General features: G+C 41.0%; 180 protein-coding genes and 7 tRNA genes (2 of these 187 running past the window's edge). 88 read left to right on the top strand and 99 right to left on the bottom strand.

The window, feature by feature from the left end; genetic code table 11:
- Positions 1–212, bottom strand: the 5' portion of a protein-coding gene (locus tag KEM09_RS01685) for a hypothetical protein (RefSeq protein WP_212224444.1). 769 nt of this gene lie to the left of the window's left edge; 212 of the gene's 981 nt are visible here — the first part of the coding sequence; the start codon lies at positions 210–212; its stop codon lies beyond the left edge, outside the window.
- Positions 213–403: 191 nt separating this feature from the next.
- Here KEM09_RS01685 and KEM09_RS01680 point away from each other — a divergent pair, with 191 nt between their 5' ends.
- The 6 genes from KEM09_RS01680 (at position 404) to larB (ending at position 8,758) form a co-directional block, all read left to right on the top strand.
- Positions 404–1,033, top strand: coding sequence for a TetR/AcrR family transcriptional regulator (locus KEM09_RS01680; RefSeq protein WP_212224442.1), 630 nt, complete (start codon positions 404–406; stop codon positions 1,031–1,033).
- Positions 1,034–1,043: 10 nt separating this feature from the next.
- A complete protein-coding gene (locus KEM09_RS01675; RefSeq protein ID WP_212224439.1) occupies positions 1,044–2,381 on the top strand; it encodes a TolC family protein in 1,338 nt (445 codons plus the stop codon).
- Between the two features lie 41 nt (positions 2,382–2,422).
- Positions 2,423–3,541: an efflux RND transporter periplasmic adaptor subunit gene (locus tag KEM09_RS01670; RefSeq protein WP_244824753.1), complete on the top strand. Its 1,119-nt coding sequence runs from the start codon at positions 2,423–2,425 to the stop codon at positions 3,539–3,541.
- A 22-nt stretch (positions 3,542–3,563) separates the two neighbouring features.
- Complete coding sequence (locus KEM09_RS01665; protein ID WP_212224429.1) at positions 3,564–7,004, top strand: efflux RND transporter permease subunit; 3,441 nt, start codon at positions 3,564–3,566, stop codon at positions 7,002–7,004.
- A gap of 133 nt (positions 7,005–7,137) precedes the next feature.
- On the top strand, positions 7,138–7,935 hold the full coding sequence (locus tag KEM09_RS01660) for an adenine nucleotide alpha-hydrolase family protein (protein WP_212224427.1): 798 nt from the start codon (positions 7,138–7,140) through the stop codon (positions 7,933–7,935).
- Between the two features lie 85 nt (positions 7,936–8,020).
- Positions 8,021–8,758 carry a nickel pincer cofactor biosynthesis protein LarB gene (larB, locus tag KEM09_RS01655; RefSeq protein WP_212224419.1) on the top strand — a complete coding sequence of 246 codons (738 nt, stop codon included), beginning with the start codon at positions 8,021–8,023 and terminating at the stop codon, positions 8,756–8,758.
- A gap of 56 nt (positions 8,759–8,814) precedes the next feature.
- On the opposite strand, the gene KEM09_RS01650 is transcribed toward larB, so the two are convergent.
- Entirely contained in the window at positions 8,815–9,966 is a 1,152-nt protein-coding gene (locus KEM09_RS01650) for a hypothetical protein (protein ID WP_212224411.1), read from the bottom strand.
- Between the two features lie 285 nt (positions 9,967–10,251).
- Between KEM09_RS01650 and KEM09_RS01645 the strand changes: the two genes are divergently transcribed.
- The gene (locus KEM09_RS01645) at positions 10,252–12,501 is read left to right on the top strand and encodes a GH92 family glycosyl hydrolase (RefSeq protein ID WP_244824751.1); all 2,250 of its coding nucleotides are present in this window, start codon (positions 10,252–10,254) and stop codon (positions 12,499–12,501) included.
- Positions 12,502–12,509: 8 nt separating this feature from the next.
- Positions 12,510–14,138, top strand: coding sequence for an endonuclease/exonuclease/phosphatase family protein (locus tag KEM09_RS01640; protein WP_212224400.1), 1,629 nt, complete (start codon positions 12,510–12,512; stop codon positions 14,136–14,138).
- A 3-nt stretch (positions 14,139–14,141) separates the two neighbouring features.
- Here the strand turns inward: KEM09_RS01640 and KEM09_RS01635 are convergent, their stop codons facing one another.
- The 4 genes from KEM09_RS01635 to KEM09_RS01620 form a co-directional block, all read right to left on the bottom strand.
- Positions 14,142–14,918 carry a DUF2797 domain-containing protein gene (locus tag KEM09_RS01635; RefSeq protein WP_244824748.1) on the bottom strand — a complete coding sequence of 259 codons (777 nt, stop codon included), beginning with the start codon at positions 14,916–14,918 and terminating at the stop codon, positions 14,142–14,144.
- A gap of 52 nt (positions 14,919–14,970) precedes the next feature.
- Entirely contained in the window at positions 14,971–16,266 is a 1,296-nt protein-coding gene (locus KEM09_RS01630) for a peptidase U32 family protein (protein WP_244824746.1), read from the bottom strand.
- Complete coding sequence (locus KEM09_RS01625) at positions 16,247–18,088, bottom strand: LTA synthase family protein (protein WP_244824744.1); 1,842 nt, start codon at positions 18,086–18,088, stop codon at positions 16,247–16,249. Before KEM09_RS01625 ends, KEM09_RS01630 begins: the two co-directional genes overlap by 20 nt.
- Positions 18,089–18,178: 90 nt before the next feature.
- A complete protein-coding gene (locus tag KEM09_RS01620) occupies positions 18,179–19,279 on the bottom strand; it encodes a glycosyltransferase family 4 protein (RefSeq protein WP_212224391.1) in 1,101 nt (366 codons plus the stop codon).
- Positions 19,280–19,512: 233 nt separating this feature from the next.
- On the opposite strand from KEM09_RS01620, the gene KEM09_RS22060 reads away from it, so the two are divergent.
- From KEM09_RS22060 to KEM09_RS01590, 6 genes are all read left to right on the top strand, one after another.
- A complete protein-coding gene (locus tag KEM09_RS22060; protein ID WP_212224376.1) occupies positions 19,513–20,670 on the top strand; it encodes an acylneuraminate cytidylyltransferase in 1,158 nt (385 codons plus the stop codon).
- Between the two features lie 11 nt (positions 20,671–20,681).
- The gene (locus tag KEM09_RS01610; RefSeq protein WP_212224374.1) at positions 20,682–21,545 is read left to right on the top strand and encodes an N-acetylneuraminate synthase family protein; all 864 of its coding nucleotides are present in this window, start codon (positions 20,682–20,684) and stop codon (positions 21,543–21,545) included.
- Positions 21,546–21,557: 12 nt separating this feature from the next.
- Positions 21,558–22,742, top strand: coding sequence for a hypothetical protein (locus tag KEM09_RS01605; RefSeq protein WP_212224372.1), 1,185 nt, complete (start codon positions 21,558–21,560; stop codon positions 22,740–22,742).
- A gap of 29 nt (positions 22,743–22,771) precedes the next feature.
- Positions 22,772–23,959, top strand: coding sequence for a hypothetical protein (locus tag KEM09_RS01600; protein ID WP_212224370.1), 1,188 nt, complete (start codon positions 22,772–22,774; stop codon positions 23,957–23,959).
- Positions 23,960–24,176: 217 nt separating this feature from the next.
- Positions 24,177–24,869: a phosphocholine cytidylyltransferase family protein gene (locus tag KEM09_RS01595; protein WP_212224368.1), complete on the top strand. Its 693-nt coding sequence runs from the start codon at positions 24,177–24,179 to the stop codon at positions 24,867–24,869.
- Between the two features lie 10 nt (positions 24,870–24,879).
- Positions 24,880–25,908, top strand: coding sequence for a CDP-glycerol glycerophosphotransferase family protein (locus tag KEM09_RS01590; RefSeq protein ID WP_212224366.1), 1,029 nt, complete (start codon positions 24,880–24,882; stop codon positions 25,906–25,908).
- Here the strand turns inward: KEM09_RS01590 and KEM09_RS01585 are convergent.
- The 6 genes from KEM09_RS01585 to KEM09_RS01560 all read right to left on the bottom strand — a co-directional run bounded on the left by KEM09_RS01585 (position 25,903) and on the right by KEM09_RS01560 (position 30,639).
- Positions 25,903–26,613, bottom strand: a complete 711-nt coding sequence (locus KEM09_RS01585) for a lycopene cyclase domain-containing protein (RefSeq protein WP_212224364.1) — start codon at positions 26,611–26,613, stop codon at positions 25,903–25,905. The two genes, KEM09_RS01590 and KEM09_RS01585, sit on opposite strands and share 6 nt — an antisense overlap.
- A gap of 376 nt (positions 26,614–26,989) precedes the next feature.
- Positions 26,990–27,448 carry a sterol desaturase family protein gene (locus KEM09_RS01580; RefSeq protein WP_212224362.1) on the bottom strand — a complete coding sequence of 153 codons (459 nt, stop codon included), beginning with the start codon at positions 27,446–27,448 and terminating at the stop codon, positions 26,990–26,992.
- Positions 27,445–27,912, bottom strand: coding sequence for a hypothetical protein (locus KEM09_RS01575; protein ID WP_212224354.1), 468 nt, complete (start codon positions 27,910–27,912; stop codon positions 27,445–27,447). The genes KEM09_RS01580 and KEM09_RS01575 overlap by 4 nt, the downstream gene beginning before the upstream one ends.
- Complete coding sequence (locus tag KEM09_RS01570) at positions 27,912–28,748, bottom strand: phytoene/squalene synthase family protein (protein WP_212224353.1); 837 nt, start codon at positions 28,746–28,748, stop codon at positions 27,912–27,914. The genes KEM09_RS01575 and KEM09_RS01570 overlap by 1 nt, the downstream gene beginning before the upstream one ends.
- Entirely contained in the window at positions 28,745–30,217 is a 1,473-nt protein-coding gene (locus KEM09_RS01565; RefSeq protein WP_212224345.1) for a phytoene desaturase family protein, read from the bottom strand. Before KEM09_RS01565 ends, KEM09_RS01570 begins: the two co-directional genes overlap by 4 nt.
- A gap of 194 nt (positions 30,218–30,411) precedes the next feature.
- Positions 30,412–30,639 carry a hypothetical protein gene (locus KEM09_RS01560; RefSeq protein ID WP_212224343.1) on the bottom strand — a complete coding sequence of 76 codons (228 nt, stop codon included), beginning with the start codon at positions 30,637–30,639 and terminating at the stop codon, positions 30,412–30,414.
- 175 nt (positions 30,640–30,814) lie between these two features.
- On the opposite strand from KEM09_RS01560, the gene KEM09_RS01555 reads away from it, so the two are divergent.
- Genes KEM09_RS01555 through KEM09_RS01545 form a run of 3 tightly spaced genes read left to right on the top strand, consistent with a single transcriptional unit; the run spans position 30,815 to position 33,640 of the window.
- Positions 30,815–32,035 (top strand): sensor histidine kinase, encoded by a 1,221-nt coding sequence (locus KEM09_RS01555; RefSeq protein WP_212224341.1) that lies wholly within the window; start codon positions 30,815–30,817, stop codon positions 32,033–32,035.
- Entirely contained in the window at positions 32,035–32,721 is a 687-nt protein-coding gene (locus tag KEM09_RS01550; RefSeq protein ID WP_212224339.1) for a response regulator transcription factor, read from the top strand. The genes KEM09_RS01555 and KEM09_RS01550 overlap by 1 nt, the downstream gene beginning before the upstream one ends.
- A 31-nt stretch (positions 32,722–32,752) precedes the next feature.
- On the top strand, positions 32,753–33,640 hold the full coding sequence (locus KEM09_RS01545) for a helix-turn-helix domain-containing protein (RefSeq protein WP_212224337.1): 888 nt from the start codon (positions 32,753–32,755) through the stop codon (positions 33,638–33,640).
- Positions 33,641–33,702: 62 nt separating this feature from the next.
- Here the strand turns inward: KEM09_RS01545 and KEM09_RS01540 are convergent, their stop codons facing one another.
- Entirely contained in the window at positions 33,703–33,987 is a 285-nt protein-coding gene (locus KEM09_RS01540) for a GNAT family N-acetyltransferase (RefSeq protein WP_212224331.1), read from the bottom strand.
- A 178-nt stretch (positions 33,988–34,165) separates the two neighbouring features.
- Here KEM09_RS01540 and KEM09_RS01535 point away from each other — a divergent pair, with 178 nt between their 5' ends.
- Positions 34,166–34,879, top strand: coding sequence for a pirin family protein (locus tag KEM09_RS01535; RefSeq protein WP_212224329.1), 714 nt, complete (start codon positions 34,166–34,168; stop codon positions 34,877–34,879).
- A 23-nt stretch (positions 34,880–34,902) separates the two neighbouring features.
- Positions 34,903–35,475, top strand: a complete 573-nt coding sequence (locus tag KEM09_RS01530) for a YceI family protein (protein WP_212224327.1) — start codon at positions 34,903–34,905, stop codon at positions 35,473–35,475.
- A 77-nt stretch (positions 35,476–35,552) separates the two neighbouring features.
- Here the strand turns inward: KEM09_RS01530 and KEM09_RS01525 are convergent, their stop codons facing one another.
- The 3 genes from KEM09_RS01525 to KEM09_RS01515 all read right to left on the bottom strand — a co-directional run bounded on the left by KEM09_RS01525 (position 35,553) and on the right by KEM09_RS01515 (position 38,430).
- Entirely contained in the window at positions 35,553–36,347 is a 795-nt protein-coding gene (locus tag KEM09_RS01525) for a hypothetical protein (RefSeq protein ID WP_212224325.1), read from the bottom strand.
- A gap of 102 nt (positions 36,348–36,449) precedes the next feature.
- Positions 36,450–37,742, bottom strand: coding sequence for an MFS transporter (locus tag KEM09_RS01520; protein WP_212224323.1), 1,293 nt, complete (start codon positions 37,740–37,742; stop codon positions 36,450–36,452).
- Positions 37,743–37,950: 208 nt separating this feature from the next.
- Positions 37,951–38,430 (bottom strand): aminoacyl-tRNA deacylase, encoded by a 480-nt coding sequence (locus KEM09_RS01515; protein WP_212224321.1) that lies wholly within the window; start codon positions 38,428–38,430, stop codon positions 37,951–37,953.
- A gap of 191 nt (positions 38,431–38,621) precedes the next feature.
- Between KEM09_RS01515 and KEM09_RS01510 the strand changes: the two genes are divergently transcribed.
- The 4 genes from KEM09_RS01510 to pyrH all read left to right on the top strand — a co-directional run bounded on the left by KEM09_RS01510 (position 38,622) and on the right by pyrH (position 41,365).
- Complete coding sequence (locus KEM09_RS01510; RefSeq protein WP_212188884.1) at positions 38,622–39,005, top strand: hypothetical protein; 384 nt, start codon at positions 38,622–38,624, stop codon at positions 39,003–39,005.
- A gap of 11 nt (positions 39,006–39,016) precedes the next feature.
- Positions 39,017–39,676 carry a hypothetical protein gene (locus KEM09_RS01505; protein WP_212224319.1) on the top strand — a complete coding sequence of 220 codons (660 nt, stop codon included), beginning with the start codon at positions 39,017–39,019 and terminating at the stop codon, positions 39,674–39,676.
- Between the two features lie 44 nt (positions 39,677–39,720).
- Positions 39,721–40,323: a TlpA family protein disulfide reductase gene (locus KEM09_RS01500; protein WP_212224317.1), complete on the top strand. Its 603-nt coding sequence runs from the start codon at positions 39,721–39,723 to the stop codon at positions 40,321–40,323.
- A gap of 334 nt (positions 40,324–40,657) precedes the next feature.
- Positions 40,658–41,365, top strand: coding sequence for a UMP kinase (pyrH, locus tag KEM09_RS01495; RefSeq protein ID WP_212188887.1), 708 nt, complete (start codon positions 40,658–40,660; stop codon positions 41,363–41,365).
- A gap of 79 nt (positions 41,366–41,444) precedes the next feature.
- On the opposite strand, the gene porN is transcribed toward pyrH, so the two are convergent.
- The 7 genes from porN to topA form a co-directional block, all read right to left on the bottom strand.
- Entirely contained in the window at positions 41,445–42,293 is an 849-nt protein-coding gene (gene porN, locus KEM09_RS01490; protein ID WP_212224315.1) for a type IX secretion system ring subunit PorN/GldN, read from the bottom strand.
- Between the two features lie 18 nt (positions 42,294–42,311).
- A complete protein-coding gene (gene porM, locus KEM09_RS01485; RefSeq protein ID WP_212224313.1) occupies positions 42,312–43,874 on the bottom strand; it encodes a type IX secretion system motor protein PorM/GldM in 1,563 nt (520 codons plus the stop codon).
- A 37-nt stretch (positions 43,875–43,911) separates the two neighbouring features.
- A complete protein-coding gene (gene porL / locus KEM09_RS01480) occupies positions 43,912–44,745 on the bottom strand; it encodes a type IX secretion system motor protein PorL/GldL (protein ID WP_212224311.1) in 834 nt (277 codons plus the stop codon).
- Positions 44,746–44,790: 45 nt separating this feature from the next.
- Positions 44,791–46,119, bottom strand: a complete 1,329-nt coding sequence (gene porK / locus KEM09_RS01475) for a T9SS ring complex lipoprotein PorK/GldK (protein ID WP_212224304.1) — start codon at positions 46,117–46,119, stop codon at positions 44,791–44,793.
- Between the two features lie 48 nt (positions 46,120–46,167).
- On the bottom strand, positions 46,168–47,151 hold the full coding sequence (locus KEM09_RS01470) for a PorP/SprF family type IX secretion system membrane protein (protein ID WP_212224296.1): 984 nt from the start codon (positions 47,149–47,151) through the stop codon (positions 46,168–46,170).
- Between the two features lie 182 nt (positions 47,152–47,333).
- Positions 47,334–48,494 (bottom strand): arginase family protein, encoded by a 1,161-nt coding sequence (locus tag KEM09_RS01465; protein ID WP_212224294.1) that lies wholly within the window; start codon positions 48,492–48,494, stop codon positions 47,334–47,336.
- 8 nt (positions 48,495–48,502) lie between these two features.
- Positions 48,503–50,950, bottom strand: coding sequence for a type I DNA topoisomerase (gene topA / locus KEM09_RS01460; protein ID WP_212224292.1), 2,448 nt, complete (start codon positions 50,948–50,950; stop codon positions 48,503–48,505).
- A 283-nt stretch (positions 50,951–51,233) separates the two neighbouring features.
- On the opposite strand from topA, the gene KEM09_RS01455 reads away from it, so the two are divergent.
- Complete coding sequence (locus KEM09_RS01455) at positions 51,234–53,588, top strand: transglycosylase domain-containing protein (RefSeq protein ID WP_212224290.1); 2,355 nt, start codon at positions 51,234–51,236, stop codon at positions 53,586–53,588.
- Between the two features lie 80 nt (positions 53,589–53,668).
- On the opposite strand, the gene KEM09_RS01450 is transcribed toward KEM09_RS01455, so the two are convergent.
- The 4 genes from KEM09_RS01450 to KEM09_RS01435 form a co-directional block, all read right to left on the bottom strand.
- Positions 53,669–54,757 (bottom strand): 3-oxoacyl-ACP synthase III family protein, encoded by a 1,089-nt coding sequence (locus KEM09_RS01450; protein WP_212224283.1) that lies wholly within the window; start codon positions 54,755–54,757, stop codon positions 53,669–53,671.
- A gap of 23 nt (positions 54,758–54,780) precedes the next feature.
- Complete coding sequence (locus KEM09_RS01445) at positions 54,781–55,542, bottom strand: UDP-2,3-diacylglucosamine diphosphatase (protein ID WP_212224281.1); 762 nt, start codon at positions 55,540–55,542, stop codon at positions 54,781–54,783.
- 209 nt (positions 55,543–55,751) lie between these two features.
- Positions 55,752–56,915, bottom strand: a complete 1,164-nt coding sequence (locus tag KEM09_RS01440) for a TlpA disulfide reductase family protein (protein ID WP_212224279.1) — start codon at positions 56,913–56,915, stop codon at positions 55,752–55,754.
- A gap of 163 nt (positions 56,916–57,078) precedes the next feature.
- Complete coding sequence (locus KEM09_RS01435; protein ID WP_212224277.1) at positions 57,079–58,221, bottom strand: peroxiredoxin family protein; 1,143 nt, start codon at positions 58,219–58,221, stop codon at positions 57,079–57,081.
- Positions 58,222–58,457: 236 nt separating this feature from the next.
- Here KEM09_RS01435 and KEM09_RS01430 point away from each other — a divergent pair, with 236 nt between their 5' ends.
- The 6 genes from KEM09_RS01430 to KEM09_RS01405 all read left to right on the top strand — a co-directional run bounded on the left by KEM09_RS01430 (position 58,458) and on the right by KEM09_RS01405 (position 65,415).
- Positions 58,458–60,110 (top strand): AMP-binding protein, encoded by a 1,653-nt coding sequence (locus KEM09_RS01430; RefSeq protein WP_212224275.1) that lies wholly within the window; start codon positions 58,458–58,460, stop codon positions 60,108–60,110.
- A gap of 220 nt (positions 60,111–60,330) precedes the next feature.
- Positions 60,331–61,455 (top strand): methyl-accepting chemotaxis protein, encoded by a 1,125-nt coding sequence (locus KEM09_RS01425; RefSeq protein ID WP_212224273.1) that lies wholly within the window; start codon positions 60,331–60,333, stop codon positions 61,453–61,455.
- Positions 61,456–61,512: 57 nt separating this feature from the next.
- Positions 61,513–62,238 (top strand): M48 family metallopeptidase, encoded by a 726-nt coding sequence (locus tag KEM09_RS01420; protein WP_212224271.1) that lies wholly within the window; start codon positions 61,513–61,515, stop codon positions 62,236–62,238.
- 1 nt (position 62,239) lies between these two features.
- Complete coding sequence (locus KEM09_RS01415; RefSeq protein WP_212224269.1) at positions 62,240–63,562, top strand: deoxyguanosinetriphosphate triphosphohydrolase; 1,323 nt, start codon at positions 62,240–62,242, stop codon at positions 63,560–63,562.
- A 153-nt stretch (positions 63,563–63,715) separates the two neighbouring features.
- Positions 63,716–63,895 carry a hypothetical protein gene (locus KEM09_RS01410; protein WP_212224267.1) on the top strand — a complete coding sequence of 60 codons (180 nt, stop codon included), beginning with the start codon at positions 63,716–63,718 and terminating at the stop codon, positions 63,893–63,895.
- Positions 63,896–64,122: 227 nt separating this feature from the next.
- Positions 64,123–65,415, top strand: a complete 1,293-nt coding sequence (locus KEM09_RS01405; protein ID WP_212224265.1) for a tetratricopeptide repeat protein — start codon at positions 64,123–64,125, stop codon at positions 65,413–65,415.
- Positions 65,416–65,472: 57 nt separating this feature from the next.
- Here KEM09_RS01405 and tpx read toward each other — a convergent pair whose 3' ends face one another.
- Together tpx and KEM09_RS01395 are read right to left on the bottom strand one after the other, a co-directional pair.
- Complete coding sequence (tpx, locus tag KEM09_RS01400; protein WP_212224263.1) at positions 65,473–65,970, bottom strand: thiol peroxidase; 498 nt, start codon at positions 65,968–65,970, stop codon at positions 65,473–65,475.
- 134 nt (positions 65,971–66,104) lie between these two features.
- The gene (locus tag KEM09_RS01395; protein ID WP_212224261.1) at positions 66,105–69,200 is read right to left on the bottom strand and encodes a cytochrome c biogenesis protein CcsA; all 3,096 of its coding nucleotides are present in this window, start codon (positions 69,198–69,200) and stop codon (positions 66,105–66,107) included.
- A gap of 228 nt (positions 69,201–69,428) precedes the next feature.
- Here KEM09_RS01395 and KEM09_RS01390 point away from each other — a divergent pair, with 228 nt between their 5' ends.
- From KEM09_RS01390 to KEM09_RS01375, 4 genes are all read left to right on the top strand, one after another.
- Entirely contained in the window at positions 69,429–70,982 is a 1,554-nt protein-coding gene (locus KEM09_RS01390) for a methyl-accepting chemotaxis protein (protein ID WP_212224251.1), read from the top strand.
- 104 nt (positions 70,983–71,086) lie between these two features.
- Positions 71,087–72,307, top strand: a complete 1,221-nt coding sequence (locus KEM09_RS01385) for a hypothetical protein (RefSeq protein WP_212224245.1) — start codon at positions 71,087–71,089, stop codon at positions 72,305–72,307.
- Between the two features lie 9 nt (positions 72,308–72,316).
- Positions 72,317–72,496, top strand: a complete 180-nt coding sequence (locus tag KEM09_RS01380; RefSeq protein ID WP_212224243.1) for a hypothetical protein — start codon at positions 72,317–72,319, stop codon at positions 72,494–72,496.
- A gap of 12 nt (positions 72,497–72,508) precedes the next feature.
- Entirely contained in the window at positions 72,509–72,979 is a 471-nt protein-coding gene (locus KEM09_RS01375) for a DUF4268 domain-containing protein (RefSeq protein ID WP_212224241.1), read from the top strand.
- A 19-nt stretch (positions 72,980–72,998) separates the two neighbouring features.
- Here the strand turns inward: KEM09_RS01375 and KEM09_RS01370 are convergent, their stop codons facing one another.
- The 6 genes from KEM09_RS01370 to KEM09_RS01345 form a co-directional block, all read right to left on the bottom strand.
- Complete coding sequence (locus KEM09_RS01370) at positions 72,999–73,868, bottom strand: hypothetical protein (RefSeq protein WP_212224239.1); 870 nt, start codon at positions 73,866–73,868, stop codon at positions 72,999–73,001.
- 8 nt (positions 73,869–73,876) lie between these two features.
- The gene (gene radC / locus KEM09_RS01365) at positions 73,877–74,575 is read right to left on the bottom strand and encodes a RadC family protein (protein WP_212224231.1); all 699 of its coding nucleotides are present in this window, start codon (positions 74,573–74,575) and stop codon (positions 73,877–73,879) included.
- A gap of 93 nt (positions 74,576–74,668) precedes the next feature.
- Positions 74,669–74,740, bottom strand: a tRNA-Glu gene (locus KEM09_RS01360).
- A 32-nt stretch (positions 74,741–74,772) separates the two neighbouring features.
- Positions 74,773–74,844: transfer RNA gene (locus tag KEM09_RS01355), tRNA-Glu, on the bottom strand.
- An 11-nt stretch (positions 74,845–74,855) separates the two neighbouring features.
- Positions 74,856–75,107, bottom strand: coding sequence for a 30S ribosomal protein S20 (rpsT, locus tag KEM09_RS01350; protein ID WP_212224229.1), 252 nt, complete (start codon positions 75,105–75,107; stop codon positions 74,856–74,858).
- 37 nt (positions 75,108–75,144) lie between these two features.
- A tRNA-Glu gene (locus tag KEM09_RS01345) sits at positions 75,145–75,216 on the bottom strand.
- A gap of 373 nt (positions 75,217–75,589) precedes the next feature.
- Here KEM09_RS01345 and metK point away from each other — a divergent pair.
- Positions 75,590–76,843: a methionine adenosyltransferase gene (gene metK, locus KEM09_RS01340; protein ID WP_212224221.1), complete on the top strand. Its 1,254-nt coding sequence runs from the start codon at positions 75,590–75,592 to the stop codon at positions 76,841–76,843.
- A gap of 139 nt (positions 76,844–76,982) precedes the next feature.
- Here metK and KEM09_RS01335 read toward each other — a convergent pair whose 3' ends face one another.
- The 10 genes from KEM09_RS01335 to KEM09_RS01290 all read right to left on the bottom strand — a co-directional run bounded on the left by KEM09_RS01335 (position 76,983) and on the right by KEM09_RS01290 (position 92,316).
- Complete coding sequence (locus KEM09_RS01335; RefSeq protein WP_212224211.1) at positions 76,983–77,930, bottom strand: endonuclease/exonuclease/phosphatase family protein; 948 nt, start codon at positions 77,928–77,930, stop codon at positions 76,983–76,985.
- A gap of 336 nt (positions 77,931–78,266) precedes the next feature.
- Complete coding sequence (locus tag KEM09_RS01330) at positions 78,267–79,094, bottom strand: hypothetical protein (protein WP_212224203.1); 828 nt, start codon at positions 79,092–79,094, stop codon at positions 78,267–78,269.
- A 12-nt stretch (positions 79,095–79,106) separates the two neighbouring features.
- A complete protein-coding gene (locus KEM09_RS01325; RefSeq protein WP_212224201.1) occupies positions 79,107–80,618 on the bottom strand; it encodes a SusD/RagB family nutrient-binding outer membrane lipoprotein in 1,512 nt (503 codons plus the stop codon).
- Positions 80,619–80,628: 10 nt separating this feature from the next.
- On the bottom strand, positions 80,629–83,991 hold the full coding sequence (locus tag KEM09_RS01320; protein ID WP_212224199.1) for a SusC/RagA family TonB-linked outer membrane protein: 3,363 nt from the start codon (positions 83,989–83,991) through the stop codon (positions 80,629–80,631).
- A gap of 147 nt (positions 83,992–84,138) precedes the next feature.
- Positions 84,139–85,134 (bottom strand): FecR family protein, encoded by a 996-nt coding sequence (locus KEM09_RS01315; RefSeq protein ID WP_212224192.1) that lies wholly within the window; start codon positions 85,132–85,134, stop codon positions 84,139–84,141.
- Between the two features lie 205 nt (positions 85,135–85,339).
- The gene (locus tag KEM09_RS01310; protein ID WP_212224184.1) at positions 85,340–85,945 is read right to left on the bottom strand and encodes an RNA polymerase sigma-70 factor; all 606 of its coding nucleotides are present in this window, start codon (positions 85,943–85,945) and stop codon (positions 85,340–85,342) included.
- 110 nt (positions 85,946–86,055) lie between these two features.
- Complete coding sequence (locus KEM09_RS01305) at positions 86,056–88,452, bottom strand: outer membrane protein assembly factor BamB family protein (protein ID WP_212224182.1); 2,397 nt, start codon at positions 88,450–88,452, stop codon at positions 86,056–86,058.
- Positions 88,453–88,513: 61 nt separating this feature from the next.
- A complete protein-coding gene (locus tag KEM09_RS01300; RefSeq protein ID WP_212224180.1) occupies positions 88,514–89,470 on the bottom strand; it encodes an endonuclease/exonuclease/phosphatase family protein in 957 nt (318 codons plus the stop codon).
- Between the two features lie 211 nt (positions 89,471–89,681).
- Complete coding sequence (locus KEM09_RS01295) at positions 89,682–91,586, bottom strand: methyl-accepting chemotaxis protein (protein WP_212224178.1); 1,905 nt, start codon at positions 91,584–91,586, stop codon at positions 89,682–89,684.
- A 163-nt stretch (positions 91,587–91,749) separates the two neighbouring features.
- Entirely contained in the window at positions 91,750–92,316 is a 567-nt protein-coding gene (locus KEM09_RS01290; RefSeq protein WP_212224176.1) for a YceI family protein, read from the bottom strand.
- A 297-nt stretch (positions 92,317–92,613) separates the two neighbouring features.
- Between KEM09_RS01290 and KEM09_RS01285 the strand changes: the two genes are divergently transcribed.
- The 4 genes from KEM09_RS01285 to KEM09_RS01270 all read left to right on the top strand — a co-directional run bounded on the left by KEM09_RS01285 (position 92,614) and on the right by KEM09_RS01270 (position 101,232).
- The gene (locus tag KEM09_RS01285) at positions 92,614–94,998 is read left to right on the top strand and encodes a glycoside hydrolase family 3 N-terminal domain-containing protein (RefSeq protein WP_212224174.1); all 2,385 of its coding nucleotides are present in this window, start codon (positions 92,614–92,616) and stop codon (positions 94,996–94,998) included.
- Positions 94,999–95,007: 9 nt separating this feature from the next.
- The gene (locus tag KEM09_RS01280) at positions 95,008–97,248 is read left to right on the top strand and encodes a GH92 family glycosyl hydrolase (protein WP_212224172.1); all 2,241 of its coding nucleotides are present in this window, start codon (positions 95,008–95,010) and stop codon (positions 97,246–97,248) included.
- 47 nt (positions 97,249–97,295) lie between these two features.
- Complete coding sequence (locus KEM09_RS01275) at positions 97,296–98,732, top strand: glycoside hydrolase family 125 protein (protein ID WP_212224170.1); 1,437 nt, start codon at positions 97,296–97,298, stop codon at positions 98,730–98,732.
- Positions 98,733–99,015: 283 nt separating this feature from the next.
- Positions 99,016–101,232, top strand: coding sequence for a DUF748 domain-containing protein (locus tag KEM09_RS01270; protein WP_212224168.1), 2,217 nt, complete (start codon positions 99,016–99,018; stop codon positions 101,230–101,232).
- Between the two features lie 159 nt (positions 101,233–101,391).
- Here KEM09_RS01270 and KEM09_RS01265 read toward each other — a convergent pair whose 3' ends face one another.
- The gene (locus tag KEM09_RS01265; RefSeq protein WP_212224161.1) at positions 101,392–101,733 is read right to left on the bottom strand and encodes a single-stranded DNA-binding protein; all 342 of its coding nucleotides are present in this window, start codon (positions 101,731–101,733) and stop codon (positions 101,392–101,394) included.
- A 170-nt stretch (positions 101,734–101,903) separates the two neighbouring features.
- Between KEM09_RS01265 and KEM09_RS01260 the strand changes: the two genes are divergently transcribed.
- The gene (locus tag KEM09_RS01260; protein ID WP_212224159.1) at positions 101,904–102,260 is read left to right on the top strand and encodes a DUF2116 family Zn-ribbon domain-containing protein; all 357 of its coding nucleotides are present in this window, start codon (positions 101,904–101,906) and stop codon (positions 102,258–102,260) included.
- Between the two features lie 132 nt (positions 102,261–102,392).
- Here the strand turns inward: KEM09_RS01260 and KEM09_RS01255 are convergent, their stop codons facing one another.
- The 7 genes from KEM09_RS01255 to KEM09_RS01225 form a co-directional block, all read right to left on the bottom strand.
- Positions 102,393–102,848, bottom strand: a complete 456-nt coding sequence (locus tag KEM09_RS01255) for a hypothetical protein (RefSeq protein WP_212224157.1) — start codon at positions 102,846–102,848, stop codon at positions 102,393–102,395.
- A 229-nt stretch (positions 102,849–103,077) separates the two neighbouring features.
- Positions 103,078–105,483: an ABC transporter permease gene (locus KEM09_RS01250; protein ID WP_212224155.1), complete on the bottom strand. Its 2,406-nt coding sequence runs from the start codon at positions 105,481–105,483 to the stop codon at positions 103,078–103,080.
- 30 nt (positions 105,484–105,513) lie between these two features.
- A complete protein-coding gene (locus KEM09_RS01245; protein WP_212224153.1) occupies positions 105,514–107,853 on the bottom strand; it encodes an ABC transporter permease in 2,340 nt (779 codons plus the stop codon).
- A gap of 27 nt (positions 107,854–107,880) precedes the next feature.
- The gene (locus KEM09_RS01240; RefSeq protein ID WP_212224143.1) at positions 107,881–110,199 is read right to left on the bottom strand and encodes an ABC transporter permease; all 2,319 of its coding nucleotides are present in this window, start codon (positions 110,197–110,199) and stop codon (positions 107,881–107,883) included.
- A 109-nt stretch (positions 110,200–110,308) separates the two neighbouring features.
- Positions 110,309–111,013 carry an ABC transporter ATP-binding protein gene (locus KEM09_RS01235; RefSeq protein ID WP_212224133.1) on the bottom strand — a complete coding sequence of 235 codons (705 nt, stop codon included), beginning with the start codon at positions 111,011–111,013 and terminating at the stop codon, positions 110,309–110,311.
- Between the two features lie 96 nt (positions 111,014–111,109).
- Positions 111,110–113,404, bottom strand: a complete 2,295-nt coding sequence (locus tag KEM09_RS01230; RefSeq protein WP_212224131.1) for an ABC transporter permease — start codon at positions 113,402–113,404, stop codon at positions 111,110–111,112.
- 6 nt (positions 113,405–113,410) lie between these two features.
- Entirely contained in the window at positions 113,411–114,661 is a 1,251-nt protein-coding gene (locus KEM09_RS01225) for an efflux RND transporter periplasmic adaptor subunit (protein WP_212224129.1), read from the bottom strand.
- 318 nt (positions 114,662–114,979) lie between these two features.
- On the opposite strand from KEM09_RS01225, the gene KEM09_RS01220 reads away from it, so the two are divergent.
- The 10 genes from KEM09_RS01220 to KEM09_RS01175 all read left to right on the top strand — a co-directional run bounded on the left by KEM09_RS01220 (position 114,980) and on the right by KEM09_RS01175 (position 127,338).
- Complete coding sequence (locus KEM09_RS01220; protein WP_212224121.1) at positions 114,980–116,347, top strand: sigma-54-dependent transcriptional regulator; 1,368 nt, start codon at positions 114,980–114,982, stop codon at positions 116,345–116,347.
- Positions 116,337–117,677 (top strand): sensor histidine kinase, encoded by a 1,341-nt coding sequence (locus KEM09_RS01215; RefSeq protein ID WP_212224119.1) that lies wholly within the window; start codon positions 116,337–116,339, stop codon positions 117,675–117,677. The genes KEM09_RS01220 and KEM09_RS01215 overlap by 11 nt, the downstream gene beginning before the upstream one ends.
- Positions 117,678–118,157: 480 nt before the next feature.
- A tRNA-Trp gene (locus tag KEM09_RS01210) sits at positions 118,158–118,230 on the top strand.
- An 88-nt stretch (positions 118,231–118,318) separates the two neighbouring features.
- Positions 118,319–118,405, top strand: a tRNA-Ser gene (locus KEM09_RS01205).
- A gap of 511 nt (positions 118,406–118,916) precedes the next feature.
- Positions 118,917–119,906: a GntR family transcriptional regulator gene (locus tag KEM09_RS01200; RefSeq protein WP_212224117.1), complete on the top strand. Its 990-nt coding sequence runs from the start codon at positions 118,917–118,919 to the stop codon at positions 119,904–119,906.
- Between the two features lie 65 nt (positions 119,907–119,971).
- Positions 119,972–121,450 (top strand): xylulokinase, encoded by a 1,479-nt coding sequence (locus KEM09_RS01195; protein WP_244824742.1) that lies wholly within the window; start codon positions 119,972–119,974, stop codon positions 121,448–121,450.
- 72 nt (positions 121,451–121,522) lie between these two features.
- Positions 121,523–123,751, top strand: a complete 2,229-nt coding sequence (locus KEM09_RS01190) for a glycoside hydrolase family 3 C-terminal domain-containing protein (protein ID WP_212224109.1) — start codon at positions 121,523–121,525, stop codon at positions 123,749–123,751.
- A 125-nt stretch (positions 123,752–123,876) separates the two neighbouring features.
- Complete coding sequence (gene xylA, locus KEM09_RS01185; protein ID WP_212224107.1) at positions 123,877–125,193, top strand: xylose isomerase; 1,317 nt, start codon at positions 123,877–123,879, stop codon at positions 125,191–125,193.
- 180 nt (positions 125,194–125,373) lie between these two features.
- Positions 125,374–126,765: a D-xylose transporter XylE gene (xylE, locus tag KEM09_RS01180; protein ID WP_212224105.1), complete on the top strand. Its 1,392-nt coding sequence runs from the start codon at positions 125,374–125,376 to the stop codon at positions 126,763–126,765.
- A gap of 189 nt (positions 126,766–126,954) precedes the next feature.
- Entirely contained in the window at positions 126,955–127,338 is a 384-nt protein-coding gene (locus tag KEM09_RS01175; protein WP_212224103.1) for a TFIIB-type zinc ribbon-containing protein, read from the top strand.
- Positions 127,339–127,636: 298 nt separating this feature from the next.
- On the opposite strand, the gene KEM09_RS01170 is transcribed toward KEM09_RS01175, so the two are convergent.
- The 6 genes from KEM09_RS01170 to KEM09_RS01145 form a co-directional block, all read right to left on the bottom strand.
- Complete coding sequence (locus tag KEM09_RS01170; protein WP_212224101.1) at positions 127,637–131,659, bottom strand: SUMF1/EgtB/PvdO family nonheme iron enzyme; 4,023 nt, start codon at positions 131,657–131,659, stop codon at positions 127,637–127,639.
- Between the two features lie 57 nt (positions 131,660–131,716).
- Positions 131,717–132,619, bottom strand: a complete 903-nt coding sequence (locus tag KEM09_RS01165) for a beta-propeller domain-containing protein (RefSeq protein ID WP_212224093.1) — start codon at positions 132,617–132,619, stop codon at positions 131,717–131,719.
- Between the two features lie 128 nt (positions 132,620–132,747).
- Positions 132,748–133,458 (bottom strand): cupin domain-containing protein, encoded by a 711-nt coding sequence (locus KEM09_RS01160; protein WP_212224091.1) that lies wholly within the window; start codon positions 133,456–133,458, stop codon positions 132,748–132,750.
- A gap of 43 nt (positions 133,459–133,501) precedes the next feature.
- Positions 133,502–134,629: a chorismate transformation FkbO/Hyg5 family protein gene (locus KEM09_RS01155; protein WP_212224089.1), complete on the bottom strand. Its 1,128-nt coding sequence runs from the start codon at positions 134,627–134,629 to the stop codon at positions 133,502–133,504.
- Positions 134,630–134,648: 19 nt separating this feature from the next.
- Positions 134,649–136,433, bottom strand: coding sequence for a YncE family protein (locus tag KEM09_RS01150; protein WP_212224080.1), 1,785 nt, complete (start codon positions 136,431–136,433; stop codon positions 134,649–134,651).
- A 21-nt stretch (positions 136,434–136,454) separates the two neighbouring features.
- Complete coding sequence (locus KEM09_RS01145; RefSeq protein ID WP_212224078.1) at positions 136,455–137,246, bottom strand: IclR family transcriptional regulator; 792 nt, start codon at positions 137,244–137,246, stop codon at positions 136,455–136,457.
- Between the two features lie 277 nt (positions 137,247–137,523).
- On the opposite strand from KEM09_RS01145, the gene KEM09_RS01140 reads away from it, so the two are divergent.
- From KEM09_RS01140 to KEM09_RS01130, 3 genes are all read left to right on the top strand, one after another.
- Complete coding sequence (locus KEM09_RS01140; protein WP_212224076.1) at positions 137,524–138,009, top strand: CoA-binding protein; 486 nt, start codon at positions 137,524–137,526, stop codon at positions 138,007–138,009.
- A 154-nt stretch (positions 138,010–138,163) separates the two neighbouring features.
- Positions 138,164–139,810, top strand: coding sequence for a hypothetical protein (locus KEM09_RS01135; RefSeq protein ID WP_212224074.1), 1,647 nt, complete (start codon positions 138,164–138,166; stop codon positions 139,808–139,810).
- Between the two features lie 111 nt (positions 139,811–139,921).
- The gene (locus KEM09_RS01130; RefSeq protein ID WP_212224072.1) at positions 139,922–141,211 is read left to right on the top strand and encodes a nucleotide sugar dehydrogenase; all 1,290 of its coding nucleotides are present in this window, start codon (positions 139,922–139,924) and stop codon (positions 141,209–141,211) included.
- A 105-nt stretch (positions 141,212–141,316) separates the two neighbouring features.
- Here KEM09_RS01130 and KEM09_RS01125 read toward each other — a convergent pair whose 3' ends face one another.
- Complete coding sequence (locus KEM09_RS01125; protein WP_212224063.1) at positions 141,317–141,925, bottom strand: T9SS type A sorting domain-containing protein; 609 nt, start codon at positions 141,923–141,925, stop codon at positions 141,317–141,319.
- 602 nt (positions 141,926–142,527) lie between these two features.
- Between KEM09_RS01125 and KEM09_RS01120 the strand changes: the two genes are divergently transcribed.
- Positions 142,528–142,959 carry a hypothetical protein gene (locus KEM09_RS01120; RefSeq protein ID WP_212224055.1) on the top strand — a complete coding sequence of 144 codons (432 nt, stop codon included), beginning with the start codon at positions 142,528–142,530 and terminating at the stop codon, positions 142,957–142,959.
- Between the two features lie 40 nt (positions 142,960–142,999).
- On the opposite strand, the gene KEM09_RS01115 is transcribed toward KEM09_RS01120, so the two are convergent.
- Positions 143,000–144,337: an OmpP1/FadL family transporter gene (locus KEM09_RS01115; protein WP_212224047.1), complete on the bottom strand. Its 1,338-nt coding sequence runs from the start codon at positions 144,335–144,337 to the stop codon at positions 143,000–143,002.
- 320 nt (positions 144,338–144,657) lie between these two features.
- Here KEM09_RS01115 and KEM09_RS01110 point away from each other — a divergent pair, with 320 nt between their 5' ends.
- Together KEM09_RS01110 and KEM09_RS01105 are read left to right on the top strand one after the other, a co-directional pair.
- A complete protein-coding gene (locus KEM09_RS01110) occupies positions 144,658–145,305 on the top strand; it encodes an HD domain-containing protein (RefSeq protein ID WP_212224038.1) in 648 nt (215 codons plus the stop codon).
- A gap of 80 nt (positions 145,306–145,385) precedes the next feature.
- Positions 145,386–147,788: a penicillin-binding protein 1A gene (locus KEM09_RS01105; RefSeq protein WP_212224030.1), complete on the top strand. Its 2,403-nt coding sequence runs from the start codon at positions 145,386–145,388 to the stop codon at positions 147,786–147,788.
- A gap of 115 nt (positions 147,789–147,903) precedes the next feature.
- Here KEM09_RS01105 and KEM09_RS01100 read toward each other — a convergent pair whose 3' ends face one another.
- Positions 147,904–148,986 (bottom strand): mannose-1-phosphate guanylyltransferase, encoded by a 1,083-nt coding sequence (locus KEM09_RS01100; protein WP_212224016.1) that lies wholly within the window; start codon positions 148,984–148,986, stop codon positions 147,904–147,906.
- A 101-nt stretch (positions 148,987–149,087) separates the two neighbouring features.
- Here KEM09_RS01100 and KEM09_RS01095 point away from each other — a divergent pair, with 101 nt between their 5' ends.
- Both KEM09_RS01095 and KEM09_RS01090 read left to right on the top strand, forming a co-directional pair.
- Positions 149,088–149,828 carry an MlaE family ABC transporter permease gene (locus tag KEM09_RS01095; protein ID WP_212224014.1) on the top strand — a complete coding sequence of 247 codons (741 nt, stop codon included), beginning with the start codon at positions 149,088–149,090 and terminating at the stop codon, positions 149,826–149,828.
- Positions 149,825–150,580, top strand: coding sequence for an ABC transporter ATP-binding protein (locus KEM09_RS01090; RefSeq protein WP_212224010.1), 756 nt, complete (start codon positions 149,825–149,827; stop codon positions 150,578–150,580). Before KEM09_RS01095 ends, KEM09_RS01090 begins: the two co-directional genes overlap by 4 nt.
- Positions 150,581–150,614: 34 nt before the next feature.
- Here the strand turns inward: KEM09_RS01090 and KEM09_RS01085 are convergent, their stop codons facing one another.
- Entirely contained in the window at positions 150,615–152,018 is a 1,404-nt protein-coding gene (locus tag KEM09_RS01085; protein ID WP_212224003.1) for a S41 family peptidase, read from the bottom strand.
- A 162-nt stretch (positions 152,019–152,180) separates the two neighbouring features.
- Here KEM09_RS01085 and KEM09_RS01080 point away from each other — a divergent pair, with 162 nt between their 5' ends.
- Both KEM09_RS01080 and KEM09_RS01075 read left to right on the top strand, forming a co-directional pair.
- A complete protein-coding gene (locus KEM09_RS01080) occupies positions 152,181–152,864 on the top strand; it encodes a hypothetical protein (protein WP_212224001.1) in 684 nt (227 codons plus the stop codon).
- 68 nt (positions 152,865–152,932) lie between these two features.
- Positions 152,933–153,754: a purine-nucleoside phosphorylase gene (locus KEM09_RS01075; protein WP_212223999.1), complete on the top strand. Its 822-nt coding sequence runs from the start codon at positions 152,933–152,935 to the stop codon at positions 153,752–153,754.
- Positions 153,755–153,829: 75 nt separating this feature from the next.
- On the opposite strand, the gene KEM09_RS01070 is transcribed toward KEM09_RS01075, so the two are convergent.
- Positions 153,830–154,438, bottom strand: a complete 609-nt coding sequence (locus tag KEM09_RS01070; RefSeq protein WP_212223997.1) for a riboflavin synthase — start codon at positions 154,436–154,438, stop codon at positions 153,830–153,832.
- 129 nt (positions 154,439–154,567) lie between these two features.
- On the opposite strand from KEM09_RS01070, the gene KEM09_RS01065 reads away from it, so the two are divergent.
- The 3 genes from KEM09_RS01065 to KEM09_RS01055 are packed head-to-tail and all read left to right on the top strand — an operon-like array spanning position 154,568 to position 156,996.
- The gene (locus tag KEM09_RS01065) at positions 154,568–154,972 is read left to right on the top strand and encodes an OsmC family protein (RefSeq protein WP_244824740.1); all 405 of its coding nucleotides are present in this window, start codon (positions 154,568–154,570) and stop codon (positions 154,970–154,972) included.
- A 9-nt stretch (positions 154,973–154,981) separates the two neighbouring features.
- On the top strand, positions 154,982–155,971 hold the full coding sequence (locus KEM09_RS01060; RefSeq protein WP_212223995.1) for an NAD-dependent epimerase/dehydratase family protein: 990 nt from the start codon (positions 154,982–154,984) through the stop codon (positions 155,969–155,971).
- A gap of 50 nt (positions 155,972–156,021) precedes the next feature.
- Positions 156,022–156,996 (top strand): class I SAM-dependent methyltransferase, encoded by a 975-nt coding sequence (locus tag KEM09_RS01055; RefSeq protein WP_212223993.1) that lies wholly within the window; start codon positions 156,022–156,024, stop codon positions 156,994–156,996.
- A gap of 52 nt (positions 156,997–157,048) precedes the next feature.
- On the opposite strand, the gene KEM09_RS01050 is transcribed toward KEM09_RS01055, so the two are convergent.
- The 3 genes from KEM09_RS01050 to sppA form a co-directional block, all read right to left on the bottom strand.
- Entirely contained in the window at positions 157,049–157,861 is an 813-nt protein-coding gene (locus KEM09_RS01050; RefSeq protein ID WP_212223991.1) for a purine-nucleoside phosphorylase, read from the bottom strand.
- Entirely contained in the window at positions 157,833–158,870 is a 1,038-nt protein-coding gene (gene lpxK / locus KEM09_RS01045; RefSeq protein ID WP_244824738.1) for a tetraacyldisaccharide 4'-kinase, read from the bottom strand. Before lpxK ends, KEM09_RS01050 begins: the two co-directional genes overlap by 29 nt.
- Positions 158,871–158,946: 76 nt before the next feature.
- Positions 158,947–160,707, bottom strand: coding sequence for a signal peptide peptidase SppA (gene sppA, locus KEM09_RS01040; RefSeq protein WP_212223987.1), 1,761 nt, complete (start codon positions 160,705–160,707; stop codon positions 158,947–158,949).
- Between the two features lie 151 nt (positions 160,708–160,858).
- Here sppA and folK point away from each other — a divergent pair, with 151 nt between their 5' ends.
- A complete protein-coding gene (gene folK, locus KEM09_RS01035) occupies positions 160,859–161,344 on the top strand; it encodes a 2-amino-4-hydroxy-6-hydroxymethyldihydropteridine diphosphokinase (RefSeq protein ID WP_212223985.1) in 486 nt (161 codons plus the stop codon).
- Here folK and upp read toward each other — a convergent pair whose 3' ends face one another.
- A complete protein-coding gene (gene upp / locus KEM09_RS01030; RefSeq protein WP_212223983.1) occupies positions 161,345–161,998 on the bottom strand; it encodes a uracil phosphoribosyltransferase in 654 nt (217 codons plus the stop codon). It lies immediately after the preceding gene.
- 48 nt (positions 161,999–162,046) lie between these two features.
- On the bottom strand, positions 162,047–163,165 hold the full coding sequence (locus KEM09_RS01025) for a DegT/DnrJ/EryC1/StrS family aminotransferase (protein WP_212223981.1): 1,119 nt from the start codon (positions 163,163–163,165) through the stop codon (positions 162,047–162,049).
- Between the two features lie 54 nt (positions 163,166–163,219).
- On the opposite strand from KEM09_RS01025, the gene KEM09_RS01020 reads away from it, so the two are divergent.
- The 4 genes from KEM09_RS01020 (at position 163,220) to KEM09_RS01005 (ending at position 166,726) form a co-directional block, all read left to right on the top strand.
- Positions 163,220–163,636: a sugar 3,4-ketoisomerase gene (locus tag KEM09_RS01020; protein ID WP_212223973.1), complete on the top strand. Its 417-nt coding sequence runs from the start codon at positions 163,220–163,222 to the stop codon at positions 163,634–163,636.
- Complete coding sequence (locus KEM09_RS01015) at positions 163,633–164,037, top strand: sugar 3,4-ketoisomerase (RefSeq protein WP_212223971.1); 405 nt, start codon at positions 163,633–163,635, stop codon at positions 164,035–164,037. The genes KEM09_RS01020 and KEM09_RS01015 overlap by 4 nt, the downstream gene beginning before the upstream one ends.
- Positions 164,034–164,972: a hypothetical protein gene (locus KEM09_RS01010; protein ID WP_212223969.1), complete on the top strand. Its 939-nt coding sequence runs from the start codon at positions 164,034–164,036 to the stop codon at positions 164,970–164,972. Before KEM09_RS01015 ends, KEM09_RS01010 begins: the two co-directional genes overlap by 4 nt.
- A 356-nt stretch (positions 164,973–165,328) precedes the next feature.
- Positions 165,329–166,726, top strand: a complete 1,398-nt coding sequence (locus KEM09_RS01005) for a hypothetical protein (protein ID WP_212223967.1) — start codon at positions 165,329–165,331, stop codon at positions 166,724–166,726.
- Between the two features lie 4 nt (positions 166,727–166,730).
- Here KEM09_RS01005 and KEM09_RS01000 read toward each other — a convergent pair whose 3' ends face one another.
- Positions 166,731–167,930: an ATP-grasp domain-containing protein gene (locus KEM09_RS01000; protein ID WP_212223965.1), complete on the bottom strand. Its 1,200-nt coding sequence runs from the start codon at positions 167,928–167,930 to the stop codon at positions 166,731–166,733.
- 101 nt (positions 167,931–168,031) lie between these two features.
- Here KEM09_RS01000 and KEM09_RS00995 point away from each other — a divergent pair, with 101 nt between their 5' ends.
- The 4 genes from KEM09_RS00995 to KEM09_RS00980 are packed head-to-tail and all read left to right on the top strand — an operon-like array spanning position 168,032 to position 172,302.
- Positions 168,032–169,120: a glycosyltransferase family protein gene (locus tag KEM09_RS00995; RefSeq protein WP_212223963.1), complete on the top strand. Its 1,089-nt coding sequence runs from the start codon at positions 168,032–168,034 to the stop codon at positions 169,118–169,120.
- A complete protein-coding gene (locus KEM09_RS00990) occupies positions 169,104–170,408 on the top strand; it encodes an MATE family efflux transporter (protein WP_212223961.1) in 1,305 nt (434 codons plus the stop codon). The genes KEM09_RS00995 and KEM09_RS00990 overlap by 17 nt, the downstream gene beginning before the upstream one ends.
- A gap of 10 nt (positions 170,409–170,418) precedes the next feature.
- Positions 170,419–171,375 (top strand): glycosyltransferase family 8 protein, encoded by a 957-nt coding sequence (locus KEM09_RS00985; protein ID WP_212223954.1) that lies wholly within the window; start codon positions 170,419–170,421, stop codon positions 171,373–171,375.
- A 27-nt stretch (positions 171,376–171,402) separates the two neighbouring features.
- A complete protein-coding gene (locus KEM09_RS00980; protein ID WP_212223952.1) occupies positions 171,403–172,302 on the top strand; it encodes a CPBP family intramembrane glutamic endopeptidase in 900 nt (299 codons plus the stop codon).
- Positions 172,303–172,305: 3 nt separating this feature from the next.
- On the opposite strand, the gene KEM09_RS00975 is transcribed toward KEM09_RS00980, so the two are convergent.
- The 4 genes from KEM09_RS00975 to KEM09_RS00960 form a co-directional block, all read right to left on the bottom strand.
- Positions 172,306–173,007 carry a hypothetical protein gene (locus tag KEM09_RS00975; protein WP_212223950.1) on the bottom strand — a complete coding sequence of 234 codons (702 nt, stop codon included), beginning with the start codon at positions 173,005–173,007 and terminating at the stop codon, positions 172,306–172,308.
- A 271-nt stretch (positions 173,008–173,278) separates the two neighbouring features.
- Entirely contained in the window at positions 173,279–174,034 is a 756-nt protein-coding gene (locus tag KEM09_RS00970; RefSeq protein WP_212188972.1) for a succinate dehydrogenase/fumarate reductase iron-sulfur subunit, read from the bottom strand.
- A gap of 39 nt (positions 174,035–174,073) precedes the next feature.
- The gene (locus KEM09_RS00965; protein WP_212223948.1) at positions 174,074–176,011 is read right to left on the bottom strand and encodes a fumarate reductase/succinate dehydrogenase flavoprotein subunit; all 1,938 of its coding nucleotides are present in this window, start codon (positions 176,009–176,011) and stop codon (positions 174,074–174,076) included.
- Between the two features lie 22 nt (positions 176,012–176,033).
- A complete protein-coding gene (locus tag KEM09_RS00960; protein WP_212223946.1) occupies positions 176,034–176,714 on the bottom strand; it encodes a succinate dehydrogenase cytochrome b subunit in 681 nt (226 codons plus the stop codon).
- A 428-nt stretch (positions 176,715–177,142) separates the two neighbouring features.
- On the opposite strand from KEM09_RS00960, the gene frr reads away from it, so the two are divergent.
- Positions 177,143–177,706 (top strand): ribosome recycling factor, encoded by a 564-nt coding sequence (gene frr, locus KEM09_RS00955; RefSeq protein ID WP_212188975.1) that lies wholly within the window; start codon positions 177,143–177,145, stop codon positions 177,704–177,706.
- A gap of 212 nt (positions 177,707–177,918) precedes the next feature.
- On the opposite strand, the gene KEM09_RS00950 is transcribed toward frr, so the two are convergent.
- From KEM09_RS00950 to KEM09_RS00905, 10 genes are all read right to left on the bottom strand, one after another.
- The gene (locus KEM09_RS00950; protein WP_212223944.1) at positions 177,919–181,944 is read right to left on the bottom strand and encodes a glycoside hydrolase family 2 TIM barrel-domain containing protein; all 4,026 of its coding nucleotides are present in this window, start codon (positions 181,942–181,944) and stop codon (positions 177,919–177,921) included.
- Positions 181,945–182,057: 113 nt separating this feature from the next.
- Positions 182,058–184,364, bottom strand: coding sequence for a beta-galactosidase (locus tag KEM09_RS00945; RefSeq protein ID WP_212223937.1), 2,307 nt, complete (start codon positions 184,362–184,364; stop codon positions 182,058–182,060).
- 631 nt (positions 184,365–184,995) lie between these two features.
- Positions 184,996–185,757: a TlpA family protein disulfide reductase gene (locus tag KEM09_RS00940; RefSeq protein ID WP_212223935.1), complete on the bottom strand. Its 762-nt coding sequence runs from the start codon at positions 185,755–185,757 to the stop codon at positions 184,996–184,998.
- Positions 185,758–185,988: 231 nt separating this feature from the next.
- Positions 185,989–188,883: a M60 family metallopeptidase gene (locus KEM09_RS00935; RefSeq protein ID WP_212223927.1), complete on the bottom strand. Its 2,895-nt coding sequence runs from the start codon at positions 188,881–188,883 to the stop codon at positions 185,989–185,991.
- A gap of 217 nt (positions 188,884–189,100) precedes the next feature.
- A complete protein-coding gene (locus tag KEM09_RS00930; RefSeq protein ID WP_212223919.1) occupies positions 189,101–190,033 on the bottom strand; it encodes a LamG-like jellyroll fold domain-containing protein in 933 nt (310 codons plus the stop codon).
- 342 nt (positions 190,034–190,375) lie between these two features.
- Positions 190,376–191,455: a DUF5126 domain-containing protein gene (locus KEM09_RS00925; protein ID WP_212223917.1), complete on the bottom strand. Its 1,080-nt coding sequence runs from the start codon at positions 191,453–191,455 to the stop codon at positions 190,376–190,378.
- Positions 191,456–191,477: 22 nt separating this feature from the next.
- Entirely contained in the window at positions 191,478–193,286 is a 1,809-nt protein-coding gene (locus tag KEM09_RS00920; RefSeq protein WP_212223915.1) for a RagB/SusD family nutrient uptake outer membrane protein, read from the bottom strand.
- A gap of 20 nt (positions 193,287–193,306) precedes the next feature.
- Complete coding sequence (locus KEM09_RS00915; protein ID WP_212223913.1) at positions 193,307–196,687, bottom strand: TonB-dependent receptor; 3,381 nt, start codon at positions 196,685–196,687, stop codon at positions 193,307–193,309.
- A gap of 176 nt (positions 196,688–196,863) precedes the next feature.
- Complete coding sequence (locus KEM09_RS00910) at positions 196,864–197,835, bottom strand: FecR family protein (protein WP_212223911.1); 972 nt, start codon at positions 197,833–197,835, stop codon at positions 196,864–196,866.
- Between the two features lie 77 nt (positions 197,836–197,912).
- Positions 197,913–198,488, bottom strand: coding sequence for an RNA polymerase sigma-70 factor (locus KEM09_RS00905; protein WP_212223909.1), 576 nt, complete (start codon positions 198,486–198,488; stop codon positions 197,913–197,915).
- Between the two features lie 1,028 nt (positions 198,489–199,516).
- Between KEM09_RS00905 and KEM09_RS00900 the strand changes: the two genes are divergently transcribed.
- Positions 199,517–202,486, top strand: coding sequence for a DEAD/DEAH box helicase (locus KEM09_RS00900; RefSeq protein ID WP_212223907.1), 2,970 nt, complete (start codon positions 199,517–199,519; stop codon positions 202,484–202,486).
- 220 nt (positions 202,487–202,706) lie between these two features.
- Here the strand turns inward: KEM09_RS00900 and KEM09_RS00895 are convergent, their stop codons facing one another.
- From KEM09_RS00895 to KEM09_RS00855, 9 genes are all read right to left on the bottom strand, one after another.
- A complete protein-coding gene (locus KEM09_RS00895) occupies positions 202,707–203,582 on the bottom strand; it encodes a hypothetical protein (RefSeq protein WP_212223905.1) in 876 nt (291 codons plus the stop codon).
- A gap of 519 nt (positions 203,583–204,101) precedes the next feature.
- Positions 204,102–205,040, bottom strand: a complete 939-nt coding sequence (locus tag KEM09_RS00890; RefSeq protein ID WP_212223903.1) for a HipA domain-containing protein — start codon at positions 205,038–205,040, stop codon at positions 204,102–204,104.
- Positions 205,033–205,365 (bottom strand): HipA N-terminal domain-containing protein, encoded by a 333-nt coding sequence (locus tag KEM09_RS00885; RefSeq protein WP_244824736.1) that lies wholly within the window; start codon positions 205,363–205,365, stop codon positions 205,033–205,035. The genes KEM09_RS00890 and KEM09_RS00885 overlap by 8 nt, the downstream gene beginning before the upstream one ends.
- Positions 205,365–205,580 (bottom strand): type II toxin-antitoxin system Y4mF family antitoxin, encoded by a 216-nt coding sequence (locus tag KEM09_RS00880; protein ID WP_212223898.1) that lies wholly within the window; start codon positions 205,578–205,580, stop codon positions 205,365–205,367. The genes KEM09_RS00885 and KEM09_RS00880 overlap by 1 nt, the downstream gene beginning before the upstream one ends.
- Positions 205,581–205,711: 131 nt before the next feature.
- The gene (locus KEM09_RS00875) at positions 205,712–206,089 is read right to left on the bottom strand and encodes a plasmid mobilization protein (protein ID WP_212223896.1); all 378 of its coding nucleotides are present in this window, start codon (positions 206,087–206,089) and stop codon (positions 205,712–205,714) included.
- A 233-nt stretch (positions 206,090–206,322) separates the two neighbouring features.
- The gene (locus KEM09_RS00870) at positions 206,323–206,547 is read right to left on the bottom strand and encodes a hypothetical protein (protein WP_212223888.1); all 225 of its coding nucleotides are present in this window, start codon (positions 206,545–206,547) and stop codon (positions 206,323–206,325) included.
- 439 nt (positions 206,548–206,986) lie between these two features.
- Positions 206,987–208,189: a site-specific integrase gene (locus KEM09_RS00865; RefSeq protein ID WP_212223886.1), complete on the bottom strand. Its 1,203-nt coding sequence runs from the start codon at positions 208,187–208,189 to the stop codon at positions 206,987–206,989.
- Between the two features lie 312 nt (positions 208,190–208,501).
- Positions 208,502–208,585: transfer RNA gene (locus tag KEM09_RS00860), tRNA-Leu, on the bottom strand.
- Positions 208,586–208,672: 87 nt separating this feature from the next.
- Positions 208,673–210,076 (bottom strand): MFS transporter, encoded by a 1,404-nt coding sequence (locus tag KEM09_RS00855; protein WP_212223884.1) that lies wholly within the window; start codon positions 210,074–210,076, stop codon positions 208,673–208,675.
- A gap of 263 nt (positions 210,077–210,339) precedes the next feature.
- Here KEM09_RS00855 and recO point away from each other — a divergent pair, with 263 nt between their 5' ends.
- From recO to KEM09_RS00835, 4 genes are all read left to right on the top strand, one after another.
- Positions 210,340–211,068, top strand: coding sequence for a DNA repair protein RecO (recO, locus tag KEM09_RS00850; protein WP_212223876.1), 729 nt, complete (start codon positions 210,340–210,342; stop codon positions 211,066–211,068).
- 168 nt (positions 211,069–211,236) lie between these two features.
- Complete coding sequence (locus KEM09_RS00845; protein WP_212223874.1) at positions 211,237–212,379, top strand: methionine aminotransferase; 1,143 nt, start codon at positions 211,237–211,239, stop codon at positions 212,377–212,379.
- A 43-nt stretch (positions 212,380–212,422) separates the two neighbouring features.
- A tRNA-Arg gene (locus KEM09_RS00840) sits at positions 212,423–212,494 on the top strand.
- A 516-nt stretch (positions 212,495–213,010) separates the two neighbouring features.
- The gene (locus KEM09_RS00835) at positions 213,011–213,532 is read left to right on the top strand and encodes a CvpA family protein (protein ID WP_212188987.1); all 522 of its coding nucleotides are present in this window, start codon (positions 213,011–213,013) and stop codon (positions 213,530–213,532) included.
- Position 213,533: 1 nt separating this feature from the next.
- On the opposite strand, the gene KEM09_RS00830 is transcribed toward KEM09_RS00835, so the two are convergent.
- Positions 213,534–216,515 carry a PAS domain S-box protein gene (locus KEM09_RS00830; RefSeq protein ID WP_212223867.1) on the bottom strand — a complete coding sequence of 994 codons (2,982 nt, stop codon included), beginning with the start codon at positions 216,513–216,515 and terminating at the stop codon, positions 213,534–213,536.
- Positions 216,516–216,778: 263 nt separating this feature from the next.
- Here KEM09_RS00830 and rsgA point away from each other — a divergent pair, with 263 nt between their 5' ends.
- The 6 genes from rsgA (at position 216,779) to KEM09_RS00800 (ending at position 223,940) form a co-directional block, all read left to right on the top strand.
- Entirely contained in the window at positions 216,779–217,708 is a 930-nt protein-coding gene (gene rsgA, locus KEM09_RS00825) for a ribosome small subunit-dependent GTPase A (protein ID WP_212223865.1), read from the top strand.
- A gap of 23 nt (positions 217,709–217,731) precedes the next feature.
- Positions 217,732–220,536 (top strand): response regulator, encoded by a 2,805-nt coding sequence (locus KEM09_RS00820; RefSeq protein WP_212223854.1) that lies wholly within the window; start codon positions 217,732–217,734, stop codon positions 220,534–220,536.
- A gap of 63 nt (positions 220,537–220,599) precedes the next feature.
- Positions 220,600–221,754 (top strand): sensor histidine kinase, encoded by a 1,155-nt coding sequence (locus KEM09_RS00815; protein WP_212223852.1) that lies wholly within the window; start codon positions 220,600–220,602, stop codon positions 221,752–221,754.
- Between the two features lie 98 nt (positions 221,755–221,852).
- Positions 221,853–222,404, top strand: coding sequence for a YceD family protein (locus KEM09_RS00810; RefSeq protein WP_212223850.1), 552 nt, complete (start codon positions 221,853–221,855; stop codon positions 222,402–222,404).
- Positions 222,405–222,412: 8 nt separating this feature from the next.
- Positions 222,413–222,598 carry a 50S ribosomal protein L32 gene (gene rpmF, locus KEM09_RS00805; RefSeq protein WP_212188993.1) on the top strand — a complete coding sequence of 62 codons (186 nt, stop codon included), beginning with the start codon at positions 222,413–222,415 and terminating at the stop codon, positions 222,596–222,598.
- A gap of 328 nt (positions 222,599–222,926) precedes the next feature.
- The gene (locus tag KEM09_RS00800; protein ID WP_212223848.1) at positions 222,927–223,940 is read left to right on the top strand and encodes a beta-ketoacyl-ACP synthase III; all 1,014 of its coding nucleotides are present in this window, start codon (positions 222,927–222,929) and stop codon (positions 223,938–223,940) included.
- A gap of 209 nt (positions 223,941–224,149) precedes the next feature.
- On the opposite strand, the gene KEM09_RS00795 is transcribed toward KEM09_RS00800, so the two are convergent.
- From KEM09_RS00795 to KEM09_RS00775, 5 genes are all read right to left on the bottom strand, one after another.
- Complete coding sequence (locus KEM09_RS00795) at positions 224,150–224,638, bottom strand: DUF4252 domain-containing protein (RefSeq protein WP_212223846.1); 489 nt, start codon at positions 224,636–224,638, stop codon at positions 224,150–224,152.
- A 156-nt stretch (positions 224,639–224,794) separates the two neighbouring features.
- Positions 224,795–226,288, bottom strand: a complete 1,494-nt coding sequence (locus KEM09_RS00790) for a PspC domain-containing protein (protein WP_212223844.1) — start codon at positions 226,286–226,288, stop codon at positions 224,795–224,797.
- A 41-nt stretch (positions 226,289–226,329) separates the two neighbouring features.
- Positions 226,330–227,307 (bottom strand): PspC domain-containing protein, encoded by a 978-nt coding sequence (locus tag KEM09_RS00785; RefSeq protein WP_212223842.1) that lies wholly within the window; start codon positions 227,305–227,307, stop codon positions 226,330–226,332.
- On the bottom strand, positions 227,304–227,648 hold the full coding sequence (locus KEM09_RS00780) for a PadR family transcriptional regulator (protein ID WP_212188998.1): 345 nt from the start codon (positions 227,646–227,648) through the stop codon (positions 227,304–227,306). The genes KEM09_RS00785 and KEM09_RS00780 overlap by 4 nt, the downstream gene beginning before the upstream one ends.
- A 25-nt stretch (positions 227,649–227,673) precedes the next feature.
- Entirely contained in the window at positions 227,674–227,949 is a 276-nt protein-coding gene (locus KEM09_RS00775) for a hypothetical protein (RefSeq protein WP_212223840.1), read from the bottom strand.
- Between the two features lie 203 nt (positions 227,950–228,152).
- Between KEM09_RS00775 and KEM09_RS00770 the strand changes: the two genes are divergently transcribed.
- The 4 genes from KEM09_RS00770 to KEM09_RS00755 form a co-directional block, all read left to right on the top strand.
- On the top strand, positions 228,153–228,599 hold the full coding sequence (locus KEM09_RS00770; protein WP_212223838.1) for a YqaA family protein: 447 nt from the start codon (positions 228,153–228,155) through the stop codon (positions 228,597–228,599).
- A 221-nt stretch (positions 228,600–228,820) separates the two neighbouring features.
- Positions 228,821–229,906 carry a tryptophan--tRNA ligase gene (gene trpS / locus KEM09_RS00765; RefSeq protein WP_212223836.1) on the top strand — a complete coding sequence of 362 codons (1,086 nt, stop codon included), beginning with the start codon at positions 228,821–228,823 and terminating at the stop codon, positions 229,904–229,906.
- A gap of 143 nt (positions 229,907–230,049) precedes the next feature.
- Complete coding sequence (locus KEM09_RS00760; protein ID WP_212223834.1) at positions 230,050–230,388, top strand: ArsR/SmtB family transcription factor; 339 nt, start codon at positions 230,050–230,052, stop codon at positions 230,386–230,388.
- Positions 230,389–230,410: 22 nt separating this feature from the next.
- Positions 230,411–230,686, top strand: the 5' portion of a protein-coding gene (locus tag KEM09_RS00755) for an arsenate reductase ArsC (RefSeq protein ID WP_212223832.1). The gene runs 147 nt beyond the window's last position; the window shows 276 of its 423 coding nt (coding positions 1–276); its start codon is at positions 230,411–230,413; its stop codon lies off the right edge, out of view.

The raw sequence follows: 230,686 nt of genomic DNA, 5'->3' as shown, positions 1-230,686 counted from the left end.
TCATCACGACTGTCATTTTGCCTGGCTCCCATCGGTTGCTTCGGATTAAAAGCATTTGTATCATCCTTGTCATAGGCTTCCTGTTGCCGCTTTTTAATTTCTCGTTTGGATGTTCCTTTCTTACCCTTAAAACGCTTGTTGCTTTGCGACCAGGCATTGGTAACCGTCAAACACAAGAGGATGATCGATACTATTTGTAATGACTTCAACATTGAACAGTTAAGTTTTTCCTATCGCTAAGAAAACCGTTTTTGACAAATTAACACACATAAATAGATGACGGGCAATATATTATTGACGAACAGCTCTTCTTGAAGGAGTATTCTGTTTAAAAATCGGAAACTTAAGAAACTTTTAACACTACTTAAGTTTCCTAAGAGTAAAAAGTTTATACTTTTGCATCATGGAAGAAAAACGCCTGGAAATAATTGAAAGTTCATTAAAGCTTTTTTGCCAGTACGGCATCAAGAGCATTAGCATGGATGACATTGCCCGGGAACTGGGCATGTCGAAGAAAACCCTGTATCAACATATCGACGATAAAAACAAGCTGGTGGAAGAAGCCTTGCAACTGGCCAATATGAAAGACATTGAGGTAATGGCTGTTTTTAAGCGTCCAGATTTAAATGCCATCGAGCAATTCTTTGAATTTAAGAAGTTAATGGAACCACACATTGGACAGTATCAGCCTACCATATTGTTTGACTTAAAAAAATATTACCCTGCACTCTTATACGATTTTAAAGAGAAACAGAAAGAATTTATAATGGAGGCTTACATCGCCAATATTAAAAAAGGCAAACAGGAAGGGCTGTATCACGAAGATATAATTGACTCCATCATTGCCCGCCTGCTATTGGCTCATCACCTATTTACATTTGATGACACCAATGGACTGTTCACGGTTAATGAACTGCGCGAAATGGAACTATTTAGCGAAGTATTTAAATACCACTTCAGAGGTGTTTGTACCGAAAAGGGCATGCAGGAAGTCGACAAGCTATTTTGTGAAAAAAACTACGAAAACAAATAAACACACAACTATGAGTAAAAACTTAATCACAGCACTGCTTCTATTCATTTTTGGATTAGCACCGCTGGCCGCTCAGTCATCTGGCGATTCGCTGACATTTTCGCTGCAGCAGGCAATGGACTATGCCTCCGAAAATGCTTTTCAGAGCAAAAGTGCCACGTATGATATAGAAGCTGCCGAAAAAAGAGTATGGGAGTATATAGCCATCGGTCTCCCGCAGGTAAATGCCGAAGGACAGGTGACGAATAATTTATCCATACAGGAGAATGTTATTACCATGACGCCTGATGATGGTTCGGAGCCTATACGCCTTAAAACTCAGTTTGGCCAGCAATATAACTGGAATGCAACAGGTAATGTAAGTCAGCTAATATTTGATGGTTCATACCTTCTGGGCATTAAAGCCAGTAGAATTTATGTGGACATTAGTGAGAAGAACAAAACCAAAACACAGATTGATGTGCGCCAATCGGTGGCCGAAGCTTATTATGTTGCCTTAGTGGCGCGCAAAAATCTAGAAACCTTTAAAAAGAACCTCGAAGTTAACCAGCAAACACTGAAAGAGACAGAGGCCTATTTTAACAACGGTTTCCGCGAGATGACCGATGTAGACCAGTTAAAGCTGATGGTAAACAACTCGCGCAATCTTGTACTTGATGCTGAGCGACAGCTGACTATTGCAGAGGCAGTACTTAAGTATTCCATGGGTTTAAGCATTGAGCAACCGATAAAGTTATCAGATGATATTGATTTCTTGCTAACGCCTGTGGAGGCATACTCTCCTCAATCCAATGGTTTTGATGTTAAAACACATATCGACTATTCAATTTTGGAAACACAGGAAGATGCACAAAAAACCATTATTAAAAATGAGCAAGTGCAGTATCTGCCGAAGATAAATGCGTTTTATAACATCAGTTATATTGAATTTGGTGATGAATTCAGTAACATGGAGAACACCAACTCACAAATGCTTGGCTTATCACTTAGCATGCCTATTTTCACATCAGGTATGCGCCATGCTAAAGTGAAGCAGGAGAAAATAAACTACCTGAAGTTGCAAAACGACATGCGCCAGATGGAAGAAGGACTTAAGCAGCAACTGATGGTGGCCGAGTCGAATTTTAAAAATGCAAAAGCGACTTATCTTAACGATAAAGAAGGAGAAGCCATAGCCTTTAGAATTTATGACCGCACGCGCATAAAATTCACCAAAGGATTGGCTTCCAGCACAGAATTATCGCAGAACGAAGGTCAATTTATTCAATCGCAAATAAACTATATTCAATCAACGCTCAACCTACTGGATACACACATTAAATACCAAAAAGCCATTAACCAACTATAGCCATGGTAACTAACATTAACACCCAACTAAACACGAACATCATGAAAAAGTTATTAATACTACCACTTATCGCTCTTATGGTAGCTTGCTCGGCCAAACAAGGCGATGATGACAGACAAGTTAAAGAAGAGCAACTTAACCAATATAAAAAGGAGCTTAGCGAACTTAAGAAGAACATTGCCAAGCTGGAGAAAGAATTAGCGGCTGATAAAAAAGAAGGAGCAGTTAATGTAGTGGCCACGCCAGTTAAACCACGATTATACGAACATTTTGTAGATGTAACCGGTAAGGTTGAAGCTGATAAGAACATTATTGTTAGTCCCGAAGCTGCCGGTAAAATTGTTTCTATTGAGGTGAAAGAAGGCGACCGGGTGAAGAAAGGTACCGTATTGGCACGACTAAATACAGAGATGACCCAACGCTCACTGGCACAAATCGATATTAACCTGAAGCTCGCTACCACCACCTTTGAACGACAAGCCGACTTATGGCAGCAAAACATTGGCTCGGAAATGGAATATCTTCAGGCAAAATCAAACAAAGAAGCCCTGGAACAGCAGAAAGAGGCGCTGGAAGCACAATTGGACCTGGCCATTGTAAGAGCGCCTATCAATGGTGTGGTTGACGAGGTCATTCAAAAAGAAGGTGAAATGGCTGGCCCGCAACTACCTTTTGCACGACTGGTAAACATCGAGCAGATATACATTACTGCTGATGTATCGGAGATATACCTGCAACAAGTGCATGCAGGCGATAAAGTTAATCTGGAGTTTCCGGTCATCAACAAAACGACTGAAGCTAAAATTTTCCGCTCATCATCAGTTATTGACCCGGGTAGTCGTACGTTTCGCGTGCGTATCAACATGAATAATCAGTCCAATGACATTAAGCCAAATATGCTGGCGGTGTTAAAGCTCAGAACCTTTGCTGCAGAAGATGCCATTATCGTACCATCGATTTTGGTAAAGAAAGACTTTAGCGGTGAATTTGTTTTTGTTGCTGAAGAAGTAGACGGACAGATGCGTGCTAAAAAACGCTACATCGAAACCGGCATTAAAGACAATAACAACACATTAGTTGTAAAAGGCATTGAGCCCGGCGATAAAATCATCACAAAAGGCTATGCCCAGGTGGTTGACGGCTCTGCAATCTCAATTTAACCTGGCCTAAATCTGATGACAAATGCAAACAGAAAATACGAAGTATAAAGAAAAAGTGTCGACTCGAAAGTTTAAACCAACTTTCATGGCACTTGACAATAAAAATACCATCTACATCCTCACCCTGTTTTTGATTGTGGCCGGATGGATGGGTTACCAATCGATGCAAAGGGAGCAATTCCCCGAGATTGTGATTCCTTACATCTCGGTGAGCACGCCCCACCCGGGCAACAGCCCCTTGGACATCGAAAACCTGATTACCCGCCCTTTGGAAAAAGAACTGAAGGACCTGAATGGTGTTAAGAAGATGTCATCCAACTCATTTCAGGACATGAGCCTGATCATTGTGGAGTTTGAAGCAGATGTATCGGTTGAACAGGCTAAACTGGATGTAAAAGATAAGGTGGATAAGGCTTTAAGCGAACTGCCCGATGATTTGATGGACGACCCGATTGTGGACGACATCGATTTCTCAGAATTTCCAGTGCTTAACATCAACCTGTCGGGCGACTACAGTATCTACGAGCTAAAGAAGTTTGCCGAAGGTCTGCAGGACGAATTTGAAACACTGCGCGAAGTGAGGGAAGCTGATATCCGTGGAGTTGATGAGCGTGAAATTAAAATTCATGCCGATCCTCATCGCATGGCGGCCTACGATCTGACATTTGACGACATTGAATTTGCCATCATCACCGAGAACTTCACTGTAGGTGCCGGAGAGGTGAAAGTAGATGGTACACGCCGTTCAATACGTGTGCAGGCCGACTACAAAAACATGGATGAGATTCGCAACACCATTGTAAAGGAAATTGATGGGCGTGCTGTTTACATTAAAGATGTGGCAGAGGTGATTGATGGTTTTGAAGAACAGAGCACCATCTCACGCCTGGATCATAAATCGGTAGTTACGCTCTCCATCGTTAAAAAGAGTGGCCAGAACCTGCTCGACGCAACCGATAAAATTCTGGGCATCATCAAGCAAAAGCAGGAAAGTGAGACCTTACCAGTTGATTTGACTGTTACCGTTACCGATGACCAGTCGGTATTTGTGCGCGACCAAATCACCAACCTGGAGAACAGTATTTTACTGGGAATGATCTTCGTGATGATTGTACTGTATATGTTCCTGGGGTTACGCAACGCCATCTTCTCAGGGCTGGCCATTCCTATGTCCATGATTATTTCCATGATGGTGCTGAAGCAAATAGGCTATACAATTAACACCATGGTTCTGTTTAGCTTGGTGCTGGCACTGGGTATGCTGGTTGATAATGCCATTGTAGTCATTGAAAATGTCTACCGGATGATGGAGCACGGCGTGAAACCAGAAAAAGCTGTTAAGAATGGTACCAGTGAAATTGCCATTCCAATTATCTCATCAACAGCCACCACCCTTGCTGCCTTTTTCCCCTTGGTATTTTGGCCTGGCATAGTGGGTAAATTCATGAGTTACCTGCCCATCACATTAATTATAGTATTGGCATCATCATTATTCGTAGCCTTGGTAATTAACCCGGTATTTGCCTCGCAGTTTATGAAACTGGAGGATATCAGGGAGCAAAAGAGCTTTAAGAAGTACTTCATTGTAACAGGTGGCTTGGCTGCTTTGGGCGTTATCTTTTACTTGGCTGGCAGCATCCTGTGGGGTAATATATTTATTCTGCCATTGCTAATTACGACACTCAATAAATATGTACTTAAACCTTCTGCCATCTGGTTTCAGTACACCTTTCTGCCCATGCTGGAGAATATGTACGAAGGCACCTTGCGTAAAGCGCTCGGCCGCAGCACCAGCAAATGGCTATTAGCCGGCTCATTAGGGCTCTTTCTGTTCTCTTTATTCTTTTTCGGCATGATGCAACCCAACGTTTATTTCTTCCCCGAAAATGAACCAAGGACTATTTATGTCACCATGGAACTGCCGCTGGGTACAGATATTGAAGTAACAGATGTAGTAACGAAGAATGCCGAAGATATTTTGTACAGCACACTGGAACCCTACATGGACATTGTCAAGTCAGTGGGCGTAAGTGTTGGAACAGGTAAAGGTGGCTTATTCGAGTCGGGTCGTTCGCCCAACAAGTCATTAACAACCATCACTTTTCTTGATTACCAATATCGCCAGGGACACAGCACACGCGACATCATGTCGAAGCTGTCGAATGCCTTTGATGGCTTTGTGGGTGCCAAAATATTCATCGAGAAAGAGGAAAACGGACCGCCTGTTGGTAAGCCTATCAACATTGAGGTGGCAGGTGATGATTACGATAAGCTGATTGCTGTGACAGAGGATATCAAACGTGTTATTAAGGAAGATCATATCTCGGGTATCGAAAATCTGGAAATGGACCTTAACACCAATAAACCTGAGATGCAGCTTTTTATCGACAGAGATAAAGTACGCCGCATGGGACTATCAACTCAGGCCGTGGCCATGGCTCTCCGCACCTCATTATATGGTAAAGAAATCAGCAAGTACAAAGATGGTGAGGATGAATACGACATCATGTTGCGCCTGCAGGATAAGTACCGCTATGATGTTTCTACCTTAATGAACCAAAAGATGAAGGTAGACAAAAATGGCGTTATCAGTCTGATCCCAATCTCTGCGGTAGCCAGCTATGAATACGCATCAACCTACGAGAAGATTATCCGCATAGACAACACACGTGTTATCACACTGAGTTCAAACGTAGTGGAAGGCTATAATGCCAATACAATCAATGCACGTATCAAGCAGGTTCTGTCGGACTACCAGATGCCGCCCAACTACACCTGGAAAATGACGGGAGAACAGGAAAGCCAGCAAGAAACTTCTGACTTCCTGGTGGGTGCACTACTATTTGCGCTCGCACTAATTGCAATGATATTGATAACGCAGTTTAACTCGGGTGCAAAACCGCTGATCATTATCGGAACCGTTGGACTTAGTACCATTGGTGTGTTTATGGGATTAGGCACTTTCCAAATGGACTTCATCATCCTGATGACTGGTGTTGGTATTGTGTCGCTGGCGGGTATTGTGGTGAATAATGGCATCGTATTAATCGACTATATTGACCTGGTGCGTGGCCAAATGAAAGATCAGAAAGGATTAGGTGAGCATGGGCGACTATCTCGTCAGGATGAGATTGACAGCATTGTGCGTGCCGGTAAAACCCGTCTTCGTCCGGTGTTATTAACGGCCATTACAACGATTCTTGGTCTGATACCAATGGCTGTTGGCCTAAACTTTGACTTCTTCAGCTTATTCGCCGAGTTAGACCCAAAAATATACTTTGGAGGTGACAATGCCGACTTCTGGGCGCCAATGGCCTGGACGGTTATCTTTGGGCTAAGTACCTCAACAGTTTTAACACTCATTATGGCACCTGTTATGTATAACCTGGCTGTCAGAATCCGCAATCGCTTCTCGCGCAAGGGCGAAGGAGAGCTCTATGAGAAAATTGATGCGATAAAATAAAAATACAATCATTCTTTTAATAAACGGCCCTTTCACAAGGGCCGTTTTCGTTATGCTTCATCAACGCTAATTGAGTCATCACCTACACGACACCCAAAAGTATTTTTCCTATCTTAAAGCAAATTTTGAATCGATGGAAAAACAAGAGGCATTAATTAATTGGTTTAAGGAGAATACCGAAGGTTACCTGCTTTTTTCTGGCGGATTTGACAGCAGTGCAGTGTTGGGGGCCGCCATGAAAGCCAATACAAACATACAACCCATATGGGTTAACAATGGCTTTAACCGGGCCCAAGCCGATGACATGATCATACAGGCACGTAACCTGGGAGCTGAAGATCTGAAGATTATTGAAGTAACACCGGGTGAAACGGTTGTTGCCAACCCTGAGCGTCGTTGTTATCATTGCAAGAGTCATATTCTATCTTTGGTGCCAAAAGATGGACGCCCCATTTTTGATGGAACAACAGCGAGTGACCTGGGAAACTACCGCCCTGGCAAAAAAGCTTTGGACGAATACCATGTCAAGTCGCCACTTGCCGAACTCGGCATCAGCTCCTGGGAAACCAAAGAAATAGCTCTGGCCTTGGGTGCCGATCCATTATTTGCTGAACATGAAAGCTGCCTGGCCACACGCATCAATTATAATGAACTTTTAACAAGTGAACGCATCAAGGCTATTTATGAAGTAGAAAATTATATCATTGATAAAACGGGTGATTTCCATGTGCGCTGCCGAATAGACGATAGCGACCATATGCGCATAGAGCTGACAAAGCCTGAAAGTTATGCATTAATCACAGATGAGAAAGTGCGTGAAGAACTATTTGAAATTGGTGGCAAAGTATGCCTGTTTGTAACTATTGATGTTAAACGCTCCCGCCCCAATGAATACGATAAACGGATAAAAAAATGCGATACCGAAGACTGAGTATGGTCTAAGGCAGACAGAACGAGTGAGCACTTACGCAACACAGTGAATCAATTCAACAAATATTGCAAATCAACAACAGCCAATGACTTTCGACGAACTCTTTGATCAAATACAGCAAGGCAAGATAAGTAAAGAAGAAGCCCAACGCCATTTTTCGCTTGACTGGATGGAAACAGCCAGCCGTTACATTCTGGATGTTAACCGGGGCATGCGCACCAACATACCCGAAATTATTTATGGCGAGTATAAGACACTTGAACAAACTATTGAACTGGCTACTAAGCTACTTGAAGAGCATCCGCGAGTAGTAGTTTCGCGCAGTCCGTTTTACAAAGAGTTGAATGAGCATTTTAAAAACGACTTTCCTGTGCTATGGTCGGTTAATGCAACAGTAATTGGTGAAATGCCTGCCACCAAAGGAAAGGTTCTGGTTATCAGTGCCGGTTCGGCCGATCACCCGGTCACCTATGAGTGTGAAGTAATACTCAAAGCCGTTGGCGTAGAACCCCTGGTGTTTGAAGACCGTGGTATTGCGCACCCAACACGCGTGTTAGAAGCCATCAAGCAGGGCATAGAACAGGATGTGGCAGCTGTAATTGTGGTGGCCGGCATGGAAGGTGCACTGGCACCCTTCGTATCCTCACTGGTGCCATTGCCTGTAATAGGTGTTCCAACTTCGGTAGGCTACGGTTTCAGGGCCAAAGAGGCAGCTTTGACCAGCATGCTGGCCAGTTGTGCTCCTAATCTTACGGTAGTGAACATTGATGGTGGCCTTCGAGCAGCTGTGGTGGCTGCATTAATTGCGAAGAACAGGCAATAACAAGCCATGAATGGTTAAAACAGCAATATTACTGATTAATAAAAGGTCACTACTTGCTATCGTGACCTTGCTACCATACTTTTCAAAAGTGCTAACTGGCTCTCCAGCTGCCCTTTCAACTTCATATCTTTTTCGGTGAGTACCGCTACCGCTAAATCTTCGATAGCATCGGTACGCTCCAGTTCAACAATGGCTATAGCTGCAGTCAATCGTACCTCTGGTGACTCATCACGCAACAAACCAATTACCTTTTTCTTAGCCGACCAGGATGACAACAATACCAACTGATTTATTGCCTCGATCTTCTGCTCTGGCGTGCCCCACAACATTTCAAAATACCGTGCCTGCTGTTGCAATCGCTCTTTTGTATATAGAATCTCCTGCTCATATATATCCGGACGAACCACTTGTTTGTTATACGATATAAACGGCTGCCTAAGCGCCCATCGAACCATACGTGGGATCATCCAGCGCATGCCAGGGGTATTTTCCGGATGGCCTACAAAGGTAACAACACGTCCTTCCCCTGCTTCGGTAGCGGTAATAAAAGGACGATTATTCGTCATATTTGCAGGAGTGCCTTCAACAGTATGCACATTACTCAGCATGGTTGATAAAGATTGAGCTTTAAACAACGGTTCTTCAGGCAGAGTGAGTACCGGACCTTCATAATATTGCGAATACCACACATCCCTCCCACCTAGTTCAGGAAATATCTTTTTACCTTCTTCAGTAAGTGAAAACTTTACCAGTCCATGTCCCCGGTGATCATGTTCAATATCGATAGCCTGCATGCCACTTAAATCAAGAGAGGGATAACCATCGGTTTGTGACAGCACATAGGAACCCGCACAAATGCCCAACACGCCCATGCCCTGTTCTGTTACCAGTTCTTTAACACGCTGCATTCCTAACTGACCAAGTTTTATTGTTTGAGCTTTGCCTGAGCCGCCGGGAAACAGAATCAAATCAAAATTCAATATCTCATCACTCATAATGGTGGCTGCCCCTATTATCTCCGGCTGTATCAGTGAATCTATCCGCAGTGCTTCGTAAGCATCTGTAATACAACCGGGACTATCACCATTGGTGTCGAATATACCAACACGGATCTTATTCTGGTGCGGTATTGTATCTGTATCCCTCGTCTGGGTGCAGGCTCCCAAACCTAATAAAACGATTAGAAAGCAGTAGTAGAGATCTCTCATAGGAAGGTACTTTAAATTATCATGATTTAAAGTACGACGTTTATCAATTGTAAAACAATGAGATTTATTAGCATGGCTCTGCTTATCCTTTAAGCCTAGTCAACTGTTGGTATAACATAAATTTTAGGCGTACAAATGTACAATAAGAGGGTAAACACATTCTCTTGTTAAGCTGCTAATCCCCAATATAAGGCTAGTAATCAAAGCTTTGTTACCATCCATCTAAAAACAGGTGCGTTTGAGCAAATTAGATAATACCTTTATTTTGCATCCAAAGCTATGATTATGAAGAATTTTGCACTCCTTTCACTTTTTGTGTTGTGCGCTCTATGGGCGGATGCACAAGAACCGGCCAGCTATGTTAATCCATTTATCGGTACCACAAATTATGGCGCCACATACCCTGGTGCGGTAATGCCACATGGCATGGTTTCGGTGGTTCCCTTTAATGTGACACCGCATAAAGGCAATGAATATTCCAATACCGACAGCTGGTGCAGTAATCCATATGTATACAACAATGAATGGATGACCGGCTTTACACACGTCAATTTAAGTGGTGTTGGCTGCCCCGATCTGGGAAGTATTATAGTGATGCCCACCACTGGCGAACTAAATGTAGATGTCAACGAATATGGCACTACTATATCGAACGAAAAAGCCAGACCTGGCTATTACTCTACAAAGCTTAATCGCTATAATATTTTAGCTGAAGTAACAGCCACGATGCGTTCCGGGATCAGCCGATTCACATTCCCTGAAGGCAAAGCAAATATTCTGATTGATTTAGGACACGGCCTCACAAATGAATCAGGGGCACATATTAAACGTGTTTCGGATAATGAAATTGAGGGCTACAAGCTGATGGGTACTTTCTGCTACAGCCCCCAATCAGTAATGCCTGTATACTTTGTTGTACGCATTAAACGTGACAACATGCAAAGTGGCTATTGGAAATTTCAGGACAAATTACCTGGTGCCCGACATAACTGGAGTTCCACCAGCAATACCTACAAGTTATATAAGCGATACAATAAAGAATTATCTGGTGAGAAGATAGGCACTTACTTTTCGTTTGATGCTACAGAGGGCGAACAGGTTGAAGTACAGGTTGGCGTTAGTTATGTAAGTATTGAAAACGCACGAGAAAATCTGGATGCCGAACAAACCAACCTTTCCTTTGAACAAATTAAAAAGCAAGCCTACGTCACCTGGAACGATGAGCTAAAAGTTATTGAAGTTGAAGGAGGTACTTACGATGATAAAGTCAAATTCTACTCAGCTCTCTATCATTTGCTATTACACCCTAATATTCTGCAGGATGTTAACGGGCAATATCCGGCCATGGAGTCAGATGCCATTTTAAGTCTTGATAACCAGGATAGATATACTGTCTTTTCGTTGTGGGATACCTACCGGACCGTACACCCGCTGATATCACTGCTATACCCGGAGAAGCAACTGGATATGGTGCGCACCATGGTTGATATGTACAAAGAAAGTGGCTGGCTTCCCAAATGGGAAATTTATGGCAGAGAAGCTCATGTGATGGAAGGTGATCCTGCATTAATCGTTATTGCAGATACCTATCGCCGTGGCCTTACCGACTTTGATGTTGAAACCGCCTATGAAGCAATGCTCAAGCATGCCAATACGGTTGATGACCACTTCCTGCGTCATGATAATGATTTTTACCTGGAACATCATTACATACCATTTCTGAAAGACTATGATAATTCGGTTTCGCAGGCCCTTGAATTATATGTGGCCGACTATAACCTGGCTATGATGGCCAACGAAATGGGTGATAAAGCCACCTATAAAAAAGCCATGCAACGCTCATTGGGCTACCGTAATTATTTCGACAAAGAGTTTAAGCTGTTGCGCCCGGTAACAGAAGAAGGCAAATTCATGGAAGGCTTTGATCCTGTTCAGGGCGAGAATTTTGAACCGGTCCATGGTTTCCATGAAGGTACATCGTGGCAGTATTCCTTTGCTGTACCTCATGATGTAAAAGGATTAATGCGCTTAATGGGTGGAAAAAATAAATTTGTTCAACAGCTAAACAAATGCTTTAAGGACAGCCTGTTTGACATGAGCAACGAGCCAGATATGGGCTACCCATACCTGTTCAACTATGCGAGTGGTGATGAATGGCGAACCCAGAAACAAGTGCACGATTGCATCAATCGCTACTATAAGAATTCGCCGGATGGATTACCTGGCAACGACGACACGGGCACACTTTCAGCCTGGTTAATTTATAGTATGATGGGTATATATCCGGTTTGTCCGGGCGATATGAACTACACTCTATCAAGTCCGGTATTTGATAAAGTAACCATCCATTTGAATAAGGAGATTTACCAAAAAGAGAAGATTATTATTGAAGCTGATCGCAAATCAGTCAATGATATCTATATAAAAGGTATTGAAATAAATGGTAGTCCTTATAACCGCTATTTCATAAGTCATAAAGACCTAATAGAACTGGGACATATAAAGTATAAACTTGGTGCTGCACCAAAACAATAACATTAACGATGAACCTACGAATCCTGATAATACTGTGTATCATTACTGTTGGAGGATTCCTGTATTTTTGTTCAGAAGAAGACAGGGAACTGCAAGTGATGAGCTTTAACGTACGCTATGACAATCCTGCCGATGGCATCAATGCGTGGTCTAACCGCAAGGATATGGTCTATCGTTTCATCAATGAGCAACAACCTGACATTATCGGATTCCAGGAAGCACTTAAAAACCAAATGGATGATCTTCAGGGCAACCTGGAGAGCTACAGCCATGTTGGTGTGGGACGTAACGATGGCAAGGAAAGTGGTGAGTTTGTGCCTGTATTTTACCTTAAGGATAAATATGAGCTACTGGCTTCATCACACTTCTGGCTGTCAGAGACACCCGAAATACCAGGCAGCCGTAGCTGGGGTGCTGCGTTGCCCCGCATTGTAACCTGGGTGCAGCTTAAAGAGCGACAAAATGGCTACATTTTTTATGTATTTAATACACATTTCAGTCATGTGAGTGCTTATGCCCGTAACGAAAGTGCCATATTACTGGTGAATAAGATCAAAACCATAGCTGGAGAAGCACCCGTGGTATTAACAGGTGATTTTAATGCGCAACCCGATGAGCGCATGTACAATACCCTTACTGAAAACTGGGCGGGTTACCACCAGTTATGGGACAGCCGAACGCTCCCAATTAAAGAAACAGTCGAAAGCCAGCAAACCTTTAATGGTTTTAATCCTGAAACCCCGGAGATAGTAATTGACCACATTTTCATTAATGGTTTTTTTAATGTACAGACATTTAACACCCATCAGGTAACTGACAACAAAGTGTTTATATCCGATCATTATCCTATTACAGCCAGACTCTCTTTCAGAATGAATAAAAGAGAAGTGCAGAGTGAAGGAAAAAAGTTGATGCAAAATGCACAAATGCCCATTATTGAATATGAGCAGCTTTGTTTTTTTGATTCAACCATCATCAATATTAAACCTCAAGGTCAGAATGCAACCATCTTTTACACCCTTGAAGATGAACAACCGGACAGTTCCTGTACCCAATACCAGAAACCCATAACCCTTAAAAGCAGCGGAACAATCAAAGCACGTGCGTTTGCAAAAGATATGTATCCATCGCATGTTGCCACGCAAACACTCATTAAGCGCAAGCCTAATGATGCACGGCTGATTGAGGTGATACCAGAAGCCGATGAGAAATACTACTCACCTAACTACCAGTCATTATTTGACAATAAACAAGGCAATCCTATTAAGCTGGATGATGGTTCGTGGTGCGGATTCAATGGCACCGATACTGATTTCTTATACGACTTTAAAAAGAAAGTCCATCTGGAGGAAGTATATGTTTCTTGCCTTTCACAGCCATCACAGTGGATTGTCAACCCTTCAAAGATTGAAATCAGAACATCAAATGATGGCATTAATTACCAGGTAGTAGCCAGCAAAGTACTTCCAACATCTTTCAATGAGTCGGAAACCGAGCATATGGTGGTTCACTTGCCTTTTACTGCCAAGGCTAGTTATGTAAAAGTATCAGTGTATAATGGAGGCATACTCCCTGACACACATAGTGGCAGAGGCAATCCTTCCTGGACCTTTATTGATGAACTGGTGGTTCAGTAATGATTATTCAGCAGTTAGCTTTACCATGTAACCATTGTGCTTGCGAATGTTTAAAACACGGTCCTGATCCAACAGCAGGTACTGCCCTTTTATACCTTTAAGAATGCCACTGATTGAATCTTCTTTATCAATTGAAAGTGATTGCGGCTTGAGCGGAAATGCCTGGACCGGATAACTGAGTTCCCACACAGGCTCTTCGCTTACCACATATTGCTTTAATTCAGCTGGCAGAAGTCCGATGGCTTTCTCTTTCTCTGCAAGAATATCAATAGCATGAGCCTGCTCATTTTTCAACATGCTTCGCCAGTTGGTTTTATCAGCAAAGTAATCCTTTAAGAAAACCTCCATTACACCTGCAATATGCCGATTGGGTACTTTGGCAACAATAACAGCTTTCCACGCTCCCTGATCAATCCAGCGAGTAGGTATCTGGGTTTCTCGCGTAATACCAACTTTAATACCCGAAGCAACCGCCAGGTACACATAGTGCGGAATTAAACAATGCGATTGGGCAAATGCCATATCGCGTGCTTCCCCCAGGTGAGCGCGGCACGTTTCCGGCTTGAGTACACACTCTTCTGTTTCCGGCGCGGTCTGGAAGCAATTATAACAGAATCCCTGTGAGAACGACTTTGAGGTTTTTTTACCACAGGCTATACAGTTAATCTGGTGCTGATAATCCAGGGTAATTGATTTGCCAATTAACTGGTTCATGCTTATTAACTCATCATTAAGTTTTAATTGGTAGGCTACCTCCCCATTAACCAAACTGGTTTTCATCTTTAATAAATTACCCTGTGCTTCCATTCCTATCGTTTCTTCCTGTTAATCGTTATTTCTGTAAATCTTCGCTTTTTGCATTAACTATTTTATAAAGCTTGTCGGAACGTCTTACTTTTTGCTCAACAACCATACTAAAACGCTCGCCCTTGACTGTTTCATCTACCTCTTTCAGGTCCACCCTCAATTCGGGCACAGTCATCTGAATCACGCCCGTTGTTGGACCAGTAATCAGTATCTCATCCCCCACTTTGAGCGATTGTGTTTCCATCAGAAATTCGGCCACCTTTAGTTTTGGGAAGTAGTTCATGCCCTTACCAATGTATATCTTCTTTTTGGTTGCTCTGGAACCGTAATTATGGCTCCATTCGCCCAGTTTCTGCCCGAGGTAATAACCATCCCAGAAACCTCGGTTAAACACCTCAGAAAGGCGCTCATCCCAATCCTTGATCCTAGTGTCATCAAAAGAGCCGTCTAATACAGCTTCTATGGCCTCATTATAACATTCACAAACGGTTTTTACATATTCAGCTGAACGAGCTCTTCCTTCAATTTTGAAAACGCGCACACCTGCATCCATCATCTTGTTCAGAAAGTGAATCGTCTTCAAATCCTTTGGCGACATGATGTAGTCGTTTTCCAACTCCATCTGCTTACCCGATTCCTTCTCTGTCACTGTGTAACCCCGGCGACATGGTTGCAAGCAACCACCGCGATTAGCCGAAGCATTTAACTGGTGGAGACTAATGTAACATTTACCTGATGTAGCCATACACAAAGCACCATGTGCAAACATCTCAATCTGAATCAATTCGCCTTTAGGGCCTCTTATATCTTCAGCAATAATGGCCTCGTGAATGGCTTTAACCTGATTCATATTAAGTTCGCGTGCCAACACCACCACATCGGCAAAATTGCTGTAGAACTTAAGCGTTTCAACGTTGGAAATATTAACCTGAGTTGAAATATGCACCTCAACACCTTTGTTATGCGCATAATTAATAGCTGCCTGATCGGATGCAATCACAGCTGTTACCCCTACCTCTTTTGCCACATCAATAATCTCACGCATGGTATCCAGCTCTTCATTAAAGATAACCACATTAACCGTCAGGTAGGTTCGTATGCCGTTCTCTTTGGCAATCTTCACAATCTCACGCAAATCGTCATTCGAAAAATTATTGGATGAACGTGAACGCATATTCAACTGCTCAATACCAAAATACACCGAATCGGCACCTCCCTGTATAGCAGCTCTCAATGACTCATAAGAGCCAACGGGCGCCATAATCTCAAAATTTTCTCTCGTCAATTGCTGTCCACTCATCTTATCTGTTTTTCGAATCATTATATAATACTTGCAGGTAAGCCTTAGCCTTCAAACTATCCAGTGCAGTTTGCTTGCCTTCCATTACAATAAATTTCTTCAGGTTATTGCTAAAGGCCTGGTACTTTCCTTCTTCAACCAATCCCATGCCATTGGATGGCATCACAAAAAAAGCAAAGGACTGGCTGGTTTCATCCAATATGTTTTTACTAAATCTCATATCATCAGCCTGAATATTCAACTGGCTTAATAGTGTTTTGGCCATGTCAGTTTGCGATCCTATTTTATTAACCGTTGTATCACTAACCGCCAAAGCACCCCCAGTCCAAAGCATAGGTATGTGAAAAAAATCTTGCTGCTCCATGCTTAGTTTTTCCGGACCGGGCACCCCATGATCAGCGATAAGAACAAATAAAGTGTTATCCCAAAGGCCCCTCTGCTTCACTTCATTCATAAATTCACCCAGGCACTGATCAGTATAGGCAATTGAGTTATGATAGTCGTTTTTATACTTTCGCTCCATAGGAACAATAAATGGCTCGTGACTGCTCAAGGTAAAAAAGAATTTAAAATAAGGTTCTTGTGAAGATAACATTTCGTCTAATAAACGGTCGAAAACATACTCATCATGCACACCCCATTTCTTCCCCTGAAACTCATCGGGAAACTCATCGATAGAAATAACTTCTTCGAAACCGGCCTGCTTCACAAACGAATTCATGTTTTTAAACTTAATATCACCTCCGTACAGGTAAGATAATTCCTGATAGCCGGCCTGCTTTAATTTATCGGGTAAATAGGGCAGTGAATTTGTTTTTTCGGGGAAGCGAATGATTGAGTAAGAAGGCAGTACCTGATAACCCGCCATGGCAGCCACCAAGCCTTTATCGGAGCGGTTAGCTGCTGCATAAATATCGGTAAATAACACCCCTTGCGATACCAGCTCGTTAAAATGCGGTGCAACTGGCTGTCCATCTAAAGCCTCAATCACATGTGCCGCAAAACTTTCGAGCAAAATCACAACCACATTAGGCCTGTCACTTTTCAATAATCGGGGGAATTGGCCTGACTCCTCCATCATTTGCTTGAAAATAGCATCAGCCTCCTCATCGGGCATATAATGATAAGTAATCTTGGTTGCATCCATACGCTTCATTGAGTAAGCCAGGTTCCAGAGTGGATTAATAGCTGTTTGGTTGGCAAAACGATGTGACGAAAAGTAGGCAACACCTGTATTAATTGGTGCAACCCCCAAACTGCCTCTAATGGGCAGAATAAGTAAAGCTCCTGTAAACAATACTATCAGCAGGCTTACCGCAAAATATTTAATTTGAAAAGGCCTATTGTTTTTTTGCTTATTGTCGCCCTTCACCAGGCGCTGGTAGACAACTATAAAACCGGCAATAACAATTATACACACTAACAGAAACAGCACTGTTTCGTACCATTTGAGTGAAGCCATCACAATATCTGGTGTCTTCAAAAAACCAATGGCCTCCAAATCAATATGTCGACCCCAATAGGAAAACAGATTAATATCGGATAGCAGGAAAATAGAAACAACAGCTATTAAAAGGTAGGAAATATAGTCAATCACTCGCAGCCAGAACCTACCTGTAAAGAGTAAAGCCAGGATCTGCGACACAACAGCCAATCCTACCAGATAGCCGGTAAAAGAGCTATCAAGCCTTAGCCCAACCACAAAAGCCTGCAGAATACTGCCAATTGTGGCTTCGTGCGCATAGCTTAAATTAAATAAGACAAATAAAGATCGCAGAACTGTAAAAAGCACCATCCAGAATGCAAACAGTCGTAGTACTTTATAAATATATTGCTTAATCATCTTCGCTCTTTCTTTTTTATGAAAGTGCAAAAATAAGCAGTTGTTCGTAATTGTGAGAAAAAAACAGGTAATCAGGTATAAAAAATCCTTTTATCGCACTTTGTTGGCAATTAATCCCTGAAGGTGCAATTCCAGGTTATGAACCATCTTATCAACAGAAAATTGATTAGTGACATGCTCCCGGGCTTTGCGGCCTTTATCTCCAAGGTTCTTATCCGCCAACAGCTTACAAATAGCCTCGCTGAGCTCACTGACATTGCCCGAAGACACGATATAGCCATGCTCTTCATCCTTCATCAGTTCTGAAACACCATTTACATCGGTACTGACAGACGGTACGCCATTAGCCAACGCTTCCATCAGTGCATTGGGCATCCCTTCGTATAATGATGGTAGCACAAAGATATCAGCCACCTTAAGTAAGGCATGCACGTTGGCCTGGAATCCTATCAGATGTACATTCTGTTCAAGACCAGCCTGCACAATCTGCTTTTTTAAACTGGCCTCTAACTTGCCTTTACCGGCAATGATAAAATGAACGTTATTATCCTGTTTGACAATCGGCTGAGCTGCCTCAATTAAAAACTGAAATCCTTTTTGTTGTGCCAGCCTGCCAGTTGATACAACAATGCGGGTCTGCCCATTTATAACAGGCAGAATAGAACTCAAGTCAAATGCATCATTCTTCTCTTCCAGACATGGAATACCATTATGAATTACTTTCACATAGTCTTCACCCCACCATCCATAACTATCATACTCCTTTTTAATTGAGTAGGTATTAGTTATAATACCATCGCACAGCGGCAGGAAACTCCATTTATACTTATTGGATTTATGAAGCAACTGAACACCTTGCCGGCTTATAACCAAAGGACCACCGGTTAGTTTTGCCATGAGGCCTGCCACACGCACATCTTTGTTCTGGCAACCGATAATCAAATCGATTTCTTCTTTATCAGCCACATTACGTAACTGTATACCACCCCTTAAGCTGATATCGGAATAGATATCAATATTAACAACTGGTAGTCCGGCCGATTTTGACCGATATTCAAGAATAGAATGCTTGCGACAGCCAACAATTACATGGTGCCCTTTCTTCATTAATTCCTTGGCAGCAAGAACCATCCATTTCTCACCACCACCCCACTTTTTCTTCCCTATCGAATTAATAAATAAAAGCCGCATCAATAATTTAAAGGTTAAAGGTAAATTGCGGGCCAAAGCCCGATAAGTTTACATAATTCGTCCCGAAGATAGTCTTTTAATTGTAAAAGGTAAATTTAAGACAACTTATTTATTTGTTATCTTTGCTACTCAATAAGCGTTTAAGTATTTCGGGTTCATCAATTACCTTGCCATAAAAAACAAGAAAACAATACGGTAAGGTCTGAACCATTAAAAACAAATTCGAATCGACCGTGAGAAAAGTAGCCATTATACCATTACGCTCAGGATCAAAGGGAATCAAAAACAAGAATAGAAAAAAAATCCTTGGGAGACCACTTTTTACCTGGACATTAGCAGCAGCAATAGAAAGTAAGCTTGATCATGTTTATGTATTCACAGATGACCAGAAGGTTATTGATTTTATCAATAAGGATTATGGCTGGACCGAGAAGGTATCTGTTGTTGAAAGAAGCACAGAAAGTGCATCTGATACTGCCTCAACCGAGATGGCAATGCTGGAATTGGCAGAGAAAATCAACTATGATTTTACGCACTACTTTTTACTACAGGCTACCTCACCACTTACTACCGCTGCTGATATAGACAAAGCAATTGAGGTGTTAGAGCAAGGGGCTGATTCAGTTATTTCGGTTGTGAAAACACACCGCTTTATATGGAAAAGTAACGGTGAGAGTATTAATTACGATTATTTGAACCGCCCACGCCGTCAGGATTTCGATGGACTACTTATTGAAAATGGTTCAATATACGGATGCTCTAAGGCAGTCTTCACCAAAACGAAGAATCGATTAGGTGGCAAAATACAAGTAATGGAAATGCCAGAAGATACCCTGACAGAGATTGATGAGCCAACAGATCTTATATTAATTGAACAATTACTACGCAAAAGGCTGTTAACTTATAAGAAACCCGTAAAAGCGATCAAATACCTTGTTTTAGATGTTGATGGTGTTTTTACTGATGCCACCGCCGCTTATGATAAAAATGGAGAGCTCTCAAAACAGTTTAGCCTGTTTGATGGGATGGGACTCGAAATATTGAGAGAGCATCATGTGGAACCAATTATTATGACCTCTGAAAACAGCGAATTGGTAAAACGTCGAATGGAGAAACTGCAAATCAACAAGTGCTTTTTAGGAGTAAAAGATAAATTTGCATTCCTCAACAACCTGATAAAGGAATTAAACGTTAATAGAAACGAACTGGCATACCTGGGTGATGATATTAATGATCTGGCCAATATATTATCTGTTGGATGGGGTGCTTGCCCATTAAATGCAGCTTCTCCTGTGAGAAATGCTGCCGACATCAAACTGACAACCTATGGCGGGAAAGGTGCCATTAGAGAATTTGTAGAATTTATTATAGGCTTTAATAGCAGAATATAACATTAAACACTATGAAAGAAGCAAGAGTTATTGCAGAGATAGGCTGCAATCATAAGGGAGATATGGAAATTGCCAAAGAGTTAATCCAAATGGCAAAGGTTTTCTGCAAGGCCGATATTGTGAAGTTTCAAAAACGTAGCAATAAAGAACTTCTAACGCAAGAGCAGTATGATGCTCCGCACCCTAATCCAATGCATTCGTATGGTGAAACATATGGCGAGCATCGCGAGTTTCTGGAATTCTCAGTTGAACAGCACAAAGAACTTCAGGACTATTGCAATGAAATAGGGATAGAGTATTCCACCTCAGTTTGGGACCTTACCTCTGCCAAAGAGGTTGCCTCTTTAAAACCACAGCTGATTAAAATACCATCGGCCTGTAACAATAATTTTGAGATGCTGGAATGGTTGGCGAAAAACTACCAGGGAGAAATTCATGTTTCGACAGGCATGACAACCAAAGATGAAATTGAGGATTTAATTCAGTTCTTCATTAAACACGATAGAAACAAGGATTTGGTGGTGTATAACTGTACCTCTGGCTATCCGGTGCCTTTTGAGGATATATGCTTATTAGAAATTCGCACTTTAATTGATAAGTATGCTAACAAAGTAAAAGAAATTGGCTTCTCTGGCCACCACTTAGGTATTGCTGTTGACATCGCTGCCTACACTCTTGGTGCCACTTATATTGAACGTCATTATACTCTCGACAGAACCTGGAAAGGAACGGATCACTCCGCCTCGCTTGAGCCAGATGGCCTAAGACGTTTATGTCGCGACTTAAAAGCAGTAAACAAAGCTCTTACTTACAAAAACAAGGATATTCTAGATATTGAACAGGTTCAGCGTGACAAACTGAAATACCGGAAATAAGCCAGGTATAACATGGTAAACATCTTCTTCATTCACCGCTTCCCTTTTACAAAAGATGCTTTTATTAGGGATGAGTTTGAGTATTTTACATCAAAAGGATATAATGTTCGCTACCTGGACGTATCACATCTGCTAAAAAAGAAAAAACTGGAGGCTAATACTCCTGATTATATTCAGGAGTATGTTATTCATTTTGATACAAAGAAAGCTTTCGCCAATTTTCTGATAGCTAATGCTGCTAATTCATTAATTGTTTCTGATGTGGGCCTATTGCTCAATAGTGCCTGGATGTATCTGGCTGTTTTTAAGGCAGGTGTTCCACATGTTGCTTTTGAAAATTCAGTAATGCCCAAGGTCAGAACTAAAACAACGGTTAAAGAAGGTAAGCTGAAAGTAATCAAACATCTAAAAAGATTTAATTATACAAAGATTTATAATAAACCAATCGAACTGGTAGATTACCTTAGGGCTAAAAAGCATTTGCAACCGGCTATTATGGCAATAACTTCGCGTAAAAAACTGAATGCTGAAAAGAAGGTATTATGCAGCAAAGAAACCAATATCCGTTATTCAATGTCACTTGACTACAAAATAGCCAGACAGGTTAACGAAAGCCGAATAATTGAAGAGGACTACGCTGTTTTTGTTGATCAGTATTTTAATCACCATCCTGATTTTAAAACCAACCACATCGTTCATTATTTTACGGCCGAACAGTATTATCCAGAGTTAAATAAATTTTTACATGCATTTTCCAGAGCTACAGGACTGAAGGTAGTTATCGCATCACACCCCAGGCGTAATAGTGAGCAGGAAAAGGATTTCGACAGCGATTTCGAGTTGTTTTATAATCAGACAGCCCCGCTAATCAAGGATGCAAAAGTATCGTTAATACATTTTTCCACAGCCATCAATTTTGCAGTACTGTTTAATAAGCCTTTTATCTTGCTAACTTCCGATTTATTTAAACGAAGTAGTATCGAAAGTAATATTGAGATGTTTGCCAGTTATTTTGAAAAAAAACCTTTAAATCTGTCAAACTATAATCAGGAACTAATTGTTACGGATATAGACGCCTCAATAAATAAAGTTAAATACGAAGAGTTTATACGCGATTACATAAAGCACCCGAAAGCAAAGGATGAAACATTTCGCCAACAAATAGAATGCGCTTTGCAATTGGCTGGCTTCACATGATGAAAAATATTGAGGAATAGATGAGTGGGATGGGAAATATATACTTTATAGACCGATTTCCTTTCAATAGGGAATTTTACAACCGAAACGAATTCAAGAGGCTAAAAACCCTTGGCTATAACGTCAAATTTCTTGAATTATCACGCTTTCTCAAACGAAAAATATTACCAAATGATATCGCTGAAGATATACGCGATTATGCCATAAGGTTTAAAAGTAGAAAAGAACTTGATTATTTTTTCAAAGAACGGAAAGCTAATACACTGATTGTTACAACGGTGCCTTTTGTGAGCAGCAGTGCCTGGATGTACTATTATATTTTTAAGAACAACATCCCTTATGTCCTTGAAGAGCACGCTTCCATTCCTTCGTTTCATAATGAAACAAGCCTGAGTAAGAAGAAAAAGAATTTACTACATCAATTTAAAACCATCAATCGTAAGAAGATTAGCAGTAAACCGTTTGAGACTTTTTACTTTTTAAAAGCTATGGTTCTTCTGAAACCAGCCCATTGTCATATTTCATCTAAAGTTAATACAAAAACCATTTTCAAACGACTGAGTAAAGAGAATACAAAGAGATATTATGCAGCATCACCTGATTATAAGGTAGCAAAAAATCTAAAGGCCGTTGAAGATATTAACAGTAATTATGCAGTTTTTATAGACCAATATTTCTATCATCACCCTGATTTTAAAACCAAACGCATAATACACTCTTTCACTGCAGATGAATATTATAATGAGATAAACCAATTCTTAAAGCAATTTGAAGAAGCAACAGGGCTTAATGTAATTATTGCAGCTCATCCGCGAAGGCAATTTGAACACGCAGAAGATTTTAATTTGGATTTTAACGTCTATTATAATAAAACAGCCTCACTTATTAAAAATGCAAAAATTGTACTTCTTCATTTCTCAACGGCAATAAGCTATGCAGCAATATTCAACAAACCTGTTCTACTAATTGACTCTGATCTTTTTGAAAATAGTAATATCAGAAAATACATTGATAACTTCAAAGTGCTGTTTGGTTCAAACATTTTGAATATTAGCCATCTAAATAATACAACCTGGATGAATGACGAACTATTTCAAATTAATCTCATAAAGTATAAAGAGTTTATTAAGAACTATTTGAAACATCCCAAATCCAGCAATCTCTCTTCAAGCGATATTATCTTGAAACACTTTAAGGAAATAATAGATCACAAATAACAACAGTTAATGTGCTATGATGGAAATGACTAGGTATTCATTAATTGTTTCTTATTTTTGTGTTACTTTTTGTGCATAATCGAAGTAACTTAAACACTTCGAAAACAACTTGTAACTCAAATGAAGTATTGAAATCAGCCATGAGTAATAATTCTCGCTAAGAGAAATAATTCAAATGGCAGACTTCATATGGTAATTGAAAAAAAATTAGAAACACATGAAAATTGTCATATTGGCAGCCGGCATTGGCTCACGTTTAGGTAATCCGTTTCCAAAACCTCTGACACCTCTTAATAGTGGTAAAACCATTATGCAAAATCAGGTGGATAACCTTTCAGAGTGGTTTAATTCAGAAGATATCAATCTGATTGTTGGGTTTAAAAAGGAATTGATTATGGAAGAATTCCCTAATCTAACATTCATTTACAATCCGGTATTTGATCAAACCAACACTTCGAAGAGCCTGTTAAGAGGATTAAAAAAATGCCGGGGCAATGGCGTATTATGGCTCAATGGTGATATTGTTTTTGAAAGCAATGTACTTGCAAAACTGAAACCATTTATTGACAAGGACCAATCCTTTGTGGCTGTTAATAACAGTGCCGTTGCCGAAGAAGAGGTAAAATACACGGTCAACGAGAAAGGTTTCATCAATGAGATTTCTAAAACCGTTAAAAATGCTCTGGGCGAAGCCGTTGGCATTAATTATATTTCCTCAAAAGATCTGGATACATTAACAAACTACCTTGAAGCTTGCACCGACAATGATTACTTTGAACGCGGCATTGAGATGGCTATCGAAGACAATCTGTTAGATATTCTCCCGGTAAATATCTCTGAATATATGTGTATGGAGGTTGACTTTGAAGAAGACCTGAATGCTGTCAATAAGTTAATTGACAAGCAATAAATACATCCATATGAGAGCTGTTCTTTTTTGCATTAATCCATATGCTTTTGGCATTCTGTTACCCCTGTACGAGGAACTTAAAAAGCAAAATCATGATGTTATCTGGTATATACCTGATAATTTAAGAGACAAAAGCCCTGATAATATTCTACAGTCGGCCAACTGTAATACAATGGCTGAACTAATGAGTTATAATGCCGATGTGAATTTTGTACCAGGCAATGTGATTCCACACTATCTGCCCGGTGTTAAAGTGCAGATATTTCATGGTTTTGCAGGTGAAAAAAAAGGACACTTTCATATTCGTCATTATTTTGATTTGTACCTAACGCAAGGTCCTTACTTCACGGAGCGCTTTCAGCAATTAGCTGCTAAGTATAAGAACTTTGAAGTGGCCGAAACAGGCTGGTGCAAACTGGATATTCTCTATAAGGATGCTGATACCGAAAAACCGGCCGATAATAAAAAACACATACTTTACGCCCCCACCTTCTCACCCCGCCTTACCTCAGGGGAGAAATACATGGGTGAAATTGAGAAGCTGTGTGCCAATAAAGATCTGATGGTGCACATCAAGTTTCATGACTTGATGAACAAAGAGATAGTTGAAAAATACCATCAGATGGCTCATTCAATTGACAATATGGTCATCAGCACTGAAGCCAACATCTTACCACTGATGAAGCAATGCGACCTGATGATTAGTGATACCTCATCGGTGGTGTACGAATTCCTGCTGCTGGATAAGCCTGTTATTACACTTGAAACAACCTCAAAACACATCCGCTGGGATGATATTAACCAGTCGAGCGACTTACGTTCTGTGGTTGAAAATAACCTGGCCCACGATCCGTATAAGGCCGAAAGAAAATGGTTTATCGACAACTACCATCCTTATGCCGATGGACAATCAGCCGCCAGAATGATTGAAGCAGCTAAACACTACATCGCTGTGCATGGAGTGCCACAAGTACGTAAGCTGTCATTTTTGCGACGCCGAAAGATGAATAGACTATTTGGTAAAAAACCGCAGCTATGATGCAATATTGATAAGTTTACGATGACGTGCCCGTTGTTTCAACCACTCATACAAGTCAATATTCATCAGTACGAGCAAGAAACCATAGACGCTATCTTCAACGGGGATGGTACCCATGCGCAGGCCCAGGTTCTCAGCGTTGTTGTACCACACTATAGGCTCATCAATAAAGGAGCCTGTAAGTATGCCATTGCTCAAAAAGAAGAAAGGCAGAATAATAAAGTAGGACAGATAGACATAGGACAAATCGCGCTGTTTATAAAAGGCTATCAACAAATAGACGCCAGCCAATGCAGCCGTTAACGAGGTATACCAACGGCCATAAAACCCAATTGCTGTTAATAAAAAAACCATAGACAGTGTAAGGGTAATAGCTGACTGAAAAGACCTGAGTGGGTTTGTATTAACCAGGTACTGCATGGCATAATAGGTGAAAACACAAGCATAAGGAATAGCAATAAAGAACAGCACTTCCTCAAGGGGCAGGTTGAACAGATATATACCGGTTAAGTAATCGGGATTAAATCCCCAGATGCCCATACGGGTGAAATAGTAGTCCCACACCAAAAATAACAAGGCCACTAGCAGGTTAGCCGGCATAAAGTAACGCCACTCTTTAACAAAAGCATGGCGGGGATAAAAACTGGCCACCAGCGGGATAAAAATGCAGGCGATATTGATAATTAAGTAGGTAAAGATTTTCATGTTTGTTTCAATGCTTGAAATATGCACTATTGCCCTTATAATAAGAGATAATAGCAAACTTATAACTCATACAACAACACCTCTCCTCAATCCTCTCCTGCCAGGAGAGGAAGCCCTGACTTAGCAAGAATACGATTATATATTGGATTCAATTGTCTTTATTAGTGGGTCACCTTCTCCTAAAGGAGAAGGCCGGGATGAGGTGTATTGTGGGGTTTTTTAAATAATATCGTTTATCTATAGAAAAATAATGAATATAGTATATAACAGAGATTGGTCTTACGCTTAGTTCACACATTACCCATCACCTTCGGCACTTACTCAAGAGCAAGATACACCTCCTGCCAAGCATTGTCTTTCCCTTTTCCATCAGCCATTATTCAACAAGCAAGGTATTTTCTTTGGCTTCTTTGATATAATGCCAGGGCACCAATAACATGCCAAAACACTTGCCGCCGGTATGATGGCTGCCGTGTGCCCTTCGCAAACCTTTAAAATAGGCATGCTCTACACCGTTCAACCAATTAAAGCGCTGATGAATAAATACATCGTGCACCAGAAAGTAAGCCATACCGTACAGCATGATACCTAAGCCGATAAAAAACAGGTAGTTTAATGTGGGATGAAAGCCGAAATAGAACAACAAAATGCTTGGTGTAGCAAAAATAAAGAAGAAGCTGTCATTCTTCTGAAATACCTGCCCCTTTCGAGGGTGATGATGGTCTTCGTGTAGCACCCACAAGAAACCGTGCATGATGTACTTATGTGTAAACCAGGTTACACCTTCCATAAACAGAAATGTTGCCAAAGCAATTAGAATGTATAACAGTATCATAAGGTATAGTTTTGACGTATTTTAGTAATATTCGCTTTCATCAGCTGTTTATAGGTATCTGGCAACTCAGCCTCACCAATGTGCTCATTAACAAAGCTAATATCACTTTCCATGTTTTCGTTATAGCCTAAAAAAGCCGGCACTTCACTCTGAATTAGCAATCTAACATAGTAGCCTTCGATATTATTCGGATGACTGATAATATAGGCTTCCAACTGTTCTTTCCCTTCATTGAAATACTTCAGCTTCTTAAACGGATTCGTTGCATACTTGGCTCGTTGCATGGATGCAGCCACCTGGTATGGCACTAACAATGTATCGTCAATTCCTTCCACCAGCTTCAGAAAATCCTTTAAATCTTGTTCACTGCCGATACTATGGAAACCAATTCGTACATCATTTACCCCATTTGCCAGCGACAGCAATGAAATCAAACAAAATCCTATAACAACCAGCCATCGCATTAAATAGCATTTAACTTGTAACGCAGGTATGACTCCACTAAAATCTCCAGCTTCAAAAAATTATTGATGCGGATACGTTCCTGACGAATGCGCTTACTATCGGCTGCCTTTAGCTCCTGCAATAATCGCTTATAGTATCGGTAGGCCAGATAAACCCCCAATCGTCCTTCAAGAGGCAACTGAATAACACCTTTGTATGCCTCACTAAAATCAGCTTCAATATCTTTTATAATCTCCTGCTTAGCTGTATCATCCAACTGCCCGTTTATGAGGTTTGGAAAATAGGAGCGGCCAAGTCCATTGGCATCATCCTTATAATCGCGCAAAAAGTTGACCTTTTGAAAAGCAGAACCCAACCTCATGGCATATGGGCGTAATTCTTTAAACCGGGCCTCATCACCTTTCACAAACACTTTGAGGCACATCAATCCAACCACATCGGCCGAACCATAAATGTAATCTTTGTATTCTTCAACAGTGGTATATTCGGTCTTGTATAAATCCATCTTCATACTCTCCAAAAAATCATGTACCAACTCATACAAACTGTATTGGTGCACAACCTCTTGAAAAGCATTGAGAATAGGATTCATACTAATCCTTCTTTTCAGAGCTTTTTCATAGTTCTCTTCGAACTCATACAACAGTTCCTCCTGGTTGAAACCATCAAACGTGTCTACTATTTCATCGGCATAGCGCACAAATCCATAGATAGCATAAATGGCTGGCCTGACTGAAGGCGCCAATAAAGTGATAGCTTTTGAAAATGAAGTGCTATATGCTCGCGTCACTAATCGGCTGCAATTGTAGCTCGAAGAATCGAATAATTGTTTCATAGGGCATGGAATTTCTGTATTAATTTACTCACAATCTTGCCCGAAATAAGCGAAGGTGGTACTCCGGGACCAGGGACCGTCAGCTGGCCGGTGAAAAATAAATTTTTGACCTTCCTGCTTCGTAGTTTAGGGCGCAAAACATGTGTTTGCAGCAAGGTATTGGCCAAACCATAGGCATTTCCTTTATACGAATTATACCTTGATATGAAATCACTTACACTAAACGACTCTTTAAACAAAACATGAGAACCGAGTTTTTGTTTAGTGTTTTGTTCCAGTCGCTGAATGATTATGTCGAAATAATGCTGACGTATGGATTCATTATCTTCCAGGCCAGGGGCCAGCGGAATCAGGAATATACCTGCTTCCTTTCCTGCAGGAGCCACTGTATCGTCGGACATGGAAGGAAAGCTGGCATAAAATAATGGCTCTTCCGGATATTTTGGTGCATCATAAATGGCAGCTGCATGATTGTCAAAATCTACATCAAAAAAGAGGGTATGATGCGCCAGGTTGTCTAGTTTCTTATCAAATCCCACATAAAATAATAAGGCTGATGGGGCAAACGTTTTTTTATTCCAGTAGTTGGGCGAGTATTGACGATATGGCTTTGGCAGCAGTTGCTCTGTATGTTCATAATCAGCACCGCTGAGTAATATATCGCAGTCAAAGGATTGGTGACCGGCCAGCACCTTTTTTACTACACCTTCTTGAATCACAACTTCTCCAACCGGCGTATTCAATTCAATTTTAACACCCAAACTAACAGCCAGGCGTTTCATAGCAGCAGCCACCTCATACATACCACCTTTAGGGTACCATGTTCCCAATGAAAAATCGGCGTAGTTCATAAAATTGTAAAAAGCCGGAGTAGTCGATGGTTTGGCGCCTAAGAACAATACCGGAAATTCCAGTATTTTTTGCAGTTTCGGATGTTTCACATAAGTGGCCACATCTTGCTTTATGGATTTGGTAAAAGTCCCCAATCGCTTAATTGTTTCAGGAGTAACAATTTCCCATATTTTTTCACCTGGCTGAAACACCAAATCCTTTACTGCAATATCATAGTTACTTTTGGCTTTATTGAGAAACTGGTTTAAACGAGCTCCGCTGCCAGGCTCAACAGCCTCAAATGCGGCACTAATCTCATCTCCATTAGCACTCAATGTAAAGAAATCATCATGACCAAAACAAACGGAATAGGACGGATCGAGACGTATCAAATCATAGGCTTGATCTATATTCTGACCAAAATCCTTAAAGAAGTTTTCAAAAACATCTGGCATCCAGTAAAACGTTGGGCCCATATCAAAAGTAAAACCATCACGTTTCAACTGGCTGGCCCTGCCTCCCACCGATTCGTTTTTCTCTAATATGGTTACGTCATAGCCTGCCTTCGCGAGGTAACAACTGGCCGAGAGGGATGAAAAACCGGCACCAAGTATTATGACTCTTTTATTTTGCTCCAAGGTGTGATAATTATATTGTTCAATTATTTTTTACTTTTATTAAACAATGTAAGCTGCGAATAGTTCATTAATTATAGACCTTTTTATCTTTTTTGTCAATATCTGCCTCCCTTTAAGCTATTAATATCCAAATTATGGGCACAAAAAAAGCCGCTCCTATTGGAGCAGCTTCATTTATTCTTTGTGGACAATAATTATCCTTTTTTCTCTTTCTTTTCTGAGCAACAAGCTTTCTTTTCAGTGCATGCTTTTTTCTCTTCGCATGACTTCTCTTTACATTCGCTTTTACACTCTTTTTTCTTTTTGTCATCTTTCTTCTGCTCAGTCTTAACAGGCTCCTGATCCATAGTAGCAGCCAAAGCAGGGGTTGTAATTGCTAAAGTAAAAACAAAAAGAAACGAAAGGATTAATGTCTTTTTCATAATCGTGTTTTTTAAAATTAATTTCTTGTTTGTGATAGTACAAAACTAGGTTTCGATGCAGTAAATGTAAGTTATCTAACTGTTATCTGTTGTTAAGGCGATGTTAAAAGAAGATATGCAGGTCTTTTATTTTGGTAATTTTGTGACCAGAATAAGAATATGTACATTTAAGCAAATGGGGAAAAACAAGAGATATAATGCTTTATCCATCGCCACCTTTATCGGACTGGCATTGTTGCTGTTTATTCAAATCAGCTACATTCTTAAAGCAGCCCGTCTGGAGGAGAAAAACTTTAACCATCGGGTGGTAATGGCTTTGAAAGATGCACGCGATGAAATAGGTAACCGCCTGTGTCCCGATATGGATAAGTTTTTGTGTGGTAATAACTGTATCAATGCCCGAAAAAAGAGTGCTGAGGTGGACAGCATCATTCACTCGCAACTGGAAATATATAACCTGCCTCTCAATTACAGCTTTGCTGTTACCGATTCTATCCTGGGCAAAAATTCATCAGCATTATGGGGGCCAAAATGCTACCAGCAAACACTCAATGGACTGCTCGAACGCGAAGGCATACGCCTCAGACTGCAGTTCCCAGACCGGAACAGATTTATTCTCACACAGATGAGTGGATTATTCATACTGTCCATTGCCATCATTCTGTTTCTCGTAATATCTTTCATTATATTATTGCGAATGATGAAACGCGAACAGCTGCTGATGGTACACATGCGCGAGTTTGTTAACAACATGCTTCATGAGTTTCAAACACCCTTAGCCAATATCAGGCTGGCAGCTAACCTCATCATCAAGAAAAAAGGTGATACTGCCAAAACGAATGATTATGCACAGGTGGTGCTGAATGAATACAGCCGCATGCAGTCACATGTGGAAGATATATTGAAACTGTCGTGCGAAACTGCTAAAGAAGTTGAGCTTGACGAGGTGGATATGAAAGAAGTGATTGAACAATCAGTTCAGTCGTTTACCTACCGCATTGATGAGTTGGGCGGAAGCATAACAACTGATTTCTATGCCGGTCATCATCGCCTCAACAGCCACAACGGCCGTCTGGCTTTAGTCATATCCAACCTGCTCGATAATGCCATTAAGTACAGCAAAGATAAACCATTCATTAGCATTGAAACAGATGCATACAAAGGTATGCTGCGCATAAAAATAAAAGATAAGGGCATTGGCATTGCCAAAAAGGAATTGCCATATATATTTGATCAATATTACCGGGTTGGCACCGGCGATGTGCATGATGTCAAAGGCTTTGGCCTGGGTTTAACCTTTGTGAAAAAAGTGATTGAAGAACACAACGGCCGCATAACTGTTGAAAGTGAAGAAGGCAAAGGAACTTGTTTCACCCTAATATTACCCTTAAAATAATGGCGCGAATACTGTTAGTTGAAGACGATATAAGCATGGGCTTCCTGCTGGTTGACTTTCTGGAGTCGAACGGCTTTGATGTGAAGCTTTATAAAGATGGCAAGAAAGGTTTGGAAGCTTTTAGAAAAGGCAAGTACGACTTTTGCATACTGGATGTAATGCTTCCCGGCATGGATGGCTTTACCATTGCCGAAAATATCAGGCAGGAAGATAAAAAGGTACCCATAATCTTCCTAACAGCCCGCTCCATGAAGCAGGATAAAATAAAAGGCTTTCAGTTGGGTGTGGATGATTATATTACCAAACCATTTGATGAGGATGAGCTGCTTTATCGCATCAAAGCCATTTTAAACCGCATCAATCTGCAAGAAGAAAGCAGCAAGGAAGACATCACCAGGTTTACCATAGGCAGCTATCAATTTGATGCAGCCAATCAGAACCTCGAAGGCAACGGCTTTGCAAAACGGTTGACCCAAAAAGAATGCGATGTTTTAAAAATCCTCTGCCTCTCAAAAAATGAGATTGTTAAACGTGAGGATATATTGATAGCCATATGGGGTGAAAACGATTATTTTCACGGCCGTAGTCTCGATGTGTTTATTGCCAAACTAAGAAAATACCTGAAAGAAGACGAATCGGTTTCGATTGAGAACGTTCCTAAGGTAGGATTTGTACTAAACGGATAGGCAGTACCTGAGCTACTTAAGGCAAGTTGACATGCATAACGAGATTAAAACATACGAGCTGACGCAAACCGATGGGGCATCCATTGATTTCATTATTAAATCAACAGCTGATATTTTTGAACAACTGCAAGGGCACCCGGAGATGCAGGATCATCCGCACCGCCATAACTATTTTACCATCATTTTGGTGGAAGACAATCCCGGCGGAGTTCATATCATCGATTTTAAGGAGTACCCCCTCAATGGTCCGGCCATACACTTTGTTTACCCGGGACAAGTACATCAGTTTTTAAGCGAAACGAGTCCTAAGGGTTATGTTTTAAACTTCAGCCGCACTTTCCTGATGAAAAACGGGATTCCTGATGAGCTAATCGACCGTGTGTATTTATACAATACTTTTGGCGACTCGCCACCTATGCCGGTCAACCAGGAGCAATTAACTGTATTTAGTGACATCATCAGGCAAATGCAACAATATCAGCAAGGCGAGAACTACTTCCACTATGAAGCGTTAGGTGCTTTGCTGAAGCTGTTTATTATTAATATATCAGGTGCCTGCAGTCTTTCTAAATTAAACACCGAATATGATACGGGCAGTAATCGGCTTATCCGCGATTTTAAAAAGCTGGTTGAATCCAACTATCAACAAAGCCACAAGGTGCAGGATTATGCCGAACAACTGGCGGTATCGGCTGATTACCTGAATCGCTATGTCAAAAGCAAAACCGGCAAATCAGCCAAAGAATACATTCAGGATAAACTGATGATTGAAGCCAAGCGCCTGCTGCTGTTTACCGAACTCTCGGGCAAAGAACTGGCCTATGAATTAGGCTTTGAAGAACCACCGCATTTTAATGCCTTTTTTAAGAAAGTGAGTGGATTCAGCCCCATAGCTTTCCGCCAGGAAGTGCGCCAATAAACATCTAATTTTGAAAGTTATCAGATCAATGGTTAATTGCCCGTTTGGGCAGATGGACACCATTAAGCCTTTACATCCTGCAGCGTATCGTCCTTATCAAACACGGCCTTAACAAAAGGACATTCAGGCACTATCTTTATATTGCACGACCGGGCATATGAAATAGCGGCCTTTACCAATTGCTTCCCATACCCTTTTCCTCCAAAAGCTTCTCCCACATTGGTGTGATCAATGGTTATTGTGTCATCACCATTACGATAGAAAGTCATCTCGCCAGCCTTGGCAGCATCTTCGTAAAGGACAAACTGGCCGTTTTGGGCATTATCTTCCAATTCTATCTTCACCATAACTCTCGCTTTTAATAGTCTTTAACCTGAGAAATAATAACTACAATAATACGCATTTATCAGCTCGAATAACAAACAAAAGAGTAATAGGTCTGATTTTTATAATCCATCGACTGGTTTTTGTAATCACCACACTACAAATTGCTTGTATGTTTGTATCGTACAAAAAATTACAGCAATGCAAGCACAAGTTTATAAATCAGAAAGCAGAGGAACAGCAGATTATGGATGGCTGAAGGCTAATTACTCATTTAGTTTTGCCAATTACTATAATCCTGAGCGCATTCACTTTGGTGCATTACGAGTATTAAACGATGACGTGATTGCACCATCGGGCGGATTTGATACGCATCCACACGATAATATGGAAATAATTACCATTCCCCTGAGTGGCCGTCTGGCGCACAAAGACAGTATGGGACACACATCCTATATTGAAAAAGGTGAGATACAGGTGATGAGTGCGGGAAAAGGCATCTTCCACAGCGAATTTAACGGCAGTGATAAAGAAGCGCTTAACCTGTTTCAGATTTGGTTGTTTCCTAAAGTGCGTAACGTTGAACCACGCTATCAGCAGATTGCTTTAAAAACGCTGGAGAAAAAGAATGAACTGTACCAGATATTAAGTCCGGATAAGGACGATGAAGGCGTATGGATTTACCAGGATGCATGGTTTCATATGGGTCAATTCGACAACCCCTGGCAAGGAAGCTACCAAACTAAAAAGGAAGGTAATGGCATTTACCTGATGGTTATTGAAGGTGAAGTAAATGTTGCGGGACAGCAACTTACCAAGCGCGATGCCATGGCCATTAGCGATGCTTCAGAAATTGAGATAGAGGCCTTAGCCAATACACAATTTCTGATAATGGACATTCCAATGAATTATTAATAACAATGATAAAACTTAGAAACATGAAAACAAGATTATTTCTACTCGGATTATTGAGCGTAGCTTTAAGCAGCTCTGTTTTGGCACAAAAACATGCAGCAGATATTGCTGCCAGCACTGTAAAATGGACAGGAACGAAAGTGGTTGGATCGTCACACTATGGCTTTATTCAGCTAAAAGAGGGCAGCCTGGAGTTAAAAAAAGGTGATATTAAAAACGGCCATTTTGTGATTGACATGGCCAGCATGACCAATACCGATCTCGATAATGAAGACTATAACAAAAAGCTGATTGGTCACCTCCATTCCGATGATTTCTTTGGTGTGGCCACCTTCCCCAGTGCGGAACTAAAAATTACCGAAGCATCAAAATTTAATAACAACAAAGCCACTGTTAAGGGACTACTTACTATTAAAGGCGAAACTAAGCCGGTAGAGTTTGATGTGACCAAAGAGGATGCTGCCTATACCGCATCAATAGTGGTTGACCGAACACAGTATGGTATCCGCTATGGCTCTGGCTCCTTCTTCGATAACCTGGGAGATAAAGCCATCAGCAATGACTTTACACTCGATGTAAAATTAGTTGTGGAATAATACAGAAACAGTTATCATTTAGGTAGGAGCATATTGTTCCTACCTAATTTGTCGACAAGCATTAAATCACCCTAAGGTTAATTAGTAAGTGCCTCCTCATTCGGATCGTAATTGTCGATGGCTATAATGGCTAAGCCGGTTAGTGCAGCCACGCCAACAACGGTACTAACACCGGTTGACTTTTTAAGATAAAACTGATCGGCCCGGGCAGGTAAGCGACTATCAACAATCTGGTATACCGATGTCACCCAAAACTCATTATCAATGTACTTTTTCTCGCCGGATTGAGCATCGCCATAGCTAATAAAACACCTGAAAAATAGCGGAGTACTTGCCTTATTAAAATCAAACGCCTTCACTTCATAGTTCAAACCATTAGCCGCAACAATGTTTCGTTTCTCAGCCTTTGCCGCATTTTTGGTGTTTAAAAATTTTGTGCAAACATTTAAATCGTTCAGCCTCAAGCTGGCTTTGGGAGGCACAAAACCTGAGCGATCGTTGTTGGTGATTGTACCCGAACTGGTGCCGTTGGTATAAGTGCTATAGTACAATTCGGTGCTTGTTTCGGAATAATCGGTACTGAAAGTAGCTACCGATGGATTAATCGGATATGTGGCGCCATTAACAATTAACGACGATTGATTCCAATAGATATTAATGGGGACATCCAGCTTGTTGTATACATTGATGTTGAGCGGACAATTGAGACCTTCGAAGGAATAGTGAAGTTGTAACGTATCATTTTCAAAAATGAAACCATCGGCAAATGGTTGTTCCAATGAGCTGTTGAGGGTTGCAAACTGATAGCTCGAACAAGATGTAGCTATAAGAACCGTTAATACAACAATGGGTAATAGGTTAAGCTTTTTCATAGCAGACAAAATAAAAAGGGTGGTGTAACTGATGATATTGATAAGCAAAAATCATACCTCTTTGATATGACAATGCATCAATCATCTGCACGTAGTCTTATCTTAGTCTGCATTGCCTTTCATTGGTCGATTGGCCTTTAATGAGCCTATAAGCATGAATAATAAAAATGCCAAACTCACATAAGCTACAGACCCATACGTTGCCGTCAATGTATTGGCTACACTAAACAGGTAAGGTCCAATAGCACTTGCCATTACAATCATTGACATAGCTTTGCCTGAGATGGCACCAAGATGCTGTCGCCCGAAATAGCGCGGCCATGTAATTGCATTAATAACGGCAAATAAGCCGCCTGTTACGCCCAGCCCGATAATCAGCAAATAAACACCCAAGTCATTTTTTATTAAGAGTAGGCCAAAGCTGGCTATGAAGGCACCTGCAATCATCACATACAAAAACACCTTCAGGCGCATCCAGTCACTCATAAAATTAGCAATTAATGAGGTGAGAACCGATACCACTGTCATTGGTAAGAAGATGCTAATAGCCTCAGTACGCGTCAGACCGGCTTCAGCAAACAAAGACACCACGTGAAATGTGAGACCGGTAACAAAGAATGCATGAAAGGCCAGTATTAAGGCATACATCCAAAAGCTCCGGGTTCTCATAGCTTCCTCAAGTGTGAAAGCATCACTACCAACTGATTGTGCAGCAGTACTAATTTCTGAACCGCTCCCATCCGGATGCAGGCCATAGCTTTCCGGATTATCCTTATAGAATAACAAAATCATACCCAAAACAAAGACCAATCCCAACGCCATCACCTGCCAGGCACCTTGCCAGCTAAAATGCTGAATCAGCAAATCAATCAATAAGGGTGAAGCCGAGAATCCAAGCGATACACTAACACTGCTAAAGGCATTAATTCGACCACGCATCTGGTCAAACCATTTCATTATCATGTTTCGCGAGGTCATCGTTAAGACCCCTTGTCCGCTAAAGCGCAGCATAAAAAACAACCCCGCCATTACAACAAAAGGGATGGCCCAATGCCGTAAGCCAATCAGTGATTGCAACAAACCCGAGATACCTGGCGAATATGAGCATAAAAGCAGCGTAATAGCCAATACAAGGACGGCTACTGCAGCTGTAGGTCGTACACCGTAACGGTCGTAAAGCTTTCCGGCTCGCGTCAGCACAATAGAGCTCAATAAAGTACCGATCATATATGCCAGGCTAAACTGATCACGCGTTAAAGAAAGAGCATCCTTCACCGGGTCTGTAAATGTAGAAACACCAGCTGTTTGTCCGGGAATACTGGCCCAGATACCAATGGTTCCGACCAAGGCTATCAAATAACCATAAAAAAATGGGAATCGTTGTGGTTTAATCATCGTGGTTCTTGCTCGTCCGTGCAAAGTTATCAATCCCTGACAAAAACATAGCACGAAGATTACAAACCATAAATACGACTGATTAGTCCTAATATAAGAATGCCCGGCATTGTTTATTGGGTAAACAAATAACGCCGGACATTCACCATCTCACATTACCATCCAACATCTTATTATCGCAGACTATTGTATCAATAGCCAGTCGATTTTATGCTTCGGCAATCACTCTTCTCGACAGTTTCAAAACTGTTGGATGCACTAAGCGCTGATAATCTTTGTAAGTCATTTGTATCAACTCAGCATGATTACAGGCATTGAATGCAATGGTGGTATCTTCAGTAAGCTTTTCGGCAACAAACACATCCATGTTGTACAGGTTACCAAAAGGTGGCTGAGCACCAACTTCACAATCAATAAACGCATCTTTAAACTCTGACTCAGTGGCCAGTCGAACACTTTTAGCACCAGTGGCGCGCTGCAATTCATTTAAATCAACCTGGAACGAGGCTGGCAATACAACCATGCATAAGCGCCTGTCAACTTTCACCATCACTGTCTTTGCTATTTCATCGCCCGAGATATGCGAATAAGCAGCGGTTTTTTGCGCTGTGTAGGCTCTGGAGTGTACAATTCGCTTATAATTGACATGCTCCAGATTCAAAAACTTTTCTAAGCGTGTAAGTGGCATAATTTCCCCTCCATTTAAGTGTTTATAATCTTTGCGGTACAAGCTGACATAAGTTACTATCAAATTGAGCTGCTGTAAATAGTAAATGGCGGTATTTTACATCACAATAGCCTTACGTGCTGATTTTCAGCCGGCATTTTTGTTTTCAACATATTTATGCCAATTTTGTGCCCTAATAGTTAGATTTAAGAATGGGAAAAGAACAGGTTTTAACTGCTGAAGAGCTGCACTTTTTGGGCATCAAGGTAGTTTATAAGGATATGATTGACAAAGGGTATAAGGTGCTTAATGTTCGTAAAGAGCTGGACGTTAACCCCCAAATTCTGGCTACCAAGGATGACAAACGCTATTTTGTAGTTGTGCGCACCGCCACCTATCCTGATATGGGTTTATTGCTACCTCACATTGCGGCTGAGGTAATGAAACACGGCAACAAGCACAAGGCCATATGCTACTTTGCAAGCGTTGGTATTGCCAATGCCAATGGACAAACCGATGAAGAGATGGCTCAACCAATTAAGGATGGTGAGTACTATATCAACTACAAAGGACTCCAACTGTTCCCCACCTATTAAGTAATTATATCATGCTTAATCAGCTTAAAGAATTTTACAAAAAGAACAGGCTGTTTATTATTATTGGACTGGCCTTCATTTTGTTAATGCAGATATGCAGCCGTGGAGGCCGTGTCAGCAAACAGGCAGTACCCGAAACGTCCGTGCATCAGCCTGACTCTTCTGTTTCAGATGACAGCCAGCTTAAGCCGCTTCGTGAGATATATTACGAAGAGCAGCAGAATAAAAAAACACGAAACCCAGAGATAACCAACCTATTTATACTTATGGGCCTGGTATTGCTGGTATATGTGGCCACCAGGCGTGGATGGTTACAAAAGCTGGCCCCCTCAATTGTTTGGGTCAATATCCGAATCAGGCGACATAAAAGCAGCAAAGATCGTATCGCCACCATTACTATCAGCAACCATACAAAAGAAAGCCTGACTTTTTCTTCACCGGTACTGAGCTTTGGCTCTCCGCTTAAAAAGAGCCGCAAATTTAAGCTGAAAGGAGGAGGCGATCAATCGGTCTTTCCTCTGACCTTAATGCCTGGCACAGCCCACAGCCTCAACATCAACCTGGATGCATTTCGACAAAAGGCAGGTATAACAAAGGGCTATAAATGGGTAAAAACCGAAGTGGACACAGGCACAAAAAGTTATTGCTCCATCTGGAAATACCTGTTCTAAAACCAATCGTCACATAGCTTGTTATACCACAAAAACAAATAAACATGAAGAAAGGATTCTGGGCCGAACAATGGTATAAGTATCGTCGTAAAAAAACAATCTTTGGCATTGTTTTCGACTTTCTGTTTACAGCCCTGCTGATTGCGATGATATTTCCGGCTTCACGTAAAGTGGTTCAGTCAACCATCATCAGGTATAGCATGTTTCAGCCCCGCGAAAGCAAAGATATTACTTACCTGAGTGATGGTGACTACAATTGGCACATCGAAGATATGGAAGGTAATGTCATTCAGCTGTCGGAACTGAAAGGCGAAGTCCTTTTCATCAATTTCTGGGCCACCTGGTGTCCGCCTTGCATTGCTGAAATGCCCTCCATCCAGCGCTTATATGACGAGTACAAAGACAAAATGGCCTTTATACTGGTGAGTAAAGAATCCAAAAGTATTCTGCAGGAGTTTATTAAAGCGAAAGGCTATACATTCCCTGTGTATGTTCTGAGAAGTCGCGAACCGGATGTGTTTACTTCTCGCAGTATCCCGGCCTCTTTCCTCGTATCACCAGAAGGCCAGCTAATGATGAAAAAACAGGGTGCTGCCCGCTGGGATGGTGACAAAGTAAAGGCACTCATCGATGAAATGCTGCAATAGCGGCCTTATCAACCATCATAAACGTTAACACCAACATTAAGCCAGCAAATAGCATTTGCAAGGCTTCCCTGTGGTATTTTATAAGTATGTTTTCAAGTAAACTAAGTGATGTTTTTCGGATTTTACCGGGGTCTAACATTATTTTATCCCGGGTTATATTATTTTTTTACCCGGGTCATACTATCAAAACATAAGGACATTTCCTCAGGATACTAGTGATAAATAACCAAAAACATCACAAGGTTTGACTATTAATCTTACTTTCCTCGCTATCATTAAGCAATGCAAATCATTTCTTATCTTTGATTGCTTAAACAAAAAATAACCGGTAACAATGAAATACAAAAGAGTACTTCTAAAACTAAGTGGTGAATCGCTGATGGGTGAACAAGGCTACGGCATTGACCCGGAAAGGCTAAATGACTATGCTGAACAAATTAAAGAGGCCGTTGAACTGGGTGTTCAGGTTGGTATTGTTATAGGGGGTGGTAACATATTCAGGGGGCTCAGCGGCGCTTCTAAAGGATTTGACCGCTATAAAGGTGACCAGATGGGCATGTTAGCCACAGTGATTAATGGCTTGGCGCTTCAGTCGGCCCTGCAAGCTATGGCTGTACGAACACGGGTACTCACTGCTATCAGAATGGAGCCTGTAGGCGAATATTACGACAAACCCAAAGCGGTTGATGCCCTGGAAAAAGGAGAAGTAGTTATTTTGTCGGCTGGTACCGGGAATCCTTATTTCACTACTGACACAGGTTCTTCACTGCGGGGCATTGAAATTGAAGCCGATGTGATGCTTAAAGGCACCCGTGTAGATGGTGTTTACACGGCCGATCCTGAAAAAGATCCGACAGCCACCAAGTTTGATGAGATTACTTTTGACGAGGTATACAACCGTGGACTTAAAATTATGGACTTAACAGCCACAACCATGTGTAAGGAAAATAACCTGGATATTGTGGTCTTTGATATGGATACTAAGGGTAACCTTATAAAGGTGCTAAAAGGTGAAAATATTGGCACTGTTGTAAAGAATTAGCGCATATACACAAACGAAAAAAGGGAGCTATCGAGCTCCCTTTTTTTATATAATAAGACTAGTAAACTTTATCCTTCAATTAAAATTCCCACATATCGTGTTCCTTTTCAAAAATTTCTTGTTTGATGCGTTCTGACTCCATCATAGCCTCCATTCCTGCAGTAAATTCTTCTATACGGCGGTTATTATAAACGTTGGCTTCTTTGTAGATATAGCTGCCAAAATAGCGCTTAATAAAGATATCATCAAAGGTACGGCGTTGTGCATCATTACGGGGATTAAATACCTCGTGACGCGCAAATAAGCCGCGTGCTTCAGGGAAGTAAATCCAGAACGTCTGTGATTTTCTTACTTGCCCCTGGTCACCTTCGCCACCTACATACTCCCTGATAGGACACAAACCGATAATACGTACATCCATGCGAGAGTATTTTCTGTCAAAGAACCAGATTTCCTTCAACATGATTTGCTTAATCTCAGTTGAGCGCACCTCTCCTTCAATTACTTTATCCTCATACAATCCGGTTTCTGCATTCCTTACTTGCTGTGTATCTGACACCGCACCCATTTCACGCATCACCTGATCCAATGTTAATGGCACCTGGAATTCATCTTCAGTTTTAGTTGAATAAGCCGTTAGTCCTTCGTACTGGATACCATAGATCAAAAGATCAATCAAGCTGTAACGATCATCCATCTTAGTAGTTGGATAATACATAGGCAGATTAATTTTCTCGCGTAAATCAATCACGCGCCAAATTTTCTTAGCCCATAGTACATCAGCCTCACGAACGTGCGCATATGGAATCGGACGACGATTAGGCACATGATCTTTGGTGTACAGCTCTGTGTTTACTTCCTGCGCATGCACCATGTCAGCAGCACTGAAACCAATCAAAACGATAAGGATAAAGAATAATCTTTTCATTGTCTCTAATTTTATTTCCTAGTCAACAGTTAATACTATCGAAGCCAGCTTTCTGTTACGTCCATCTGGTCCGATAGCTTTAATTTCTTCAATGTTTATTTTAGCACCTCTGGTTGTTCCTTTAATCAAATCCTGTTGAGCATCAGTTAACCTGTTACTATTCGACGCTTCACTTACAAAGAAACCACCTTTAATAGTAGAAATACTAAACTGTGTTACTTTATATTCTAATTCAAAATCAAAATCATCACCCATCTCAGCAAATACACCACTCTGACTTGCCAACAGGTTTTTACGTACCTTACCATCGCGCTTTCCAGCAAAAGTAGCATATGGTAATGGCAATGGCTTAATACGGAACTCCTGGCTACCCAAACGTCGCACTTGTCCGTTAATTTCAGCGGATACACTTACAACCGATTTACCACCTGCAAAACCTGATTTTGGCTTCACATAAAACACATCGCCACGCTTCCTGAAAGTACAGTTACCAAATGAAACTCTCAGCTGACTACCGGAGATACCAGGTACAGAAACTTCAACCGGGTTTTCAAGAGCTTCATAAAATACATTCATCTTAGTCGGTGAAATCACCACGTTTGGCTGAATAACCTCATACTCACGATTAACAGCATAACGTCTTGGCTGTCCATCTGGTCCGGTCATTGAGATGATACCTTTCCAGCTTTTGGTTCCCAAAGAATTGGCAGGTATGGTTAACACACCACGACCATTAGGCTGAGCGTCCACATTGTGACCCTCAATATTAAACTCTGGCAACTGCAGTGTATCTGTGGCAGCCAATAATAACTCGGCTCGGTATTCGCCACCTTTGATAACAATCTCTGAACGAGGTATTACAATCGGTTCTACCTTATTAAATTTGAAAGAACCTTCGTCAATACTATTCAACAAGTAGTTTGTTATGTCTGCCTGCGTATTTCTGATATTACTCTGAATACTACTGAGCAATGCAAAAGATGCAGATAAAGGTAAATGCTCAAACTTCTGACTTTCCCACGACTGTTGAACCTGACCTTGCTTTGGCTCTTTAGGCTCAGTAGATAAACTCTTGGTAATGGTATGTACCAAAGCCGTATCTTCGGGGTTTACATACTCTAGCAACAGATCTTTATATGCATTTAATTTTTCTTTTAACTCAATACTGCGTGCCCTGTTTTGCTCCGTTATCATGATTTGTGCAGCCACATCCTGATTATCGGCTCCCTTATAACTCTCCAAAGTAGCTTCCGGACTGCCATCTGCAGTGCGCATCATTAATAGTTTCAGCTCATGGATGTGATTGTAAAGATTATCAGCTTCACCATAGATCCTGTTAACCTTCTCGCGTACAGGCTTTACCTTGTTGGGGTTAGCAAATTCTGCCACCTCAAATTGTGATTCCAGCTGCTTGTTTTTTACATCCGTTGCTTTAATACTTTCCTGAATACTTTCATCAACCAGTTGAAAAGCCTGAAGTAACTCTCCCGACACGTTCAATGCAAGCATTGCCGTGAGGAAAAGGTACATCATGCCGATCATCTTCTGCCTGGGGGTTTCGGGACAATTTCCGCCACTCATAATTTTGTTCTTTTAGCAGTTAATAATGATCTTCTGATTATTTATTACCCATATTCATGGCACTTAGCATGTTACCATAGATGGCGTTCAGCTCCGATACTGACTGGCTCAACTGAGCAACCTGCTCACGATAAACCTTGGCATCATTGGCCGATTGCTGGAATTGATTAGTAATTTCAGATAATCCTTGTGTAAGGGCCTGCGAAGCCTGAACCTGGCTGTTTACACCTTGTAGTTGGAGTTCGTAGGCAGAATTTATAGCTGCTAAATTTTTTGTTACATCATTTAATTTTTCACCATAAGCCTGGTTGTTGGCCGACAGTGTTTCAAAATGTGCTTTAATGGCACTGCCTGATGTAGCATAAGTATTTGCTAATACTTCACTGCTTTGGGCCATTGATGCCTGCTGATTGGCAAATTGTCCAACTGCTTCTCCAGCCGACTTCATATTCTGAATATAATTATCAGTGGCTACAGTGGCATTACTCAAATCAGAAAGTTGAGAGGATGTATCCGAAAGCTTTTTAATACCTTCTGTTAATTTTTCAAGGTCTTTAGCATCCAAATTACCACTCTGTACAAGGGCAGCCAGTTCGCTACCGCCTCCTTCTCCTCCTCTTTCTCTTGGTTCTAATCCATGTAACTCAGGATATACTAAGCCCCAATCCGGCATTTCATGCGGTTTTTCAAACGCCGAAAGTGCGAAAATAATAGCTTCGGTACCTAATCCGGCAATCAACATAACAGAAGCGTAAGGTAAGTGAAGAATTTTCCACAGTGCTCCTAAAATTACCACAGCCGCACCAAGACCGTATACTTTGCCCATAACCTTTTTATAAGCAGGGCTCTCAACAAATTCCGAAATACTCATAATGACCTGATTTTTTTCAATTAACCGTCCTACAATTGATTTGTCTTAGTCACCAATGTAATCTCTTACACATCGGAAACCAATAAATGATTTGGATGAATCCTGATATTCATAAGTACGTGTTCCATTTTGCAGGAAGTAACCTACATCTTTCCATGAACCGCCACGTAATACTTTTCTTTTCATTACATGTGGGTCATCTGGTAAAGCATTGTACTTATAGGTTGGGTTAAAATCGTGTGTAAAAGTATATGCCGACTCGTCATATGCGCTTGAAGTCCATTCAGCCACATTACCAGACATGTCAAATAATCCATAATCATTAGGCGCGTATGAACCTACGGACATAGTTGTCATACCACCATCATCGCCATAGCGACCACGTAAAGGCTTAAAGTTTGCCAGGAAGCATCCCTTGTCGTTACGGGTGTACATACCTCCCCAAGGATACATGGCGTGTTCTAAACCACCTCTTGCTGCATACTCCCATTCAGCTTCCGTTGGCAGACGATAGTTATTAACCACCGGCTCGCCTTTGCTGCTCAAATAACTATTTAACAATTGAGTACGCCAGATACAGAAAGCGGTTGCCTGTTTCCAGTTAACACCTACTACCGGATATTCATCAAAACCAGGGTGCCAGAAATATTTTTCTGTCCAGGGCTCATTGAATGAATAGGTGAAATCAGCTATCCAGCAAAGTGTATCAGGATATACGTTTACAGCGTCTTTCATGATAAAAGCTGAACGATCCTTAATCTCTCTTTCTTCACCTTTTTGGTCGTAAACAACTCCTTCGTACTGTTTTGTTTCGAAGTTATAACGGTTGCTTCGCTTAGCAGCTTGTAAAAGATCAACCCACTCGTATTCGTAAGTCAACTTACGGGTATCAATTTCTTTTCTTCTAAAGAAACGTTCGTTTTCTGCCAGATACATTTCATCCAGTATCTCAGCATATTCTTCGTTATCCCATTCAATCTCTTCATCCCAGTTCAGGAAAGGTGGATCAATTTCGTTACCAAGATAATCTTCGCTAATTAAAAATTCTTCGAACTGCTCACCCAACAAACGACGGGCAATTGAGTCTCTTACCCAAAATACAAACTGACGATATTCGCTGTTTGTAATCTCTGTTTCATCCATCCAGAATGAACGAACCGAAACTGTTTTTGTCTGCGAGGTCATTGTGTTAGCAATGTCCATATCATTTGGCCCCATATTAAAGCTTCCCTGTGGAATAAAAAGCATTCCGTAAGGATCTGGTTCATAGAATGAGGCGCGGCGCTGAACGCCAACCAATTCTCCACCACTGGACTGTCCGCATCCAGTTAAGATGGTGATTAAAATGACACTGATGGCAAGTACTTTCTTCATAATAGCCTTAATATCTGAATTACTTATCTTTTACTTATTCTGTTCTAACTATAAATATCTTACGCTTTTATACTGCTTCTTTCTTTTTTCTATACTGAGGTCAAACCGATAACCTAACATTATTTCGTGCGATCCGTTTTTGGCGCCACTCAATTCTGAAATACTGATGTCGTAGCTGTATCCTATTCGTAAACCATTGTTCAATTCTACGCCTCCCAACAGCACAATGGCGTCTTGCATTCGATAGGTTAATCCGCCCCAATATTTATCTTTCAAAATGCCATTAATATTCCAGTCAATCTGGTAACTCGACATGTTTGTCTTCAGAAATATAGATGGCACCAGTACAATTGGTCGTTTTTTCATTTGAATGCGATAGCCTCCGGTAATAAAAACAGTGCGGTCGAGGTAGGTGGTGTAAGTGTCTTTAAATTTAGGTTTTGGTTGATTAAGGTGAGCCACTGAAATACCTAGATAATAGGTTTTGTGTTCCAGAAAAGCTCCAAATCCTGCATCAAATGCCATCCCCTGGTCGTCAGGAAAATCTTCTGGTGTGTGTGAATTATCACCGGTGATATCATCCTTACCGTAACCAAACTCGGGCATTGTTTTCAAAATACTTCCGTTAATTCCCTGATTAACCAGTCCTAACGAAAGCCCCACTCCTAACTTACCGTAATCTGTTTCCCATCGTTTTGCATAAACAGCCGACATATACAGTGTTGTAAAGGCGCCTATTTCATCATTCATAATGGTTAAACCAACTCCGCTGTTCCATCCCAATAAATTTATTTCTGTATCTACTCCAAAAACCGTTGTACTTGGAGCCAATGAAGAGCCGTCTGCTCCTTTAAAACCGCCCATCCATTGTTGTCTGTTACCAAGCGTCAGATTCATCATTTCGCTTGTGCCTGCGTATCCTGGATTGACAGTCAGATGGTTAAACATGTTCTGACTGAACTGAGGATATTGCTGCCCCCATGCGAGAGAAGCAATGCAAAATAACAGAAAAAATACTATTCTCCTAGCCATGCCATAAAAAAGCTGGTATTAACACTAAGAACCTGAGTTCATTTTATTGTTTCCATGATTGATGTCACCTTCAATCATTTTCTCTACCAGCTGACAAAATGCTGGGGATATATACTCTAATTTCATATTAAAGGTTTCATTTTTCAAACTTATAAATCATAAAAACACCGCTTTATTTTGATTTACAAGCTCTTTTTTTGAATGTAACGAAACCACTTCTCCGGTATCTCGTTCGCCGAAGCTGTTTCAAAATCCGTTCGACCACAGGCAATAACATCAACTCCACCCCCTTCACCTGGTATCTCTACCCACCAGCGATCATTGTCCGGATTATTATAAAACTTAATTTCTAACTCATAATCGTCGAGATAAACGATAAACTGACGATACAAATCCAGATCTTTAGCCGGATAATCATTATAACGTAAAGCAATCCCTTCTAGTATGTGCCAAATGGCCTGAGCGGTTAAAACTATGCCCTGACACCCTTTATCGGCGTGTACATCCTGCTCAAATATTCCTATGACATTCAGCCGGTCGCTTTGACCGGCATACCACATCAGCTGACACAATTCTTCACCTGATAAACCATTGGGCATTGGAGTAATATGGGCAGGCTGATCACATTGCCTCACTACAGTCATATCAACACTTAGCAAATCAGCATCACGCAACACCGGTTCTGCCAGGCGATGCCCCAACTGCCTGATTTGTCCAAGACGAAGGATTTCGTATGAATGCTTGTTAAGTTCAGCTTCCTGTTTCTGGCTGTAGAGGTATTTTTGCACACCAACAAAAGATACATCTTTAGGCGCAACACCTTCTTGCTCACAAATTTTACCTAAATAATTCGTTGCCGAATAGTCTTGCGCATGAAGCAACCAGTCAATGCGACTATCTAAAATGGCCAGATTATACTTTGGCTGATATTGACGAACGGCTTTGGCCATTGGCAGGGTGTAGTCCTGACTTCCACCAAGCACAATAGCTATAACTTTCAATGTCTGAAGGTGCAACAAGATATCTTCGAGCGCTTTATATCTATCATCAATAGTATTTCCTCGAATATTACCCAGATCAACGATGGTAAGCGGCTTCGAAAGACTCCTCAAACCTGCCAGATAGGAACGCACTAAATCCGGCGCCTCTGCGCTTCCTTTATGAACAGAATTCCGGGCATCATTCACCCCAATTAAAGCAATATCGACTGTGTCCCAATCAACTGTTTTCAGCTGATGAAAGCTATCTATTCCATTCTTGAGTCTGTCTTCATCCAGACCCTCAAAGGCATTTATTACTTTATAATTGGGTTGGTTAAAATAATGTATCCAGTCTTCTGTCACAGGGTTAGCTATTTGGTTTTCTTAGCAGTCGTTTTCTTTTTTGTGGTTGTGGCCTTTTTAGTTGCTGTCGTTTTTTTCACTGTAGCTGCTTTCTTGGCAGCTGTCTTCTTTTTGGGCGAAGCTTTGGTATCTGCCTCAATCAGCGCCTTACATTCTTCCAAAGATAATTCTTCTGCATTTTTATCCTTGGGGATCTTGAAATTCTTTTTTTGGTATTTGATAAACGGCCCCCATCGACCGTTTAAAATTTGCAAATCCGGCTCCTCAGTAAATTCTTTGATAATTTTTTTCAGATCTTCTTCGCGTTTGGTTTTAATACGCTCAATGGCTGTTTCCAGATCGATTTCAAAAGGATCGTCAACCCCTTTCTTCAGAGAAACGAATTTACTATCGTGACGAATATACGGGCCAAAACGACCGATACCAATCACCACCACTTTATTTTCAAATTCACCAAGTGTTCGGGGTAACTTAAATAAGTCCAATGCCTCTTCCAGCGTAATCGTTTCCAGATGCTGCCCTTTTCTAAGCGATGCAAATCTTGGCTTTTCAGCGCCTTCTTCATCTGATGATACGCCAATTTGTGCCAAAGGCCCGAAGCGGCCAATGCGCACAGAAACCTGCTGCCCACTCGCGGGGTCTACTCCTAAAATGCGCTCGCCCGTACTTTTTTCTGATTGCTCCAGAGTTTCTTCAACCGTGTCATGAAATGGTTTATAAAATTCATCGATTGACTTGCTCCACTCCACATTTCCTAATGCCACATCATCAAATTCCTTTTCAACTTTTGCTGTAAAGTCAAAGGAAACGATACTCTCAAAATATTTAACCAGGAAGTCATTAACAACCATGCCAATATCTGTTGGGAACAGCTTGCTTCTTTCTGCTCCTGTAATCTCTTTCTTCTCGCTTTCGATTACCGGTTTTCCTTTTTCAAGCCACAAATGCTTATAGTGCCTTTCGGTTCCATCGCGATCCTCCTTCTCTACATACCCCCTATTTTGGATGGTAGAGATGGTTGGCGCATAAGTTGACGGACGACCGATACCCAATTCTTCGAGCTTACGCACCAGGCTGGCTTCAGTATAGCGTGCTGGCTTTTGACTCCAGCGCTGACGTGCCTCTACATTCAGCATCTCCAATACTTCGCCTTCATGAATTGGTGGCAACAACACACTCTCATTCTCTTCCTGTTCCCCTTCATTATCTGTTGATTCGATATATACCTTCAGGAATCCATCGAACTTAATAATTTCGCCTGTTGCCAAAAACTTTTCACCAGTATTCCCTGCTTCAATATGTATCACCGTCTTCTCTAACTGGGCATCACTCATTTGAGAAGCTATGGTTCTTTTCCAAATCAGCTCATACAGGCGTTTCTCCTGTGCAGAACCAGCTACCGTATCCTTATCGAGGTAGGTTGGACGAATAGCTTCGTGAGCCTCCTGTGCCCCTTTAGCCTTGGTTTTATATTTGCGAATATTGACATATTCCGGCCCCATCATTTCACTAATCTGCGCCGATGCCATATTCAAAGCTAAATCGGACAGGTTGACCGAATCGGTACGCATATAGGTAATCTTACCAGCCTCATAAAGTTTTTGTGCAATGGACATGGTCTGCGCAACTGAGAAGCCCAGTTTTCGCGACGCTTCCTGTTGCAGGGTTGATGTTGTAAATGGTGCTGCAGGAGATTTCTTAACGGGCTTTTTCTCGACTTGTGACACCAAAAACTCCGCATCACTGCATTTCTCAACAAATGCTTTGGTTTGCTCGTAAGTATCAAAGCGCTTGTTCAGCTCTGCTTTAAGCTCCTTAACACGTCCCTTATCATCGGTTACTTCAAAAATAGCGGTAACTCGGTATGATGAAGTAGGTTTGAAAGCAAACACCTCCCGCTCGCGATCGACAATCAAACGAACGGCCACTGACTGAACACGACCAGCCGATAATGATGGTTTTACCTTTCGCCACAATACAGGTGATAGCTCAAAACCCACCAAACGGTCGAGTACTCGCCTGGCCTGTTGTGCATTTACCAGGTTGATATCAATCTTACGTGGATTTTTAATGGCCTTCTGTATCGCATCCTTTGTGATCTCATGAAATACAATGCGTCGCGTGTTTTCTTCTTTGAGCTCAAGTGTTTCAAACAAGTGCCAGGCAATAGCCTCTCCTTCGCGGTCTTCATCGGAAGCGAGCCATACCATCTTAGCATTCTTAGCCAACAGCTTTAATTCCTTAACAACTTCCTTTTTGTCGGAAGATATGATGTAATCGGGCTGATAATTATTATTGATATCAACGCCAAAATCACTCTTTGATAAATCGCGAATATGCCCATAGCTCGATTTCACCAGAAAGTCTTTCCCTAAGAATTTCTCGATGGTTTTCGCCTTTGCAGGTGACTCGACTATCACCAAGTTTTCTTCCGTAACCGTTGTTTTTTTACCCATCTCTCAAATTGTCTTACAAGCACCACTTATTAATTAAAGCACGCAAAATTATATAAAATTGCCACAATGTTAAAAAATGAAAATGCTTTACGCAAACGTTCGCCTCAGTCGATCTGTCAAATTTTACTATTTTTACACCAAAATATCAATAATTATTACGAAACTGCTTGCAGAGAATATTTGTGAGCCACAGCTGATAATTTGAATGGCTGCCTAAGCAAACTCTTGATGGGTGGGCTTCTAAGAGCAAAAACAGCCAGATAATTTAAACACCTGAAGAAAGATGGAGCAATCTAAATCAAAATACCGCAAATTAATTCGCACATTCTGGATACTTGTTATTGGTGGTATACTATCGGTATTTCTACTATTTACCATGATCTCTTATGGTCTGCTTGGTTTTATGCCAACCTTTGAAGAGCTTGAAAACCCCAAGAGCAACCTAGCAACCAATGTTATCTCCAGCGATCACCAGATTTTGGGGAATTACTTCCGCGAAAACAGAAGCTTTAGCCAGTATGAAGAACTATCGCCCAACATTGTTAATGCACTTGTAGCAACAGAAGATGTGCGCTTCTATGATCACTCAGGTATTGATGCCAGAGGCCTGGCCAGGGTGATTTTTCGTACGATAATTATGCAAGACCAAAGCTCCGGAGGAGGTAGTACCATTACCCAGCAGTTAGCCAAACTGTTGTTTCATGGGCATGCATCCAGCAATATAGAAAGAGCCTTTCAGAAACTTAAAGAATGGGTAATAGCTGTGAAACTAGAAAGAAGCTATACCAAAGACGAAATTCTGACCATGTATTTAAACAAGGCAGAGTTTATATACGATGCGTATGGAATTAAAAGTGCAGCCAAAACATTTTTCAATACCTCCACCGACTCCATAAAAGTTGAAGAAGCAGCTGTGATTATTGGTATGCTGAAGAATCCCGCTCTCTTTAACCCGGTTCGCAGACCCGAATTAACGCAGGATCGTCGTAATGTTGTACTCAACCAGATGCTTAAGGCGCAATTCTTAACCCAGGCCGAATATGATTCCATATCCGTTTTACCGCTTGAGCTTAAATTCAACCGAGCCGATCATAAAGAAGGTCCAGCTCCCTATTTCAGAGAGTATTTGCGCTTAACTCTGACGGCCGATGAACCTACTAGAGCCAACTACCCATCATGGATGGAAGCTAAATTTTTGGAAGACAGCGCGCGCTGGGTGGATGACCCTCTGTATGGCTGGATTCATAAAAATTATCGCCCGGATGGCACCCAATATGATATTTATAAAGATGGCTTAAGGATATACACTACCATTGATTCTCGCCTGCAGCAATATGCCGAAGATGCAGTTAAAGAGCACCTCAGCCAAGACCTTCAACCAAAGTTCTTTAACGAAAAGAAAGGCCGAAGCGGTGCTCCTTACACCAGAGATTTATCGAAAGACGATTATGAAAAAATCATAGAAAAGGCCATAAAAAACACCGATCGTTATCGTGCACTAAAAAGAAGTGGTGCTGATATGGACAGTGTTAAGCGGGTGTTTAATACTCCTTACGACATGACGGTATTCACTTGGGCTGGTGAACGCGACACAGTGATGACTCCCCTTGATTCAATCCACCATTATAAGTTTTACCTGAGGGCAGGCATGATCTCGATGGATCCGCTTTCGGGGCATGTAAAAGCATACGTTGGGGGGCCCAACTTTAAGCACTTTATGTACGATATGGCCGGTAAAGGGAAACGACAAGTCGGTTCAACCATTAAACCATTTGTATACACGTTGGCTATGCAGGAAGGCTTTACGCCTTGCGATTTAGTACCAAATATAGCTCAGACATTTTACCTGGGCGGCGGTAAGACCTGGACTCCGCGTAATAGCGGCAGTGCACGTGCCGGTGAGATGGTGACACTTAAATGGGGACTGGCCAATTCCAATAACAACATAACTGCCTGGGTAATGAAACAGTTTAACCCTGAAGCGGTTGCCAACACCATCCATGAGCTGGGTATCAAAAGCCCAATGGATGCAGTACCGGCTCTTTGTCTGGGAACGCCTGACTTTGGCCTACTGGAAATGACCAGTGGCTACTGTACCTTTGCCAACAAAGGCGTCCATATTGAACCAATGATTGTAACGCGCATTGAAGATCGCTATGGCAATGTTATCAGTGATTTCCATCCGCAGAAGCGCGAAGCTATCAGCGAACAAACGGCTTACCTGATGCTTAACCTATTGGAAGGCGTTATTAATCAAGGAACTGGTATCCGATTGCGACTAACCTACGAGTTACATGCCCAGATGGGAGGCAAAACCGGCACCACACAGAACCATTCTGACGGTTGGTTTATGGGTGTTACGCCACAATTGGTTACTGGCATATGGGTTGGTGGCGAAGAGCGCGACATTCATTTCGATGGTATCAGACTTGGACAGGGAGCTAACATGGCCCTGCCCATATTTGCCTTATACATGAAAGATGTGTATGCCAATGAAGAATTGGGCATAACTGAGGAAGATATCTTTGAAGAACCTCTTAATTTCAATATTAATATTGATTGCGGCGATAACGCTGCCAGACGCGCTGAGGCAAATAACCAGGAAGAAGTTATTGAGAACGTTGAAGAATTCTTTTAGAAATTACAACTTTATATAAATAGAAAAGCGAGCTATCCGATAATCGAATAGCTCGCTTTTTTATAATTTCAATAAACTACTTACGGCATTTTATACATAAATGCATTGATATTCATGCCCGCTCCAACGGATGTCATCATCACATTATCACCACTTTCCAGGGTGTGACCATTCAATTGCTTTTTACAAATTAAATCGAACAGAGTTGGAACTGTTGCCACACTGCTGTTGCCCAGCTCACGAATCGTCATTGGCATTACATCCATATCTACCTTACGCTCGCCATACAATCTAAAAATGCGCTTGAGAATCGCCTCATCCATTTTAGCATTAGCCTGATGAATTAAAATCTTCTTCACATCCTTTAGCTCCATCTCATTTTTATCCAGGCACTCCTTGGCCAGTTGCGGCACGTTGGTAAGCGCATAGTTGTACAAGCGACGACCATACATCTTCAAAAACAGGTTTTCACCCTTTAATGCTTCATTGTACGGATTATCCATACGCAGAAGATCAATGTGTTCTTCAGTATCGGTTTGTACCGCATGCTTTAATATACCCACAGGGGTTTCGCTTTCGCGAGCCTCAAGCACCACGGCTCCGGCGCCATCGGCAAATATCATCGAATCTCTGTCATGTGGCTCCATAGCCCTGCTAAGCGTGTCGGCACCTATCACCAGGGCACTTTTAGCATCACCTGACTTAATGTAATAATTGGCCTGTATCATGGCTTGTGTCCAGCCCGGACAACCAAAGGTTATGTCGTAAGCAATGGTTTTCGGATTCTTAATGCCAAGTTTATGCTTGACACGAGATGCCAAAGTTGGCAGAATATCCGGATAAATAGTACCATGACGCATATCACCGAGGTTATGAGCCACGATGATATAATCCAGCTTCTCCTTATCAAAACCTGCATCTTCAAGTGCTGCCTTACCGGCAAACATAGCCAAGTCTGACGTGACGTGATTCTTTTCGGCACATCGCCTTTCGGCGATATCGGTTATCTGCTCAAACTTATCAACAATTTCCTGGCCTTCTGTTTCGATAACTGTTCCATCATCGTTGAAAAAGGTATTGTTGATAAAATCGGCATTGGCTTTAACCACAGGAGGGATATAGCTTCCTGTTCCGGTAGCTACAGCATAAATCTCAGCCTTTGAATTCATTTTTACTTTTTTTCTATATCAAACTATACGTGCGAATCGAAGTACTGTAATTCAATGGTATTTCCATCGAAAACACCATATGAAAAATGCTGTATCCAGTCGCCTAAAAAGATAAGCTGGCAACCCGGCCCCACACTGACCGTACGTGCCACATGGCGGTGACCAAATACAAAGTAATCGACCTTTTCTTCTTTTAAAAACTCTTTGGCATACAATACCGAGAACTCATTATCATCTCCCAGGTATTTATCGCCATACTCCTTATTGTTTTTCTCCCGGCTTTTACCCGACCAGTAATTGGCCAATCCAATGCCACTGTTGGGATGAATACGAGCAAACAGCCATTGAGCAAACTTATTGGTGAACACAGATTTCAGGAAATTATAGTGCTTGTCGTAATGGCCAAGTCCATCGCCATGTGCCAGAAACACTTTCTTCCCATTGAAATCTCTGATTACTGGCTCACGATATACCTTAACGCCACACTCGTTTTCGAGATAATCAAACAGCCAGATATCATGATTGCCGGTAAAGAAATGAACCGGAATACCACTATCGGTAATTTCAGAAAGCTTACCTAAGAAGCGTGTAAAACCTCTTGGCACCACATGCTTATATTCAAACCAGAAATCGAAGATATCACCCATTAGGTAAATCTCAGATGCATCTTTTTTGACTGTATCCAGCCAGTTTACAAACCGCTTTTCATGCAATCGATGATTATTTATACCTGGAGCTCCCAGGTGTACATCCGATGCAAAGTATATCTTTTTATTCGTTTCCAAGTATGCTACCTGCTATATTTTAACCGACAAATATATTAGAAAAATAAAGCATCTCCTAACCTAATTATTCTTGTAAGTAATTGTTGAACAAACAAGTAAAAAAGTCGAAGATTAAATTTCGCCTAATTTGCTGGTTAATTTTATGTAAATGAGACATTAAAAAAACCGCAATCGTAAGAATGCGGTTTTCAAGTTTAGCTTTTATAAGCTTATAATAGTTCTTTTAACTTATCGGTTAAACGATTTCCAAATAAATCCTTCCCTATAATCTCCCCTTTGGGGCTAATAATATAGTTAGATGGTATTTGTTTGATATTATATAAACGGGCAGGGAATGAATTGGTATAATTTAAATCACTTACATCCACCCACTCATAGCCTTCTTTCTTTATAGTACTTTCCCAAAGCACTTTACTCCTATCAAGAGAAACTGAATAAACAGCCAATCCTTTATTCTTGTATTGTGCATACATCTTTTTCAGATGACGGTTGGCAGCTACAGATTTTTCATCCCATGATGCCCAAAAATTTACAATAATAGTCTTTCCCTCCAGCGAAGATAGCTTGATGGTATCACCTTGCAGGTCTGGCGCTTCAATATCAACATAGCCACGTTCATCGGCTTTTGAAGCCATTAACTCATCAGCAAATTTCTGACGTTGCTGCTGAGCCTTTGCGCCCAAAACATAGTTGTAAAGGTGATTTGCTCTTTCTGACTCAGGAAAATATAGGTTTAGACTGGTAGCCAAAGTTGAAAAATAAACCTGATCCTTTTTATCAAACACGTTCATAACAGCGCTATTATCATCCAGGTTCTGGAAAAGAGCATAATAACCAGCAAAAGAACGAGGATTCTCCATTATGAACTCTCCGACAAAAGCCTTATGCTCGTTCAGTTTCTGATCATAGCGTTGCTCTAGCTCTGCACGTGTTTGAGCATCCTTCACATCAGTGGCCTTATATTTAGCCACAATGGTATTTAGCTCCTTATTGAGTTTACGAATGCGCTTATTAAACATCTGGATATAAACAGAACCAATCGAATTCTTGAGCTGATAGCTTGTTTCTAGGTTTTTGGCATCTGCATCTACTGCGATTGTTTCAATAGAATCTGCCAGCAAAGTAATGAAGTTGTTGTCACTTAACTTTAAAATTAAGAAAGTAGGCTCTTTGAGTCTATCGTTTTTAAACTCAAAATTGCCATTCTTAATCTTTACTGAATCAATGGTTACCGTTTGGCTCAGATCCATACGTTGAAGATATAGCATTTGATCCTTTGCCCCTTCGATATGCCCGGTTACCCTGAATTTATCTTTATTATTACACGCAGTTGTCAATACTATTATTAAAAGTAAAAACAGTCCTTGTCTCATATTTAAAAGTTTATTTTCATTGCTTATAAGTTGTAACTCACCTGCCTTTATCAACCTCCATTTAAAGGTCATGATAATCAGGCATAAATACGAACTTATTATCAATTGGTTATAAGTTAGTATAATACTAAGATTCTCGATTATAGAACGCTCAAATATAGGATTAATTTTTCATTAATTGCCGCATAGCCGTGCTTAGGTCGTCTAATTCGCGAGTACGTTTAACAATGATTCGATTAGTGTCTGTGAGCAACAAATACGGGATAGCTGATAGCCCTAACTGCTGAAGAACAGGCGAAGTATCTCCATTCAAATCAGACAGGTGCAACACGGCCAGGCGATCCTCTTTTATGGCACTTAGCCACTTATCTCTATCGTCATCCATCGAAATCATGCAAACCTTCAGCCCCTGGTTACGATATGGTCGGGTCCATCGCATTAGCTGACCGGTGATATGACGCGATGCTGCATCATCTGATTTCCAGATTACGAACAACGTTGGTTGGCTAATCAAACTATCAAGCCGCACTTCTTGCTTCCATGCATCAGGCACCGAGATAGCCGGGAAAGTTCGCCCCTCTTTGGTAATGGCATTAAATAAGCTTCTGTTCATTAACGAATCAACATGCGTTGCAAACTGCCTCACCGGCCAGTAATCTGGGTATCGATTCTGAAGCTGGTTGCTGGTTTCATAATACAAATCGGCATATTGCTCGGGATGAAACAGATAGTGATTACCAGCTTTAAGTTGCATAGCCAGTAGTGGTAGCAAGGTATTTCGATGATTATTGGCAATGCGGTTGATCTCTTTTGCTTTCTTATCAATAATAGCATTGATATTTGTATAGAATGAATCTCTCACATGCACAAACTCCTCAGCAACAATTGAATCTGGCCGGCCGGCAACTAGCTGCTCTATTTCATATGCAGCCTCCCGTGCCAATTGCTCACATTTCCACAAGGCTTTTGTTTCAGAATTGCCAGAAACAGACAGCCGTTGATCATTGACTTGAAAATGTCCTGTTATGGTCGCCGGAAAAGTGGAATTAATTATCAACGAGGCTACTTTTTCACCATTAATGTGCAAACTGTATATGCCCTCGGGCACACTATCCGTCACAAATTCCCAATGACCTTCTTCAGCCTGTATGGCTCTATCGAATAATTGTGTGGTTTCATCAATGCGATATAGTTCAACCTTTCCGTTTAAGTCCTGCTCAGGCTTAATAGTTAAGTAAGGTGTCTTTTGTGGCTTGGAACAATTCAAAAACAATAAGGCCATTGCAGCCAATACAAAATATCTCATAGTTTGCAGCATTTACACAAAAATACAAAAAACTGTTTATCAGGAATCACTTTTACAGATGCCTGATTCCAGATCCATTTTGTGGCACAACAATTGCACAAACTGGCAAATTAATTTAAGTGACCCTATATTTACATGATACAGATATGGTTACATATTAAATTAGGTAATTACAGAATTTTAAATAATTTTGGTCGGTTATTTAAGCCTTTAACGGTCAACAAAAAACAAGCAACATGGATAATAATGGATACTTGAGCTATGTTGAACATGCTCTTAAAAATTACCGTCAGTTAAATGCATTCAGTGATTTCCAGGGAGAATCTATTACTTACAATCAGGTAGGTGAACGCATCCTAGGATTACATCAATTATATAAGGAGCTGGGCATCGAAAAAGGAGATAAAATTGCGCTAATCGGTCGTAACATGACCAGCTGGGCAGTGGTTTATTTAGGCACCATTACTTATGGAGCTGTTATTGTACCCATCCTGCCCGATTTTAATTCAAGCGACATTCACCACATTGTCAACCATTCTGAGTCCAAACTGCTGTTTTCAACTGACTTGCTTTTTGACAAGCTGGATGAAACCAAGATGAATGGACTGCTTGGTATTGTCTCAATTAACCAATGCATATCGCTTGTTGACAATAGTAAAGGCAAACTGGCGGAAAAAGTAATCAACCTGCAACCTTTTTTCAAAGGCGATGGCCAGAACTTCAATCCTGAAAAGTTAGATTTCCCGGAAATTGATGCCGAAGCAGTGATGGTACTTTCATACACATCCGGCACTTCAGGTTTCTCAAAAGGGGTATTATTGCCTCACCGCAGTATCTGGTCGAACATCAAATACGCGCAAGAGCATTTAATACTTAAGCCAGAGGAAAGGGTGGTTTCATTTCTTCCTCTTGCTCATGCCTATGGCTGCTTATTCGAGTTTTTATGGCCGTTTACGATGGGATGTCACATTACCTTTCTCACCCGCACACCATCTCCGCAAATCATCACAGAAGCATTTAGAAAGGTAAAACCACATCTGATTTTATCAGTACCCCTTATTCTTGAAAAAATATTTAAGAAGCGCGTTCAACCACAACTGGAAGAACCAAAAGTAAAGGCATTATTAAAAATCCCCGGGCTAAACAAAATTGTATATAACAAAGTAAAGAACAAGCTCACGGAGGTATTTGGCGGTGAATTTCGTGAGATTATAATTGGAGGAGCTGCTCTGAATAAAGATGTGGAGCAATTTCTACGTAAAATTGGCTTCCCGTTTACCATTGGCTATGGCATGACCGAGTGCGGACCACTTATCAGCTATGCACCATGGACCGAGTCGAGAACCTACTCAGCTGGTGCTTTGGTAGATCGTATGACCATAAAGATTGATTCAAAAGATCCTTACAATGAAGTTGGTGAAATACTGGTAAAAGGCGATAACACCCTGCTGGGCTACTACAAGAATGAGGAAGCGACCAGTGAGATATTTGATAAGGACGGCTGGCTTCACACGGGTGACTTAGGTGTAATTGACGAACAAAACTTCATCTACATAAAAGGCCGAAGTAAAAACATGCTTTTAGGACCTTCAGGTCAGAATATTTATCCTGAGGAAATAGAGACCATCATCAACTCGATGAATTACGTGCAGGAGTGCCTTGTTAGAGATAATGATGGAAAACTCGAGGCGCTGATCTATCCTGACTATGAAGCTACGGATGCCGAAAAGTTTACCAAAAAGCAGATTGAAGAAAAGTTACAAGATATAAAAGTGGCAGCCAATAAGCTATTACCTGCATACATGAACATATCGAAAGTGACGCTTTTCCCCGAGGAATTTGAAAAAACACCTAAAAAGAGCATCAAACGTTATAAATACACTAAATAGCATTGATTTTTAGAGAAAACATGCAGCCGCCTGAACAACAGGCGGCTTTTTATTGTCATATTGAAACCTAACTATTATCATTTCGTAACAGGGGAAATTGTTTTTTTATTACTTCGCAATTATTTTTGCTTAATTACAATCTTTACCAACAATTCGCAAATTGCCGTTACCTAAAGGATAATGCATTAATAACGAATTGAGTGGGAGGTACATTATGGGAATGGAATCATTTATAGTGAGGTTCGTTGTTATTTTGGTAACAACAGGCTCTATCGGGTACTTTTTATTACGTTTGCTCTACAAGGGAAGTATTTTCTTCAGGATTGGAGCATTGTGGATGATCAACGTTTTTTTAACGGTTATGAACAGTCGTATTCACTACAAAAACCCTGAATCATACCCTTTCTGGGCTGCTTTATTGGGAGGTATTATTGTGACTGTTATTCTTCAATACCTGGTTTATCTGCAAATCAAAAAGCCACTGGCAGGCATCACCGATAAGCTAAAGAATATTGCAGCAGGAAACATTTCAAGTAAGGAAGAAGCCTACACAGCACCTGTAAAAGGTGAATTATACGAGATACATCAGGCCATTAATCATTTACAATTACAAATGAGTAGTGTTGTAACTGAGGTGGGGCACTCTGCCGATGAAGTTAATCGGGTTGGAACGAGCCTAAATGAAACGGCCACAGAAATATCGAGCCTCGCCAATAATCAGGCGTCAGGTCTGGAGGAAATATCCTCATCAATGGAAGAAATGGCTGCTAATATAGAGGCCAACAGCCAGAATGCATTGGCCACCAAAGATAATTCGCACAAAGCAAGACAATCGGTTGATGAAAGCTATGCTAGTACGCAGGAAGCTTTAAGTGCTATGCAGCAAATCAATGAAAAAATTAAAATAATTGATGAAATAGCCATTCAGACCAACCTACTGGCACTTAATGCTGCTGTAGAAGCCTCAAGAGCAGGTGCCGAAGGCAGAGGTTTTGCCGTTGTTGCAGGTGAGGTTAGAAAACTGGCTGAACGTAGCAAACTGGCGGCCAAAGAAATTGAAAGCTATTCGAAAAAAGGTAACGAGATGGCAGAAATCGCCCTCGATAAACTGCAACATACACTTCCATTAATAAAGAAGAATGCTGACCTGGTGGATGAGATTGCATCTTCGAGTGAAGAACAAAACCTGGGAGCCGCACAAATTAATAATGCACTACAGGAAATTAATCGTTCTACACAAAGCAATGCTGCTATTTCTGAAGAGATGTCGTCCAGTTCGGGACTAATGGTTGAACAAGCAGCATCCCTCATCGACAAACTTCGATTCTTTAAATTGCAATCATAAATATTTTAGTCGCACTATCGCCTCTGTTTATTACTTTTACTGCCGAAAGGTAATGGCATGAAAAAGGAAGAGCTGGTAAACATACCCGAAATAGGCGATGTATGCATCCGCATAAGTGCAAAAGCCCGGCGCATTAGTATACGGATGAAGCCCTTTGCACCTCCAACACTGATCATACCTAAAGGAGCCAACATACAGGAAGCCGTAAGCTTTTTGCACGAGAAGCGTCAATGGGTATTACAGCAGCGCAGCAGACTTGAAGAAAAAGAGCAGAACCTGACTATATTTGACGAGCAAACACAATTCAGAACCCGCTCGTTTGCTTTAAAAATAGAGCAACATCAACAACCCAAAGTGCGCCTGCAATTACAAAACGGGTTACTACACATCTCCTATCCATCTCACCTGCCGGTGAGATCACCCGAAATTCAGAAAACCATCCGATTCGGCATTGAGGAAGCCTTGAGGCTGGAGGCTAAACGTTTTCTTCCGGGCCGGTTATCATGGCTGGCTCAGCAGCATAATATCAGCTTTCGCAATGTTACCATTAAGAACTTAAAAACGCGCTGGGGCTCATGCTCTGCTACCAACAACATTAATCTCAATCTTCATTTAATGCGCTTGCCCGACCAACTGATAGATTATGTACTTTTGCATGAACTATGCCATGTACACGAGAAAAACCATGGCCCGCATTTCTGGGCACGGCTCGATATCATGTGCAAGGGCAAAGCACGTGAGCTGGATAAAGCCATGAAGGATTATCAAACAAAAATATATTAGCATGAACTGGGAGCAACTACTATCAACCATACGCACCGGACAAGAAAACCAAACACAAATAAAGCACGATCGCACCCAGTTTCAGCGCGATTATGATCGGCTTATTTTTTCGTCTCCTTTCAGGCGGCTACAGGACAAAACACAAGTATTTCCATTACCCGGAAGTATTTTTGTACACAACCGCCTTACGCATAGCCTTGAAGTTGCCAGTGTGGGCCGTTCGCTGGGTAACAACATCGCTGCTCGATTAACGAAAGCCGGATATGGCAATCCTGAATTAGTGGCAGAAATTGGCTCTGTGGTAGCAGCCGCCTGCCTGGCACACGACCTGGGTAACCCGCCATTCGGTCATTCAGGTGAGGCCGCTATTGGTCATTACTTTACCAATGGAGAAGGAAAGAAATTTAAGGCTGAATTAAGCCCTTCGCAATGGACAGATATCACGCGCTTTGAAGGTAATGCCAATGCGCTGCGTATGCTGACACATGCCTTTAAAGGACGACGCAAAGGTGGCTTTGCTATGACCTATACTACCATTGCTTCTATCATCAAATATCCTTATGCCTCAGGCGTTGGACTTAAAAAATATGGCTATTTCCAGTCTGAACACGACACATTTGAGCACATCGCCTCCACTCTGGGGCTTCAGCTTTTAGACAGTGAAAAGAGGATTTATGCCCGTCATCCCTTGGTATATCTGGTTGAAGCAGCCGATGACATTTGCTACCAGGTAATGGATATTGAAGATGCGCACAAACTTAAAATATTATCATACGAAGAAACGTATAATTTGCTAACCGGCTTTTTTGACAAAGACCATGAGGCCGAGGAGTTTAAAAAGATAGCCAGTGTTTTTGAGGAAGTAACTGACCTGAATGAACGCATGGCCTTTCTGCGGGCAAAAGTAATTGGCAAACTGGTAGGTCAGTGTACAGAGATATTCTGGAATAACCACACCAGCATACTCAACGGTAGTTTTGAAAAAGGTTTGATAGACCATTTAACTGGTCATGAGCGTGAGGCCATGAAAACCTGCCAGACAACAGCTTACACACGCATTTATAAACACCCTTCGGTGGTTGAAATTGAAATAGCTGGTTACCGCATACTTGGCACACTGCTCGAAGAATTTATCAAGGCGGTCACCAACCCAGATGACTTCTATTCAAAAATGCTTTTACCCTTTATTCCTGAACAGTTCAGATGTGAAACAGATACCCCGCTGTATGATAAGATCCAGTCTGTGCTTGACTTTATATCTGGGATGACCGATGTGTATGCACTTGATTTATATAAAAAAATTAACGGCATAGGTTTAAAATAGAGGGCACTGCAATAAGTCCATATTTTCAATTAAAAGAAGCGTTTGAACTTTTTGGAGCACTTATTGAACGAAATGGGATTTTAGAACTTACAGATTCACAACATCTTTGTGATGTAAAAATTAACAAAGTATAATCAATTAAATGTTTGAGTCATGAAAGCATTAAAATCAATTTTCGCTGTAAGTCTTTTTATTGTAGGTTTAAGTTTAACATCATGCAGCAGCGATGACAAGTACATCGATCCAGATGGACCATCTGTTGAAAATCCAATTTATCATCCAGAAGCTGATCATCCAATCTGGAATCCAGAAGCTACACAACCACTTCCATAAGTGAATTGGAATTAAATGAATACTCTGAGTCGATATTCGTGACTCCGTATATACTCGAAGGTTGCCGGCCGTAATGGTTTGCAACCTTTTTGTTTATCATTAATCCGCTTTTAAAAAAGGAGGACTCATTAAATGTACTGCCAAGGGATAAGGTATTACAAATTCTACTTTACACTTGTTATTCAACTAACTTTTTAGTTATATTTGAATAATAAAACAATAAGATCATGATCCTTAAACCCAAATTCTTCATTACAGCCATCTTTTTATGCACCTTACAAGTCAGTATTAATGCACAATCATCTCCTCAATTCCTGCTGGCCGAGGGGCAATACGACGCTATCATTAAACAGCTCGAACCAAAATCTCAAAGCCTGAGTTTTCCGGAATCATATTACCTTGCGCTAGCCTATCAACAGCTAGGCTTCCCTGATAAAGCTATCCAATGCTTAACCAATACATCAGCAATGCTCAACTCCCAGCAGCTTGACCTACTCTGTCGTTGCTACCTCAACACAGGCAACTACACAAAAGCATTGCCAATCATTAAAAATACCTATCAGCAGGCCCCTGCAAATACCGTTAATCTGCTGAGGTATGCTGAAGTCAATCATTTTTATAAGGAATATAAGGCCAATGTTGAACTACTAAAAAAATACACTCAACAAGATTCCAGCAATTACAACATCAACCTGTTTCTGGCTGAGTCTTATGAAAAAACCAAGCAGACCAGCCATGCTATTGCCACTTATCAAATGATATTGCAGGCTCACCCTAATAATCAGAAGGTGGCCTTAAAACTAGCCAACCTTTACTATAGCGATAAGCAATATGTAGAATGCCACGACTTGTGCGTGCCTTATATTGAACGACTGGAGAACAACAAAAACTTTCTGCTGCTTGCAGGTATGGCCAATTTTAAAAATGGCTCAAACCATAATGTAATGGTCTTGTTCAAGCGCCTTGAAGCGCAGGGCGACAGCTCATTTCTGACTAAAAAACACTTGGGTATAGCATCGTACCGTCTCGAAAACTTTGATAATGCCACCAATTACCTGAAGTCAGCCATTAAGTTAAAAGACGATGATCCTGAAGTTGCCTTCTTTTTAGGTGCTTCATTGGGGCAGTCGAACCAGCCACTTGATGGTAAGATATTTCTGTTGATAGCTCAGGAGTTAATTAAACCTTCTCCTGTGTTGATGGAAAAAACTAATCTGAAACTGGCCATGATGCATTTTGATACCGGACACTATCAAATGGCCATCAATTACTACAATAAGGCTTATATCTATGCGCCTTCCAATCACCAATACTTATATCGTCAGGCATCGATATATGACTACCAGCTGAAGGATGCTGCGAAGGCCAAAGAGCTATATCAACAATTTATTGATGCCCTGCCTGAAGACCTCAATCCGAAAAAAGGCAATGAATTATATGCCATCAAACTCAAAAAAGTGGCCAGTAACCGACTCAATAATCTTATTGAAGAAGACTTCTTTAAAAATGGCATCAACTAAATAAGGCTGCTCTCTCGAGCAGCCTTATTCAATTCGAGAGTAAAACTAAACAACTAATTATAATGCTTTTAAAGCAGCCTCATAGTCAGGTTCGTTAACTATATCATCTACCTGCTCACTATGGGTAACTTTTCCATTTTCGTCCACTACCACAACAGCACGTGACAATAACCCAGCCAAAGGTCCGTCTACCATCTTAACGCCATAATTCTGGCTGAATACTTCATCTTTATATTCAGATAATGAGACTACATCTTCCAGCCCTTCAGCTCCACAGAAACGTGCATGAGCAAAAGGCAAGTCTCGCGAGACGCATAAAACAATCGTATTGTCCTGCTTCGAGGCTTCGGCATTGAAACGGCGCACTGATGCTGCACAAACACCAGTATCTACACTTGGGAATATATTTAATACTACTTTTTTGCCTTTGTAATCAGATAAAGACACTTCGCTTAAATCAGTTTTTACCAGCGAGAAATCTGGTGCTTCTGCTCCTACTCTTGGAAGATCGCCTGCTGTACTAACTGGCGAACCTTTAAATGTAATTTTTGCCATTTTGTTCTATAATTTTGTTATGATTCCTAAACAACGTGTTTGAATAGATTGTTTGCTGAAAATTCAAAAAAAATGACTGACAACCAAAATGTCATCAGTCATTTCAATGATAATGTTACACTTAGTAAGTCTTTTTAATCTGCTTCTTTTTCGGCCTTAATGGCCTTTTGCACCTTCGCTTCATTGTAGTAGGCAAAGAACGATACCACAGCCACCACAACAATGGTATAGTAAACAAATGCAGGTATTGGCACCGGATCTCCCTTGGCATATGAATGCATACCAGCCAGATAGTAGTTAACACCCAAATATGTCATAATTACAGAGCTAAATCCTATTAAAGACCAGAAGTTGAAAGTGGTTAAACCTCGCATACCAGGGATAAAGCGCATGTGTACGATAAACGCATATACTAATATGGTAACTGCCGACCAGGTTTCTTTTGGATCCCAGCCCCAATAACGTCCCCATGACTCGTTAGCCCACACACCGCCTAAAAAGGCACCGATCGTTAGCAGGTACAGTCCCACCGTCATACTCATCTCACTGATGGCTGATAGCTCTTCAATTGTGAGCGAAAAGGCTTTATTGTTCTTTGGTGACTTAACACCAAATAATATCAGGTTCAGGAATCCCAATAATGCACCCAAAGCCAGGAAGCCATAACTGGCAACAATAATGGCCACGTGAATGGTTAACCAGTATGACTTTAGAACCGGCACCAGATTGGTAATTTCCGGGTTCATCCAGCTAAGGTGAGCTACCATCAGGATAATACCGGCGAAAAATGAGGTGACCGATAGAGCAATTGGACTTTGCTTACTGAATAATAAACCAGCCAGCAAGGTACTCCACCCTATATACAACATCGACTCATAGCCATTACTCCAGGGTGCATGCCCTGATATATACCAGCGAATGGCTAATCCTGCTGTGTAGAATACAAAGGCCAGTACAATAAGGATCAACCCACCCCGTAATATCCATTTAAACTGCCACTTAGGATTCACCAGTTTAACCAGCTGGAAAAACAACAATATCAATCCCAATACTAAAAAGTATGGCATTAAACTCATAAATAATGAGCTGTTGTTATAGAAAATCTCAATGCTCTTCTTGGCTTCAGAAGGCAGAATATCCTCACCATATTTAATCTGATAATTGGCAATGGCGGTTATATAGCTTTGCTCATCAGCCTTATTGCCCGAACTAATGGCTTCCAGGTACATTCCGAATAAATTACGAACCAGCAGACTATCTTCGTGCGTGAATCCTTCTGATTTGGCCCCGGGAATCAGCCATGGTTCATGAGAGTCAGTAGGCTGCGGGAATAATTTCAGAAAACTACCCATTCGCGACATATAGAACACATTAATCTGCTCATCCACCTTTACGGCCTCTTGCTCCAGTTTATTCCGATAAGCCGGGCGCTTACGATAAGAATCTTCGACGAGTTTACGTATTTTATACTCGCCCTTTGGCGTAAAAAAGTCCTGAAACCTCGCCTTCTTACCACTTATCTGCAACTGACTTTTCAGCTCATCGTGCTTAACGGTAATCATCGGTACGGTTTGCCAATACGCAGGATCAATCATCATACTCAGCACCACCCTGTCGGCCGACCAACCTTTAAAGGTATGGTGCTTGGCCAGCTTGCGCACAACTTCACTGTTAAGCGTATTAAGTGGCTTTATTCTACCTCCATTATCCTGCACCCATAATTGTCCGAAGGCATCAGCCGTTTCCTGACTGATATTATGCGGAGGATTTAATTCATTGGCATAAGCCGTTGAACCAATAAAAAGGGCCAGGAATAGAGCCAGGGTTTGTTTTTTCTTATAGATTTCAGAGGTACGGTTAATTAACTGACGGAAACGTGTGTTAGGCGCTATTAATGCGGCAAACATGCCCAGGGTTAACAATAAGTAACCAGCGTAGGTCAATAGTGTTCCCCACCAATCGCGGTTAACGGATAGCACTGTGCCTTTTTCATCCATATCATACGACGACTGGAAGAATCGATAGCCATGATAGTTTAAAATATTATTCATAAAGATGCGTCTATCTTCTTTAAGGCCGGTACGCTCATCCATCAGGGTTACTTCAGAAGCAAATGAACTCGGGCTTTCACTGCCAGGGTACCTGTCCAGCTCGAACTTATTCAAATGCAGGGAGAACGGTATATGTATATTCTTAGCACCATAGGTCACAGTGAATTTAACACCATCAATTTCTTCGGTATATGGTTTGCCCAACACATCTTTCTGTCCAAAAACAAAGAAGTCTTTTCGTTTATCGCCCAGCTCTGCCACAAACTTGATGGCATCGGGTAAGCCTCGCCCCTGATTACCTTCAACAGATACTGGTTCTATTACCGCACTCTCAACAAAACTGGATAGCACCATACGTAAATCGGCCACACTATACAATACCCCATTAAACAACTGATGAACCGAATCAGCAGCAAAAGTTTGGGTAGTACCTGTTTGCATCTGCATCATACTAGCATCAACCGATGGTTTGTAATAAGGTATACCATCGGCCACACTCAAAACAATGGTTTGCCCGTCTTCCTTCGCAGGGTTAAATGCAATTCGATGCTTCCCCACCTGCACTTCATCACCCTCAAATAACGAAAACTCCTGACGCCCCGAGGCCGCTGAAAGCACTAGGTTGATGGATGGTTTGCCACCTGGCTTTTCTACCGAACGTGACATAGCCTGGGGGATGAACAATTCACTTCTCAGCTTCAATTTGCCTTTTGGGGTTGAGAAAGCCGCTGAATATTCATGTGGACTAACAATAGAATAAAGTACATGTTCTTCATCCTCCTTCTCATAAGCATCAGCTGTTACCTTAACATTAACAAACTGGTCACTTGACAAGATGGTGCTCGACTCTTCACCTTCACGAATATGCATCATTCCTTCGTATCCGGCATAACGCGTTATGGCTGCACCCACTATTATCAACAAAAAAGACAGGTGAAAAACCAATGCCGGCAGTTTCTTCAAACTGAATGTTTTAAACTTAAGCAAGTTGCCAACCATGTTAATAGCCAACAAAACAAACACCAGTTCAAACCACCAGGTATTATAAACCAAAGCTTTAGATGCATTGGTTCCAAAATCATTTTCAATAAATGTAGCGACGCCTAATACAGCACCCAGAAATAGCAATAAACTACCCATTAGCCAATAGGCAGTCAGGAACTCAATTAGTTTTTTCATATCTTATTAATTGGATTTTCAATCATTAACTTTTGTAACTCGCAAAACGACTTCAAAATAGTAAATAAGACCAATAAATCTGAAATTTATTCGATAATTTTTTACTTCCCCTTGCTATTTCGACCAATGCTTATTTAGGAGTTATCTACACTGATTTGTTTTGTCAAAAATTATAACCTTTTGTGTACAGGTGTCGTAAAGTTGCACTGGGAATATAACAAGGATAAAATGAAACTAACAACGAAAATCATCGTGTTCTCGGTGACAATGCTATTGATATTGGCCATGTCAATAGCCATACCTTCCATTTACATTAATTATAAGTCGCAACAGCAAGAGTTAGTTAAACTTGAAGCCATGATGCGCAATGACTTTGATGAACTGGTTAAGCATGAGGTAGAAACCGTCATCAGCCTGTTAAACAGCATCAAACGTGAAGTAGAAATGGATAGTCTTTCAACCGAAGAGGCCACTCTACTGGCGGCTAACATTATACGACAATTAAGGTATGGTGACGACGGCTATTTTTGGGTGGATACTAAGGAAGGTGTCAATGTGGTACTCCTGGGTAAAACAGATGTAGAAGGCAAAAGCCGATGGAACCTGCAGGATGCCAAAGGGAATTATCTCATCCAGGATATTATCCAGTCATCTATCAATGGAGATGGCTATACCGAATACTGGTTCCCGCGCCCCGGAGAAACTGAAGCGTCGCCTAAGCGTAGCTACTCGGCCTATTTTGAACCCTTTGACTGGGTTGTTGGTACGGGGAACTATATTGACGATATTGATAAAGCGATTGAAACAGAAAGAATCGATCGCCTGAATCAGCTTAAAAAAGCAATTCTCACTGATATCCTGATTGTACTGGGTGTTTTAGTGCTTTTTTCAGTAATTATTATTGTTATTGGACGAAGATTCGCTGCGAAGTTAGTAACTCTATCCAAAGCCACTGAGGAGATTGCCGGAGGTAATCTGATGATTACCGTGTCAAAAACAGACAATGACGAAATTGGTGTCTTACAGGCCTCTATTCAGCAAACGATTACTAAGCTTAAAGAAATTATGGGCGAGATAATCGAGGGCTCTGGCAATGTACTGGCAGCCAGCGAACAAATGGCTCAATCTGCCGAGCACATCTCCAACGGAGCTACATCACAAGCGGCCTCCACCGAAGAAATATCGTCTTCCGTGGAAGAGATGGTATCAAATATTCAATCGAATGCCAACAATGCAAGCCGTACTGAAATAACAGCCGGAAAAGCAGAAAAAGGGATCAATCAGCTGCAGGAAACCGTAAAACGGAACCTGGAAGCCATGCAGAGCATCACGTCTAAGGTGGCTGTCATCAAAGAAATAGCCGTGCAAACCAACCTGCTGGCACTGAATGCTTCGGTTGAAGCAGCCCGTGCCGGAGAAGCTGGTCGTGGTTTTTCGGTAGTAGCAGGTGAGGTGCGCAAGCTATCGGAAGTAACACAAACTGCTGCAGGCGAAATTGATGATTTATCAGTCAACAGCCTCGAGATTGCAGAAAAGTCGTGGCAGGCCATGGAAGAGTTACTACCCGAGATAGCCAATATCATCCAGATGATTCGAGAGATTCTGGCTTCGAGCAAGGAACAGGAAGCAGGTGCCAATCATATCAACAGCGCCATCCAGTCGTTAGTCAGCATTACTTCTGAGTATTCGGCATCATCTGAGGAAATGGCCTCCAGCTCAGAAGAGCTGTCACGCCAGTCTGAGGTATTAAACGAAAGCATCTCATTTTTTAAAATTAAGTAACATAAGTCATAGATATATGGCCATAAGAGGTTTGCACAGCTACAAGCTTTTTTGTTGCTTTGCAACGTTTTTCACAAAGAACTAAGGAAGATAAGAAATACGTAATGAAAAAAATTCTCTCTATACTAACTGCTGTAATTATTAGTTCGTTAGTAATCGCTCAGGAAGAAACCAAACCTTTTAAAGTTGAGATACATGGCTTTGTTGGTGTTAACGCTTTTATGGACACTCGACAAAGTGTGATTGCCCGAAACGGAAACATCTACCTGTTTCCCAAACCTGCTGATCTGGATGATGCAGGTAATGATATTAATGACAATGCGTCCTATGATATAGATGCAGCCTATAGCCGTTTTAACATTGGCGTATCAGGTCCCGACATGTTTGGCGCTAAAAGCTTCGCATTTATGGAAGGTGACTTTTTGGGTGACCGCTCAGGTTCGCAGGATGTTTACTTCCGTTTGCGTCATGCTTTTATACGCTTAAACTGGGATAAAACAAGCTTATTATTTGGTCAGTACTGGCACCCGCTATTTATCACCGAGAATTTTGCCAGCACAGTTAACCTGAGTTGTGGTACGCCATACCACCCGCTTAACCGCCAACCTATGATACGCCTTGGACATCAGCTAACTGATAAGCTGGAAGTCATTGGTTTTTTAATGTCGCAGAATGACTTCCTGGATAAAGGGATGGTTAAAGCAGCCGAAAACTCGCTGCGCCCCGAAGCTACACTTCAGTTTAAATATAAAACAAACGGATTTTTTGCCGCTTTTACGGGGGGGCTGAAAGCCTTACGCCCGGCACTTAAAGATCCAAACACCAACATCGAAACAAAGGAGTTGGCCAAAGGCCATTATGTTGCCGGTTCAGTTAAAAAAGATTTCGGTGCTGTTACCTTTAAAACAGAAGCCTTGTATACAGCCGGCATGTCAAATATTGTGATGCTGGGTGGTTTTGCTGAGAAAGCTAATGCTACCCCTGAACGCGAGTATACGGCGATTAAGAACTTCTCATTCTGGGCTGATTTAGAATCAAATGCTAAAAAAGTAAAACCTGGTATCCTGGTTGGTTATACCGAGAACCTGGGTGCGATTGATAAGGCAACGCCTTTGGCCGGATACAACATAGGTGGAGATATCGCCAACATGTATTCTATTATTCCTCGTGTAAAGTTTATGGCTAGTCCTAAAATTTGGTTTGGTCTTGAATGGATGTATGTGGTGGCTGCCTATGGCAATGACTACGATGAGTATGCCAAGCCTGTTGACACCACCGACTATACAAATAATCGCCTGACAGCCAGCATGCGTTACACCTTCTAATCCTGCAAAATGAAACAAAAACTAGCAGTTATAGCCATACTGATGATTATTGCCGGCTTTGGCATGATTCATAGCACAAAAGGCATCATGGAGATAGTTAGTCTGTTATTGATTGGCACAGGTGCTGCATATCTGCTATTTTTGTTGCTTGTTAATAAAAAGAATAACAACCCATCTGACGAGGATTAAACATTAACAGGCATGTTTTCAAAAGAGGAAGCCAAACAAATCAGGCAATTATTCTGGCACAAGTTGGAAAATCGCACCCGACGTATACCCGGCCAAAAAGGGAAAAAAATCAAATGGCTATTTGATGATACTGGTATTAAAGGGATTGATTTACGCTTTGATATCAATCGCGAGCGGGCAATTGTGGCCCTGGAAATAAACCATCGCTCTGAAGAACGTCGATTAAAGCTCTACGAAAAATTGGAAGCTTGTAAAAGTATATTCGAGTCAACATATGGTGGCACATTAGAATGGGACTATTTGTATACAAAGGACGAAGGAAGAGACGTATGTCGTGTATATGAAGAATTTGCTCCGGCCGATCTGTACCAACAGGAACAATGGCCCGATGTTATGAAATTTATGATTGACCGGATGATACGATTGGAGAAAGCATTTCTGGAAGTAAAAGATTTCCTTTTGCACGATGAGCTGGGGCAATAATATCTTTAACAACAAAATACTAAAGGTCTATCCATTGCGATAGACCTTTTTTGTAACCCAAACAAATATGTTCTGTTGATGAGAAACTTGTACCGATGTTATTACTGCAGAAAGGAAACTCAAGTGTAAGGTTGGATACCGGATTATTCTTAATAATATGGTACACGATGGCCTTCACACCAATATTGTCAACCTCTGGTGAGGCACAATGCAGTAAAATGAGGCTAGTCTTTGACTTGAGAAGAAAAGCTCCTGCCATCATCTGGTTATGGGCATCATAGGCCGCATATAAACCAGCACTTTTATACCTCAACGCAAAAGGTATAAGTTTCGTAAGTAAACGATGCATATAAGGACTCAGTTGCTTATTGGTCTGTGCAAACATGAGGTAGCTACTTACATCCAATGCTCTCACCACCGTCAATTGCTTACTGTCGTATAGCTCCATAACCTGAACCAAATCCCTACTAAAACTGTTTTTTAAACGCTCAACATCACTTATCAGGTCCAATACGACATATCGAAATTCATATTTCTTTTTTGCCATACCATTGGGTAGCTTATTATGCGCATTCATCAACAAATGAATATTCGCATAAGGTATCGCTTCCAGCATTTGACGATAAACATCAAAATCGATGGGCACCTTATTGACAATACCAATATAGGGCACTATCTCAGGACGATAAACATGTTTAATACCCCAGGTTCGTTTTACAGGAATTGGCAAAACGGCGTCGTAATCACCTGCCACAATCGCTTCCCATTCTGGGCATATCAAATCAAGCAACCAAACTTGCGCAAACACATTGCCATTTGAAGCAGTCTGAACACATTCCCTCCAGCGCCCTTCATCAATCTTCTCACGTTTTAACAGACGAATATTCATACAATTGTTTATATCATGCCTTCATCAGCATAACTAAAATAGCTCCCATCGGTAACAATGATATGGTCCAATACCGGAATATCCATAATACGACCTGCTTCACTCATCTTTTTCGTCACCTTGGTATCTGCATCACTAGGCTGCACATTACCACTCGGATGGTTATGACATAAAATAATGGACGATGCCAGGTGATCAATTGCCGATTTAAGAATGAGGCGGACATCAATCACGGTACCTGATAGACCTCCCTGGCTCACTTTGTTTTTTGCTATCACCTGGTTTGACCGATTCAGCATAAGCAACCAAAATTCCTCATGATGTAAGTCGCCTAATATAGGTTGGAAAATATTACTGACATCTTTACTACAACTTATCTTTGGCCTCGTCTCAGTTTCCTGCAGTTTACGGCGTCGCCCCAGCTCAAGAGAGGCCACAATACTTATTGCCTTCGCTTCGCCTATGCCGTGATAACCGGTCTTTAAATCATTAACTGACTTTTTCCCGAGCGTATGCAGATTATTCTTGCAGTCGCGCAATATCTTTTTCGATAATTCAACTGCACTTTCCTTGGCACTGCCCGAGCCAATTAAAATAGCTAACAATTCGGCATCTGATAACGAAGCAAGTCCTTTACTGATAAGTTTCTCCCGGGGACGATCCTCCAGGGCCCATTCTTTAATACTGAGGTGTTGATAGGTCTCCATCTTTTTTCTTTTATGAGAAAAAGATAAAGAGGCTATATGAGAAAGTAAATATGCAGATATTAAAAAAGCCCTCCATATTGGAGAGCTCTTTTGCAGTCCCTAGGAGAATCGAACTCCTGTTTCAAGGATGAAAACCTTGCGTCCTAACCACTAGACGAAGGGACCTTATGACCTGTTTCAGGTTATAAAGTTATATGCAGTCCCTAGGAGAATCGAACTCCTGTTTCAAGGATGAAAACCTTGCGTCCTAACCACTAGACGAAGGGACCTTAAGCAGCTATTAAAGTGTGTTAACGTGCTTAGTTAACTTTGACTTTAAGTTTGCAGCCTTATTCTTGTGAATAATATTCCTCTTTGCAAGCTTATCAAGCATAGAAGCTACTTTTGGAAGCAATTCCTGAGCTGCTTCTTTTTCAGACGTACCTCTCAGTGTTTTCACAGCATTACGAGCAGTTTTTGCATAGTATTTGTTGTGAAGTCTTCTCTTCTGTATCTGACGAATTCGCTTTTTCGCTGATTGATGATTTGCCATCGTACTACAATTAAAAATTGTTAATCTTTTATTTTCGCAGTCCCTAGGAGAATCGAACTCCTGTTTCAAGGATGAAAACCTTGCGTCCTAACCACTAGACGAAGGGACCTTATTGCCTTTGGACCTTGTTGTTTGTCTCAAATGCGGATGCAAAGATATATCAAATTAAAATCCCTCCAAATTTTTTTTACAAAAAACATCGAAAAAATTACACACCACCATCCGATACCCTTTCTTCAATATTCACTAACTGTTAGTTACATGATTTTATGATTCTAATCAGGACATTTAACTCTTATTTTATTTGCAAACGATTTTATAAATGTGTTATTTTGCATCAGTGAAAAGTGGAAGGATTTGGCTGATTGCAACCACTTAAAAAAAGTGCTAAAACGCAAAACTCGTTTGTACTTCCCCCTTTTCACATATCAATTAGTTTTAATGTACATCTGTATACTATACAGACTTTATTTTTAAATGATATGGGATATTTATTTACATCAGAATCCGTTTCTGAAGGACATCCAGACAAAGTAGCAGATCAAATCTCAGATGCTTTACTTGACAATTTTTTGGCATTTGACCCCAACTCAAAAGTCGCTTGCGAAACACTGGTGACAACTGGCCAGGTAGTATTAGCTGGCGAAGTGCACTCTAAACACTATGTTGATGTGCAGGAAGTGGCCCGACGCGTGATTAACCGCATTGGATATACCAAAAGCGAATACCGTTTTGATGGCGACTCATGCGGCGTATTATCAGCTATCCACGAACAATCGGCTGATATCAACCAGGGTGTCGACCGGACAGAAAAAATGGAGCAAGGTGCTGGCGACCAGGGAATGATGTTTGGTTATGCATCAAAAGAAACAGATGACTATATGCCAATCTCACTGGAGCTGTCGCATCGCTTATTGATTGAAATGGCCGACATTCGCCGAGGTGGTAAAGAAATGACCTATTTGCGCCCTGATTCGAAAAGCCAGGTAACTATTGAATATGGCGACGACAATCAACCAAAGCGCGTACACACCATTGTAGTATCAACGCAGCACGATGAATTTGACGAAGATGAACCAATGCTGGCTAAGATTAAGGATGATGTGCGTAATATTTTAATACCGCGCACTATTTCTAAGTTGCCTGCACGCGTTCAAGCTCTTTTCGATGATGATTATATTTTACATGTTAATCCAACGGGTAAGTTTGTGATTGGTGGACCGCATGGTGACACCGGCCTGACTGGTCGCAAGATTATTGTTGACACATATGGTGGTAAAGGAGCACACGGTGGTGGTGCTTTCTCAGGAAAAGATCCAAGTAAAGTAGATCGTTCAGCCGCATACGCATCACGTCATATGGCTAAGAACATGGTTGCTGCCGGTTTGGCCGATGAAGTACTGGTACAGCTTTCATATGCTATTGGTGTTGCTCAACCAGTGGGTGTTTTTGTTGACACATATGGAACCTCTAAGGTAGCAATGAGCGATGGTGAGATCGCTGTTAAAATAGCCGAAGTATTCGACCTGCGCCCGGCGGCAATCGAAGAACGTTTAAAACTGCGTCACCCGATGTATGAAGAAACAGCAGCTTACGGACACATGGGACGCACCCCCCGCACCGTTAAAAAGGTGTTTGAATCGCCTTATTTTGGCAGTAAAGAAATGGAGGTAGAATTATTCACCTGGGAAAAGCTTGATTATGTAGATGTGATTAAAAAAGCATTTGGCATCTAAATAACACATAAGAAAATACTGAAAGCCTTATTAATAGATAAAATATCTGCTAATAAGGCTTTCTTATTTAAACCTTAACCACTATAACTACCTTCTTAATGCAGCATTTAGCCAAATATCAATAATTAATGAATTATCATTATTCAGCGTCTACCCATTTAAATGACGCGACAACAGCCCGGTGATCGGAGGGATAATCCACTACATGAATGTCTGATTTTAATGTTGGTTCACCTACAGTTTGAGACTTGAGTAATTTGAGCTGATCACCCATCACAAAGATAAAATCGATTCGATCGTGAATTTCTCCAGGACTTTCGATACTCGACCATGTTTTACCCGGTCGCTTGACCTCATCAGGATTAGCCGCTCTAAAAGCATCTTTAAAGCCATAATCAAACAGTCTTTTGGTACAAGGCCATTGCACCTTTTGTTGCACAACATTAGCATCAGCAGCTCGTTGAGTCCAGTCTAAATGAGAAGGCTCGTTAAAGTCACCTGTTAATACCACTGGCCAACCTTCTTTTTTCACTTTATCAATTTCTGCGATATAAGCCTCTAATTGATGTAGCCGTGTATCTGCCGCCCATTGTATCGCCTCTTCTTCGGTACTGATAAATGGATAATCACCATATTCCTTATTAGCTAACTGATAGGGCTGGTAGGGAATATAAGCAAGGTGACAGTTGAAAAACCATATATATTTATCATCATCCAGCTTAATCTTCACGCCCTTTCGGCTTTCCAGTACTTCGGTTATCTGATATTTCGTCATTATGCCATCCAAGTGGCCCTGATTAACCTGCCGCCAGCCCATGTTACCGGCCATTTCGGCCGACCTGTCGGGACGCGGATTTCCGTAACCACCTGATTCCTGCACACCAACTATTCCACCCCTTGCCGCACGTATCACCTCAATTGATTTAGTCAAAGCTTGTCCTCCGGCATCTCCTCCATGCCACATGTTAAATGACATGATGTTAATCGTGTCGTTGTGTTGTGGGACATTATTGTTACCTCTCACCTCTTTCGATTCAGAACAAGCAATAGTACAAAACATTATAAGAATCAATAGAGCATTTTTCATAGTTCTGTATTTTTTAAACATCTATAAATTAAATTAGTCCATTCATTTTATTCTGAAGTAATAGAATGAACACTTACTTCTGTAAACCTCAAACAGTACACATCAAGCATTTGAATTATTAGCATTTGGTAATGAGCCATCTACAAAACCTCACCAATGCAGAATAATAAGCTAATACTCATTAAAAAAGAGCTGCGCCAGTAAATAATGACCATTTATGGCGGCTCTTTTTTATCATTAATACACACTAATAATGAGCGATAAGAAATAGCAGACCAACACTTCAACATTTGTAATTAGTCCAATACCTTATCCAGCATTGAAGTGTCCTTTCGATTATTTCTTTACAGTAAAACGGTATATGCCATCACCTCCTATATCATAACCACTAAATTGCAGTTCCAGGTTTAGTTCAAAAGTATTTCCATTGTAGGTGCCTGCAGGTCCCGCATGAAAAGTCACATCATAACCACCGCCAACAGCATTATAGTCGTTTAATAATGTTACATTACCTTGTTTGGTATCCGGATCAATCGGGCCAAGCTCCAACTCTAAAAAGGTTTCAAGGCTGCTCATCGCCCAGAAGTCAAAAGTAAGATTTAATCTTTGGCAGTCATCTCCCACCTTCTCACCTATACAATAGCTTGGACTCCAGCTTGGCCATACATTATCAGTACAATTCACATCACCTGTCCATAATTCGGCAAGGCATGCGATATCATCATCCAGCACCGTAAGAGTGAATGTGCCGTTTGTATTATTCGCGCCTTCTCCAATACCCAGCGTAACATTAGCTGTTGATGATAAGCTTATGACCACGTCAACATCTCCATCTCCTGTAGCATTATCATTTACACCTAAAGTAATATAAGAAGTATAGGCTGCATATCCGGATTCAAAGATAAGAATGCCATTACTTTTATCACTGACTATTCCTTTTTCGTTGCCTTCCAGTGCATAATTCATCGTAAGATCATCTACCATATCAGATGTCGCAAACACCTTTACAGGTATCCTGATTTCATCAGGATGACTTTCTACGACGCTACTGCTTTTTTCCTTAAAATACACGTATATCGATTCAGGCTCCTCTGTTTCGCTGCATGCGAAAAACACAAATGCGACAACTACAAGGAGTATTCTTGTTAAATTATATGTCTTCATATCTTACACCTTTTACTTTAGTAACCACATTACTGCATTGACATTATCTTCACCATATTGACGCTTAATGGCGTCCTCTACATTCTCTTTGTTGGCATCTGATTCCGACTGTGGATACATCCAACGCACCGGAATGCGATCTTCACTTCCCGTGTTGAGTGATGTTGAAGGGTTGATTTTTAGTTCAGGAAAACCCGTTCTCCTGTTTTCATAATACTGCAGCCAGTTATTTTGCAGAAAGGTGGCTATGTATTTTTGCGTTATTATCTGCTCCAAGCCATTAGCCGGATCATACTGCACCCTGGGATACTCAATGTAGGCATCTATATACGCGTCAGAAATATCTGCCCCTTCATAACTCTCCCCATATGTTTCATAAAACTTCATCGATGCCTTAATGCCATTATTATAACGAGTGGCTGCATCATCATCAATCCAGCCGCGCCATACAGCTTCGGCGATTAAGAACTCTTTTTCAGCGAGACCTATTACAATATAAGGCTCGTTCTCAGGATCTGTATAATACCGGACATGAATCCTTGACATTTGCTTATCAATTTCAAGCTGCTGAAGATCTTCAATTGGCAGTGTTCCGTCGCCTCCGGCATAAGCATCATAGCTATTGGCTGGTATTCCTGCCGCTACTGCTTCTCCAGTAGGCTGTGCATAATAAAACAACCTTCTATCCTGTTGCTCTTTGAGAATGTTTACAAATGACTCGTCCAGGTGTGGGTATTGCTGATGACTATGATTGAAAAATGGATAACGCTCACCTTGTTTATCGGTATAGATAAACATCATATTATCCGCTAATGATTCAATCAATGGATACTTCAAAGGATTGCTGACAATCTGGTTAAAGTGTTCTTTTACACCTAATGCGGTATTTCCTTCCTTTGCCGAAAGAGTCATCAGCACTCTTAGTGTAAACGTATTAACAGCCTTTCTCCATTTCTGTATGTCATTATTGTAAAAGATATCTCCAGTAAGAACACCTGTCGTGTTCATCAGTGCTTCATTGGCCAGTTCCAACTCATTGAGTATACCTGCAAAAACGGTTTCCTGAGAATCATACACAGGCGAGTAGATGTTTTCAGTCTCTCCTTTCATGGCCTCCTCAAAAGGGATATCACCAAAAGCCATAGTAAGATCGTAATAAAACCAGGCTCTAAAAAAGTGGGCCATGCCAATGTACACATCTTCTTCGGTTCGCTCAGCCTCTTCAACCATCTTGTCAACATTGCGCAAGATTGAATAGTTATAAAAGCTTGAACGTCCAAACCTATTATACTGATAATCCTCCATTGCTTCAGTCCAAACAATTTGCTTTGAGACCATCTGCGAATAAAAGAATGGTTTTCCTCCTCCGGACGCCAGGTTTAAACTCACCCCTGTAAATAACAAACTAGGGATCACTTGTTCTGTTTTATTAGGATTTACAGCAAGCTCATCAAAATTACCGGTACAGTTAACCAAACCGACCATCATTATAAGAGCTACTATTTTATTTAAGTATGTCTTCATATCAATGCTTTTAGAATGTCAATTTGATGTTAAATCCAACATTACGAACGGATGCTGATGATAAATTATCACTCCCATTATCCGGGTCGATATATTTCACTTCTTTGGTCCAAAGCCACAGGTTACGTCCAATAAACGCAATTGAAGCTGCAGACATGCCTAGTTTTTTGGCAGCATCACTTGGCACTTTGTAAGTCAGGCTCAGTTCCCTTAGCTTTAAGAAAGTCTGATCGTACATGTTCTGGTATTTCATACTGCCCACATATGGATTATAGCTTTTCATGTAGGAGATATAAGATACCTGAGTTTGATTAGCTTCAAAAACACGCGTATCCTCCAGAACATTACCCTGTTCATCGCGTATGATTTCACCGCTTGTGACAACCACGCCATTACCTGTGTAATTATTAATGCCGTTAACGGCAGCTTCACGGTATACATTTACAGATTCGGGATGGGTACCGCTATTCCACATAGCCTGGTTGGTCTGTGAGTAAATGTCTCCACCTACACGTCCGTCAAAAGAGAATGACAAGTCAAAATTCTTAAACGTAAAATTGTTTGTGAAACCCCACACCCAGTCCGGAGAAACATAACCAAACACAGTAGGATAATTGCTACTTACCGGATAGCCACTTGAGTTATGCACGATATTTCCTTCATTATCACGCTCCCAGTCATAACCAATGATGTAGTCTGTTCTTCCGTCCTCTTTTATCCAAGATGATTTTGCAGTATAAACAGCATCCGCTTTTTTAAGATACCAGCGACTTGTTGACCAGTTTAACGAAGCATCCCAGGTTAATGCGTGTGTCTTGATCGGCGTGACTGATAATACCACCTCAACCCCTTTTTGCTCAAATTCTTCATCGGTATTTACCTGCTTACTGGAGAAACCGGATGCATCAGATATATCTGCGTAGGCGATTTTATTATAGTTTAATGTATTAAAGTAGGCCACATCCAGACGCAGTCGGTTGGATAGCATGCTAATATCCGTTCCAAGCTCATAGGTTCTATTCACTTCCGGTTCCACATCTGAACCAACAATGGTAGATGGATAATAAGCAGCGCTATTCCCCTGTCGCACATCAGAGCTTACCGTGTAAGCGGGATTAATACTATACAAGCTCACATCCTTTTTCGATACGGTCCATGAGCCTCGTACCTTCCAGAAATTGATTGCATCAGGCATGTTGACAAATTCAGAGATGATACCGCTTAAGGCCACTGACGGATAAAAATATGAACGGCTATCCTCGGGTAGCGAAGATGACCAGTCATTACGTCCCGTCATATCCAGATACAAGCCGTCCAGGTAGCTTAAACTCACTTTACCATAGGCACTGTTAACCTGCTTCCTGGAAAAATAGTTGCTGGCCGAAACCGGATTCGTTGAATTGGACAGAGAGAAGAAACCAGGCACATTCAGTCCATCTGTACTGGCTGATAAAGATTTGCTTTCCCAATAGTTCATGGTTCCCCCTAAAAGAGCATCCACTGTAAAACCATCAAACAGGTCTTTTTTGTATGTTAGGAGCACATCACTGTTGATTGAGAAATAATACGACTGACTATTGGAATAATTCCCCTCGCCCATTCCATAACTTTTAGGTGTTCTCTGATCCGACTTTGTACTATTCCAGTTGCTTCCAATTCGTCCTGCCAGCTTAAGATCTTTAGCCAAATCATAAGTCATATTTACGAAACCATAGTTGACATCCTTGTAATACGACCGGGTTGTTTCATGAGCCAGAAAGTAAGGATTATTGTACCATACCGTATACTGGTAATACTTTTGTTGTACGTCCTCTACCAGCCAATAATCGCGAAAATCTCGGATATCATAATCGGTTCCCGACCAAACTAAAAGGTTGTACACATAATTCGCTCCTCCATATCCTGTATAAGGATAGTTGGGCGAATACTGCCTGTTATAGGTCCAGGATGATTCCAGGTTAAACTTATCTCCAATCTTGGTTGTACCTCCAATGGTGAACGTAGAATTATTAAGTTTTGTATTTGGTACCTGTCCTTTTTCGTATGCATGCGACATTGATATACGAAAACTCCCTTTCTCGGTACTTTGCGACACACTGATATTATTATTGGTTATAAAACCTGTTTCAAGAAAATTAGTGAGGTTATTACGCCCGCGGGAACGCCAGGGGGTTGGTATGCGGTTGCCATTTTCGTCAAGCGGACTATCCCACTGTGCTATCTCTTTCCAGCCACTGGCCGTGGTTGGGTCTCTTTCATCAAGCCGGGGACCCCACACGTATGTGCCTGAGTCGTTAATCCCTCCGCCTTTACCATCAACGTAGGAGTACTGTCCATTATCTCCTGTTCCGTATACTTGCTGCGGTTTAGGAATGGCCACATACCCGGCCTTAAACATTGTACTGCTGGAAATGTCAACGGTCAGCTTTTTGGCTTTTCCTTTTTTAGTAGTAATCATTATTGCCCCGTTAGCTCCCCTGGATCCATAAAGCGCTGAAGCCGTAGCACCTTTCAGAATACTCATTTCTTCAATGTCTTCACTGCTCACATCCCAGAAGTCAGAATTTACCGGTACTCCGTCAATAACAATTAAAGGCTGAGCACCACGCAGATAAAATTTTGGAGTACTGAAGAAATCAGAAGAGTTATATACAGTCAAACCTGCAACTTTACCTGTGAGGTTGCTTATCACATTGGATTCCTTTGCTTTTTGTATCTCCGTACCTTTTATATCCTGAACAGCATAACCCAGAGCCTTTGTTTCACGCTTGATACCAAGAGCAGTTACTGTCACTTCATTCACATTTTGCATATCTGCCACCAGAGTGATGTCGAGGGTCTCCCTATCACTTACTCCTACTTCCTGCATCTCAAAACCTATAAATGAAAAGACTATAACATCGTCATTCTTCACCTGAAGACTATAGGAACCATCGATACTGGTAATCGTTCCGGTTGTGGTTGATTTAATATAAACACTAACACCGATCAGAGGCTCACCAAAAGCATCCACCACCTTGCCTGTTAATGTTCTTGTCCGTTCCTGATAGTTATATTCATCCTTATTGCGCTCATCCTTAAGAATAACTATCATTTTATCAATAACCTGGTATCTAAGGCCCTCATCTGCCAGTATCTCATCAAGTATCCCTGAAATCATGACAGAGTTATAGTTACCCGATTTTAGCGAGCTGTTTTGAATCAGTCCCTCATCATAAATGATAGAGTAATCCGTTTTTTTCTCAATCATCTGAAACACCTCCTTAAGTGAGTTTTTCCATAAATTGAGGTCTAATTTTTCTGATTGTGAATAGGTATGAATAGCAAAAGTTTGCTGCAATACAATAACCAGAAATAATACAGTTAGTTTCATCGTCATCAGAATTTTACGAAGGCAGGAGGGCATACCTCTCCCTTGGGAAACCCATTTTTTTTCCATACTTTTGAATCGATTAAGTTATACTTATGATTTAATTAACTAAAGGGAGGATTGGTCGCACTTTGCTCCCTTTTTTCATTTTTATTTAGTTCTTATAATCTTCACTTTTCTCAGGTTTATTTTCTCATATTTAATTGGCACATATAGCTTTATAACATCCAGCACCTGCCATATCGTTTCCTCATTCTTAAATGCTCCGGAAAAGTACAATCCCTGCAAATCGTTCTGTACATAATCAAACTCAATATCATACCATCGTTCCAGACTTATTAACAGCTCCTCCAAAGGCATGTTATCAAAATGAAAATCATTACTCACCCACCCTTTAACAGCACGAATATCACTAGCCTCTTGTTTTTGCATTAGCCCATTGGTCCAAACCGCCTGCTGCCCCGGTTGCAGAACAACTGTCTCCTGCGTGTTATGCACCTTTACTTTCCCTTCATACAAAGTTGTAACCGTCTTATTCATATCATCATAAGCCATCACATCAAATACGGTTCCCAGAACAGTAACATCATAATCGGCCGTCTTTACAATAAAAGGAGAGTTTTCATTGCGCTTTACTTCAAAATATGCCTGACCAACGAGCGCCACCTTTCTCTGCTTATTGTTCATTGCCAGTATCTCCAGCTTTGTTTCGGCATTCAGCCAAACTATGGTGCTGTCAGCCAAGGTCACTTTTGAGCGTTGTCCGCGTGGTGATTCAAACACGACTGTTTCTAAACCAGTTTCATTAATTTGCTTTTGTAGTAGCCAGAATGCACTAACGGATATAAATGCGAGTAATGAAGCGACGGCAGCTACTTTCCAAATATTAAGCCGCTTACTTGAAGGCTTAATCTGATTATCCAGGGCCTCCATTCGCCTAACACGGTTGATTAATTCATTCCAGTTTTTCTGCATGAAAAGATTATCATCAGAACCGTGCCAGTTAGCGCTCAAATCATCAAAATAAGCCTGGTGCTCAGGTGAAGCTTCCAGCCAGTGAATCAGTTCACCGGCCTGCTCTTCACTTATCTCACCCTTGAAATAACGTTCTATAAGATTATTATAGTAGTCTTCTTTCATTTCCATTATTATGCCTTGTAAATTAATAACGCAAGTGATTAAAGTATTCCCCCCCTTAATGTAAAAAATAAGTTACTGAATATTCAGTCGGCAACAGGCAGAAATGAATTATCTTAAAAAAAGTGCAGATATCGGTTTTCAGATTATCCCTGAAATAGCATAGCACAAACCACAAGTCATTTGATAAAAGTAACTGTATAACCTGAGAGCATCACAGATAATTCTTCATTATGAGCACAAATAAAGCCAATGGGATGCGCCCTTCGAAATGCTCACGAAAAATTGTCAGCGCTTTACTAATGTGTTTCTCTACATTCTTAACCCTCAAATCCAGCTTTTCTGCAATTTCTCCATATTTAAGTCCCTCTATCCGGCTTAAGACAAACACTTCACGACACCTGAGTGGTAATGCTTCAATGACCCTGGCTATTTCTTCTTCCAATTCCTTTTCTATAACTACATAAGGTTCATCCCTTACAAAATCTATCCGATAAAGCTCTTCGGTATTCTTGAGGTGAGAGAATTTCTGCTGTGTATTACTAACGACCTTTATATGGCGTATATGCGATATGCATTGATTTCGCACCAATCTATAAAGAAACGCCTCAATATTTATTGGTTCTATACTTCTACGTTTTTCCCAAAACTTGATGTACACTTCCTGCACAATATCTTTCGCCAGAATCTCATCTTTCACAATATTACTGGCAAATAAAAAAAGGCGTTCAAAATAGCGTTTAAATAATTGTTCAAAAGCATGCTCGTCACCCTGCCTGATCTTATCCAGTAGTTCTATGTTGGAGGTCTTGTTTTCCATGTATCGACGGTTAGCAAAGATAACCGGATTTTAGAAAGACGCAATTAGTCTTATTCAGTTTGCATTAGCATTCAGCAAATCCTGATTAATTCGTTCTCTCTGTTTCAAAATTATTCATCAGGGATTTCAAAACGATAAACGCTGCCGCCAAAATCATTCACTAAAAAACCATTCTCCACTGGCGTTACCGGCGAAAAGACCGGCGCACCCAATTCTACACTCTGAATGAGCTTGCCATCGGGCGGATTAATTGCATACAATAGTCCGTCGGAAGCACCAAAACAGATCATCCCAGTTATCAGTATTGGCGCCGATTCAACGGCAGCACTTTCTGGTTTCGAATAAGGTGCAGAATAAAAGAGTGATTCACCGGTTTTAAACTTCCATACCTCCTTACCAGTCATACGGTCGAGGGCCACTATTCCTTCTGCTGATGTTCCAATAACTATTAACTGATCGACCAGTAAAGGTTTAGTTGCTACCTGAATGTCATAAGGTGTTTCAAAATAGCGGTACAGCTCACCGGTATGAGCATTCATCACCCCAATTCCCTTTTGGGATGCAACATATAAAGCATCGTTATGCCAGGTTGCTGAACTGCTTCGAAAACGAAATCCATTATCACTTTTCTTCCAAAGCAGTTTACCGGTTTTGATGTCGTGGGCAAATAAAGCTCTCCAATTGGAACCAGAAATCAAGACATTTCCGGCGATTGTCATGGTAGATGCATCCCCTTCGCCTCCTGTCCATTCAGTATTTGACCATACCTCTCGTCCGTTTTCTATATCCAGAGCCTTGAGGTAGTTTCCAAAGCCAGTGTAATAGACTCCGTCTTTCACCACACTTCCTGAGATATAGGCTCCAAGTCCCTTTTGACCAAGCTCTTTCTTCCAAAGCAATTGACCGTTGTGGGCATCAAGAGCATAGGCTATCCCAAAGTGATCAGTAGCCAGGACTTTTCCTCCTTCATAGCAGATAGTATTCTTAATCGAACCTTCAGTAAAGTATGTCCAGGCATTATGCCCTGTTTCCACATCCAAGGCTATTATGCCACACTTTTTCAGCCTAAAATCATCAATCATGGCAACAAATACTTTTCCATCAGCCTCAATAGGTTTAGCCATCCATGTATTGGCTTTGACATTGGATAACCACATTAAGTGTCCAGAAGTATTTGCATCCACCACATTACTTAATTCAAATGTATGCTTGCGACTGGTTATTTCCCCATCGGCAAACGTAGCTTCCACCGATAGCTGCAATTTTTTATTCTTCCATTTTTTACGAATTGGTATAGTTGCACTCCAGTTCCAATCGGTATTTGGGGCCAGATCAAAAGTCACATTTTCACCATCATCACTGGTTATAACTCCCTTTATAAAACTTGCGTGCGCAGTTGAGTGGTAGGCATTAACCGATACCAGCAGGTCATTGCTTTTCGTTCTCTTCACGACTTTGTTTATTGGTGAGTTAATTACTAATTGATGATCTACATATGCATATCGGGGTGTAATGTTAAGCTCTCCTTCATCACTAATGTCATAAACCAAAAAGTTCGATGGAGAATGATCAATGCCTCCTTTATCGGGCGAGGAAGCACACACACTAACAGGACCATTATCACCATGTTTCTTCATGAAATTAATATGCCAGTGACCATAAATCCATGCCTTCAGGTTATGGTTATTCAGATTTAGCACCTGATTCTTTTTACCCTCGTATATGAATTCATCACCAAAAGTCAACAGGTCATGATTAAACACCACAAGATTCATCGTTGGATCCACATGTTTTAAATCATTAACCAACCAATTATAAACCTGTTCCTTTGAATACGAAGGATGATGATCGCCATGCAACATTGGTGTTACTACAAAATGCGTATTACCTGAATCGAATGAGTAGTAAACAGGGCCAAACAGGGATTCAAATAGTTGCTCGCCATAATCGCCATTCACCAGGTCATGATTCCCGATACAATAAAAAACGGGAACACCCATGCTTTGTGTGTGAATCGTTCTTGCATGAAACTGCAGCCCTTTTTCATAACAGATATCACCTGTATGAATAATAAACCCAGCCTCATGCTGTTCTGCATATTCCTTGATATTATCTATCCACTGATGATGCTCATAGGTTTCTGTATCGGTAATTTGAATAAAACGTGCATTATCAGCTGTTTTAATATAAGGCTTTAGTCCAAAATCATATGCCTGGCTTTGCTTATCAACCGGCAAATAATGTTTATAGCTTGTTTGGTAACCAGCCGGTACTGTAATAAAAATAAAACGTGTAATATCATCCCCTGGCAAATCAAAGTAACCATTTTCGTCGGTGCATACTACATGTAAACCATCTGAAACTTTAACACCTTTAATTCCCTTTTCACTTCTATCATAGTTACCATTTCCATTATCATCAATAAAAACCCGTCCCTTATATGAGGCATAAGTGAGGGAAACGAGGCACAACAGAATGCCGGTAATCAGCCATTTATTCATGTTCATTCCTTTTATATTTACTCTAACGCTTTGGTAATATACTTTTGACGGTAAAAAAGAACTTTATCTATAAATCTAACTGAAAATGGGTTACAACGTAACCATGATCAGAAGGAAACATAGCACTTTTGTTTCCTATAACAATCGTTTCATTATAATCCACCTTTCTAATTTGTGAATCCAATACCTTCAGTTTATTTCCCTTATAAAGAATATAATCTATACGATGGTCATCATTCACACCTGGCATTCCCCAGCTAATACCCGGATTATGTTTTGGATTGGGATATTTTTCCCGAAATGCATCTTTTAGTCCAGCATCTTCAAAAGCAGATAAGGTCCACCAGTTCACCACTAAATCATTGTTGATGCCCTTATTAGATTCAACCCAGTCGCGATGAGACCAGATATTGAAATCCCCACCTACAATAACAGGTACATCATCGGCATTGTCTAAAAATGGTTGCAGACCTTTAAGGATAGCTCCAACTTCTTTAGGACGTGAACCAGAGGTTTCCCACTTCACCAATTCATCAGGCGTTTTTCCCAGTAATTGTGGTTCATCATCCCAAGGATCAAAGTTGAGCCAAGTATCAAACACCATCATTTTTGTTGTATCGTTAAGGTACACTTCGATACCTCCTACATTAAAATAATTGTAAAAGTCCACCCTTTCACCCAATGGATACCTGCTTAAAATGGACAGATTGGTATGTGGATTATCAAGCGGAGTGCCTGGCTTATCGATCAAATGAAAATAATATCCCAATGAATCAGCAATCATCTTACCCGAGCCATAGGTTTCAATCAGTAATACAATATCCGGATTTACTGACTTGATAATATCTATCACATGTGGACGACCATCTTCCTTTAAGTCAGCATCATTCCCTCCGTGCCATATATTCCAAACCATCACAGAAACTGATAAAGACTGAGATGCTTCTATATCATTACCACGGCATAGGATACAGTTGCCTGTTAAAAGTATAAATGATAAACTAATACAAGTGAGTAACTTCATAATATTCGGTATTTTGTGTCAAATCCATTTTGCCAATATAACGCCTTTCAAAGTAATATACCCCCAGTTCTGATTCTCCATTTTTCATAATTAATCGGCTGATGTATTAATTTGCGATATACAAGGTTTGCTGTGACTCCATTTTTTTACAAATAAAAACGGCCATCCTTGTAAAATTCAGGATGGCCGTTAATTAATCATTATATCATTTCTATCGCTTAAAATAACTGATTGCTTCTTTTAATTTTGCTGCCAGTTGAGTCAAATGCTCCGAGTTATTTGTAAAGATAGATGCCGACCCTGAGTTTTGCTGAGTCACCTCATTGAGTTCCTGGATGGCTTTATTAACCTGTTCAGCACCACTCTGCTGCTCATAGCTCGATGCCGTAATCTCCTGCACCAGCTGTGTGGTTTTTTCAATCTCAGGAATGATATCCTCAAGCTGTTTGCCAGATTTCTCAGCTGCATCAACTCCGTGCTGCGTTAAATCAATTATCTCCACTGCTGCTTTTTGCGAGCGTTCAGCCAGCTTCTTCACCTCGGCCGCCACCACTGCAAATCCTCTGCCTTGCTCACCAGCACGAGCAGCTTCTACGGCAGCATTTAATGCCAGGATATTCGTTTGTTTAGCAATCTCCTCGATGATGGTAATCTTTTGAGCAATCTCCTGCATCGAAATGGTTGTTTCTTTTGAGCTTTCGAAGCTTTCTTTAATGCCCTTAGCCGATTGAAGGGCGATGCCCTCAGTCTGTTTCGAGTTTTCGCTGTTTTGCTGAATAGTGGCTACCATCTCCTCCATTGATGAAGATATTTCTTCAGAAGAGGCCGCCTGATTAGATGCTCCTTCGGATAGCTGATTAGACGAGGAAGCCAGCTCCAGACTGGCAGTATTAATGGCATCGGAGCTTTCGATAATCTCATTCACAATTTGCTTCAGGTTATCAATCATATCTCGTAATGCCCGACCTAAATCTCCGGCTTCATCCTGCTGCTCATCATCCACATCAATCTCAGCCGTAAGGTTACCATCAGCAATTTCGCGAGCGATAGCAGCACTTTTAATAATTGGCCGAACAATATTTCCTGCAGTGAAATAGACTATCACATAAAGAATAATTAATCCTATCAGTCCTATAATAACACTCTGATAAAATATGGCATTGGCCTTTTTCAAAATTACTGCTTTTGGCACTTCAATACCCAGTGTCCAGGTTGTTTCAATACCTCTAAAGGTAACCGGTGTATAGGATACATAGTACTCTACTTCGTTTTTCTGGTTGACATATTCAAAAGGATAATCCTCAGACTGTAATGTTTTATCCAGTCCGATTGCAAATTCCGGACTGTCAGAATCAATAACCGATAATAGCTTTTGGGATACATAATCGGGTGAAGTATGAGCCACAATACTGGTGTCTCGCGATACCAGATAAGAAACAGCGCCTTCATAAAGATCCATGCTTGAGATGATCTTCGACATATCATTCAAACTAATATCAACACCCACGAGTCCTAGAAAACGACCACTGGCATCTTGCAGGGGTGCAGTGATTGAAGTCATTAGGATACCTTCCAACTCCTCTGTTACGACATCATAATATGGATTCCAGATATCTGCATGATTATAATCGCGCGCCTGGTAATACAAACTGGTCAGCACTTCATCATTCATATCCACTCTTTCGGTGGTTTGCTTCAATTGACCATTTAATCGAAACACTACATTACGCTCGCGACCATTTCGCATGGTGTAGTTACTGTCCAGCGCTTTAAGTTCCCATATCTGCCAGGTTGATAACAAATCCGGATTATTCTGACACCAACCGTATAACATATTGCCAAAGACCTCATCCCGGTATGCCTCATCCATTGGCAAATAATTATTGTAATTATCACGAATGGTATTTGTTGATGTGATCACCTGATTAATATCGTTTTGTATCAGATTGCGAGAAGCCTTTAAATTAGCATCAATAATTGATTTGGAATCTTCTAATGCATTCTTTCTCAGCTGTAAACTAATGTAGGCAAGCGTTGCGCCATAAATGAGAGTAAAAGATGCTAGCGTATAAACCAACAGCTTACTCTTTAAGCGTAGATTAATAATTTTATTCACAAGCAGTTATTTTAGGTTATTTTCCCGGACCTAGTTATGCCTTATATATACGTGTAATGCTAGCAAAAGTTTTCTTTTCCACAAATGAGTTTTAACATTTTTATACAAAAAATGCCTGACTAAATGCCAGGCAAAGCTTTTCTTATAGTATAAAATATGAAATCTATTCCATCGCAAAGACCTTAAAAGCTAATTCAAAGTCATCGTATATCATCTTGTCTCCCAGGTTATCGAAGAACTTCCCTGAACCGTATTTTACATCGTATTTAGTGCGATCAACAACAATTTTACCTTCAAAAGCATTACCACTTTTTGTAAAATTAAAAGTTACCGGATGCGTTTTGCCTTTGATGGTTAAATCAGCTATCACCTTGAAAGCACTGCCCTCTTTCACTACTTTTGAGATGATGAGTTGACTCTCGCCATACTTTTCAACACCAAAGAAATCGTCGGATTTTAAATGACCTACCAATTTGGCATTATAATCCTGATTATCTAAATCGGTACAGGTGATGGTGGTCATATCAACGATAAACTTACCGCCCACCAACTCCTTGTCTTTCATCTGCAATGTACCTGATTTGAATTGAATATTACCCGTATGCTCACCAGTTACTTTTTTTCCTGTCCAGGTGATCTTACTCATCTTAACATCAATTTGTCTTTCTTGTGCATCAGCCCAGGTGAAAAACAGGCACAGGCCAACGATTAATAATGATAATCTTTTCATGGTGTTTATTTTAATTGGTTATTGTCGACTTTTAATAGAAACATCACCTGCTATTTATGGTTCAGATTCATGCTGTTAAAAGTTTGTTAACAGGCTATCAAAAGAGTGTTACAAATGTTCAGAGAACTCAGCTCAAATGAAACAATTACATCCTTACATCCAACTGATTTACTGAACAATAACAACATCTGCACATGTTATAGTATGCTTATTACAACAAAAACGCAAGTGGTAGAAGTAAAGATTGATGCTTATTTTTACTATTCCTGATAATTGTATTTCAAAGCTTTAATAAATATGTCGCCTGCAAAAATTACGTTTATCCTCTGTTGTCAAGTACTGGCATGTAATCTTTTTGCCAGTGACACCATCTACAAAACAGGTTGGATCGATTTTAATAAAAACGGTATTAAGGATATCTATGAAGATCCGAAGGCCCCCATTGATAAACGAATCGATGATTTGCTGTCGCAGATGACCCTGGAAGAGAAAACCTGCCAGATGGTGACCCTGTATGGTTATGGTCGCGTGGCCAAAGATGAGCTGCCTACCGAAGGGTGGAAGCAAGAGCTTTGGAAAGATGGGCTGGGTAATATCGACGAAGCATCGAATGGTGTATACAAAGAAGCTAAATATAAGTATCCGTATGACAAACACATTTGGGCCCTCAACCAGATTCAGAAATTCTTTGTGGAGCAAACACGCCTGGGCATACCTGTTGAGTTTACCAACGAAGGCATACGCGGGTTGAACCATTATAAAGCCACTTCGTTTCCCGCGCAAATAGGCATGGGCTGCACCTGGCATAAAGATTTACTACATCAGGTGGGTTTATGCATTGGTGCCGAAGGGCGGGCTCTTGGTTATAATAACATCTATTCGCCTGTGCTGGATGTGGCACGCGATCAGCGCTGGGGACGCATCGTTGAGTGCTTCGGCGAAGACCCGTTTCTGCTGGCGGAGCTGGGCATACAAGTGAGTAAAGGCATTCAGTCGCATGGCCTGGCTAATACCCTGAAGCATTATGCCGTGTACTCGGCCCCCAAAGGCGGGCGCGATGGACATGTGCGACTTGATCCGCACATTGCTCCCCGGGAGATGCACCAACTGTACCTCTACCCCTTTAAGCGAGCCATTATGGAAGCGGGTGTTTTGGGTGTTATGAGTTCCTACAACGACTATGATGGGGTTCCGGTGAGTGCCAGCCACTACTTTTTGTACGATCTGCTAAGAAAAACCTATGGGTTTAAAGGCTATGTGGTGTCCGACAGCGATGCCGTGGCCTGGGTTCACTCCAAACACCGCGTGGCCGAAAGCTACAAAGATGCTGTGCGACAAACGGTGGAAGCCGGATTAAATGTGCGCACCACCTTTAACCATCCGGCTAATTTTGTGAATCCGCTGCGCGAACTGGTTAATGAAGGTGCCCTTTCGACGGCTGTTGTCGATGAGCGGGTGAAAGATATTTTATACGTCAAGTTTAAAGAAGGACTTTTTGATCAACCCTACCGAAATGAGGAAACAGCTAATGCGGCTGTTCGAACACCGGCACACCTGGAGCTGGCCAAACAGGCATCGCGCGAATCATTGGTATTGCTTAAAAACAACGGCACCTTACCCCTTAAGGCTTCCGAAGTACAAAACATCCTGGTTGTTGGGCCTAATGCCAAAGCAAAGAAGAGTTCCATCAGTCGATATGGCGCGTTGGGCGTTGACATTATCTCGCCATTGGAAGGTATCCGCAATTATCTGCCTGAAGATGTTAAAATAGATTATGCCTTGGGTTGCGAACTAAAAGACAGTAACTGGCCACACTCTGAGGTCATGCAATATGACATTAACCCGGACGAACAAAATCACATTGATGAGGCTGTTAATAAAGCTAAAATTTCGGATGTAATTATAGCGGTTTTTGGCGAAGACGAAAGCATGGTTGGTGAAAACCTGAGCCGCACCTCACTGGATTTACCCGGCCGACAAAATGACTTACTGAAAGCCCTTAAGTCAACAGGTAAACCTTTAATTGTGGTACTTATTCATGGCCGTCCCTTATCGGTTAATTATGCACAGCAGGCAGCTGATGCTATGATTGCGGCCTGGTTTCCAGGTGAATTTGGCGGACAAGCAATTGCCGAGGCTTTATTTGGAGAATTCTCGCCTGGCGGGAAGTTATCCACCACCTGGCCTGCCACAGTCGGACAAATACCGCTTAACTTCCCGTTTAAACCATACTCCCAGGCAGGGCAAGCCAAAGAAGGGCCGCACGGTACCGGTGAGAGTCGTATTGTTGAACCGCTCTATGCATTTGGTTATGGCCTATCATATACTAGTTTTGAATATGACAACTTACACATCAACAATAATCTTACAACAAGCTCAGGTGAGTTATCTGTTACCTTTGACATCACAAATAGCGGCAACTATGCAGGTGACGAAGTGCCTCAGTTATACATCCATGATGAGTACGGCTCTGTGGTTACCTATGAATGGCAGCTGAGAGGATTTGAACGCCTGCACCTGAAGCCCGGTGAGAAACAGCAAGTCAGTTTTATTATAAAACCTGAAGACCTGAGCCTTCTCAATCAACATATGGAGTATGTTACAGAGACTGGACGATTTCAATTGGCCATCGGCTCCTCATCTACAGACATCAGACTTAAAAGCAGTTTTGAAATCAAATAAAACAAACATATGAACAACAGATTTTTTGGAATAATCACATTTGTAATGGCACTGGCTCTTTCGGCCTGCCAACCTCAAGAAAAGGTAGCTGACAATATATTGCAGTATGTTGATCCGTTTATTGGCACAGGCTTTCATGGACACACCTTTCCGGGGGCAACGCTACCGTTTGGCATGGTGCAGTTGAGCCCCGATACCCATTTGGATGGCTGGGAAGCCAGTAGCGGCTACCACTACGATGACACAAAGATTTACGCCTTTAGCCATACCCACCTAAGCGGCACGGGCATTGGCGATCTGGGCGATGTTGGCCTGCTTCCCTATTCCAACACCACTGAATCAATTCCGGCAGCTACATTTAGCAAGGAAAAAGAAAATGCTGCCCCGGGACACTATTCTGTTCACCTCGATAATTTCAATATCGATGTAGAATTAACAACTACTTTACGCGTAGGTATGCATAAATACACCTATGGAAATAAACAGGATCGTAATGTGATGCTGAACCTGGCGCACGTGCTTCAGGCTAACTGGGGCAACGCCATAACGGGCAACGAATGTACCATTGTGGATGAACAAACCATTGAAGGGATTCAGCGATCAACCGGCTGGGCACATGACCACCTGGTGGCCTACCGCATTGAATTCTCGGAGCCTTTTGCCCAAAAACGCATTATAGTAGATGGTGAAGAAAAAGACCTGACAAAGATAAATGCCAATGATGCGCAGATCTACCTGACATTTAACGAGAGTGATAAACCCTTGCTGCTCAAGGTGGCCATATCAGCAGTGGACCCGTCTGGCGCTCACAAAAACATGCAGGCCGAGCTACCTGGCTGGAACTTTGATCAAACACTGGCAGAAGCACAGTCTGAATGGCAAAAGCAATTGGAACAAATACATATTGAAACCAACGATGCAGCAGTAAAAACTAATTTCTACACTGCCATGTACCATAGCATGATGGCACCTTTTATATGGCAGGATGTTGATGGCCGCTACCGCGGTATGGACAAACAGATTCACCAGGCAATTGATGGACATGTCAATTACACGGTATTTTCACTATGGGACACCTTCAGAGCCTTTCACCCCTTGATGACCATTATTCAACCAGATAAAGCCAGTATCTGGGCAGAAGCATTGGTTCAGAAATACAAGGAAGGCGGCATACTGCCAAAGTGGCCTTTAGTAAGCAATTACACAGGTACCATGGTAGGTTATCCGGCGGTTTCGGTATTGGCCGATGCTGCAGCCAAAAGCTTAGGTCCGGGTGATTTAAGCGAGTGGCTTGAAGCCTCTGTGCAATCTGCTACCTGGCGCCCTGATATTGTGGAACGTTTTAAGGATACCCGTGAAGCAGCAGTGATGCCCCGTCACATCTATTTTAAAGAGACTCTGGGCTGGGTGCCTAGCGACTCTGTTGCGGAGGCCGTATCATACGGTTTGGAGATGGCCTACTACGACTGGTGCGTGGCCCAGATTGCCCAAGCTTCCGGCGAAACCAAAACAGCCAGCGAATTCATGGCTAAAAGCGAGTATTTCCGTCACTATTTCGACCCAACAACAGGGCTGATGCGCGGCCGCAACCACGACGGCTCATGGGTTACGCCTTTCCGCCCCCGCTACTCGAGCCACGAAAAAAGCGATTATGTGGAAGGCAACGCCTGGCAGTGGAGCTTTTTTACCCCACATGCCAATGAGGAGCTGATTGACCTGTACGGCTCGGCCGACCACTTTGAGGCCATGCTAGATACGCTATTCACCACTGATTCAAGCATTGAAGGTGAGCACGCTTCCGCCGATATTACCGGATTAATCGGTCAGTATGCCCATGGCAACGAGCCAAGCCATCACATGGCCTACCTTTACAATTGGACCAATGCGCCTTATAAAGCCAATGAACGCCTCGACCAGATTATGCGCGAATTCTATCTGCCTGAACCGGCTGGTATAATCGGTAACGAAGACTGTGGTCAGATGTCGGCATGGTACGTTATGAGTGCTTTGGGTTTTTACCAGGTATGCCCCGGCGATGCTACATACACAACCGGTCGCCCCATGGTAGACAAAGCAATTATTAACCTGCCCCAAGGGAAACTGGAAATTATCGCCCATAACAACTCACCTGAAAATATGTATGTGGAGAAAGTTGTATTGAACGGGAAAGTACTGGATAAACCATTCTTCACCCACGAGCAGCTATTGACAGGTGGCCGGCTTGAATTTTTTATGACTGGTGAAAAATAGACTATTAGACGTAAAACGTTAGATAAACACAGGCATACTCAATGCATATGAAACGTAGAACCTTTATAAAGCAATCGGGCATGGTCATTGGTGGTACTTTATTAGCATCACCATTGCTCCATGCTCAAAACCAATCAACTGCTGATTTTAAGTCAATGCGCCCTGCTGAGGGCAAGCGCTGCTTCAACAGTAAAGAAGTTGAGAAACTGATTAATAAAGTTAAGAGCTCCATGGCCGACAATGAACTGGCCTGGCTGTTCGAGAACTGCTTCCCCAACACACTGGACACAACAGTTGATTTTGAATACATTGATGGGCAACCGGATACCTTTGTGATTACAGGCGATATTGATGCCATGTGGTTACGCGACAGTACCGCTCAGGTGTGGCCGTATATGCCGCTTATCAAAAAAGATAAGGAACTCAGAGAATTGATTAAAGGCCTGGTTAAGCGACAAACCAAATGCATCCTGATCGACCCATATGCCAATGCTTTTTATAAAGATGTGACCAAAGTATCGAAATGGCAGAGTGACCGCACCCAGATGCTGCCCGGCATTCATGAACGCAAATGGGAGATTGACTCGTTATGCTATGCCGTGAGGCTGGCCAACGAATATTATAGCATTACTGGTGACAGCAGTGTTTTTGATGACGACTGGCAAAAGGCCTCACGCCTTATTGTGCAAACATTTAAAGCCGAGCAGCGCAAAGACGGTACAACACCCTACACCTTTAATCGTGAAACAGGGCAAATGTTTGATAGTCCGGTACATTGGGGACTGGGCCGTCCGGTGAAGCCCGTCGGACTTATTTGCTCTATGTTCCGTCCATCGGACGATGCAACGCTTTACCCCTATCTGATTCCATCCAACGTATTTGCAGTAGTTAGTTTAAGGCAAATGGCCAATATCCATGAAAGCATTACCGGTGAAACACAACTCGCCAAAGAATGTACTTCTCTGGCCGATGAAGTAGATGCAGCCATCAGGCAGTATGCCATTGTTGAGCATCTGGATTTTGGTAAAATCTATGCCTACGAGGTAGATGGTTTTGGCAACCGGGTATTTATGGATGATGCGAACGTACCATCACTTATGTCATTGGCCTACCTGGGTGCACATCAGCCCGATGATGCCTTGTATAAGCGCACCAGAGCCTTTTTACTGAGTGATAATAATCCCTACTATTTAAAGGGCAAAGTGGCAGAAGGACAAGCCAGCCCGCACACCGGACAAGTTAATATCTGGCCTATGGGAATTATCCTCAGGGCCATGACCAGCACTGATGACAAAGAGATACGCCATTGTCTGAAGATGCTTAAGACCACACATGCCGGTACTGGTTTTATGCATGAGAGCTTTCATAAAGATGATGCATCAAAGTATACCCGCGACTGGTTCGCCTGGGCCAATACTCTGTTTGGCGAGCTAATCGCTAAGCTCTATCATGAACGCCCCCATTTGCTTAAGACAGAGTTGTAAATTAATACAATATAGCGCCGCTTTATTATTCAACTAATAAGCGGCGTTTATTTATCAGGATAGCTATTGTCGGCTCTACAAAGCAATGAGTTCGCTTGAGAGCTGGTTTCAATATCTCATGCTCCCCATAGATGACTCATCAGCCTTGTAAGATAAGCTATCTCCCACCCATGCCCTTAAATTTGGAACTGGTAATCAAAAACTAATTTGTTTTGTTATACCTTTACGCTATTACCGTTTTACAATCGTAAAACTGATTTACTAATCTGCTTAACCACTAAAAATGAAACAGATCAAAAAAAGGTATTATGTGCTCTCCTCATTGGCACTCATTATCTTCCTGCTGCTTTTCTTTCTTTCCACCATTGTTAAAAACTACATTAACAAGAACAGTGAGGAACTGATTGGACGTAAAGTGCATCTTACTGATTTAAGCATCAACTATTTCAAGGTCGCCGTGCGTGCATCGGCACTGGCAGTTTATGAAGCCAACCAAACAGACACTTTCGCAGGCTTCAGAGAGTTGTATGTTAACTTTGATCCCACCCGCTTATTCAGTAATGAGTACTCGTTTTCGACCATTACACTCGACAGCCTGTATATTCATGTTACACGTACCGATAAAGGCTTTAATTTTGATGACTTAATCCCTCCCGCCGATTCGGCAAGTCAGGAGGTAGTAACCGATACTGTACCTTCGAAGCCCTTGCGTTTTGCCATCCATAATATTCAACTGGCTCACGGTCATTTCAACTTCCTTGACCAAACAGTTGATAACGAGCTAAAGCTGGAAGACATCACCCTTGAACTGCCACTTATTGCCTGGGACAGCGAATCGTCGGATGTAGGTATAGAATTTGAATTTGGCGAGCGCGGCAAAGTATTTGTCGATGCCCATGTGGATCAGCTAAAAAATGAATACACGGTTGATTTCGAAGTGAGTAAGCTAGGCCTTGATAATATCTCAAGCTATGTGGAGGATGTAATTGATGCAGGCGGCATCGAGGGATATCTCAATACCAAACTGAATATTACAGGTCACATGGTTGAAACCAGCCAGATAGTAGTTAAAGGAGAAGCCAGTGTGGATTCATTCCGTATCTGGGATTTGGAAAACAAAGACGTGTTCAGGCTTGACCAATTCAGCGTTGGATTAGAAAACATTGATGTGGGTAATGAAAACTATCACTTTTCTCACCTGTCAGTTGTAAGACCAACCCTCACAGCCAGCCTTTACAAGGATATGACCAATATTGAGCGCATGTTGTTGCCATTAATGCCTGCCGACAGCACAAGTCAGGAAACCGAAGTAACTACTGACTCAACTGAAACTGCATCCGCCCTTAGCTATAGAGTAGATAAAATAAATATCGACAATGGCACTGTAGCTTTTGCAGATCATACGCTTTACCGCCCATTTTTATACGATCTGAAGAACATTGAGGTGGAACTCAACGGCATCACCAATAATGCCGAGCAGGTGCCGGTTAATTTCAGTATTAACCTGAACGACCAAGGCAAGCTGGACGGACAGTCGACCATTAACATGCTGCACCCTGAGGTGTTTGATTTGGAAGCTAAGCTGGAGAAACTACAACTACTAAGCTTCTCACCTTATTCAGAATATCACATTGCGCGCCCCATTACACAGGGTGATTTCAACTACGACCTGAGCATCAGTATGACGCCAACACACATGCTGAATAACAATGACATTGTGATTAATGAGCTGGAGATTGGTGATAAAACTCAAAACGAACCACAGGTGAAAGCCCCGGTGAAGTTAGGCCTTTACCTGATGAAAGATCCACAAGATGTCATCAGCATTCACATGCCGGTTGAAGGAAACCCTTCTGACCCTAACTTCAGCGTTGGCAAGCTTATCTGGAAGGCTATCTCCAACCTCATCATCAAAGCGGCTGCTTCGCCCTTTAATGCATTGGGTAACCTGGTTGGCACGCGCCCCGAAGAGCTGGAAAATATTCCCATGCCATATGCACAGGATTCATTGTCATTGGAGCAGAAACAGACGCTTGATAAGATTGCAAGCATTCTGACAAAAAAACCTCAGCTTAACTTCAGCTTTATGCAGCAGACCGATCCTGAAACAGAGAAAAGTGCACTTGCTGTGGCCATGGCCAAAAAACGCATGCTGACCGAAACAATGCCTACCAACAATGAAAAGCAGATTGCGGCATACAACGAACGACTGGCTGCACTAGCCAATGACGACCCTGATTTCCTGGACTACATCAGGAAAACAGTAGAAGGTTCGGTTGGCCAGCCTCTATCAGCCAGCTGCCGACAGCTGATTGGTGAGGATGAGTTACAAGATGCCTTTACAAAGCTACTGATTAACCGCAACGAGCAATTGAGCTACTATCTGCTGCACGAAAAAGGGATTGACTCGACCAGTATTAGTGTAGCAACAGCTGATTTGCGCAACCTGCCCGAACAGCTGAAGAGTTGTAATTACAAAGTGGAGGTATCGATTAAATAATAATCGGAGTAAAACAAAAAGCCGTCAGGACTATGTTTGTTTATGATCCTGACGGCTTTTTTGCATCCTATTTGTTCGTCAAACCTTCACTCCATCTGTTCTTCTAATACTTAGAACACTCAGAAGCTTTCTGCCTAAAAAATGACGAAATCATTAAGCTTACTTCTTCACGTGAGGAAAAAGCACATAACTGCTTAAAACCACCTCGGTAATATAGCGTGTTTGCTTGTTTTTATCTTCGTATTGACGATAGGTTAAGCGCCCTTCAATGGCCACCTCATTTCCTTTTTGCAGATATTTTTGAGCTATTTCAGCTTGTTTGCCCCATGCCACCACATTGTGCCATTGTGTTTCAGTCTTTTCCTGCCCGTTCACGCCATTAAAACTTTCATTGGTGGCCAATGTAAATTTTGCCAGCTTGCGTCCATTATCAAATGCTTTGATTTCCGGATTCATTCCCAGGTTGCCTACTAACTGTACTCTGTTCCTTAAATTTGCCATGACTCATAATTTTAAATGAATAATAAATTGATGAAACAAAGGTGCAACGCCGTGCAAGCTTTAGTTGGTTATTAAGTATTTAGAGTTGTTTAGCTTTCGTTTAAAACCGTTTGCAATCATTTAAAAACGTTTATATATTTACTTACCTGATACTTACAAAACCAAACCTCATGTCTGAAAAACGTTTATGCCCGGTTTGCAACGACCCGATAATTGGCAGAGTTGACAAGAAATTCTGCTCCGACCAATGCCGAAACAGCTTCAATAATCGTAGATACAGTACTGAAAATGCCTTGGTTCAAAAAGTTAATCGCACCCTTAAGAAGAATTACGCCATTCTTCAGGCATTCAACCAATTGGGTAAAACAAAGATCAAGCGCACCAAGTTGCTACAAGAAGGTTTTGACTTCAACTACTTTACTGGCACCTACACCACCCAAAAAGGCGCCACCTACCATCTGTGCTACGATCAGGGGTATTTACCTTTAAGTGATGAGCTGTATTTGTTGATTCATTGGGAAGGTTAAACCCATAGATATCACTGGTCTGGCTGCTTCATATTCAAACATCTTTATAACAATACTCCAATGATACATCTGGATTAAAACAACAAAAGCAGACCTGTATAAGTCTGCCTTTATTGGTATTTGAGCATTCGGTTATTTCTTATTGAAGAAGTAAACTTTTCGTTCCTGGCTATTAGGAATACCAATGATATTGTTAAGATAATCATTCTTCAAAGTCAATCCGCTTTTCTGAACATAGCCTTCACCCATAGGCATGGCCGTCGCCCAGGAACCACTCATCTGGGTATATTCCAGATCGGTAATGCGGGCGATGGTATGCACCCCAACTGTGACAACGCAAAAATGATAGTCTTTGGCTGTTTCAAGAATTTCTTTAACCGATTCTTTGGTTAAGTCTTTTGTCAGTGCAGCTTGTTCAGCAGCCAGCATTTTGATATCGGCAATTGGTGTGCCTTCGTTAATAGTTGCATCTTCAAAGTTGATGATACCATTCAGAAACTCTGTTAGAGTTTCGGTTTTTGATTGTGCAGAAAGGTTGCCTGTCAACCCGAAACAAAAGATAAGGACCAGTGTGCTAATACATTTCATACTTGTAGATATTACAATTAATAGTTAACAAGCATTGAAGATAATAATATACCTTATAAATTTTTAGTTTAAGATGAAATTATGTCATCACATCTTGTACAGCACTATTATTTGATAACAATCCCCCTTCTTCAATGCACAGAAAGGATATTACTGTTGCAACTTGTGATTAATGTACTAACTCAATTTGTTAGTACATTAATCATTAACATATTTACCTGATTCATACTTATTCGTAACGCAAGGCCTCAACCGGGTTACGATTGCCAATACGCAGATAATTGACCACCGCCACGGCGGCAACTGTCAAAAGCACGATGAAGCTGCACATTAAAAATAACATCCAGTTCAAGGGAATCTTATAGGCAAAATTCTGCATCCATTTACTGGCGGTGTACCAGGACCCTACTAAGCCAAGCAATACTGCCGGAATAGCCATGTATTGAAGCTCCAAAACAAAATACTGCACCAGATCTGACATTTTAGCGCCATTGATGCGTCGAATAGCCAACTCTTTCTGCCGGCGGGTTGCTTCATTGGTAGTGTACCCAATCAGGCCAATAATTGTTATCAGCAGAATCACAAAGTTTCCGGCCAGCATGGCATTGCGGAAGCCTTTTTCATCAGCATAACTAATTAATTGTTCTTCAGCCAGGCTCTTTATTTCAGCATCTTTCTGCGGCAATACTTTATTAAATACTGTAGCTATTTTATCCTTCATGCCAGCCTGCGTGGAGCTGTGTACTTTCACAAGTATAGTCATTGACATAAACGGATGCTGGTTTTTCTCCTGGATAAATAGATGCTGTGGCTTGTAAAAGAAAACAGAAGGCCGATCATCGGGCCTCGAAAGCGGTCCGATAACAAAATCAGGATAGGTGCCCTGTATAGTAGTTGCGCCATGTTCAGTAATGGTGAGCGGCTTGCCTGCAACACCATCTGTCCAGTTATTATACACTTCCAGCAAATCAGCCGCTTTCTGACTAATCATCACATTATTGGTCGATGCCATTTCACTGGCAAATGAATGCCCCTGGGTGATGGGTATGCCCAACATTGAAAAATAGTGCTCATCAACCTCGTAAAAATCGGCCACATTAAACAGCTCTCGATGCCCGTCGGGCGATAGCACATTGTTACCTGAAGCATATCGAATGGGCACAGAATAGCCCAATGACACCTGCTCAACTTCAGCCATAGCATTTAGTTCATTAATAATCATCTGTACCTGACTCCCGTTCATAGCAGTAGTAGCACCATAATAAATACCTTCAGTATCATAACCGTGATCGGCCTTACGCATTTGCTCGTACTGCAAGGTGACTATCACCATGAGCGTCAATATAAATGATGCACCCACCAATTGAAGGGCCAGTAGCCCCAGTTTCCAGCTATTTTTCTTTTGCCGGTAACTACGAAACGCTGTGGCAACCGGGATGCGTGAAAAGTAACGGGCCGGCAAATAACTCATCAAGACTAACCATATGGCCAAAACGCCCATTAAAGGCCATAATACGCCCGGATTAACTGCAGCTGTCAGGCTATGTCCAAGCTGCGCTTCGGCGAAGGGTTTAAATACCCAAAGCAGTAGAGACGCCAAGGTCAAGGCCAGAACAAAAAGGGTGAGCGACTCCACAAAAATTAATTGCCGGATATCATTCACCTGCGCTCCGCATGTTTTATAAATGGCTGACGACTTGGCCCGGTTAACCAGTATACTAAGGGTCAGCAGAAAATAGTTCATCAAAGACACAAACAGCACAGCCAATGCAATAGTACTGAGTATCACCAGCATGTCTTTATGGTTATCTTTATAGATACTCTTAATTGGTTTTAGAACGTATTTGAGTACCATACCACCCTGCTCTTCCTCCAGCCGCTCTATATCCTGGTGTTTTTCCTGCATCTTACGCAAGGCCGGAGCTAAATCATTGGGACTAATGCCAGGCTGCAGCTTGACATAGGCCATATAACGATCGTTACCTAACCAATTGGTAGAACCATCCCATGAGAAAAATTCGGTGATGGAAACCATCGAAACCAGAATATCATAGTTATAGTTGGTGTTTTCGGGCAATGCTTCAAATTCACCCTGAACGGTCAGTTGTTTGCCCGGATAGCGTTTTAGCTCAATCACCTGGCCTATTACATCGCCTCCCATAGCCTCAGCCAATTCGCTGGATACCATACAGGCCATCGGGCGTGCTAATATTTTAGCAGGATGACCACTTATCATTGGTCGGGGTACAACATCGCCCCAATGTTCGTCGGCCAATACCACCTCGGCCTTGTAGCCTCTTTTAAGCTGATCATATACTACATGTGTACCAATTGAATTAAGTCGCGTAGCCGACTCCACCCCCGGTACTTCGGCTTTGATACCGGGAGCTATAGCTCCGCTTACATTAGAATAATTCTCAAATTCACCCGTTTCCTTATCGCGCTTAAAACTGGACTGCACCGTGTAAATGCGATCAGCATCGGGGTAAAACCCATCGTAGCTGTAGTAATAAAAAACTTCGGATAGTATGAGCATCCCAAAAGCCAGTCCTACAGCCAGTGAGATGGTGCGTGTAAATGTATATTGTCCTTTTACAAATAGCTTGCGAAGAGCCAGTTTAATTGCGTGTTGCATAGTTATTGTGTTTTCAAACGTTCATTCTTCTTATTCATAGCGCAGAGCCTCCACCGGATTAAGGCTACTCGCCTTGATGACCTGGTACCCACTTGATATTAGTGTGATAGAAATGGATAACAACAGTATTATACCGGCATCGAATACCGTAAACTGATATTTAAACTGGCCGGGCATCGTATCCTTGAGAAACATCGCCACTGGATAGACCACTATGTTGGCCGTCACGGCCATCAACAGGTATTTTTTGGTTATGAGCGGAAAAATCTGGTAGGCCCTGGCCCCTTGTACTTTTCTAACACCAATCTCTTTAACCCGCCTTTGTGCCGCATAGTATATCAAACCAAACAGTCCCATTGCCGCAATAACCACCGCCATGACCGTAAAAAACAGGACGGTATTTTTTGCGTTATTCCAAATTTTCAGCTCTTCGCGCGGCAGATTGGTATCGTAGGAGTTGACTTCGAACAAAACGTCAGTAAAGTGCTTATTCATCACCTGGTTAATATGTTGCAGGCTGCTTGCTGTTGTCTGCGGATGCACCTTAAAGGTTAAATCCAGGGCCTGCGATAAATCTCTGTCAATGAATAATAGCACGTATGGATTAACCGGATTATGAACATCTTCAATGTTAAAATCCTTAATGACACCCACCACTGTATAAGTACCTTCCTTTTCGAGTTGTTTCCCAATAGGCTGTTGCCAGCCAAATGCACGTGCAGCCGTTTCATTTATCAGGCATGCCTGCTCATCACTGGCCAGTTCATCTGAAAAATTACGCCCATCGACGAGTTGCATACTCATGGTATTAATAAAATTGGAGCAGGCAGCATTCCACCTTGAAAACACTGAATTCTCACTTGACCAGCCTTCGGGAATAATCTGACAGCCCCAGTTGGAATGTAAAGGCGAATTGATGGACATGCTCATATTAGCAATACCAGGATGCGCCAGTATTTCATCACGCAGTGCATCGTAGGAGATATGGCTCTCTCGTGCCGGCAGAGTGCAATGAAGCAGGTGATCCTTATCAAATCCCAGATCTTTATTAGTCAGAAAATTCACCTGACGATAGGTCCAAAGGCTAACTGTAATAAGCACCACCGAAAGAATAAACTGAAAATACACCATGGCTTGCAAAGCACTGAAGCGATTCTGTTTGACCAGGTTACTGCGTTTGAGCACCACCACCGGCCGATAGTTAGACACTACAAAGGCCGGGTAAGCCCCTGACAGCAACCCTGTGAGGAGCACTACTCCAAGCAGAAAAAGAGTAAAACGATAGTCGGCAAACAGATTCAGTTCGATGTGGCGGTTAACCACGTTATTGAATACCGGCAATAGCAAATGAGCCAGGAACACAGCCAACACAAAAGCCACTATGGCTATAAACAAGGTTTCGCTTAAAAACTGAATGGCGATACTTTTACGGCTACTACCTATGCTTTTGCGCACGCCGATTTCTACCTGTCGCAGTGAAGAAAAAGCCGTGGTCAGATTCATAAAACTAACACAGGCCAGCAGTAAAATCATCAGGCCCATCACAGAGAAAATGTAAACCACCGCTCCCCGATCATCGCGTGGATTCTCCTTGAGGTGCAAGGTACTTAAGGGATTGAGGTATAATACGCGCCGGGCATCAGGATCATGCTTGTGAATCACCTCGTCAATCTTCCGATTGATATCATCCACCGAAGTATTGGGCTTTAACTGCACATATACCGAAAAGGAATTATTGAACCAGTTATCTGCATAATTTTTTAATAAGGTAGCACTGGACCTGAAGTAATCTGCTGCGAGGTGTGACTGCTCAGGTACATCCTTCATAATGCCGCTGACAACCAGCTCCTCCTTTTGTCCATCATAAATAATTTTACCCATTGGATTCTCACCCGGAAAATAACGCTCAGCCATCGACTCACTAATCACAATGGCATTGGGTGCATCCAGCACCGTATGACGGTTGCCCTGGCGAAGATCAAAGGAGAACATTTCAAATATGGCTGATGGCGCCTTATAACCTTTAAACTCCTTGTAAACTGTTTGTTTATCGGGCGATAAAAACTCAAACCAAATCTGACGAATAACAAACGCATCATCTACTTCAGGCACATGCTCTACCAGGTATTGGGCCACAGGCACTGGTATTTGATACCAGTCATCTGTTTTATCTCCTACTTTGTATGTTTGTGCCCGATAGATATGCTCATAATTGGCATTAAACTTATCAAAGTTTTGCTCATACTGCACATAACGAGCCACTAAGAAGAAAGCAGCCAGCCCAATAGATAAGCATAACACCTGTATAAAAGAAAGCGTCTTTTTACGCTTCAGGTTACGCCAGGCAATTAATAAATAATGGTAGAGCATATTAAATTGGTTTAATTCGTTCTGTATCTATTCATATCGCAGTGCCTCCACCGGATTATGACTGGCTGCTTTCCACGACTGCACAGACACTGTAGCTAAGGCAATGACCAGGGCCAACAGACCAGCCAATGCGAATACCCACCAGCTGACCTCTGTTTTATAGGCAAAGTTTTCGAGCCATTTATTCACAGCATACCAGGCTATTGGGCACGCGATGACAAATGCCGCAATAACATATAAGGCAAAATTTCTATTGAGCATTAGTAATATCTGGCTTACTGTGGCACCGTTAACTTTGCGTATGCCAATGGCTTTAGTTTTGTTTTCGATGATAAATGCCGTTAAACCAAACAAGCCCAGACAACTGATTATAATGGTGAGTGCACTAAAGAGTAATAGTAACTTCTGCTGTGTTTCTTCTTCTTCATATAATTCCGACAATAACCCTTCCATTGAAGCAATGGTGAAGGGCGCTTCGGATCTGGAAGTCATAAATTCCTGCAACCCATTGGCTACTTGTGAGTAGCTTCCTTCGGTAGTTTTAATCAACAGATTACATATCCACTCCTCCCTGTATTGAATGACCAATGGCTCAATGGTTGTGTAAAAGTTTTCAAATTGAAAATCTTTGCACACACCAATAATACGGCAATCTTTGCTTCCAGCCTTCAGCGTTTTACCCACCACATCGCCACCCAGCTTCTTTGCATAGGTTTCGTTGATAATAATGTTGTCAGCTTCATTGTATTTAGCAGGGTTAAATGAACGACCACTGACCAAATGAATTTGTGTGGTTTCAAATAGGTTCTCATCGCAACGATACAGCACCTTATAAAAATCATTTTCCTCTTCCGACCATTCAGGATTGGTAAAACTGGTTGTACGGGAGCCTAGGGTATTAAAAGAGCGTTCGCATACACTAAATGCCTTAACCTTGCTGTTCTGAGACAAATACTCTTCAATGGCAGCCTTATTATCATCAAACGGATAATCCCAGGTTTCTACATACATGAGGTTATCTGACTTGTAACCCTTATCCGATTTAATAGCAAAGGATAATTGCTTTTGCATACTAAAAGCGGCAATACCGATAAAAATGGCCAAGGCAAATTGAGTCACCACAAAGGCCTGACCACCTTTGTGCAGTTTCTTTTCAGTTGCGCCTGCAATGAGTGAAGTACGATTGATGGTTCTGATGACTACAATAACCATATAGGCCGAAACCAAAACGAACACCAAAGCTGCTACAAGACCATGAATAGCTATCAGCTGACCATTACTAAATACCTCGCTCACATTTAAACCAAGTCCATCCGATATAACAGGTAAAAGCGAATAACTGATGAATAAAGAAATAAACAGGGCAGCCAGTATATAGATACCCGATTCGTAAAGCACCTCAACTATTAATTGTCCGGGTGAAACACCCAGCATCTTTTTAATACTGTTTTGCCTCGAGCGTTTGTAATAAACAGCCGTTTGCAGGTTAATAAAGTTCACACATGATACAATGAGCACCAATAATCCACTGAAAAAAACCATAAACAAATGTTTGAGCATTGCCTCCTCACCAATGGGCTGCAGGTGATAATCAATCAATGGGAACAGGGAAAATACCTCATTTATTTCATGCTCATCGTGCATCAGTCGCGTAATTTGAACACTCAACTCATCAACATTAGCCCCCTCCGGCACTTTTGCAACAGTCACATAACACCAGTTTTTCCATCCTTCACAGTGCACAAACTCATCGGCACTAAGCGAATAATAACAAAGAGCTTCGGGTTTAAAGGTTGAATTATCAGGAAAATCGGCATAAACAGCTCCCACCTGCGAAACGATAGAATCCTGCAGAACAACGGTTTTTCCCACACAATCGACTGTACCAAATATGGTTTGAGCCAGCGACTGACTCAAGGCTATATCAGTAGGTTTTAGTACATGTCCATTTGCCATACCAATAAAATCAACATTCAGGATAGCAAACATCTGCTCTTCGGTGGGCGTGAGATCAATAAAAAACTCCTTGCCATCCGCTTTTATCCTGCTTTTATCTGTCCAGTAAGTATAGGTGGCTGTTTGCTCCATACCGGCAATACGCTCACGCAACTCTTTTGCCAAAGGGAAGGGCGTAACAAAATCTGTTTCGTTATAAAGCGTATCGGTATACTGAATAAAATAGATTTGCTCAGCATCCTGATGAAAACGGTCAAATGTCAGGTGCGTTAAAGCCCAAATTATAATGACAATAATACTGCTCAACCCAATGGATAATCCAATCAGGCTAAACAGTGCATTTTGCTTATTGGTCAGTATGCCACGGATGGTTTGTTTGAGTTGTCTCATAGCTTGGTTGGTCAGTAACTATTATTGGCTGCTATTAATAAGCATTGTACTCTATCTGATTATTATCATTAGGCTGAAAGTTTATTGAAACCCAATAAGCCGGATTCATTTACAACTCAACTGCCTCAAAACTTTTATTCTGATGTATTTGCTCCGTCACCACGTGGCCATCAAACAGGTTAATAGTGCGGTGCGCATATTCAGCATGCTCGGCCGAGTGTGTCACCATCACAATCGTAGTTCCTTCCTCGTTAAGCTGGCGCAGCAGGTTCATCACCTCAGCACCATTACGTGAATCAAGGTTACCGGTAGGCTCATCGGCCAGAATCAACTTTGGGCTGGCAACTACGGCACGGGCTATGGCAACACGCTGCTGCTGTCCACCTGATAGTTGCTGCGGAAAATGTTTGGCACGGTGAGCTATCTGCATGCGCTCCATCACTTTTTGCACACGTTCTCGACGTTCTTTGGCCGATAGCTTCAAGTAAACCAATGGCATTTCAATATTTTCGAATACATTGAGCTCATCAATCAGGTTAAAACTCTGAAATACAAATCCAATATTGCCTTTGCGAAGGTTGGTGCGCTGACGTTCTTTAAAGGAAGCGATTTCCTGACCATCGAAAAACAGTTCGCCATCAGTAGGATTATCCAGTAAGCCAATGATATTCAGTAATGTTGACTTGCCACAACCCGAAGGTCCCATGATGGCCACAAACTCGCCCTTTTGCACATGGATATTGACATTATTCAAAGCGGTGGTTTCCACTTCCTCGGTTCTGAAAACCTTTTGGAGATTGTTCGTTCTTAGCATAGTATTTAGTGCTTGTGTGCGCAGTGCACAGTGATTAGTAAATTTGTTTGTATTGTTAGTAGCTAATGGCTGATAGCTATCAGCTAATAGCTTTTTTTATTCATACCTCAAGGCCTTTATCGGGTTTTGACTGGCTGCTTTCCATGTCTGACGCAAGGTTACCAAGGTAGCCAATAGCCACACTCCCATTCCGCCCAGCAAAAAGTAATACCATTGTATGGCGGTATGCACAATAAAGTTATTCATCCACAGCTCCATCAAATACCATACAAGGGGCACCGAAATCACAAAAGCGATGATAATGGTATAGGTAATCTTCCTGTTGAGTAGTTTAATAATATCATAAATACGTGCCCCATTAGCCTTACGAATCCCTATCTCTTTTATATGACGCTGGGTAATAATGGTGACCAGCCCTGTAATACCGATAGCTGTAATTAAGAGGGCAATGAAGCTAAAAAAGCTGATGAGCTTAAACAGGTTCATCTCACTCTTATAATAGGCCTGGTAGGTGTCATCCACAAACCCATAGTCGAACATCTGATTAGGTGATACATCCTTGAAACAATTCTCAACATGATCTATAACAAGTGGCAGGTTTCCTGAGAACTTAACAAACGCCATGTTGCACCGACCTCGATTGAGCCAGAAACACATCGGATCGACTGTATGATGCAAAGAAGCATAATTAAAGTTCTCACATATACCTATCATATCAGCTTCTCCGCTAAAAGTTGGAAACTGCTTATTTAACTTGTGTTCCCAGTTGTATTTATCAATGGCCGTCTGGTTAAAGATAAATGTATTGTTATCCATTGTATTAGTTGAGTAATCACGGCCTTTAAGCACCTTCACATCAAAAAAGCTCAGGAAATTCTCAGCCACCGGCCATACATAAAACGATGCCGACTCCCCATCTATGGTTCTTCCCCATCCCATCATGGTATTGGATGGCCCATGAGCTGCATAAGTAACATCAGTAATATGTGCTGATTTCTTCAACTCGGAAGTAAAACTATCCAGGTTTTTCTTAATCTTACCACTCAATGGAAACGATAGTATGTTATTAGTGGCAATGCCTGTATCATAATGGAGTAAAAACTGCTTTTGCTGATAAATAACAATCGAACTGATTATCAACACCAGTGAAGCAATAAACTGGAATGTCATCAGTATACCACGCATGCTTATGAACGATTTGGTGGACGCCTGACGGTACTTTCCTACCAGCGTATCGGTAAATTTAAAACCGGTTGGCAGCAATACAGATATAACAGCAGCCGAGATACTAATGGCAGACAACATCAGCAATCTTTGTCCCAACCCAAATTCTTTAAGGTCATAAGGTACCAGATCCGATAATTGTGAACTGTTAAACAACTCAACCAGCAGGTAGGCCAAAGCAGCTGCCACCACACATACAATAAGCCCCTCAATTAACAGTGTCAGCCTGATATGTTTCAACTTAGCTCCGTTCACCTCCTGTACAAAGAAGTTCTTTTCTCGCGTTGGCATGATGCCACATTTGAAATTATAATAGTTAATCACACTAATAATCAGAATAAGAAATGCAATGGACAAGAATAGATCCACCGTCGAACGCTTGGTTACTTTGGCATATTCGTAGTTAATCTTTTCTGCGAAATGCACATCTTTCAGAGCACGCAGATGAATGGTTACCTCATCATCAAATTCGGCATTGAGAATTTCTGCCATACGCTGCTTCAGACGCTCTGTCACCAGGTGCGAATCAAGCTCTACGAATGTTAAAAAGCTGCTCTCTGACCTATCAAAACGCGATTGATTTTGCTTGATGCTCATAAAACCCGCCGGACTGAAGGAACTGTTGGACGGAAATGATTTATACACAGCACATATCTCCATCTCTCGTCCGTAGTTAATCAATACCTTCTCGCCAATAACACTGGTAGAACCAAATAACTGCAGGGCAGCATCCGAAGCAATGGCCATCTTGCTTTTATCAATAAATGCAGCATCTAAATCACCCATGAGTACATCAAAGGTGAGCATTTTACTCAGGGCCGAATCAGATTGAAACACACGCCCTGCATATATATTATCGGGCTGTGTTGGATGCACAATAACCTGACCCGCATAGGGTGATAGTGTTGTGGCATTTTTAATCTCAGGCATCTTATCTTTCAGCAGCTGCGCAGTGATTCCTTTATAAATCACCTGATCGCCAAACTCAATACGGTACACTGTTGCTGCCTTCTCATGGTGGCTATCAAAACTGTATTCGAAAATAACATAAAAGAAAATGATAAGCGATGTGGCAAAAGCCATTGCAAAACCAACAATATTGAGCAAGCTGAAATACTTGCGATGGATGATATGGCGAAAAGCCGTTTTTAATAAATAGTTTGTCATTTTGTTCTAGTTTAAAACCACCACTTCATTGTCTCCAAATATCTCATAGCCCGATGTAATTACTTCTTCTCCGGCCTCCAATCCGTCCAGTACCTCAAAGTAGCGCGGGTTCTGCCGGCCAATACTCACCTGACGCTTATAAGCTGCTGTACGATCCTTATTAAGCACAAATACCCATTGTCCACCAGTACTTTGAAAGAAACTGCCACGTGGCAACAAAAGCGCTTTAGATGAGTTACCCAGTTCCAGTTTTACATGACTGGTCTGGCCAATACGCAGGTTCTGCCGATTGCTGTTATCAAACTCCAGGTCAACGGTAAACTTACCCTCTTTTACTTCGGCGTATATTTTACTCACCTCTGCATCAATAGTCCCATTGGGAAACTGACAGCTGGCTTTTAGTCCTTTGCGCGTGCGCGAGATGTAATGCTCATCTACTTCGGCCTTTAGCTTAAACTCATCCAGTATATTGACTTTACCAATGCGTGTGCCGTAACTGATGACCTGTCCTTCTTCGAGGTTAAGCGCTGCCAACTGCCCCGTAACCGGTGCTTTAATGGTCAGGTTATCCAGCCGCTGACGGATAATTCCCTGATTCTGCTCCATGCGTTCGGCTGAACGCTCCAATGTCTGAATCTGAATACCCCGATAAATGGAATCACGCATAAAGCTTTCCTTGAGCAGATTCATTTGCCGCAATGAAGCCTCGTAACTGGTTTTATCGCGCAGGTATTCATCTTCTGCAATGAGACCTTCCCGGTAAAACGCACGTGAATTATCGTATTTACGCTTTTGAATAAATAAGTCGCCTTCCAGCTGCACAATCTGATTCTGCAGCTCCATGGCATTCATCTCCATTTGCAAACGAGCAGTGCGCAGCTCATTGATTGCTCGTGCCACATTAGCTTCATTATTCGAAATCTCCAGTATCAGGTTGGTATTACTTAGTTGCGCTATGGCATCGCCGACTTTCACCATACTGCCTTCCTCCAGCAAAATTCCTTCAACTCGTCCGCCCTCAATGGCATCCAGAAAAATCGTTTTGATAGGTTCAACAGTGGCTGTTACACTGATGTAATCCTGAAAATCATCTAGCTCAACGGTCGAAACAGTGACACGGTTTGCATCCACCTTTACCTGGCTTCGATGATCGGCAAATGCAATAAAGTAAATGCTCCAGCAAATAAATATGCCGCCACCAATAAGCCATTTCAAATGCTTTTTCCACCAGGGTTTCTTTTGTAGTTGTTTATCCATTATTATATTACTTTGACTGCTGTTATTGCCTTATGCCAAAGTCATGCCTTATACACTAAACCCTATTTTACAACACTTTACATTTTCAGCTTTTAAAAGCTGTGTTGGATTTTCCAACACATATGTATGATATTCCAACAATAAAGAAGTATTTTTAAAACTGATAAGTAATCAGAAGCTTTTACGATAGGCTTATTTATTGGTGAACAATTAAGAGAATCAAGGAAACTAAAAAGCTAATGGCTGTCAGCTAATAGCTATCAGCTTTTTTAAATAATACTAAATAGGATTGCCACTATAAACTATACCTCAACCACCATGCCCAAAGAAGGAAATATACTAATCGTTGACGACAACAAAGAACTGCTTGTTGCCCTTAAGCTCTACCTGAGTCCACATTTTAAAACGGTAGTCACCGAGCATAATCCCAACCGGATTAAAGAGCATCTCACAAAAGCTGTTTTCGACATCATCATGCTTGATATGAATTTCAAGGCAGGTATTAATAATGGCAACGAGGGCTTATACTGGATGCAGGAAGTGCATAAACATGATCCGGAACTGGCCGTGGTACTGATAACAGCCTATAGTGATGTGGAGCTGGCCGTTAAAGCCATTAAAAAGGGGGCGGCCGATTTTATCGAGAAATCATGGGACGAACGCAAGATACTATCCACTCTACGCTCAGTGTTTGAGTTGCAAAAATCAAAACGTGACATCAGCCGCCTGAAAAAGAAACACAAGCACCTGAAAGAGTGCATCGACACACAAACCGATATGTTCATTGGGCAATCGGACACCATGCAACAAATAATGCACATGGTTAAAAAAGTGGCACCAACCGATGTGAACCTGCTTATTCTGGGCGAAAATGGCACTGGTAAAGAGGTGATGGCCCGCACCATCCATCAGCTTTCTGCACGAAAAGATGAGATGTTTGTATCGGTGGACTTGGGTGCTATCCACGAAAACCTGTTTGAAAGTGAGCTATTCGGTCATATGAAAGGTGCTTTTACCGATGCTAAAACTGACCGTACCGGCCGTTTCGAACTGGCATCAGGCGGCACACTGTTTCTCGACGAAATTGGTAACCTATCGATGGCAGCACAGGCCAAACTATTGGCTGCCTTGCAAAACAGGGAAATAACACCTGTTGGTGGCACACGACCTGTTAAGGTAGATATTCGCCTGATATGTGCTACCAATATGCCTTTACAGCAAATGGTGGCCGAGGGTAGCTTCAGAGAAGACCTGCTATACCGGATCAACACCATTGCCATTGAGCTGCCGGCCCTGCGCAACAGGCAGGAAGATATAGGCCCACTGGCCAACTATTTTATTCAAAAACAAGCTGATAAATACAATAAGGGCTCATTAAGCCTGACGGCCAATGCCATTGAGGCGCTTCAGGAACAGTCGTGGCCAGGCAATATACGTGAGTTGCAACACACCATCGAAAAGGCTGTTATACTTTGCGATTCAGCAAGCATCTGCAGTGAAGACCTTTTCTTAAACAAGCACCAAGCCAAAGTATTGGACGATGCTTGCTTTAACCTGAATGAGCACGAGCGTTTACTAATAGAAAAAGCCATTGCCAACTGTAAGGGCAACATGAGCAAAGCCGCCATGAAGCTAGGCATTAACCGCTCTACTTTATACGACAAAATAAAAAAGTATGACCTTTAAGCACTCATCTGTCAGTCTTATTATTCAATCGGTACTACTGGCCGTCACACCTTTAACGGGCTTGTTGCTCTGGCTATTGGAGTCACCTCCCATGCTTTTTTATCTGCTTGGGGCCTTGTATATTTTTCAGGTGGGCCGACTGATTTATACGGTTCGGAAAACCAATCGCGAACTGGCCAAATTCATCCAGTCATTTGGATTTGGCGATACCACCATTCATTTCAGCACCCGCGATAAGGATGCCTCCTTTCAGGACTTGTTCAGAGCTTTTAACCAGGTAGTAGAAGCTTTCAGGCAACTCAAACTCGATAAAGAGAAAGAATACCTCTTTTTTGAAAATGCTTTGAAAAAACTGGGGGTGGCCATTATTGTGGTGAACGAACACGGTAATGTAATGATGACAAACGATGCCCTTTTGCAATTACTGGATTTTAAATACATCCATCGTTTGGATAAACTCAATACACTGAAGCCCGGCCTGGCCGATGAACTGATGCAGCTGCAACCACACCAGCAGCATTTGGTTGAGCTGATGGTAAATAACCGCCTGCTGCAGATAGCTTTAACATCGGTACTGATGAAGCAGGAGACCAAAGTATTGCGTTTAATAGCCTTTCAGGATATACGCAGTGAGATTGAACAGAAAGAGCTGGAGTCGTGGCAAAAACTCATTCGGGTACTCACCCATGAGGTCATCAACTCGTTAAGCCCGGTGAACCTTATCTCTGCCGGTCTGAAGCAACGCTTTGAAAACAACACCCAGCCGCTGGTGATGGAGGTCGATGAACAGCAGGAAATTATGGAGGCCCTGGATGCCATGCACAACCGCAGCAAGGGACTCACGCAATTCGTAGAAAGTTACCGCAGCATGACCGGCTTAAAGAGTGTACAAACCACCCATTGCAATATACAACAGCTGCTCTCGCGTATACAAACGCTTTTTGCAGCATCGGCCACTGATGCCAACTGTGTAATAAGCATTGAATGCCCGACGAACCTGTCGTATAACATTGATGAGAAACTGATTGAACAGGTGCTGATTAATCTGGTTAAAAACGGCCTGGAGGCGCTTAATAAAGCCGACTCCAACATGGCGATGGTGGCTAAAATGAATGGCCGAAATCTGCAGCTGAGTGTTAGGGATAATGGGAAAGGCATTCCGCACGATGAGATAAACAAAGTGTGTGTACCTTTTTACACCACACGACAGGGTGGCAATGGAATAGGATTGGCCTTATCACGCCAGGTGATGCGCTTGCATGGCGGGCAGCTGAAAGTTGACTCCAAAGAAGGACAAGGTACGGTTGTCAGTCTCTTGTTTGGTGTCTGACACCTGGTATTTTAACAGGACTGAGGGGTCAAAAAGCTCGTCTGCCTGCAGAAATCACACAACGTTCTGCAAAAAAGCCAGACAGTTCTGTTCTTTTGCCACAAGGTTCTGTAAAATTCACAGAACATCCTCAGATTTTTGCAGAAGATTCTATAAATCCGCCAGAGAATTCAGTAAAAAAGCCAGATTGTTCTCCGGAATCCATAGAAGCGTCTAAAGAATGTGGAGAAAGATGAGCTTGAGAGCCACATGAGCGACTGTTTTTGCCAGATTGACGAGCTCCAGAGACAGATGCATGGCGGATTTTACATCTTTATCTTTGTAAAAACGCGAATGTGCGATAAGTCCTGTAAAATTAAATACACTAAGAACCAGATGGTAGGCCACGATTCGCATTTTTTTCTTTGTAAAAACATTTGCTTTAATGAATATTCTTCTATTTTTGCATCCGCATTAGCAAAGGCAATGCCACTAAAATATACGGGTGTAGCTCAGTTGGTAGAGCACTGGTCTCCAAAACCAGGTGTCGGGCGTTCGAGTCGCTCCTCCCGTGCATAATCCTGACTTCGGTCGGGATTTTTTTATTCTAGCCAACTGAACTTTCAGAATTAAAATAAGTTCATATATTTGGTGCTGCAATTGGAGAGGTGACAGAGTGGCCGATTGTGCATGCCTGGAAAGCATGTGTACCCGCAAGGGTACCGGGGGTTCGAATCCCCCTCTCTCCGCTCTTCATTGATTCTTTCTTATTCGGCAGAGCTATACATTTTCCATACATTATGCTAATCCTGCCAATAATGGCTATTTATCCGTATTCAACAACCGGCAACACTCCGTTAATATACCACAAGATGTTATTGAAGTGTAAGAGGCCTTAGATAATCATTATTCGCTATTATCAAGACTAAAGGCAGGCTGATTGACCATCAATCACTGCTTGTTAGCGTTCAAACACACATTATCAAGGCTCCATATAGCCTGCTTGGTATTCAACAATCAATTGTTGAAACTATACGAGGTCTTTTTACAGATGCACCAATCACAGTTAACGTTCCTCTAGGTCACTTTAAAGATGCACCAGTCATTGTTAACACTCCACCATGTCTGATTAATGTTAAACACTCCATTGTTGGTGTTCAACAATTTGGTTGAGCATTAACAACGTTGGGGTTAATCTGTGTTTGAAAAATAATTCCTACATTTGCACCTACCAGAACAGAACACTTAATTACGTACTTGATGATTAAATTCAATATCAACCCCAATAGTGAAATACCCAAATTCCAACAGCTGGTAGATACCGTGACCAATGCACTGGCCGAAAATAAGCTACACGAAGGCGACCAGCTTCCCTCCGTTAATGTTATCTGCCAAACCTACAAGCTATCGCGCGACACGGTGTTTAAGGCCTATGGCATCTTAAAGGAACAGGGCGTTATTGAGTCGGTGCCCAACAAAGGCTATTTCATTGCCCGCGAAGGTCGCAAAGTATTTCTTTTCCTGGATACCCTTAAAGCCTACAAAGAAGTATTGTACGGCGAATTTGTTAAAAACCTGGATAAGAACACCATTGCCGATGTGCATTTCCACCATTACAACATCGATATCTTTAAAAAACTGATAACCGACAGCCGTGGACGCTACAGCAAATACATCATCATGCCATTCGACCACCAGGAAGTGCCTGACATCGTCAACACCTTGCCCCCCGACAAAACCCTGATTATTGACTGGAACACCAACATTCGCAACTTCAACAATAAGCTCTATCAGGATTTCAGCACACCTGTTAGTGAGGCGCTTGAAGCAGCCGACCACCTGTTGAAAAAATATGAACGCAAGATAATGGTTTACCCCTCGTACACCTATCACCCCATTGAAACGGCCGATTGCTTTGCCCAATACTGTCTGGACAAGGGCTACCAACATCAACGACTCACCAATGAAGACGACCTGAATGTGCGAGCAGGCGACATGTATTTCAGCGTAAGCGACCGTATGTTGGGCCATATACTGGAGCAATGTAAGGAACGCAAACTGGAACCGGGCAGCGATGTTGGCATATTATCTTATAACGAAACACCCATGAAGAAATTCATTTACAAAGGCATTTCGGTTATTTCAACTGATTTTAAATTAATGGGACAAAAGGCGGCAGCCTTTGCCTCCAGCGATATGGCAATGGATTTTTGCGTACCAACAAAGCTTTTTTTTAGAGAATCATTATAACCGTGATTCTTTTTTTTATAGATTTACACCATACCAGTACAGAACAGTATACTAAAATTCAAATCATGTATTCACTAGGATTCGACATAGGAAGCTCATCGGTAAAAGTAGCATTGCTTGATGTAACAACAGGGAAAGCCCTTAGCACAGCGTTTTATCCCAAAGAAGAAATGGCTATCTCAAGCCCGCAGCCCGAATGGGCCGAACAAAATCCTGCGGATTGGTGGAACAACCTGAAACTGGCGCTGAAAGATGTGCTGACCACATCCAAGGTTGACCCATCAGCGATTCATTCAATCGGTATCTCGTACCAAATGCATGGGCTGGTAACGGTTGATAAAAACGGAGACGTACTAAGGCCTGCCATCATCTGGTGCGACAGTCGCGCGGTACAGAACGGCAACAAAGCCTTTAATGAAATTGGTAAGGAGCACTGCCTCTCACACATGCTCAACTCGCCGGGTAACTTCACGGCATCCAAGTTAAAGTGGATAATGGAAAATGAACCCGAAATCTATGCGCGCATCAATAAAATAATGCTGCCAGGCGATTACATTGCCTATCGATTAACCAATCAGCTAACCACCACCAAGAGCGGCTTATCAGAAGGTATCTTCTGGGATTTTAAAACACAAAGTGTATCAAAAGAACTACTGGCTAACTATGGTTTTAAGGCCGACATCATCCCAAGCATTAAAGACACCTTTGAGATACAGGGCTACCTGAGCGAACTAGCAGCTGAGGAGTTGGATTTACACACAGGTATAGCTGTGTCGTACCGCGCAGGCGACCAGCCCAACAATGCATTAAGTCTAAATGTGCTAAACCCGGGTGAGGTGGCAGCCACAGCCGGCACATCGGGTGTAGTGTATGGTGTTAGCGACCAGCTAAAATACGATCCGGCATCACGCGTAAATACCTTCGCACATGTCAACCACACCAATATAGATAATCGCCTTGGCGTATTACTTTGCATCAACGGCACAGGCATCCTCAACTCGTGGCTGCGTAAAAACGTGGCAGTCGATTTAAACTATGTGCAGATAAACGACGAAGCGTTGACGGTTGAACCGGGGAGCAATGGCCTGCTGGTATTTCCTTTTGGCAACGGTGCTGAGCGCGTGTTGCAAAACCAGAACCCGGGTGCTACGGTTAAGCACCTGAATTTTAATATTCACACCCGCGCTCACCTGTTAAGAGCTGCCCAGGAAGGCATTGCCTTTAGTTTTATGTATGGCATGGAAGTGATGCAGCAAACCGGCATCGAAACCAAGGTCATCAGAGCCGGTATGGCCAATATGTTCCTGAGTCCGATATTTCGTCAGACACTGGCCGATATTTCGGGCGCCACCATTGAACTGTACGAAACCGATGGCGCATTGGGTGCGGCGCGTGGAGCAGCCTATGGAGCCGGCCTATACAGCACACTCGAAGAGGCCTTTGCCTCTTTGGAGAAGGTGGAAATCATTAAGCCAATTGAGCAAAACACAAAATCGTTGAAAGCGGCTTACAAGAACTGGAAGCAGCAACTTAGCGAAGACTAAAGCGGTTACGCTGCCAAATGCTAATCCTTCATCATATCATCCATCTAACAAATCACCTACACAAAATCCAAAATGAAAAAACTCTTTATCGCCTGCTTATTTATAGTTTCTTTATTAGTTGCTTGCAGCACCTCCAATCAGCAAACATCAAATCCAGTCCCTGCCCTGCCTGATTCATTGGCCGGCACATTCCTCGACCACCGTATTGACATGGAAGAGCGGCTTGACATGGTCATCAATCAGCTATCGCTTGAGGAAAAATGTGCACAGTTGATGCACGACGCACCTGGCATCGAACGCCTGGGTATCAAACCCTACAACTGGTGGAACGAAGCGCTGCACGGTGTTGCCCGCATGGGACGCGCCACTATTTTCCCACAACCCATTGGCATGGCTTCCACCTTCGATCCCATGCTCATTGAAGATGTGGCTACCGCTATTTCCGATGAGGGACGAGCTAAATTCAACATCGCGCAAAAGAACGGAAACTACCTGCAGTATGCCGGTTTAACCTATTGGTCGCCCAATGTAAATATCTTTCGCGATCCGCGCTGGGGACGTGGCATGGAAACCTGGGGCGAGGACCCTTTCCTGAGTGGGACACTGGGCGGTGCCTTTGTGAAAGGCATACAGGGCTACGACCCCACTTACCTGAAAGCTGCCGCCTGTGCCAAGCACTACGCCGTGCACAATGGCCCTGAAGGATTAAGGCATAGCTTTAACGCCTACTCGTCGCCCAAAGACTTATACGAAACATATCTGCCTGCCTTTAAGATGCTGGTCACCCAATACGATGTAGAAGCGGTGATGTGTGCCTATAACCGCACGCTGGATGTACCCTGCTGTGGAAGCACTTTACTACTGACAGAGATATTGCGCAACAACTGGGGCTTCACGGGGCATGTCATGTCTGATTGTGGTGCCTTAGCCAACTTCCATGGTTTACACCAGTACACCAATGATGCCACGGCATCGTCGGCCGAGGCCATTAAGCACAACGTGAGCCTTAACTGTGGCAGCACTTACCAAAACCTTGTGGAGACCGTACAAGCCGGACTGATTAGCGAGGCAGATATTGACCGCAACCTACGCCTGCTATGGCGCACACGCTTTAAGCTGGGCTTGTTTGACCCTTATGGTGATAACCCTTATAATCATCTGGGACCTGAGGTGGTTAACAGCAAACAGAACGTTGAACTGGCTCGCAAGGCGGCTCAGAAATCAGTTGTCCTACTCAAAAACAACGGCGTTCTACCTCTAAATAAAGACATCAAACACCTGTTTGCCATTGGCCCATTAGCGGCCGACGTAGACGTAATGCTGGGGAACTACAATGGCATGTCAAACAATGTTATCTCAGTCATTGAAGGCATTGCCGGAGCAGTGAGTCTGGGTACCCGTTTCGAATACCGCCATGGTTTCTTGTTAACTGAAGAAAACAAGAACCCCATCGGCTGGGCCATAGGCGAAGCAAGAGGCGCTGAAGCCTGTATTGCAGTGGTTGGCATCAACACACTACTCGAAGGCGAAGAAGGGGAAGCCATTGGCTCGGCCCACAAAAGCGATCGCCCCGACCTTCAACTACCCGGCAAACAGCTGGAATACCTGAAGCAAATACGCAAAGACCAGGACAAACCATTAATTGTAGTGGTGATGGGTGGCAGCCCCATAGCCCTGGAAGAAGTGCATAAAATAGCCGATGCTGTTATCATGGCCTGGTACCCGGGCGAACAAGGCGGAAATGCTATTGCCGATATTATTTTTGGCGACGCTATACCTACTGGTAAACTGCCGGTTACATTCCCTAAATCCGTGAATCAACTGCCGCCCTACGAAGATTACACCATGTATGGTCGCACCTATAAATACATGAAAGACGATCCCATGTATCCCTTTGGCTTTGGCCTCAACTATGCCGAAATCAGCTATTCAAACATGAGCAGCCAAAAAACAACATACCAGTTTGGCGAAGCCATTACACTAACCGCCGACATCAGCAATGGCAGTGATTTCGATACTGAAGAAACGGTACAGTTATATGTATCTGCTTTGGATGCCGACTTTCCGGTACCCATGTACGATTTGAAAGGGTTCAAACGCGAAACCATTAATGCCGGTGGCAGCACCCAGGTACGATTCACCATCGATACTTCAGAACTGACCAATATTGATGAAAAAGGTGAAGAGCAATATGTCAACGGTCGCTATCGCTTTTATATCGGCAGCACACTGCCATCGCAAAGAGCCATCGATTTAGGAGCTCCCGAAGCTGGTATGCTAGAACTTAAAATAGAAGAGTGAAGACGGAGGACAATAATTACACAAAATACTAATCAAGAAAATTGGAGACCGAAGTCAATATAGGCATTATCAGATTTATTAAACACAAGCAAAGTTTCGGTCTCGAATTGTAAAAACAACAGATCATGACAACAGGTAACGAATTTTTCCCTGGCATTGGAAAAATTGCCTACGAAGGCAGAGATTCTAAAAATCCAATGGCATTCAGATGGTATAATCCGGAGCAGGTAATTGCCGGCAAAACAATGAAAGAACACTTGCGCTTTGCTATTGCCTACTGGCACACATTCTGCGGCGATGGTGGCGACCCATTTGGTCCGGGCACACAGGTTTTCCCGTGGGACAAAGGCAGTAGCGCTATAGATAGAGCGAAATACCGATTGGATGCGGCTTTTGAATTCTTCACAAAGATTGGTGCGCCTTTCTATTGCTTCCACGATGTAGATGTAGTGGGCGATGGCACTGTGTTTGAAATCGAAGAACGTTTGGGCAAAATCATCCCAATCGCTCAGCAGTACCAGAAAGAAACAGGCGTAAACCTGCTATGGGGAACGGCCAATGTATTCTCTAATCCCCGTTATATGAATGGCGCGTCAACCAATCCGGACTTTACAGCGCTGGCACATGCAGGCACACAGGTGAAAAACGCATTGGATGCAACCATCGCCTTAGGCGGTCAGAACTATGTATTCTGGGGTGGTCGAGAAGGCTACATGTCATTGCTTAACACCAATATGAAAGCCGAAAAAGAGCACATGGCCCAGTTCTTGACCATGGCACGCGATTACGCACGTAAAAATGGCTTCACAGGCAACTTCTTTATCGAACCTAAACCCATGGAGCCCACCAAGCACCAGTACGATGTGGATGCCGAAACGGTGATTGGCTTCCTGCGTCACTACAACCTGGACAAGGACTTTAAACTGAATATTGAAGTCAACCACGCTACTTTGGCCCAACACTCTTTTGAGCACGAACTGCAATGCGCCGCCGACGCCGATATGTTAGGATCCATTGATGCCAACAAAGGCGATTACCAAAACGGCTGGGACACCGATGAATTCCCAACCAGCATACCTGAAACTGTGCAGGCCATGCTGGTGATCCTGCAAGCTGGTGGCTTCCAGGGTGGAGGTATTAACTTCGATGCCAAAACGCGTCGTAACTCTACCGATCTGGAAGATATCTTTATCGCCCATGTATCGGGTATGGATACATTTGCCCGCGCCCTGGTAATTGCCGATGACATATTGAACAACAGTGATTACCAGAAGCAAAAAGCCGAGCGCTATGCCTCTTTCGACAGCGGTAAGGGTGCTGAATTTGTTGCCGGCAAGCTAACAATGGAAGACCTGCGTGCCTATGCCAAAGAAGTGGGTGAACCAGCCATGATTAGCGGTAAGCAAGAGCGCTACGAGCAGTTAATTAACATGTATATTTAGTCTGTAGTTGTAGCCAGTAGACAGTCGTGAGGTAGAAAAGGTATAGTAAGATGTTAGTAGTGAGATAAGCTTTGTGAAAGAATATCAGCCTCGACACTTGCATCTTACTACTCGACACTTCCCCAAAATACCACTGACTACTGACTAAACACTACTAACTAAGTATTTAAATCCGGTTTTATGGAAAATCAACAAAACATCGGCTATATCATGCTGCTAACACTGGTTGCCACTTTAGGTGGTTTACTGTTTGGCTATGATACAGCTGTTATATCCGGGGCCGAAAAATCCATCCAGGCCTTTTTAATTCATGGACTTAATTTAAGCTCGTTTGCGCATGGCGCTACCGTTTCGAGCGCACTTATCGGCTGCATCATTGGCGGGGCAATATCGGGCCTGTTAGCATCACGACTGGGCCGTAAAAAATCACTGATGGTAGCTGCAATGCTATTCTTCATCTCTGCCTTAGGTTCTGGTCAGCCCGAATTCCTGTTCTTCGAAAAGGGAAAAGCAACCATGGGCTTACTATACATGTTTAATTTCTACCGGGTAATTGGCGGTATTGGCGTGGGACTGGCATCTGCCATTAGCCCCATGTACATCAGCGAGATTGCACCGGCGCACATTCGTGGTCGTTTGATTTCCTTTAACCAGTTTGCCATCATCTTTGGTATGCTGGTGGTATACTTTGTCAACTGGTCCATCGCCAAGGGGCAAAGCATCGAATGGATCAATAGCATCGGCTGGCGCTACATGTTTATGTCGGAAGCCATTCCGGCCGGCTTGTTCGGCATTCTGCTGCTGTTTGTGCCCGAAACACCTCGCTATCTGGCCATGCAAGGCCACCAGGAAGAGGCATTGACTATTCTGAAGCGCATTAACGGCCGGGATGCCGCCAAACGTATCCTGAACGACATACAGAGCACCATTGACAAAGCTGTCAGCTCATCCAAGGTAATGGCCTATGGCAAGAAGGTGATTATCATCGGGATCTTATTATCCGTTTTTCAGCAGTTTGTGGGCATTAACGTGGCCCTGTATTATGCACCACGCATCTTTGAAAGCATGGGTGCGGCCAAAGATGCTTCTATGCTGCAAACCATTGTAATGGGCTTAGTAAATGTCATTTTCACGGTAATAGCCATTCTTACGGTGGATAAATGGGGTCGCAAGCCACTGTTAATAACTGGTTCGGTGGGTATGGCCATTGGCATGATGGCCATTGGAACTTTATCTTTCCTGGAGGTGATTGGTATCAGTACACTGGTATTCATCATCGTCTATACCGCCTCATTTATGATGAGCTGGGGCCCCATCTGCTGGGTGCTGATTGGTGAAATTTTCCCTAACAAAATCCGTGGCAAAGCCATTGCCATAGCTGTAGCAGCACAATGGGCAGCCAACTATTTTATTTCATCTACCTATCCGGCCATGATGGAGTTCAGCGGCGGCATGACTTACATGTTCTATGGTATTATGAGTATACTATCAGCCATTTTTGTTTGGAAGATGGTGCCCGAAACAAAAGGCAAATCATTGGAGGAGATGGAAGAAGTGATTGAGAAACTGTAGGAGCACACCAAAGCTCCAGAACATAAATAAGCAGCTGTCGTTCTCACCCTTACGGCAGCTGCTTTTATATACATACATCATCCCTGATTGGTGCGACAAGTTTTTTTAATGCTCATCAAATTAGCGCATTCCTTTTTTATCTTTAAGGCATGTTGATTACTTTTACTCCATACTCAGAAAAAAATTAACATGAACTGCCCACGTTGCCAGCAAATACTATCTACCAGAACCATTAATGATTACAATGCCTCTGTTGAAGTAGATAACTGCTCCGATTGCGGAGGCCTATGGTTCGATAAGGATGAATTGGCGCAGATTGATACGATCATTGAACCCCGGCTGCTTGAGATCAGGCACCTGCCCAGCGAAGCCGAACAGCTGAAAAGCCTCCATTGCCCATCGTGTAACAACTCACCCCGGCTCGAAAAAGGCGTTCACCCGCGCGACCGTAAAGTCATATTCGACTACTGTCCCTACTGCAACGGTATTTGGCTCGATAAAGGTGAGCTTGAAGCTATTCAGCAGGAAAACTGGCTGCTAACCATCAGCAAATTCGTCAGGCGACTTACTTGACGCCTCTAAAACCATGCATTAGAGGCTTGCAAAGTGGTCCATTACGAACGCGGATAGCTAATAGTTGATATTTAGCCATCAGCAACAAAAAATATTGGAGTTAAAAGTTAGTGCCAAAAAATCGGCATAGCCTATATCTTTTAATCATTATCTAATATCGTCGAATGATAAAAGTTGAAAAACGTGGAGCCTGGTAACATTATAGAGTCACCGTCACACCACGTTTATTATCAATCTGATTACGTTTTAACACTTACAAATCTTCTGAAATAAATTAGTAAGAATATTATCTCAGGATTTACTCTTCTATAACAATCCTAAACCCAACATTATATACTTTTTGCCAGCTCTTAAAAGCCTTTCGGCGCGAAGAAGATGCTTTCTCGGGCCGGTCTCTCCAGGAACCTCCGCGAGCTACTTTATCGGTATGCAATGTTCCAGCATTGCGTCCGTCATCCTCTTTATAGGGATATGGCGCATAATCTGTACGCGTCCATTCAGCTACATTTCCAATCATATCATATAATCCCCATGGATTGGCTTCGTATTGGCCTACTTCTGCTCCAAGCATGTTGCCATCGTCCACCGTTTTAGAACGAGGTATAAAATCAAAGTAAGGTCTCAGGTGGTGCTTTTCAGACATAGGCTTTGGGTCCACACCTATAACGGCCATATGCGCCAATTGCTTATCAGCTAAATTGGCATAGGGCGAAAAGTCGGTATTACTATCACCAAACCAGAAATCTTCTTCACTACCAGCCCGGGCCGCCCATTCCCATTGTGCTTCAGTTGGCAAACTAACCTGCATACCTAACTGCTCGCTTAGTTTATCACAGAAAGCCATGGCCTCTTCCCAGCTAATACGAATAACTGGTTGATTCGGCATATTAGCCGGATATCCCGGATTAACATGATCTTTCCAGAATTGTGCAATATAACGACTATCATGCTCTGGCACCACTGCTGTATATTGTTCATTGGTTACTTCAAACACACCCATCCAAAATGCCTTTTTGACCTTAACCTTTGAGCGGGGATATTCATCGATGTCTCCATTTTCTGAGCCCATTACAAATGAACCTGATGGTATACGCACCATTTTCATAGTAACACCCGGCGCTAGTTCTATTTCTTTTACGGTATCACCATCATTGTTTTGACTTCTGCTGGCTAATTCGGATGAGAAGGGCCAATTTCGCGACTTTATTTTTTGATGCTTAACTGACTCTTCGACTGGAGGTATAACTATTTCTACTTCACCTTTCGCTGCTAATGTTTCAATGTAAGCATGTAACTCACCTTTCCAGTCTACTTTTACATTGTTGTACTTCTCCATTAATTCCTGACGGCGATCCACCTGATTATAGCCACAGTATTCATTGGCATTAAACACACCATTATACGGGGCATTACAGTCAATCCATCTATATAAGGTCCGCCATTCATCATCACTCAGTTCAACATTGTGATGCCCCTTCTTAAGCATTTGCACCAAATCACTTGTATTAGCGTGATACTCCATTGGCTTCATCACATAAATATCTGCTTCAGGCCCTTGTCTATTGATATAAGGATGAAATGCCAGGTAGCTTTTACCAAACTTTGTCACTTTTTCAGGTGAGTTATCTTTGAAATCAGGTAAATGATTCTTTCCATCATGACAAGCGACGCATCGCTTGTTAAGGATTGGTTGAATCTCATGTTCAAAAGTAATTGCTCTCACCCCATCAACCGGAGGAGTCAGCTTACGAGGTTGCATTTTTGAGGCAATAGTAAATTTTGGTTTTGCAATGGTATATTGGTTCTCGTGGCAACCCACACAAGACACCACCTCTCCTGGCATACCCGTGAGCCAGCTACGCATCAATTGAACTGCTGCTCCGTCAGCATCTAATGGCTGAATAGTAATTGGCATATTGGCTGGCACTTTAAAAATGACCGAACCATCTTCCTCAACTGGCACAGTACCTAATACACGCTTTATATCCCATCCACTTTGTATGCCATGCTCCATATGGCCTGATGGCGATTTGATATAGGCAAATTCATAGGCAATAATACGCAACTCTTTAATGGTTCCACGCGGCACACCTTTGGTCCCTGCTCCTTCATAAATATCCTGTATATAAATGGTCGATTCAGTATCTTCCAGGTTCACCTTTTCTGGTATAACCGGTGGTGTTGTTTGTTTCTGTACCGGAGTAGCCTCTGTAATACCTTCTCCTTCAAACTGAACAATCGGTGTAACATTATCGAAAATATCCACCAGGTATAAACCCCACAATGACTCAGGAGACATTTTGGCGGTTACTAAAAAGTACTCATTGCTTAAAGCACGTGGTTTGAGAAACTGAGGCCAAACACCATCTACCAGGCGATCTTTAATTTCAGGTACAACATATTTGTTGCGGTAGGGTATTTCCTGCACAACTCCTTTCTCTTCCTGGCGACCTTTTTTCGGATCAAATAATACCAGTCGGCCAGAACGTGCGATACCATGGTGACCCGACACTACGGCTATGAACTGAGTATTGTCTTTACCTGGCAGCGGCTGCGCATCAAACATACTGTTTGGCCAATAGGAACCACTTCCATATAGTTCCTTTTTATTGGTACCATCCGGATTCATGTGCATCATTATACGCGAAAAGTAGTGGGTGTTATCGGTATACTCCCAACGCAAATACATAACACGACCGTTGTTCATTACAATGGGATCCCAATCGTTATCCTGTCCAAAGTTTAAGCGACGTAAATCATGTGTTTTGGGATCATACAGGCAAATATTACCTACAATATCATTTCCGCTCACACAAGGTACTCCGTGATATCCAATATTGGATACGGCCAATATTTTACCATTTGGCAAATATGTTCCGTCGAAGAAGTTCAAATCTTTCTCTTCACTCTGTGTTAACTGGTGTAATCCTGTGCCATCCGTTTTAACTTCAAACAGCTGCCAGGTATCATTATCTCCGACTGTTGTAAACAGCAATCGATCGGCATTCCAGTGCAATTGCAAATCGCTTACTGGTGCTCCATTATCTGGTTTATAAATTGTTTTGCTTTGTATTTGTCCTCGCAGATTGCTCAACTCTGTAATTTCACAGTTGAACCCATTCTTTCGCTGAGAGTTATGCCCCGACCAGTTATTACTTTGCGTTCCGATACCCGGTCCCATCTCTTTTCGGGCATTATTGTTTAGCTTATGACGAACAACAAGGATTCTATCCATATCCAAAAGTGGGTTGGCCAGTAAAATCTCTCTCCTGGCTGACAGAATCTTCTCAGCATCAACAAAAGCTTGCTGATCTTCCGTGTATATTCCTTTTTGAACCAGGGGCAGCAAATGACTAATTTCCTCTAGCATAGACGTATAACGGGTCGCATCGAAATTGGCATCTTGCTTCATATTTTCAACCGCCAATTGAATCGACTCCGGCTTGACCCATTCAAGCTCTTTTTGCAAAGAATACACATTTAACACTCGCTTAAAAAGCTGCAGGCAGGCTTCTATCTTTTTGTCTTTCACCAAAGCATTCACGCTCCTCATCTCCTTCTGAAAATGAGCTGGTTCTTCCAGGTTGGCAATGAGGTTTTTCAAAGCCTCCTCTTCTACCTTACCATCATATGAAGTAAGCCAGATATCAGGTTCGGTGCTGGCATGACTTAAAAAGTAACGCATTTCCTCAGGAAAATCCTGAGACAAACGATTAGCTATACCAGAAGTGGAAATATTCTGTACTTTAAAAATGACTGATGACGATTTATTTCCCAGCTTTTCAATCCCTACCTCTGCCTCAAATCGTTCATATTGACCATCCAATTGAACAATCAACTCCCCATTGCCGTGGGTGTAAATACCTCGATCATATTGTTTCCCCGTAATAATAATTGGCTTATGTTGTTTGTTCTGATTTCGGGTAGGATGACCAAATTGGGCGTATTCTTTCTTAAGCTTCATTTCATCAAGCCAAACAGTTTCACCCGACGTGGTAATCAGTTTGGCATTTACCCAGGCACTATGATCATTTCGTGTTCCATCCTTGGTTCCCCAAGTAATTAAACCCAACTGTTTTAACTGCGAAACATCTAATGATATTTTTCTTGGCTGCTCACCCTTTCTGACAACATCAGTGGAAAATGGCAAATTATGCTCGCTAAAAGCCTGCTGCACCCTGGCCTTTGTTTGCAGAACAGTACTGGCCCAGTTATCTGCACGCATATAAACCTTATCAGCTGTTTGAGACCACCCGCCTTGAAATGCAATTATGAGTCCCAGAATAGCTACAATTTGTTTTAATGTAAATTTCTTTTTCATTATTCAATTTTTTCTTGTGCAACAAACACTCTATTAGCTTTAGGTCTGCAGGCAGATTCAACGCAGATATGTTAAATGCCAGTGCGGATCAATGGTTGAAATAAGTCCTAAATTATCTTTATCCTCCAGTTTCCAGATAACATTTGCATCCGAATCAATCTCAACAACCAAAGCTGTTGGCTGACTATTACGGGCATGACCTCCCCAGTTACAAATAATGGTATGCCCATTCTCAAGTCTGATTGCCTCGGCCACATATTGCAAGGCAACGCTATCGATATCATATTCATTTACCTCCCAAATCACTTCACTGGTTTGTGGGTTAATTTCGACTAAACGATGTGCATCTCCCAAAGAAACCAGCCAATTATTACTTGGCAGTACAACTAATGAAAATGGAACGCCGCCAACTTTAACGACCTGTAGTAAAAGACCATCCTCATTATATTCATGCACCTCACCCTTACTTAATATTGGGACTAAATATGTTCCTTTTTCTGTTTTACGAATTCTTCTAAACTGTGAATGAGGCTTCTTAATCCCTGTATTCAACACCAGCTCCTTCAGTTTGTCACCTTGTGGTGTAAACTCCATTATTTTAGCCGGACAACCACATTGCCCCAGGAGGTAGTTGCCTTCCTTAGTTACAGATGCTGATTGCAGCTCAGTTCCTTCTGGCGCCAAATATTCCCACACTACTTCATGCCTGGCGGTAATCACCTTGGCTCCAGTTCGGTGTGCATACAGGATATTTCCATTTGCTAATTCTGTTACTTCATTGCACTCCTGATCCTGTTCAAGCTTATGCCGCCAAAGAATATGACCATTTTTATCAGTCTTTACGATTTCATCCCAGCCTGAACCGGCCATAAGCATCGTTGGTGTATCGTTATGACACCCCATGACTAAGGCTGCCAAAATCAACAAGGTTATCCTCCACGATATTGGTATTCCATTCATATTATTAGCAAATAGCATTTAGCAAAACTCCTGCGATTCCAGTTCAGTCGCTTTTTTCCTCAATTAATAGCAACAGGGAGAGGCTGATACATCAGCTTCCCGGCCTGTTCCATTTTCACCCCTTAGGGCTATACATTACCAAGTATATCAGTAAATGACACGCTGGGATTTGTAAATCTTAAGCCATTTCCGTCATGATAATTAGCATACTCTGACACAATAGCTCCTTCTGCACCAGCCATCATAAAGTGAGGCGCTTCAGCTCTGTTCAAGGTATTAATGCCATTACATTTTAATTCAACAACGTTATTTACTGTGATAAATTCCTTCTGGCTCACTGGTGTAGGTGGGTTGTTAGGCGTTTCATCACCCTCACCAAATGTAAAGATTGATCCCTGGCGTACATGCCAGGATTCCATCTTAGCCGGATGCTCGGTTTCTAAATGTTGATGCTCAACAATCATTTGGCCTGGCAATAAAAAGATCTCGTGCGCAAAGTAGCCATGTTTTGCATCGTTGTACCAAAATACACCCGCCATACCGACATTTTCAAAATCCCCGAGGCCAAAATCTGTAATGAACATGTTTGTCAATAAGAACTCATCTAACGGATAATTGTAATGCGCAAACATTTCCTTGTACGCCTGAAGTGCTTTATCTGCACTTAATTGTCCATTGACATAGTAATCATCATTTGTATATCTCTTCACCATCTTTGTGCATGTTTTTTCACATTCTTTCTCTTTTACAGCAGTGCTTGCACATGAGTTGCTGACACTTGCTGCAACCACTCCTACTGAGCCTAAGGCCGTCATTTTAAGGGCATCTCTCCTTTTCATGTCATTAGTTTTATTGTTATTCTCTTTTTTCTATTATTAACCGTTACACTACCGATAGCGAGAAAACTGATTCTATTTCAACCAATAGCTCATCCCTACATATATCGGCCAATAAGTAGCTAACATTGGCGGCAGCATTGTATTGGGAACACACCTCTCTAATCTCTTCAAAATCCTCTTCATGCTTGATATACACCCTTAACATTTCCAGACACCTTACACCTGAAACTGGAGTTACTGTATTATCCGTCGACACCAGATGACTGATATTTTCGAGTGTTAGTTGCGTTTGCCTGGCAGCATTACCTACACCAAGACTACTCTCTCCTCTTATGGCTGCCGTGCCAGAGACATAAACTATTGCCTTATTGGTATTTCCAATATATTTAGCCCGTTCAAACTTGGGCGTGGTTTTAATTCCTCTATTCTGGTCTTCTGCTCCAATTAAAACTCCCTGCGTGTAGGCATGGGCATCAATCTGTAGAGGGTTGGTTAATGGAAGATCCTGATCAACCCCTGAAACAGCGAGACAATCGACCACTATACCACCTGCCATCATACCAATACCAGTTGCTGCCGGAAATCCATTGGGCCAATCTGTCATTTCATAAAACGAAGTGCGTTCATCGTTAAATAACTGGTAGCGTTGTGACTCACCATCCAAATCAGTAATGCGCTCAATATAGTTCCATTGTCTCACAATAGAATTTATAGGCATTCCCTCACATTCAAGAATGCTTTTGATTGTGTGAAAGATCTGCTTGGCTTGTTGTCTTACACTCAAATGCAAAGGTGCGGATACACCAGATAAGTGCAGTTCACAATACTCCTCCTTAATGACTTTTGCATAAGATATACCATGATATTTTTTAAAGATAAGTTGGGTATTTAAGCAACAAGGTACCTGTATTACTTCAAGTACCATTTCTGAATCCAGTGGTTTTTGCGCAATAAAACTAATAGATGGTTGATTGTTTCCGAATCGTTCAGCAGCAGTAGCTAATAGTCGCCTTTTATCATCTACATATCCTTCGTTCCCGTCAGGATTCCAGAAAACAGCTATGCGCAGAATACCCTCACCAGATCTTAACTGTTTAATACAGTCATTAAACATATCAACAACATTGGAACTAATGGTTGACGTTACGATATGATAGTCAGCTTTAAACATCTAATATTTAAGTTTTAGTCTAAAGTGATTTAACATACTCAATTAAATCCTCTATCTCTTTCTTCTTTAGTCTTTGCCCTTCCAAACCGTGTTTAAAATCCTTTATCAAGGTTTCTATACTCTCTGCACGACCATCAAAAAGATAAGGAGCCGTTCGCCACACTTCCTTGAGTGTAGGTGTATCCCACCCCTTTTCAAATTCAATAGTGCCAATTTTGTGCATCTGCATATCAGTATATAGCGTTCCGCTGTGACAATAATTACAGCTAGCTTTCTGAAATACTTGTTTACCCCGTTTTGCCTTTTCACTTAATCTTCCCTGCACAAGATACGGACTTGGCAATGGCCTAAGTGAATTTAGGTAAGCATCAACAGCCTTGGCATCTTCCTCACTTATCTCGGCAAATTGAATATGCCTAAAACCAGCTCTAACAGCCGTTTCAGCATCAGGCCTGATACCCGTAATCATAGATGGTGCAGTTTGATGAGCATAAAGTAAACTTTTACAGTTCTTTGAATTCCCTATTCCATCATTCAAAAGATCCCAATTCATTCCATCAGTTCGAGCATCACCCGGATGACAGCCATTGCATGATTGCCAGCCTTGAAAACAGTGTGAGGCATCATTGAAGATTCGTTCACCTTTTCTTTCAATGGTTTCTTTCAAATCAGGATTAAGGGCATGCGCATAAATCTGCTGACTAACCAGGTCTATAACATTAAGCGTATCTGAAAAATAGGTTGGTACAATTGCCTGAACACCATCTAACAATAATGAACGTGGCCCATTACCAACAACTTTTAGCCGATACCGTATATCCGTGAAAAACCGCAAATCGTATGAGAGTTCTTCCTTTTTATCTGTTTGTTCAAACTTGTTAATAAATGCCGCATAGTCTATTACACTGATATCATGTGTTCCAGAGTGACTGATAAGCATTTTATCAGCATTGCACGTTACATCCCAGATTCCGGCAGCACCATACTCGGGTTCGTCTAACAGCACTGTGCCCAAATAAGATTGTGAGGCCGTATGTATGATACTTAATCCACTGGTGTTCATCCATCCTTGTTGCAGTTGTGAGGTAGGCACCTGAAAACGTCCTAAATTATGCGTGATAAAAACATACCTGCCATCTGAAGAAATACAAATACCTCTCAACGCATTACTCCCATTTGCCAAAGCAATGTCTTTAACACGTTTCATTGTTTTAGTATCTACAACCGATACTTTGGCAGTTACCACCTCAACATCTGCCCGTTGAGCAGGTAGAAAATTAGTAACGTATAAGTATTTCCCATCATGGCTCAAAGCTGCCCCTGCAGGTTCTCTTAACAAAGAGACATTCCGTTTTACCTTATTGGAAATCAGATCTATCTCCAACAATGAATTATTGTACTGACAACAAACATACAGCTTAACTCCATCATGGCTTAATACCGGACTAGTTGCACCCATTGGAACATTTATCTCAATGATCTTTTCCTTAGATAAAATATCAATAACAGTAACTAAACCTGATGCAAAGGAACTGGTAACATAGGCACGTCCATCTTTAACCACCACTCCTGTTGGTTCATCATGAAAAAACCATTGGTGAATCATTTGATAATCTTTTCCTGATACTAGATCAAGCCTTTTGGCTGTTTTCTGCAGTAAAAAAAGATATTCTCCCGTTTCATCGCTTGCTACATCAGTTGTTGATAAAGGAGCATTAACTACATGTTGTCCTAACAGGTAGTGGCAGTTTCCAACGATGCATAATAAAACAATAGTAAGTGTCGCTATTTGAGCAGTTTTCATAGTGCATTCAATTAACCAGGATTAATTATCGAATCCCCATAAACGCGAGATTGTTAAGCCTGCTTCTTTCAATATTCTTCCAGTCTTATCGAAATCTTCATGCGGTAATCTTGCAGAAGGGGCTGTCACCCAAAGTGCCGCAATAGGGTAGCCATACTGATTAAAGATTGGTGCACCTACACAATGAACACCATCTAATTCTTCAGCATGATCAAAGCTATACCCACAGCTTCGCACCTGCTCTAACTCCCTCAAATAGTCACTCTTTGTAGTTATAGTATTGTTGTTAAATTTTTCAAAACCCATCCGTGCTATAATAACCTCTTGCTCACTTGTTGGCATAAAAGCAATAATCGCTTTGCCTGGTGCAGAAGCATGTAGATTGAAGCGCTTGCCAATCTTCAACATAAAGGTAAAAGGATGAAGCCCGAGTACCTGTTCCAGTAGAACGCCCTGCTGATCTGCCAAAGAACCTAATAATACCGTTTCCTTTAACTCGTCTCTTATCTGGCGCATTACCGGCAAACTATTTTCAACTAAACTTGATTCTGAAAGAGTTGATAAACCAATATGAAGAAATTTTTTGGATAGAATAAAACGCGAAGGCTGCTCACATTTTATTAAATATTTTCGGTCAACTAACGTTTGTGTTATGCGGAAAAGTGAACTTTTAGGAAAACCTAATTTATCTTGCAATTCAGCCAAAGTAAGTCCATGCGAGTACTCCATTAACAATTCAATAATGGTCAATGCACGCTCTAAGTTAGGAACAGAGTAGTTCTTTTCATCATCCTTTGAATTCTGAAGTTTCATATATGAATCTTTGTTTTATTTATGAAATGCAGCGTCAAAAATAAAAAAGAAAATCAAATAAAAAATCAAAGAACATTTCTTTTTACTGGCACAAACGATAATTACGCATTCCATTAGCCATTATTGCATTACTCATACAAACCCAACACCATATGGCTAAAAGCATTTCTATAGCATCTTGTCTATCTGCAATCAACATCAGTAAATTCATCAGGCGACTGACCTAATCTGTATCCTTTTATTAAAACACTGAAGCTTGATATAAACAGGTTTTTATATGAAATTTGTTGTCCCAATACTTATCATCATGACAGTGACCAAACAACAAATTGACGATTTTTTAAAAGCACAAAGCATTGCCATTGCAGGAGTCAGCACCGATGAACGGAAATTCGGTCGCAAGGTATTCGATGAACTGGTTAACAGTGGCTATCAGGTGCTACCCATCAATCCGAACACGAACAACATTAACGGGCACCTTTGCTACCCCTCTGTTAAAGAGCTGCCGGATCATACCGAAAGCTTACTCATTATCACACCCAAAAACGAAACAGACAAGGTATTAAAGGATGCCATCAATAAAGGCATTAAAAACATATGGGTACAGCAGTTTTCAAATACCGAAAATACCATTGCCATTGCCGAAGAATACCAGCAGGAAATCATCCACTCTAAATGCATTTTTATGTTTGCCGAACCGGTTAAAGGCTTTCACAAGTTCCATAAGCAGCTGTTAAAGGTATTTGGCCGCTTACCAAATTAATGTTCATTCACTTTTTTGAGTAACGGACTATTCACTCTGACAAAATCCTCCTGACACCTGATAACATTATATATTTCAATGACAAAGGAGCCACGTCGGATTTGATTTGGTTGGGCGATTTGTTTACATTCGACCCCATCAAACCTTACATCATATGTATCGAACTCTTTTAGTCTTATTTACCTTAAGCCTGCTAACGGCAGATTTGCAGGCTCAGGAAGTCCCTTATCATATTAGCAACAAAGCTGTTTATGACTTTGTGGATGAACTGGCCAACAAGGGTATCATAGATATTAATTCGGCTATCAAGCCCTATTCGCGCATGACTATTGCCAAAGCCCTTCAGCAAGCCAATGGTCACTCCTCACTCACTAAACGCCAGCAACAGGAACTAGCGTTTTACTTAAAGGACTTTAATAAGGAACTGACGACAGGCAAAGACTTTGATAAACGTTTTGATGTGCTTTACCACAGCGATTCTCTCTTCAAAGTAACAGTTAACCCTATTATTGGCGGACAGTTCTTCAATAACGGAGATAAAACAGTTTACCACCGCTGGGGTGGTGCCGAGTTTTATGGCTCCATTGGTAAGCATCTGGCGGTGTATGGCAGCCTGCGCGATAATCATGAATCGCAGTACCTGGGCGGACCACGCTACATTTCGCAGCGCGACGGAGTCGTTTACAAAGGTAAACACGATGCCCGCGATTATTCCGAAACACGGGGTGGCATTGTTTATAGCTGGAACTGGGGCAGCATTGGCCTGCACAAAGATCATATTCAATGGGGCCATGGCTACAACCAACATTCCCAACTAATTAACTCAGCCCTTGCTCCTTCTTATGGGTATATATCCTTTAGCCTGAAACCTGCCAAATGGATTGATTTTCATTATTACCATGGCTGGCTGGTGAGCGAGGTACTTGACTCAACGCGTACCTACGGTGTTTATAATGGCGAACGCCAGGTATTTGCCAACAAATTTATCGCCTCCAATATGTTTACCATTCGCCCATGGCAGAAACTAAACATCTCATTTGGTAACTCGGTGATTTATGGAGATGTTGATTTCAACCCAACTTTTCTGGTACCGTTTCTCTTCTACAAATCAGCTGACCACACCTATAACTCGTGGGACAATTGGGTAGGCCACAATGCACAGATGTATTTTGATATTAGCAGCCGGCAAATCAAAAACCTGCACCTCTACACCACCCTGTTTATTGATGAAATATGGCTGGCCAACATGTTTAATAAAGACCAGATGACCAATGACTTTGGCATTAAGGTAGGGTTCAGAGCCACCGACCTGCTGCCCAACACATCGGTTACAGCAGAGTACACCAGAATACGTCCTTTAGTCTATGAACACTTTGTGCCAACTACCACCTATAAAAGTAACAAGTACGTTATGGGCCACTACCTGCGTGACAATGCTGAGGAAGTCTATTTCGAATTGGGCTATAAACCCATCCGTGGCCTCGATATCAGAGCCAGCTATACCTGGTTTAGAAAAGGGAAGGACTACCAGAAAATATTTGATAATGGCGAAGCTGAAGAACACCCTGAAATTAATACCGATGAGCGGGAAATTCGCCTGGGACTGCCTTTCATAAACGAGGTGCGCTACAAAAACCAAAGCATCTCGTTTAAAGCCTCTTACCAGGTTATCAACGATGGCTTTATTTTCGTTGAAGCAACTAAAAACAGCTTTGGCGGGCCTGACATGGAGCTATACACCAACCCCTATTACCGGAATGGTGATAACATCCTGTCCTTTGGTATGAACTTTGGATTCTGATATTTTTCTTAAATTAACAGCTCAAATGATAATCAATTAACAATATTAACAGTCAGAAACTGACGCATTAAACCCTTATAACCAACCTACTGGATTTTAAAATAAGTAACTATGTTAAAAGAACTTCTCGCCAGGGATAAAAAGCTATCAGTAATAGGCCTGGGATACGTTGGCCTGCCAATCGCTTTAGAATTTGCCCGCAAAATGTCGGTCATTGGTTTCGATATTAAAGAAGACCGTGTTGAACTGATGCGCCAAGGTATAGACCCAAGTAACGAACTGGAAGCTGAGGCTTTTAATGGCTGTGATATTACTTACACAAGCAATGCAGCGGATTTAAAAGAGGCCAGTTTCCATGTGGTGGCTGTTCCAACGCCTATCAACAACCACAACCTGCCTGATCTGACACCCTTGCTGAGTGCAACACGTGCAGTTGGCAAAGCACTTAAGAAAGGTGACTATGTGGTATTCGAATCGACTGTATATCCGGGCTGTACCGAAGATGACTGTGTACCGATCCTGGAAGAAGAATCAGGCCTAAAACTCAATGTTGATTTTAAGGTGGGCTTTAGCCCCGAGCGTATTAATCCGGGCGACAAAGAACACACGCTGACAAAAATTTTAAAAATCGTATCAGGTAGCGATGATGAGTCGGCCCGTGTGATAGAAGAAGTTTATGCTTCAATAATCACAGCAGGTATTCATAAAGCCAGCTCAATAAAAGTGGCTGAAGCTGCCAAAATTATTGAAAACACACAGCGTGATGTGAACATTGCCCTGATGAATGAACTGTCGCTCATCTTTGATCGCATGGATATTAATACCTTTGAAGTGCTTGAAGCAGCAGGCACCAAATGGAATTTCCTGCGTTTCTTCCCAGGTTTGGTAGGTGGTCACTGCATTGGTGTAGATCCTTACTACCTCACCTACAAGGCCAACGAATTGGGCTACCATTCAAAAATTATTACCGGCGGCCGCTTTATCAACGACTCCATGGGTAGTTATGTGGCCAAAACAGTGGTTAAGAAAATGATATCGAACGGCAACAAGATAAATGGTGCCAAAGTGTTGATTATGGGGGCTACCTTCAAAGAAAACGTGAGTGACATACGTAACTCGAAAGTGGCCGATGTGGTGAATGAACTAAAATCATTCAGCATACAGGTTGATGTGGTTGACCCGCATGCCTCGTCGGATGAGCTCATGCACGAATATGGCTATGGCTTAATTGATAAGGTTACAGAAAAGTACAATGCGGTTATTGTTGCAGTAAACCATGATGAATACGTCAAGCTAGATGAAGACTATTTCAAATCCATTATGGTTAATGAAGGTGTTTTTGTTGATGTGAAGGGCATTTATCGCAATAAGATAAAAGGGCTTAGCTACTGGAGTTTGTAGCGGGCTGACAAAGCAAAACAAAAAAAACGGTGTATCTACAAATTTGTTGATACACCGTTTATTCGTTCTGTAAACCTTACCTGGTCTACCTGGTCACTTTCATCATTACTTATTAAATTCATAACTATACTCCTTATTTCCTGAAGTTAATGAAACCATATAAGCACCTGAAGGAAGATTAGTCAAATCAAACATTCCAGAATAGGTACTCTCCGTTGGCAGATTTGAGTTATAAATCTCAGTTCCAAATCTATCACCAATAGTAATACTTAATGCTTCTTCATTGAAGTTCATATGACTAACATACAGCTTGTCATTGGCTACTCTGAAGAACGCTTTCAGCATTTCACTATCGTCACTTGCACCATTTACTTTCACCAGCGAATGATTTTCAATGGTAAATTTCTCCGATGACTTTTCCTTTTTACTGGTTAACTCAATCGTATACTCTCCATCTGCTAACGATTTTAAATCAAAAAGCTTCTGGAAAGACTCTGCACCACTAATTCGGGAACTGGCATAAAGCTCTTCACCTGATTTGTTGAAAATTTTCACCCGATAATTATCTGCCACATCAAAACGAGCTGTGATAACAGCGTAATCTGTTTTCAAGTAAGAGCTGATAAAAATCTTTCCTTTTCCGAATGCACCTGTGGATAATAACGCCAATACGGCGATTGGCAAAATCCTCCTTAATACGTTTACTTTTTTCATAGTAAAAACAATTTAAATAGTTAATAATTTATTTCGACCCCTTTTAATAATAGGGTACGATGCAAAAGTAGATGGTTTTTTTGAAACTGCATGTAAAAATTAAGGGGTATTTTTGTTAAAAAAGCATAAAGTCAGATTTTCGCCATGGTTTTAAGGGGGTCAAATTATTTTTTTATGCTTTTTGGAGAGTTAATAGTCATTTTTTAGGGGGTTCATGTTATATTTTTCGATTTTTGAGCTAATTCTTTAACAAAACCCGGCTATAAAATACCCATAGGTCGTTTTTTGAAAATTTACATTCTTTCCAAAAACTCCTTAAATAATCTATAAAAAGCCTTTGTTCATTAACAAACTGTTAAAAACATATAATAATACTGTATTTGAATTACAGTTTCAATGCGCAAGCCATCCATTAAGTAATGATTTATTACTTTCTCTTCACCCTCATTATTGTAAAAGTTAAGCAGTATTATATTCGTTTAGCGTAAAAACATTTGGTATTTTTATCTGACACATACCTGCTAATGATTGTGCAGTTTAGCAGCAATGGCGCAGATGTATTCGACAACTGCTTATAACAGGAACTGTTTAAACACATATATATGTACCATAAAGACTATATAATGCGCATGATGGAAATGCTTTCAGAAATGATTGCCTTATTGCTTGGACTAATTAAAAAGGGTGATTTTAAGGTGGCAGCCAAACACCTCGAAAAAGCATATCTTGACTTTCTGAAGAAGGATGCAGCCTTTTTTCATGCTATCCCATTGGAGGAGTTAACCAACAAGCTTCTTTCGGAACATCATTATACCAACGACCATTTGAAAGTACTTTCAGAATTGTTTTATGCTGAAGGCGAATTACAGATAGCTGACAATAAACCGCAGGCAGCACTCGTACACTTTGAAAAAGCCATGCGCTTATTTGAATTTACAGAACAAGAGAACGCCACCTTCTCTTTAGCCAACCAAAGACGCCACCAGGCACTTGCAGAACGCATTGAATCAATAAAAAAATTGCCAACCCGATAATCAGGCTGGCAATTTCCATCTTAAATATTTCTTACTTAGTTTAGAAGGTAAATGCTATCTCCAGTTCAAATTGGTTCATTTCCAATTCGATGGTTTGATTCGGCACCATATTGCCCTGCATTGCCTGCTCAGGATCAAAGTCGAAAGGATTATAGCCTTTAACCGATGCCGGCAAAGCATATACCATGGCCAGGTGTAGTGCACGGCCCGATTCTCCAAAAGCTTTTGAACATCCTAGCGATATATGGTTTTCGATGACACCAGGAGCCAGCATATTAAAAATAACTTCAGATTCTGGAATTGGCTGATCGTTATGCGAGAATCCTCCTCTGAATACCCAGCTATTACCTTTATCATACTCAAGTCCCAGTTTGTATACATTAATATCCTGCCAGCCAAAACCGGAGCCATTATCGGCACCAAGTGGCACATGGTTTGGATTTGGGGTGAAACTACCATCCGGATTCATGAATGCTGGTGGCAAGGCCATCGGATCAATGGGATTTGCTATAGATGCCACTCCAGAGTAGTTTATTCGCTTATAGTCGAACATGGCTGTTAACTTTTCATTTATCTGATAGGCAAGACCAATAGTAAAGTTCTCTGGGATATCAAAATCGCCCTGCTCAGCGAATAAACCAGCATATTCATCAAAGGTACTCATGTTGATTTTCGGCTGATAACTTGCTCCAACCGACAATGCATCGGTAAGTTGGCCCAAATACCCAATCTTTAATCCTACGCCGAATGAGTTGTCATGGCCATTTCCTGTCAGTTTCTCCGGGTTACTTGACATACCAAATTCACCAAACATACCTAATCCATTTGCCTCAAAATACTGATAGGTACCCAAAACAGTCAGACCCAAACTGTGCTTTTCAGACAGCTTACGTGAATACGTAAGCCCCAGAAACATTTGTGCCAGGTCAACGCCAGTTGTTGAAGATGATTGATCACCAAAAGTCATCGTTGGATAGTTCGTGTTCATACCGCCATTACCAAACAGCACGGCAGATAAACTACTCTTATCGTTTAACATCCAATTAGCACCAATATTGGGCACAACAAATAATTTAGAGTCACTCTCTACTGTTCCTGGCATCAAGCCCATTGTACCCGGCATCATTGATGGATTACCGCTAACGGTATATTGCCTGTTTGGATTAAAAAAACCAACACCTAACTGGTACTGTTTACCTAAGAACACATGCGCTGCAGGGTTTCCGTTTATCAGGGAGTTTTTATACCAGGCAATACCTGCCCCGGCGAGCCCTTTATTTTGAGCCCCATAGCCAACGCCAAAATAACCATCGGTGGCATAAGTTAGTGAAGGCATCAACAGCCCAACCAACATCGTTAAAACATAGATTCTTTTCATAAATGTGGATTTTAGTACTTTAAATACATTAATGTATATATTTTAATGTATAAATATAGAAATAATTCTATATTTAGATTCTTAGAATTATTCTAAACTACCACCCCTCATTCTGAAACATTTATAGATTTGAGCTGTAGGCAATCAAACGGGATTTAGGCATGCATGATTTTTTTTAAACATCTATCACCTAAGCTAAATCAAAAGGAATGATTAATAATTGATGTGTTCCCCGGCTTTTCAACTTATGGTCGGATAAGCTAAACTTTGGCACTCCTCTTTTTTTGCTATTTTTGATTGTGAATATGTTTACCGAGCCAATGCTAAATAAGAAACAAATTACAGAGATAGAAGAATGGGCCCAATTAAAACTATCAGAGTGTGATGCCGGTCATGACTGGTGGCACATTAAACGCGTTCAGAATAATGCCCGCCTAATTCATCAGCAAGAAGGTGGTGATTGGAACATTATTCTGCTGGCAGTTATCCTGCACGACTTGGCCGACACCAAATTCTTTGATGAGATTGAGGCTTTAATGCTAATTGAAGATAAACTGAATGATTATCAAATAACGGAATCAAGCATTCAGCATGTATTGGCGATTATTCAGAATATCTCCTTCTCCAAGCAATGGAATGACAATCCTTTTCATTCGCTTGAATTAGAAATTGTACAAGACGCCGACCGGCTTGATGCTATCGGCGCCATTGGGGTGGCCCGCGCCTTTAGTTATGGCGGGCATAAAGGACGTGACTTCTACAATCCAGCAATTGCTCCTCAGCAATTCAAAGACACTGAGGAGTACCGCAAAAGCAACAGCCCAACCATTAATCATTTTTACGAAAAATTACTGTTGCTTAAGGATAAGATGAATACTTCAACAGGTAAGACCCTGGCCGACGACCGGCATCAGTTTATGGAACTATACCTGAAACAGTTTTTTAAAGAATGGGGCGATGACCTCTAGTTCAAACGAGTTTTTAAGCAAACTATTAATTCGTCCTTATTCACTAATTTCACCACCGCTTAACAAAACGCACAAGCTACATGGCAGCTAAAAAACCAACATATAAAAAAAAGTCGACCACAAAGAGAAGTGCAAAACCCAATAAAAAGGCTCTAAAAAACAGTAGCTTTAAAAAGCGCTTACTAGTCTTTGGCCTTAAAGCAACGGGAATTGGCACCGCTGCCTTCTTTATCTTCTGCCTGTTTGTGTATTTGGGTTTCTTTGGTGCCTTACCTTCCGAGAAAGAGCTATCAAAAATACAGAACCATTCCGCATCTGAGGTCTACTCCATTGATGAAAAACTGATGGGCCGTTACTACATTGAGCACCGTCTGACCATAGATAACGATGAAGTATCACCCTATATAAAAGAAGCTCTTGTTGCTACCGAGGATAGCCGTTTTTTCGAGCATAATGGCCTTGATTTTATCAGCCTGGGTCGTGTAGTTGTGCGCTCCATTATATTTGGCGATCGCGCACAGGGTGGTGGAAGTACCATCAGTCAGCAATTGGCAAAAAACCTGTATCCGCGTATGCATTTAGGGTTTCTCACGCTACCGGTTGGAAAGACAAAAGAGATATTTACAGCAGCCCGCCTTGAGAAAATATATTCGAAAGATGAGATACTGATGCTATATCTGAATACTGTGCCTTTTGGTGAAGACATTTACGGCATAGAGGTGGCCTCTCAGCGCTTCTTTGGCAAGAAGTCACTTCATCTGAATCCTGCCGAAGCAGCCACCCTCGTAGGTATGCTGGCAGCCAATACAGCTTATAACCCCCGCCTTAACCCAGAGCGCAGTTTTGATCGACGCAATATTGTGCTGAAACGCATGAAAGAGCATGGTTCCATTTCGGAGAACGAATACCTGAAGTGGAGCCAGAGTAAGATTGAACTGAACTACAAAAGAATTGATCACAACACAGGTATTGCTCCCTATTTCAGAGAGAAAATACGTGTACAGGCACAAGATATACTGGAAGACAAGTATGGTGATGAGTACGACATATACTCCGATGGGCTAAAGATATTTACCACTATAGACGCACAGCTTCAGCTATATGCCGAACAGGCTGTAGCCCAACAAATGACTCGCCTGCAGGATGAATTTAACCGGCATTGGAAAGGACAAACACCTTGGGCCAGACACCCGCAGGTATATACCAATGCACTGCGTCAGTCGCGCCGCTATCAGAAGATGAAAGATGCCGGGCACAGCGATGAGGCTATTTTTAAAGCCATGGAAAAATCGGTGCCCATGACCATTTACACCCATGCCGGAGAGAAAAAGGTGAATATGAGCCCTGTTGATTCCGTCAAACATTACCTGATGCTGCTAAACACTGGTTTTGTAGCTATGAACCCGCGAAATGGTCATGTGTTAACCTGGGTAGGTGGTATCGATCACAAAACGTTCCAGTACGACCATGTCACCTCTCGTCGACCTGTAGGCTCTACCTTCAAACCGATAGTATATGCGGCTGCTTTGCAAGATGGTATGTCTCCTTGTGACTTTATCTCCAACGAACAGGTAGTGTATGAGGATTACGACGATTGGTCACCCGCCAATAGCAACGGGCAACACAATGGCTTCTTCTCTGTAAAAGGAGGACTGGCCAACTCTGTTAACACGGTTAGTGCCAAGTTAATTACACAAATTGGCGTTAATAAGGTGATTAATATGGCGGAAGATATGCGTATTGAAGAAGACATTCCCAATTATCCGTCAATAGCACTTGGCACAGCCGAACTTTCGCTGCTTAATATGGTATCGGCCTACACCACTTTCCCGAACTATGGCAGGCCGGTTGAACCTGTTATGCTGTTGCGCATAGAAGACAGAGATGGGAATGTACTGTATGAAAATGAAGGTAATATTCCGGGCGACGAAGTTTACGACGATGACGTAGCCTATTTTATGGTTGAGATGATGCGCGGCGTTGTTGAGCGGGGTACAGCCAGTTCTTTGAGAAATATTTTCCATCTGAAAAGTGAACTCGCTGGTAAGACAGGAACAACACAAGACAATTCTGATGGCTGGTTTATTGGCTATACACCAAACATTGTTGCAGGTGCCTGGGTGGGCAACGATCAACCATCAATACGCTTTCGTTCCACTGCATTGGGAAGCGGCGGACATATGGCTTTACCAATTTTTGCCCGTTTTATGCAACGTTTAGAGAAAGACCGAAGTCGCTATCAATATCACAAAGGCTCGTTTTATGTAGTGCCCGCACGCCTGCAAAAACAACTCATGTGCGACGATTTCTCAGAGCAAGATCCTGATACCAACTTCTTCGATAGCCTGTTCGACAGTTTTAGCCGACCAGACTCTGTTAAGCTAAAAAGGCAGGAGGAACGAAAAGCACAAAGGGAAGAGCGTAAAAAGACCGACCACAAAAGTGTGTTACAAAAGATGAAGGACCTATTTAAAAAGAAATAAAAAGAGGTGTCTGCACCCCGGACACCTCTTGCATATCGTCATCAGCTTATAGTTTTAACAAAACAATCGGCTCTTTGCAATAATCAATTGCATAAACTCAGTTCTTTCAGATTTCTTACTCTTCTGAATCCAGTTCGGTTTTCAGGTCGGTGGTAAACTGACGGATTTGTTGCTCATTCTCTTTAGGGCAAATCAAAAGTGAACTATCTGACTGCACGATGATGTAACCCTCTAAGCCCTGGATAACCCCCACCTTATCTTTGGGTAAATGCACTATACTATCTTTTGTGTCATATAGCAGCACCTTACCGCTCAGCACAGCATTGTTTGCCGAATTATGAGCCGAATTCTCATGTAACGAAGTCCAGGTTCCCAAATCAGACCAACCAAAATCAACTATTTGTACATATACATTATTGGCTTTCTCCATCACGCCATAGTCAATAGAAATATTCCGACAATCAACATAGGTATCAAACAAGGCTTTCTCCTCCTTTTCGGTGCCAATATATGGGTAAAAGGTATCGAACAATACAGCCACTTCTCGCAGATGCTTATGAAAAGCATTCTCTATACTAGCAAGTGACCAGATAAATATCCCTGAGTTCCAGAAGAACTCACCACTTTCCACCAATATCCTGGCCATCTCCAGATTAGGTTTCTCAGTAAAAGTTTTCACCCTGTTGAAGCCATCAGGCAAACCTTTGGCTGAGCCAACCTGAACATAACCATAGGCTGTTTCAGGACGGTTTGGTTTCAAACCCAATGTTAACAAGACATTCTTCTCTTCAACAAACTGCAAGCCATTAGTAATATTTGTCCTGAACAACTCTTCATTCATTATCAAATGATCCGATGGGGTCACTACCACCTTTGCTTCGGGATTCTTCTTTTTAATCATTGCATTGGCCAATGCAACACATGGGGCCGTATTCCGCCGCATCGGTTCTGCCAACACCTGATCAGCCTTTAATTCGGGCAATTGGTCAAGTACCATCTGTTTATAATCCAGGTTGGTTACCACCAAAATATTTTCGATGGGACAAAGTGGCTTAAAACGCTCAAAGGTCTGCTGAAGAAGCGATTTACCTGTTCCAAGAATGTCTAAAAACTGTTTGGGAGTTTGGGTAGTGCTGAGCGGCCAGAATCTTCGACCAACACCTCCTGCCATTATCACGCAGTATGTATCGTTACTCATGGATGTGTTTATTTAATAATACTCTAGTCGTATTCTTTCTTGAGTTGATGGAATATTATTACTTTTATCTCTCTAAATTACGGACTATTTTCCATACCACCATGAGAATGTTTTACCACCTTGGCCGTTACGCTATCTTTTTAAAAAAAGTATTTGGAAAACCAGAAAAGCACTCTGTTTTTATCAAACAGATTGTTCGCGAAATAGATAAGCTGGGCATCGACTCTCTGGGCATTGTGATGATTATTTCGGCATTTATGGGGGCTGTTATCACCTTACAAACTGCTTATAATATCGATTTGCCAATCATCCCCAAATACACTGTAGGATTAGCCGCCCGCGACTCGATCTTACTGGAGTTCTCATCTACTATTGTAGGATTAATATTGGCCGGCAAAGTTGGTTCAAACATTGCCTCTGAGATTGGCACCATGCGGGTTACCGAACAAATAGATGCCCTGGAAATTATGGGCATTAACCCGGCCGGCTACCTGATATTACCTAAGGTGGTGGCCTTTGTATTTATTATTCCTGCTTTAACGGTTATCAGTATGGGCGTTGGGATTACAGGTGGATATCTGGCCGGTTCACTTACTGGTGAGGTCCCCGGCCCCGACTATATATATGGTATTCAATTTGCTTTCCAACCGTTTTACATTGTTTATGCTCTTATTAAATCAGTTGTATTTGCATTTATAATCGCCACCATATCGGCCTACTGGGGCTACCATGTGCAAGGTGGCGCACTTGAAGTAGGTAAAGCCAGTACAAAGGCCGTAGTTGCCAGCAGTGTTCAGATTCTGCTGTTTAACCTCATCTTAACACAACTTTTATTGGCATGATTGAAGCAATTGACATACACAAATCATTTGACGACAAAGAGGTACTTAAAGGTATATCTACCAAATTTGAAAAAGGGAAAACTAACCTGATAATTGGCCAGAGCGGTTCAGGAAAAACCGTATTACTCAAATCGCTGGTTGGATTACATGATATTACTTCAGGTGATATCAGGTACGATGATAACAGTTTTCTATCCATGGACAACGCCAGTAAGAAAAGGCTGCGTCAGGACATCGGGATGCTGTTTCAGGGGTCAGCCCTGTTTGATTCACTTACGGTGGAAGAAAACGTACGCTTCCCGCTTGATATGTTTACCAATTGGAGCCTTGAGAAAAAAAGGGAACGAGCCAACTTCTGCATCAATCGGGTAAAGCTCGAGAACGCCAATCATAAGTTCCCTTCAGAGATAAGTGGCGGTATGCAGAAACGTGTAGCTATTGCCCGTGCCATAGCATTGAATCCCAAATATCTGTTTTGTGACGAGCCTAACTCCGGCCTCGATCCGCGTACTTCAATTGTAATTGATGAACTGATTCATGAGATTACAAAGGAGTTTGATATGACCACCATTGTGAATACCCATGATATGAACTCGGTGATGGGAATTGGTGAAAACATCATTTTTATATATGAAGGACGTAAACTTTGGGAAGGCACAAAAGATGATATTTTCCATGTACAGAATAAAGAACTGGAAGATTTTATTTTCGCTTCGAAACTCTTTAAGAAAATAAGAGAAAACAATGGTTAAGGCTTCAGTACTGAAACCTTAACCATAAGTGCTACTACTTTTTTAGCTCATATTGCATATCGTATTTAAGAGGATGGGCCTGACTCGCCTCGGTATTAAGCGGCTTAACATTGACCTCTCTGGCTGATTTTAAAACAGCTCCCTGCGGAGTAACACCAGTAATTTCTTTTAAAGCCACCGCGAGAAAATCTTCTTTAACATCTCCCAAAGGAAAAATCTCCTGCCCCAGAAAGGCTACTTTAAAGTCTTTCTTTGGTACATCAGGTATTAATCCCTGTGTGTAATCAATGGAGTTATCAATATTCTCGGCTCGCATGACTATTGGTTGTATGGCCCAATTATGCTTCTCATCAGGGTCAGAAATAGTAATGGACCCATAGTATTTACCATGGGTTTGCTCTCCAATCTGGATGACCTCATCAAGATGTGGCGCTAGTGCATAAATCACCATTTCACTGGCCGAGGCTGTTTTGTAGGTGGTTAGCACATACATCTTAGATAAATTAAGATTGTTAACGTTCTGCTGTAATCGGTCAATATTAAAATCATCACCATATTCACCCTGCAAATAGCTGGTCAGTGCCGGGTTATAGGTTGTTCGTAACAACACCTCTCCGGCCTTACCCGAAGGCGCTATCATACTACTCATTAAGATAGCCGATGATACTGCGCCTCCACTATTGTAACGTAAATCGAGCACTAAGTTATCAACGCCCTGTGCTTTAAATTCTGCAAACACAGCCTCTAAGTCATCATTGTAATCATCAATAAAAGATGTATAAACGAGGTAACCGATTTTATGCCCCTCATACTCTATCACATCTGAATACAATATAGGATTACTCTGCCATACTACAGCTTCAATATTTAACGAAGGTGACTTTTCAGTGATTGTTAAGTCGCTATTTAATGTACCCAGGGTGAGTTTAAAATTATCACGGTATATCAAATCCTGATAGTTCTGATCGGTAATCACTTTATCATCTATCTTATAGAAGATGTCACCGCGCTTTAAGCCCGCTATAGCTCCAGGTGAACCTGGCTCAACATATTCTATAAAACCAATCACATCATTTGGGTTGTTCTCATCCCTGTAATATAGCCGAAAACCATAGCCAGTGGATTTACTCACTCCTCCTAACATGTCAATTAGTCCTTGATAGTCATCAGTAAGAAAAGACCATCTATCTTCGGCTCGATACGTGCACTTCTCAAACAAGTCGTATGTATCTGGCTCACGTTTATAATCAATATTTGGTATTTTATCCTCCCAATAGTAGTAGGCTTTCATATGCTCATAAACAAATCCATTAATATTCTGCACTTCAACAGGTACAGGGTTGGGATCAGGCTTGGGTGCATCATCATCACTACATGAGAAAAAGTTGAGTGATAGTACTGCAAATAAAGCAACAATGGTAAATCTCAGGTTTTTCATCTGATTAGATTTATTTCTTTTATAAGGTTGAAGACCTAAATAAAGTTCATTCATCATGATATCTGCAAAAATGAATAACTAAATTTGGATAGAAGTTTCAGGCTTCTCATCTTAAAACTAAAAAAATATCGTTTATTATTACCCATACAACTAAATAAATATTTGGAACAGAACCATAAATACTACATTATCTGGCCGCTTGATCAGCCCACATTACCTTCCGGAAAAGCAGCTGCGAAACAGGTTGATTTCGTCAACCTTATTCGAAATAAAGCACCTCACCTGCTGATCCCTGAAAAGCGAAGCCTGTCAAACACAAGCCTGTCAATGGTCAGTCTGCTCATTAGCAAAAAGGAATATCCTTTTAAGAATGGACAACAAGCCCATACCAAAGGCAGTGTTGTATGGACTGATTATGCCATCTATTTTTGGCAGCTTGTACTTTATCTGCTAAAAACACATCCCGCCATCGGGCTTGAAGAATTGTTGAGAACCTGTTTTCATGCAGATAGCCACCAACCAAACCAGCAAAGCATTGAAACATTAATGGCAACATATGGTACCCATTCTCCCATTATTGAAACAGATGAGCTGGATCGCTGGTACGATGAAATTAGCCTCACGCACCTGTCGCCCCAAAGCTACCATCAGCTATACAGATGGTTTGGCATCGAGCTAAAAGCGATTGGCTACCAGGCATTCGATCATTTTATGAATCAAAGAGATGGCATTAAAGCCTGGCAGCAGGCTATTCAGCAATACCTATCTGATATAGATAATTTACCTGATGATATCGCATCAAGCATATTTGATGACTACCTTCAAGCACTTCTGACAGAGCATTGATTAATCTTCTTTTAATTCGTTTGAACATTAAGCGATGCCACTATACCTTTGAACAAAACAAATACATCATGAATATTACCTATCAGGACATACAAGAAACAGCAGCGTTTATAAGAGCAAAAGGCATTGAAGCCCCACAGATTGGAATTATCCTCGGCACAGGCCTGGGCGGACTGGTTAAACACCTGAACATCATACAGGAAATAGACTACGCCAGCATACCTCATTTCCCGGTATCAACAGTAGAGTCACATAAAGGCAAGCTAATATATGGCGAGTTGGAAGGCAAAAAAGTACTGGCTATGCAGGGGCGATTTCACTATTACGAAGGTTACACAATGCAGCAAATAACACTTCCTGTGAGAGTGATGAAGCTATTGGGCATTCAGCAATTGCTTATCTCCAATGCTGCGGGGGCCGTCAACCTCAACTACAAAAAAGGCACATTAATGTTGTTGGATGACCACATCAACCTGCTCCCTGAAAATCCCCTGACCGGTAAAAACATCAACGAATTAGGGCCCCGTTTTCCGGACATGAGCCACCCCTATGACAAGCGCATCAATGAACTGATGACAAAAGCTGCAAAAAAAGAAGATGTATTGCTCCATAAGGGCGTTTACGCATCGGTGCCGGGACCCAACCTTGAGACCAGGGCAGAATACCGCTACATCAAGATTATTGGAGGCGATGCGGTTGGTATGTCTACTGTACCGGAAGTAATAGTTGCCAACCACATGAATCTGCCTTGTGCTGCGGTATCGGTACTGACCGATGAATGTGATCCGGATAACCTGCATCCGGTAAGTTTAAAGGAAATACTGGATGTTGCAGCAGAAGCCGAGAAGGGACTGGTTAAGCTGTTTAAATCAGTTATTAAACAACTATAAACTAAAAAAGGATCGCATCTTTATTAACATGTTGCCAATAAAGATGCGATCCTAATATTTTAAAGCTATAAAAGACTACTTATTCTGAATAGCCATAATCCGACTAATATATTTTCCAAGTATATCAAACTCAATATTGATGGTTGAACCAACTTCAATCTGGTGGAAGTTGGTAAATTCGTGCGTATAAGGAATAATTGCTACCGAGAACTGGTCATCCTTACTATTAACAACTGTTAAGCTAACTCCATTAACGGTAACCGAGCCTTTTTCAACAGTCATATAACCCTGTGCCGCTTTCTCTTTATCAATCACATATTGGAAAGTATAATACCAGCTGCCATCGGCTTCTTTCACCTCAATACATTTAGCAGTCTGATCAACATGCCCCTGAACAATGTGTCCATCCAGACGTCCGTTCATAATCATGCTACGCTCCAGGTTTACCTTATCACCAATTTTCAGCAGTCCAAGGTTCGATTTCTCCAAGGTCTCTTTAATAGCAGTTACAGTGTAGGTTTTACCTTCCTTTTTAACCACAGTCAGGCACACCCCATTATGTGCAATACTCTGGTCAATCTTAAGCTCATCAGTGAATGAGCACTCCAATGTTAAATGAAGATTTCCTTTATCTTGCTCTAAGCCTACCACAACAGCGGCTTCTTCAACAATACCTGAAAACATTTTAAAGCTCTTTTTGTTAGAAACTATCTGATTATCTGAACCGCTAAAATACAGATATTATTCGTATTTTTCGGGGCATGATAAGTAAATCAGCAATGACAATCATCAACCTTTAATACTGAAGCAATCATGACCACTATAAAAACAAAATACCTGGGCGGCCTGCGCACCGAAAATATACACCTTCAGTCAGGAGCAAAAATTATTACCGATGCGCCTTGCGACAATCGTGGCAAAGGGCAGTCATTCTCCCCGACGGATATGCTTGCAACGGCCCTGGGAAATTGTATTTTAACCATTATGGGCATTAAGGCCATGGACAATGACATTGATATTGAAGGAACCGAGTTAGATATTACCAAAGTTATGGCAGAGAATCCCCGACGGGTGGCAGAAGTTGTGATGGAATTCCGATTTCCACAGAAAGGTTACAGCGAGGAGCAAAAAGCGCTTATTGAGAGTGTGGCAGGCACTAGCCCCGTTCCACTTAGCGTACACCCTGACCTAAAACAAACCATCCGATTTATTTGGTAAACACACACTATGATACTTGTTACCGGTGGCACAGGCCTTGTTGGCGCACATTTACTTCATACACTCACTAAGGAAGGCAATAAGGTTCGGGCTATATACCGTTCTGAGCAATCTCTGGATTATGTGAGAGAACTATTCAGGTTTTACAACAACAAGCAATTACATCTTATACAATGGATTGAGGCCGATTTACTGGATTACTTCTCATTGCTGGATGCTTTAAAAGGCATTGATAAAGTATTTCACTGTGCAGCCATGGTGTCGTTTAAGCCAAGTGACAGGATGGCTATGTTTACGGCTAATGTCGACGGAACAGCCAACCTGGTTAACGCTTCCATTGAATGTGGAGTTGAACGCTTTTGTCATGTCAGTTCAATAGCCACACTAGGCAAAACACAAAACGGTCAACAGATAGATGAAACTACTTTTTGGCAGAATGACGATAACCACTCTGTATACTCGCAAAGCAAATTCAGGGCTGAGATGGAAGTATGGCGTGGCACAAAGGAAGGACTGAAGGCACTTGTGGTAAATCCATCAGTTATACTTGGCCCGTGCCCAGGCGATAAAAGTTCTGGTCAGCTCATTCATACCTTAAGTAAAAACATGCTATTCTACACCGGTGGAGGTTCAGGGTTTGTTGATGTACGGGATGTAACCAAGGCTATGGTAACTCTTGCTGAGTCAGAGGTGGTCAATGAACGTTTCATCATCAACGGTGAGAACCTGAGCTACAAAGAATTGATGACAACAGCAGCCGAGGTATTTGGGGTAAAGGCCCCGAGCATTAAAGCTAACCGATGGCTAACAGGGATTGCCTGGCGCTGGGAACGACTACAATACATGCTTTTTCGCAGAGCTCCTAAAATGACCAAAGAAACGGCGCGCACATCACAAAACCAGTCAAAGTACTCAATCAGTAAGCTGCAAGAGGTTTCACCAATGGCTTTTTTATCCATCAAAGAAGCCCTGGAGAATGCGAAGGCTTATCAGAGTTAATTGAATATATGTTAATTATAATTTTAAACTACTTGTAAACCTGTCTTTTCATGGTACGTCTTTTTACATTTGAAGATGCACGGGACCTATTACTAAAGGGTAAACAAAGAGGTTATCGTTTTCTTTTATCAAAGCTTTCATTCTCGGGAACATCACGAACCATATCAGCCTTTGATAAATCGGCTCAATTCAGTTCAAACTGGTGGGATATACCATATATTCAAAAGCACTGGAATAAAAGAATTTCAGGAAACGAAACTCAGGGGTATGAAGCCTACTTTGTAAACTCAGTACTGGGTAAACGATCAAATCTTAAGCTACTTTCTATTGGCAGCGGTAGTTGTGAACATGAGATAAGATTTGCAGGCTACAGAAATTTTAAGATGATAACATGTGTTGACTTATCTCCTTTTAATATTGAACTTGCACAAAAAAAAGCATCGAAGAAAAACCTTACAAATATTGAGTTTATTTGTGCCAATCTAGCTAATCTTGATTTGTCTAAAAAGCAATTCGATATTGTAATGTTCAATGCTTCGCTCCATCATTTTAAAAAGGTCGATTCTTTATTGAGCAATACAATACTCCCACTTTTGCCACAGGATGGTATTCTTTTGATAAATGAATTTGTTGGGGCCAATAGGCTACAATTCCCCAGGGAGCAAATAAAGACGATAAACCAGGCAATAAAATTAATCCCTAAAAGATTAAGACGAAGACTTAATACTTCACTTTACAAAAATAGCTTTTCAGGTTCTGGGCTTGTAAGAATGTATATAGCCGATCCATCAGAATGTGTAGATTCATACAATATAATGCCTGCAATTCATAAGCATTTTAAAGTATTAGATGAACGACCATATGGTGGCAATATACTTATGAGTGCACTCAAAGATATTGCTCATAACTTTATTGAAGAAAGTGATGAAACTAAATCAGTTTTAGACAAACTGATTGCCGTGGAGGATGATTATCTAAAAAAGCATCCATCTGATTTCGTTTTCGGTGTATATCAAAAAAAGTAAACAAAGACTAACCTCTATCACAAGAAAAAGGTTAGTCAATCCTAAAAATATTTTACACCCTGCTTACCAGCTCCTTAATAACTTTTGTCATTTTAGGTTCTGCTGCTGCTGCTACCTCCTGCACTTCTTCGTGTGACACCTCCACAATCTGTCCGGGTACACCAGAGTCGGTAATAATAGAGATACCAAAACACTTCATGTCCATGTGACGAGCCACTATCACTTCAGGTACAGTAGACATACCCACCGCATCGGCACCCAGAATCCGGAACATCTTATATTCGGCTGGTGTTTCAAAGGTTGGACCTGTAGTACCTACATAAACCCCTTCTTTCAGATCAATACCATTCTCCTTTCCAATTTCAAGTGCTTCGGCAATAAACTGTTTACTGTACGGCTCACTCATATCGGGAAAGCGAGGCCCCAACTTATTATTGTTTTTACCAATAAGCGGATTGTCACCAAACATATTAATGTGATCGTTAATCACCATGATATCGCCTACCACATAATCAGGATTTAGTCCACCACTGGCATTTGAAACAAACAAAGTGTTAATACCCATTTGCTTCATAACACGAACGGGGAATGTCACCTCCTGCATGTTGTAGCCTTCGTAATAGTGAAAACGACCTTGCATAGCTAATATGGGCACATTATTAATGGTACCAAAAATAAGGCGTCCGCTGTGCCCCTCAACAGTTGATACCGGAAAGTTAGGAATATCTTCATAAGGAATTGACTTTTCAATCTCAATCTCCTGCACCAAACCGCCTAAACCGGTTCCCAGTATGATGCCAATCACAGGCTTTATATTACTCTGCGAAGCTAAGTAATCAGCTGTTATTTGAATGGTTTCTAACATAGTTGCGTATTCTATTTTCAAATTGTTTTTCTTCATTAAAAAGTATCTCCAGTTCAATGGGTACAAACCAACATTTCGCTGGCAGATTTTTTGCCAGGCCTTTCAAGCGCACTGCGTCTTTTTCGGTAGTTACCAGACCCCTTCCAGGTTGTTTAAGCTTTGTCGCTATCAGCTCAATATCTATTGTTGAAAAGTGATGATGATCGGGGTAGATCATTTTTTCAACCACCTTAAATGATTTATTGACGTGATTAAAAAAACCAGATGGCTGGGCGATACCGGCAAGAGCTACCATCTCACCGGCCGGCAAAACGGGAGACTTATCTACTTCGCCTATCATTTGTGGTTGTCCATATCGTATAGTTGTAAAAAACACCTGCTGTTCATTTGTTGCCTTTAACTTACTTAACCAATATGCTTTATCGTCTTCAGACAAATCATCAGGACATTTATTTACTACAATTATATCGGCACGCGACTGCCCTTTAGATGCTTCTCTTAAATTGCCTGCCGGAAAGGGACAATCTTTCCATAATGGCCGATTATAATCAATGACCAGAATGGAAAAGCCAGGCTTGACATAGCGATGCTGATAGGCATCATCCATCAGTACCAAATCTGTTTTGGTACCACTCAAAATAAGCTCCATGCCTTCAATACGCTTTTCTGCCACCACCACATTTATGCCTGGAAATTTCTGCATAATCTGGAACGGCTCATCACCAATTGTTTCTGCACTGCAATCTGGCTGAGCCAATATGGCACCTTTGGTTTGGCGCTTATAACCACGACTTAATAAACAAAGCTTATACTCATCATTAAGCAATCGGATGAGATACTCAGTAAGCGGTGTCTTGCCTGTTCCACCAACCGTAATATTCCCCACTGAGATAATTGGCAGCTCATAACTTTGTGAGCTAAGTACCCCGGCATCAAAAAGCTTGTTTCGCAGCGTAGTAATTCCGCCATAAACAATGCTAAAGGGATAAAGTAATTTCCGGAGCCTCATGGATACTATTCTGTTTTCGTTTTGACAAAAAAACAGGTCACCCATTGGGCAACCTGCCTCATTTAATATTTTAAATTTATTTTATTTCCAGATTATACGGTATACGCGCCTGAATCTGATAGCCATTCTTTAAATTTTCGAGCGTTTGGATATACTTATATTCATCACCCATTAACGACTTACCTACAAACATGCGGGCTTCGCCAGTCAGATCCTTCATTAGCTGTTGTATAGGATCTTCCACCTCTGGTAATTCAACCACCCTATATTCATCCAGGTCAGCAGCATCTTTAGCCAGCTCAATGGCCTTATTAATACCACCAATTTCATCCACAAGGTCAATATCCAGCGCATTAACACCACTCCACACACGTCCCTGACCAATCTCATCAATAGCTTCTTTTGTGGTATTACGACCATCGGCACATCGGCCAATAAATGTATCGTAACCTTTAACAATGTATGCCTGCAGCAACTCTTTCTCATCTTTACGGAAAGGTCTTGTGATACTTGGCATATCAGCAAACTTATTGGTTTTTACTCCATCAAAGCTAACACCCAGCTTATTGGTTAACTCTTCAGCATTTGGTATCATACCGAAAATACCTATTGAACCGGTCAGAGTAGTTGGATTAGCCACAATCTTATCAGCCGCACACGAGATATAGTAGCCTCCTGATGCTGCGTAGTTACCCATTGAAACGATGACTGGCTTAGTTTCCTGGGCTAATTTGACTTCACGCCAGATAATTTCAGAACCAAGGGCTGATCCGCCCGGAGAATTTACCCTGAATACAATTGCTTTAATGGAGCTGTCGCGACGTGCTTTACGGATAGTCTTTGACAGTTTATCGGATTTTATACCATCTGTCGAAGTGCCATCGATATCGCCTTCGGCATAGATTACAGCGATTTTCTGTCTGATAAAGCCTTTACCTTCTGAAACAAACACTTTGGCATACTTATTATTCTTAATAGCTTCAAGGTCATCTGTTTCATCAATACCCACAACTTCTTTAAGCTCGTTTAGCACCTCATCCTTATATTTTAAACCATCTATCAAACCTGATTCAATAAGCATCTCATCAGACCTGAACATCGGCATTTCATCGGCCAATGCTGATACTTTCTCTGGTGTTAACCCACGCGCTTCAGCAATACCCACTTTCACATGATTCCACATGGAGTTAATGTAAACCTCTGTCTGCAAACGTGCAGGTTCACTCATTTCTTCTAACAAAAAGGGTTCAACGGCAGACTTAAACTTGCCATGTTTAAATACTTGTATTTCAACACCTACCTTCTCCAATGCTTTCTTAAAAAACATGCGTTCGGCATACATACCCTTTAATTCCAACATACCCGATGGATTAAGGTAAATCTTGTCGGCTACAGATGCCAAGTAATAAGCCTTTTGAGTATAGATTGGTGAAAAGCTGTAGATGAACTTGCCCGATGTTTTAAAATCAATCAGTGCATTTCGTATCTCCTCAATAGTGGCATAACCAGCTTGCACCATGCCCGATTCGAGCACAATACCAGAGATATTGTCATCCCGTTTAGCTTTTTCTATATTACTAAGCAAACGGTTCAAACCTTCCGGCGTTGGCTCGCCTGTTAATGATGCAAAAGCATCGGCAAAAGGATCATCCGTTACCCGATCAACGATAGGTCCATTCAGATCCAACAGAAGAATCGTATTTTCCTTTATCTTTGTTTCTTTTTCGCCCATAGCTGCTAAGCCCGAAAGCATAGCAATAAAGAAAATGAACAGCACAAAAGCTGCGACAATACCACCCGCGAAGGTGGCAAACATGTATTTGAAAAATTTTACCATAATGATAGAATTGAGTTTAGTTGTAATTGATTCGTTCAACTGTATTTTAACAAAAGTATTAAAAATAACTTACAAATAAACCTCAAAATTTCGACGACAAATATACTAAACCGTTTGGTCGGTTTTTGTTTCTAAAACATTAAATTTTAGCATGAATAGACAAATTTTATTGTTAGGTGGCAATCAGGGCGATGTAATTGCAGCCTGTAAAAACGCCGTGGCTCTGCTATCTGAGCGTTTGGGCGCCCCCATTCTTCAATCGGCGTATTACGAGAGTGAGCCATGGGGCTTCGAGGCTTCTCAAAACTTCATCAATCAGGTGGTTGAATTCCATTCAACAATAGAAGCTACTGAATTACTAACCATTACCCAATCTATTGAGCTACAAATGGGGCGACAAACAAAAACCGGAACCCATTATGAGTCCCGGCTTATTGATATTGATATTTTATTTATTGACGATCTGCAAATTGACTTACTCCAACTAAAAGTACCACATCCCAGGCTTCACGAACGAAAATTCACGCTCCTGCCCTTGATGGACTATTGGTCAGACTTTGAGCATCCTTCTTTCAGGAAGACCATCACCCAGCTTACGCATGAGTGCCCGGATAAGGGAATTGTACAGCGTCTTTAATTATATTTTACTGCCGTATGCTAAATCGCCAGCATCGCCAATACCTGGTACAATGTATGACTTTGAGTTCAGTTCTTCATCTACTGCCCCCAGCCACAAAGTCACTGGTTCATCTTTAAACATATTCTGAACATACTGCACACCTGCTTCGCTGGCAATTAAAGAAACAATATGAACATGCTTTGGTTTTCCTTTATGCAGCAAGGCTTTATAAGCTAACTCAATGGATGTACCTGTGGCAAGCATTGGGTCACTCAAAAGAACTATTTTATCATTCAAAGAAGGCGATGAAATGTATTCAATGTGAATATCAAAATCACCCTTTTCGTTGTATTTACGATAAGCCGAAACAAATGCATTCTCGGCATGATCAAAATAGTTTAACAAACCCTGGTGTAATGGCAATCCGGCTCTTAATATGGATGCAATAACAGGTTCCTCAGTCATAACCGTTTCTGTAGCTATACCCAAGGGCGTAGTGACATCCTTTGCTGCATGAGGGAATTCTTTGCTTATTTCATAGGCCATAATTTCTCCCATACGTTCTATGTTTCGACGAAAACGCATTGGATCGGTCTGAATGGAAGTGTCACGAATCTCTGCAATAAAGCGATTAAAAATGCTTTGTTGTTGATTGAATATTATTGTTTGCATTTGGAAATTTTGCTGCAAAGTAAATAAAAAATAGGGAGAGTGACAGTGTTATTCAGCAGCATTGGGGCAAAACCGATTTAGCGCATCAATAATATAATCTACTTCAATAGCAGATAAACACTGGTGTAGCGGAATGCTCAATACAGTTTTATGCAACTCCCCTGTAATAGGCAAGTTCATATTTTTTAACTCACTGTATGCTTTTTGAAGATGCGGTGGAACCGGATAATGAATCATCGTTCCAATACCTTGATTAGCCAAATAGGCCATTAACTCATCACGATAGTGTGTACGAATAACGAATAAATGCCATGCATGATGCTTATCGTTTATCGGTTTCTTAGGAAGTGTCAGGTATTTATTATTAATGCGATTTAAGTATTCACAAGCAATAGCTCGTCTGGCATCAGTTATCGCTGATAAATCCTTTAACTTAATTCGCAGGAAAGCTGCCTGTACCTCATCCAATCGAGAGTTAAATCCCTTAAATTCATTAATATACTTCTCAGAAGAGCCATAGTTAGCCAATGAACCAACTACTTGAATAAGTTGATTATCATTTGAACTAACAGCCCCGCCGTCGCCCAAGGCACCAATATTCTTACCTGGATAAAAGCTAAAAGCTGCTGCATGGCCAAGGTTTCCACTCATTCGACCACCATAACTTGCCCCTATTGCCTGCGCATTATCTTCTATGACCAAAAGATTATTGCGCTTCGCAATAGCATTAATCTCATCCATGCCAGCTATTAAGCCATACAGATGCACCACCAAAATTGCCCTTGTTTTTGAGCTTATGTGGGCCTCAATTAATGATGAATCGATATTGAAGGTATCTGGTTCCGGTTCAATCAGCACAGGCTTCAGGTTATTATCACTAACAGCCAGGATACTTGCTATATAGGTATTAGCAGGTACAATAACTTCATCACCATCTGCTAATTGCCCTAATTCTTTATAAGCTCTGAAAATTAGCCTGAGTGCATCCAGTCCGTTACCTGTACCAATCACAGATGCCTCAATTATGGCGGATAACTCTTGGGCAAACAACTTGTTTTGTTCACCTTGCAGATACCAGCCAGCCTCCAGCACCTCACTAAAAACCCTTTGAAATTCATCGTGATAGCTGTGATTAACTCTTTTAAGTTCCAGAAAAGGTATTTGCATGAGACAATATTCGATAAATAAATTAGTTTAACTTATGAGAACGGACTAAACCATATGAGTAAGATCACAGAGCTATACCAATTAGTTACATTGCCGAAGATAACTGATTCGAGGGGAAATTTGAGCTTTATTGAAGGGAATAATCATGTCCCGTTTGAGATTTGTCGCACTTATTGGCTTTATGATATACCGGGAGCATCAGCGAGAGGCAAAGGGCATGCCTATCATACTGCTCATGAATTCATCATTCCTCTCTCCGGCAGTTTTATGGTTGACATCAGTAATGGCAAGGAGATGCGATCTGTAGAACTAAAATCACCCAATACAGGGTTATACATTAAAAACCTTACCTGGCGCATGCTTCACTCATTCACCACCAATGCAGTTGCCCTTATCTTGAGCAGTTCTGCATATCAAGAAGATGATTACATTTACGATTGGAAAACCTACAAAGCACTTGTAAACCTATGAACAGCGTTGAAGACTGCATATTAATCAACATCCCTCAAATCAATTCTGAGGCAGGCAGGCTATCTGTTGCGCAAGGTTCTAAAATGCCATTTGATGTAAAACGGGTTTATTATACCTACGACATACCCAGTGGAGCAGAAAGAGGTGGCCATGCCCATAAAGCTTTGCAACAGCTTATTATTGCAGCATCAGGCAGTTTTGAGGTTATTATTGATGATGGCCACAGTTGTAAATCTATCTTTCTGAACAAACCAAACATTGGCCTGCTGGTTAAACCAGGCATCTGGCGGGAAATAAATAATTTTAGTTCGGGCAGTGTTGTTTTGGTATTGGCTTCAGATGTATATACAGAGTCAGACTACATTAGAAACTACGAGGATTTTAAGCTGCATAAAAAATGATAGAAGTAGTCAGATACGAGAAAAGCAAAAAAGCAGAGTGGGATGAATTTATTAGCACAAGCAAGAATGGCACCTTTCTGCATAAACGTGATTACATGGAGTATCACGCTGATCGCTTTGAGGACTACTCAGTGCTTATATACAAGAAAAAAAGGCTTATTGCGGCATTCCCGGCTAATAGAAAAGAAGCAACGATTTACAGTCACCAAGGTTTGACCTTTGGTGGTCTAATTAGTGATAACAATAGTAAAACTACCGACATCTTAATTTATTTCGAAGCCCTCAACGCCTTCTTTTCATCAAATAACATCGCAAGGGTTGAGATTAGGGAACTACCGTCTATTTACTGTTCACATTTCAGCGATGAGCTCAAATATATGCTCTTTATGAACCGTGCTCAGCTTTCTGCGTGTAATCTGGCTTCGGTAATTGACTTGAAAGCTCCACTGAAGATATCCCGCCTCCGTAAAAGAAGTTTAAATAAAGCAAAAGAACATCCGTTAGCAATCGCCTTCAGTGAAAACTATACTGCCTTTTGGAATATTATGACTAAAAACATGTGGATTAAATACAAGCAGAAACCTGTGCATATTGTTGAAGAAATGCTCCACCTTAAGCAACTTTTTCCTGATAATATTAAGCTAGTTACTGCCAAACTCAACAATGAAGTAGTTGCCGGAGCTGTTATTTATATCTTCTCCAATGTTGTTAAGGTACAGTATGCACACGCTTCATCATTAGGCAAGCAAGTGGGCGCAATTGACGCCATCTATTTTCAACTTATCAATATCTTCTCTAAAAACTTTCAATACCTCGACTTCGGGCATTCTAATGAGCAAAATGGGGCGGTATTAAACCATGGCTTAATCAACCAAAAAGAAGGCTTTGGGGCCAGAAGCATAGCCAACAATACTTTTTTTTACGAATTACGATGAAGACCTTTTTTAAGTTTTTTAATACACATATAACTGCTTTTACATTTTTATTTATTGCAATCTACTACAGCGTGGTGATGTTGCAAGGTTTTGATGTGTGCGACGAAGGATTTGCACTTTCTTCTTACCAAATGGTTTTCTCGGCACCAGATTCAATTGAATACAATATGCTCTTTTGGCTAACAACCATAACAGGAGGCCTATGGTACCAATTATTTCCGATGGGAGGCATTATCAGTTTCCGTATTTTAGGTGCTGTTACATTAATGGGCACCATGTTTATTAGCTATAGAACACTTTTACCATATATTCATAAAAAGTATATCTTAATCAGCCTATTGATGTTAATGGTGAGTATGGGATTTGGTGTTGTTAATTTTAGCTACAATACACTTTCTGGCTTTCTTTCTGTAATCATCATGCTAATGCTATTTAGGGGTTTGCTAAACAATAAGTTGATGATGGTAGCCATCTCAGGTATTCTAACCGGACTAAGTATGTTTGCCAGTTTACCTACAATAACCATCGCAGCGCAATTACTCACAATATTATTCTATCAAACCATCAACAGCAATATTACCTGGAAGTCAACAATCAGGAGTGCCCTTCTATATTGTGGAGGAATCATGCTTAGTGTTTCTGCCATTATTCTATTGATGAAATACATTGGTCATTTTGATATATACAAAAAGGCAATCCAATCCATTACCAATCATGCCGTTGCATCTGATAGCAATCACAATCTACTTCTTTTGGCAAAGAAATATGCTAAAGATTACCTTCATGTAACTAAAATGGGGCTATTATGGGTGAGCTTCACTGCTGCACTGGGCTTTATTAAGCCTTTATGCAACAAAACAATTTGCTCCATTCTTTGGTATACTGCCGCTCTTTTATTCAATATTTTTGTTGTTTGGAACAATCCGATATTTATCACCTACTTTTTGGCTATAACGAGTACATTAATTTTGGCCATAAACTCCAATCAAAAGATTCAAACGAGAGTAATTGCATTCGGCGCATTCGTCACAGCATTTTTCCTTCCATTAGGAACGGATCCAGGCATTCATAGCATTGGTCATAGTTCTATGTGGGTAAGTCTTCCTTTTTTTTTCTTTGCTATCCGTCACCTGAAAGAGATTGATTTACGGATTTCATCAGCCACAACTAAAATCAGTGGTTTCATGGATACAAGCACTATTAAATTAGCTTCCATTATTTTTATAAGCGCCTTTTTTCTGGTAAAAAGCTTTCAAATTGCTAATGGCGCCTACTTTGATCCTGGTAGCAGGTTTCATAAAACAAGCCTGGTAAACTCAGACTTGTCGCAAAATATTTACACCACAATGCAAAGAGCCTCCATTATCAATCATATTTTAGAACAAACATCACAAATAGTGAAACCAAATGACTATTTACTTGTCTATGATAAGTTTCCGGTGCTTCATTACCTGACAGAAACCAGACCATATGTTTACAATCCGTGGGTTTGGGCATACGATAGCTATAATTTTAAGCAGCAACTTTTAAGAGCAGAATCGGAAATTAAAACAAAACCATATGTTATTGTCCAAAAATTTGAAACAATAATGGCATTTTCACCGCCAACTGAGGACTACTTAAACGAAAACAGGCCTGATTCCTATCTAAACAGAGCTGAAAGTCACAAAGCTTTAAAGGAATTTCTAACAAGAAATAAGTATACGCTTTATTTAGACGATGAGTATTTTTCAATCTATGAACCAGAATTATAGCCTATCAAACTATCTTAATTTCGAAGAAATCAATGTGGTTTTCTACAATTCTACCTCGAAGGGATTTAGTAACTGCTTCAATAACATAAATACCGACTATGCTACTAGGTCCATCAAGATTCTCAATTCTATCATTAATGTTATATTGAGTAAACTCACTTAACACACTAAACTCATCTGTATTCTTCAATATAACACCCTTAAAACAACCTAGTCTATCTGCACGAAGTATGAATTGAAAGATACGGGGATTAACGGTATAATTCCCTATACTAATTGGAATCCCATTCGCCAAATTAATTGCAAATCTTGTAAGATTAATACCACAAGCCAATCCGATGGTCTTTGGGATAAAGTTTCCCCCAAAACGAGGTCCTAATTCTATAAAACATATATTACCTGCATTACCAACTCTTACTTCAACATTAATTCCACCATTTTTATATCCAACTAAAGTTACAAAATGCTGTAACTGACTTATAATTTTATCATAAATACGTTTTGATATTGACGTGGGAAATAAGGTTGCAATTGGCAAACACCTTCCTCCAAATGTATTAAAAACCTGATCTCCCAAACAAGAGAATATTATTTCTCCATTCTGAACAATAACATCTCCATGAACCTGATGGTACTCTGAACTAATAAATCTCTCAACAATGACCTTCCCTTTTAATGATAAATTGACTGCAAAGGGAAGTTTTGTTTTTAATTCAGATAGACTATTTACAACTGATACTCCTTTACTTCCTGCTCTATCTATAGGTTTAACAACAACTGGAAAATCCAATGTGGTACCATCTAACTCTTCATAACAACTGACAACTTGATACGCTGGAAAAGATAACCCATTCTCTTTCTGGAATTTCCTGAACTTATCCTTATTCGCCATAATATCAACAGCCTTATAACCTGCGCCAGGCAACTGAAGCTTATCAGCCACCAAGGCAGCAGGTACTGCACCAATATCTGTACTAAAAGATATAATGGCATCAATGCCCATGTCTAATGAGAATTTAAGCATTGATTTATGATCCAATAGATCAATCAAAGCGACCTCATCTGAATAGCTATGTCCTACATTATTCACCTGATTATCACATGTAATTACATGATAGCCATTATTTTTGGCTTCAATTATTAAATCTACATGATCAAATATAGCAGGTAGAACTAGTATCTTCTTTTTTTTATCAGCAATCATTGTGTGACAAAATAAGAAAGAATTACACTTGCTAACAACAATACTAACCTATATGACTAATATTTTTGCATAAATAACGTTAGCTAGTTATAACCAACAGCATGAAAGTATTATTAATAGGTGAATATAGCAGCCTGCACTACAATTTATATCTTGGCTTAAAGGAGCTGGGGATCGAAGTCACCTTGGCTTCGAGCGGTGATTACTGGAAACAGATCCCAAGAGAAATTGACTTAAAACAACCAGAGCGACTCAAAAAGTTAGCTTTCTCTTTAAAACTAATAAAGTCAATTCCAAAGCTATCAGGCTACGATGTAGTACAAGTGATCGCACCCAATTTTCTGATGTCGCGCCCAGTTGCATCAAGCATTTATTTCGACATCCTTAAGCAGCTGAATAACAAGATATATATGTGCGCGGCAGGCATGGAGTACCACTACATCAAATATGCCTTAAGTGGACAACTAAAATATTCTGTGTTTTACAACGAAGCTATACAAAGCGATCCCTACATATCCAATTTAAAAGAACAGATCCATAATCGATCATTTAGAAACTTAGGCATCAAAGTTCCTGAAAAATGCGACGGCATAATAGCCATCTCCAATGGTTACCACATCGCCTATAGAGATGCTTTTCCTGATAAAACCCACTACATTCCTCTGCCGATTGACACCCGAAAATTTAAATACATCAGTACCATTGGGAAAAATCCATCTAAAATCAATTTCTTTTTAGGCCTGATGAAAGATCGGATGGCGTTGAAAGGAACTGACAGAATACACAATGTATTAAAATCATTAAAGGCAAAATACCCTAATGATGTCAAGTTAACGGTGGTCAATTCGGTGCCTTATTCAGAATACATTAAGTTGGTTAATAACTCCCATGTATTATGCGATCAGCTTTATGCCTATGGCATTGGCATGAATGGTTTGATAGCGCAAGCAAAAGGTCTGATTGTAGGCGGTGGTGCCGATGAAGAAATGTATCAAGCCATTGGAGAAACAAACAACCGTCCCATTATTGACCTTAATACATCAGACAATGAGATGCAACAACGGCTTGAAGTATTGCTTGACAAAAAAGACACTTTAGAGGAATGGTCACTTAATAGTCGAAAATTTGTAGTTGACAACCACGATAGTATCAAAGTAGCAAAACAATATCTGGATGTTTGGCTTCAATAAAGTTAAAAACATAATTAGAGAAGCTATCCGTGGCCAATACGATGACTTTCTTAATATTTCATTGAAGAACAGCATTCATGTTGCTATTCGATTTGTGCTAGGGATTGCACAAATAAAATTCATGTCAATCATACTGGGACCAGCTGGATTGGCAATACTTGGACAATTCTCAAGCATAATTCAGGCGACCTCTAATTTAACTGGAGGCATTTCCCATGGAGCTACGAAACTCAGCTCAGCATATCGGAATTCGCCCCTTAGAAGCAATCTGATTATAGTTAATGTAATTATGGCCATTATTGCCATCTCAATCATTTCAGGCCTTTTCATTTATCTCTTTTCTGCCCAACTATCACATTGGCTTTTCAAATCAGATGAATACATTATCTATGTCAAATTATCCTGGTTTATAATCATTGCTACCGGACTTACCAATGCACTTTTAGCTATACTTAGCGGCCTGAAACTATATAGCAATTACATCAAACTTAATATAGCATTCGTCATTTCGTCATTTATAGTTTTGATAGCTGGCATGTACCTGTGGCAGATAAATGGAGCAATGAGTGCACTCTACATTGCAGCCTTTTTCAATTTGTCTATCATTATTTATACGTGTAAGCCTCTTCTGAAAAATGCATTAAAATCAGTTAGGTTCTCAAAATACATCCATAAGAGGTTGGCTGGTTTTGCCACAATGCTAATTGTTAGCTCATGCATTGGTCCAATAACATCCATCATCATACGAAACATCATAACCGATAGCTTTTCTATTGAAATAACTGGTTGGTGGGAAGGGTTATCGCGCTTATCAAATACCTTGTTTAACATTAGCGTTTCAACCTTAGGCCTCTTTTACATCCCTAAAATATCGGAAATACACAATCCACTAAAACTACATGCTTTTATTAAAGGTGCATCAAGCATAGCTATGCCGATTATTACATTTGGCATTTGTCTGATATTTATAACAAAACATTACATCGTATATTTATTGTTTTCGCAAGACTTTGAGGGGATGGACAGCTTATTTCTATATCAGAATATTGGCGATGTTTTTAGAATCTTTAGCTGGTTTTTAGCCATAACCTTTATCATTAAGGAAAAGATTCGGATATTTATTTTCAGTGAACTTACAATGGCCTTATTACACTTAATTTTAGCTTACACCATCATTCCAAATATGGATATCGACTATGCTACCCTGCCATACATGATAAAAACTATAACCTACTTTATCATTTGTGTACTTTTGTACAGGAGATATATTTTCACCCGATCTGTTTAAAAAACAAAAAATGGCATCAATCCCAATAGTGATTAGCTTCAATGATAGTTTTGCAACACCTGCTAGCGTTTGTGTTACATCATTGCTGGCCAATGCAGCCCCTGAGACTCATTATATCATCTATGTTTTGTATGCTTCAACACGACTAAATGCAGACAAGTGCAAATCATTCTATCAGCTGGCTAATACCTACCAAAATGCTTCGGTTCAATTTATTGATGTTGATAAGGCTTTTGAAGGCGCCTATGAAGTCAGAGATGTCACCATAGAATCTTATTATCGGTTATTAATCCCCATCATCTTTAACCATCTTGATAAACTTATATACCTTGATGTAGACACTATAGTTAACACTGACCTATCTGAGTTTTACCATTCTGACATTAAAAATCACTCAATTGGTGGAATACCTGAATTTTATGGCTCGCCGGAGTTTTCACAAAAATATTATATCAATAACCTTAATCTGTCTCCTAAATCCTATATTAATGCCGGAATTCTATTGTTTAATCTAAGGAAAATTAGAAAACAATTAGATACATACAATGCTTCTATCACTCAATTAGCTAAACTAAAGCTCTTATACCAAGACCAAGATATTCTAAACCTACTGTTCAAAGGTGATATCCTTCTACTTGGACATACCTATAATTATACTTATTCAAAACTTAAAAAAGGGTTGGTAATTGCTAAACCTGCAATTATCCATTATACATTGGCAAAACCATGGAATTGTGTTAAACCTTTTGGAGATGTTTGGTGGAACTATTACAATAAATCCATCTTCTATGATGAAGAATATTATATCAACTATCAACTAAAAGCTTTTGATAGTATTGAAACCCATATTAAAACTGGCAATCAACTTAAAAATATAGGTATCTACAGATTTATTTTATTAAAGAGGATTTTTACGATTTTCTTCAAATCTTTTTTTATTAAGTTGCGGCTCCCAAAAGATTTATAAAGCTTATATATCATTTAGTACGTTTTTATGCAAGGCCGCTTTCAACATCATCCTCCATTAATTAAACTCATACTACTCTTCACAGCAGTATTGTTCTTTGGCACTATCAATACCTATGTGATGGGTCTGCTGGCTAATCCATGCTTCGGTGTTGACATTACTTCAATTGAGTCCATGCAGAACAACATCAGCTTTATGCAACTTTTCCAGATTAGCCAAAGCATCAGTTTGTTTGTGCTGCCATCGCTCCTAGCCTTCTATTTCTTTTATAAACCATTCAAAACAGGCATTACGGGTTACCATAAAATATCATGGTCCATCATCATCTTTACAATAGCATTAATTGGTATTTCTCAGCCATTTATTTCTTTTAGCGGTTGGTTGAATCATCAACTGGAGCTTCCTGACAACCTGCAGCAGGTCCAGAACTGGATGACCCAGAAGGAACACGAGGTTAAAGAGTTGACGATGTCATTAATTCGATACGATAACTGGCTGCAAGTGTCGACAACTATCTTGATGATGAGTATTCTCCCGGCCATTGGCGAAGAGTGGTTATTCAGGGGCTTACTTCAACGCGAGCTGTCAGTACTATTTAAGAATAAACATGTGGCTATTATTATCACAGCTATACTTTTCAGTGCTATTCACATGCAATTTTTAACGTTCCTGCCACGTTTCTTTTTAGGCGTTATCCTGGGCTATCTTTTTGTTTTGTCGGGTCATTTGTGGCTGCCGGTAATAGGGCATTTTGTCAATAACTTTATGGCAATAGCTGCTACATATTATTTATTGCAGAACGGCAGTAAAGAGCCTTTAGATATGCCCTTTGATAACCCGTTTGGGGTGGGAGTGGTCGTTAGCTTGTCAGCTATTATTTTTCTGCTTTACCTGATAAGGATAAGAAGCAAAGCCATTAATGATTAATGCCTATTCCAGTGGCTCCTTTTCATGCTTGCGCAGCAGATAAACAATACCATAATTGGCACATTTCATTCTTTTCTCATCCCCTTCCAGATTGTCAAAATAGTCTTCTATCTCGTTCCATATATGAAGGACAATACGGTCGGCGGCATTGCGCAGTTCAATGACTTTATCATGCATCTTTTGAGTGGTTACCAACAGGTTTTTATGATTATTATAATACTCAACAAACTTTTCATACTTTATCTTCACCATGGCGATGGAAGGGTTGTAAATACGAGAACCACCTGTCATTCCACGCTTCTCCTCTCCTTCAATAACACTTTTACCAACCAGCAATAATTGCTGTTCTGTTCCCAATTCAGGAACGGCCTTCTCCTCAATATCAAATCCATATAATTTACGAACCTCAGGTTTAATTTCTCCCCGGATAATACAGAAATTAAGCACCTGGATAAAATGAGAAACATACAAGCGGGTAATCTTAAACTGATCGCCTAACAGTTTTCCATATTTGGCTTGTCTGTCTTTACTAAAATTATATTGAGAAATAGCCTGCTCGTATTGTGGTAAGAATGATTGCAACTCAAGAAACAACTTTTGGCTAAAGGCTAAATCAAAGGGACTCAATTGCATACCTTTCTGCAAGGCAGCTTTTAAGGCCCGCAAACGAGCCTGATCTGTATTAGGAAGGCGACGATATGGCATGTTGTTTTCAGTTAAAAGAGACCTGTTCGCATCTAAAAGTAGAAAAAATAACTTCTATTAACAAATATCTACCAGTCAATGACTTTTATTATTCATCTTTTTTGCTTCATTCAATTCATCATCTAAACTCGTCTGTTTATCAGGATGAAATAATCATTCATAAAAACGATAAGTTTCGTTAAAGGTTACAGTTTTATAAAATTCAGCACTATAAACAAAAAAGAGCTGTTCATTTCAGAACAGCTCTCTTAGTATCTCTAACGACTAGGTATTAGTCTTGTAATTTAGCTTTTAAGAACTCACGGTTCAAGCGGGCGATGTTAGAAATAGAAACGCCTTTAGGACATTCTACCTCACAAGCACCGGTGTTGGTACAGTTCCCAAATCCCAGCTCGTCCATTTTTGCAACCATGTTTTTAGCACGACGTGCAGCTTCAACTTTACCTTGTGGCAACAATGCTAAGTGACTTACTTTAGCTGAAACGAATAACATTGCTGAACCGTTTTTACAGGTTGCCACACAAGCACCACATCCGATACAAGAAGCTGCATCCATAGCCTCATCAGCATCTACCTTTGGAATTGGAATAGCGTTAGCATCAGGTACACCACCAGTGCTTACCGATGTATACCCTCCCGCTGCAATAATCGTATCAAAAGCGTTACGGTTCACAATCAAATCTTTGATAACTGGGAAACCTGCCGAACGCCATGGCTCAATGGTAATTGTTTCGCCGTCTTTGAACTTACGCATGTGTAACTGACAAGTAGTTACATCATCGTCTGGTCCGTGCGGACGTCCATTGATGTACAACGAACACATACCGCAAATACCTTCACGACAGTCATGATCAAATGCAACAGGCTCATTACCATCGTTGATCAACTGCTCATTCAAGATGTCCATCATCTCAAGGAATGAGCTATCAGTAGATACTTTCTCTAATTTGTAGGTTTCAAAACGACCTTTCTCTTTAGGCCCGTTCTGACGCCAAACCTTTAGAGTCAAACTTATATTATTTTCCATTTTTCTCTGTTTAACTTATGAACAATAATGACCTAGAGATTATTTGTAGTTACGCTGAGCAACTTTTACAACTTCAAAAGTCAATTCTTCTTTATGCATTACAGGTGCTTTATCTTCACCCTGGTACTCCCAACATCCTGCGTAGGTAAACTTATCGTCCTGACGTTGCGCTTCACCTTCTTCAGTCTGGTACTCTTCGCGGAAGTGACCACCACAAGATTCTTCACGGTGTAATGCATCACGAGCCATCAAATCACCAATCTCGATGAAATCAGCTAAACGAGAAGCTTTCTCTAACTCTACATTCATACCTTCTCCTGAACCAGGAATACGCACATTGCTGTAGAATTCTTTCTTGATAGCAGCAATCTTTTCGATAGCCTGCTCCAAACCTTCTTTCTTACGAGCCATACCAACGAAATCCCACATCACTAAACCAAGTTCTTTGTGGATACTGTCAACTGAACGATTTCCTTTGATTGCTAACAACTTTTCGAATTTAGCTTTTGCTTCATTTTCAGCATCAACGAATTCTTTTTCGTCACCAGTCATGCGTGGTGTAGAAATATCATCAGCCAAATAGTTCTGAATAGTATACGGTAACACGAAGTATCCATCAGCAAGTCCCTGCATCAGAGCAGAAGCTCCTAAACGGTTTGCACCGTGATCAGAGAAGTTTGCTTCACCAGCAGCAAATAAACCAGGAACAGTTGTTTGCAATTCGTAATCAACCCAAATACCACCCATTGTATAGTGAATAGCAGGATAAATCATCATTGGTGTCTCGTATGGATTGTCATCAACAATCTTTTCGTACATCTGGAATAAGTTTCCGTAACGAGCACGAATCGCATCTTCACCTAAACGCTCGATAGCTGATTTAAAGTCAAGGTAAACAGCCAAACCAGTAGCTCCCACACCGAATCCGGCATCACAACGCTCCTTAGCAGCACGCGAAGCCACGTCACGAGGTACCAGGTTACCAAATGCAGGGTAACGACGCTCTAAGTAGTAATCGCGGTTTTCTTCAGCAATTTGTGTTGGTTTTAATTTACCCGCACGAATCGCTTCTGCATCTTCTTTCTTTTTAGGTACCCAGATACGGCCATCGTTACGCAACGACTCAGACATAAGCGTTAATTTTGACTGAAACTCACCGTGTACAGGAATACAAGTAGGATGAATCTGAGCAAAACATGGGTTAGCAAAAGCAGCACCTTTCTGGTAAGCTTTGATAGCTGCAGAACCATTTGAACCCATCGCGTTAGTTGACAAGAAGAAGGCATTTCCGTAACCACCAGTTGCCAATACCACAGCATGTCCGAAATGACGCTGGAATTCACCGGTTACCAGGTCACGTGCAATTACGCCTCGCGCTTTTCCATCAACCATTACAATGTCAACAATCTCAGTACGGGTATATAAATCAACAGTACCTGCATTTACCTGACGCATCAACGCCTGGTAAGCACCAATTAACAGCTGCTGACCAGTTTGTCCTTTAGCATAGAATGTACGACTCACCTGTGCACCTCCGAAAGAACGGTTATCAAGCAAACCACCATATTCACGAGCAAAAGGAACACCTTGTGCCACACACTGGTCGATGATGTCGTTACTTACTTCAGCCAAACGGTGTACGTTAGCCTCACGAGCACGATAGTCACCACCTTTTACTGTATCATAAAACAAACGGTGAATAGAGTCACCATCGTTAGGATAATTCTTAGCAGCGTTGATACCCCCCTGTGCCGCAATTGAGTGAGCACGACGAGGTGAATCCTGAATGGTGAAGTTTTTTACATTGAAACCCATCTCACCAAATGAAGCAGCGGCCGAAGCACCTGCCAATCCGGTTCCAACAACAATAATATCTAATTTACGCTTATTAGCAGGGTTAACCAGCTTCTGGTTGGCTTTATAATTAGACCACTTTTCAGCCATTGGCCCTTGTGGTATCTTCGAATCTAATTTCATATCTAGTTATATTTAGATGTGACTATTGATAAAAAGCAAATTGAAGGATGGCAATCAAAGAGAAGCCTAATCCTACAATCCATGCAAATGCAATTCCGATGACTGTCCAGCGCTTACGCCAGATGTTGTTACTCAATCCAAGAGTTTGGAATGCCGACCAGAAACCATGAGTCAGGTGAATGGTAAGACCAAGAGCTCCGATAACATACAGAATCACTCTCCACGACTCAGCAAACGCAGCGTTTACCAATGCATAAGTATTGTGCATTTCAACTCCGTCAATGGTAATTGATTCGGCAGCATGAGTAATTTGTAATGGCACCCAATAGTCAATTAAATGCACCACTAAAAATGCTGAAACAGTTAAGCCTAAAACAAACATGTTTTTTGAAGCCCACATAACATCTTTGGTATTGTTACCTGATGCATATTTAGCCGAACCACGTGCCTTGTTGTTTTGCGCAGTTAAAATAGCAGCGTAAATGATGTGCACAATGAAACCTGCAAACAAGACTGGCTGTAGACCATATTTAATTAATGGCAAAGCCATAAAATTGGCAGCCACATTAAACATCTGCCCGCCATCAGGCACCAGCAGCAATAAGTTTATGGAAAGGTGAATGATTAAGAACACCACCAAAAAAAGCCCTGACAAACTCATCAGTAACTTTCTTCCAATTGAGGAACCAAAAATAGTACTCATAGGAATCCCTTTTAAATTTATTTAATTGTTAAAACTAATTTGTTATTAAAGGCTGCAAATGTATGTTTGAAACCCCCTCTGGACAAATAAAATTAAAGAATTAATTCTATATTTATATCAATTCTAATTAACCATCCATTATTACATTGAATTTTATAATCTTTTTAACATTTGTTATTACAAATTAATCAAAAACTTCTCAGACTATATCATCTTTATTTCCTTTATGTTTTTCTGACTTTCCAGCTTGCTTATTGCTCCGGGGGCACCAATTTACTTCAAATTTAGGCTTATATCAAAAAAAACACCTGTAATTGAATTAAAGAATTTGTTCATTAAAGCCTGACAGCCAGCGCTTTTTTGATTTCGTGTAAAGTTTTCTATTTTTGTGTAAAAGAACAGGTTAAACGCAATCATTTATTCTGACCATGCAAGACGAAATAGATTTAATATTAGACGATGCCAAAGAAAGGATGGCCAAAGCTATTGAACACCTTGATAACGAATTAGGTAAAATACGCGCGGGTAAAGCAAATCCAAAAATGCTTGAAGGTGTTATGGTAGACTACTACGGCAGCATGACGCCACTTAGCCAGGTAGCTAACCTGAGCACACCTGATCCGCGAACAATTGCCATACAGCCTTGGGAGAAACAGCTAATAGGTGAGATTGAGAAAGCAATTATGGCTGCCAACCTTGGACTTAATCCAGATAACAACGGTGATATTATTCGTATTAATATTCCGCCATTAACTGAGGAAAGACGTAAAGATTTGGTTAAGCAGGCTAAATCGGAATGTGAAGATACAAAGGTAAGCTTTCGCTCTACCCGCAGAGATTGCAATGAAGAGTTGAAGAAGATGAAGAAAAACGGTCTATCGGAAGACCTTGAGAAGGATGCTGAAGCGGAAGTACAAAAAATCACTGATGAATTCACGAAAAAAGTGGATGCCATGTTTGAGGTCAAAGAAAAAGACATCATGACCGTGTAATGCAATTAATGCTTTAAGCAAAAAAGAAATACCGTTTCACGAAAAGATACGGTAGATAAATTTAACAAGAGGCTGTCCATATTACTTTTGGACAGCCTCTTGTTATATGTATTTTCCCTGCTCTTCAGTTGCTTTAAAACATCGTCATCCTTTGAAAAAAGTCAACTGATAGTCTGAAACTTCCATCCTGGCAAGCTCAATAATGAGCTTTGTTATTCGGCAAGAATGCCAAATTCAGCACCTCCGCCAAAATCCTGTCCGTTCTGTGAACTCAAACCGGTAAAGCGAATGAAGCGCGCCTTTAAAGGTTGCTTGAATAATACCCGCTTTTCTTTTTTATCGGGGGAGAAACTACCTGTTTGTGCAGGCTCGCCCCATTCTTTACCATCCATACTTACATGAATGGTATAGTCCTTAATATCTCCGTTATTTCCCCCATCCTGGCGTGGCATGTAGGAGAAACCTTTGATGGATTTAGCCTCACCACAGTCAAAGTCAACCCAGTGTGGGTACTGTGCAACAGTGACTGAATACATGGTGTGCCACATGGTTGACGGATCGCCATCCACCAGGTTATTGGCAGCGTTACCGATACCAGGCTCCTCACTACTGGCGAATACTACCGTTGTCTCAATCTTTTCGATTCTATTGAACGTCATTGTTATTTCAGAATCTTTGTTGCCTTTGTACCAGGCTTTGATGGTGCCACCTTCACGCATAGGAAATGCTTCGCTATAATCCTGTGTTTTACCGCTGTTTACAGAGTAGCATAATTGTGCATCTTTTTTACGTGAAGAAATTTCTACATTGCCATTACCTGAACGTGTGATAGCAATGGGCACCTCACCTGCGGGAGCCACATTTGCAATTTCATCCAAATTCAAACCAGCAGGACGAATAATAAAACCAAAATCGTTTTGACCGGCATAAACACGGTCGTGTTTTAGAGGACCCCCCTGTCCACAGCTTGCTCCACCCAAACCGGTCACTTTCAAATCAAGATGAAGTGTAATGTCGCCAGGTTCAGGCAATTCATAGATGTGGGCAGCAGTCGCCATGGCTTGTGCTGTGTATGGCAATGCACTAACCACCATCTCGCCATCAGCTACAAATACAGCACCAGCTTTGCTATTAGAGGTTAAGGCGCACCAGCGGGTTTCCTCGTGGTTGGCCATATCCTGAGGCTTGGGAAAGTTGACAAATTCCTCATTCACAGTCGTTGTGTATTTCTGGATATTCTGAGCAGTCTTACGGTCGTTGTAGTTACCTATAGGTCCACGTCCGTAATACGTAAAGTTCTCGTATTCTTTGGGAATAGTCATGGAGTAACCCAATCGTGGAAGCACGAATTGTGGCTCATTACTGGTGATGTTTGACTGAAGTTCCACTGAACCATCCTGATAAACCGTCCATATCTGATTTGTTACAAAACGGAAGTCGTTCTCACCGAATTTATTATCAAGAAGCTCTTCAACAGATAGAACATTCCCACTTGTACCACCATGCTGACGGGCAGCGTTGGGTGCTTGCGAGATTACCGTAAAAGACAATGTCATACTACCGTCTTCATTCGGCCACACTTTGGAATCAATTGCCAGATGTTTCAAATTATGAAGACCTTTTTCATACCATTTACTATATCCCCATGTATCATTATTAACAAAAGCTCTGAAGGCGTCAAGCTTAGGTCCGTTACCATCTTCTATGATTGTATTATCATCATAGATTAGACCATACAGTGACCCATCATTCAAATTAAATTTAGCTGAAAAGTTTTTCCCACTGATAACCCATATGTGTTTGGATTTATCAATCATCAATCGCTTATCAGCCCTTTTAGATGCAACTACATCAGTAATAGAAGGTACTTTGCTTTTCTCTTTAAGCAAAAACTGTTCTTCAGCCTGAACATAGCCACCGTCAGCCCATGGTTGATCTTCTTTCAATGTGAACTGAAATTTTAAGAAGTATTCAGAATCAGATTTGAAATCGGAAAAATTGTATGGTATGTTTACTGCAGTCTTTCCTCTTGCATTGATTGGTACCAGTGTAAGCTGGCCATTTTTAACTTCAGTACCGTTTTTCCAGATAGACCAATTCAAATCATAATCAGCAAGAGACTTGAAATAGTACTTATTGAAGATTTCGAACGAACCTTTCTTAACATCAAGTACCTTAACAGCAATATTCTGATAGACCTTTTTTACTTCATAATACTGAGGTTTCAGGTCACGTTCGGCAAAAAGAATACCGTTCATCACAAACTGACCACTATTGGGTTTATCGCCAAAGTCACCCCCATAAGCCAGGTAACGCGTACCATCTTCCCTGTAGTTGTAGATGGCCTGGTCGACCCAGTCCCAAATGGCTCCTCCACAGAAGAAGTTGGTGGACTCAATAGCATTCCAATAGTCAATGAGGTTACCACAAGCATTACCCATTGAGTGAGCATATTCGGAGATGTGAAATGGATATTTAATATTCATTTCACCGGTAACCGCCTTATTCATCCAGCCTATAGACGGATACTGATTGGAGCCCATATCGACAATGCTGTTGTTACGTTCATACTGAACCGGACGTGATTCATCAATCTTTTTAAGTGCATTGTAGGCATGTACAAAGTTTTCGCCAGGTCCGGCTTCGTTACCAAGTGACCAAATGACGATAGAGGGATAATTTTTGTTCTGATGGGTCATTTCAACAACACGACCAACGTGGGCATTTTTCCACTCCGGCGGGTGAGAAAGCGATGCTTCGCCATAGTAATACTGATGCGATTCAATGTTGGCTTCATCTTCCTGGTAAATTCCGTATTTGTCACACAGGTAGTACCAGTAAGGTGCAGGCGGGTAGTGGGAGTTACGAACGTGATTAATATTTGCACGTTTCATCAGCATCACTTCATCTTTCATCTGCTCCCGTGTCAGGGTATGTCCTGTTTCAGGATGTGTTTCGTGGCGGTTGACTCCTTTCAGTTTGACCGTCTTACCATTGATGTAATAATACCTACCAGCTAAACCAAATTCATCGTCTTCGGCTAAAGTATTTTTGATAACGACTTCACGGAAACCGGTGTAGGTGGAGATGGTCTCAACCACTTTGCCTTTCTTATCTTTCAGCTCAGCAACCAATATATAACGATAAGGATATTCTGCAGACCACTGGTTTGGAGAAGCTACCTGCATCACAGCAGTAGCACTTGCCTGCTCACCACTATTTAAAACAGGAATGGATGCCGTTGCCACCACACCTTCTACCAATTCATTATCATCAGAATAGAGTTTATTGGCAAAAAGTGAGTAATCTACCCTGTAGCCTTTAGCAGCCTTTTTACTGAAATTACGGATATCCACTGAAATATTGAGTGAGCCGTGTTCATAGTTATCATCCAACTCAGGAAGGGCGAACAAGTCACGAATCTGAACTTTGGGAGTAGAATACAGTTGCACAGAACGGAAAATACCAGGCAGGCGGAACATATCCTGCGCCTCAAGAAAAGAGCCGTCTGAGTTACGATACACCTCAGCGGCAATGATGTTAGTCCCTTTTTTAACGTATTTGCTGATATCAAAAGTAGCTGCATTACGTGAATTCTTTGAGAATCCAATGTATTGACCATTGATCCACAGGTAGAAGAAAGAGTCCACACCATCGAATTGAACAAAGATTTCACGTCCTTCCCAGTCTTCCGGAATTTCGAAATTACGACGATAAGAGCCCACTTCATTACGTGCCTCGTAAGTGACCCAATTTTTAGCTGGCTCGCGCATAACGCCTCCTTTCCAGTCATCCACGGCTACTGTGTGTTTGAAAATTACCGGCTGGTTACAATAGATGGGTGTACCATATTTCTGGCCACCATCTTTAGCCAAACCAACAATATTCCAGTTAGACGGAACAGGAATTTCATCCCAGTTGCTCACATCAAATTCAGGTTGGTAAAAATCTACCGGACGCAGTTCTGGGCGTTTAACCCAGTTGAACTTCCAGTTCCCATCCAGTGACTGCCAGTACGCTGAATTTTCAGGTAGTACTTTACGGGCACTTTCAACATCTTTGAAAGAATAAAAGGTAGCACGAGGCTGTTCTTTGTTATGGGCAAGGTGAGACGGTGATTCCCATTCTTTGCCTGCCGGCGCTTCTTTATCACCATAGGTGAAACCTTCAAATTGTGCCAAGGCAATGTTACAGTATGCAAATAAGCATACAATCAATCCCAGTATAATTCTTTTCATATTCTGTTACTACATGTTAGTTTTTATCTCTACAAATTTCACAATCCTTCGATAGTATAAAGTATAAATTTTAAGCGATTAGGAGGACGATATAAGTTTTATACATTAATCATTTATTCAAAAAGGAAAAATTGAGGGCGCCCATATATATTGATGTCTTTTACAGCGCCGGGCTTATTCACATCTCTCTGACGTAATCGGATACCTTTTACACTTAAGATTTCACCCAAATCGATGATGACCTTGTGAGGATACTTATCATTTCCTTTACTCCATTGTGAATGCCAATAGGTATTCATATTATTATCAATCAACAGTTCGGCATACCCTTCTCCTATTTCCTCTGAGTTTGTATAAAGTATCTCCCAGGTATCTTTGGTTAGAACATCTCCATCCTCGCCAATTATCTCCAGTTCTGTTAAACAGGCAAAATGATCTGTATATCCACTTATGGCTTCAATTGCAAGGTGACGAAGCGTCTTAATATTGCTGAAATTGAAATTTTGCCAACCTTTTTCTCGTTTCATCTGCACCTCTAGTAACCTATCACCCAATTCTAATACTGGAGTTTTAGAACCATATTGCTTCGTCCGTTTTTTAGCGTTAATATCATCACCAATCTGATCCAGAATAGGAACATCCAAACCTTCAATTGTTCTGGCCCCTGTATCTTCTAATGTAAAAATAACCAATTCATTGTCGCCTTCATTTAGCCATGGTCCTGGCACATATAATGTCTGTTGCGGTCCAATGTTCCAAAACTTACCTAAGGAACGACCATTAATCCAGGCTGCTCCTTTACCCCATTTGCTTAAATCCAGGAACGTATCTCCCGTTTGACTGAGTTTAAAGGTAGCTTTGTGAAATGCAGGCACCCCTTCAGTCTTACCAGAAGAATAGTTGAAATCTCCAACCTTTGCTTTATAAAGCGGCATGGGTGTATTCATCCATCCGGTTATATCCTTGCCATTGATACTTACCTTTTCGGTTATTCCTTTCCGGTTATTTAAAATGTCGGCTCCATAATTTATTCTACCCACATTCTCAACAACAATTTCCAGTTTGGCGGGAACCTCCTTAATATCAATATTAATAGAACTTTGAAGATGACGCCTGTCCAAACTTCCGACCTGTATGCCATTAATCAGAATGACAGCATAATCTCTAACATCTTTAATTGTTAATTTTCCATTTAAAGGCTCATTAATAACGGTTTCGTAATGGATATAGCCAAAATCCTGTTCAACATCTTCCATTGACATCGGCATTTCAGATGTAATACGTTGATTAAAGGCTTCTGACAAGGGTGCAGTCTCAACTAGCTCTATCGATGGAATTGTGATTATTGGATTAGGTTCTGGTACCGGAGGTAACTTCTCACTTTTGTATAACTTATCCTGAAGGACGTCTCTGAATGCAAAGTATTTCTCGTATTCGTTACCATACTCACCTAGGGGCGCATCATAGTCATAACTTGTAGGTTGAGGTGCGTAACCATATGCATTATTCGCTCCATTGGTATAGAAAAAATTAGTTCCTCCATGAAACATGTAAATACTCACAGACACACCATTTTCAACCATCCAGGCGAGCTGTTCAGTTGGTTTTTTATAGTCTCGATACGAATGCTTTTGCCCCCACACATCAAACCATGCCGGATAGAATTCAGCAACGAAATAGGGCCCTCCATCATGAAAACGATCAACGGATTTAAAAATATCTTCGCCAACGGCACCATTAACGGTAGTAATCGTACCTTCCACATATCCGGCTTCCATCTGGCCGGATCCGTCACAAGTCATAAGGGGTGTATTAAATCCGGCTGACTTAATCATATCCCTCAACTTCCCAAGATAAACCTTGTCATTTCCATATGAACCATATTCATTTTCAACTTGCACCATCAAAATTGGCCCGCCATTTTCTATCGTTAAATCGGCCAACTCTTCTCCCAATCGGTTGATGTAACGCTCACAAGCCAGCAAGAAACGCTCATCATTGCTGCGGTACACCATGTCCTTTTCTTTGAGCAACCACGATGGGTAACCTCCGAAATCCCACTCTGCACATACATATGGTCCAGGGCGTAAAATTACATACAGACCTTCTTGTTGTGCCAATTCAATAAAATGGCGGATATCAGCCTGACCTTCAAAATCAAATACGCCTGGCTGACGTTCATGAAAGTTCCAGAATACATAAGCTGATACGGTATTTAAACCCATGGCTTTTGCCCTTTTTAATCTGTCCTGCCAATATTCCTTTGGAATGCGGGGATAATGCATCTCGCCACATATCAGTTGAATGGGTTGATTATCGAGCTGAAAAGTACCCTCTTTTACGATAAATCGTGCACCTTTTTCAAGTGTGCATGATGATAAACTTCCTATTATCATCAGCATTAATAATAACTTCTTCATTATAATTATTTAAATTGTTTGCTTTCCTCATTAACAATCATATTATTAGCAATGGTCTGACGCGTGAAGTGTATTGGGTATTAAACTTACAAATGAGTCGGATTCCATATGGCTTTATTGCGGTTTGTTATTAGCACCCGTGATTTTTATTTATTTTTTAGTCCATTAGGATCATTCCATGATTCGCCTGTTTTATAATGTCCAAGTTCGATTTTATTTCTTCAGTTATTCATTTTATCGAGTCAAACAATGACTTTATCGACCAAAAAAATCATTGTATCGCCTCAAAGATTCGTTTTATCGATCTGAGAATCAATTTTATTTAGAAAACATTCAATTTATAGAGTCAGACGGTGACTTTATCGGCCCAAATAATCATTTTGTCTACTCAAAGATTCGCTTTGTCGATTTGAGGATCAATTTTATTTCGAAAAACATTCATTTTATACGCCGGTATAACGATGATTTACCATTGATATCATCCTTGATCAATTGGTTATCTGTTCTTCAAGTTTGATTATGTATTCTAATCGGTCATTATCGGGTTCATTCTGCAAATTGTGTCATTGTCATTTTTATTAATGACCATAATGATTTTACCTCATTGGCGCTAACAAACTAATACACATTATCAATTTCTTAATACTTGTTTTTTTTGATCATTACAAAGCAAACGCTCCAATATCTCCTCAAAGTGTTTAATGGTAACATCCAAATCCTCTCCATCACCAAGTACTTCCTCAATATTCGTAATTTCACCATTCCTCCCGATAAAGATGTTTTCCGGATAGGGTTTGGTTCCTATATAGTTAATAAACTCTTGGGCATTTACAATGTGTTTAAACTTAAAATCTCTTCTTCCAAGAAACTTCAATACATCTTTTTCATTCTCAAAAGTCATTGCAATGAAGTTTACCTTATCCTTATATTTTTCTTGTAGCCTGTTTAATGCTGGTATTTCAGCAACACAACCAGGACACCCAATAAACCAAAGGTTAACCAAGGTTGGTTTCAACTGAACTCCTCCTACTTTTATACTATCGCCATTAATAGTCAAAAACGTATGTGGAAGTACTTTCATCCCTACTTTTTCATATGACATTGCCCTTATGATGTATTCACTTCCAACTCTTAAATCATATTTAAATGGCTGAATAATTGAATCATTTGCAAACTCTAAACTTTCAAAATGATAAGAAATATGTAAGTCCTGTGGAATTGAATCGAAGTTTTCCTGAATAATCTTTATTCCTAATTCTTTAAACTCTGAGGTATTTATTACCTCATTTGTATACAAGTTCTTATAAAAGTTAGGGGTTGGCCTTTTTTTGTTTTGAACACAACTGCAAACAGAAATTAATAAGATTGGGAGAAACAGACCAAATATCTTCATAGTATTAAGTATAAGTTTTAGTTATTTACTTTCGGTTTAGTTTTAATTAAAGAGTAGTTGTAACTCAAGTAAGATTTATAAAATAGGGGATACACAATTAGGAATATTTGCAAGCTGCACAAAGAATCATGCAAAAACTTTTGGCGTTTTCTATCAACGCCAAAGGTTCTTGCATGGAAACTCTTTACACATTTCACAAGAATAATTTATGTTAAAAAATCAGCTTTAGGTTTATTCCCTTTCACCAAACACTAAAACGCGAGTACCATCATAGCCTACAGCTTCAATACGTGTTGAACCCGATGGATATGGCACCTTCGTAGAAGTGTTGCTACTGCTGCCGGTACCAACCATTGTAATGTTGGTCAGATCGTTACCAGTATAGGTTTCAAAAACAACTACATTCTGCCAGTTGGAATGGGAAATCGTTTTGGTGGTCGAGCCACTTACTCCAGTATTAAAGGTTCCCGACACCTGTCTTTTATTTTTGAAAGCGTCGATACAGTTACCACTGATATAATAGATGTAGTCGGTTTCTGGTTTTGGATATTTCGTGGCATAGGTGATTACCTCATCAACCATTGACTGGGTAATGGTTTTACGTGCTACTCCATAGTCATTCATTGACTTATCTATGACCTTAAGCATACCAATTTTAATAAAGAAATCGCTAAGATCAAACTGTACTGCATCACAGGCATTCTTCATAAAGTTAATCTGCAGTTGCCCATCACTCAATCCTTTTTCGTCTGTCTGTCTGACCTTTTCAAATATTTCGCCCCAGAAATATGGCCTGTGCCAAGCGTTACCCTCACCTGCCACATGGAAGTACAACTGCAACTGCCACATGGGTACAAGTTTAACAAAGTGATCTCCACCCCAATCGCCGTTCTCATCAGCTCCATATTGCCTGTCGGGGCCTGCCTGAATACCCCATTCCTGGCCCTTAACCAATCCGTTATTCAGGAACGCATTAAAACGACCTCCAATGTCTCCGCCAATATTTTCATGTTCTAAACGAAGGCTGTTTGGTGTGTAGCAATATTGTATCCATGCCGAATAGATGTTGTTGGTACATTCGGTTGTACCTACCCATTTCATACCAGGGCGTACCTGATTCACATGTCCAAATTCGTGTGCCACTCCCCAACTGGTTCTTCTTAAATTATCCGGATTAGCTACATCTCCCATTGTATTATCATGAAAGGCAGCCCCCCATCCGTCTGCATGCATGTAACCGTCCCAAATCACCCTACCAAACATCTTGTTTTTAGGCAGACGGTTGTATTTTTCCAATCCCATAATGGTATGCTGAGAACTGACTATACTATCATAGATAACCATTAATTCGGCCAGGCGACCATAGCACTGGTTTCGCAATGAGTTAACGCTATAAGCAAGATGCACGCGTTGGCCTTTTACATCTAAAATAGGACTCACAGCATTATCAAGAAGTTTCATCCCATATTCTTCGGAGTGCTTAGCTGCATCAAAATAACCATTAACCTTACCTGATGCAATGTGAACTTTAACGGGGCTAGCCGATTTGTAATTTGTAGTGTAATAGCTAAGGTAACCATTACCTTTTCCTTTCATGGTCAATATATTAAGTCCTTCTGCAAGGGGATAACTAAAATCATCGCCCGATTGTCCGAAATCAGTCACTCTTAGACTTACTTTTTCACCATTTAAAGGACCTGTAAAAAGCACCACTTCATCACCACTTTCGAAATACATACCAGTCATATTTTCAAATTGACTGTAAGTACTGGTTTTAAGTTCAGCGGTCAGATCTGCCAACTCTCTTAATGGCTCATAGTTCTGTACCCTGAACTCGGCTGGATATTCACCTGCCAACAGGTATGCGGCAATATTTTGGAGAAAGGGATTCTGTATATTTGCAATATCATTTATTGTGGAGCCTGGATTTAGTTCGGAACATGTCATATCGGTAAAGAATCGCAAGTCTTGCTCAATGCTATTCATGGCTTTACTTTCGTAACACTCAAATTCGGCCAGTGATACATAGTATTTTCCTTCATCGCCTGAATAAGCATCGGTGATAACCAGCTTAATATCCTTAGGACGTATAACAGGAGTTGCAAAACGAACCACCACAGGTTGATTGGAAAAAGGTGCTTCGATTGTTCCCATCTGTTTAAAGGTTTCATCATCGTATGTATTGACCCAAATTGTAGCCGTTTTGATGATGCCGTTGGGACCGCTGTTTCGTGGATGTAGCACCACATAGTTGACAATATTATCTGCTACATCTTCCAGGTTAAATACCATGGTTATATCCGTATCGGGTGTCATACCACCCCATGGAGAATGATAGATGGTTGACGTTTGCCCATCAATCGTATTATTAATGCCTTCCCCACTCTGGTATTTATCTGCGGGTATTAAAGTTACACCCTGTATGTTGAGTTTAAGATCTTTTTCAAATGCGGTGGCGTCCTCCGGTTTATATTTATCGCCGGTTAACGACTGGGTAATCATAACGCTATCCGTCAATCCAGCATCCTCATCTGAAAAATATACTTTAGCCTGCCTTTGGGGTAAGTCGTTTTCTAACTGCTCCACTTCAATCAGGAATGCAAAATCTACCAGGTCAGTCTTCACTCCCTTAAGCCCCTCATTATCTGCCTGCTTAATCCAGGGTTCGGAAAATGAAATAAGCGGTGAAGCATTACTGGCTATTTTTAATTCAAGTTGCTGGCTATTCAGATTCAGGTTGATATCTCGCGAGTCGATTAGAATAACCGGCTTGGTACCCAATTGGGTGACTTTAATCGTCTCGGTAAGCCCAGCAGCCGTTATTTTAATATTGGCCGTTCGTACATCAAAGGTAGTGTTAGACAACACCGTGACACCCAACCACGCATTATCGGCATTATTAACTTCGACGGAGCACCAAGTCTGGTCTGAACTGGCAGTCCAGTTGACCACATTGGTTTTAAAAGAAATAGTTTTGTAGGTCTCCTCAGAGGGCAAATTAATTGTTTTATCGGCATTTTCAATTTCCAGTATAGGCGGAGGTGCAGCACTATCCTTCTGACAGGCTGAATAAAAAAAACTCAAAAACAGTATAGATATGAGCAGTAATATTTTGATTTTAAACATAGTAAAACAATTAAATAATGATTAGTATTACCTGAATAGCAGACGAATGTGAAACACCAATTCTTTATTAAGTATATCCTTCACAAAGCACAACATCCCAACTTGCGAAGGTTATTTGTAAATAATCCATTTAGCAATAAGCTTAACCTTATACAATCTCTTAACTCGCAGGCACTGGTTAAGAGATTGTTAGGCTAGCAATTGTGGAACTATTCAATTATCTCTTCAGCATAATTTTATGGGAATACACCTCCCCATTTTGAGTTAAAGTAACTATAAACAGACCTGACAGGTGACCCACAGAAATATTACTTTTTCCTTCAGAGACAATTTCCTTTAATACGCAGGCACCTGCAACATTATAAATACAAAGAGTTTCTCCAATATACCCTGACTCAATCAACAGGTTATCTCTATTCTGTGTAATCAATTTAGATCCATGTTCGAGCTTTTTCACAGTGGTTGCGGACGATTCCCAAGTATCATTAGTCTTATAGGGTGTCGCAATACCATTTACTAGAGTGGCGTCGTGGCTGCCTTTTATATCATCAACATTATCATTAAATTGGTAGTAAGCCAACAATTCAGCTTCACTGGCAGGATTCGCCAATTCTTTATTCATATTGTCTTTAATCTGCTGTTCAGTCCTCGCGACAGACCAAAAGCGCACCTCATCAATGATGCCATTATAGTTGCGGATATCCTGATTAGGATCTTTCCCTAAGAAGAAGGCTCCATCAAATTCTTCACCTGCATGACCCCATACATTTACTGAGGGCACCCCATCCAGATACAAGGTAGCCTTATCAGGCTCAACAACAAGGGCAATGTGCGACCACTGTCCATCTGTCAGAGTATGACCAGATTCCCAGTTCCAGTTTTGACCATTCCAATGATATCCGAGTTTTAAACCATCCTGCAAGTTGATACCGGCAGTCGTATTGCCTCCTCTGGCAAAGAATACACCTGACCAATCCTCTTGCGTGCCCATGGTTTTAATCCATCCTTCAACCGTAAAGTGAGTCAATGTCTGATTAAAAGCCGGCACCTCCACATAATCATCGCTTCCGGTGAGGTCTAAGCTTCTATTTTGTGCAACCACACTACTAAACATTATGACTGCAATCATAAGTAAAAATTCCTTTTTCATAGTCGGTTATATTATTTAAATTCAGGTTTATAAGTTTATAGATTTTTCAATTTGTATAGCCAATCAAGTATGCTTTAACAAAAGCCGCTAAGACAGCAAACTTCTGAAAGTACAAATTGTATTATATCGCTACTTTGGTTAAAATAATGGTCAATATGACATCGCCACATAATGAAGTAGCATGAGCATTGTTGATTGGTAGCCATTTCGGACTTCCTCTGGATGACTTCCAGCAGCAAATAGCTTAATGATTAAGTTCAGTAGGAACATTATTCAATATGCAGGTTTGAGTTTAAAGCGGACAGCCTATGGCCATCCGCTAATCTTTAAAATGATATGTTACTATTGAATCACACCACCATATATGTATATTTCAGCCAGGAAGGCAAAGAAGTTAGAACCTTCCACTGCTACATATTTAAAGTAGCGCATTTGCGGTGAGCCAGCTATTGCAAATTGCTGCCCATCGTCAATGGTTGCATCAAAGTCGAATTCGCCGTAATCAGTCCATGTTACTCCGTCTATACTTCCAAGCAGCTGCATCTTGGTTTGCCCGCGACTATCGCCCTGCCTTCTGTAACATTCAAATTTAGATACAGCTATCTGTTGTCCCATGTCAATAATAAACCAGTGAGGATAATCAGGACTACCTCCATTCCATTGGGTATGCCAGAAGGTTCCCAATTCGCCATCAAAGGATGCCGTAACCAAACCATTTGGTGCACCTTCAGCGGGTTCTTCTGATGAAAAATCAACAACAGCCCAGCCTGTTCTATCAATTTGCTCTTCCACCAATGGAGTAGCAGTAACTATTACCGGTTCAGACTTGTGTTCATAAACATCTGTTGCAATCACTGAGAAAGTGTATTCCTGAACAGCCAATCCTCCTATTGAGCCCACTCCTGTTTCAAGTGCATTGAAAGATACAGATTGCTCTTGTTGGTCTTCATCGGTGTAACTGACAACCACTTTTACCTTTTTTCCTGTTTCGTTAACCCATGATACCTTAACGCCACCAAAATCAGGCTTCAAATCAACCGTTCCAATAACCAGTTCATAAGGAGGAGTATTAGCACTGGCTGTTACAGACTGCTTCTCTGAAGCATTGCCATTCTGATCATATGCTGTGAGGGTAAAGTTGTTAGGTTCAGTATTACCAAAACCTTCAATGACTTTCTCCTGGCTATATTTGCTGGCTTTAACACTTCTGGCCTTACCCTTTTCATCTGTATAGTTAATATCCACATAAAACAGATCTTCATCCGTTGGGTTCGTCCAGGATAATTTTACAGAACCATAGTCTGAAATCGCTTCAATATTCGATACTGGTCCGGGAGGAGTTGTTTTTCCTTCTTCTTTCTCGCAGGCAAGCAGCATGGAGCCTACTAACATCAAACTTAAGAATTTATATATCGGTTTCATTTTTGCAAATTTTGAATAAATATTACCATCCAGGATTTTGTACCAGGTTAGTATTTATTTCCAACTCCTTAATTTTGATTGGGAACAAGTAATAACCTGGAGAAAGAAATACACGCTCCTCCGTATCAACCACCTGATAAAATTCAGTAGCCGAGGAGCCATTAATCTTCCAGCCTTTAACTGGCGTATTAAACACTTCTTCTCCCATTTTCCAGCGTCTGATATCCCAGCAACGGTGACCTTCATAACATAGTTCGATGGTCCGTTCGGTTCTAATTATCTGACGCATCTCTTCTTTGGTAAAACTACTTTTACCAACCTTTTGCCAGGCCTGCAGAACACCTGGAACTCCTGATCTTTCCCGAATCCGATCCAGGTAGGCGATGACATCGTTATGACTAGCCGCTCCATTGTACTCGTTCAGTGCCTCGGCATAGTTGAGGTACAACTCTGCTAATCGAATAATTGGCCAAGGGTACAATATTATATTATCTTTTGAGGCCGTCATTGTCGTATTGGGGTGAACACCTTTTTTAACAAGGTAACCCGTTGGTGAGTAATCGTTTCTGTTGTCAGCATAACCATGAGCTTCATTGGAGCGCAGGCGCAAAGAAGTAACATCACCATTAATTTCATAATCACCCCTGTCATAGCCAATGGTGGCATAAAAGCGAGGTTCTCTTTCCTGATGCAGCTTAACAGTAACCCCATCAACGGTGTAACGTCCAGCATAATCAAAATCCGGATCCACATCAATTGGAAGACCATCTTTAGTGAGAAAAGTCTCCACCATGCGCATTGTAGGAGCTTGTCCATTATAGGTTGTACCGTTACCATTGGCAGGTGCACTATGCCTCTGCCAGCCATAATAGCCTTCTGATTTAGAATAGCCCCACACCAACTCTTTGTTCCAGGCATCAACCATTGAGTACCTGTAGTTTGCTACTGATTGTTCAAATTCATCAGCCATCGATTCAGGGTATTCATACAACTCCCGTCCATTTCCTTCAGCCATATCAATGGCCTCCTTAATGGCATCAACCGCCCTCTTCCACTTCTCGGCATCGTATGTAGTATTCATCAATGATTCACCGTCCTTATTTTTAAAGTCGCTATAGAACTCACTGTTCCCATTAAATAAGGGCGATGCTGCATAAAGCAACAGACGTGCTTTAACAGATTTAGCAACCATCGCTGAAGGTTTACCGTATTCTGTCTGATCAACAATCTGCGATGGCAGATCAATGGCGGCCTCATCCAATAGTTTAGCAATAAAATCAACACACTCGTCATAGGGTCTGCGTACCGGAAAAAACTCCTCCTCCGGTGCATCCAGAGGAACGGATTTCTCCATAATAACAATTGGGCCGTACTGACGCAACAAAATAAAATGGTAATAAGCTATCAGGAATTTTGCTTCAGCTTTCCATTGTACATTTAGTTTTGGTTCCAAATCAGCTACATTGTCAATATTCTCTAGAAACACATATCCCTGTCGAATACCGTCATAAAGGTCAATATCGCCAGCTGTTGTCCAATAATCAAAAAATGGTTCATTAGCATTTAGCTCCCCCTTCATCATACGCTTGGCATAATAGTGACCTCTGTCCCAGGGCGTTGCTAATTCGTCAGTTCCCCATAGCCCGATACTTGCAAACATATCATTCTCCTTTGGCATGAATGAGTAAAGGGAAAACAGGAAATTCTGGGCCTCACCAGGTCTTGCGAATGCATCTTCCAGTGTGGGCGTATTATCAGGTACAATCTCAAGATAGTCACAAGAAAATGTGAACAAGGAAAGAAAAAGTACTATATATTTTAATCGTTTCATAATTCGTTTCTTTAATTGAATTAGAGTTTAAGTTGAACACCAATATTCACAACACGCTGAGGTGGATATCCCAGACCGTTTGTTCCGGTGTAATTAGGATTACCATTACCGACGTTCATTTCCGGATCCCAAAACTTAAACTTGGAGATGGTGAACAGGTTGGTAGCATTAGCAAAGAAACGTGCCTTTTTATATGTATAGCCCAGTTCCAGGTTTTTTAGCCTAATGAAATCACCATCGCGTAACCACCATGAAGAATTTTGTTGATTGTTAGTATTCTCGGTATCCGATAAACGTGGATAGAATGCATTAATATCTTGAGTTTCCTCATTCCAATAATCATCTGCAATAGCTTGTAAAACGTTTCTTTCGTTTTGTGCAAAAGGCTGAATATCTCTTAAAAAGAAAGATACGCGAGCCACTCCTTGAAAGAAGAATGAGAAATCAACATTTTTATACTTAAAGAATGAGCCAAAGCCATATACTATTTCTGGAACTGTAGGGTGTCCCATTGGAACCATATCATTCACATCAATACGGTCCTGCCCATCAATGCCATTGGACACATCTTTATATTTTATATCACCAGGTAAAACAGGTCCAAAAGTATGGTTAGCACTATTATCTATTTCGGCCTGATCGATAAACAGGTGTTCGGCTTCCAAACCCCATAACTGATTAATTGGACGGCCAACCTTTGATAAATAAGGATAGGTTTGGTTTGGTTCATCAATTTCAAGCACTTCATTGGTAGCGTATGTAAAGTTACCTCTTGCTGAAACAACCAAATCACCAAATACTTTATTGTATTCCAGAGATGCATCAAATCCCCTGTTCTCAACTTTACCAATATTTGCGTATGGTTTAGCATTACCAATACCTACTGTACTAGGCACTGTTTCGCGCTGCATAAAAATACCATCACGTATTTCATGGAACACATCGGCCTGTAACATAAAATCATCGAAGAGTCCAACCTCTATTCCAATGTTGGTCTTACGCCCTACCTCCCAGGTTGTTAATTCGTTACCATACTGATCTATAGAAACACCATCTCGCCAATTATTGAAATTATCACCAAAGGTATATCCATAATCACCATTGGATAAATTGACCTGTGTCAGATAAGGAAAACGATCACCTCCAATCTGGTCATTACCTACCAATCCGTATGAAACGCGCAGCTTTAACAGACTAATTGTTTCTTTTAAACTTTGAAAGTAGGCTTCATTAGAAATGATATACCCCACAGCGTAAGAAGGGAAGTATCCAAAACGCTTACCACTAATAAAGTTCTCACTACCATTATATCCAAAGTTAAACTCGCCAAAATAACGGTTATCGAATGAGTAAGTAAAACGGCCTGCTACTCCCTGGTTACGATATGGCAATAATAGGTAATACAGATTATCAGCATCTTTATCTGGATTACCATTAACATACTCATCATGATTGTACAGTAACATCCCTGAAACATCATGCTTGCCATAAGTTCGAGCATAATTCAACGCAAACTGAACATACGTTTTACGATCTCCAAAGTTTTCTAGTTCATAGTCAAGAGAATTGCGTCCACCGCTTCCTACTTGCCTAAGATTGTAGTCATAATCACCTGACTCAGGATTGTACGCATAGGTATCCACTTCGTAGTAGAAGGGTTCAATTTGTCGTTTAATACCAGTTGAACTCCAGTTCTTAAATGAGACAAGTCCGTTAGCTGACAATCCTTTGGTTACAAAATCCAATTTCTGATCAAAATTAAAACTGGATATTACTGTTGAAGCGAAAGATTCCTTGTATCCTTTCACCATCTCAGCATATGGATTGATATATCTGCCACTGAAAAATCCACCTGATTTATTACCAAAATAGGTATGTTCCTCTCCTTCTCCGGGAAACATAATAGGGAATGCGACCGGATTTGAGTTCATAATATTCCCATATAAAGAAGAAGCAGACTCAACCGGCCCGTTGTAATCCTCAAGGTTAGCTGATATCTTCAAATCAATTTTGGTTGTACGCGTTAAATTGATTGTCAGGTTGTTTCTCAGGTTATATCGCTTAACATCAATATTGCTGTTATAAGGCATTGAATCGTCAGATTTCAGGATACCACTATCATGAAAGATAGAGGCCGATAAAAAGTACTGAGCCTTTTTGCCACCACCTGTCACATTGAGATTGCCACGCTGGCTTTGTGCCATACTCTTAAATAGGGTATTGTACCAATCCACATTTGGAAAAACATATTTATTCAAACCTTGTGCAGTACCATCAATTTTCTCCTGACTAAATTTCATGGGATCGAGTGGTCTTCTCATTCTGATGGCTTCATTGTACATTTTCATGTAGGTTACACCATCTGCGAATTCAGGAATCTGAGTTGGCTGAGAGAAAGATGTTTCGGCCCTGATGCTGATGCTCGCTCTTTCTACATCTTTACCTGTTTTCGTAGTAATAAGTATAACTCCATTGGCACCACGTACACCATAAATAGCTGTCGCTGTCGCATCTTTTAATATGGAGAAACTGGCAATATTTTCAGGTTCAATATCATTAAAATCACCGCTGCTAACTTCCACCCCATCTACAAGAATGAGCGGACTTTTATTTGCGCCAAAGGTTGAAATACCCCGAATCCAGAAATCAGCACCATCGGCACCAGGTTCACCAGAGCGCTGCACTGAAATGACTCCCGCCAGGCGGCCTGCTAGTGTGGTTGATAATGAACTTGTTGGCATTTTCAAATCCTCAGGCTTAACTGTATTTATCGAACCTATAACACTTGCCTTTTTTTGCTTGCCAAAACCAACAACCATTACTTCTTCCAAGCCTTGATTATCGTCCATCATGGTCATATTAATTGTGCTCTGACCATTGTAAGCAACTTCCTGCTGCTTCATCCCTATGAAGGTGAAAACAATAGCATCTGCATCTTCAGGTACACTTAAAATATAGTCTCCGTTGATATCAGTAATAGTACCAATAGCTGTACCCTTTATAATCACATTGACACCGGGTATAGCAGCACCTCCAACATCAGTCACCCGCCCTTTAAGCTCTTTCTGATTTTGTTGAATTGCGACGTCTTCAACATACCGCTTCTGCGAAATAATGATCTTGTCATCAAGAATAATATAACCAACTTTCTGATCCTTCAGGATATGATTCAGAACCTCTTCAAGGTTTGCATCTTTAAAGTCAGCTGAAATTCTTACAGCTTCATTTAACTCATCTGTACTATACATGATAGACAATTCTGAAGTGTTTTTAAGCTGATCCAATACCTCAACAATGGAGTTATTATTAGCCGAAATAGACACTGTACTTTTTTGCGAAAACAAATCTGCTGCACTTATTGTCAGCAAATTAACGCAAAGCAAGAAAGTCGTAATCTTCATAACTTTTAACAGTTTTCCCCTACACCGCATGATATACCATGTGCGGTCAAATAGAATTTTTTTCATACTTTTGATATGGTTATATTAAAATTTATAGATGCTCCACTGCAATGGAGCGTTATTGAATTTTAACGGAGAGTCCTGCAAGACACTCCGTTTTTTTGTTATTTCATAGGCTATTTTTCAATAATTACTACGCTATCTTTTATAGTAAATGAAAAGGAAGACCACTCTTGCAAGGTTTCAAGCACCTGAGGCAGCGACTCATCCTTAAATTCTCCTGTCAATCGCTTTTTTGATAATTGATGATTATTGAACATGACTTCCACATTATAGTGTCGTTCAATTTTGGTTGCTATATCCCCAAAGGTTTCATTTCTAAAAGAAAGACGGTTTTCTCTCCAAGCTAACTCGTGCCTCAAATCAACCGTGTGAACGTCATGTATTAAAGTTTGATGGTTATATATGCACTTTTGAGAAGGATGTAACAGTTGATTTTCTAATATTTCAGATTCATCATCCTTAAACTCCAGATTCACGAGTCCATCCACCAAAACAGTGGTAGTATAATAATCATCGGGATATGCTTTAACATTAAAGGTTGTACCAAGCACCTTGATATCTGAATATTTAGTATAAACCACAAAAGGCCAGTCTTTGTCATGTTCAACATCAAAGTAGCCTTGCCCTTCGAGCCTTACTTCTCTTTTATCTGAATCAAATTTATGGGGGTAATACAATTTAGTATCCGGTGCCAGCCACACTTTAGTACCATCGTCCAAAACAATCTGCTGCTGCGTTCCCTTTTCCACAGTAACCATTTCCCACTTATCGCCTTCAGTGTTAAAAAGTAAGAAGGTGAGAGTACCACATAACATCAAACCTATAAACGCTGCTGCAATTTTGAGAAACAATCGCCGTGTTTGCTTCTTTTGAATCTTTCGACGAATATCTAAATAGTCTTTTGTTTTCCACTCTGCATCATTCTGATTTAGGAGAAGAGCTTTGGAACGCATATACTTCTCAAGTATTTCGTACCTACTGATATCAGCATTCAACCAATCCTTTATTTTCTCTTCTTCAGCCTCATTGGTTTTTCTGAAAATAAATTTTATAAGTAGTTCCTGATTGATATTATTGTCTTCCATTTTTACGTCTTATACCCCAATAACGTGTAAAAGACCTGGCACCCTAGTGTAAAAATGTAAATATTTTTAACTTTTTTTTAATTATTGCTCCAAATGCCAATAATAGAAGCAATTAAAGGAAGGTATTCTTGTAGCTCGTGTCTAAAAGTTTTCAATGCCTTTGACATATGAAACTCCACTCCTTTAACAGTTATATCAAGTTCAAGAGCGATTTCTTTATTGGTCTTGTCTTCAAATCGACTCATTCGAAACACTCTGGCAGTTTGTTCTGGCAGGTTATTTAATACTTTATCAATGCGATTGGAAAGCTCCAGTATTTCCATTTCTGAAATATGAATTTCTTCTTGCTCAAGAAGTCTTTCTAATATTAATGTTCGTGAATTATGGCGTACTTTCTGTTTTCTAAGATAATCAAAGCATGCGTTTTTAATACTTTTGAAGATAAACTTCTCAAATTCAAGCTCTGAAAAGTTATCTAGTCGAATCTGCCATAATTTAATAAAGAGTTCCTGCACAAGATCACGACAAACGTCAAAATCAAGAATGAAGGTATGAGCATAATGACACAATCGTACATAGTATCTTTCAAATATCTGGCTAAAAAACTCATCCCGCGAAGCAATAGTATTTCCCGATAATTTATCCTGCGCCATTTTCATATCTTCAATAGGTAATTGGGTTATTACCTTACGACCATTGCAAACGTAATGAAAGAAATCGAAACTTCATTAAGATTTTTTAACAAAACAAGCTACCACATATTTTCACTATTATCTAATACGTATCATCTTTCTTATAGCTGTTAACAGGTTTTGGTTCATCAAATGCAAGTTTTTCTTACAATACTCAATCACATTAAAATATGAATATAACTCTCCTCCAAAACTCCTTATTCTTCCCATTCATCTTCTCACACGAAAACGAACTCTCTATCTACTATAAAGCAATGTACTTATTTGCTACAAGTCGCTTATTCAAAGTTACTGCTTGCATTGAAACAACCCAGGATTTTATCCAAATCCATCTATGTAAACGGGGTTAGTTTTTTTACTAAAGGATTAGAGCCAATTCTGCAGTTTCTTAATGTAATTGCAATGGTAATAAGAGGAAAACAAAAAAGTCTGATACATTATGTATCAGACTTTCTTTTGGTACCCAGAGCCGGACTCCTCCAAAGCTCCGTAATGCGCTCTATATGTATACTTTAAGTTATCATTTTTTCGTTGTTCTCGATTTGTTCTCGGCAAAAATTAGCACCTAATATTTTGACTATTTGCAAGTTAATAAATTAATAGCACCATTCAAATACTGAATTGTTTTTTAGGGTATTTTGATGGGTTTTAGTCACATATTCTTATGCTCAGAAAAAATATATTACTAATTCTGGCGATGTGCATACAAATAGTAAGTTTCCACATAAATTACTCCTAACAATAAGATATTAGGTTTAGAAAGTTCAAGCCACAATAATAAATTTGGTAAGATGTGCTATCTGTACCCTTAAGAGTAGTATCTTTATTTGACAGCTTTGAATAAAAACGATCTCAAAGCCCCATAAAAAGCTCATTATGTGCAATATATTTATTTGATGGTTATTTGACAGGTTAACATATTTCCCACTTAGAAAGTAACCTTACAAAAGCAATTATAACACTTAATTACCCTGTAAGTTGATAAACAAATGGACGATAGAAATCTATCCACAATAAAAGACCTATTCAAAGGGCGCCAGGATGTTTTTGCCAATAGGTGGGAGAAAGGTACAAAAGCGGGATACACACCTGCATATATTTACGACCCTTATCAATATCGCTTGCATAAAAGTAATGGAGGAACATTTTCTAATTTTCCTGATAAAACATACAAGCCACTAACCAATGATGAGCTGATTAAGCATTTGAATGGAAATCAATTTATCGGTATTTATCCTCTTCTCATAGACAATACAAGCTGGTTCTTAGTTGCTGATTTTGATAAAAAAGATTGGAAAGAACAATGTCTTTCTTTTATTGAAGCTTGCCATTCAAATGGAATTCCTGCCTATCTCGAACGGTCTCGTTCAGGCAATGGTGGACATGTTTGGATATTCTTTGAAGAGAATTTGCCAGCTGTTAAAACTCGAAAACTCTTTATTAGCATTCTACAAAAATGTGGTGCATTTTCTGTTTTTGATAAAGGTTCGAGTTTTGACAGGATATTTCCAAATCAAGACTACCTCTCCGGCAAAGGGCTAGGCAACTTAATAGCACTTCCATTGAATGGTATGGCTCTAAAAAACGACAATAGTTGTTTTATTGATACTAAAAACTTTACTCCTTTCGAAAACCAATATACATTCCTTCAATCGGTTCAAAGGTTATCAACAACTAACTTCAACTCCTTATACAAGGAAATTAGCGACACCCCTAAACTAAATAATGAGCTCCTCCTTTTATCATCCTCAGAAAGATTAACTATTCAATTAAGTAATCAATTGTCTTTTAATCGCAAGGGATTAACTCCTCATTTAATTAATTTTTTAAAGGATAAACTCAACTTTGCAAATCCGGAATTCTTTATAAAAAAAAAGCAAAACCGAAGTACTTATAAGACGGAGCGTTATTATAATTTCATCGAAGAACATGATGACATCATAAGCATTCCGAGAGGAACGACAGGAAGCTTTTTAAAATTTTGCAAACAAGCATCCATAGGATATGACTTTAGGGATAAGAGGAATAAACTACCTACCATAAACTACGACTGTAACATTGAACTCAGAACCCATCAGAAAGATGCACTTGCCAGCATTGCAAAAAAAGATTTTGGTGTTATTGTTGCTCCGCCCGGAAGTGGCAAAACTGTGATTGGGCTTAAACTAATCTCCGACAGAAAACAACCCGCTTTAATTATAGTCCATCGCAAACAATTAATGGAACAGTGGCTTGAGCGTATTGAATCATTTCTGGGCATCCCTTATCATGAAATCGGAAAGATTGGCCAGGGGAAAGCTCAACTTAGCAAACAAGTAACTGTAGTAATGATTCAATCGCTATCTAAACACCTGGATAAGGATGCTCAATTATGTAATGCGTTTGGAACAATTATCATTGACGAGTGTCATCACATTCCAGCTAAGTCATTTAGGAATACGATTGGCAGACTCAACTCTTATTTTCTATATGGACTCACTGCGACGCCATTTAGAAAGCACAATGAAGGTAAACTCATTTTCATTCATCTTGGCGATGTCATTTGTGAAATACAACCTGAGCAAATAGAAAACCATAAACATGCCCAGATAATTGTTCGAAATACTGAATTTAATGTTCCGTACAATCCAAAAACAGATCCATTTGAAACGGTATCGCAAATTTTAATACACGACCTTGCCAGGAATAACCTGATCATTAAAGACATAATCAAGGAGCTTAATGATGGAAACAGAGCTGTAATTCTCACAGAGCGAAAGGACCACATTATTACACTTAATCAGCTTCTAAAACATCGTTTCGAAACAATTTGTCTTTCCGGCGACGATTCTCAAAAAGATAGGACTAACAAGTGGAAGCTATTAAAAGTAGGCAATTTTCAGGCATTAATTACAACTGGTCAGTTTTTTGGAGAGGGTAGTGACTTGCAGAATGTTTCACGACTTTTTCTAGTTTATCCCTTCTCATTTAAAGGTAAGTTAATTCAATATATGGGGCGTGTTCAACGCTCTGAGCACACACCAGTTATATACGATTATCGGGACTACAGAGTTGATTACTTAAATAAACTATTTCTCAAAAGAAATACCTACTATCGTAAACTGGAGAATCAACATACTCTTTTTAACAATACTCATAAAGAGGAAGAAAAGCCAAGTACATATAGCATTCGAAAGCAGATAAAGATAGATTTTAAAGATTTAGAGTTCAGATATGGAACGATTGCTTTCAATTATGTCAATAGGCAGACGGGTGAATTAATTGAGTTTGAAGTTGAAAATGATATTATCAGACCGGAATTCACGATACTTAAGCCCTACTTTACTAAACAGCTTAGACTTAGAAAGGTCACGCTTGACATTTATGCTGAATTTGAGAACGATATATTAATCGCTCAAGAGGTACAGTCTACTGATATTGAAAGAATAAATGACGGACTAATTGAAAGTGTAAAGCTTAAATTTGTTCAGAAAGAAATTATTAGAGGCAAATTCCATGATTTTCAAGAAGAAATACTAGACCTAAAGGATGTCACCAAAAACCTATTGCCTGATATTGATGAAGAAGATTTTATTAATGAATTATTAAGCAGTCAAGATATCAAACATGTTAAACAGATAAGATTCCTACTCAAGCGCCATCAAGCCCACATCTTAAAAATCCGTTTTATTTTAAATCCTTTTGCTTTTGTATTTTTAATCGAAGGCGAAGAGCAATATCATATTGTGCTTGAAACATTAGATACTGAAGAAGCTACCTATCTGTGGCATATTGATAAACGTAATTTGCTCGACCAGCTAAAAACTATCTATAACGACTTATCAGTTATTAGAAACAAAGGTCGGCAATTCTTTATTCATAATGCACCTGATAATTTTAGCCGCATTGTGCATGATTACAGTGAAGAAAACAAGGGGTATTTTATGTGGAAAAGTATTATAGAGGAAAGACTGGTTTAAAACATTAAGTGAAATGATGCAAGCCAACCTAACATACTAATTTACTTCAATTTTATTTAAAAAAATTAATAGTTATAAAACTACCGTTTGGCGAGACAAATTTTATCTTCAATAACACACACTGCAATTGACAGTCTCAAAAACTGGTTTTATTAATGGCTTCACGGTTTTGCGCTTGGGTCCTAAAAAATGTACACTGTTACTTTTCGAAAAAGCATTTTTATAGTCTACCATACTTCCTGAACGCCTGAATGGTCTGATAATATCCATAACCGATAAAAATACGCCATATATTATCCCAAATATATGTTATTGCTCTAGGATTGTAATCTCCCAAGAAATCAATACTATGGGCTGGATTTATGAAATTAATCCATAATTTAATTGTTGTCCCCATAGCCAATAATTGTCTTTCAAATCCATACCAACCCCATTCAAAATAACTATCCTTCAACACTAATAATTGCGGAAAGAACCCAATGATAGAAACACTTAAAACAAACGCTATTCCTACCCAAGGATTTGTTCCATGCGAGTTAGAAACACTGTTGAGACGAAGAATCCATTTGTCTGGATTATACCATTTCCTTTCTTTTATTTCAGTTTTAAATGCATTCATTTCCAATTTATGAAATTCTAATGCATCAATTTTATTATTGTTTGTAAGCATCTGATGCTTAAGTTGCCTAAATACTTCTCTTGCCCCTTGTTCGAAAGATACCTGATTAGTCTCAATGGTAGAATTAAAGACCGTAGCGGACAGAAAAAGCTCTCGCAAATGAACTAAACTAAGTGATAGAATGGATTCAAACTTGCAAGAGTTTAACGAAAGGTATTGGTCATATATGTTTTTAAAATAGACTTTATCTTTGAAAATTGTATCGTAAAAAAATAGGCCTTCGTTACCATTAACTTTTGTTAGGTTAGAAAAGGTTGCAACACCGATGAATTGAATTTCAATAAAAAATTCAACTCTTTTATGAATTGTGATGTTTTGAAAATCGAAGCATTTTAAGCAAGTCAATCGACTGATAGACGATGCTTGATGGAAAGAGACTGCTTGAAAGGAGCAATTTTCATTTACTGTCCCTCGCATACTGAACCTTTCAATAAACTCAACATTATTGAATGAAATACTGTTTACTCTTAGGCAGTCTATTACGAATTGGCATGAGAATATGGTATTAATACAACATAGAGATAAAATATTCTGGAAGTGTTCATACGGTATTTCACAATCAATAACAGCATTATTAATCTCATAATAGATGTTACCTTTTTGATCTTTTCTTTTGAAAAGTTGATCAAATGAAGCAATATCATGAATAACTTTTGTCTGGGATGGTGATAGTATATTATTATGCATACTCAAAAATAGCATAATAATATATTCGAAAATAAGAACAAATCAATATTTCAACTTGAACTTCAAGAATCAACTCACTCTTTCTTAGCATAGTGGCAAAACTTCCCTAGAACCTATCAAGTTTGAATTTACCTAGTTTAGCCTCGTTAAGAAATTTGTAACTACATCGAATGATTAAGAAATCTAATACTTCTGACATTTATATTAAAGTCTCCCCAAACCCAGGTTTTATAAGACTACCCCTTCAAATCAGACTAAAAAAAGAATATACCTCTCCTCCATAACATCCTTATACTTCCCTTTCATCTCTTCACACAAAAATGACTGTTCAATCCACTTCAATGCCAAAGATTTGTTTTTAATAAAGCGCTTATAAACGCCCTCTACTTGCTTTTTATTCAAACCAAGATTTTGTCCATATGCATCAAAATAGTTTTTGGTTAGTTTCTTCTTTTTACCTCCAAGCGTCAAAGCCAGCTCCTCTGTATCTTCCGGTAATACGATGGATACATTGAGCAAATCATAAGCTGGTGCCAACTTCCATGTGTCATTGGTTAAAATCATGGAAAAATTCTTCAGGTGCATATCATTGTTACCTGTCAGGAAACTAAACAATGTTAGCTCAAACAAGAATAGTTTATCCAAAAGAGGATTGGCAGAGTAGGCTCCGAGTGCCTTTCCGACTTTTTCCATTGAGCTTTTATACTTGTCAAAGGCTTCGTTGATTTGAAACATATCCAGCATATGTATTTTTTCACCTTGCTCGGTCCGGTCAACGCGTTTGGTAATGTAGGATAGCTCACCTGATTGTAACCGAATCAAACTGGAGGGTACCACATTTATTCCAAATGCTTCAGCAATACGCATAGTCAGGTGCTCATTGGCTGGCATTTCAGGATAGTCGGCTGATGGCGGCTTAAAGATGAAGTTTCCACCTAAAGCGCCAACAACTGTTAAACGCTTATCAGTCTTCTTTCCTGCCTCCTCAATCAAACCCATAGATAATTTCGGCTGCACACCTGGAACAGTAACACTTCGCTCCACAACATCTTTAGCTAATTCTGACATTTGGTCGATTGAATAAGGTAATTCAGGTGGCACTTTTGACCCAAAGAACTGTTGGCTACACGCTTCATGAAAGTCGCCTTCTCCATTTATTGGTTGATAACAATACAAACACTTATTCATCTTCTTCTGATATTGGTTCAACACTCACTGCACCAATGCAATTCTGACAACAGGCTAGTAAAAGTCCCATGCGGTCATTCGGATTTATCTTCCAGCTTTTTGAAGCAATCTCCAACAACCAACCCTCAGGAATCAATCCTTCAAAAAATGGAAACAAGCGATTGGATTTGTAAGTCTGTTTCGCAACCGGCATGGTAAAAGTCAAAAACTGTTGGGGGTACCGCTTCACATATTGCTCATCGTAAGTGAATAAATAATCTCCATCGTCAGTCTCAACTAATAAACCTGCATAGATATCCTGGTAATAAATTCTAGCTTGTCTCATCATTCATTCGTTTGAAGTTCTCTGGAATTAACAGGTGCCAGCTCATGACCAAACATAGCCAATACCTGATTCACTTTATCGAGGTTCATATTGGTTTTGCCCTGCTCTATTTTTCGAACAACAGTTAAAGCCACCCCTGCCCGCTCGGCAAATTCCTCTTGTGTCAGATTCACCTCTTTTCGACGTTGTTTTACAAATTCAGCCAGTGTTTTCATTATATGCATTAAGATATAAAAAACCAAATATAGCAATATTATATGCAAAATGATATAATTAATTGACTTTATTGTAAATTTATATTTCAATGCATATAACTGCTGATTCATCTGATACCTAAATTTATATCCTATCTAATTTTAAGAAGGAACTTTCCCAAAATACTAAAGCATTCATTCAGTTGGCCATGACAATCTCTGAATGCATCCTTATCTTCTTCTGTAAGAATATAAGTGTTGTAGCTATTCAATTTGTGTGCAATCTGATTTAAGTTAATCCCTATCTTTGTTAGATTATAATCCATGGTTCGAAAGGTTCGTACATATTCTTCACTAACAGTTATACGCTTTGACAGGCGTTTTTTGAACAATCTTGAGCGAACATAGTCTGCAACAGATAGAAGCTTCTCCTCTTTCACTCGGTTTAGAATTTCAGCTTTTTCTGACTTTGTTAATCGAAGAATAATATGCTCTGATAATTTATCCTTCTCTCCTATTCGTGGTCTCATATCCTGTTTTTTGACTTTAATAATTATTAAACCTCGTAGAGCAAGGAAACTCGTTTTTGTATAACAAAAACACATCTTGCATCCACTTCGTAAAAGATATTTCAGACACTATTTTCTTTATCTGATTAAAACATACATTAGGGCTTTTTTACATGCGTAAGCCACCCATATTTTAAGGTCATGGTTTGGCAAAAGGAAGCGGAATAAAAAGCCTCGTGCGACGGGAAGAGAAATCAATTCAAAGAGATTTTGAGCGGACAGAGCAAAGGGCTTGTATTTTGCGGCACGCAATAATACCAAGCTTTTTGCTGACGGGCCTGTGCGATTGGAAAGAAAATGTCTTTGATTGATTTTGGCGCGTTTATGCCGAACACTTTTGCATCAAACCACGACCGATCACACCTTTGCTGAAGCATGTATAAAAAGGCATGGCTTTCAAATAATTCTTTGAGTTTCATACGGGTAATTTAAGAGTGTTATTTTTGCCTCATTAAATTACCAACTCGCTTATTACTAAACAATAAGCAAAGCAATACAAATCAATTCAAATTGTATGATTCTCTGAATTTGAACGTCATTTTTTACGAAACCACCTTGGCAAAATATAAATTATCTACTTAAAAAATTAGTGGTAAAAACATCAGATTTCTACCGCCCGTTTCTCCCTCCTCCTTCAAAAATTAATAGCCCTTTCTTCTCCCGCAAGGGTAAATGAACGCCATCCAAACATGTCGCCCTTGCAGTGAGCGAAAGTTCTATTCTTCATTCTTTCGGAGGAGCGATACTCTATACGGCAGAAACAATATAAAGAGACAATTACAACATGGCATTCGCCCTGTTATTTTTCTTCTGTGAGGGAGCTCTGTCTATTGGCAGAAATACCTCCAAAACAAAATATCACAAATTGAGTTTTCTCTGTAAATCATCCATATCACTAGATATTTTACTGGCAATTACTTTCGCATAAATCTGCGTTGTCTTAAGAGATGTATGTCCTAATATTTTTGACACCGTTTCAATGGGCACTCCATTGGAAAGCGTAACAGAAGTCGCAAAAGTGTGACGTGCCACATGCATTGATAAGTCTTTATCTATACCGCATATATCAGCCAACTCTTTCAGGTAAGCATTCATCCGTTGATTGGAGAGGATTGGCAACAATCGGCCTTTCAACATCGATTCCGGGAAATCTTTATACTTTTCAATAATAGCTTTTGCATTAGGGAAAAGCGGAATCATGCAACGGTTATTGTTTTTAGAACGGTTGATGATAATCCATTCCTTATCATTATCATCAACTCGCAAGTGTTTTTCACTTAGCTTAGATATATCGGCATAAGAAAGTCCGGTATAACAAGCAAAAACAAATGCATCCCGAATAGCACTTAGACGAACAACATTTAATTTCTTCTTTTCTATCATACCTAACTCTTTCAAGGTAATAAATTCACGATGCGTGGGCTCTAATTTGACCTTAAACCGATTATAAGGATTAACGGAAATATGCTCCAATGAAACACCAAGATTTAAAACTCGGCGCAAGTGTTTGTGGTAATTCCACACAGTATTTTGAATAATCGGATAATTGGCTTTAAGATACACATCAAACCCATTCAAAAATTTATAGTTTACCTTCGAGATTGGGTAATCATTTCGCTTCAAAGACTTAATATACAATTGCACCCTTTTATAGGTAACGCGATAATGCTTCAACGTGCGAAAAGCATATCCTTTACCAATGCCTTTTTCGATGGTTTCCAGATAATATGTAAACACCTCCAATAAACCCGTTTGTTTTTTTCTTACCCCCAGAAACTCATCCTTGATATCATTCACGTCAAATTCATCGCCTAATGCAACAAGATGACTGAAAATACCACGCAGCTTCACCTCAAATTGCTGTAACTGTCGGTTAATACTTTTAGCTAATGTTGTTTTGCCAATACAACGCTTGGTTGTCTCATCCCAAATTTCGGGGTCCACTTGTAGCTTAGTTGCTAATTCCATGCGCCGGTTCTGAATCGTCAATCGTGCATAGATAGGAGAAACGGCCTCATTCTTCCTTGAATGCTTGAGCAAAAAATTAATCGTTAAACGCATTTTGTACCTCCTTTTAAAAAAAAGTTTGTAAAAGTGTTCTCGCTACTCTCGATAAACGTCAAATTCCAGCTCAAAACTAAGGGAATTAGAGGCTTATTTCCAAGAGTAAACAAAATCAAATCAAGTCAAAATGAATTAGTTACAGAGTTTACCGAGAACAAACAGGAAAAATGGCTAAAATTAGAAGCTGTTCTCGATATGTTCTCGGTTAACATGCGATTATTTGATGTTTTTTGCCAACCGTGGAGAATAAAAAAAGCGCCTAAAACATTAGTTTTAAGCGCTTTTGGTACTTTTTGAATTTTCTTCCAGTACCCAGAGCCGGGATCGAACCGGCACGATATTGCTATCACTGGTGTTTGAGACCAGCGCGTCTACCAATTCCGCCATCTGGGCAACACTCTATTGAGCTTTTTTGCGGTTGCAAAGATAAGTCAAATCCTTTGTTCTGCAAGAAAATTCAATAAAATGTTCGTAATATTTTTACCCCTCTGTGCTAAGATCCTCTTTCTTAGCATCTATCTTTTTGGTCACATAGCCATATACAATTAACGATATGGCTGAAACCAATGCAACCCCAACAAAGAAGAACCAGATATAGTGCGCATGGTCGTATGCTGTCACTTTCTCTGTCTCGGTCAGCAGCTCAGGATCCGGACAATATTTCTCCAATAAGAAACCTGATGAGATGAATCCTAATAATGATGAAATAAACGAATGCAGGTGACTAAAACCAAGGTACAATCCCTCCTCACCTTTGGGGGCCTGTAACGAGAAATACTCCAGAAAACGAGGAGAAATAAAAGACTCAGCCAAGCCCTGGAAGGCAATACCTATGATCATCATAAAGGCCACCGGGTGCATCGTCATAAAGCCAAGGTTAATGCTCTCCGCACTAATCATATTACCTGCCGCCATCGCAAATGCCGATACAGGCATGATAAACATACCAATGGTCATGGAGAACAGGGCCGAACGCTTCCTGAGCAAGGCTGTAATCAGTCCAACCGTTGTAAACACCACCAATGGATTGACGTTGGCATACCACGACGGCGATGCACCTTCGCCGGCCATACGCAATACATACTTAGGCATAGTTGCATACAATTGGTGCTGCACCATCCAGAAACCAGTGATAATAATGATGAGAATAATTAAGCGGGCATTAAAAAGCACTTTAATAAAGGCGTGCCATATTTCCTTTATTGACTTACCCTCTCCACTCCTCACTGTTGGGCGAAAGAAAAAGACAATGGCTATCAAAGCCAAAAGTGTCATCCCGGCTGAGAAATAACTGATGTTAATTAAACCAACATTACCCATGGCTTCGCGCAATGGTTTTACAATGGTTTTGCCTGAGAATGAACCAATATTGACAATAGTATAGAATATTGAGAATCCGGTAGCACGATTGGCTGTCGATGTCTCTTTAGCAACAGTACCAGTTATTACCGATTTAATAAAACTACCACCGATAATAATAAGGGCCATAATTGGCAGAATGACGTACTTACTATTCGACTCCTTCAAGCCAGTAAATTCAGTAGTTACACCATACTTGGCCAAACCTGCACTCTCTAACACGGTAGGTAGCACACCCAATCCGGCATATCCCACACTCAATAGCCCGAAAGCAACTATCAATGAGGTTTTAAAACCAATCTTATCAGCATAAGCACCTGTAAAAGTTGGCAAGAAATACAGCAAAGCACTAAAGGTACCGGCAATGGCAGCCGCTTGTACATCCGTAAACCCAAGTATGCGCGATAGGTAAAGCGTTATAACAATAAAAACTCCATAATACGCTGCCCGCTCCAAAAGCTCAGCAAAGTTAGCCACCCAGAACGCCTGACTGAATCGCTTAAAGAAATTGACATTCTCTGTCATAAATCACATTTTAAAATTTATATCCTTTTTTTATTTCTTTTCGATGATAGTATTACTACAATTCACAAAAATAGTTACTTTAATTAAATGCCTGACATACTTTTATCATTCACTGAACATATGGTGAACAAACTAATCATATATATCAGACAAAATAAGGATACATAACCCTACATGATAGTACAATCTTCATTCGATTAAATTTTACACCCAACTCTCCTTTATCTAACCTTCAAATACTACTTTTGCACAAAACAGCAACGATGATACACACTACCAAAGGCATAGTACTCAATCACGTAAAATATAAGGAGACCAGTATCATCGTATCTGTATATACTGAAAAGTTTGGGCGACAAAGCTATCTGGTTAATAAAGTGCGCACCAGGCGCAATAAGGGCAATACAGTTTTACTTCAACCGATGACACTACTGGACATGCAAGTGTACCATCGGCCTAAAGCAGACATACAACGTATCAAAGATTTTAAGGTTGCTCACCCCTTAAGCTCCATCCCTTTTGAACAAGAAAAGCGCGCCATGGCCTTCTTCCTGACTGAACTCATGAGCAAGGTGCTTCGGGAAGAGGAAGAAAATAACGACCTGTTCAGTTTTATCTACCATGGCATTGCCTTGTTTGACAGTGGCCTCGACGGCGCGGCCAACTTTCACCTGTTTTTCTTGTTCCAGCTAACGCGCTTCCTAGGATTTGGCCCCGAGAGAGCCACTGCAAACCAGAACTTTTTTGATTTGCTCAACGGCCATTTCACCAATGCAGAACCTTCCCACGGTTTCTTTATTACTCAGCAAGTAAACACCAATTGGAAAAAGCTATTTGATTTACAAGTAGATAACCTAAGACACCTGCCCCTAAAAAGTGCCGAACGCTATTCGCTGCTTGAAGCCATACTCGAATACTACCGACTGCACATTGATACGCTTGGCGAGTTAAAGTCATTGCCTATCGTTCACCAACTGTTTCATGATGAATAACACAGGCTGCACAATAGCTCTTTATATTCATGCTGAAGTCGTTAGTCAAATAATTACGCATGTTGATTGAACAAAAACTGCCATTCCGCAAAACAACCCGCATTTTAGAAACTTAATGACTAAATTGATTTGGCTTACTGCAATTGCCTATAACCTTTTAGTTGCATCATGAAAATAAATTCAAAGTTTCACAACCTGGAATCGAGCTTCCTGACAACAATACGTCCTTTAATTAAGGAATATAACGCCATTAATCTGGCATCGGGCTATACCGGTTTTCATTGTTCTCCCAAACTGATTGAATTGGTTGAAAAACATTTGCGTGAAGGACTCAACAGATATGCTATGCCAGCTGGCGAATTAAGTCTGCGGCAACAGGTATCTGACAAAATTGCCAGTCTGTACGACACTTGTTACCATCCCGAAACCGAAATAACCATTACCGCAGGAGCTTCTCAGGGTATTTATACAGCTATTGCCGCGTTGGTAAAAGAAGGTGATGAAGTTATCATATTTGAACCAGCCAATGAGCATTATGTACCGGCTATTGAAATGAATGGAGGCCAGGTGCGTACCATCCCCATGAGTGGCGAGCAATACCACATTGAATGGGAGCTGGTGCAGCAAATGATTTCCAGCAAAACGCGGATGATCATCATTAATTCGCCACATGCACCTACGGGTTGGACTTTAAGCGAAATAGACCTGTTGCGCCTCCAAAAAATCATTAGTGGCTCCGAAATCATTGTTCTGAGCGAAGAAACCTTCGAGCACATTCTGTTTGATGGCCACCTGCACCAAAGTGTGGCTTGCTTCCCTAAGCTGGCCGAACGAAGTGTTATCGTAGCCTCACTGGGCGAAACTTATCATGTAACAGGCTGGCAGATTGGCTACTGCGCTGCCCCCAAAGAGATAATGAAGGAATTCAGGCAGGTACATGAAGCCATGATGCATAGCGTTAACTCCCCATTTCAGATGGCCATGGCTGACTTCCTGTCCTTTAAAGAGGAATACACCAGATTATCGGCTTTTTACCAGAATAAACGCGACAAGTTGCTGCATCTAATGGAAGACTCGGCGTTTAAGCCGCTAAAGTGCGCAGGCTCCTATTTTCAGCTGTTTGACTACAGTCAGATATCTGAAGAAAAAGACCGTGAATTCGTTATTCGCCTGATTAAAGAAAAAGGAATAGCCACCATGCCTATTAGCGCCTTTATGACTGAGCGGCAAAACCGCCACCAAATCAGAATCAACTTTGCCAAACCCGATGATGTACTAGAAGAAGCGGCAGCCAGGTTAAAGTCCTTGTGATATTTTTCTTTTCGATGAAAACTATTACATTTGCCCCGCATTTGGCCCCATAGTTCAAGGGATAGAACAAGAGTTTCCTAAACTCTAGATACAGGTTCGAGTCCTGTTGGGGCTACAAAAGCCTGCAAGCAAACCGCTTGCAGGCTTTGCTTTTTCTCAGGAAGCGATTCCACATTGATCTCAAACAGATCCTGATTATCAAAACCCGTTGCATGTATGTATTGTCAATCGTTAAAACAGCACTTGGCTCAACAGGTGGCTACTGTCGTGCTGTAATTCTTTTAATCTATACTGCAGGTTAAGTGTTCCTTAATACAAATAAAATGTACACTACATGTATATTGAATATGCTTAACTCTCAAAATCAATTGCGTCTCTGTAATAGACAATTGCATGCTTGTGGCAGCCGATTAAATCACCAATGATACTGATTGATATGCCCCACCTACCCTTCTAACCTGTAAAAATTAGATCTTTGCCGAATAACCGAGCCAATGATCGCATGATCAGCTGGATTTAGATAGCATCTGTTTAATTGTCCTCAGACACTTCTTAGATATTCACAATTCTTTTCTATTTTTGGCCTGTTGGCGGGATTATTACGGGAGATTCAGCCGCTAATCTAATAATCATGAACTATTTCGACATAATAACGGGCATCTTGCTAATACTGGCCATCATAAAAGGATTCAAAAATGGCTTAATCATTGAACTGGCATCATTGGCAGCGTTGGTACTTGGCCTTTTCGGAGCTATTAAATTCAGCAGTATTACCGAAACCTATCTAATGGAACACATTGATTCCTCACACATCGGCCTTATTGCTTTTATTGTCACGTTTATCGCCATTGTCATAGGTGTACATTTGGTAGCCAAGGTAGTTGATAAGCTAGTGTCGGCCATAGCCCTTGGCATGGTCAACCGGGTACTTGGAGCAATTTTCAGTCTGCTTAAATACGCCTTTATCATCAGTGTGATCATTGCCATTCTGGGTAGTTTCGAAAAAACCTACAGCCTGATTCCGGAGGAGCAGAAAAGTAGTTCGCACCTTTACGAACCTTTGAAGTCAATTGCTCCCTCGATATTCCCATACCTGCAATTTAATGAGGTACGCGAGCAGATAGATAATGCCAGAAAAGGTGTAGATGTTTAGCTTAAACCCTGGTGCCATTTAGCGAGTGATTAAAGGCCTGCAATAGCTCTTCATTGTCCACCGGCTTCCCTAGCACATGATTAAAGCCAATTGCTCTGTAGGCTTCCTGCAATTCGGATGTTACGGACTGATTGGTTTGTCCAATGAATGGCACATAGATGCCCATCTGTCTGATGCCTGAAATAAAGCCATCGAGCTCAAGTCCGGGCATATCCAGATCCATCAACACAATATGAATATCGTTACGTTTCAATAGCAGCTCTCTGGCAGATTTCTGCGTACGGGCAGATATCAGTGTAATTTTAGTTCTGTCAAGCACCTTACGCAGCTGTAACTGCGCCGTACTGGTAGCATCTATCAGCAACATCATTTTATTAGCCCAAGTGAAATTAGGTGTGACATTAATCGTTGGCTTTTCTTCAATCACCTCTTGCTTCACACCATTTACTTTATTTCCATTCACGGCACTCTTCAGCGGCAATGTAAAATAGAATTCTGAACCCGTTGAAGGCTCAGATATTAACCCGATTTCACCACCGTGTGCCGCCACTAAACGCTTGCAAATGGATAAGCCCAAGCCGGTGCCACCATAATTCTTTGAAGTACTTTCGTCTGCCTGCCTGAATGGCTCAAAAATAAAAGACTGCTTATCGGCAGCAATACCAATACCGGTATCACGTACATAAAATCGCAGTTGTTGATTGTCAGTAGTCAACCCAAATTCAATAAATCCTTTTTGGGTAAACTTGAAAGCATTCCCCAGCAAGTTGATAAATATCTGACGTAAGCGTCGCTGATCGCACTGCACCTTATAGTCAGATTGACCTTCAGGTAAATTCAGATAGAACTTCAAATGCGTCTTCTGATCAATGGCCATCCTCTTTTCAAACAAACGATGCAGCTCCTGAAGCAACTGAACCACATTACATTCCTCTTTATGCAGCCTCAGCTCACCGCTTTCTATTTTTGCCAAATCAACAATATCGTTAATCAGGTCCATCAGGTTTTCCGAGCTCTTATTTACAATATCGATGTATTCGACTTTTTCCGCGTCAGAAATATTTTCCTCTTTGAGCAAATTGGTAAATCCTACAATGGCATTAAGTGGCGTTCTGATTTCGTGGCTCATATTGGCCAGGAAGGCTGACTTCAGCTTATCAGCGCCAACGGCCTTTTCTTTGGCAATCACCAACTCCTGCTCTGCTTTTTTCTTCTGCGTATAATCACGTCCTACAATCAACAACGACGAGATGTGCTTATTATCCGTTTCGGGCGTAATGGTCCAGTCAAAGGCCTTTATGGCATCTAAAAACCGGTATTCTATTTCAATATTACTGGCAGTGGCCGAAGCCAGCACATCATTCACGCTGGTAAGCAAGCCATCCACCAGTTCCTTTGGCAGCTCCTTTATTTGGCTAAGCTTCTTCCCGACACAAGCCTGCAACCTCAGATTGAAATCAGTCAGAAAGGCTGAGTTACAATACGACAATTCGCCCGCACTATCGATGCGCAAAATATGATCACGGGAATTTTCGGTTAAAGCTCTGAATTTCTCTTCACTTTGTTTCAGGGAAGCCTCATTGTGCTTACGTTTAGTGATATTATGGATGGATACGTAATAATGGAAATCCCCATCGAGGTTTATAGATGTAGCGTATATCTCCGCATGAACGGTGCGCTTTGTTTTATCAATTAACTGAATATCTCCCTTGTAATCCACACCGTTTTTCACACTACTCAAGGCCAGCAAAAAGTCTTCCACTAACTCTTCCGAATGAAATAAATCGTCAATTTTCTGCTCAAATAATTCCTCCTGCTGATAGTGCAGCATATTACAAGCTGAGGAATTTGCATATACCAACTGCATATGCTCATTAATCATCAGTATACCATCAATGGTGGCTTCTATCAGCTTACGATTTCGCTCTTCACTCTCCCGCAGATGATGCTCGGTATTTTTAACATGTGTAATGTCTTCGCCAATGAGGAGGTAGGCGTTTTCGCCTATGCTTTCGGGCGCAGGCGTGCCCAGCACTCTTATAATGATTTCATTATTGTATTTGCCGCGCATATGCGCTTCCATACTGGCAAACCCGTTGGCTTCAATTGCTTTGTAAAAATCATTAACCAGCTCTTCATCCTGTTTGCCTTTGTAGTACAAATCAGCTAATGAATGCCCAACCAATTCTTCTCTGGTGTAGCCTGACTGTGCAAGGGTGGCCTCATTAATATATTCAATCACCCGGTTGCGCACCAACAAAATACCAATTGGTGCCGAACTCAGAATGCTCTGCAGGAAACGTTCTTTATCGGCCAGCTCCTTGTTAATTTTCAATATTTCGGCATGACTTTTACGAATCTCACTGGATACGGCTTCTTGCTCATAAGTATTAGCGATCAAGCGCGCTGCCATCTGCAACAAGTCTGTTTCGTGAGGCAACCATTCCCTATTGAAGCTGCATTCGTCAAACCCAATAAATCCAAAATAGTGATCCTTTACCATTATCGGATAAACCAATACCGACTTTATGCTTTGCTGAGCTAGAATGTCTCTTATACCATCTGGCAATTGGTTAATGTCAGAGGCCTGTATGCTACCTTCCTCAATCAACATCCTCCGCCACTCAACGAACTCGTCGTAGGATATATTCTGAAGATTATCTTTCTCAGGATTTACACCATCGTTGCACCATTCAAAGGTATTGGAACAAAGGCTATCACCTTCATGATTTTCGAAGATATAGATGCGACTAACATCAGCAAACTGCCCCAGTACACTTAATGACTTAGCTATACGCTCCTCAAACGAATCTTCTGAGGAAAGAATGGTGGAAAGGTAAAGTGGTAAGTAACCGGCCGGAACAGCCTCATCAGTATTTTCAGGATAAAAAGGTATACCCCAGGCACCTCGGTACACCCGCTTCATCATCCGCTTTAACCTGGCATTTTCTGCTAATAAAACCTTAATATCTGTACTGTCCACCACTTCAAGAATAATGTGCGTTAATACAATTAGCTAACTAATTGTCCATTACAAAAATAGATAATTCAAACCCATAAAAACATTCATTGCTAAACGAAATCGAGCGATTCGTGTAAAAAATTAAACTTTTCGTCCAATGCCATCCGTTACCCCCTTGTGAATACAATAAATTCAGGACAACAGAAGTTTAACAAATGAAAAGTTCCTTTACTGATGGGGTATTTTTAAAATCATTCAACTATTTTTGAGAAAATGTTTTTTGGATGGAGCAAAAGAATGGATTAGTAATTAAGTCAACAGGTAGCCGTTACACTGTTTTGTCAGATGACGGAACCATAATGATATGCCGTATCAGGGGCAAAATAAGGCTTCAGGGCATAAAGAGTACTAATCCTGTTTCTGTAGGCGACCGCGTTGTATTTGATGACGACGAGTCTGGTGAAGGCGTTATTTCTGAAATCAAAGAGCGCAAAAACTACATCATCCGAAAAGCCACTAACCTGTCCAAAGAATCTCACATTATAGCGGCCAACGTGGATCAGGCTGTACTAATTGTCACTATTAACTACCCTATGACTTCCAGGGTATTTGTTGATCGCTTCATTGCTGCTTCCGAAGCATATGGCATACCCGTAACGCTGGTATTTAATAAAACCGACCGCTACGATCCCAAACACATGCAGATACTTAATGAGTGGCGTGAGTTATACGAAGGCATCGGCTATAAAACCATGGCTGTATCGGCCAAAAAGCAGGAAGATTTAAGTGAGTTCCAGAACCTCTTAAAAGATAAGATAAGTGTATTAAGCGGCCATTCAGGCGTTGGAAAATCTACGCTGATTAACCGGGTTGAACCCAGCTTAAACCTAAAGACAGCCGAGATATCCTCCATTCACCATTCGGGTAAGCACACCACTACATTTGCCGAAATGCATGCCCTTAGCTTTGGCGGGTACATTATTGATACGCCGGGTATCAGGGGCTTTGGCCTCATTCATATTGAGCGCGAAGAACTTTATCATTATTTTAAAGAGCTATTTGAGTTTGCCAAAGATTGCCGTTTTAACAACTGCAGCCACTATAGCGAACCGGGCTGTTCGGTAAAAAAGGCCGTGGAAGATGGGCACATTGCGCTCTCGAGATACGAAAGCTATTTGAGCATATTATTGGATAAAAACGAAAAATACAGATAAAGGCTAATGCAATACTACATCCTATGAAAAGAGCCTTTGTTATAGCATTCATCAGCATTGCTTTTCTGGTGGTTTCCAACGTTTACTACTACCTCGACACCTACCAGTGGCAAATAAACTCTCAAAAGGATGTACTGCTCAAACAATCACTTATGGTGCGTGATAAGCTGAGTCAGTTTGCCAACAAAACCAACACAGGCATCTCCATACTTATTTCGCAGAAAGAGCTTGACAGCCTCTTTATATCCAGACAGCATTCCTTTGAAGTGCAGAAGCGACTTGAATTGCTATACAATGGCTTTAGCGAACACCTGAACGATCTGACGGTTTATGATACCAGGGGCCATGCTTTTGAGTTAAAGCGAACCAGCAACGGCACCTTCATTTCTGCCTTTGGCCATAGTGATAACATCGGTATTAATACAGCCAAAATACTCATTAACCCGCAGGGTACCCGAATCATATATATTCAACCCTTACTCACTAACGACGAGATCATTGGATACGTGAAATTCAATATGGATCTCAACCTGTTCTTTTCATCCGTCTTTCACAACTTTAACGTGGAAGATGTCAATTTCCAGTGGGTAATGAAACCTAACGGCGAGGTGGTATTCAACACCTTGCACCAGAATAAATTTATACCTAACCTGAGGAATATCGACAGCCAGATTACCAGACACGATTGGTTTTCGGATATACACTACCTCAATATCGATGGCAAAAAAATCAAAGTGCTAACGGTATTCAGTAAGTTGTATTTTGACGGCATTGGTTATTACCTGGCTTTTTCGATGCCCCAGAAGATAATAACCGCGTCAATTGCCAGGTACTCGTTTTTAGTTGGTGGCATATCACTGTTTATCATCTGCCTGATCATCCTCACCTTTAGTATTTACCAGCGAAGGCAGGCCGAAGATGAACAAACACTGAAACAATCGGAAGAGGCGCTCAGGAAAATGGTGTATTACATGCCGGTTGGCGTTGTGCTGATAGATAGCCGAAACCGCATCAGGCAGGTTAACAAAGCAGCCCTCAAACTGTTTGCATTCGACGATGAGGATCAGCTGGTTGGACGCATTGCCAGCGACAATATTTTATTTGAGAACAAAACACGCCTTGATAAAACCACCTACTCTTCGCAGTCAAATAAGTATATCCTGAAAAGCAAAACAAATGAGGAATCGGTAATTCTGAATGAACAGATACCTTTTTATTTGCTTCGGGAGAGGTATTCATTGCAAGTCTTCATGGAGGTTACTTCGCTTGAAAATGAGAGAAAAAGTGAAGAAATGGCCAACAAAGCCAAATCAACCTTTATTGCCAACATCAGCCATGAGCTGCGCACACCCCTAAACGGTATCATCGGCATGACTGATATTCTGCTTTCCTCAGAAAAAGATGAACAGGACAGAAGCTTGCTGGGCATTGTCAAACGTTCAGCTGATACCCTGCTGGTTTTGATCAATGATATTCTTGACTTCTCCAAAATGGAAGCGGGACGTTTTGAGATTGAATCCATCCCCTTTGATTTGCACGATGAAGTTGAGAATACCATTCAGTCATTTATGCCTAAAGCCCATGATAAAGGTTTAGAGTTAACCTGGACTTCTATGACTCAACTGCCCAAGCACTATTTGGGCGATCAAATAAGGGTACGTCAGATACTGAATAACTTATTGAGCAATGCCATTAAGTTTACCAACCAGGGACGTATTCATTTAAGCGTTAAGCAAGCACGGGGCATCAACGGCTCGCCGGCCATACTCTTTTCACTTAAAGATTCTGGTATTGGTATTAAAAAAGAGAAGTTGGAGACCATCTTTAATTCATTCGCCCAGGAAGATGAAAGTACCACACGCAAATATGGTGGTAGCGGACTTGGCATCACCATATCAAAGCAATTGGTAAATATGATGGGTGGCGAAATATGGGTCAACAGTCCTTCTGGCATATCCAGTGATCCTGCCAATCCGGGTGCCGAGTTTGCATTCACCATCCCATACAAATCGAAAACGCATCAGAAGCACTTCAACTACAGTCACATTCATACCTTAAAAAAAGTGAGAGCCTTTATCATCTCTGACGAACCTTTACAGGTGCGTGTGCTGATGAAAAATCTGGCTTCGCTGCACATTGACTATAAAGTTATTCCGCCGTCCATCGAATCCATTGACATTATAGGAACCGACAATAAACACCACCTGCTTATCGTTGATCACCGCCCTGATTTTAACGGTCTGGAATTTTTACAAACGCTTTACAACAACAGGTTGCATAAACGCATGCCCATCATCATGCAAAGTTCTGACTTTGAACCATCCAACACTGCGCTTGCCAAAAAACTTGGTGTAGATGTGTATTTGCGTAAACCCGTTGAACTTACCAACCTGGAGGAATGTATTATCCGCTTCTTTCCCGGTATACCGAAGCGCCGCACCGCAATTGGAGAGCCAAGTGCAGAGCAATCACTTAAAATACTTCTGGCCGAAGATAATGTGCTGAACCAACGCATCGCCAAAAGCTTGTTTAACAAAATCGGTCACAAAATAGATGTGGTTAGCAATGGTGTTGATGCAGTTGAAAAAATGCAGCGTAACAAGTACGACATTGTGTTTATGGATATCCTTATGCCACAAATGGATGGTATAGAAGCCTTGCAAAAGATGCGTAAAACAGGCGACACCTGTCCGGTAATTGCTATGACGGCCAGCATTGAGGAAACTGAGCGCGAGCGAGTGCTGAAGGCTGGCATGGATGATTTCATTACCAAACCCACCAAGGTGGAAGATTTGTCGCGAATGCTCACAAAATGGTGTCAGATTTAATAGCCTGCCTGTAATAAATAGCTTCCTTATCCGTTAATGCTGATAACAACAAACTATTAACCAATGAGTTTTTATACACACCGGCGCATCTGGAAGCTATTCCTGCTAATCACTGCCATAGCCATCGGCATATTCACACTTGTGTACACTGATGACCTCACCAACCAGCTAAAAGATGAAGAGCGCAAAAGTGTAGAGATATGGATTCAGGCCATTAAGCAAATAACGCAAAGCGGCACAGGCGAGGATGAATTGGCGCTTACCCTGGAAGTCATCAGCCAAAACACCACCATACCTATTATTATAACCGAAGCCGATTCAAGCATTAATTCTCATCGCAATATACAGCTGCCCAAAGAAAATGCGGACGAAGCTCTGCAGAAAGAGCTTGAACGCCTCATGAGCAAAACCAAACCTCTTGTGATTGATTTAGGGGAAAATGAACTGCAATACCTCTACTACGACGATTCTGTGCTAATTAAAAAACTGGAATGGTTCCCCATCATTCAACTCTCTGTAGTTGCCCTATTTATATTTGTTGCCTACTTAGCATTCAACGGCGCCCGCAAGGCCGAACAAGACCAGGTGTGGGTGGGCATGTCCAAAGAAACAGCACATCAGCTGGGCACACCTACCTCCTCCCTGCTTGGCTGGGTTGACTTGCTAAAGCTAAAAGAGGAAAATACCGACATTGCTCTTGAGCTGGAGAAGGATGTGGAAAGGCTACAGGTAATCACCGACCGTTTCTCAAAAATAGGTTCCAAACCCGAACTTAACGAACAACCGTTGCTGATTGCCATTGAAGAAATCATCAATTATCTGGAAAGGCGCACCTCTTCCAACATTAACATGGCTATATATTCAGAACTGCAACCATACCAAATGGTTAAAATCAATAAGGTGTTATTCCAGTGGGTGGTTGAAAACCTTTGCAAAAACGCCATTGACGCCATGAATGGGAACGGACAAATTGACATTAACATCCAGACCAATAACGGGCATCTTCTAATCGACATTAAAGACAACGGAAAAGGTTTGCACCGCAATCAATTCAAAACAATTTTTAAACCGGGATATACCACCAAGCTGCGGGGCTGGGGCTTAGGACTCTCATTGGCCAGGCGCATTGTGGAAGGCTACCATGGCGGAAAATTGTTTGTTAAAGAGTCAGAAATAGGTAAGGGAACCACCTTTAGAATTGTACTTCCCAAGGCCTGATTTATTAGTTACTGATAAAAATATGTAATTAAAAAATTACTTTTCTTTTCTTACATTGGTTTATTTTATACTTTTGCACAGTTTTTAGCTAGGGAAAAGTGGACAGATTGAGGAACTACAGTATCCCATTCAAGGGTTTAAAAGAAGGTAAGCACCTGTTTAACTATGAAATAGGGGCCGAATTCTTTGAGTTATTTGAACAACCTTTGATTGAAAAGGGGGATGTTAAAGCAGAGGTTGAGCTTAGTAAAAGTTCAGCATTGCTAACCTTAACCTTTAAAATTAAAGGTGAAATTGATACTGTTTGTGACAACTGTCTGGAGGCATTAACTCTTCCGATTGAAAATGAATCGCTGATGTACATTAAGTTTGGCGAGGAATATGACGAACCAACAGAAGAGATTATTGTATTGCCCCACGATGAACACGAAATTAATGTAGCACAATTGCTATACGAGTTTATTTGTGTGGCCTTGCCAATCAGACATGTGCACCCCGAAGATGAAGATGGCAACGTTACCTGCGATACTGACATGCTGGATCAACTGGATAATTATTTAGTTGAAGAGGATACGGATGAGGAGCAGGACGATGATATGGATCCGCGATGGGCGGCTCTGAAAAATTTATTAGATAAATCAAGTAAATAGGTTGAAAAATGGCACATCCTAAGCGAAAAATCTCGAAAACGAGAAGAGACAAGAGAAGAACACACTACAAAGCAGTTGCACCTGCATTGGGAGTATGTTCAAACTGTGGTGCTACTGTAAAGTTACACACAGTGTGTGGTGAGTGCGGTTATTACCGTGGAAAATTAGCTGTAGAAAAAGAAGTGACAGCATAGTTTATTGAATCCGCATTCAATAAAATTTGCCCTCAAAGAAATTTGAGGGCAAATTTTGTTTTAGGGCATTTAAATTAAATCGTTTGTATACTATAACTGTTTTCTTACTTTTGTAGTCGCCCTAATTGAGTGTTAGTTAAATGGCTTCAATAAAAAGAACAAGCTATAACAATTGTGGTATTGTGTAAATGGTAGGTGTGGTACCATTTGCTGTTGTTGAAAAAATACGGAAACAAAGAAAAATTAATTCTGGAGCGGACAATTAAATTTCTTGGTAGTTTCCAACTTGCTGTTGCGCCGTGCGCAAAAGGCAAAAAATGAAAGTCAAATGAAAAAAACCAATGCAGTAATTACAGCCGTTGGAGCATATGTTCCTGATTATATCCTTGATAATCATGAGTTGAGCACAATGGTAGATACCACCGACGAGTGGATCATGACCCGCGTGGGTATTAAAGAGCGTCACATCCAGAAAGGCGAAGGCCTTGGTGCTTCGGACATGGGTGTTGAAGCTATTAAAGAATTATTTGAGAAAACCGGTGTTAAACCCGAGGAAATTGACCTGGTGATTTGTACTACCGTAACACCAGACCACCCATTCCCGGCCACAGCCAACATCATTGCCGATAAGTGCGGCATTAAAAACGGACATGGTTTTGACTTGAATGGTGCCTGTTCGGGATTCTTATACGGACTGGATACAGCCACCCGATTCATTGAATCAGGTGCCAAGAAAAAAATAATATTAGTAAGTGCAGAAAAGATGTCATCCATTGTGGATTACACCGATCGTACCACATGCGTATTATTTGGTGATGCAGCTACTGCAGTTTTGATTGAGCCAACTGAAGAAGAAATTGGCGTGTGCGACAGCATCCTGCGCAGCGATGGTTTCGGTCGTGTACATTTACACATGAAAGGCGGTGGCTCTGTTTATCCTGCCTCGCACGAAACAGTGGATAACAAAATGCACTATATCTACCAGGAAGGTCAGCCTGTTTTTAAAAATGCCGTTTCTAAAATGGCCGATGTATCGGTTGAGATTATGGAACGCAACAATATGACCCACGAAGATATTTCATGGTTGGTACCTCATCAGGCCAACTTACGAATTATTGGTGCTACTGCTGAGCGCATGAACCTGGCAAAAGAAAAGGTGATGATCAATATTGAGCGCTACGGAAACACTACTTCAGCCACTATTCCTTTGTGCTTATGGGAGTGGGAGAAGCAGTTGAAGAAAGGCGACAACATTGTTATTGCTTCATTTGGTGCCGGCTTTACCTGGGGTTCTATCTATATGAAATGGGGCTACGACGGAGATAAATATGCCAAAAAATAAAGCTACTGGTTTTTAGCTGATAGCTTATAGCTAAAAAAAGGATCGCATCCAAGTTGCACAATGCAACCGGATACGATCCTTGTTGTTTCTACTGATTTACTTTAGCCTCGAGCTGCTGACTACTAGCTCTTTCTAAATAAAGTCTTGATTCTTATGTCTTAAATCTTGATTCTTGATACTTCTGCCTCCTGCCATATTATCTAACAAACTTATTTATAGCTATCCATTTTTTCGGCCAGCTTATCTACCTCATCAATTTTAAAGTTGCCAAAGAAAGAAAGCAAAACACCATTGGTTTCACCTTGAAACAACACATGGCATTCCGATACTTTCTTTCCTTTTCGTAATATACGGATATCCACATCTTCATCCGGATCATCATCTTCTACCTTGTCGTACCTGCTCAGGGGCAAATACCCTAAGGTCGTTTCTCTGAAAGCCATTGGTTCCTCGTTCTCAGGCGCTGTGTAAATAATCAGTTTAACCTCATGCAAATCACCTGTCACATTGCTTTCTTCATCGCCTTCATCATCGTCAAAATTTAAATTAACCGCGTCCAGCATTTCTTTTGAGAAAGACATCATGGTAACACCGGGTTTCAGTGCCATCTTTTCAAAGAGTTTATCCGAAGGACGACTTTGTGCGTTAACAGCCAAACCAAACGACATCAGCAAGGCAAATACAAATATCTGTTTCATAATATTGGGGGTTAAAAATTTCTCTTTTGTAATTCATTTAAGGCTTGCATCAAAAAGGTTTAAGCTTTTCACCCAAAACCCTTAACCTTTATAAGCAAAGGGTTTAACCTTTCAGACCAAAAGGTTTAACCCTAATGATAAAAGCCTTAAACCTTTTTAATACTCATTAATAAATCTATCGAGGTACGGACTTACCTCCAATTGTTTGCCATATGGAATTTGAATAGTAACAAACACCTTTTGATTACGCACAAGAGCTTCTTCTGCAATAATAAATCGCTTGTCCAGGTAAACGATAGAATCATTCTGCGACCAGTTATAGACGGTATTCTGAGCATTAAACTCAGCCTCTTCCTCATTAAGTCCACGGGCTTTTTTATCAATGGTCATCTGAAACCTATCGCCATGCGTAATATTAATGACTGGTGCACCTTCAATGATTAGTTCGCCATCGGCCGAAAACAGCTCCAGGTGATCCATATCCATCAGGTAGTCGCGGTTATTGCCATTAGCCTCGGTAGCTGCAGGCTTCAGGTAAATGGTTTCTGCCGAACTGGCCATTAAGCTGTGTTGCTCCGAAACATTGCCGGTTTGCTCAAAACTTTTGGCAATTCGCACTCCTGTAAAGAATACTAACACAATGCCTGCCAGCCAAAGAATCAGTGCTGTCATACCTATCACTTTGCCGTGACCTTTAAAGTGGAATATCAGCTTCAGCCCCAGGTATAATATCACTAGAAACGGAATGCCAACTACTAAAAATGTGGCCGCCGATAGTAGGGTCTGATCCATATGAGACAAGAAACGGTCAGGTACCGACGCCAGAAAGTGGTTGCCATCTGACACAGCCAATCCCATAATGGTGTCTTTAAAAGCAAAGAAGCCAACTAATCCCATAATGGATAAAACACTCCATATAACGATGCCAATACCTAAGATAATTCCAAAGATATTCAGCAGCTGATAAAGACCGCTGGCCATGGCATCTCCTGTTTTATTTGCTCGTTGTTGCATACGTTTATAATTAGGTTTGTTTTTATATTCTTTCAACTTGGAGGAAACAGCCTCATACTCCTCCTTTATGTTATCACCCATTTTTTTGAAAGTAATGCCTCCGCGCATCTCAATGCGCTGCCCCAGTGTTTTAGCCTTAGGCATGGCTATCCATAAAATGATGTAAATAATTGGCACAACACCAACCGACATAAGCGTAGTAACAACAGCTATGATGCGGAACACCAACGGATCAACATCGAAATAGGCACCCAATCCGGCACAAACACCACCTAATATGCGATCATCCGGATCGCGAAACAGTGATCGTTTGCCTACATAGGTGGATGATGAGCTGCTTGTACTTTTACCGGCATTTTCCTGCGTTTCGGCTTCTTCCTCGTCCACAATCTCGCTCGGCTCACCAATGGTATGAATAATCTCTTCAACATCGGATAAAGCAATGGTACATCCCTGGCATTTAAAATGAAACAACTCGGCAATGCGGGATTCAATATCAGCAATCACCTCCCTGGCCTCTTCATCATTGCCCAGGCGATTCTTAAGGGTTTCAATGTATTCGTTAAGGCGCTCGTAGGCTTCTTCTTCTATTTTAAAGGCAAAGCCATCAAGGTTTATATTTATTGTCTTATTCATAATTCTTGTCAGTTATTATCAAATAATCTCCCTGTTAAGTATTAGCACATGAGCATAAATCCGCCAAACAGCCAGAATAATACCTTCAATGCCAGCGAACCCAGCAACAGAAATGCAATTAGGTACAACACAATCTTCAGAAAGGTTTTGAATATTAAACCAATAACCAGCAACACAAGCACAAAGGTTAAGGCTCCTGGAAAAAAGATATGATTGAAGGTGGGCACCACATGGTGACTAAAACCTGTAAATACAGTCGCAGGACCATAAAACACCCCATGCCAGTCGGGCATATTAAATAGCAAAGCAGCACCTACTACAGCCAGAATAATAAAGATGGTCGCTTTTTCACTCTTTGAGAAGCGACTAAAAAAGCTCTCTCCCTTTTTATAGGTTTTCGATTCTTTAAAATGACCAAACTTCTTCTTCACCTCATCATACTCATCGCGAATGCTACGTTCAATGTTTTCGATGGTGATACGCTCGCCACGCATTTGCAACTTTTGAGCCGTTGTACGTGCAGGTGGCAATGCTATCCAGAGTATAATATAAATGAGAGGTATACCTCCCCAGGTTAGTACCGTAAGAATAACAAAAAGGACACGTACCAGTACAACATCAATACCAAAGTAAGCTGCTATACCAGCACATACACCACCAAGCACCCTGTTATCAATGTCGCGGTAGAAGCGACGACTGGCTTTGCGGAATACCATTGTGGTTGGAGGCGTATAGCTTTTCTGCTCTTCTCCTTCTCCATCCTCAAACTGCTCTGGTTCGCCCATTGTAGCAATGACTTCATCAACCATCTCCAATGTCACAACACCTGTTTCGCGGTTAATGCGTTCATTAAATATCTCAGCAACACGGCTTTCAATATCAGAGATAATCTCATCACCACTCTCCTGCGAACGAAAAGTTGTCTCAATTTTATCGAGGTAGCTTCGAAGGCGTGTGTAGGCATCTTCATCTATATAGAACATGTGCCCACTAATATTGATTGTTACAGTCTTGTTCATTGTTCGGTTACGTTTTTGGTTTGATGTATTAATTCAACGGCGTTGACAAGCGCCTGCCATGAGGCGTCCATTTCGCCCAAAAAGGTTCTGCCTTCATCGGTAAGTGCATAGTACTTACGGGGTGGTCCCTGGGTCGACTCTTCCCAGCGATAGCTAAGAAGTTTAGCGTTCTTGAGTCGCGTCAAAAGCGGATATAGTGTTCCCTCCACAACAATCATCTTTGCTTCCTTCAACTGATTGATGATGTCTGAAGCATAGGCATCGTTGTTAGACAGGATGAGCAATATACAATACTCTAAAACTCCCTTCCGCATTTGCGCTTTTGCATTTTCTACATTCATTCTCCCGGTTTTATAGAGTTACTTGTTACAGTTTACTTATGATATGATTCTTAAATAAAAAGGCATGTTCCAGATTGGCCTTCCTGGTAGCTTTTACTTTTGTATCAGCACTGTTCTTTCGCTTCACCTCAGCTTTCGCCTTCTTCACATCCTGCTTTTTCTCAACAACAGGCTTCTCCTGTTCCACAATTTTACAAGTATCAGGCTTCTCGGTTTGCGCCAGCATTCCAGCCGAAATACAAAATAGCGCGGCAGCTATCAGTAATAAACGTTGGGTGGATAATGATCTTAAAAGTAACATGACTAATAATACTATCTTAAACAATGAATTTGGTATAACAAATATACAGTCATTAAATGGTACTTTGCAATACATAGTACCATATTTTTTTGAATTATTTTTGTTAAAATCTCTGAAAGTCTTTTAAATAAAGGATTTTGCAGCAACAATATTTTTATGGCGATACACTAATTTTCTTACTTTTGTGCCTCAAAAACTATAAAATGCTGTTTGAATCGGGATATTTTGCATTGTTTTTAGCCTCATTTCTGGCTGCTACAGTAGTACCATTTAGCTCCGAAGCTCTTTTGTCGGGCATGCTGGCCACCAACTACAACCTGTATTGGTGCCTGGGACTGGCCACACTGGGCAACTGGCTGGGCGGTATGAGTTCCTATGGACTAGGCTGGCTGGGCAAAACAAAATGGATTGAGAAATACCTGAAGATTAAACACCAGCAGATAGAGAAAACCCGAAAAATGGTGAGCGGCAAGGAGCTGTGGATTGCTTTGTTTTGCTGGCTACCGGGTGTGGGCGATGTTATTGCCGTAATATTAGGCTTGTTGAAAGTTAATGTTTGGCTGGTGAGTATTGGCATGTTTATCGGGAAACTCATCCGCTATGTTGTATGGGCGCTTATCACCCTAAAGCTCATTACCTGGGTAAGCTAATTCAGTATACAGATGAATTTGCCTACACCTGCAAAGCTAAGAGTATAAATAATTTTCAAATCATCACAATTTTCCCCATTTTTGCAGCTCTTTATTAAGAGATTAGACGGTTAGACGATAGCCTATAGAAAATAAACTGATTGACAATATCCAAATCAGGACAGATTTTATAGAGCTACCTCATGGTTGAATAATAAAAACATTGATAAAATAAGTTCCAGATGGCAGAAGAAAATATAAGTGAAGCAATCAACGCTTCATTCGAAAGAGCTGTTCAGAAGAGTAATGAGTTAGAAGCAGATTTACAAATAAATCCTGAGAAACACCGTGTATTAACAGGCGACCGTCCAACTGGTAACCTGCACATCGGGCACTATTTTGGCTCATTGCAAAACAGGGTGCGCTTACAAAACCTGGGTGTTGAAACATTTATTGTCATTGCCGACTACCAGGTATTGACCGATCGCGATGTGTTTAAGGACATCTCAAAATTTGTTCTGGAACTAACCATTGATTATTTAGCCTGTGGTTTAGATCCACATAAATTTAAGACGCACATCTTCCCGCACAGTCATATTCCTGAATTGAACCAATTGCTGGTACCTTTCCTGTCATTGGTTTCCAACTCCGAATTGAGTAAGAATCCAACCATCAAAGAAGAGATTCAGGCATCGGGGCAGAATGTAATCAATGCGGGTATGTATACTTATCCGGTACACCAGGCAGCCGATATCTTATTCTGTAAAAGTGATGTGGTACCCGTTGGAAAAGACCAGTTGCCACACATTGAATTAACCAGAAACATTGCCAAACGTTTCAACAAGAAATTTAAGGCTCGTGTTTTCAGGGAACCAACCGGCTTATTGAGTGAAACACCAATGATTCTTGGTTTAGATGGTGGCCAGAAAATGAGTAAGAGCCGCAACAACACCATCATGATTAAAGCGACTGAAGACGAAACCATGAAAGCGGTGAAATCAGCTAAGACTGATTCTGAACGATTGATCACCTACGATCCGGATAATCGTCCTGAAGTGGCCAACCTGCTGCGCATTGCCGCGCTGGCATCGGGCGGAACGCCACAAAACCTGGCTGCTGAAATTGGCGACCAGGGTGCCGGTAAACTGAAGCAAATTGTTACTGAATCGATTAACGAACACTTCAGGGAAATTCGTCAGCGACGCGCCCACCTGGAGAACAATTTAGACTTTGTAAAAAGCATTCTTCGTGAGGGCATTGCCGAATCGCGTAATGTCGCACAGAAAACACTGGAAGAAGTGCGCGCAGCCATGAATATGGACATCTAGAAATCAAAAGCATCAAAATAAAGATGAAAGGGAGGCGTTTGCTTCCCTTTTTTAGTGCCCGAATGTTAAAAAACTATTAAATATCATATCGACGTACTTTTACGTCAATCATTAGACGTACTTTTACGTCAAAATTAAACGATATGCCTCAAGCGAAGAATGATCTGTTTGACGAAGACCTGCAGGAGCTGGCACAACTGTATAAGGCGCTGGCGCATCCGGCAAGGCTTCAAATACTCAAGTTTCTGGCCAGCAGAGATGCCTGTTTCTGCGGCGACATCACCGAGGTGGTGCCACTAGGCCGAACTACTGTCAACCAGCATCTGACTGAGCTTAAGAAAGCAGGATTGATACAAGGAACCACACGCGGTGCCAAAACCAATTATTGCCTAAACCAGCAGGGTGTTGACAAACTAAATACACACGGCCTTTCGTTTTGCAACAGCCTTCAATCAAAAAGTTGCGAATCCAGTAATTGTTAATCATCACAAAAAACAAATAACTATGAAAGTATTGATTTTATGCACCGGCAATAGTTGCCGCAGTCAGATGGCTCATGGATTTTTACAGTCTTTTGACCAAAACATTAAGGTGTTTTCAGCAGGCACCGAAGCATCTGGTAAACTGAATGCTAAAGCAGTGCAGGTAATGCAAGAGATAGGCATTGATATCAGTGGTCACACCAGCGACTCAGTTCAAAAATACCTGAACGATGAGTGGGACTATGTCATTACTGTTTGTGGAGGAGCCAACGAATCGTGCCCTGCATTCAGTGGTAAA

Source organism: Carboxylicivirga mesophila (assembly GCF_018271975.1).
Classification (GTDB): Bacteria; Bacteroidota; Bacteroidia; order Bacteroidales; family Marinilabiliaceae; genus Carboxylicivirga; species Carboxylicivirga mesophila.
The sequence above is the reverse complement of the archived record's forward strand: the minus strand, read 5'-3'. Positions and strand labels throughout refer to the sequence as shown.

Excerpts from the sequence above, each read along its gene's own strand:
- KEM09_RS00890 (WP_212223903.1), bottom strand. The coding sequence starts at position 205,040 with ATGAATAAGTGTTTGTATTGTTATCAACCAATAAATGGAGAAGGCGAC.
- KEM09_RS01085 (WP_212224003.1), bottom strand. The coding sequence starts at position 152,018 with ATGAAAAACCTGAGATTTACCATTGTTGCTTTATTTGCAGTACTATCA.
- KEM09_RS01435 (WP_212224277.1), bottom strand. The coding sequence starts at position 58,221 with ATGAGATATTTTGTATTGGCTGCAATGGCCTTATTGTTTTTGAATTGT.
- KEM09_RS00915 (WP_212223913.1), bottom strand. The coding sequence starts at position 196,687 with ATGAAGATTACGACTTTCTTGCTTTGCGTTAATTTGCTGACAATAAGT.
- KEM09_RS01605 (WP_212224372.1), top strand. The coding sequence starts at position 21,558 with ATGGTAAACATCTTCTTCATTCACCGCTTCCCTTTTACAAAAGATGCT.
- KEM09_RS01230 (WP_212224131.1), bottom strand. The coding sequence starts at position 113,404 with ATGACAAACTATTTATTAAAAACGGCTTTTCGCCATATCATCCATCGC.
- KEM09_RS01265 (WP_212224161.1), bottom strand. The coding sequence starts at position 101,733 with ATGGCAAATTTAAGGAACAGAGTACAGTTAGTAGGCAACCTGGGAATG.
- KEM09_RS01105 (WP_212224030.1), top strand. The coding sequence starts at position 145,386 with ATGGCAGCTAAAAAACCAACATATAAAAAAAAGTCGACCACAAAGAGA.
- KEM09_RS00975 (WP_212223950.1), bottom strand. The coding sequence starts at position 173,007 with ATGCCATATCGTCGCCTTCCTAATACAGATCAGGCTCGTTTGCGGGCC.
- KEM09_RS01000 (WP_212223965.1), bottom strand. The coding sequence starts at position 167,930 with ATGATTGCTGATAAAAAAAAGAAGATACTAGTTCTACCTGCTATATTT.
- frr (WP_212188975.1), top strand. The coding sequence starts at position 177,143 with ATGCAAGACGAAATAGATTTAATATTAGACGATGCCAAAGAAAGGATG.
- KEM09_RS01220 (WP_212224121.1), top strand. The coding sequence starts at position 114,980 with ATGCCCAAAGAAGGAAATATACTAATCGTTGACGACAACAAAGAACTG.
- KEM09_RS01140 (WP_212224076.1), top strand. The coding sequence starts at position 137,524 with ATGAAATTTGTTGTCCCAATACTTATCATCATGACAGTGACCAAACAA.
- KEM09_RS01320 (WP_212224199.1), bottom strand. The coding sequence starts at position 83,991 with ATGAAACTAACTGTATTATTTCTGGTTATTGTATTGCAGCAAACTTTT.
- KEM09_RS01470 (WP_212224296.1), bottom strand. The coding sequence starts at position 47,151 with ATGGCTAGGAGAATAGTATTTTTTCTGTTATTTTGCATTGCTTCTCTC.
- KEM09_RS00820 (WP_212223854.1), top strand. The coding sequence starts at position 217,732 with ATGAAAAGAGCCTTTGTTATAGCATTCATCAGCATTGCTTTTCTGGTG.
- KEM09_RS00885 (WP_244824736.1), bottom strand. The coding sequence starts at position 205,365 with ATGAGACAAGCTAGAATTTATTACCAGGATATCTATGCAGGTTTATTA.
- KEM09_RS01225 (WP_212224129.1), bottom strand. The coding sequence starts at position 114,661 with ATGGATAAACAACTACAAAAGAAACCCTGGTGGAAAAAGCATTTGAAA.
- KEM09_RS01430 (WP_212224275.1), top strand. The coding sequence starts at position 58,458 with ATGGATAATAATGGATACTTGAGCTATGTTGAACATGCTCTTAAAAAT.
- KEM09_RS00815 (WP_212223852.1), top strand. The coding sequence starts at position 220,600 with ATGAGTTTTTATACACACCGGCGCATCTGGAAGCTATTCCTGCTAATC.
- KEM09_RS00910 (WP_212223911.1), bottom strand. The coding sequence starts at position 197,835 with ATGGAAGACAATAATATCAATCAGGAACTACTTATAAAATTTATTTTC.
- KEM09_RS01130 (WP_212224072.1), top strand. The coding sequence starts at position 139,922 with ATGTTAAAAGAACTTCTCGCCAGGGATAAAAAGCTATCAGTAATAGGC.
- KEM09_RS01410 (WP_212224267.1), top strand. The coding sequence starts at position 63,716 with ATGAAAGCATTAAAATCAATTTTCGCTGTAAGTCTTTTTATTGTAGGT.
- KEM09_RS01550 (WP_212224339.1), top strand. The coding sequence starts at position 32,035 with ATGGCGCGAATACTGTTAGTTGAAGACGATATAAGCATGGGCTTCCTG.
- KEM09_RS01580 (WP_212224362.1), bottom strand. The coding sequence starts at position 27,448 with ATGATACTGTTATACATTCTAATTGCTTTGGCAACATTTCTGTTTATG.
- KEM09_RS01555 (WP_212224341.1), top strand. The coding sequence starts at position 30,815 with ATGGGGAAAAACAAGAGATATAATGCTTTATCCATCGCCACCTTTATC.
- KEM09_RS01670 (WP_244824753.1), top strand. The coding sequence starts at position 2,423 with ATGAAAAAGTTATTAATACTACCACTTATCGCTCTTATGGTAGCTTGC.
- KEM09_RS00925 (WP_212223917.1), bottom strand. The coding sequence starts at position 191,455 with ATGAAACCGATATATAAATTCTTAAGTTTGATGTTAGTAGGCTCCATG.
- KEM09_RS01020 (WP_212223973.1), top strand. The coding sequence starts at position 163,220 with ATGAGTAAGATCACAGAGCTATACCAATTAGTTACATTGCCGAAGATA.
- KEM09_RS00940 (WP_212223935.1), bottom strand. The coding sequence starts at position 185,757 with ATGAAGATATTTGGTCTGTTTCTCCCAATCTTATTAATTTCTGTTTGC.
- KEM09_RS01545 (WP_212224337.1), top strand. The coding sequence starts at position 32,753 with ATGCATAACGAGATTAAAACATACGAGCTGACGCAAACCGATGGGGCA.
- KEM09_RS01145 (WP_212224078.1), bottom strand. The coding sequence starts at position 137,246 with ATGAAACTTCAGAATTCAAAGGATGATGAAAAGAACTACTCTGTTCCT.
- KEM09_RS01500 (WP_212224317.1), top strand. The coding sequence starts at position 39,721 with ATGAAGAAAGGATTCTGGGCCGAACAATGGTATAAGTATCGTCGTAAA.
- KEM09_RS01630 (WP_244824746.1), bottom strand. The coding sequence starts at position 16,266 with ATGATTCGAAAAACAGATAAGATGAGTGGACAGCAATTGACGAGAGAA.
- KEM09_RS01155 (WP_212224089.1), bottom strand. The coding sequence starts at position 134,629 with ATGTTTAAAGCTGACTATCATATCGTAACGTCAACCATTAGTTCCAAT.
- KEM09_RS01455 (WP_212224290.1), top strand. The coding sequence starts at position 51,234 with ATGGAGCAATCTAAATCAAAATACCGCAAATTAATTCGCACATTCTGG.
- KEM09_RS00895 (WP_212223905.1), bottom strand. The coding sequence starts at position 203,582 with ATGCGAGGGACAGTAAATGAAAATTGCTCCTTTCAAGCAGTCTCTTTC.
- KEM09_RS01640 (WP_212224400.1), top strand. The coding sequence starts at position 12,510 with ATGAACCTACGAATCCTGATAATACTGTGTATCATTACTGTTGGAGGA.
- KEM09_RS01375 (WP_212224241.1), top strand. The coding sequence starts at position 72,509 with ATGTTTTCAAAAGAGGAAGCCAAACAAATCAGGCAATTATTCTGGCAC.
- KEM09_RS01170 (WP_212224101.1), bottom strand. The coding sequence starts at position 131,659 with ATGAAAAAGAAATTTACATTAAAACAAATTGTAGCTATTCTGGGACTC.
- KEM09_RS01525 (WP_212224325.1), bottom strand. The coding sequence starts at position 36,347 with ATGAAAAAGCTTAACCTATTACCCATTGTTGTATTAACGGTTCTTATA.
- KEM09_RS00870 (WP_212223888.1), bottom strand. The coding sequence starts at position 206,547 with ATGAAACTCAAAGAATTATTTGAAAGCCATGCCTTTTTATACATGCTT.
- rpmF (WP_212188993.1), top strand. The coding sequence starts at position 222,413 with ATGGCACATCCTAAGCGAAAAATCTCGAAAACGAGAAGAGACAAGAGA.
- porK (WP_212224304.1), bottom strand. The coding sequence starts at position 46,119 with ATGAAGAAAGTACTTGCCATCAGTGTCATTTTAATCACCATCTTAACT.
- KEM09_RS01625 (WP_244824744.1), bottom strand. The coding sequence starts at position 18,088 with ATGATTAAGCAATATATTTATAAAGTACTACGACTGTTTGCATTCTGG.
- KEM09_RS00970 (WP_212188972.1), bottom strand. The coding sequence starts at position 174,034 with ATGGAAAATAATATAAGTTTGACTCTAAAGGTTTGGCGTCAGAACGGG.
- KEM09_RS01390 (WP_212224251.1), top strand. The coding sequence starts at position 69,429 with ATGAAACTAACAACGAAAATCATCGTGTTCTCGGTGACAATGCTATTG.
- KEM09_RS01060 (WP_212223995.1), top strand. The coding sequence starts at position 154,982 with ATGATACTTGTTACCGGTGGCACAGGCCTTGTTGGCGCACATTTACTT.
- KEM09_RS00795 (WP_212223846.1), bottom strand. The coding sequence starts at position 224,638 with ATGAAACAGATATTTGTATTTGCCTTGCTGATGTCGTTTGGTTTGGCT.
- KEM09_RS00770 (WP_212223838.1), top strand. The coding sequence starts at position 228,153 with ATGCTGTTTGAATCGGGATATTTTGCATTGTTTTTAGCCTCATTTCTG.
- KEM09_RS00930 (WP_212223919.1), bottom strand. The coding sequence starts at position 190,033 with ATGAAAAAGGAATTTTTACTTATGATTGCAGTCATAATGTTTAGTAGT.
- metK (WP_212224221.1), top strand. The coding sequence starts at position 75,590 with ATGGGATATTTATTTACATCAGAATCCGTTTCTGAAGGACATCCAGAC.
- KEM09_RS00785 (WP_212223842.1), bottom strand. The coding sequence starts at position 227,307 with ATGAACAAGACTGTAACAATCAATATTAGTGGGCACATGTTCTATATA.
- KEM09_RS01015 (WP_212223971.1), top strand. The coding sequence starts at position 163,633 with ATGAACAGCGTTGAAGACTGCATATTAATCAACATCCCTCAAATCAAT.
- KEM09_RS01505 (WP_212224319.1), top strand. The coding sequence starts at position 39,017 with ATGCTTAATCAGCTTAAAGAATTTTACAAAAAGAACAGGCTGTTTATT.
- KEM09_RS00800 (WP_212223848.1), top strand. The coding sequence starts at position 222,927 with ATGAAAAAAACCAATGCAGTAATTACAGCCGTTGGAGCATATGTTCCT.
- KEM09_RS01440 (WP_212224279.1), bottom strand. The coding sequence starts at position 56,915 with ATGAGACAAGGACTGTTTTTACTTTTAATAATAGTATTGACAACTGCG.
- KEM09_RS00995 (WP_212223963.1), top strand. The coding sequence starts at position 168,032 with ATGAAAGTATTATTAATAGGTGAATATAGCAGCCTGCACTACAATTTA.
- KEM09_RS01235 (WP_212224133.1), bottom strand. The coding sequence starts at position 111,013 with ATGCTAAGAACGAACAATCTCCAAAAGGTTTTCAGAACCGAGGAAGTG.
- KEM09_RS01165 (WP_212224093.1), bottom strand. The coding sequence starts at position 132,619 with ATGAATGGAATACCAATATCGTGGAGGATAACCTTGTTGATTTTGGCA.
- KEM09_RS01275 (WP_212224170.1), top strand. The coding sequence starts at position 97,296 with ATGAAACGTAGAACCTTTATAAAGCAATCGGGCATGGTCATTGGTGGT.
- KEM09_RS01330 (WP_212224203.1), bottom strand. The coding sequence starts at position 79,094 with ATGAAGACATATAATTTAACAAGAATACTCCTTGTAGTTGTCGCATTT.
- KEM09_RS00985 (WP_212223954.1), top strand. The coding sequence starts at position 170,419 with ATGGCATCAATCCCAATAGTGATTAGCTTCAATGATAGTTTTGCAACA.
- KEM09_RS01585 (WP_212224364.1), bottom strand. The coding sequence starts at position 26,613 with ATGAAAATCTTTACCTACTTAATTATCAATATCGCCTGCATTTTTATC.
- KEM09_RS01075 (WP_212223999.1), top strand. The coding sequence starts at position 152,933 with ATGAATATTACCTATCAGGACATACAAGAAACAGCAGCGTTTATAAGA.
- KEM09_RS01250 (WP_212224155.1), bottom strand. The coding sequence starts at position 105,483 with ATGCAACACGCAATTAAACTGGCTCTTCGCAAGCTATTTGTAAAAGGA.
- KEM09_RS01370 (WP_212224239.1), bottom strand. The coding sequence starts at position 73,868 with ATGAATATTCGTCTGTTAAAACGTGAGAAGATTGATGAAGGGCGCTGG.
- larB (WP_212224419.1), top strand. The coding sequence starts at position 8,021 with ATGACTTTCGACGAACTCTTTGATCAAATACAGCAAGGCAAGATAAGT.
- KEM09_RS01540 (WP_212224331.1), bottom strand. The coding sequence starts at position 33,987 with ATGGTGAAGATAGAATTGGAAGATAATGCCCAAAACGGCCAGTTTGTC.
- KEM09_RS01520 (WP_212224323.1), bottom strand. The coding sequence starts at position 37,742 with ATGATTAAACCACAACGATTCCCATTTTTTTATGGTTATTTGATAGCC.
- tpx (WP_212224263.1), bottom strand. The coding sequence starts at position 65,970 with ATGGCAAAAATTACATTTAAAGGTTCGCCAGTTAGTACAGCAGGCGAT.
- KEM09_RS00875 (WP_212223896.1), bottom strand. The coding sequence starts at position 206,089 with ATGAGACCACGAATAGGAGAGAAGGATAAATTATCAGAGCATATTATT.
- KEM09_RS01325 (WP_212224201.1), bottom strand. The coding sequence starts at position 80,618 with ATGAAGACATACTTAAATAAAATAGTAGCTCTTATAATGATGGTCGGT.
- KEM09_RS01125 (WP_212224063.1), bottom strand. The coding sequence starts at position 141,925 with ATGAAAAAAGTAAACGTATTAAGGAGGATTTTGCCAATCGCCGTATTG.
- KEM09_RS01120 (WP_212224055.1), top strand. The coding sequence starts at position 142,528 with ATGTACCATAAAGACTATATAATGCGCATGATGGAAATGCTTTCAGAA.
- recO (WP_212223876.1), top strand. The coding sequence starts at position 210,340 with ATGATACACACTACCAAAGGCATAGTACTCAATCACGTAAAATATAAG.
- sppA (WP_212223987.1), bottom strand. The coding sequence starts at position 160,707 with ATGGTAAAATTTTTCAAATACATGTTTGCCACCTTCGCGGGTGGTATT.
- KEM09_RS00980 (WP_212223952.1), top strand. The coding sequence starts at position 171,403 with ATGCAAGGCCGCTTTCAACATCATCCTCCATTAATTAAACTCATACTA.
- KEM09_RS01515 (WP_212224321.1), bottom strand. The coding sequence starts at position 38,430 with ATGCCACTTACACGCTTAGAAAAGTTTTTGAATCTGGAGCATGTCAAT.
- KEM09_RS01025 (WP_212223981.1), bottom strand. The coding sequence starts at position 163,165 with ATGCAAATACCTTTTCTGGAACTTAAAAGAGTTAATCACAGCTATCAC.
- KEM09_RS01095 (WP_212224014.1), top strand. The coding sequence starts at position 149,088 with ATGAGAATGTTTTACCACCTTGGCCGTTACGCTATCTTTTTAAAAAAA.
- KEM09_RS01620 (WP_212224391.1), bottom strand. The coding sequence starts at position 19,279 with ATGCGGCTTTTATTTATTAATTCGATAGGGAAGAAAAAGTGGGGTGGT.
- KEM09_RS00790 (WP_212223844.1), bottom strand. The coding sequence starts at position 226,288 with ATGAATAAGACAATAAATATAAACCTTGATGGCTTTGCCTTTAAAATA.
- trpS (WP_212223836.1), top strand. The coding sequence starts at position 228,821 with ATGGCAGAAGAAAATATAAGTGAAGCAATCAACGCTTCATTCGAAAGA.
- KEM09_RS01150 (WP_212224080.1), bottom strand. The coding sequence starts at position 136,433 with ATGAAAACTGCTCAAATAGCGACACTTACTATTGTTTTATTATGCATC.
- rpsT (WP_212224229.1), bottom strand. The coding sequence starts at position 75,107 with ATGGCAAATCATCAATCAGCGAAAAAGCGAATTCGTCAGATACAGAAG.
- KEM09_RS01290 (WP_212224176.1), bottom strand. The coding sequence starts at position 92,316 with ATGAAAAGATTATCATTATTAATCGTTGGCCTGTGCCTGTTTTTCACC.
- lpxK (WP_244824738.1), bottom strand. The coding sequence starts at position 158,870 with ATGAGGCTCCGGAAATTACTTTATCCCTTTAGCATTGTTTATGGCGGA.
- KEM09_RS01055 (WP_212223993.1), top strand. The coding sequence starts at position 156,022 with ATGGTACGTCTTTTTACATTTGAAGATGCACGGGACCTATTACTAAAG.
- KEM09_RS00780 (WP_212188998.1), bottom strand. The coding sequence starts at position 227,648 with ATGAATGTAGAAAATGCAAAAGCGCAAATGCGGAAGGGAGTTTTAGAG.
- KEM09_RS01050 (WP_212223991.1), bottom strand. The coding sequence starts at position 157,861 with ATGTTAGAAACCATTCAAATAACAGCTGATTACTTAGCTTCGCAGAGT.
- KEM09_RS01645 (WP_244824751.1), top strand. The coding sequence starts at position 10,252 with ATGAAGAATTTTGCACTCCTTTCACTTTTTGTGTTGTGCGCTCTATGG.
- KEM09_RS00900 (WP_212223907.1), top strand. The coding sequence starts at position 199,517 with ATGGACGATAGAAATCTATCCACAATAAAAGACCTATTCAAAGGGCGC.
- rsgA (WP_212223865.1), top strand. The coding sequence starts at position 216,779 with ATGGAGCAAAAGAATGGATTAGTAATTAAGTCAACAGGTAGCCGTTAC.
- KEM09_RS00960 (WP_212223946.1), bottom strand. The coding sequence starts at position 176,714 with ATGAGTACTATTTTTGGTTCCTCAATTGGAAGAAAGTTACTGATGAGT.
- KEM09_RS01385 (WP_212224245.1), top strand. The coding sequence starts at position 71,087 with ATGAAAAAAATTCTCTCTATACTAACTGCTGTAATTATTAGTTCGTTA.
- KEM09_RS00920 (WP_212223915.1), bottom strand. The coding sequence starts at position 193,286 with ATGAAACGATTAAAATATATAGTACTTTTTCTTTCCTTGTTCACATTT.
- KEM09_RS01610 (WP_212224374.1), top strand. The coding sequence starts at position 20,682 with ATGAAAGAAGCAAGAGTTATTGCAGAGATAGGCTGCAATCATAAGGGA.
- KEM09_RS00855 (WP_212223884.1), bottom strand. The coding sequence starts at position 210,076 with ATGACAGAGAATGTCAATTTCTTTAAGCGATTCAGTCAGGCGTTCTGG.
- KEM09_RS01200 (WP_212224117.1), top strand. The coding sequence starts at position 118,917 with ATGATTAAATTCAATATCAACCCCAATAGTGAAATACCCAAATTCCAA.
- KEM09_RS01600 (WP_212224370.1), top strand. The coding sequence starts at position 22,772 with ATGGGAAATATATACTTTATAGACCGATTTCCTTTCAATAGGGAATTT.
- KEM09_RS01405 (WP_212224265.1), top strand. The coding sequence starts at position 64,123 with ATGATCCTTAAACCCAAATTCTTCATTACAGCCATCTTTTTATGCACC.
- KEM09_RS01310 (WP_212224184.1), bottom strand. The coding sequence starts at position 85,945 with ATGGAAAACAAGACCTCCAACATAGAACTACTGGATAAGATCAGGCAG.
- KEM09_RS00945 (WP_212223937.1), bottom strand. The coding sequence starts at position 184,364 with ATGAAGAAGTTATTATTAATGCTGATGATAATAGGAAGTTTATCATCA.
- KEM09_RS01530 (WP_212224327.1), top strand. The coding sequence starts at position 34,903 with ATGAAAACAAGATTATTTCTACTCGGATTATTGAGCGTAGCTTTAAGC.
- KEM09_RS01575 (WP_212224354.1), bottom strand. The coding sequence starts at position 27,912 with ATGCGATGGCTGGTTGTTATAGGATTTTGTTTGATTTCATTGCTGTCG.
- KEM09_RS01190 (WP_212224109.1), top strand. The coding sequence starts at position 121,523 with ATGAAAAAACTCTTTATCGCCTGCTTATTTATAGTTTCTTTATTAGTT.
- KEM09_RS01270 (WP_212224168.1), top strand. The coding sequence starts at position 99,016 with ATGAAACAGATCAAAAAAAGGTATTATGTGCTCTCCTCATTGGCACTC.
- KEM09_RS00865 (WP_212223886.1), bottom strand. The coding sequence starts at position 208,189 with ATGCGTTTAACGATTAATTTTTTGCTCAAGCATTCAAGGAAGAATGAG.
- KEM09_RS01315 (WP_212224192.1), bottom strand. The coding sequence starts at position 85,134 with ATGGAAATGAAAGAAGACTACTATAATAATCTTATAGAACGTTATTTC.
- KEM09_RS01660 (WP_212224427.1), top strand. The coding sequence starts at position 7,138 with ATGGAAAAACAAGAGGCATTAATTAATTGGTTTAAGGAGAATACCGAA.
- KEM09_RS00775 (WP_212223840.1), bottom strand. The coding sequence starts at position 227,949 with ATGTTACTTTTAAGATCATTATCCACCCAACGTTTATTACTGATAGCT.
- KEM09_RS01560 (WP_212224343.1), bottom strand. The coding sequence starts at position 30,639 with ATGAAAAAGACATTAATCCTTTCGTTTCTTTTTGTTTTTACTTTAGCA.
- KEM09_RS01305 (WP_212224182.1), bottom strand. The coding sequence starts at position 88,452 with ATGAACATGAATAAATGGCTGATTACCGGCATTCTGTTGTGCCTCGTT.
- KEM09_RS01450 (WP_212224283.1), bottom strand. The coding sequence starts at position 54,757 with ATGAATTCAAAGGCTGAGATTTATGCTGTAGCTACCGGAACAGGAAGC.
- KEM09_RS01255 (WP_212224157.1), bottom strand. The coding sequence starts at position 102,848 with ATGAAATGTATTAGCACACTGGTCCTTATCTTTTGTTTCGGGTTGACA.
- KEM09_RS00965 (WP_212223948.1), bottom strand. The coding sequence starts at position 176,011 with ATGAAATTAGATTCGAAGATACCACAAGGGCCAATGGCTGAAAAGTGG.
- KEM09_RS01510 (WP_212188884.1), top strand. The coding sequence starts at position 38,622 with ATGGGAAAAGAACAGGTTTTAACTGCTGAAGAGCTGCACTTTTTGGGC.
- KEM09_RS01635 (WP_244824748.1), bottom strand. The coding sequence starts at position 14,918 with ATGAAAACCAGTTTGGTTAATGGGGAGGTAGCCTACCAATTAAAACTT.
- KEM09_RS01285 (WP_212224174.1), top strand. The coding sequence starts at position 92,614 with ATGTCGCCTGCAAAAATTACGTTTATCCTCTGTTGTCAAGTACTGGCA.
- KEM09_RS01650 (WP_212224411.1), bottom strand. The coding sequence starts at position 9,966 with ATGAGAGATCTCTACTACTGCTTTCTAATCGTTTTATTAGGTTTGGGA.
- KEM09_RS01175 (WP_212224103.1), top strand. The coding sequence starts at position 126,955 with ATGAACTGCCCACGTTGCCAGCAAATACTATCTACCAGAACCATTAAT.
- KEM09_RS01420 (WP_212224271.1), top strand. The coding sequence starts at position 61,513 with ATGAAAAAGGAAGAGCTGGTAAACATACCCGAAATAGGCGATGTATGC.
- KEM09_RS01415 (WP_212224269.1), top strand. The coding sequence starts at position 62,240 with ATGAACTGGGAGCAACTACTATCAACCATACGCACCGGACAAGAAAAC.
- xylE (WP_212224105.1), top strand. The coding sequence starts at position 125,374 with ATGGAAAATCAACAAAACATCGGCTATATCATGCTGCTAACACTGGTT.
- KEM09_RS00880 (WP_212223898.1), bottom strand. The coding sequence starts at position 205,580 with ATGAAAACACTGGCTGAATTTGTAAAACAACGTCGAAAAGAGGTGAAT.
- pyrH (WP_212188887.1), top strand. The coding sequence starts at position 40,658 with ATGAAATACAAAAGAGTACTTCTAAAACTAAGTGGTGAATCGCTGATG.
- KEM09_RS01005 (WP_212223967.1), top strand. The coding sequence starts at position 165,329 with ATGGGATTTGGTGTTGTTAATTTTAGCTACAATACACTTTCTGGCTTT.
- KEM09_RS01675 (WP_212224439.1), top strand. The coding sequence starts at position 1,044 with ATGAGTAAAAACTTAATCACAGCACTGCTTCTATTCATTTTTGGATTA.
- KEM09_RS01160 (WP_212224091.1), bottom strand. The coding sequence starts at position 133,458 with ATGAAAAGGAGAGATGCCCTTAAAATGACGGCCTTAGGCTCAGTAGGA.
- KEM09_RS00950 (WP_212223944.1), bottom strand. The coding sequence starts at position 181,944 with ATGAAAAGAATTATACTGGGATTGATTGTATGCTTATTTGCATACTGT.
- KEM09_RS01245 (WP_212224153.1), bottom strand. The coding sequence starts at position 107,853 with ATGCTCTACCATTATTTATTAATTGCCTGGCGTAACCTGAAGCGTAAA.
- KEM09_RS01240 (WP_212224143.1), bottom strand. The coding sequence starts at position 110,199 with ATGAGACAACTCAAACAAACCATCCGTGGCATACTGACCAATAAGCAA.
- KEM09_RS00835 (WP_212188987.1), top strand. The coding sequence starts at position 213,011 with ATGAACTATTTCGACATAATAACGGGCATCTTGCTAATACTGGCCATC.
- KEM09_RS01260 (WP_212224159.1), top strand. The coding sequence starts at position 101,904 with ATGTCTGAAAAACGTTTATGCCCGGTTTGCAACGACCCGATAATTGGC.
- KEM09_RS01380 (WP_212224243.1), top strand. The coding sequence starts at position 72,317 with ATGAAACAAAAACTAGCAGTTATAGCCATACTGATGATTATTGCCGGC.
- KEM09_RS01100 (WP_212224016.1), bottom strand. The coding sequence starts at position 148,986 with ATGAGTAACGATACATACTGCGTGATAATGGCAGGAGGTGTTGGTCGA.
- KEM09_RS00935 (WP_212223927.1), bottom strand. The coding sequence starts at position 188,883 with ATGTTTAAAATCAAAATATTACTGCTCATATCTATACTGTTTTTGAGT.
- KEM09_RS01110 (WP_212224038.1), top strand. The coding sequence starts at position 144,658 with ATGCTAAATAAGAAACAAATTACAGAGATAGAAGAATGGGCCCAATTA.
- KEM09_RS00990 (WP_212223961.1), top strand. The coding sequence starts at position 169,104 with ATGTTTGGCTTCAATAAAGTTAAAAACATAATTAGAGAAGCTATCCGT.
- KEM09_RS01665 (WP_212224429.1), top strand. The coding sequence starts at position 3,564 with ATGCAAACAGAAAATACGAAGTATAAAGAAAAAGTGTCGACTCGAAAG.
- KEM09_RS01680 (WP_212224442.1), top strand. The coding sequence starts at position 404 with ATGGAAGAAAAACGCCTGGAAATAATTGAAAGTTCATTAAAGCTTTTT.
- folK (WP_212223985.1), top strand. The coding sequence starts at position 160,859 with ATGAATAGACAAATTTTATTGTTAGGTGGCAATCAGGGCGATGTAATT.
- KEM09_RS01595 (WP_212224368.1), top strand. The coding sequence starts at position 24,177 with ATGAAAATTGTCATATTGGCAGCCGGCATTGGCTCACGTTTAGGTAAT.
- KEM09_RS01590 (WP_212224366.1), top strand. The coding sequence starts at position 24,880 with ATGAGAGCTGTTCTTTTTTGCATTAATCCATATGCTTTTGGCATTCTG.
- KEM09_RS01070 (WP_212223997.1), bottom strand. The coding sequence starts at position 154,438 with ATGTTTTCAGGTATTGTTGAAGAAGCCGCTGTTGTGGTAGGCTTAGAG.
- KEM09_RS01115 (WP_212224047.1), bottom strand. The coding sequence starts at position 144,337 with ATGAAAAGAATCTATGTTTTAACGATGTTGGTTGGGCTGTTGATGCCT.
- radC (WP_212224231.1), bottom strand. The coding sequence starts at position 74,575 with ATGGAGACCTATCAACACCTCAGTATTAAAGAATGGGCCCTGGAGGAT.
- KEM09_RS01010 (WP_212223969.1), top strand. The coding sequence starts at position 164,034 with ATGATAGAAGTAGTCAGATACGAGAAAAGCAAAAAAGCAGAGTGGGAT.
- porN (WP_212224315.1), bottom strand. The coding sequence starts at position 42,293 with ATGAAAAGATTATTCTTTATCCTTATCGTTTTGATTGGTTTCAGTGCT.
- KEM09_RS01280 (WP_212224172.1), top strand. The coding sequence starts at position 95,008 with ATGAACAACAGATTTTTTGGAATAATCACATTTGTAATGGCACTGGCT.
- porM (WP_212224313.1), bottom strand. The coding sequence starts at position 43,874 with ATGAGTGGCGGAAATTGTCCCGAAACCCCCAGGCAGAAGATGATCGGC.
- KEM09_RS01090 (WP_212224010.1), top strand. The coding sequence starts at position 149,825 with ATGATTGAAGCAATTGACATACACAAATCATTTGACGACAAAGAGGTA.
- KEM09_RS01335 (WP_212224211.1), bottom strand. The coding sequence starts at position 77,930 with ATGAAAAATGCTCTATTGATTCTTATAATGTTTTGTACTATTGCTTGT.
- xylA (WP_212224107.1), top strand. The coding sequence starts at position 123,877 with ATGACAACAGGTAACGAATTTTTCCCTGGCATTGGAAAAATTGCCTAC.
- KEM09_RS01535 (WP_212224329.1), top strand. The coding sequence starts at position 34,166 with ATGCAAGCACAAGTTTATAAATCAGAAAGCAGAGGAACAGCAGATTAT.
- porL (WP_212224311.1), bottom strand. The coding sequence starts at position 44,745 with ATGAGTATTTCGGAATTTGTTGAGAGCCCTGCTTATAAAAAGGTTATG.
- upp (WP_212223983.1), bottom strand. The coding sequence starts at position 161,998 with ATGCAAACAATAATATTCAATCAACAACAAAGCATTTTTAATCGCTTT.
- KEM09_RS01425 (WP_212224273.1), top strand. The coding sequence starts at position 60,331 with ATGGAATCATTTATAGTGAGGTTCGTTGTTATTTTGGTAACAACAGGC.
- KEM09_RS01195 (WP_244824742.1), top strand. The coding sequence starts at position 119,972 with ATGTATTCACTAGGATTCGACATAGGAAGCTCATCGGTAAAAGTAGCA.
- topA (WP_212224292.1), bottom strand. The coding sequence starts at position 50,950 with ATGGGTAAAAAAACAACGGTTACGGAAGAAAACTTGGTGATAGTCGAG.
- KEM09_RS01135 (WP_212224074.1), top strand. The coding sequence starts at position 138,164 with ATGTATCGAACTCTTTTAGTCTTATTTACCTTAAGCCTGCTAACGGCA.
- KEM09_RS00760 (WP_212223834.1), top strand. The coding sequence starts at position 230,050 with ATGCCTCAAGCGAAGAATGATCTGTTTGACGAAGACCTGCAGGAGCTG.
- KEM09_RS01065 (WP_244824740.1), top strand. The coding sequence starts at position 154,568 with ATGACCACTATAAAAACAAAATACCTGGGCGGCCTGCGCACCGAAAAT.
- KEM09_RS00845 (WP_212223874.1), top strand. The coding sequence starts at position 211,237 with ATGAAAATAAATTCAAAGTTTCACAACCTGGAATCGAGCTTCCTGACA.
- KEM09_RS01300 (WP_212224180.1), bottom strand. The coding sequence starts at position 89,470 with ATGAAGTTACTCACTTGTATTAGTTTATCATTTATACTTTTAACAGGC.
- KEM09_RS01570 (WP_212224353.1), bottom strand. The coding sequence starts at position 28,748 with ATGAAACAATTATTCGATTCTTCGAGCTACAATTGCAGCCGATTAGTG.
- KEM09_RS00905 (WP_212223909.1), bottom strand. The coding sequence starts at position 198,488 with ATGGCGCAGGATAAATTATCGGGAAATACTATTGCTTCGCGGGATGAG.
- KEM09_RS01215 (WP_212224119.1), top strand. The coding sequence starts at position 116,337 with ATGACCTTTAAGCACTCATCTGTCAGTCTTATTATTCAATCGGTACTA.
- KEM09_RS01395 (WP_212224261.1), bottom strand. The coding sequence starts at position 69,200 with ATGAAAAAACTAATTGAGTTCCTGACTGCCTATTGGCTAATGGGTAGT.